Source organism: Vibrio sp. B1FIG11 (assembly GCF_905175335.1).
Taxonomy (GTDB): Bacteria; Pseudomonadota; Gammaproteobacteria; order Enterobacterales; family Vibrionaceae; genus Vibrio; species Vibrio campbellii.
The window spans coordinates 1326443-1557128 of the sequence record NZ_HG992751.1; the positions used below are offsets into that span (position 1 = coordinate 1326443).

The window sequence follows — 230686 nt, forward strand, 5'->3', positions numbered from 1 at the left end:
CAGTGATGATTTTGATTTCACCGTTGTAGCCATCTGGTGCGATGGACTCAATCGCCATTGCCGTCGTTTGGCCATCTTTAGTGGCGATGTAAGTTGGCATCGAGCGAACTGTGCCTAGATCGGGCGCAGATACCATAGTACATGCCGCGACAAGGTTGTTGTCATGCATTTCTTCCGGAATCACTTGGTTAAGAACCGACAGCAATTGCTTTTGTTCCTGAAGCTTAATTTGATCTTTTGTTAGGTACTGAGTCAGTGCCACAAGACCGGTTGTAGCACAGGCGAAGATCGCCAATGTCAGACCATTTTTTCTAATAGCGGTTAACATGTTTACCTCAGTGACCGTAAGTTCTTGGTTTGGTGTAGTAGTCGATCAGCGGTACACACATATTGGCAAGCAGAACAGCGAATGCAACGCCATCTGGGAAGCCACCCCAACTACGAATAATGAATACCAACGCACCGATCAGAGCGCCGAAAATCAAGCGACCTTTCACGGTCGTTGATGCTGAAACAGGATCGGTAGCGATAAAGAACGCGCCTAACATCGTTGCACCTGAAAGTAGGTGGAAGATTGGTGACGCGGTTTCTCCCGGTATGATCAAGCTAAACACGGTACTAAACAGTGCCAAGCTACCTAGGAAACCAACAGGAATGTACCATTGGATGATGCGTTTCTTGATCATCACTAGGCCACCAACCAAGTAAGCTAGGTTTACCCATTGCCAACCGATACCCGCAAGCCCACCAAACATTGGCTGTGAAAGCACCTCACTTGGCGTTGCACCAGTATGAATACCAGTTTTGAATGCATCTAATGGAGTTGCCATTGTCACGCCATCCACACCAGCGCGAACTTGTTGCAGCGACAAACCATCAAAGTCATAGCCAGTGAAGATCAGAGACAACGCGTCTGCAAAAGTCACATGCTCAGACATCAATGAAACAGGCGCGCTCCAACTTGTCATTTGGACAGGGAAGGAGATAAGCAATACAACGTAAGCGACCATTGCTGGGTTAAATAGGTTTTGACCAATACCACCGTATAAGTGCTTTGCAATAACGATGGCAAAGATCAAACCGATAACCATGATCCACCAAGGGGACCATGGTGGGATTGCTACGGCTAATAGCCATGCTGTCACGATGGCACTGTTATCACGTAGTGCTCGTATTGGAGAACGCTTACGCACAAGCATGACTAATGCTTCAAGTGACACTGCGACCGCAATAGCGAACACAAGTTGAATGATGGTGCCCCAACCAAAGAAATAGGTTTGAGCCACTAAGCCAGGAATAGCGCACAGGGCTACCCATTTCATCAAATCAGGCGTGCTGCGACGGCTGTGAGCGTGTGGTGAACTGGCAATAAAAAACGACATTACTCGTTCTCCTCAGTATTGTTCTTATTCGCTTCTTGCTGAGCTTTACGTGCCTTAGCACGAGCAATGGCTGCGGCAACCGCGGCTTTCTTCGGATCCACTTCTGGTTCTTCAGAAGGCGTTTCTTCAACAGATTCTGTATGTGCCTCTTGCTGAGCTTTACGTGCTTTAGCGCGAGCAATGGCAGCGGCAACAGCAGCTTTCTTTGGATCCACTTCTGGCTCTTCAGAAGGAGCTTCCGCTTCAACAGATTCTGTTTGTGCTTCTTGCTGAGCTTTGCGTGCTTTAGCACGAGCAATAGCTGCGGCAACAGCGGCTTTCTTTGGATCTTCAGTTTGTTCTGTAGGCGCTTCCGTTTCTGCAGACTCAGTTGATTCTTCTTGCTGAGCTTTGCGTGCTTTAGCGCGAGCAATGGCTGCGGCAACCGCAGCTTTCTTTGGATCTTCAGTTTGTTCTGTAGGCGCTTCCGTTTCTACAGATTCAGTAGAACCTTCTTGTTGAGCTTTACGCGCTTTAGCACGAGCAATGGCAGCGGCAACTGCTGCTTTCTTCGGATCTTCAGCTTGTTTAGCAGGTGCTTCCGTTTCTGCAGATTCTGTAGAACCTTCTTGCTGAGCTTTACGTGCTTTGGCACGAGCAATCGCTGCAGCAACAGCAGCTTGCTTTGGATCTTCAGCTTGTTCTGCTGGTGTTTCCGCTTCTGCAGATTCCATAGAGTCTTCTTGCTGAGCTTTGCGCGCTTTTGCACGAGCAATCGCTGCAGCTACTGCGGCTTTCTTCGGATCTTCAGCTTGTTTAACAGGTGTTTCAGCTTCTACAGATTCGGTTGAATCTGCTTGTTGTGCTTTTTTCGCTTTAGCTCTGGCGATAGCTGCCGCGACGGCTGCTTTCTTGTCACCAGATTCAGCAGGTGTTGATGCGTCTTCTTGTTGAGCTTTCTTCGCCTTAGCACGGGCAATTGCTGCTGCAACCGCCGACTTCTTATCGTCAGCATTATCCGTAGATGTGTCACCTTGCTCTTTTTGTGCTTTGCGTTCGCGAGCAAGACGTTTGCGTTCTTCGCGTAGCTTCGCCATTTCTGAGTTATCAGGCTCGGCTGCACCAGATTGAGCTGCTGCAGCTTGTTTGGCTTTTGCTTTGGCAATCGCGGCTGCAACCGCTGGTTTCACTGCTGGTTCCGCTTTGGCTTCGGCATTGTCTTTTTGTGCTTTCACGCGAGCGATGGCTGCAGCAATAGCATCGTCACCGCCAGAGGCTTTCATGTCTTTACGACGATCATCTGCGGCTTTCTTAAAGCGATTTTCACGTTCTGCTTTTTCGCGTTCCATACGCGCTTTCTTCTCTTCAAAGCGCAGCTTAGCTCGTTCAGCTGCTGCGGCTTCTTGAGCGCGTGTACGGATTTCAGCTTTCGCTTGGCGATAGTATTGAACCAGCGGAATTTCACTCGGGCACACAAATGCACACGCGCCACATTCAATACAATCTTTAAGGTTCAGTTCTTCCAGCTTTTCGTATTCTTGGCTTTTTGCATACCACTGAAGCTGCTGTGGCAATAGCGATGCAGGGCACGCTTCCGCACATTGGCTACAACGGATACATTCCATTTCGTATTGGTCAGAAGCGATTTCTCGACGCTTAGGTGCCAGAATACAGTTTGCCGTTTTAGTGATAGGAACCTGAGCGTGGGGGAGGGTAAAGCCCATCATTGGACCACCCATGATCAGGCGCTGCAGTTTCTTATCTGCTTTGTAGCCAAACTCGTCTAAAAGTGCTTGTACTGGCGTACCAAGTAGCGTCCAAACGTTACGTGGTTGCTTGAAGGTCTTACCCGTTAGAGTCACGATGCGATTTACTACAGGTTCGCCATCGATCACTGCACGTTTAATTGAGTAGAGAGAACCAACGTTTTGAACCAGGATACCAATATCGGCAGGGATAGCGCCGCTAGGAACTTCTTTGTTGGTCAAAATCTTGATGAGTTGCTTCTCACCACCAGAAGGGTATTTGGTTGGGATAACGCGGATCACGATGTCTTTGTTCATCGCCGCTTGTTCCAGCGCTTTGATTGCTGCTGGCTTGTTATCTTCAATACCGATGATGGTCAGTTTTGGCTTAAGGATATGTTCGACGATCTCGATACCTTGGATCAGTTCGTCTGCATGTTCCTGCATGAGTTTGTCATCGGCGGTGATGTAAGGTTCACATTCTGCCGCATTAACGATAAGAATTTCGGTACGTGCAATACCCGATTGGATCTTCTTAGCTGTAGGGAAGCCTGCGCCACCCATGCCAGAGATACCAGCAAGGCGGATCACGTCGATCAATGCATCAGCGGATTCTTGGGTGTAATCGGCTACTGGCGTTTTCTCACACCAAGTATCATTACCATCAGGTGTGATAACTGCGCACAGTTCACTTAACCCCGATGGGTGAGCTACGGTTCGTGGCTCGATAGCTGTTACTTGCCCAGAAGTTGGAGCATGAACAGGAACGGTGAAACCACTGTCTGACGCCGTCAGCTGTTGACCTTTCAACACTGTGTCACCAACAGCAATCAATAGATTACCTGCTTTACCGATGTGTTGTTTTAAAGGTAGGACGATTTCCGACGGAATGGCTGCATGAACCAATTCAGTTTTGTTGGATTGCTTTTTGTTTTCTGCCGGATGCACGCCGCCTGGGAAATCCCATAGAGAACCAGTACGAATTTGTTCAATCAAAGACAACATACGAAACCTTATTTAATTGAATCAGTCACGTTCGCTGCATTGGCAGCATCCGTAATGTTAACGACTGGAATGGCGTTAAGCTTCCACTTCCAGCTCTCTGTGGTAGTTTCCACAGGAATCATTTCAATACAGTCAGTTGGACAAGGCGCAACGCACAAGTCACAACCTGTACATTCGTCTTTGATTACGGTATGAAGGGCTTTAGTACCACCAACAATCGCATCCACAGGACACGCTTGGATACACTTGGTACAACCGATACACATGTCTTCATGGATGAAAGCAACGGTTTTGACTTTGCTGTCGAGATCGTGTGCCGACTCTTCGGCTTCGACGCCCATTAGATCCGCCAGTTTTTCAATGGTCGCTTGACCACCTGGAGGACATTTATTGATTTTATCGCCATTCGCGATTGCTTCTGCGTATGGACGACAACCAGGGTAGCCACATTGGCCACACTGAGTTTGCGGTAGGATAGAATCGATTTGATCGACAATTGGATCCGCTTCGACTTTGAAGCGAATCGATGCAAAACCGAGTATTGCCCCGAATACAGCTGCGAGGGCAGCAAGAGCGATGATCGCAATTAAAATCGTACTCATCGTTTACTTCACCAAACCTGTAAAGCCCATAAAGGCAAGAGACATAAGGCCTGCGGTGATCATTGCAATCGATGCGCCTTTAAATGGCACAGGTACATCAGCTGCAGCAATACGTTCACGCATTGACGCAAATAGGATAAGTACCAAAGAGAAGCCAACCGCTGCACCAAAACCGTAAATGATCGATTCGATAAAGTTGTGGTTTTCATTGATGTTAAGTAGAGCAACACCCAGAACCGCACAGTTCGTTGTGATCAGTGGTAGGAAGATACCCAATAGACGATAAAGCGTCGGGCTGGTTTTGTGCACGACCATTTCGGTGAACTGTACAACAACAGCGATCACCAAAATAAAGCTCATGGTTCGTAAATATTCGATGCCCAGTGGACGCAAAACATAGCTTTCCACCAAGTATGCACACACAGACGCGAGCGTTAGTACAAAAGTTGTAGCTAAGCCCATGCCAATTGCTGTTTCCAGTTTTTTAGACACGCCCATAAAAGGACACAAGCCTAAAAACTTCACCAGTACAAAGTTGTTCACCAGCACAGTGCCGACCAACAACAAAATATATTCGGTCATAGTTATTACGTTCTTCAAATCCGATCCCAATATTATCGTGTTTTGTGACACCAATAACAACCAGAGAACGGTGTGGTTTTATGCACCCGATGGAAAATTATACGTGTATGTGATGTGAGCGGATGAATTAATAAGAAATTGAAAAGTTTGGTGAATGGTTGTTAACAAAGAAAAACGCAATTACCGCCACTGATTTAACGCACGCGTTGTTGATGGTTTTGGTATCACTTCGTATGGTTCGCCAGAAACGACAAAAGCTCATACCCCTAATGAGTTAGAGGGATGAGCTTCGATTACTTTATAATCTCGCGATTACAGTTTTTCTGTGAAAGTTCGGCTGATCACGTCTTGTTGTTGCTCTCGAGTTAGCGAGTTAAAACGTACCGCGTAGCCGGACACTCGAATCGTCAACTGAGGGTATTTCTCTGGATGTTCAACCGCATCCAATAACATCTCTCGGTTCAGAACGTTGACGTTAAGGTGTTGGCCACCTTCAATCGCGACACCCTCGTTGCTTGCTTCGTGATGGAAGTAACCATCCATTAGCGCGGCAAGGTTTTTCTTCTGACTTAATTCATCTTTACCTAGTGCGTTAGGCACAATTGAGAAGGTGTAAGAAATACCATCTTTTGCGTAAGCAAACGGCAGTTTAGATACCGATGCCAAAGACGCAACCGCACCTTTTTCATCACGACCGTGCATTGGGTTTGCACCTGGGCCAAAAGGCATACCTGCGCGACGGCCATCTGGTGTATTACCTGTTTTTTTGCCGTAAACCACGTTAGATGTGATCGTTAGTATTGATTGAGTTGGCACAGCTTCGCGGTAGGTGTGCATCTTCTGAATTTTCTTCATGAAGCGTTCAACCAGATCACAAGCGATGTCATCGACACGAGCATCGTTGTTACCAAATTTTGGATAATCACCTTCGATTTCAAAATCAACGGCGATGCCATCTTCATCACGAACAGGTTTCACGGTCGCGTATTTAATTGCCGCCAAAGAGTCAGCGACAACAGACAGACCTGCAATACCACACGCCATAGTGCGGTGCACGTCGCGATCCATCAATGCCATCAGTGATGCTTCGTAGCTGTAACGGTCATGCGAGTAATGGATGATGTTCAACGCTGTCACGTATTGGGTTGCTAGCCATTCCAACATGTTGTCGAAGCGTGGCATCAAAGCGTCAAAGTCGAGAATTTCATCTTGAACTTTGTCCACTACCGGACCCACTTGCGCTTTCGATTTTTCGTCGATACCACCATTGATAGTGTAAAGCAGCGCTTTTGCAAGGTTGGCACGTGCACCAAAGAACTGCATATGCTGACCAACAATCTGTGGGCTCACACAACATGCAATCGCGTAGTCGTCATTGTCGAAATCAGGACGCATTAGATCGTCGTTTTCGTATTGAACAGAAGAGGTATCAATTGACACTTTTGCCGCGTATTGCTTGAACGCTTCTGGCAATTGCTCTGACCAAAGAATCGTCATGTTTGGCTCAGGTGCTGGGCCCATAGTATGTAGTGTATGTAAGTATCGGAATGTCGTTTTAGATACTAGTGTACGGCCATCAACACCCATACCTGCCATTGCTTCTGTTGCCCAGATAGGGTCGCCAGAGAACAATGAATCGTACTCTGGTGTACGAAGGAAGCGAACCATGCGCAGTTTCATGATGAAGTGGTCGATCATCTCTTGCGCTTGTGATTCATCAATCAAGCCATTTGCGATATCACGTTCTAGGTAAACATCTAGGAAAGTCGATGTACGACCCAATGACATTGCTGCGCCATTTTGTGATTTAACTGCGGCCAAGTAACCAAAGTAGGTAAATTGAATCGCTTCTTGCGCTGTTTTTGCAGGTAGCGACATATCAATGCCGTATTTCAAACCCATTTGACGAATGTCTTCAAGTGCTTGAACTTGGTCTGCAATTTCTTCGCGTAGACGAAGCGTTTTCTCAAGATCGCCACCGCGCTCTAGGAAAGTTTGTGTCGAGTTGTATTGCTCTTTTTTGTCCGCTTTTAAGAAGTCGATACCGTAAAGAGCGATACGACGGTAGTCACCAATGATACGACCACGGCCATAGGCATCAGGGAGACCAGTGATGATGCCTGATTTACGACACGCTAAGATTTCTTTGGTGTAAAGATCGAAACACGCTTTGTTGTGAGTTTTACGGTATTCGGTGAAGATCTTTTCGACTGCTGGATCCAATTCGCGGCCATAAACTTCGCACGAGTTTTTCACCATGCGAATACCACCATTAGCGATGATTGCACGTTTTAGAGGCTGATCGGTTTGTAAGCCAACGATCTTTTCCAGATCTTTGTTGATGTAACCCGCATCGTGAGAAGTAATCGTTGATGGCAGATCGGTATCGAAATCAACAGGCGCGTGTGTGCGGCTTTCTTGCTTAATGCCTTCAAGCACTTGGTTCCATAATGCTGAAGTGGATGCGCTAACCTCGGCTAAGAAGGACTCGTCTCCCTCATAGGGTGTGTAGTTTTTTTGGATGAAGTCACGAGTGTTGACAGAGTTTTGCCATTCACCAGCAGTGAATCCAGCCCATGCGTCTAGCATATCAGTCGTCGGAATAGTCATTAGTAAATCCCTAAATTATTGATAAATAGAATGGAGGCGACGAGTAGGACGGAACCATTCTTAACCCTGTCAATCGTATGGATTTACAGTTTATGAGTAAAATGAATGCTTTTCATTTTCTTGATGACTATTGTGCATTAATTTTAAATTCAACTGGTTATGCGCATTGAAACAACATCAAATGGTTTTGTTTGAACGTGCCTTGTACAGATATTGACAATTTTAACGTTGGTAATGGTGGGCCTGAGTTCGTAATTACTGGTAGTAGCGACGGATAAGAGAAGTACCAAGGTTTTGGACTTTTGATAGTTGTAAAAATTATTGGGTTAAGGGTGGGGTATTTGAGTACAGAAAATATGCAACCTGAACCTTGGTTGATGGAAAAATAGTCTATTATAGGGTTGGGAAAACCATATTTATATGAACCGATATTAATATTTTTGTGTGTATTTGCATTTGTGAATAAATTTTCAGTTTTATTTTAAATTATACGTTTTACTTAATTTACTTTCATATTTACTAATTACCTATTCCGTTATTGGGTTGGTTTCTTCTCTTTTTTTTTGTGAATTATCTGTCAATTCAAATAAGTTAGCCGTTTAGTTTTTTTTATTTTATAGCTATGTGCTTGTTATGTATACTTATTGTGTGAGCAATGTCGCTTATTTGCTAAATAAAAATAACAATATTATTATTTCCAAACTCATTTGGTTTAAATGTGTTCGTGGCACTGGAGTATTATTTTATTTAAGACTTTATTACCCATGAAAAATATATAGGTATAAAAATTGTGGTTTAAAGGTTGATTCATGTACAAAATTAAAAACTGGTTAATACATTCTGACCATCCACTCGTTACTAATTTAATCACAAATGAAGAGAAACGTATTGGTTACCACGACCATCTGGTCATTTTGATGCTTTGTGAGAATGCTGGAAAAATAAACACGAAAGAAGAGCTATTAAAAGGCGCTTGGCCAGGAAAGCATGTCTCTGAGGGTTCACTGACTCAATCTATTAGTGCGATACGTACCTTAATTGAAGATGACGGTAAAGCTCAAAAGCATCTTAAGACCGTCGCTAAGGTTGGATATAAACTAGAAAGTGATGCGGTTTCATGGCAAGGGGAAGAACAAGATGGATTGATGAATCAGGATAATTCTTTGGTTGAAGAGTCTGATTCAGAAGATAGCGTGTTGGTGTCCACCGTTGTTGACAGACTTCGACTTAAACTGAGTCGTAATCACATGTACATCGCCGCTGGCTGCTTGTTTGTGTCTATTGCGGTGATTTTTCCGTTTGTGTTTACCGAAAAGAACTCAAGGTTAGGCGGTTGGTTACCGTTAACAAAAATATTCTCCACTCAACACATCACCGTTTATTGTGATGATGAAGAAGAAGCCAAGGCCGTTGCTAAAGGCGTAGCGCCTTTGGTTAGAGAGAAGGTTGCGCAAGGTAAGTTAGATCGACTTGTCCTCGCTCATTCAGATGAAACATTATCCATTGTGATACTCAAGCCACTTTCACCTCCTATCAACCTTGTTGTTATGTTTGACTCTCCCCAATCAAGTGAGAGTCTGGTCGATATGATTCAGGTAGAATTAAACGATTATGTATATTAAAAATAAAAGTGTTTATTTTCTTTTCTTCGCACTGTGCTTAATGCTGGCTTCCATTGTGCTTAGTCTTCAAACACAAAATAATGTTCTTGTTAGTGCCACCACTCTTTATATGTCCATGGATGGCGAATCTCTTGCAAAAGAACATATGGAAGTTGTCATTAGCGACAACAAATTTGAAGCGGTAACCGTCATTAAAGAAGCTGGATTAGACAAGCCTCTCGATATTTTTACGAAAGGTGAGTTTCATAATAAAGATGCGGGGTTGTTCAATGTAAGTATAAGTGAAGAGTATATAAGTAATATTGAATTAAGCACTCGAGATAACGAAGTGTTACTTTATAATAAATACCTTGACGCAAGACGAAAATTATCTTTCTTTAAATCTGTCCAGGTCGTGGAGAAACTACCACACAACTATAAGCTCATAATCTCTAATAGCCCTGTGAAAAAGATGATTGCGATAAAGATGGGAAGGCAAGAAGAAGTCAAATTTTATAATAGCTACTGATTCTTTTAATAGTATTTTGAGATTAATTTCAGATATATTTTACTATTGATAATTGGGTCATTATGGAACTATGCCTCTGTAATTTATTAAGAGGCAACGTATCATGATTAGATATATTTTACCCATAATTTATTTGCTGATCAGTCTGGCTGTAGAGGCAGATGAGATTAGTGCTCCACCAAAAATAATGAGCTACAACGTTTATATGCTTGACCACCGCCTTGGCATTTTCGTTGGTGGAACAAACCCAAATAAGCGAGCGGAGTTATTATCGAACTCACCGGTTTTTGACGATATTGATGTGCTCGTATTTAACGAGGTGTTTGATAATCAAGCAAGCACAATACTGATTGATGCACTAGCTCAGAAGTTTGGGTATAGGACTCCTGTCCTTGGCCGTACTAAAAGCGGTTGGGACCATACCGAAGGCTGGCGCTCGACTTCTCTCGATGATGGCGGTGTGATTGTACTCAGTAAGTATCCTATTGAGTACAAGTCGCAAGTTATCTTTAGAGAGGGGTGTGGCGCTGATTGGGCGTCTCAAAAAGGTTTTATTCATGCGGTCATTAACAAAAACGGAGAGCGATACAATATTGTTGGCACGCATGTGCAAGCGGATGACAACACCTGCAGCATTCCTCCTTCTGTTGTTCGACAAGACCAGTTCGCACAAATAGAGAACTATATTTCAGGTGCAAATCGTTCATTTGACGAAATGTTTTTTATTGCCGGTGATTTAAATGTAGCGAAGGACTCACAAGAGTTTCCTACAATGATTGAGACTTTAAATGTTTCAGAGCCGACTAATTATGTTGGTGCGCCTTACTCCTGGGACCCAGCAACTAATGGCTTAGCACACGCGAATTATGCAGATTTAAAAGGCCAACTGCTTGACTATGTCTTTGTCGAGCGAAGCCATAAGCAACCCAAAAATTGGCACAACCAAGTCTTGGATGTCGTTTCAAAGAGAGTGGAGTTACCTGGTACACAGGAGCCGTATTACTTTTACGAGTATTCCGACCACTTCCCCGTTGCCGCGTTCGAGTACGCGGATGAAAGCACGCCAACCCAAAGCGCTCGTCCCCAAAATAAACCCTATAATGCCATTCGTCTAAAGCATCAATTGACGGGGCAATATGTTTACGCCGATGCAAATGTCTCGAATGGTTATCTTACTTACGGTCACGATGGCAGCGTGCCGAATGCAGAGTTTAAATTAGATAATTGGTATCCTTACAACGGCACGTGTATTCACGACCATGACTACGTACAAATTTCACGAAGAGATGATTATAAAGACTACTACTGGACTTATAGTGGTAGTAAGTATTATACCGAAGATCGCGACTCTTCTGACTTTATGAAAATCAGCCGCCAAGTGGAGTCAGATGACTGTATCCAGAGTGGTGATGTCGTCTATATTTATGATCATGCACATCTGCTATGGGCTTCAGCGAATGAATATCTTGAGCCTAGCGACTCGTACATTAAAGCAACCAAGGAACTGCCAGTTGGTGATAATGGGCTATTTATTGTTGAAATGGACGACTTTAAATTTTCTGATTGGAAACCGACGCTAACTTACAAGTAAACGTCGTCTAATTGTTATTTGAAATAAAGTATTCTTCAGGACGATTAATCTGTTGTTTGAAGCCTGATAGTTAAACATTTTCAAAGTAAAAGCCACAGTTTGTGGCTTTTTGTTTATATAAATAATTTATTAAACCATTAAGTTGTTTAGTTAATCGATTACTGTGATTTTTAGCCAAAGGTATAGGAAACCTTAAGCTGGGAATGAGTGATTAAAAGTTAGAGCGGTTTGTTGCTCTGTAAGGTGTGGAATTATGAACTTTGACGGATATTTTGAAAAAATAAAAAATCAAATAAAGAAAGTTGAATCACTTGAAGAGCTACTTATATGGCGAAAAAGGACGAATATCGGTCACTCCGGGCTTTCATTTAGAACTAAACGAGGACGACTAACTTCCCATAGCTACCGAAGAGTTAAGGAGGAAAAATCTAAATCTTTTTAGGTTTTTATATCAAATTCTCAGTTTGTTGATGCTTGTTAAATACTTATTAATACGTTCATAGCTACTCAGGAAAAATCAAAAATAGAATTGATGCTTTTATTACCAATTATTTGTGAATAGATTATTTTTACTCGTTAAATTAGTGAGGTATCGACATTGGTGCAAACACGATTAAAAGGAACAAGTGATGAAAATAAAAAGTTTCAGCCTGAGCTTGATAACAGTCTCTATGTTATCGGGTTACGCTCATGCATCTCCTATCCCAGGAATTGATGATGCTTACTTTAAGGGAGCTGATGAATATGTTGCTTACGACGATCCGGCGACAGCATGTGACATATTCAATGCCAAAGTAGCGTACATTAACAATCATTTAGAGCAGCAGGGATTACCGGGGAAAATTGCGAATCTTTGTCAGCATGCAAGAATAGAAGATGGTCAAATTGAAGAGCAATTTATCATCACTTCTCAGAATGGCGCGTATCACTATGGCAAGGAAGACTATAAAATTCGCGAACAGATTGATGTCGCTCGAACTATTGATCTGTTGATGTTTTCTCAGTCAAACAAGACGAACTATATCATGGCGGTTGATGGCAGCATGAATGTGACTCGCCAAACCCTTGCTGACGGTGGCTACTACTTTGAATGGGTAGATGAAGAAGTTGCTCCGCACTTTTGGTACGGAGAAGGCTACATGGGGCAGATGTTCCATGGAAACTCTCAATTTAACTTCATGTCTGGCGAAAATGCTTATAGATTCGCTCGTAAAAAAGCAGTTAATGAAGCGCCAAATGATGTTGAAGAGCAATCAAGGCTAACTTGGAAGTATTTGGCTGAAGAGTGTGAAAACGATAGAGGTAACGACTACTGTCTTCCTCAGAACCGTTATGGAAATCTGTTTGTGAATCAGCAAAGCTTTCCAAGCTCGAGTAATGTGAATAAAGAGATTTCTCTCGCTGAGAGTACATCTTTTAGCTTTGATATTACGGGTTCTTTTGAAGCAAGCAAATCAGACGGCCCTTCTGCTGGTCTCGCTGTAGGTTTTGGCTTTAGTCAAACAAAAGAATCTAGTCAGACGCACAGTATGCTGAATTACACATCGGTTGATGAAGGTAATGATATTGGCCACTCAGTTGTTCAAACGATTAATACACGTGCGGTGGGAGAAGCTGGCTGGCGTGCAGATAATCCATCAAGTGAGTTTTGGCATGTAAAGAACGCTGCTGAAATTTGGGGTGAAGACCTTTACCGAGTTTACGACCTAAAGAGTTATGAGACGTGGCAGGAAAACTACACTTCTGATTGGAATACTTGCCAAGATCAAAAACTTGTCTTTGGTAACGCCGTCACCGTTTCGCGTGCTTACCTCAATACTTATGGCGACAACTGGACAATTAATGAGAACGAGTCGACGTTGTACCAAAGAGAATCTAACTACGGTATTACGATAGATACCGATTGTACTGTTGATGACAAGGGTCAAACCTTCCGCGTTATGAAAGAAACAATTCTTTAATTATTAGAGGGTAAAGAGAATGAATTTTGTTAAAAGTACTATTTTTACAAGTACACTGTTATTGTCTTTGGCTTCTCATGCTGCAAGCCTATCTACGATTGGAACCCAAGATAATGGTGTTTTCAATGAGATGAAGCAAATCCAACTTAAGTCTGCTAGAGAGCGAAGCTCTTCGAAGTCTGCGGATATCTTTTTCATTAATAGTAATGATATTCAAGTTGAAGATTTGACCAAAGAGCTGCTTAAAGATTTTAACTCTATCGTGATCGTTGGCGATTCTTTTAAAAACAAAGAGTTGATGATCAAGCTAGTTGGATTTGGTATCGAGAGGGAAGTGGTAGCGATTACTAATATCCACGACTCATCAAAGCGTCAGATCAATACCTACAGTAAAGGTGATGAAGCTGGTGATGATAAAGTTGCCGCAGTGCTAATGGATACGATCGCTCGTCGACTTTAATTGTAAATGAATTGACTCTATTTGGAGTTAACGCATTTTGACGAGTAACTGATAGCTTTAAAGCCTAACTAAGCCACGGATTTATCCGTGGCTTTTTTGATCAACATCTAGCGATGAACAAATCAAAAAATTAAAACGCAAAAAAGCCGCATCGAGTGATGCGGCTTTTCTAAATTTGGCTCCTCCTGCTGGGCTCGAACCAGCGACCTGCGGATTAACAGTCCGTCGCTCTACCAACTGAGCTAAGGAGGAATTGCTTTGCTTGAAAGCGGGTCGAATCTTACCGAGCAGCCCTAATTCTGTCAACACCCAAAAAACACATTTTTAGCAAAAAATCATGCATTTTATTCTTTACTTTTTTGTAGTCCTTGTCAGTAAAGGGCTAGAGTTACTTATCCACTAAAATTGTGGATAACTATGTTGATGAGATCTGAGTAAAGATCTTTTATATGCAACCGAATTGCTTTGGTTTGAGTTTTTAAGCAGAAATATGCAATGAATAATCAGATAAAACAGTAATTTATTTAAATTAACTCAGAATTGCGCAAAGTGGATAAGATTCAGCCTTTTGGGGATAAAGGATAATATTGGCTATTTTTGGGGAAAAGTTGTGGAAACTGAATTTAGATGATCTGGGAAGCTTCATCAAGTAGGGCGGAAGACTATAACAGAGTCACCAAACTAAGGCTAGACCAAAATAGAGAAAGCGCAAAAATTAATCGTAATGAGCTATAAATCTAAAATAGACGTAGATTTCATCTAATAAGGTGTATATATATACAGCCAAAGTGCAGGAAATTTGAGGAAGGGTATGAGTAAAGTTTATGAACTGGTCTCTGAATATCAACCATCCGGTGATCAGCCAACCGCCATCAAACAGTTATTAGAGGGTTTAGACTCAGGCCTTGCCCATCAGACTCTGTTGGGTGTAACGGGCTCGGGTAAAACATTCACACTGGCAAACGTAATTGCAGAAGCGCAGCGTCCGGCGATTCTTCTCGCGCCAAACAAAACACTTGCCGCGCAACTGTACGGTGAGATGAAAGCCTTCTTCCCAAATAATGCCGTTGAATACTTCGTTTCTTACTACGATTACTATCAACCCGAAGCTTATGTGCCAACGACGGATACCTTTATTGAAAAAGACGCGTCGGTGAATGCTCACATAGAGCAGATGCGTTTATCGGCAACAAAAGCATTATTGGAACGCAAAGATGCAATCATTGTTGCATCGGTTTCGGCCATTTATGGCTTGGGTGACCCAGAGTCGTACCTACAATGATGCTTCACTTGCGCCGCGGTGATGTGATTGATCAGCGCGACATGCTGCGTCGTCTTGCAGAACTTCAATATTCACGTAACGATGTTGCGTTTGAGCGTGGCCAGTTCCGCGTGCGTGGTGAAGTGATTGACATCTTCCCTGCGGAATCAGACCAAGACGCCGTGCGCGTAGAGATGTTTGACGATGAAGTCGACTGTATCAGCGTATTTGACCCATTGACTGGTGTGGTCAAACAGCGAGACCTGCCGCGTTATACGATTTACCCAAAGACGCACTATGTCACGCCACGTGAGCGTATTCTTGATGCCATTGAAAGCATTAAAGACGAGCTTGAAGTGCGTAAGAAGCAGCTGTTAGACAACAACAAACTCCTAGAAGAGCAACGTATCAGCCAGCGCACTCAATTTGACATTGAGATGATGAACGAGCTGGGTTTCTGTTCCGGTATCGAAAACTACTCTCGTTACTTAAGCGGACGAGCGGAGGGGGAGCCGCCACCAACGCTATTTGACTACTTACCTCACGATGGCTTGCTGATCATCGACGAATCACACGTTACCGTACCGCAAATTGGCGCGATGTATAAAGGTGACCGCTCACGTAAAGAGACGCTGGTGGAGTTTGGTTTCCGTTTGCCTTCTGCATTGGATAACCGCCCAATGAAGTTCGAAGAGTTCGAGGCGATTTCTCCACAGACAATATTTGTTTCTGCAACGCCGGGTAACTACGAACTTGAGAAGTCAGCCGATGAGATTGCGGACCAGGTTGTGCGTCCAACGGGTCTGCTCGATCCGGAATTAGAAGTTCGCCCAGTTGCTACTCAGGTTGATGATCTGTTATCTGAGATTCGAATTCGCGCAGCGCAAGACGAGCGTGTTCTTGTGACGACGCTAACCAAGCGTATGGCAGAAGACTTAACCGAATACCTGCACGAGCACGATGTGAAAGTTCGTTACCTTCACTCAGACATTGACACGGTTGAGCGTGTAGAAATCATTCGCGACCTTCGTTTGGGTGAATTTGATGTGTTGGTTGGGATCAACTTATTGCGAGAAGGTCTCGATATGCCGGAGGTGTCGCTGGTGGCAATCTTGGATGCAGATAAAGAAGGCTTCTTGCGTTCAGAGCGTTCATTGATTCAGACCATTGGTCGTGCGGCTCGTAACATCAAAGGTAAAGCGATTCTTTACGCAGATTCGATCACTAAGTCGATGAAGAAAGCGATGGACGAAACTGATCGTCGTCGAGAGAAGCAAAAAGCGTATAACGAACAGATGGGTATTGAGCCTCAAGCCTTGAAGCGAAATATTAAAGACATTATGGAGTTGGGGGATATCACCAAATCGAAGCGTCAGCGTAATACTAAGCAAGTACCGCTATCGAAAGTGGCAGAGCCTTCTCAGACTTACGAGATCATGTCTCCACAACAGCTGGAGAAGGAGATCAGTCGTTTGGAAGCGGCGATGTACCAACACGCTCAAGATCTTGAATTTGAATTGGCGGCTCAGAAACGTGACGAGATTGAAAAGCTGCGCGCTCAATTTATCGCGAACAGTTAATTCTTCTCTAACCGTAATTTCATTGCCACATCTAATGCCCGAGTGATTATGTCTACGACCATAGCTCGGGCATGTCCCGCGCCCAAATCTGCAGACAAAAAAGAAGCCAATAGGCAGTCGGATCTATTGGCTCGTTCTGTGAACATGTCGTTCACTAACAACGTCAGTTGGCTAGGTGACCCGAGGGGTCAAAAAGTATACAGCATGGTTTATGCCATAATTTAACCTGTTGATATTCGGTTTACTTTGTTTAGAATACCCACAGTCTAACAAATGATTATTTGCAAAATGCAAAGCGTAATGCGATTATTATTTAAAACACAACGAAAAATCGGCTAGGCTATGCAACAAATAACAGAAGGTCAAAAGTCTCGTTATCTACTAATGGTAGAAGACACCGCATCCGTTGCGGCACTTTACCGTTCTTACCTCACGCCACTTGGCATCGATATCAATATTGTTGGAACAGGCAGAGACGCCATTGAAAGCCTGAACCATCGCATTCCTGATCTTATTCTGCTCGATCTTCGTCTACCTGATCTTATTCTGCTCGATCTTCGTCTACCTGATATGACGGGGATGGACGTATTGCACGCGGTGAAGAAAAGCCATCCAGACGTGCCAATCATCTTCATGACAGCCCATGGCTCTATCGATACTGCGGTAGAGGCGATGCGTCACGGTTCTCAAGACTTCCTAATCAAACCATGTGAAGCAGACCGTTTACGTGTCACGGTGAACAATGCGATCCGCAAAGCAACCAAATTAAAGAATGAAGCTGACAACCCTGGTAACCAAAATTACCAAGGCTTCATCGGCAGTAGCCAAACGATGCAGCAGGTTTACCGTACCATTGACTCGGCAGCGAGCAGTAAAGCGAGTATTTTCATCACGGGTGAAAGTGGTACGGGTAAAGAAGTGTGTGCGGAGGCGATTCACGCAGCAAGCAAACGTGGTGATAAGCCGTTTATCGCCATCAACTGTGCGGCAATCCCGAAAGACCTTATTGAAAGTGAGCTGTTTGGTCACGTAAAAGGTGCGTTTACTGGTGCTGCGAATGACCGACAAGGTGCGGCAGAGCTTGCTGATGGCGGCACGTTGTTCCTTGATGAACTCTGTGAAATGGACCTGGATCTTCAAACTAAGCTATTGCGCTTTATCCAAACGGGTACATTCCAAAAAGTCGGTTCTTCTAAAATGAAGAGCGTGGATGTACGCTTTGTGTGTGCAACTAACCGAGACCCTTGGAAAGAAGTGCAAGAAGGCCGTTTCCGTGAAGACTTGTATTACCGTTTGTACGTGATTCCTTTGCACCTTCCGCCGCTGCGTGAGCGTGGTGAAGATGTTATTGAAATTGCATACTCGCTGCTTGGTTATATGTCTCATGAGGAAGGCAAGAGTTTCGTCCGTTTCGCACAAGACGTGATTGAAAGATTCAACAGCTACGAATGGCCGGGTAACGTTCGCCAATTGCAAAACGTATTACGTAATATCGTGGTACTGAACAATGGCAAAGAGATCACGCTGGATATGTTACCGCCACCACTGAATCAGCCTGTTGTGCGCCAATCGGTAGCAAAATTTATTGAACCTGACATCATGACGGTGTCAGATATTATGCCGCTTTGGATGACGGAGAAAATGGCCATCGAGCAGGCAATTCAAGCGTGTGAAGGCAACATTCCACGCGCTGCTGGCTATTTGGATGTCAGCCCATCAACGATTTATCGCAAGTTGCAAGCTTGGAATAGCAAGGACGAAAAACAAAACGTATGAATACGGACGTATTAAATCAGCAAAAAATTGAAGAACTGTCTGCGGAAATTGGCAGCGATAATGTTCCTGTTTTGCTTGATATTTTTCTTGGGGAAATGGACTCCTACATTGGCACTTTAACTGAACTTCAGGGCTCAGAGCAGCTGTTGTATTTAAAAGAGATCAGTCATGCACTGAAAAGCAGTGCTGCAAGCTTTGGCGCAGATCGATTGTGTGAACTAGCGATTGCCATCGACAAGAAAGCAAAAGCGAATCAATTGCAAGAGCAGGGGATGGAGACGAGCGAAATGCTCGATTTACTTCGTATCACTCGTGACGCCTACCGTTCTTGGACAAACTAACGTTTCGAGCAAGACATTAAGCGCAACGCAAAAACACAAAGCCCTTCCGGTGTGGAAGGGCTTTTTTGTTTAGGGAGTTTGCTCCGAATCGAAGCCTCTTTCTCAATGCTTTTCGTCTAGTCAGACAGTAGTTGATTTTCAATCGCGAGCTTTAGTTTGTCTCGGTCGTGGCGCCAATCACGGTTCGTTGAAGCCAATGACTCCGTGACTACGTTCCAGTTATCCAGCACGTCTTGCTCAGTCTCTTCAGCCAGTACCACATCGATCTTACGGCCTTGGCACGCACGCTCACACCATTCAAGCTTTTGCTTCATCGTCATACGGCCAGCAGGGCCATATTCTGGGCTCAAGTTTGCCACAAAGATGACTTTCGCCTTTTGGTTAGCAGCAATCGCTTTACCAATTTCAGGCAGCAATAGCGGCGGCATGATGCTCGTTAAGAAGCTGCCTGGACCAAGAATGATGACATCTGCCTCTGAAAGCGTCGTAACGGCTTCTTTGGTTGCAGGGACCTCCGGTGACAGATCAAGACGACGCAGATCGGTTTCCATTTCATCCACATTGGTTTCACCTGTGACCCATTGCCCATCTACTGATAGAGCCGTTAGGTCGGAAGGGTGCTCAGACATAGGCAGAATGTTTACATCGACCTTCAGCATATTGCGAATAAGGTTGATCGCATCTAGTGGTCGTACCGATAGGTTGTCCAATGCCGTCAGCATTAAGTTACCTAGGTTGTGTCCATCTAACTCGCCAGTACCTTTAAATCGGTACTCAAACATCATCGAGCTGATTGATGGTTCGGTGATTAACTGGTTGATACAGTTACGAGTATCACCCCAAGCAATACCCCCCCTGACAATGACGAATACGGCCCGTAGAACCGCCATTATCTGTTGTCGCAACAATGCCAGTCGCATTGCCGCCAAAATCTTTTAATGCCGCTAACATACGGCCCAAACCGTGACCACCGCCAACTGCGACCACTTTCTTATCGGTGTAGATATTCATTACGTTCTTCTAATAATCTTGTAAAAAACGACTACAATTTAACTTAATGAGTGCCAAAGAGGTACTCACTAAGCGGTAAATTGTGTTTCCAGAGAGTTTTTTATCACTCAAGTCTGGATTCCATTACAAATATTAAGTATTTTACACGGCAAAGCTATCAGGGGGTTATCTCCTCTGGTTGCCATAACTCCGAGCTCACTATGCTAAGTCCAAGGATAGGCGTCTTGAGCCAGTGACATACTGTCACAAGGGCATAATTGGAAATGATTATGCCTCCCGTGTTTGGAAAGGTGTTCCGTGGCGCAACAATTCGAAGACAAATTTCATCGTAAGTTCTATTACTTGCGTCTGTCTGTGACTGACGTTTGTAATTTCAAATGTACCTATTGCCTTCCTGACGGCTACAAGCCATCGGGCAATAAAAACTCGTCTTTCTTATCTCTCCCTGAGATCAAACGTGTCGTAAAAGCGTTTGCAGATTGTGGTACCTCAAAGGTACGTATCACCGGTGGTGAGCCGAGTTTACGCAAAGACTTTACTGACATTATTCACTCAGTCGCAACCACGCCAGGTATCAAAAAAAGTCGCCACAACGACGAATGGTTACCGCATGGCGAAGCAAGTTGCAGACTGGCGTGAAGCTGGCCTTACGCACATCAACGTGAGTGTGGATAGCCTGGACCCACGTATGTTCCATCAAATCACTGGTGAAAATAAGTTCACCGAGGTGATGAATGGTATCGAACGTGCGTTCGAAGTGGGTTATGAGCAAGTCAAAGTCAACGTGGTGCTGATGAAAGACCTCAACCACAACGAGCTGCCCGCTTTCCTTAACTGGATAAAAGATCGTCCTATCCAACTGCGTTTCATTGAATTAATGCAGACGGGAGAAATGGATGATCTGTTTGCTAAGCACCATGTCTCTGGTGTCGCTATTCGCAATCAATTAATTGCCAATGGTTGGTTACTTAAAGTTCGTTCTCACAACGATGGCCCTGCTCAAGTTTTCGTTCATCCAGATTACAAGGGTGAAATTGGCTTGATCATGCCATACGAAAAAGACTTCTGTGAGAGCTGTAACCGACTTCGTGTATCGGCTATGGGTAAACTGCATTTATGCCTGTTTGGTGATCATGGCGTGGAATTGCGAGACCTGTTAGAACGTGACGAGCAAGAAAATGAATTGATTGAACGTATTCAAGCGCAACTGCAAACGAAATCCGTTAGTCACTTCTTGCACGATGGCAATACAGGTATGACGCCACATCTTGCGTCTATCGGCGGCTAATTCCAATCAGATTTTACATCGGGAGCTGACGTGGCTTCTGATGATTTTTCCAGAATCGATACCTTACGTATCAAAGCAAACTTAGAGAATAGGTGAACAAATGGGTCACGCTGAAAGCAAATTTCAACCTGCAAACATTGCCGTTCTAACGGTATCTGACACTCGTACTGAAGAAAACGACACTTCTGGTGGTTACCTAGTTGAACACGCGAAAGAAGCGGGTCACAACGTTGTTGATAAACAAATCGTTATCGATGACATGTACAAGATCCGCGCGATCGTTTCTCAGTGGATTGCTGACGAAAACGTACAAGCAATCATGATCACTGGCGGTACAGGTTTCACTTCACGTGACAGCACGCCAGAAGCACTTAAGCCGCTGTTTGATAAAGAAGTAGAAGGTTTTGGTGAGTTGTTCCGTTTGGTTTCTTACGAAGAGATCGGTACTTCAACGATCCAATCTCGCGCAATTGCAGGCTTTGCTAACCACACGGTTATTTTCGCAATGCCAGGTTCTACTGGTGCGTGTCGTACAGGTTGGACGAAGATCATCAAGCAACAGCTAGATGCAAGTCACCGTCCTTGTAACTTTATGCCACACCTATCTGTATAACCTTTCCTAAAAGCGAAGGAAAAACAATGACCCAATTTACCCATATCAACGCGTCTGGCGAAGCTAACATGGTCGACGTGTCTGCAAAAGCGGAAACGGTACGTGAAGCGCGTGCTGAAGCATTCGTACACATGGCTCCAGAAACGTTGCAATTGATCGTGTCTGGCCAGCACCACAAAGGTGATGTGTTCGCCACAGCTCGTATCGCTGGTATCCAAGCCGCGAAGAAAACTTGGGATCTGATCCCGCTTTGTCATCCTCTTCTATTGTCTAAAGTTGAAGTTCAACTGGAAGCCATCGAAGCAGAAAACAAAGTACGTATCGAGTCTGTGTGTAAGCTTGCAGGCAAAACCGGTGTCGAGATGGAAGCGCTAACGGCTGCTTCTGTGGCGGCTCTGACGATTTACGATATGTGTAAAGCAGTGCAAAAAGACATGGTTATTGGTCAAGTTCGTCTTCTTGAGAAGACAGGCGGAAAATCGGGTCACTTCAAGGCGGAATAATGATTAAAGTACTTTTCTTTGCTCAAACGCGTGAGCTTGTTGGTATCGATGGCTTAGAACTCGAAGAGCAGTTCAGCAATGTTGAAGCGATTCGTGCACATTTGGTCGAAACTGGTGCAGATAAAGAAGGTAAATGGGATTTAGCGCTAGAACCAGGTAAGTTACTAGCAGCAGTAAACCAGTCTATCGTGCCTTTAGATACAGCAGTGAAAGCGGGTGATGAGGTTGCTTTCTTCCCACCGGTAACAGGGGGCTAATATGGATCCTCGCGTTTCTGTACAAGCTGAAGACTTTTCAGTTGATCAAGAATACCAACGTCTATCAGAAGGCACATCTTCTGGTGCGGTAGTGACCTTCATCGGTAAAGTTCGTGATATGAACCTTGGCGACAACGTGATTGGTCTTCACCTAGAGCATTACCCGGGTATGACGGAGAAAAGCCTGATCGACATTTGTGATGAGGCGGAATCACGTTGGCCTCTGTTAGGCGTTCGCGTTATTCACCGTGTTGGTGATCTCGACACGGGTGACCAAATTGTGTTTGTTGGTGTCTCTAGTGCACACCGTGGTGCGGCATTTGATGCTTGTGAGTTCATCATGGACTTTCTAAAGACCAAAGCGCCATTTTGGAAAAAAGAGCGCACGACTAGTGAAAACCGCTGGATTGAGTCGCGCGATACCGATCATCAAGCTGCACAGCGCTGGGAAAAGTAGGGCAGTTTTTTATTCTGCTAACAACCCTTTCAAAGCCAGATGTTAATAACGTCTGGCTTTTTCTTTTTTTTAGGGCTGAAACCGCCTATATTTCCTTCTGTGATTTGCCTTCAAAATCACCACCTTTCCTTTCTTTCTCCTCTCGGTGACCTTGTTCACAATAAAAAATATCTAACGGAATATATGCAATTATTTATTAGACTCAATGTGTCATAAATGTTAACTTTTTTACATATATCTAGCATAAGATGCTATCAATAAGTTTGAAATTAGATTTATCGAAAGTTTCACCTGTCAAATAAGCGGGTGAATCAGTATTTCTCTATTCAATACTTTTATTGCGGTATTTATTGCTAAATATGTGCACTATTTACAGAATTATTAGTTTTTTTGCTACCTCTTTATTGCAAATTACTTCAATGGTTGCTAATGTGTGCCGCAGTCTTTGTAAGGTTTTAGAATTTTGTGCTCAAAAAGTGCACTAAAAACTTCTAAAATACTGACCGTTCCAGTCCCTTGCAGAGAAGTCATGGATGCTAATGAAAAACTTGGAGTTTTACGCATGTACAAGAATAAAATCACCAAAGCCCTTCTTCTAGGTGCTGGTCTGGCAGTGGCTGCCTCTTCTACTACCGCTTTCGCTGCTGACGTTCCGGCAGGCACTAAACTAGCTGAAAAACAAGAAATCGTTCGTGGTAACGGTACTGAAGTTGCAACAATTGACCCGCATAAATCTCAAGGTGTTCCTGAATCACATGTGATTCGTGATCTTCTTGAAGGCTTAGTGAACCAAAATGCAGACGGCGACACTATCCCTGGTGTAGCAGAGAGCTGGGAAACCTCAGACAACAAAACTTTCACTTTTCACCTGCGCAAAGACGCTAAATGGTCTAACGGCGATCCTGTAACAGCACAAGATTTCGTATACAGCTGGCAGCGTGCAGTCGATCCTGCAACCGCTTCGCCATACTCTTGGTACATGGAATACACCAAGATGAAAAACGCGAAAGACATCGTTGCGGGTAAAAAAGACAAGAGCGAGCTAGGTGTTAAAGCGACTGACGACCACACTTTGGTGGTTGAACTAGACACAGCGGTTCCTTACTTTGTAATGATGGCTGGTCACACAACAATGAAACCAGTACACAAAGCGACAGTTGAGAAGTTTGGTGATCAATGGACGAAACCAGAAAACTTCGTAGGTAACGGCGCTTATGTGGTAAATAACTGGGTTGTGAACGAGCGTCTAGAGCTTGTTCGTAACAACGAATACTGGGATAACGACAAAACCGTTATCAACAAAGTAACGTACCTTCCAATCGAAAACGGCGTTGCTGAAATGAACCGTTTCCTATCTGGTGAAATCGACTTCACGTCTAAACTGCCGACTGAGCACTTTAAGCGTCTGAAGAAAGAGCACCCAGAGTCAGTATCGGTTGAAGGCAGCCTGTGTACTTACTACTACTCATTCAACACTAAGAAAGAGCCTTTCAACGACGTTCGCGTTCGTAAAGCGATTTCTTACGCGATCGACCGTAACATCGTAGCAAACGCGATTCTTGGCCAAGGTCAGAAGCCTGCGTACTTCCTAACGCCTGAAATCACAGCGCACTTCAACCCTGAGCTTCCAACTTACGGTAAGATGACGCAAAAAGAGCGTAACGAAGAAGCAGCACGCCTATTGGCGGAAGCGGGTTACGGCAAAGACAACCCTCTTAAATTCTCTCTTCTATACAACACAGATGAGAACCACAAGAAGCTAGCAGTAGCGCTTGGTTCTATGTGGAAGAAAACTCTAGGTCTAGACGTAACGCTAGAAAACCAAGAGTGGAAAACTTACCTATCTACGAAAGACCAAGGTGATTTCGAAGTAGCACGCGCAGGTTGGTGTGGCGACTACAACGAAGCATCTTCATTCCTAACCCTTATGGTTAGCTCGAACACAACTGGTGGCCAGCACTGGGGTAACAAAGAGTACGATGCTTTGATCGACAAAGCGATCAAATCGACTTCAGAAGAAGAGCGTACCAAGATCTACCTAGAAGCTGAGCAACTGATGGCGAAAGATATGCCTATCGCGCCTATTTACCAGTACGTTCGTTCTCGTCTACTAAACCCGCACGTTGGTGGTTTCCCTGCTAACAACGCGGAAGAAAAGATCTACACCAAAGATCTTTACATCAAAGCAGACTAATTAAAGTCGCTTCAAGACTATAAGAATAAGGCCCACACGTCCCAAGAAAGGGACGTGCGGTGCCTATTATCAATTTTTTTTAACTGTCACAGACTGAAAGAGTGAGTTTATGCTTAAATTCATCGCAAAAAGGATATTTGAGGCGATCCCAACAATGTTGGTTTTGATCACCGTATCTTTCTTTCTTATGCGTTTCGCACCGGGTAACCCATTCTCGAGCGAGCGTCCATTACCGCCAGAAGTTATGGCGAACATTGAAGCCAAATACGGTCTAGATAAGCCAGTATTTGAGCAGTACACCACGTACTTGACTAACGTTGTCCAAGGCGATTTTGGTCCTTCATTCAAATACTTAGATTACACAGTAAACGAGCTAATCTCGGTAGCACTGCCAGTATCGGCGAAGGTGGGTTTCATCGCCTTTATCTTCACGGTCATTCTGGGGGTGACGATCGGGACCATAGCCGCGCTCAAACAAAACTCTTGGCTTGACTACACCATTATGTCTACGGCGATGCTTGGGGTCGTAATGCCATCTTTCGTGTTGGCGCCAGCTTTGATTTACTTGTTCTCGCTCCACTGGAATTTATTCCCTGCTGGTGGTTGGCATGATGGTTCATGGCAATATTTGGTGCTGCCAGTAATCGCAATGTCACTGCTTTATGTCGCCACGTTTGCTCGTATCACTCGTGGTTCAATGATCGAAACATTGAACAGTAACTTTATCCGTACTGCCCGTGCGAAAGGTCTAAGCTACCGTTACATCATCCTGAAACACGCATTAAAACCAGCTCTGCTTCCTGTAGTGTCTTACATGGGACCGGCGTTTGTCGGCATTATTACCGGCTCGGTAGTTGTTGAGACCATCTTCGGTCTGCCAGGTATCGGTAAGCTGTTCGTAAACGCAGCTTTTAACCGTGACTACTCGCTAGTAATGGGTGTAACCATTCTGATTGGTTTCCTATTCATCTTGTTCAACGCTATCGTTGATATTCTGCTAGCAATGATTGACCCGAAAATTCGCTACTAACAGGGAAGTATGGTTATGTTAACGAAAAAAGAGAATCTTGAAGCGGTCGAGAAATTTGCAGAGAACCTGGAAGTTGAAGGCCGTAGTTTATGGCAAGACGCACGCATCCGCTTTATGCGTAACAAAGCGGCAATGGTGAGCTTGTTCATTCTTACATTGATGACCCTTGCGGTAATCTTCCTGCCAATGCTGGCACCTTACACATTTGATGATACAGATTGGTACGCAATGCACGTTGGTCCAAGTGCTGAGCACTGGTTCGGTACTGACAGCTTAGGTCGTGACCTTTACGTACGTACGCTGATTGGCGGTCGTATCTCTCTGATGGTTGGTGTTCTAGGTGCATTGGTTGCGGTTGTGATTGGTACGCTTTACGGTGCGGCTTCTGGCTTCATCGGCGGTAAAGTTGACCGTATCATGATGCGTATTCTTGAAATCCTATACGCGGTTCCGTTCATGTTCCTAGTTATCGTACTGGTAACATTCTTCGGTCGTAACATTGTTCTTATCTTCGTCGCTATCGGTGCTATCGCATGGCTAGATATGGCTCGTATCGTACGTGGTCAAACGCTAAGTCTGCGTAGTAAAGAGTTTATTGAAGCGGCGCACGTTTGTGGTGTGAGCAAGTGGAAGATCATCACTCGCCATATCGTACCAAACGTACTGGGTATCGTAGCAGTTTACTCAACACTACTTATCCCAAGCATGATTCTGACCGAATCATTCCTTTCATTCCTTGGTCTTGGTGTACAGGAACCAATGACAAGTTGGGGCGCACTTCTACAAGAAGGTTCGCAAACAATGGAAGTGGCAATCTGGCAGCTGGCGTTCCCAGCAGCATTCATGGTTGTGACTCTATTCTGCTTCAACTACGTTGGTGACGGTCTGCGCGATGCGCTGGATCCAAAAGACAGATAATTAAAAATAGAAAGAATAAAGGAAGCAATGATGAGTTTATTAGATGTCAAAGATCTGCGCGTCGAATTTACCACGCAAGATGGTATCGTAACCGCAGTAAATGATTTGAACTTCTCTCTGAATCAAGGTGAAACCCTAGGTATCGTAGGTGAGTCTGGTTCAGGTAAGTCACAAACTGTATTCGCAATCATGGGTCTACTGGCTAAGAACGGTATTATCTCTGGTAGTGCGAAATTCGAAGGTAATGAGATTCTTAACCTTCCAGAAAAAGAGCTGAACAAGGTTCGTGCGGAACAGATCGCAATGATCTTCCAAGACCCAATGACGTCTCTTAACCCGTACATGAAAGTGAGCGATCAGCTGATGGAAGTACTGATGCTGCACAAAGGTATGGGTAAAGCAGAAGCGTTCGAAGAGTCGGTACGCATGCTTGAAGCGGTAAAAATCCCAGAAGCTCGTAAGCGTATCACCATGTACCCACACGAGTTCTCGGGTGGTATGCGTCAGCGTGTAATGATCGCAATGGCGCTGCTGTGTCGTCCAAAACTGCTTATTGCGGATGAGCCAACGACGGCATTGGACGTTACGGTTCAAGCTCAGATCATGGATCTGCTGAACGAACTGAAATCTGAGTTCAACACTGCAATCATCATGATCACGCACGACCTTGGTGTTGTTGCGGGTTCATGTGACAAAGTGCTAGTGATGTACGCAGGTCGTACCATGGAGTACGGCACGGTGAACGAAATCTTCTACAACCCAAGCCACCCTTACGCGGAAGGTCTATTGAAGGCGATTCCTCGTCTGGATACAGAAGGCGAGATTCTACCAACGATTCCTGGTAACCCGCCTAACTTGCTTCGTCTACCACCTGGTTGTCCTTACCAAGATCGCTGCCACCGTGTGATGGATCGTTGTAAGCGTGAAGCACCAATTCTGACGCCGTTTGGTGATGGCCGTCAGCGTGCATGTTTTTCTGAATGGGAGGCTTGGAGCAAATGAGTACAGACAAAAAACTAATTCTGGATGTATCTGATCTGAAAGTTCACTTCAGCATTGCATCAAAATCTGCATGGCCTTGGGCAAAACCTTCAAGCCTAAAAGCGGTAGACGGCGTAAACGTTCGTCTATACGAAGGTGAGACTCTTGGTGTAGTAGGTGAGTCTGGTTGTGGTAAGTCGACGTTTGCTCGCGCGATCATTGGTTTGGTTGAAGCAACAGATGGCGAAGTCGTTTGGTTAGGCCAAGATCTAACGAAGATGAAAGACGTCCAACGCCGTGAAACGCGCAAAGAAATCCAAATGATTTTCCAAGATCCTTTGGCTTCTTTGAACCCGCGTATGACTGTCGGCGACATCATCGCTGAACCACTAGAGACGTTCTACCCAGAACTGACTAAGCAAGAAGTGAAAGACCGCGTTAAAGAGATGATGGCGAAGGTAGGTCTACTGCCAAACGTGATCAACCGTTACCCACACGAGTTCTCAGGTGGTCAGTGTCAACGTATTGGTATCGCTCGTGCGCTTATTCTAAAGCCGAAGATGATCATCTGTGACGAACCGGTTTCAGCACTGGATGTATCGATTCAGGCTCAGGTAGTTAACTTATTGAAAGAGCTGCAAAAAGAGCTAGGTCTTTCATTGGTATTCATCGCGCACGATTTGTCAGTGGTGAAACACATCTCAGACCGCGTATTGGTTATGTACCTAGGTAACGCTGTTGAACTGGGTGAATCGGAAGCATTGTTTGCTGATCCAAAGCACCCATACACACGTGCGTTGATGTCAGCGGTTCCAATTCCGGATCCGAAAATTGAACGCAGCAAGAAGATTCAGATGCTAGAAGGTGATCTACCATCACCAATTAGTCCTCCTTCTGGTTGTGTGTTCCGTACTCGTTGTCCACAAGCAACAGAAGAGTGTGCGAAGACTAAGCCACACATCGAAGGTTCAGACGTTCACGCAGTATCTTGTCTACACGTAGCAGTGTAATTAAATTCGGCCTGTGACGGGCTTAAGCGCGGCTCCTTTTTATAGGGTCGCGCTTTTTTTTATGCCTACGATTTCTCTTAGTTTTAGTTCATTCGAAATTCTTGAACAAGATGGACTAAATGGTCGGATTCTAAGCTGTACATGAAGCGCTAATATAGTAGAAAACAGAATATGAGGAGAGCAGTCATGGGTAAGTTAGTTGAAGGCGTTTGGCACGACGTATGGTACGAAACTAAATCAAGCGGTGGTAAGTTTGTTCGTGAAGATGCAGGCTTTCGCAATTGGATAAAGAACAAACCTGATGCAACGTTCCAGCCAGAGTCGGGCCGTTACCATTTGTATGTTTCACTCGCTTGTCCGTGGGCGCATCGCACACTGATCTTCCGTAAACTCAAAGGCTTGGAAAAGCACATTGACGTCACCGTTGTGTGTCCAGATATGCTAGGTGAAGGCTGGCAAATGGGACTCCCAGAGCCACTATTCGGTCACACCCGAATGCATCAGATCTACACTCAAGCCAAGTCCGATTACACTGGTCGCGTTACCGTTCCAGTTCTGTGGGATAAAAAGACCAACACGATCGTGTCGAATGAATCGTCTGAAATCATCCGTATGTTCAACTCCGAGTTCAATGAATTAACGGGCAACCATGATGATTATTACCCAGAGCAACGTCAAAGCGTGATTGATGAGTGGAATGACTACATTTATCCGAACGTGAATAATGGCGTATACCGTTGTGGTTTTGCGACAACGCAAGAAGCTTATGAAGAAGCGTTTGATTCACTGTTTGCCGCACTGGATAAAATCGATGCTCACCTTGCAACGCATCGTTATCTAGCAGGCAATAAAATCACCGAAGCGGATTGGCGCCTATTTACTACTCTTGTTCGTTTTGACGCTGTGTATGTAGGTCATTTTAAGTGCAATAAACAACGCATTGCGGATTACCCAAATATTCAGGGTTATTTGAAAGAGCTTTATCAAGTGGAAGGTGTGGCAGAGACTACCGACTTCTACCACATTAAGCGTCACTACTACTTCAGTCATACGGGTATCAACCCGACGCAAGTCGTACCAAAAGGGCCTGAGTTAGATTTGGATTCACCTCATGACCGAGATTTAAGCTAACTTCAAGCTCTCCGAGAAAAGCGCCATTTGATATAGCGCTTTTTCTTTTTTCCAATATCTTCCAATCATCACAACTTCTTTCCGCTCATAACATAAACTGATGATATAACGGCCGATCTTGGACTGAGGTGGGGTATGGATATCAATGAGTTTGTCAGTGGCGAGCATCTAATTTGGAATCTGTTTATTGCGCTGTTATTGGGGGCAATTGTCGGAACCCAACGTGGCTGGGTAATGCGTAATAGCGTTGAAGGCAGTCGCGTTGCGGGTATCCGTACCTTCTCTTTGGTCGGTTTGCTGGGTGGCTTAGTTGGGATTCTTGCCAACATCTACACATCGTTATTGCTTGGCTTTGCGTTGATTGCTTTGGTTATTCTTGCCTGTATTGCGTTTGTTATTCAACAAAGAAAGAGTGAGGACATCAGCATTACTGGCGTGGTTAGTTTGGTGATCACCTTTGTTCTTGGCAGTCTCGCTGTTTCTGGGGAGCCTGTTCTTGCTGCGGCCGCAGCGGTTATCACTGCGGCCGCAGCGGTTATCACTGCGGTGGTACTGGATAACAAGAAAGAGCTTCATCAGGCGCTTCAGCGTCTCCAAGAGTACGAGCTTGATGCTGCTTTGCGTCTGCTGCTCATTTCTATCGTCCTATTACCTCTTTTACCCAACCAAGCTTACGGCCCATGGAAGGCTTTGAACCCTTATGAAATTTGGTGGATGGTGGTGCTGATTGCTAGTATTTCATTTGTCGGTTATTTCGCGATTAAGATCGGCGGTGCAAAGCGGGGTATTTTGTTTACGTCTGTCTTTGCTGGGCTAAGTTCTTCTACTGCACTTACACTGCAGTTCTCTCACCTTTCACGGGAGCAAGCGAATATCAGTCCTTTGCTTGCCAGCGGCATACTGCTAAGTTGCGGGACTATGTTTCCTCGGTTGCTGATCGTTCTTTCGGTGATTAATCCCCAATTAGTGACATTGTTGGGACCCATTGCCTTGGTCATGATGGCTGCCCTCTATTTGCCTGCTTGGTGGATATGGCGTCGCAGCGAGGTTGAGCAAATAGAACAACCGAATAAACAAACCAACCCATTAGCCCTTCAATCGGCGCTTTTCTTTGGGGTTGTGCTCGCCGTGATCATGTTGTTATCGCATGCACTGTCTGATCTGTTTGGTAGTGCTGGTGTGCTAATACTGTCTGCGTTATCTGGTATTACGGATGTCGATGCTATTTCCCTTGCGCTTGGACGGCAAAGTACCCAAACCTTGAGCGTGGAAACCGCGGCATTGGGTATTCTGATCGCGGCCTCAGTCAATACAGTGGTAAAAATGGGGATGGTTGTTGCAATAGGGGATAAGGCATTATGGAGAAGAGTTGCGCCCGTTATGGTTGGCTGCGTGCTTTCTGGCGCTATTTTGTTTTTGGCTTTGTATTGATTTATTCGAACACAAAGTGAAAAAAAACCTCGCCGTGGCGAGGTTTTTGCATTCAGGAAAGTGCAGTTAATTAGTTAACTGCTTTTTCGCGAGCTTGGTCAGCTTGATCCGCCTGAATCGCAGTTAGAGCAACTGTGTACACGATATCGTCTACTAGTGCACCGCGAGATAGATCGTTTACAGGCTTGCGCATACCTTGCAGCATTGGACCGATAGATACTAGGTCTGCTGAACGTTGTACCGCTTTGTAAGTCGTGTTACCAGTGTTTAGGTCTGGGAATACGAATACTGTCGCTTTACCTGCTACTGGAGAGTTAGGCGCTTTAGAAGCTGCCACGTTTTCCATGATCGCTGCGTCGTACTGTAGAGGACCGTCGATCACTAGATCTGGACGTTTCTCTTGAGCAATCTTAGTTGCTTCACGTACTTTATCTACGTCTGCACCCTTACCAGATTCACCAGTAGAGTAAGAGATCATAGCAACGCGAGGGTCGATACCAAATGCCGCTGCAGAATCAGCAGATTGGATAGCGATTTCAGCAAGCTGTTCAGCTGTTGGATCTGGGTTGATCGCACAGTCACCGTAAACCAATACTTGGTCAGGTAGCAGCATGAAGAATACAGAAGATACGATAGACGCATCAGGTGCAGTCTTGATGATTTGGAACGGAGGAACGATAGTGTTTGCTGTGGTGTGAACCGCACCAGAAACTAGACCGTCTACTTCGTCGTTCTCAAGCATCATTGTGCCAAGGAATACTGAATCTTGTAGTTTCTCGCGAGCAACAACTTCAGTCATGCCTTTCGCACCACGTAGCTCAACCAGACGAGCAACGTAGTTTTCACGAACTTCATCAGAGTTGATGATAGTTACGCCAGCACCTAGTGTTACGCCTTGCTGCTCTGCAACGCGACGGATTTCGTCTGGGTTACCTAGAAGCACACACTCCGCGATGCCGCGCTCAGCACAGATAGCCGCAGCTTTAACTGTACGTGGCTCGTCACCTTCAGGAAGAACGATACGCTTGCCAGCTTTACGAGCGAACTCAGTTAGCTGGTAACGGAATGCTGGTGGGCTTAGGCGGCGAGACTTCTGAGTACCCTCAGTCATAGACTCGATCCAGTTACCGTCGATGTGACCAGCAACGTGCTCGTTGATGAACTCGATACGCTCTTTATCGTCTGCAGGAACTTCGATAGAGAAGCTCTGTAGGTTTAGAGAAGTCTGCCAAGTGTTACCTTGTGCTTTGAAGATCGGTAGACCCGTTTCAAATGCTGGCTTACATAGACCTGCAATCTCTTCAGGAATGTCGTAACCGCCAGTTAGAAGTACCGCACCGATATCAACACCGTTCATTGCTGCAAGTGCAGCTGCAACGATAACGTCTGGACGGTCTGCAGAAGTAACAAGTAGAGAACCTGGTTTGAAGTGCTCAATCATGTTTGGCAGAGAACGTGCACAGAAAGTGATGCTCTTAATACGACGAGTCGCGATGTCACCTTCGTTGATGATGTCAGCGTTTAGGTGCTGAGCCATATCGATTGCACGAGTAGCGATTAGATCGATGCTCCATGGCACACAACCTAGTACACGAATTGGAGAAGTGTTGAAGATTTCCATCACTTTCATTTCGTTTTGCTTCGCGCTGTCTGCATCGTCAAAGATTTCAGATAGGTCAGGGCGAGTACGGCCAGCTTCGTCAACAGGCGCGTTTAGCTTGTTGATGATTACGCCAGAGATGTTCTTGTTCTTAGTACCACCGAAGTTAGAACATGCTACTTCGATGCGCTCTTTAAGTTGAGCTGGGTTATCTGTACCAGGAGTTGCAACAAGAACGATTTCCGCACCTAGAGTTGCAGCGATTTCCGCGTTCACTTGGTTAGCGAATGGGTGCTTACGAGTTGGTACTAGACCTTCGATAAGCGTTACGTCTGCATCTTTGTTGATTTGGTTGTAACGCTCAACAACAGTTTCTAGCAGCTCGTCCATGTTGTCGTTACCAATTAGGCTTTCAGCAACAGACATCGCTAGTGGTTGACCGATCTTCATATCGCTGTTGTAGCCAACGATAGTTGAAGTTAGATCTGGTTGATCACCGCCAGAACGTGGCTGTGAAATTGGTTTGTAGAAAGAAACCTTAACGCCTTTGCGCTCCATTGCGCGAAGAACACCCATGCTTACGCTAGTTAGACCAACACCAGCACTTGCAGGGATAAGCATAATAGTACGAGACATTCGTAGAGTACCTTTAGCTATTGGGGGATAAAAGCTCAACTCTTATTCCATGAATAATTCAGAGAATAGGAGTTAAGCCCCTAAGAAATTCTTTGGAAGAAAAACTGGCTAGCCGGAGTGGCTAGCCAGTTTAATCTATTAAAGACCTGCTAGGCGTGCAGTGTCTTCAGCAATTACTAGCTCTTCGTTAGTAGAGATAACCATTGCTGGGATACGGCTGTTAGCTGTAGTGATAGTACCTTCGCCGCCGAAACGAGCTTTAAGGTTAGCTTCACCATCAACTTCGATACCGAAGATACCTAGACGGTTTAGAACCATTTCACGGATAGGGCCAGAGTTCTCGCCGATACCGCCAGTGAACGTGATTGCGTCTAGACGACCTTCCATAGAAGCTGTGTAACCCGCTACGTACTTAGCTAGACGGTGACAGAACACGTCCATTGCACGTGTTGCTTCTTCTTTCTCACCGTAGTTGTCTTCAACGAAACGACAGTCAGAAGTCACTTCAGTTAGACCAGCAAGACCAGACTCTTTAGTTAGCATGTTGTTGATTTGTTCAACAGAGTAACCTAGAGCGTCGTGTAGGTGGAATACGATAGCTGGGTCGATATCACCACAACGTGTACCCATCACTAGACCTTCAAGAGGAGTTAGACCCATAGAAGTGTCTACAGATTTACCGTTCTTGATTGCACATACAGAAGCGCCGTTACCTAGGTGACAGTTGATGATGTTTACTTCTTCAACTGGCTTGTCTAGTAGGTTCGCAACTTCACGAGTGATGAATAGGTGTGAAGTACCGTGCATGCCGTAACGACGGATGCCGTGCTCTTTGTATAGGTTGTATGGAAGAGCGTATAGGTAAGACTCTTCTGGCATAGTTTGGTGGAACGCAGTGTCAAAAACAGCAACGTTTTGTAGGCCAGGGAAGTTTACTTTAGCCGCTTCGATACCGATTAGGTGAGCTGGGTTGTGAAGAGGTGCGAAAGTTGCAGCGTCTTGAATACCCTTAAGTACGTCGTCAGTGATCAGTGCTGATTGAGTGAACTGCTCACCACCGTGTACGATACGGTGACCGATAGCGCCTAGGTTAGCTTTAAGCTCTGGCTTAGAAGCAAGAATAGTTTCTACCATGAAAGATAGTGCTTCTACGTGAGCTGCGCCTGCGCCTAGTTGAGCTTCGTGCTTGCCATCAAGTTTCCACTTCATACGAGCTTCTGGAAGACCAAGACACTCAGCAAGACCGGTTAGGTGCTCTGCACCTGTTTCTGCATCTACAACAGCAAATTTAAGAGAAGAACTACCACAGTTTAAAACTAAAACTAGCTTAGACATGTATGACTACCTGTTTATTCGTCTGATCAAAATCAGTTAAAGGATGAAAAATTAATCACAAGAATAGACGATACCCGCAAGGCTGCGTACTAATCTTGGTCAAAAATCGTTCTAATTCCGTATAAATGAATAGTGATGAACCCATCCACCACTATGAAGCGATCCGTGCAGAATAAAATCTCGGAGTTGCTTAAATTGTAAATAACGGCAACAATGAGATTGAGGGTCTGCAAAGGATAGCGATAATAGGCAATGATAACAAAAAAATTTTGAAAGAATATTAACTTTCATCAATTTTTTGCGCCTTTAGTTGAAATGTTCAACTATTTTTTAGTGAGAGAGCGGTATGAGCAAACAAGTCGGATTAATCCATAGCCTGAAAGACGGCCAAAGTTACATGGAGATCTGGCCGGTTCGTAAAGAGCTGAACGCCATTTTTCCCGAACAACGTATCATCAAAGCAACGCGTTTTGGCATTAAAGTGATGCCAGCGGTCGCCGCGATCAGTGTGCTCACTCAAATGGCTTTCAATAACTATGATGCACTGCCTCAAGCCATCGTAGTTGCATTGTTCGCAATCAGTATGCCTCTGCAAGGTATGTGGTGGTTGGGCAGTCGTTCCAACACCAAATTGCCCCCTGCATTAGCCTCTTGGTATCGCGAATTGCATCAAAAAATCACAGAAACAGGTTTTGCGCTCGAGCCCGTCAAAGCGCGCCCGCGATACAAAGAGCTTGCGGTCATCCTGAACCGAGCATTCCGTCAATTAGACAAAACGGCTCTCGAACGTTGGTTCTAGACCCTTAACAAAACCACAACTACTGAAATGGAGTGTGCAATTGCCACTCCATTTTTTATGCCTGCGCTTCTGACTTCACTCCTTTCTAATTTGCAATAACCGCCTTTCGTACCGATTGTGAGATCACAAATGTTACATTGTTGTTAAGTCTTGCTTTTCTTTCCCGAGAGTTAGCGTTAATAATGAAAAACAGATGCACAAAAAGTGCACAGTTATAAACACAACATCCCATCTTCCGGATTATTTCTGTTGAGCATTCATTTTCGATGAGGCTTTCAGTTCAAGGACGAAGAGACATCAAGGAGTCATGATGAAAACGAAACGTATACTTGCCACTGCTATTCTTGCCGCAACCACAGCTTTCTCCTCTGCTAGTGTGCTTGCCAATACCGCGACCGTAGCGGTTTCTCAAATCGTAGAACACCCAGCACTCGACGCGACTCGTCAAGGCTTGATAGATGGCTTGAAAGCCAAGGGCTATGAGCAAGGTAAGAACCTAGAGTTTGACTACAAAACTGCACAAGGTAACCCAGCTATAGCGGTACAGATTGCCCGTCAATATGTGGGCGAGAGCCCAGATGTGCTGGTGGGCATTGCCACACCGTCAGCGCAAGCTTTGGTGTCTGCAACACGTTCTATCCCTGTGGTGTTTACTGCGGTAACGGATCCGGTGGGCGCAAAGCTTGTGAAATCCATGCATCAGCCGGGTAAAAACGTCACCGGTCTTTCCGATTTGTCTCCTGTGGCACAGCACGTTGCATTGATTCAAGAAATTCTGCCTGCGGCTAAATCTATCGGTGTGGTTTACAACCCAGGTGAAGCAAACGCGGTGACTCTGGTGCAACTGCTAAAAGAGAGTGCAGAGGCCAACGGTCTTGAAGTGGTAGAAGCGACGGCTCTCAAAAGTGCCGATGTTCAGTCCGCGACGCAAGCTATTGCGGCTAAATCCGATGTGATTTATGCGCCGACAGACAACACGGTAGCCAGTGCTATTGAGGGCATGATCGTTGCGGCAAACCAAGCGAAGAAGCCGGTCTTTGGCGGTGCAACCTCTTACGTAGAAAAAGGCGCTATTGCGAGCTTGGGTTTTGATTACTACCAAGTGGGTGTTCAAACTGCCGACTACGTTGCTGCTATTTTGGAAGGGCAAGATCCTGGCAAGCTGGATGTGAAAGTCGCAACCGGTTCTGATCTTGTTGTGAATGAAGGAGCCGCAACCAAACTTGGTATTCAAATACCGAGTTCTGTTGTGAAACGTGCGACTAGCATGCAGTAATAGTGATGTTCAGGTCGGTTTGATGCCGACCTGATATGTGCAGAAAGGAGCAGTTATGTCTGCATTTGCTTTTTTTTGGTGCGCTCGAGATAGGCCTGATTTATGGCTTAGTCGCTTTGGGCGTCTACCTTACGTTTCGCGTTCTTGATTTCCCTGACTTAAGTGTTGACGGTAGTTTCCCTATGGGCGCCGCCGTTGCTGCAACCGCGATTGTTGCCGGCATCAACCCTTGGATTGCCACCGGAATGGCCGTGATTGCTGGTAGCATGACTGGGTGGGTGACCGCCTTTCTCGCTGTTCGTTGTGGCATTCTTCATCTACTTGCTTCCATTCTTACCATGATTGCGGCGTTCTCTATCAACATTCGCATCATGGGTAAGCCGAACATGGCGCTACTTGGGGAAGACACTATTCTCACCCCGTTTGAAGCCATGGGGGACGCTATGTACATCCGACCTTTGGTTGTTGGTGTGCTGGTCTTACTTTCCGCTCTGTTTGTTGTACGCCTCCTTAACAGCGACTTTGGCTTGGGGTTAAGAGCGACGGGAGTGAACGCCCGAATGGTGGCAGCGCAAGGGGCTAGTACTGGCTTTTACACCTACTTTGGCTTAGCGCTGTCTAACGGGTTTGTTGGTTTTGCTGGAGCCTTGTTTGCTCAGACCAACAGCTTTGCCGATGTCACCTCTGGCGTGGGCACCATCGTAGTTGGTCTTGCGGCGGTTATCCTTGGGCAAACCCTCATCCCAGGTCGGAAAATCTGGGTCGCGGTTTGTGCGGTGATTATTGGTTCGGTACTTTATCGCCTCGCAGTCGCGTTTGCCCTGAGTTCCGGCATGTTTGGTCTACAAGCTTCGGATCTAAACTTGGTTACAGCTGTGCTCGTTGCGGTGGCGTTGATTGCGCCGAAATTGAAACAGAGTATGAAAGCGAAACAACGCTTGAACAATGCTAAGCAATCGACATCAAAAAATGGTTCAGGAGAGGCACTATGATTGAACTCAATGATATTCAAGTGACCTTCAATCCCGGAACCATTCTGGAAAACAGAGCCTTGAAAGGTGTTTCGTTAGAAGTGCCTGAACATCAGTTTCTCACCGTTATTGGCTCCAATGGAGCAGGGAAGTCAACCCTGCTTGGAGCCGTGACAGGAGATACGCCGATGATTGGCGGCCAAGTGATCATTGATGGACAAGACGTAACCCGTAAGACGGTTGCACAACGCGCCACTCAATGTGCTCGCGTATTCCAAGACCCACTAGCTGGTACTTGTGGGGATTTGTCCATTGAAGAAAACATGGCGCTTGCTTACATGCGAGGTCAGCGTCGCGGCTGGGGGATGGCGCTCTCAGCGAAACGCCGCAAGCTGTTCCAAGAACGCATTAGCATTCTGGGTTTAGGGCTTGAAGATCGCTTGGGGGACAGCATTGGGCTACTTTCTGGCGGTCAGCGTCAAGCAGTCAGTCTGGTTATGGCAACACTATCAGGCAGTAAACTACTCCTGCTTGATGAACATACGGCTGCGTTAGACCCTCGTATGGCGGCTTTTGTTATAGACCTGACCAAGCGCATTGTCACCGAGTTTAATCTTACGGTAATGATGGTGACACACTCGATGAAGGATGCTCTGGCCTGTGGTGACAGGACAGTAATGTTGCACCAAGGAGAGATTGTTCTTGATGTCGCAGGTGAGCAAAGAGCGAATATGCAAGTACCAGACTTATTGGAAATGTTTTCTAAAGTGCGTGGAGAGGAGTTGGCAGATGATAGCTTGTTGCTGAACTAGCTTAGAGTGTTTGTCGACTACGCCTACCAAATGTGATCCTCCTTGAGAAAATGACCCGTACGGTATTTTTAAAAGGAGGATTTTTAGATGGTTGCTCTTTAATAAAATAGTGGAATATTCCAATACTAAGAGCGCTTACCATGACCCTTCCATTTATCTTCCATAGCCAGACCGAAGATGGCCTTGTATTTGATGGTGAACTGCTGACCGTCACTCTGAAAACCGAAAACATCGAGTTTGATAGCGTGCACGTGCGTTGTGAACCAGACAACGAAGAATACCTCATAGAGATGAAGCCTTGTGGTAACGCAGGTGAGCTTCAGTTGTGGCAAGCACAGTTTGCAGCAAACCGAGACCGTGACGTCACCCATTACGTATTCAAGCTACTTAAGGGTAATCAGCAACTTTGGCTCGATGGTAGAGGTGTGCATAAGCGTATGCCGCCGAAAGAATTCCACTTTAAGTTGAACACGCAGTCTCAGCCACCGAGTTGGGTGCAAGAACAGGTCTTCTACCAGATCTTTCCTGACCGTTTTGCGGCTAGCCAAGATGAACAAACGATTCGACATGCTTACGCCCAATACGATCCGGATACCATGGTGAAATCTTGGGGCGAGGCCGTTGGGGCTCACCACAACACGGGGGCGCGTGAGTTCTTCGGCGGTGATTTGAAAGGCATTGAGCAGAATTTGGACTACTTGGAAGAATTGGGAGTCACTGCGCTGTATTTCAATCCTATCTTTACTGCGCCAAGCAACCATAAGTACGACACAAAAGATTACCTTAATATTGACCCGATGTTTGGCACCAACGAGCAGTTTGCACGGTTGTGTGAACAGATCCGTGGTAAACAGATGAAAATAGTATTGGATGCGGTATTCAACCATACGTCGGTTCATCATCCTTGGTTCGACCTGAAGCAAGAAGGTCAGGGTGCGTACGGCAATCCGAGTTCAGACTTCCGTGACTACTACTTCTTTGAGGGCCAAACCAACAATTACATTGGCTGGAAAGGAATCGGCAATTTGCCGGTTTTGAACTTTGAGAACGAACAAGTCCGCGATCATATTTATCAAGGTGAGGATGCGGTGATTAAGCATTGGCTTAAACCACCATATTCTGTCGATGGTTGGCGTTTTGATGTAATCCATATGCTGGGAGAAGGCGAGGGGGCAAAAAACAATGCTCACTATGTAGAAGCGTTTCGTAAAGCGACCAAAGCGATCAACCCTAATGCTTATGTGTTAGGAGAGCATTTCTTTGAAGCGACTCAATGGCTGCAAGGTGGACAAGAAGATGGAGCGATGAACTACTACGGGTTCGCGCACCCTGTTCGTGCCCTGATTGCTAAGCAAGACATCATGTACGATCCAATCGACATCAACGCACAAGATTTCAAAGAGTGGGTGGATGAAGCGCGAGCAAAAGTGCCATTTGCCAACCAACTGTCTCAACTGAACCAATTAGATAGTCATGATACCGCCCGTTTTCTGACGCTTTTGAATGGCGATAAGGAAAAAATGCGCCTTGCACTGGGTTTACTCATGACTTATGTCGGCACTCCATGCCTTTATTATGGTAGTGAAGTTGGGTTGGAAGGCGGACAAGATCCTGATAACCGTCGTTGCTTTCCTTGGGAGCTGATTGAGGCTTCTGAGTGGTTGCCGATTTATCAAAGGTGGATAGGAATTCGCAAGCAATACAAGGCTCTACAGTCCGGAAGTTTGCAGTGGCTTTACTGTGATGAACAGGTCATGGTTTTCGTTCGACAATGGAAAGAAGAAGCAATAGTTGTGGCATTTAACCTCGATGAATACGACCGAAATGTTAACCTTCCATTATGGCAAGTTGGCTTAAATGCAAAACAGTTGCATCAATTATTAGACAAAGGTGAAGTTGTAAGTGGTGAACGTCATTTTTCTGTCAATATCCCAGCAATGAACTGCAAAATATGGCAGATCGAGTGACTTCGAGCGCCTTCTTTATTAAAATTTATGAATACATAAATATAAAACTATAAACAGCCCTTCGATAATCTAAGCTTTCGAAGGGCTTATATTATTAGAAACAATGGTGCTCAATGGGTAATAAAAGGCGATTTAGCCTCAAGTTTGTCATCTTCTTCCCACTCTTTTTATTCTGTGTTGTCATGCTGGTGACAGCAAAGAACTACTACGATGCGATGAATCGTTACATCACGCTAGAGTACTCTCAAGTTGACCGTGCCATCGATCGCGCAATCAAAGTATTGACCGCGTTGGACTACAGCTTTGTTAACTACTCGAATCCCGCGCACCCGCTATTTAAAGAACATAACCATATGGAAAAAAATGGCTTATGTTACGTGTGGCCGATAGATGTTCTGCTATTAGAGAACAAACACTCAGGTGGGTTACCTGCAGTGGAGTTGGATTACATGATCGTGGGACAAAAATCGCTTTGCCAACCTGGCACTAAGCTGTTTAAGTTGGCAGAAAAAAAAGCTGGCTTTGCCCCATCTCTCTCTTTCCTTCATGACATTGAGTCCCATATCGTTGCGATTCATTACATTGATCAACGAGGCTACATCATCTCCTCGCCAGATACCTATGCTCAATATTTCTCTCAACAGCTGTGGGAGACGCTAAAGGCGAGACCATTCTGGCAAAAAACAGCTCAAGAGACGATGAAAGTGACCATGTCAGGCCCTGCGCCTATGTTAGACAGACATGATGGACAAGTCGTAAGTTTGACCGTGCCCATTTATGAAAAAGATGAGCACCAAGGCGTGTTATCGATTGATTTCGATGTTGATGGGTTATTAAAAGCAAATGAAAACCTGGCAGGTAAGCTACACATTATTTCTGCTGTAATGGATGTTCCTGACAATGTGATGCGTTTAAGGCCTATAGAACATGAGCGTTTGAGTGCCAATCACCTTATTTTCTATGAATACGACCTTTGGAGTGAATTGAAGAATCTATTGGCGTTCGAGAAGTACAGCGTCGCGGTGGCTTTCTTTATTTATGTTTTGAGCACAGTGGCATTGTTCCTAGTCAACACTCAAACAGAGCGTCGTTATTTCAAAGAGTTGGCGGCGAAAGACCCAATGACTGGGTTATTGAATCGACGTGGCATACAGGCTGTATGGCGCAATAAGATGACTAAAAAACACGTCGCGCTGGCGGTATTCGATATTGATGACTTTAAATCAATCAATGATACCCATGGACATGATGTGGGGGATGATGCGATTCGTTTGGTGGCAAAATGCATCCGAGACAATATTCGTCATTCAGATGTCGCATCACGCTTCGGTGGTGAAGAATTTGTACTTGCTATCTACGACGAAGATTTTGAAAGTATGCTTCGAATTTTAGAGCGAGTAAGAAAGGCGATCGCTAAGAGTTCACGTAAGGTGGTTGCTGGTGGCTTTACCGTTTCTGGTGGTGTGGAGTTTAAGTCTGCTGCTCAACTGGAAAGCTTTGATGAGCTGTTTAAGCTTGCCGATGAGAAGCTTTATGAAGCGAAAAGCACGGGCAAAAACAAAATCTGTCACTAGAACTAGCGAGCGATAGAAACACAAAAGGGCGAATTCATCGCCCTTTTTCTTATTCTTAATTCACTGTACTCTCAAATTATCTCAACCACTATGCGACGCGAGATTGCAGCTCGTCGCGGTAACGTTGAATGTGCTCAACGATCGGCGCTGCTTTATTGAATGTACGAATTTCGCGGAACAACTCATTTGCTTCAGGGTAGGCTTGGCGTAGGTAAGAGAACCATTGCTTAACGCGGTTCGGATAATACAAACCTTTATCGCCTTTCATTTCAAACTGAGAGTAATAGATCAGCAGCTCGACAACTTCTGGCCAAGCCATTGGTTGCTGGTTGTGTTTCACCATGTTACCCAAGTTTGGAATATTGAATGCGCCACGACATACCATCAGAGAATCCACTCCTGTGGTCTCAATGCAGCGTTGGCCATCTTCGTAGTTCCAAATCTCACCATTAGCGATGAGTGGGATAGAAAAACGCTCACGGATCTGGGTAATGTATTCCCATTTGATTTCCGAGGCTTTGTAACCACCTTGCTTTGTACGAGCGTGAACCGTCAGCTCATTTGCTCCAGCAGATTGAATCGCATCTACAATCTCGAAACAGTCTTCAGGGTTTTCCCAACCGAGACGAATTTTCGCAGTGACAGGAATATTGCTTGGTACGGCATCACGACATGCTTTTACGATGTTGTGAATGAACTCAGGGTGCTGAAGAAGCGCCGCGCCACCTTTACTTTTGTTTACCAGCTTTGCCGGACAACCAAAGTTAAGATCAATACCTCGTGCGCCCAGTTCCGCTGCTTTGACTGCGTTTTCTGCCATCCAATTCGGCTCTTGGCCAAGCAATTGAACATGAACAGGCACGCCAGATGCGGTCTGTGAGCCTTGGAGCAGCTCAGGGCACAAACGATGGAATACGTGATCAGGTAATAGCTGATCGATGACTCGAACAAACTCTGTCACACACAGATCATAGTCGTTTATCTCGGTCAGGATTTGGCGCATTAAATGGTCCAAAACGCCTTCCATCGGGCCTAATACAACTCGCATAGCTTGCCTAATACAGTTTGGTGGTAAAAAGGAGGGCGATTGTAGCGATGTGAAGGAAGTTTGTCATTAAAAGACTCATCAGCATCGAGTGACATCAACTAGCATCTTATTAGCTGTGGGGTATAATGCCGCCAAATTCATGGGAAACCAGATGACATGCAATACACATTAATTGAGAAAGGTGAAGTTCAACTCGAAGAATCTTCGCTGTTTATGGAAGGGGCGGTCCTAGCTGCGAACCTGACCACGAAACCGTTAGCACCGGAAACATGGCTAGAGCCACTTCTAGGTGAGGGCTTTCAAGCGATTCAGCCAATGGTTGAAGAGCAGATTCACAAGCAGCACAACTACATTCTGCGTAACGAATACTCTATTCTTGCGTTGACAGAAGCCAGCCCAGAGCAGTTAGCGGATTTTGCTGAAGGCTTTATGTCTGTCTGGCCGATGATTGAAGAGCAGTGGCATGATGTCGCATTGAACGATGGCCTTGAGCGAATGCTGCAAGCACTTTTGACGACGATGATGCTGGCGATTGATGAAGAGCAAACTCAGCAACAGATGCGTGATGTGGGTATTGAAACGCCGCCAGCGCTTGTGGACTTCATCGAGCAGTTTGACCTGATGATCAACGAAGTTGCACTTGGTGCAGACGAATTGATGGTCGGCAAAAAGTCGAAGAGTTTGAACCCTTTCAAAGGTGTTGGGCGTAATGACCCTTGCCCATGCGAAAGCGGTAAGAAGTTTAAGCAATGTTGCGGTAAGTAATCGAATTGCAAAGAAAAGCCGACCTCATGGTCGGCTTTTTTGTATTCGTTTTCAGTACTTAGAAGTCGGAAAAACGTTACTGGATTGGATTCTTGCGCTTACCACGAACAAATTGCGCAATCACAATGAATGCAAGAGCGACTAAGTTACCCGCAAAAATGACGACAAGCCATTGAGGCATAGAAAGACCAAGGAACTGCCACACAATCTTCGCGCAGTCACCGTATGCTTCAAACATCCATGGAACCCACTGGTTTAATGGTGCCCAACTTGGAAACGTCACGAATAGGTCACATGTTGCAAATGGTGATGGATTGAATTGATAGTCCACATGCTGCATCGCGAGCATCAAACCTTTGTAAGCACTTGCGCCCCATGCTGTTAATGCAATCCAGCGAACGAGAGGGTTGTTTGGTGCGATAAGGCCAATCATCGCGGCAAAACCAATTCCCATCATTGCCACACGTTCGTAAATGCACATAACACAAGGTGCTAGCATCATAACGTGTTGGAAGAATAGGGCACAGGCTTCAAAAAAGATAATCGCTAAAAGGAGAAGGAGCCAAGATAAGCGTCCTTTCGAAAACTGATTAAGTGATGCAAAAATACTCACGGTTACAATCCTGTCTGAAATATAAAAAAGCTCTGAATACTCAGAGCTTTTTAACTTGGATAAGTTTCCTAATCAACTCAAATTTTTAGTGTCCACCCGACACAACAGGAGCCAGATCACCACTGCTTGGCGAAATCCAGCCTGCATCGTAGAAGAATGCGGTTGCTGGTTCTAGGAAGAACATGATGCCCATCAAGCCAACAAGCGCCAGTACGATAGTGTATGGCAGTGCCATGATCACCATGCGACCGTAGGATAGACGAATCAATGGTGCCAGTGCGGATGTTAGCAGGAATAGGAACGCAGCTTGGCCGTTTGGCGTTGCAACTGAAGGTAGGTTAGTACCTGTGTTAATTGCTACTGCTAGTAGGTCGAACTGTTCACGAGTAATTTGGCCATCAATCAGTGCCGCTTTTACTTCGTTAATGTAGACCGTACCTACGAAAACGTTATCTGAGACCATTGAAAGTAGACCGTTGGCGACATAGAACAACGCCAGCTGTGTGCCTTTGTCTTCAACTGCAAGTACAGCGTCGATAACCGGCTTAAATAGCTCTTGGTCAATGATTACAGCAACGACTGCAAAGAACACGGCAAGAAGTGCTGTAAACGGCAGGGCTTCTTCAAACGCTTTACCCATTGAATGTTCTTCAATCACACCAGTGAATGAGGTTGCAAGGATAATAACTGAAAGACCAATCAGACCTACGGCCGCTAAGTGCAGAGCAAGTGCTGCAATTAACCAAACTGCGATTAGACCTTGAATCCAAAGCTTAGCTACGTCTTGGTTAGTACGGGTTTTACGCTCTTCGCGGTCGAAATCAACAAGGATTTGACGAACGTTATCAGGCAGCTGCGCACCGTAACCACAAATCTTTAGTTTCTCTACTACTGCACAAGTGATCAAGCCGCAGAAGAAAACAGGAAGAGTCACTGGCGCCATTCGGATCAGGAATTCACCAAAGAACCAACCCGCTTGGTCTGCAATGATCAAGTTTTGTGGTTCACCAACCATTGTTGTTACACCACCAAGCGCAGTACCCACACCAGCATGCATTAGCAATGAACGTAGGAATGCACGGTAGTTCTCAAGGTCGTCACGCGTAAGCTCAGTGATGGTGTCATCTTGAGTATGGTCATGGTCACCGATAGGGTTACCAGAAGCGACTTTGTGGTAAATCGAGTAGAAACCCACTGCAACGCTGATTACAACGGCGATAACGGTCAGTGCATCGAGAAATGCTGACAAAAACGCTGCTGCGAAACAGAATGCGAGTGAAAGTAATGTTTTAGAACGGATACCAAGCAGGATCTTCGTAAAAATGAACAGCAGAAGCTGTTTCATAAAGTAGATACCCGCAACCATGAATACCAATAGTAGAAGAACTTCGATATTCGCAACCAGCTCATGCTTCACCTGGGCAGGGCTGGTCATCCCGATAGCAACCGCTTCAATTGCAAGCAAGCCGCCTGGTTGAAGTGGGTAACACTTCAGCGCCATTGCTAGCGTGAAAATAAATTCTGCTACTAGCAACCAACCTGCAACAAATGGGTCAATTAGGAAGAAAACAATCGGGTTAATAATTAGGAAGGCTATAATGGCAACTTTGTACCAATCAGGCGCTTTACCAAGAAAGTTCTTGATAAAGGCATTTCCGAGCGACATCGGCATGATAATTCTCTTTATAACAAAATTATGAATAGACACTACAATAGTGCTTAAGTATCTGTTTGTTAGACTTATTATTTAGCCTTTTAAAACAATAACTTAGAAAAACAACAATCCCTTGTTTCACTGTAGTCTTGCCAAGTTACTTCCCCTGAACTTAAGCACCGCTCACTTTCGACCGCAACTCTACACTTCGGCATTTTATAGTCAATAACAAAACGTGATGCTGCCGACTAAAACTGCTTTTTATTTGTAATAACGCGATCAAAACGGCGTTACTATACCATGAAAAGCTTAAAAAAAATCACCTTGGAATTTAAAACCAAGTCAATTACGAGAAAAGATCAATTAAGAAAGAATATTAATCGTAAAACATAAATTTATTTTGCATATTTTGAGCAGAAAAATGTGACGAGGTAGGCTTTATTTTTCCTACGTTTGTGGTCAGTAGGATTTGTCCAAAATATAAATTTTACGAGTTTGATTCAAAGTGATTAACATTTTGAATTGAATATATATGTAGAGTATTAACTCTATATTGAGATTTCGTTTCATTTATTGATCGTTAATTTTCGCAAATCGTTAAGTAGTGGTATGATGAGTGGTATCGACCCTTAGAAATCAATATTGGATAAAAACAGAATGGTCATTAAGGCTAAGAGCCCTGCGGGTTTCGCAGAAAAATACATTATCGAGAGCATTTGGAACGGCCGTTTTCCACCTGGCTCAATCTTACCCGCTGAACGTGAGCTATCTGAACTTATTGGTGTTACTCGTACTACGTTACGTGAAGTGCTTCAGCGTCTTGCGCGAGACGGTTGGTTGACTATCCAACACGGTAAACCAACCAAAGTTAACCAATTCATGGAGACCTCTGGTCTGCATATCTTGGACACGCTAATGACGCTAGACGTTGATAACGCAACAAACATCGTTGAAGATTTGCTTGCGGCACGTACTAACATCAGTCCAATCTTCATGCGCTATGCGTTTAAAGCAAACAAAGAGGCGTCTGAGCGCACAATCCAGAACGTGATTGAGTCTTGTGAAGCGCTTGTTAGTGCCTCTTCTTGGGATGACTTTATTGCTGCGTCTCCATACGCCGACAAGATCCTGCAAAGCGTAAAAGAAGACAACGAAAAAGATGAAGCGAAGCGTCAAGAAATCCTGATAGCTAAGACATTCAACTTCTACGACTACATGTTGTTCCAACGCTTAGCGTTCCATTCTGGTAACCAGATTTACGGATTGATCTTCAACGGTCTAAGAAAGCTTTATGATCGCGTAGGCAGCTACTACTTCTCAAACCCAGCATCACGTGATTTGGCTCTGAGTTTTTACCGTCAGCTTCTAGAAACGTGTGAAACAGGCCAGCGCGATCAACTACCAATCGTGATTCGTCACTACGGTATGGAAAGTGCACAAATCTGGAACGAGATGAAGCAAGAGCTGCCAACTAACTTCACAGAAGATGACAGTTAATTAATCCTTGAATTCCAACGATTTCAGTACAAAAACCGCAGGTATAAACCTGCGGTTTTTTTTTGATACTTATTCACCCTAGCGATTAAGCTAAGGACAATCTGGGTAAAGGTAAATAAAGGGTTTCGATAATATCCGATAGCATTTGATCGTAGGTATTAAATATCGTGAGAGACAAGTCAGAAGTGATATCGTAAAGCTCTTCTTCACTCAGCGAAGTGAGCTCGCCCTCAATGTACTCATTTAAAGATTGAATCGAACGAGTTGACATAGGAGAGGCAATACTTAAAGGGCTAATCACAGCCAACTGGTTCAGTCTTCTTATCATTACCGAAGCGTAATTCTTCATCCGCTCTGGAGCACCTTTATCCCCCATGTCTTGAATGCTGATACGCAGTTGTGTCAGCGTCTCTAAGCTATCAATGACAGTTTGCCAGTTCATGTGGTACTCATCATTTAGCTCGTCCCTCTGAGCGATGGCGAGCCAAGCAAGGGTGACCTCATCCATTAGGTACAAACTGTGGCGAATCAGCTTGCCATGCTCCATCTGATTGCGTGCAACAGTGTTGTCCTGCCACTGCTCGAGCAATTTATCAATTTTGATTTGCAGCACGCGATACATGGGTTTGTTCTCAAAGCGAGAGGTTTCCACTAATTGGTGCAGTTTATAACCTAGTTCCTGATGGATGTGCTCTATCTCTTTCTCATGATTTTGTTGGTGTTGGATAGAGTAGTGGGTCACTGCACGATGACGGCGCAATAGATGGATGGTATCGCGTAATAAGGTGAGCAATTGATACTTACGAGCATGTTGCTTTTCTCGCTTCGCAGCCAAGTGATAGATCCCAGCCAGAATAGCAATCGAGATCAGAGTAGAAATCAAAACAAACATAACCAACTCCTTGTTAGTGCTTTTGACCTAGCAACTAAGTAAGAGCAGTTTTGATGCCAATAGTTAAATTGTTTTAAAACAACAACTTATAAAGGTTGGCATTAATGGTTGGTACAAGTTTGGTGCGGGCTCTCCCCAAAAGTGTGAATTCAATCGAAAAAAATCCCCGCCGAGTTGGGCGAGGATTTCTAAGTTACGTCATGGAGTAATGAATTACATTACACGCATACCTGGTTGAGCACCTTCGTGTGGCTCAAGAATCCATAGATCGCTACCACCAGGTCCAGCTGCTAGGATCATGCCTTCAGACATACCAAACTTCATCTTACGAGGTTTTAGGTTCGCTACCATTACGGTTAGTTTGCCTTCTAGCTCTTCAGGTTTGTACGCTGACTTAATGCCAGAGAACACCTGACGAGTTTCGCCACCGATGTCTAGTTGGAACTTAAGCAGTTTGTTTGCTTTTGGCACTTCTTCACACGAGATGATGCGAGCAATACGCATATCAACGGCTGCGAAAGCATCGAACTCAATCTCGCCAGCGATTGGATCTTTGTCTAGCTCAGTTTGACTCGCTTTGTTCTTTTCAGCTTCCGCTTTTTCCTTTGCTGCCATTTCGGCTGCAGCGTCTTCTTTTGATGCTTCGATCATCGCTTCGATGTTCTTAGGATCGATACGGTTAAACAGCGCTTTAAACTTAGTGATCTCGTGACCAGTAAGCGGTGCAGCGATGCCTTCCCAAGTTAGCTCTTCGTTAAGGAAAGCTTCAGTACGTGCTGCTAGTGCAGGCATCACTGGTTTCAGGTAAGTCATCAGAACGCGGAACAGGTTGATACCTACAGAACAGATTTCTTGCAGTTCCTGATCTTTACCTTCTTCTTTTGCAACAACCCAAGGTGCTTTTTCGTCAACGTATTGGTTTGCTTTGTCTGCTAGTGCTGTGATTTCACGGATCGCTCGGCCAAACTCACGAGTTTCGTAAAGCTCTGCGATGCGGTCTGCTGCTGCAACGAATTCGTTGTATAGCTCAGGCTCTGCAAAGTTTTCAGCAAGCTTGCCTTCAAAACGTTTAGAGATGAAGCCAGCGTTACGAGAAGCTAGGTTAACAATCTTGTTTACTACGTCAGCGTTAACACGTTGAGTGAAGTCTTCAAGGTTAAGGTCTAGGTCGTCAATACGGCTGTTTAGTTTTGCAGCGTAGTAGTAACGAAGACACTCTGGGTCTAGGTGGTTTAGGTACGTGCTTGCTTTAACAAACGTACCTTTAGACTTAGACATCTTCGCACCGTTTACCGTTACGTAGCCGTGTACGAATACGTTGTTTGGCTTACGGAAACCGCTGCCTTCTAGCATTGCTGGCCAGAATAGCGAGTGGAAGTAAACGATGTCTTTACCGATGAAGTGGTATAGCTCAGTCGAGCTGTCTTTCTTCCAGTACTCGTCGAAGTCTAGACCTTCAGTTTTGTCACATAGGTTCTTGAAAGAAGCCATGTAGCCAACAGGCGCGTCTAGCCATACGTAGAAGAACTTGTTTTTCTCGCCTGGGATCTCGAAGCCGAAGTAAGGTGCATCACGTGAGATATCCCACTGTTGCAGGCCTGATTCGAACCACTCTTGCATTTTGTTCGCAGTTTCAGATTGTAGAGAGCCTGAACGAGTCCACTCTTTTAGCATGCTTTCGAACTGAGGTAGGTCGAAGAAGAAGTGCTCAGAGTCTTTCATGACTGGAGTTGCGCCAGAAACTGCTGATTTTGGTTCGATCAGCTCAGTTGGGCTGTACGTCTCACCACAGTTATCACAGTTGTCACCGTATTGGTCTTCTGACTTACACTTAGGACAAGTACCTTTTACGAAACGATCCGGTAGGAACATTTCTTTCTCAGGATCGAACAACTGAGAGATAGTGCGGCTAGAGATAAAACCGTTTTTCTTCAGCTCTAGGTAGATGTGAGAAGCTAGCTCACGGTTCTCTTCTGAGTGTGTGCTGTGGTAGTTATCAAAGCTAATATCAAAGCCAGCGAAGTCTTTTTGATGCTCTTCGCTTACTGCAGCGATCATCTCTTCTGGCGTAATACCCATCTGTTGTGCTTTTAGCATGATTGGCGTGCCGTGAGCATCGTCAGCACAGATGAAGTTTACAGTGTTGCCACGTAGGCGTTGGTAGCGAACCCAGATGTCAGCTTGAATGTGCTCAAGCATGTGACCTAGGTGAATCGAACCATTAGCGTACGGAAGGGCACAAGTTACCAGCAGTTTTCTTGGATCGTTTGCCATACTTAATAATCGCTTTTTGATAGGTATAAAAAATAGAGAGTAATACTACCCCATGAGCTCCCTGACGCCAAGGCATCAAACCATGGATTGCCTTAGTTTTTTTGGGGTTCTGAATCTCGCCGCTGGGTGCTACGATTAGATGCATAAAGGAGGCCTCATGCATCAGTTCACTTCAAAACAAGATTTTTGTCATTGGCTAAACCAGTTCCAACATCCACAGTTGGTGGAAAACTGGGCAGATATGAATGGGATGGTTTCTATCCCTGCGCAAGGCGGTATTCAAATTACCTTGCCATTCGCGAGCAACGAACTTCAAATCGCGCTGAACGACTGGATTAAAGAGCAACAAGTAGCAGGCGACGTCCCTGCGTTTGATTTCCAAATCGAGCTAAAGGTTAAAGCGCTTGAGACGCAAGTTACCAATGCTGTTAAAGGCGTGAAAAACATCATTGCGGTCAGCTCGGCAAAGGGAGGCGTGGGTAAATCGACAACAGCGGTTAACCTTGCTTTAGCTATTGCACAGTCGGGTGCGAAAGTTGGCTTGTTAGATGCTGATATCTATGGCCCATCGGTTCCTATGATGTTGGGGCAAGAAGACGCGAAGCCTGAAGTCCGTGATGCGAAATGGATGGAGCCTATTTTTGCTCATGGCATCTATACTCATTCTATCGGTTACTTGGTGGATAAGTCGGAAGCGGCTATTTGGCGCGGTCCTATGGCCTCCAAAGCGCTATCACAACTGCTGACAGAAACGGATTGGCCTGAGCTTGATTATCTGGTTATTGATATGCCACCAGGCACGGGTGACATTCAGTTAACGCTTTCACAGCAGATCCCAGTAACAGGTACAGTGCTTGTCACGACACCGCAAGATCTTGCCTTAGCGGATGCGCGTAAAGGCGCGGCCATGTTCCATAAAGTCAATGTGCCAGTTGTAGGCGTTGTTGAGAACATGAGTTACCACATTTGTGGTCAGTGTGGAGCGGTTGAGCATATTTTCGGTACTGGTGGCGCAGAGAAAATGTCGCAAGAATTTGGTTTGGCGCTGTTAGGGCAAATACCACTCCATATTTCAATGCGAGAAGACATTGATGCTGGCATTCCAACTGTGGCACGACGTCCAGAAAGCGAGCACGCTGGCTACTACAAACTGCTGGCTGATCGCGTGTGTTGTACAATGTATTGGCAAGGCAAAGCAAAACCAGATGCAATCAGTTTTACCATGGTGAACTGAGTTTAATATCAACGCTGGTTGAATATTGTACATATAAACGTTTGCTTGGAGGTTGATCCTCTGAGCTGACAGAAACTTATAACGAAACCCTAATTCCAACTAGTAACGAAGGGGGGAACTCCCTATAATCAGGCAGTTTATCTCTTTATGTGACTAGAAAATCATCATCGGGTGCAAATTAATGTCTGATAATAATCAATGCGTCATCGTAGGTATTGCTGGCGCTTCTGCTTCTGGAAAAAGTCTGATCGCGAGCACTATTTACAATGAGCTTCGCGAGAAAGTGGGCGATCATCAAATCGGTGTCATCACGGAAGATTGCTACTACAACGACCAAAGCCAACTAAGCATGGAAGAGCGTGTAAAGACTAACTACGACCACCCGAGCGCGTTGGACCACGACCTACTCTGCGAACACCTAGAGAAATTGGTACGTGGCGAAGCTGTAGAAGTTCCTGAGTACAGCTACACAGAGCACACTCGTACAAGCAACACGACTCCAATGACACCTAAAAAGGTCATCATTCTTGAAGGTATCTTGCTTCTTACTGATCCACGTCTACGTGACCTAATGCACGCAACTGTATTTATGGATACGCCTCTGGATATCTGTCTACTTCGTCGCGTTAAACGTGACGTTGAAGAGCGTGGTCGTACAATGGAATCTGTTCTTAAGCAATACCAACAGACAGTTCGTCCGATGTTCATGCAATTTATCGAACCTTCTAAGCAATACGCGGACATCATCGTACCTCGCGGTGGTAAAAACCGTATCGCAATTGACGTTCTTAAAGCGCACATTGCAAAACTTCTGAAAGCTTAAGCCTTTAGACGGCTATATCGCTTTATTTTTGTATGAAGAAGTGGCACCTTAGGTGCCACTTCTTTTTTTGTTTTTAAATTAATCAGTTGCAATAGGAAATCGGACGTTTTTCACGCTTTTGTGGAACTGTCGGCGATTAATCAAGTCTGTGCTTATAATTGTAAAAACACTCGAGCAAGGAAAAAGCGAATGAAAAAACTGCTCTTAATCATTGCCATCCCAATTGTGGCGATTTTGGCTGTTATTTTAGGGTTAGTGATTTTTGTTAATCCAAACCAATTTAAACCTCTGATAGTGGAACAAGCTCAAAAGCAAACCGGCTTAGAACTCGTTATTGACGGGGACATTAGCTGGCAGTTTTTCCCATCAATTGGCTTCGAGCTAGGCCGCACTGAATTAAGAAATCCACAAGGCTTCAGCCAACCTAACCTGTTTAAAGTTGAAACGGTCGGCGTGGATGTGTCTGTTACTCCTTTGTTCAGCAAACAACTGGAAATTGGGAATGTCACTCTTGATGGTGCTGAGTTCTACCTTGAAACGCTGAAAGATGGTACCAAGAACATTGATGCGCTAACCAAAGCACAAACCCAGCAAGCAGAAAAAACCACGGAAGCAACGCCAGAGCAAGCGGCAGACTCTCAGAGTGCGGCTTCTGATTGGACGATCAATCTAGCTGGCGTCACCATCTCTAATGGCTATGTTGAAATCCAAGACAAGCAAGCGGGTAGCTACACTAAGCTGTCGGATATTTCTTTAAACCTTTCTCAGTTTGCCTTTGATAGCTGGACAACGGCAGATTTTGGCGTGAAAGGTGAAATGAATGATCAGACGTTTACAGCGCAAGGTAAAGCGGATTTCAAACTGGCGAAAGGTTTGACTAGCTACGCTCTGAAAAACATCAACTTTGATGCAACTTACCGCGATCCTGCCAACAAAATTGAATCTGCGACCATCGGTTTAGAGACGTTCGAATTCGATAAAGCAAACAACCTAAGCTACGCATTGAAAGGCGAAGCCGGTGGCATGAAGCTTGATATGCAAGGTGGCGGTGAGCTAAACGTCGATAAAGCTATCAGCAAAGTGCAGTTGAACAAGTTGACGTTGAACTCAACGTTTGAAGGAGATGCGCTTCCACAATCACCAATGAAAGTTGATATGGCTTCAGATCTCTCTTTCGATCTTACTAAGAATCACTTGAGCTTCGTATTGGAAAAGCTAACAGCAAACGCAATTGCATTGGATGGTAAAGCGGACGTGACTTTGGGTGAGATTCCGAAAGTACGCTTTGCTGTGCACAGTCCTAACATCGACTTGGATGAATTCCTTGGCTTGAATAAGCAAGCTCAAGCGGGTGATCAACCAGCATCAGGCGGCAACAGTGCTCCTGCTGCTCCTGAAGTTGAACCAGACCTGTCTGCACTAAAAACGCTTGATGTGAAGGGCGATATTACGATTGATAAGTTCAAAGCCGCTAATGCGAAGATGGAAGCGGTAAAAGCAAGCTTCTCTGTCAATCGCGGTGTGTTCGATCTGACTTCATTCAGTTCTAAGTTGTACCAAGGTACGATTACTGCAACCGCTAAGCTAGATGCACGTAAATCACCAGCAACTTACTCAGCGAAGAAATCAATTAAAGGTGTCCATATTCAACCATTGTTAATCGATGTGGCAAACAACGACATGTTGGAAGGTACTGGTAACATTGATGTGAACGTTAGTGGTAAGAGTCTAACGCCAACCGGCATCAAGAAGAACCTGGCCGGCACTATCGTGATCAATTTTGCCGATGGTGCTGTGAATGGCATCAACGTTGCTCAACTGATTCGAGAAAACTACGCACGATTCAAAGGTCAAAGCCTAGAAGGCACGGATGAAGTTAAGAAAACAGACTTTAGTGCCATGACGGCGACGTTGAAGCTGAACAAAGGTGTGGTTTCTACCGATAACATGAAAGCGCAGTCTCCACTTCTTCGTGTTCGTGGTAAGGGTAAAGCGAACTACTTAAACGAAACGGTCGACTTCACTATTAGCACTTCGATTGTGGGCTCGTTAGAAGGCCAGGGTGGTAAGAACATTGATGAACTGAAGGACATCACTATTCCTATCAACGTTTCTGGTAAGTGGGCTGATCCTAAATTCAAGCTGGTTTTCGATGACGTATTGAAGCAAAAAGCACAGAAAGAAATTGACCGTGGTGTAGACAAGCTAACGGATAAGATCAAAGACGAGAAAACCAAAGAAGCCGTAGATGGTTTGTTGAAGAACTTATTTAAATAACGAACCAAGCTTCCTAGCTATATATCGTTAAAGCAAAAGGGTTGGCCTGAGCCAACCCTTTTTTAGTTTGTGCATTATTCGAATTCTTTGGAGCTTTATTCGCTCGGAGAAATCTTTAAACCATTACCAATCGACACCTTTTAGGGCTTTTACGCCGGATTCGAAAGCGTGCTTAACGTTCTTCACTTCGGAAACGGTATCTGCCATCTCAATTAAGGTGCGGTGTGCACCGCGACCAGTAATTACGACAGATTGCATCTTCGGGCGGTTGTTCAGCGCTTCGACCACTTCGTCTAAGTCGATATAGCCATAACTCACCATGTACGTCAGCTCATCAAACAGAATCACATCAATAGATTCATCTTTAAGCATGCGCTTACACTCTTGCCACACCAATTGAGCGGCCTGTGTATCGGCTGTTTTATTTTGCGTTTCCCAAGTGAAGCCCGTAGCCATCACTTGAAACTCAACGCCGAGTTTCTCTAGTAGGTTACGCTCGCCATTATCCCATGTACCTTTGATAAACTGAGCGACGGAACATTTCAATCCATGGCCAACGGCACGCGCTATGGTGCCAAAACCGGATGTCGATTTACCTTTACCATTACCAGTGATGATAAGTAGTAGGCCTTTTTCTTCTTGGGCAGCGGCGATTTTAGCGTCTACCTGCTCTTTTACTTTCTGTTGGCGAGCCTTATGGCGTGCTTCTTTGTTTTCTTCGATAGACATAATACTTCCTCAATTCCGTTGTGTGCTTTGCCCGTGGTTACTTGGGTTCATCGAATTATCTCGTTATGATAGACCAACAGTTGGTGAAGAAAAACCATCGATAATTCAGGGAATAAAATGAAGAAACTACTCGTTGTTTGTATGGGAAACATTTGTCGTTCGCCAACAGGTGAAGCAGTATTAAGAGCGAAAGCTAAAGAACTGGGCATTTCAGTGGAAGTGGACTCCGCAGGGACTATAGGTTACCACGCCGGAAATCCTCCCGATGCACGCTCCATGCAAGCAGGAAAGCAGCGAGGCTATTCGTTTAAAGGAATGCGTTCTCGTAAGGTAACGGTAGGGGACTTTGATGAATTTGATATGGTGTTAGCGGCCGACAAAGCGAATCTTGCCGATCTATTGGATATTTGTCCGACAGAGCATCGCCACAAAGTGTCGTTATTCTTAAGTCATGGTGATTCAGACTATGACGAGATTCCGGACCCATACTATGGCGGAGATGCGGGTTTTGAATTGGTACTGGATTTGATTGAAGATGCGTCGGAAGTGATTTTGAAAAAGCTCTAAGTAGTGACAAGCGACAGATAGCAAAAGGGATGAGTCATGCTCATCCCTTTTTCGTTTTCATTAACCTGCAAGTACGTCGGTTGCAACCTTGTAGCTTGGGTCTTCTTTCACGTTGATTTCAACCAAGCTGCCCGCTTTATCTAGAAGCTTGCGGCAGTCAGGGCTCAGGTGACGTAGGTGAAGTGTTTTACCTAGTACAGCGTAGCGCTCAGCCAGAGTCTCAATTGCCTCAATAGCTGAATGGTCTGTTACGCGAGAGTCTGCAAAATCGACAATGATGTCTTTTGGATCGTCTTGAGCATTAAACAACTCAAGGAAGTTTGCAGCAGAACCAAAGAAGATAGGGCCGTGGATCTTGTACTCTTTTGAACCTTCTTCGTTTAGACGCGTGTCTGCGTAGATATGTTTAGCATGCTGCCATGCAAACATTAGCGCAGATGCAATCACGCCAACGGCAACTGCAACCGCTAGGTCAGTCAGTACAGTCACTACTGTTACTAGAACGATAACGAAGAAATCTTGCTTAGGTACACGACGCGCAAGTTTGAACGTTGCCCATTCGAATGTACCGATTACCACCATGAACATAACACCAACTAGCGCAGCCAGTGGAATCATTTCAATCAATGAAGAAGCAAACAGGATAAACATCAGTAGGGCAATAGCCGCAACGATGCCTGATAAGCGACCACGACCGCCGGAGTTTACGTTGATCATTGACTGACCAATCATCGCACAACCACCCATTGCACCGAACACTGAGCATGTCATGTTCGCCATGCCTTGGCCGATACATTCACGGTTTGATTGACCACGAGTATTGGTCATTTCATCTAGTACCGTCAGCGTCAGTAGAGACTCAATCAGGCCGATAGCAGCAAGAATGATTGCGTAAGGCAAGATGATCTGCAGTGTTTCAAGAGTGAAAGGTACAGCTGGAATAGAGAAGGTCGGAAGAGAGCCCGCCAAAGTCGCTGCTTCGTCACCAGACATAGTACGTAGGAAGTCAACAACTGTGCGCGTTTCTAGATCCAAACCCACAACAAGAGCCGTCACCGTCACGATTGCTACTAGAGAAGACGGTACCGCGGTTGTGATCTTTGGTAGGAAGTGAATGATCGCCATTGTTAGCGCAACGAGACCTAGCATTAGCAGCATTTGGTCTTGTGGTAGCCAAGTCAGCATGCCGTTGATGTCAGGCGCTTTAAACTGACCTAGCTGCGCAAGGAAGATAACGATAGCTAGACCGTTTACAAAACCAATCATTACTGGGTGTGGAACAATTCGAATGAATTTACCCAGCTTGAATAGGCCTGCTGCGATCTGAAGAATACCCGCGAGCATAATTGCGGCAAACAGATATTGAACGCCGTGAGTCGCCACTAGCGATACCATAACTACCGCCATAGCGCCGGTTGCACCAGAAATCATACCTGGGCGACCACCGAAAATAGAGGTGATAAGGCCGACGATAAAGGCTGCGTACAAACCAACCATAGGGTCTACACCAGCAACGAATGCAAATGCTACAGCTTCAGGAACCAGTGCTAGCGCAACCGTAAGACCTGATAGCACATCGTTTTTTACGGAGTGCTTAGAAAATTGAGGAAATTCGAACATGTTTTAAATTGGGTTCTCTTGGCGATGAATTTCTCCCGACACATATTCGTATTGCACAAGTACTGATGGGGAAGCGAAGTCGCTTCTAACAGTACAAACCGTAGTAAAAAAAGAGCAGCATCAGAATGGTGTCGAAAACTTGAGTCGGCGAATGCTACCGAAAAGTGTGATTAAGTTCAACAAAGAAGGGGATATTGACGCACAAATGTGATCGGTAGTTGATATTAATATGAACAATGAAAGCCAACGGGCTAAATAACAAAAAAGGCTGCCAATCGGCAGCCTTTTCATTAGCTTTTCGCTTTGTGTAAAGACAAATTACAACTTAGCTAAAGTTTGGCTTTGTCATACCTGCAGACGCACGGTTTGTTGCTACTTGGCTACCTGCGCCTTTTGGTGCGTAGCGTTCAGCTTTAAACGGTGCTGCTGTAACAGTGATTTCGCGAAGCTCTTGAGGACCCGGCGCTTTTGTCATCGGTGCGCTAGCACGTGGCTTGGTCGCTACCTTGATAACTTCTGCTTTAGGCTCTGGTGTTTCTACTTTCGCTTCCGCTGTAACTTGTTCTACAGTTTCTGCTACTACTTCGACTACCGGCTCTTGAGTTGGCGCCGCTTCTGCTACTGCAGTTTCAGTTGTTTCAACTACAGGTGCTTCTACGATTGGCTCAACTGGTGTCGCTTCTGCTGCTACAGTTTCAGCTTGCTCTACAACTGCTGCTTCAACTACTGGTGCTGCTGCAACCGGTGTTTCTACAACTGGAGCTTCTACTTTCGTTTCTACAGGTTGTTGAACTTTTGGTTCAACTACTGGCGCTTCAACGACTGCAGGTTGCTCACGGCGAATGATCACTTTACCCATCGCCATTTCAGGACAAGCAAAACCACCTTGGATTGCAGGTACTGCTGTTGCAACAACCGCTGCTTCTTCCTTCACTCGCTCTTCCTTCTTAGGCGCTGGTTTTGGAATGTAGCGTGGCATTACTTTACCCATTGCCATCTCAGGAGAGGCTACACCACCTTTGCGTAGGCGGAATGGGTTAGGGCGACGATCGCGACCGCGACGACGACGTTGGCCACTTGCACGTAGGTGACGTGGTGAACGACGGTTACGACGCTGTTTAGATTCTGCTTTGTTGTCTTGTTGTGCTTCTGCTGCTGCCTCAACTGGCTTTTCAACAGGTGCTTCAACCGCTTCAACGACTGCTTGTACAGGTACTTCCTGTTCAGCTTTCTCTGCCGCTTGCTGATCTTTAACACGTACAGATTTGTTCAGTTTGCGACGCTGACGGCGCTCTTTCACTTTCTCTGCTTTCGCGTTTGACTTCGCTTTGCTTTCTTCCGGCTTCGCTTCTGTACCAGTGCGTGCTTCAGCGGCAAGTTGCAGACCTTTTTCTGCTACCTTCGCATTTGCTTTTGGCTCTTGTGCTTTTTCAGCTTGTTGAGCTCTAGGCTTACGTTTCTGGTTGCGGTTTTGCTGCTTATTAGGCTGCTGTTGCGTTTCGTTTTGCTCAGTCGCTTGCTCTTCACGTGGCTTACGGCGACGTTTGTTATCGCGGTTGTCACGACCTTCGCGGTTATCGCGTTGGTTGTTGTTGCGACGACGATCGTTGCGGTCACGTTTGTTACGCTTGTTATCGCGGTTTGGCTTCTTCTCTTCTTTCTTAGGCTCTTCTTTTACTTCTTCAGAACCACCGAATAGGAAACTGCCAAGCGCTTTAAACAGACGGCTGATGAGACCTGGTTTTTCTTCCTGTGGCGCTGCTTCTTTCTTCTTCGCAGCTGGTGCAGGTTTAGACGTTGCAGCAGGAGCTGGTGCTGTTTGCGTTGGCGCTGCGAAACCTTTCAGTACAGGCTCTTCGATGCGCTTAGGCTTAATATCAACTTCTGCAGGTTCTTTGCCTTCTGCTTCTTTCATCGCTTCCAGTTTCTTAGGAAGTAGGTAAGAAAGCAGGTCGAACTCTTCACCCTCACGAACACGGATAACTTCAAAGTGAGGCGTTTCCATGTCTGAGTTAGGAACAACAGTGATCTTCACTTCTTGAGTGCGTTCAATGTGGTTCACAGAGCGACGTTTTTCGTTTAGAAGGTAAGACGCGATTGGCACAGGTACCACAGCAAGTACTTGTGCTGTGTTGTCCTTAAGCGCTTCTTCTTCAATAAGACGAAGAACAGAAAGTGCTAGAGACTCGTTGTCACGAACCACACCTGTACCCGTACAACGAGGACAAATATGGTGGCTTGCTTCCGCTAGAGAAGGGCTCAAACGTTGACGAGACATTTCCAAGAGACCGAAGCGAGAAATGCGACCGATTTGAACGCGAGCGCGATCTAGACGAACGGCTTCACGTAGACGGTTTTCTACTTCACGCTGGTGGCGTACTGGCGTCATATCGATGAAGTCGATAACAACCAGACCACCAAGGTCACGTAGACGCAATTGACGAGCGATTTCGTCTGCTGCTTCTAGGTTGGTATTAAGTGCTGTTTCTTCGATATCGCCGCCTTTCGTTGCGCGAGCAGAGTTGATATCGATAGAAGTCAGTGCTTCTGTTGGGTCGATTACGATAGAACCACCAGATGGTAAGCGCACTTCACGTTGGAAAGCCGATTCAATTTGGCTTTCGATTTGGTAGTGGCTGAACAGTGGTACTTCGCCATCGTATTTTTTAACGCGGCTGATGAAATCAGGACGAACCAATTTGATGTGCTCTTTAGCACGCTCATAAATGGTGTTGCTGTCGATTAGGATTTCACCGATATCACGACGTAGGTAGTCACGGATTGCACGAACGATTACGTTACTTTCCTGGTGGATTAGGAATGGGGCAGGGTTAGAATCTGCCGCGCCCTTAATCGCGCTCCAGTGGTTAAGTAGTACGTTCAAATCCCACTCTAGTTCTTCTGCGCTCTTGCCAACGCCAGCAGTACGAACAATCAGGCCCATGCCTTGAGGCAGTTCCAGAGTGCTTAGTGCAGCTTTAAGTTGTGTACGCTCATCACCTTCGATACGACGAGAAATACCGCCGGCACGAGGATTATTAGGCATAAGAACAAGGTAGCTACCCGCAAGAGAGATGAAAGTAGTTAGAGCTGCGCCCTTGCTACCACGTTCTTCTTTTTCCACTTGCACGATCACTTCTTGGCCTTCTGTTAGCACTTCTTTAATGCTAGGACGGCCTTGGTAAGTGTAACCTTCAGGGAAGTATTCGCGGGCAATTTCTTTAAGAGGAAGGAAACCGTGACGCTCAGCACCGTAGTCAACAAATGCGGCTTCTAAGCTTGGTTCGATACGTGTGATACGTCCTTTGTAGATATTCGCTTTTTTAGATTCATGACCTGGACTCTCGATATCAAGATCGAAAAGTCGCTGGCCATCAACCAGAGCGACACGCAACTCTTCTTTTTGAGTTGCGTTGATTAACATTCTTTTCATTGAAAATTTCTCGTTGTCTTTTCTTTATCTTTCTTTGCAACTTGCCACTGTTTTTTCACTCTTTCACGGTGCCTGATCCCATGGCTATATTTTGCAGCCTCCCGGCTGGAAGGGGATGCTCTAGGGCACTTCAGTCATCACAAACTTCTTTGGGTTTCGTTGGAAACGTAAACTTGTGACCCGCTATACGGAGCGGTAGATACTCAACGTGAATATGCGAGGAGTAGAGTGACAAGTGTGTTGAACTCAATGTGTCTTACGCCAATGCTGCACCTGACATTCAACAGTCTACTCACATTGCTTGGGGATAAATGATTGGTAATGAACAAAATGTAACCAAACCTTCCTTAGCAGCTGTGAACTATAGCAGCGCAGGTGGATATCAGCAATCTGCTTTAACGTAAACGATGGAAAATTTGGCGCTAAATTCAATTTTTGTAATTTATAACTGGCTGTTTCATAAGCAGTTGAGTCTCGCAAACTGAGAAAGACGCAAATTAAATCGAGAAGTTGATAGAGAGTTTTAATAATTTAAACAAAAGCTTGGCGTGTTTTAGCTCGATGAACGGCAACAAGTGTTTCTTTTGCGGCAAGAATAATGTGAAGTCGTACAGATTTGGGTTTACAATACCGCCCATGAGCGAAATAAGAACAAAAGTCCAGTTCGTTGATATCGACGAAGACATGGCGGGTCAACGCATTGATAACTTTCTGCGTAACCAATTAAAAGACATTCCCAAAAGCATGATTTACCGAATCGTGCGTAAGGGTGAAGTGCGCGTTAATAAAAAACGTATTAAAGCCGAGTACAAACTTAAGGCAGGCGACCTCGTACGTATCCCTCCGGTAACGGTCGAGAAGAAAGAAGACGATGTCGCACCGAGTACTAAGTTAAATAAAGTGGCAGAACTAGAACATATGATCATTTTTGAAGATGACCATATGTTGGTGCTAAATAAACCATCTGGTACAGCAGTACATGGTGGCAGTGGTTTGAAGTTTGGCGCGATTGAAGCACTTCGAGCGTTACGCCCACAGGCACGCTTCTTAGAACTGGTTCATCGTATTGACCGTGACACTTCCGGCATTTTGTTAGTTGCTAAGAAGCGTTCGGCATTGCGTCATCTGCAAGCACAGTTCCGTGAGAAGACAGTGAAAAAGTTCTACTTCGCGCTTGTCATGGGTGAGTGGAAAAACAGCTGCAAAGTCGTTAATGCGCCGCTACTCAAAAATGAAGTAAACAGTATCGTACGTGTGAACCCAATGGTAAACCGTCAGAAACGCGCTTCAAGGTTTTGGAAAGGTTTGAGCAGGCGACGTTGATTCAAGCAAGTCCGATTACCGGCCGTACTCACCAGATTCGTGTGCATACTCAATACACGGGTCACCCAATCGCATGGGATGATCGTTACGGTGACCGCCGCTTTGATGCTTATACTGGCCAAGTTGGTTTGGACCGTTTGTTCCTTCATGCGGCGAACATCAAGTTCCAGCACCCATCGAATGATGAGTGGATGGAGATCAACGCGCCGATGGAAGCTAAGCTTGAAAAAGTGTTGGTAGGTCTACGTAAGAAGTAGAGGCGAGAGTATCTACATCCTTCGGGGCTGCAAAAAGCTATGTAAAAGCCGGTGTTAATACATCGGCTTTTTTGATCGTCGAGTTTGACCACAAGGGCGTGCGGAGTGCAGCGCTCCTATACTCGGAAGTGCTCCGTTGGAAGGCAATTAAAAGAAACTAAGTTCTAACGGGAGTTGACAGAATCTGTTCCCAGAAAGGCAAAATATCGCCGATTCCCGATTCCCGATTCCCGATTCCCGATTCCCGATTCCCGATTCCCGATTCCCTACAAAACCTCTAACCCTTGCTTTTGCAGCATGTCGATCAAATCAATCAGTGGCAGGCCGACTAGCGTATTTGGATCTTTACCGACTAACTTATTAAACAGGCAAATGCCCATTCCCTCGCTCTTAAAGCTGCCGGCGCAATAAAACGGTTCCTCTCTGTCTACGTAACGCTCGATTTGTTCGCGAGTCAAATCCCTAAAATGCACTTCAAAGGTATCGAAGCCGACTTCAGTATGATTTGTCGCGGTGTTATGTACCGCAAGCCCGGTATAAAAAGTGATGGTTTTACCGCTTTGAGCTAATAACTGCTTGATCGAGTTTTCTCGATTTAGTGGCTTACCGATAATTTGGCCATCGATAACACAAACTTGGTCACTGCCAATGACCAAACTGTCCTGAGTTGTGTGGCAAGAAGTCGCTTTTCCCATCGCGAGCCTTTGAACCAGTTCTAAAGGGGTTTCATTGGGTAAAGGAGTCTCGTCACAGTCTGGTGATAAACAAGTAAAAGGTACTGCTAGTTTTTCCAGCAGTTGTTTACGAAAAGGGGAGGTTGAGGCTAAAACCAGTTGGTAATTTTTCATTTTGAATTACAATTCGCAAAAGCATTTCCGATAGGATAATCGATCAAAATCGATTCTGGCTAATGCTCTGTACGTTAAGCGTAAAAAAGTACAACTTTTTTGCCTTTTTCTTTGACTAATTTTGATTTGGAAGATAATATTCGCGCCCTATGCAAAAGGTAAAAATACCGCGAACGGTTGATCCGGCGAAGTCCGCACAGAAACGATTAGATTACGATGGCATCATCCAAGCTAGTCTTTTCAAGCGCTTAGCGGAAACAACTGAAGGCGTAAAACGCGACGCAGAAGTCTCATTGTCATTTGATATTGATGAACAGCGACTTGTTGTTATCTCTGGTAAAGCTAACATCGAAGTCGATTTAGAGTGTCAGCGTTGTAATGAGGTATTCACACACATGTGTGAAGTTGAATTCCTTTACACTCCTTACTACGGTGAGAAGACTGAAGAGGAAGCACCAGAAATTTATGATTTGGTAGATCTAAATGAGTACGGTGAATTAGACCTTATACAACTGGTTGAAGACGAGTTCATCTTAACATTACCTCAAATCGCAATGCACGATGATGCGGATTGTAGCGTTGACTCAAATAACATGGTTTTTGGTGAGATTCCTGAAGAAATTGAGGAAGAAAAACCGAATCCATTCGACGTTTTGAAAAATCTGAAAAAGTAACTGGTGTGGTAGCCGCTTCTTCTTTAGGTTTTTAACCCAATAGTATAGGAGTAGGGTCAATGGCCGTACAGAAAAACCGTAAAACTCGTTCTAAGCGCGGTATGCGTCGTTCACACGATGCGCTAACTACAGCTGCACTATCTGTAGACGCGACTTCTGGTGAAACTCACCTACGCCACAACGTAACTGCTGAAGGTTACTACCGTGGTCAAAAGGTTATCAACAAGTAAGGTTGAACCTTTGCAAAGTATTACCGTTGCACTTGATGCAATGGGCGGGGATTTCGGTCCACGCGTAACAGTGCCTGCCGCCGTGCAGGCACTGTCTCATTCCCAGAGCTAAAAGTGATTCTTATAGGTGATCAATCCCTGATCACGTCTCAATTATCTCAACTAGGTACCTCTACCAGTTCTCGTTTGAGCATTCTTCACAGCGAGAAAGTGATATCCAATTCAGAAAAGCCCTCTTTAGCATTACGTAATAGCCAAAATAGCTCCATGCGTATGGCCATTGATCTCGTTTCTGACGACGAAGCAGATGCTTGTGTGAGCGGTGGTAACACCGGAGCCTTGATGGCGCTCTCACGATTTGTTCTTAAGTTGCTTCCTGGTATTGAGCGTCCTGCTTTAGTTTCCGCCTTACCGACCATCAGTGGTAAACGTACTTGGATGTTAGATCTTGGTGCGAACGTGTCGTGCGATGCTGACTCGTTGTTTCAGTTTGCCGTGATGGGCAGTGCATTAGCAGAAGAGCACCTAGGTCGACCTCCTCGTGTTGCTGTGCTAAATATCGGCGCAGAAGAAATTAAAGGTAATGATTTAGTCAAACGCTGTGCAGAAATGCTTTCTCAAACCGACGCAATCAATTTTGTCGGTTATATTGAAGGTAATCAAATTTTGCATGACGTGGCCGATGTCATCGTTTGTGATGGCTTTGTCGGTAACGTATGCTTAAAAGCCAGCGAGGGAACAGCGCAACTCTTTATCGAAAAATTAAAAACCAGCATGATGGCATCGACGATAAAGGGTTGGATTGCTAGAAAGTTGTTTTCTCGGCTATTTAATGAACTAAAAACACTGAACCCCGACCAGTATAACGGCGCAAGTTTGCTAGGATTGCGCGGCATTGTCATAAAAAGCCATGGAAGTGCGGATGTATCTGCGATTGTCAATGCACTTGGCGAGGCAGTACACGAGGTCAAACGACAAGTACCAAGCCGTATTAGCGATCGTTTGGAAGCGGTTTTACTCGAGAGGCATTATTAGTCTTCATGTATAGCAAAATTTTAGGTACTGGCAGCTACCTGCCATCTCAGGTGCGTACTAACGCAGACCTAGAGAAAATGGTAGATACAAGTGATGAGTGGATCGTTGCTCGCACGGGTATTAAAGAGCGTCGAATTGCAGCAGAAGATGAAACTGTTGCGGACATGGCATTCTACGCAGCTGAAAACGCTATCGATATGGCCGGCATTGATAAACATGATATCGACCTAATTATCGTTGCTACCACGAGCAGTAGCCATACTTTCCCTTCATCTGCGTGTCAGGTGCAAGGAAAGCTTGGCATTAAAGGTTGTCCTGCATTCGACTTAGCCGCTGCTTGTTCAGGCTTTGTATACGCATTGTCTGTTGCTGATCAGCACATCAAATCAGGTATGTGTAAAAACGTACTCGTGATTGGCGCAGACGCGTTGTCTAAAACGTGTGATCCAACGGACCGTTCAACCATCATCCTATTTGGTGATGCGGCTGGCGCGGTAGTGATTGGCGCGAGCGAAGAGCCGGGCATCATCTCTACACACGTATACTCAGATGGCCAATTTGGCGATCTGTTGAGCTTACCTGTGCCAGAGCGTGGCAAAGATGCCGACAAATGGCTGCACATGGCAGGCAACGAAGTATTCAAAGTGGCAGTAACTCAGCTATCTAAGCTAGTGAAAGACACGCTTGAAGCGAACGACATGCACAAGTCTGAACTAGACTGGCTAGTGCCGCATCAAGCGAACTACCGAATTATCTCAGCGACAGCGAAGAAACTTTCGATGTCACTAGACCAAGTCGTGATTACACTTGATAAACACGGCAACACATCAGCAGCAACTGTGCCAACAGCACTGGATGAGGCGGTACGTGACGGTCGTATTAAGCGTGGTCAAACTCTGCTTCTTGAAGCGTTTGGCGGCGGATTCACTTGGGGCTCAGCTCTGGTGAAATTTTAAGTTTCACAAGAATTCAAAATTTAAGATGCGCTACGGTGCATCTTATTTCTTTTTACTTTGCTTAAAGGAAAACAACATGAGCAAGTTTGCTATCGTATTTCCAGGCCAAGGTTCACAAGCTGTAGGTATGCTTGCTGATCTAGGCGAACAATATGACGTAGTAAAACAAACATTTGCAGAAGCATCTGACGCACTAGGTTACGACCTATGGGCGCTTGTTCAAAATGGACCTGCAGAAGATCTAAACCAAACTTTCCGTACACAGCCTGCATTGCTAGCTTCATCTGTTGCTATCTGGCGCGTATGGCAAGAGCTTGGTCTTGAGCAACCAGCAAACCTAGCGGGTCACAGCCTAGGTGAGTACTCAGCACTAGTATGTGCTGGCGTGATTGACTTTAAAGAAGCAATCAAGCTGGTTGAGCTACGTGGTCAACTTATGCAAGAAGCCGTACCAGCAGGTACTGGCGCAATGTACGCGATCATCGGTCTAGATGATGAAGCGATTGCAAAAGCTTGTGAAGAAGCAGCGCAAGGTGATGTAGTTTCACCAGTAAACTTCAACTCGCCTGGTCAAGTTGTTATCGCAGGTAGCAAAGACGCAGTAGAGCGCGCGGGCGCACTATGTAAAGAAGCGGGTGCAAAACGTGCACTTCCTCTTCCTGTTTCAGTGCCTTCACACTGTGCACTAATGAAACCAGCAGCAGAGAAGCTAGCGGTTGCGCTAGAATCTATCGAGTTCAACGCACCACAACTACCTGTTATCAACAACGTTGATGTGGCAGCGGAAACGGATCCTGCAAAAATCAAAGATGCACTTGTTCGTCAACTTCACAGCCCAGTTCGTTGGACTGAGAGCGTGCAACTAATGAGCGAGCAAGGCGTAGAAAATCTTCTTGAGCTTGGTCCTGGCAAAGTACTGACAGGTCTGACTAAACGTATCGTGAAAACACTAAGCGCAGCAGCTGTTAACGACGTAGCGTCGCTAGAAGCCGCTAAGTAATTCGTTCACGATAAGAAAAGGAAAACACAACATGATGAATCTAGAAGGTAAGATCGCTCTAGTGACAGGCGCGAGCCGTGGCATTGGTCGTGCGATTGCTGAGCTTCTTGTTGAGCGCGGTGCAACGGTAATTGGTACTGCGACTTCTGAAGGTGGCGCAGCGGCTATCAGCGAATACCTAGGTGAAAACGGTAAAGGTCTAGCACTTAACGTAACTGACGTTGAGTCTATCGAAGCAACCCTAAAAACCATCAACGATGAGTTCGGTGCAATCGATATTCTTGTTAACAACGCAGGTATCACTCGCGATAACCTACTAATGCGTATGAAAGATGACGAGTGGAACGACATCATCAACACAAACCTAACGCCAATCTACCGCATGTCTAAAGCGGTTCTGCGCGGTATGATGAAAAAAACGCGCAGGTCGCATCATCAACGTAGGCTCTGTTGTTGGTACTATGGGTAACGCTGGTCAAACGAACTACGCAGCAGCGAAAGCAGGCGTAATTGGTTTCACTAAATCAATGGCTCGTGAAGTCGCTTCTCGTGGCGTAACGGTTAACACAGTGGCTCCTGGTTTCATCGAAACTGACATGACTAAGGCGCTAAATGATGACCAACGTGCAGCAACGTTGTCGAACGTGCCGGCAGGTCGTCTAGGTGACCCACGTGAAATTGCATCAGCAGTTGTATTCCTAGCTTCACCTGAGGCTGCTTACATTACTGGTGAAACTTTGCATGTAAATGGTGGCATGTACATGGTTTAATGCACAGTTCGTGCAAAATAAGCTACTTTACTTTGTGAAAAATAGCCTATAGTTGCTGTTAACTGTCATTAAGTTGTCATGCTCATGCGCAACATTTGTGCATGATTTAAGTCAAAAATGTATTGAAATTCGGTTAAATTCGCTAATTTTGTGGTTTGACCAGCAAGGACCCCCTTGCAACTTTCAATAGTTCGAATAAACTACGGAATCATCGCATTAGGCGAAATCTGTAAAGGAAAAGAAAAATGAGCAACATCGAAGAACGCGTAAAGAAAATCATTGTTGAACAGCTAGGTGTAGACGAAGCAGAAGTTAAAAACGAAGCTTCATTCGTTGACGATCTAGGTGCTGATTCTCTAGACACTGTAGAGCTAGTAATGGCTCTAGAAGAGGAATTCGACACTGAGATTCCTGACGAAGAAGCTGAGAAAATCACTACTGTTCAAGCTGCAATCGACTACGTAAACAGCGCTCAGTAATTATCTCTCCCAGGCGGTCTCCTAGACCGCCTGTGTTCTTTCTAACTTCTTCTATCCTCTCATAGAAACATTCAATTCCCGGAGAATTATATCGTGTCCAAGCGTCGTGTAGTTGTCACAGGCATGGGTATGTTGTCACCGGTAGGCAACACAGTAGAATCATCTTGGAAAGCCCTGCTAGCAGGTCAAAGCGGTATCGTGAACATCGAACACTTCGATGCAACGAACTTCTCGACTCGTTTTGCTGGTCTTGTGAAAGATTTTGATTGCACAGAGTACATGTCTAAGAAAGATGCTCGTAAAATGGATTTATTCATCCAGTACGGCATTGCCGCGGGTATCCAAGCACTGGATGACTCTGGCTTAGAAATTACCGAAGAAAACGCAGCTCGAGTTGGTGTAGCAATCGGCTCAGGCATCGGCGGTCTAGACCTAATCGAAACAGGCCATACAGCGCTTGTTGAAAAAGGTCCTCGCAAAGTTAGCCCATTTTTTGTTCCTTCGACCATCGTAAACATGGTTGCAGGTAACCTATCTATCATGCGTGGTCTTCGTGGTCCAAACATCGCGATCTCTACGGCATGTACTACAGGTCTACACAACATCGGCCACGCAGCGCGTATGATTGCATACGGTGATGCTGAGGCGATGGTTGCTGGTGGTTCAGAGAAAGCATCTACACCACTAGGTATGGCTGGTTTCGGTGCAGCGAAAGCACTTTCAACTCGTAACGATGAGCCTCAAAAAGCGTCTCGTCCATGGGATAAGGGCCGTGATGGCTTTGTTCTTGGTGACGGTGCGGGCATGATGGTTCTTGAAGAATACGAGCACGCAAAAGCACGTGGCGCTAAGATCTACGCAGAGCTAGTTGGCTTTGGTATGTCTGGCGACGCTTACCACATGACTTCTCCAAGTGAAGATGGTTCAGGTGGCGCTCTAGCAATGGAAGCGGCGATGCGTGATGCAGACATCACAGGCACTCAAGTTGGTTACGTGAACGCTCACGGTACATCGACGCCTGCTGGTGACGTTGCTGAGATCAAGGGCGTGAAACGTGCTCTTGGTGAAGAAGGCTCTAAACAAGTATTAGTATCTTCAACTAAATCTATGACTGGTCACCTTCTAGGTGCTGCAGGTTCTGTTGAAGCTATCATTACAGTGATGTCTCTAGTTGACCAAATCGTTCCACCAACGATTAACCTAGATGATCCTGAAGAAGGCCTAGATATCGACCTTGTTCCGCATACTGCGCGCGAAGTTGATATGGAATACGCAATCTGTAACTCGTTTGGCTTCGGCGGTACGAACGGTTCGCTAGTATTCAAAAAATTCGCTGAGTAAAAATCTCTAACACTGTTTTAGAGTGGCGATACTTGTATTCTAACGGCTCGATGCTTAGCATTGAGCCGTTTTGTTTTATTTGTCGATCAGAAAACAAAGGGTATCTGAATGTTCTGGGTAAATGGACTTCCACAAACGCATGTTCCGCTTGGTGACCGCTCGTTTCAATATGGTGATGGCTGCTTCACCACCATCAAGACTAAGCACGGTCAGTTGGAGCTCTGGCAAGCGCATATTGAGCGAATGGAAGCGTGCCTAAAAACATTACACATCCCTTTTCCTGATTGGAGCCAAGTGTTCGATTGGGTAATGAAAGCAGTCTTGAGTGACGAGCTTGCTGGAATCAAAATTCATATCAGTCGTGGCACTGGAGGGCGAGGGTATAGTCCCAGTGGTATTGAAGGGCCAGTAGTGACTATTTCGAATTTTGCGTTCCCTTCTCATTACTCTTTATGGCAAGAAAATGGCGTGCAGCTAGGGGTTTGCGAAACTCGCTTAGGTATTCAACCAATCCTTGCTGGCCATAAGCACAACAACCGGTTAGAGCAGGTTCTCGCAAAGGCAGAAATTGATGACTCTGAATTTGCCGATGCTGTGACGTTAAATGTGCAAAATCATGTCATTGAAACTACAATGGCAAACCTTTTTTGGGTTAATGATAAGAAGGTTTACACACCGGAGTTGAATTTGTCTGGTGTGGCTGGCGTAATGCGCCGTCAGGTATTGGAATTACTCCAAGCTGAAGGTTACCCAGTGCAGGTAGCCGAGTTCACACTGGCTGATTTGCTTGATGCAGAAGAGGTGTGGATGTGTAACTCATTATTGGGTGTCGCGCCGGTTTGCGGTATTTCAACACCAGATAACAAGATTGAATTTCCAATTGGAAAATTGACACGACGACTTCAAGGGAATCTAAATTCGTGATTAAAAAACTGTTTGCTTTTGTTGTACTGATTGCCGTTATTGGTGCAGCTGGTGTTTTTTACGTTGTTTCACAGACTAAGCAATACGTTAACTCGCCAATTCTAATAGAGCAGCCACAACTGTTTACCGTTGAAAATGGTACTAGCTTCCACCGTGTCATGCGTGATTTGGTGAATGACAATATTATTGAAGCCTCTGATTACACTCGCTTAATGCCTCACCTTTACCCAGAGCTTCTTCAAGTGCGAGCAGGCACTTACCAACTTGAGCCGAATGTTTCTTTATACGAGACGCTAGAGCAGCTAAACACAGGTAAAGAACATCAGTTTGCGATTACTTTTGTTGAAGGCAGCCGTTTCTCTGAGTGGGTTGAACAGCTGAGCGTTGCGCCTTATGTAAAACATGACTTAACTGGACTGTCTGAAAAAGAGATGGCAGAAAAGCTAGGTATTGAACGTGACAAGCTTGAAGGTTTGTTCCTTGCGGAGACTTACCATTACACTGCTGGCGCAAGTGAAAGTCAGATCTTAGAGCGTGCACACAGCAAGCTAAACAAGATCCTTGATGAACAATGGGAAGGACGTCAGGACAAGTTACCACTGAAAGATAAATACGAAGCGCTGATCCTTGCTTCTATTATTGAGAAAGAAACGGCAATTGATGCTGAGCGTGAACGTGTCGCATCAGTCTTTGTTAACCGCCTCAATAAACGTATGCGTCTGCAAACGGATCCGACCGTTATCTACGGTATGGGTGATGCGTACGATGGTAATATTCGTAAAAAAGATTTGCGTACACCAACGCCATACAACACATACACAATCAATGGTTTGCCGCCAACGCCTATCGCTATGGCAGGTGAAGCGTCGATTGAAGCTGCTTTAAACCCAGAAAACAGCAACTATCTATATTTTGTAGCAAGTGGAAAGGGCGGACACGTGTTTTCGAAATCCCTTGCTGAGCACAACCGTGCTGTACGTGCCTATTTAAGAGAACTAAGAAAGAACAAATGATGAAAGCAAACTTTATTGTCGTTGAGGGCCTAGAAGGCGCGGGTAAAAGCACTGCGATTAAAACTGTTTTAGACACACTTAAGGCCGCGGGTATCGAAAATATCGTCAATACGCGTGAGCCGGGTGGTACGCCACTCGCAGAGAAAATGCGTGCGCTAGTCAAAGAAGAGCACGAAGGCGAAGACCTGAAAGACATGACAGAGCTGCTTTTGCTTTACGCCGCGCGTGTTCAGTTAGTTGAGAACGTGATTAAACCAGCACTAGCAAACGACCAATGGGTGGTGGGTGACCGTCATGATTTGTCCTCTCAAGCTTACCAAGGTGGTGGCCGCCAGATCGATGCATCACTGATGAAGAACCTGCGCGATACAACGCTAGGTGAGTTTAAGCCTGCTTTCACATTGTACATGGATATCGATCCACGTGTTGGTCTTGAGCGTGCACGTGGCCGTGGTGAACTAGACCGCATCGAAAAAATGGACATCAGCTTCTTTGAGCGTACCCGTGAGCGTTACTTGGAGCTTGCGAACGCAGATGACTCTATCGTAATTATCAACGCAGAACAGTCGATTGAAGACGTGGCACAAGATATCAAAGCTGCGCTCAATGAATGGCTAGCAGCACAGTAAGCAGAGTGTGGATTGAGGTAATTCATGTTAAATGACTTTCCATGGTTACAACCCGTTTGGGATAACCTCAAAGTAAGTTTGGATTCCGAAAGAGTTCCAGGTGCCTTGCTGCTGCAAAGTGCGCAAGGATTAGCCGTTGAGAAGTTGGTCGAACTCTTTAGTCATTCGCTTTTGTGCCAAAACTACACCAGTGAAGCGTGTGGTTTTTGCCACAGCTGTCAGCTAACGCAATCAAACAGCCATCCTGATTTACACTGGATCAAACCAGAGAAGGAAGGGAAATCCATTACCGTTGACCAGATTCGAGCATGCAATCGTCTTGCGCATGAATCGTCTCAGCTAAATGGCTATCGTGTGTTTATCATTGAATCTGCGGATGCGATGAACGAATCAGCGTCGAACGCGTTACTCAAAACACTCGAAGAACCTGGGCAGAAGTGCTTGTTCTTGCTCGTCACGCATAACCAAGAACGATTACTCCCAACCATCCAAAGCCGTTGTCAGCAGTGGGTGGTGACGCCACCTTCGACAGAACAAGCGATGAGTTGGATGAGCGAGCAGGGTTCTTTGAAAGTGCCAGCTTACGCGCTTAAGCTGAACATGGGCTCCCCAATTAACACACTAGAAGCAGTAAAAAATGGCGACCTTGATGAGTACCAGGCATTTGAGCGCAGTTTGATTGAGACTTTGTCTTCTCCTGTTTCTGATGTGTTCCAATGTGCGTCTTTGATGGCCAAGAACCCAGATAAAGCGTTGGATTGGGCTTGGTATTTATTAACTGATGCACAGAAAGCGCAATTTGGTGTGGCTGAGGCAGACCAGTTGCCAGGGGCTGACAAGTTTCAACCGAACAACTACAACGGTTTATACTCAGCAGCACAAAAATTACTCGAGTTAAAGGCTCAAATGCAAACCTTCCCAGGCTTGAACCTTGAGCTACTATCAATGAATTGGTTAATTGAATCACGAGAGGCATTATGTTCGTAGATTCTCACTGTCATTTAGACAAATTGAATTACGATGATCTTCACATCAATGTTGAAGACGTTATTAACAAAGCAAAACAAGCGAACGTAACAGAGCTTTTATCTGTGGGCGTTACGCTAGATTCCTTCCCTAAAATGCTGGAACTGATCACGCCGTATGAAAATGTCTACGCGTCTTGTGGTGTCCATCCTCTCGATGTAGAAAGTGACTTCTCGATGGAGGTGTTACGCCAGCATGCTTCTCACAATAAAGTCGTTGCGATTGGTGAGACAGGCCTAGACTACCATTACAAGCCAGAGATGGCAGCGCTACAACAAAAGCGTTTTGAACAACAAGTCGACTTAGCGGTAGAGTTGAACAAACCACTTATCATCCATACCCGCAATGCGCGCGAAGATACATTAGAAATTCTACGCAATGGCGGTGCAGAAAAATGTGGTGGCGTGATCCACTGCTTTACTGAAGATCTAGCTTTTGCAGAGGCGGCGCTTGATTTAGGTTTCTACATCTCGATTTCGGGTATTGTGACCTTCCGTCAAGCAACAGAATTGAAGGAAGTTGTAAAAGCTTTGCCCCTTGAAAAGTTGCTTATAGAGACTGATTCACCATATCTTGCGCCTGTTCCGCATCGCGGAAAAGAGAACCAACCAGCCTTTGTAGTGGAAGTTGCGGCTTACATTGCACAGCTAAAAGGGTGTTCATTATCTGAAGTCGGGCAAAAAACCACCGAAAACTTCCGAAATCTTTTTTTGCGATGAAAAATCAAGAAACGGTTTAAAAAGGGGCGAAAGCCCCTTTTTTGTTTAGAAATGCGCCAAAAAGATCATTTAGTTTAATGTTTACTAAATTTGTTGATTTAAGCGCATTCAAATTCATCAAATGTAATTTTGTTACTAAAAATAACATCGACCTTTATTTTATTTACGCCTTAAAATTAATTATGTAGATAATAAAATCTTTATAAAACAGTAACATAAGTTTAATGCAAACCTTTTCATTGGCTGTTTTTCGGTGTGATCCAAGACTTGTTTTGAAACTAAATTTCGTAACTGTGTGGAAAGTTTGAGGGCCATCAATATATATTTAGAGCCGGAAAATATAATGCCTCGTGTGGTTACATTTTCATTGGGTGCTAACATTTAGGCTACGGGGGTGTGCCGTTAGTGCCCAAATAATACTTATAATTTATCAGGAGCATAAACATGTTTAAGAACCTTTTTGCAAACCTGCAAAAAGTTGGTAAAGCTCTGATGCTACCAGTATCAGTGTTGCCAGTCGCAGGTATCCTACTAGGTGTTGGTGCTGCCCACCTAAGCTTCATTCCAGAGGTTGTATCTAACCTAATGGAACAAGCTGGTGGTTCAGTATTCGGCCAAATGGCACTTCTATTTGCTGTTGGTGTAGCTCTAGGCTTCACGAACAACGACGGTGTAGCTGGTCTAGCTGCTATCGTTGGTTACGGCATCATGACGGCAACGCTAGGCGTTATGGCTGGCATCATGGGCGTTGAGAAAATCGACACAGGTGTACTAGGTGGTATCCTTGTCGGTGGTGTTGCTGCTTGGGCATTCAACCGTTTCTTCAAAATCCAACTTCCAGAGTACCTTGGCTTCTTCGCTGGTAAGCGTGCAGTGCCAATCATCACTGGTTTCGCTGCGATCTTCCTTGCAGTTGTTCTTTCTTTCGTATGGCCACCAATCGGCGGTGCAATCTCTGCATTCTCTGACTGGGCTGCACACCAAAACCCACAACTTGCGTTCGGTATCTACGGCGTAGTTGAGCGTTCTCTAATCCCATTCGGTCTACACCACGTATGGAACGTACCATTCTTCTTCGAAGCAGGTACTTGTGTGAACGCTGCTGGTGAAACGCAAAACGGCGTACTAACTTGTTACCTAGTTGCTGATGAAGCTTCTCGTGCTGCTGGTAATGGCTTCGGTCAGCTAGCGGGTGGTTACATGTTCAAGATGTTCGGTCTACCAGCTGCAGCAATCGCAATTGCTCACTGTGCTAAACCTGAAAACCGCGCGAAAGTAATGGGTATCATGGCGTCAGCTGCTCTGACTTCATTCCTAACAGGTATTACTGAGCCAATCGAATTCTCATTCCTATTCGTTGCTCCACTACTATACGGTATCCACGCTCTACTAGCTGGTTCTGCGTATGTTGTTGCTAACACGCTAGGCTTTGTACACGGTACATCATTCTCACACGGTCTGATCGACTTCCTAGTTCTATCTGGTCACGCTCAGAAGATGGGTCTGATGGTAGCTGTTGGTCTAGTTTACGCAGTAATCTACTACGTAGTATTCCGCACAGTAATCACTGCTCTTGACCTTAAAACTCCAGGTCGTGAAGACGAATCTGAAGAAGCTGCTGCAACTTCTGGTTCTGACATGGCAGGTGAGCTTGTTGCAGCATTCGGCGGCAAAGCAAACATCACTGGTCTAGACGCATGTATCACTCGTCTACGTGTAGCAGTAGCTGACACAGCTGCAGTTGACCAAGACAAACTAAAACAACTAGGCGCTGCTGGTGTTGTAGTTGTAGCAGGTGGTGTTCAGGCTATCTTCGGTACTAAGTCTGACAACCTGAAAACTGAAATGGATGAGTGGATTCGTAACCACGGCTAATCTCAGTCATTCATGATAGAAAGGAGGCTTCGGCCTCCTTTTTGCGTATTATCCTTTTCGTTCTCCATCCAACGTTGCGTATTCTTCTCGCTTCTTAGGGCTTACTTTCTGACATTGTTGTTGTGATCCCTGACTCAGCCTTACGTTTGTGGCCTTTTTCGTACGTCATTCTTACTAATTACTGACATAATAAAATGCCACCATGTTTGAATTATGTACGCCGTTTTTTAAGAGTGATGACGTGTATGAAAAAGCAAATAATGTTGGCAGCTGCACTGTTCCCGAGTGTTAGCATTGCAGCAAATCAACCGACAAACTTCTCTGTCGGTATGGCAGTGGATCAGCAGCTAAGTGTTGTGATTGAAATTGAAGATAAGTATCGCGGTATTATTGGTAACGATGGTATGGCGTTTGACTACATCGCCAAGCGCGGGTCATTTGATCAGAGTATGCCGCTAACATGGTACGTAGGTATCGGTGGTTGGTATGAATGGGATGACGAATTTGGCGTTCGTGTGCCATTAGGTCTGAACTGGGACCTATCGAAAGGCTGGGACCTTTACGCTCAAATTCACCCAGAGCTAGAACTTTACAAAGGGCCGGACCTACAAATCGGTGGGGCACTTGGTATCAAGTACAGTTTCTAAATGGACACAAAAAATGCCGGCGTAGAGCCGGCATTTTGTTTGTAAAACTTATCTGTTCTGTGAATTAACGGCGTTATTGCTGTTTATTCATTGCTCTTTTGATGCATACCGCAGCGCCACCCCAAGTGATGCCAAGACCGATAACCATCATGATGATTGCACTTGTAGTCATTATGCTTTCTCCTTGCTCGCAACATTAATCAGTACACCAAACACAAACAGCGCGGCAATCATTGCCCAACCTAGTGTAAGGTCGTAGCCGCCGTAGCCCTCTGTTAGAAGTGCATACAGTTTTGTCGCCAAGATAATCGCTAGCATGATCGGAGTGATGAAGCGTAGACAGACTTCAAACCATTGACCTACAGAGAAGTCAGAGCGTTCGTTTACGTAGCGACGAACTTCCGGTACTTGTTTCAGCAACCATGCCATCAGAAGGATTTCTACTAGGCCACCTACCATAATACCGACGTTGTTTGCGAAATGGTCAACAAGGTCAAGCAGAAGTAGACCGCCATTGGTTGCAAATGCCATTGAGACCACAAAACCCGTACCAATCACAACATTCGCAGCTTTCTTACGGCTCCACTTCAGCTTGTCGATAACCGCTGACGTTACTGCTTCCATGATTGAGATGTGCGAGCTTAAACCAGCCACAACCAAAGCAAAGAAGAATAGGGGACCAAGAATGTATGGTGCTGGTAGCAAGTTAATTGCCGCAGGTAACGTAACAAATGCTAAACCTACACCCGCTGATACAACCTCAGTCAGAGGTTTGCCTTGTTCTTGAGCCATGTAGCCCAACACAGAAAAAATCATGATGCCTGATAGAATCGAGAAACCACAGTTGATCAATACCGTCATGAAGGCGTTATTGGTGATGTCTGATTTCTCTGGCAGATAGCTTGAGTAAGCCAGCATGATGGCAAAGCCGATACTCAACGTGAAGAAGATTTGACCGTAAGCGGCTGCCCATACCTTCACATCCCAGATTTTGCTGAAGTCAGGTTCGAACATATAGTTCACACCGTCTAGTGCGCCAGGAAGGAAGATCATACGGCCAATCAAGAAGATCACCATAAAGAATAAGATAGGCATCATGATCTTAGACGCACGCTCGATCCCTGATTTTACGCCACTCACAATCGCTGTGTAGGTAATGGCCCAAGCAATGAGCATAGACACTGCGATCTTCCATTGAATGCTGCCTAAATCCGTTGGAGAGTTATCACCAAGCTTTAGGTATTCACTGAAGAAGAAAGCGTTGGTATCTGAACCCCAACTTTGGGTAAACGACATGCCAAAGTAAGAAATTGCCCAACCAATCACGGCTACGTAGTAAACGGCGATAACAGCGGCGACACCCACTTGGAACCAGCCAAGCCACTCAAACTTGGAATGAATTTTGGCCAGTGTTTTTGGTGCAGAACCACGGTATTTTTGACCCATGCTGAACTCAAGGATCATAAAAGGAATACCAGCAGTGATCATGGCAAAAAGGTAAGGAATGAAAAAGGCACCACCACCATTTTCGTAGGCCATGTATGGGAAACGCCAGATGTTACCCAAACCGATGGCTGAACCGACTGCGGCTAAGATGAATCCCGCACGGGATCCCCATTGTTCTCGCTTCATATTTGACTCCTGTACGACTCCCTAAGGAATGAAGCTCTTCTCGGCAACCTGCAATCCAGAAGAATAAAGAACAACTGTTATCCGTCAGTCTTTTGTCCAATATTCGGTATTGTTATTAAATTCTGGAGTTTTGCTTTGTATTACCTAACAAGAAATAGAATTAAATGCTTTAAGATTTGATGTGTGTTTGTGAAAGCCGAAACATTCTTCTGCTTTATGTTGTCAGACTAGCTTTTTACATTATTTAGCGCAATAGATTCTAAATGTTAATGGTGATATTTTATCTGGTATAAATATTGTTAATTAGTGGTTTGCTAGGCTATCTGACCAGTTATTGTGGGTAGTTTTTGAAATAAAATACTGATTCTTGAGTGTGAGCTTGGTCAAATTAACTATTTTTATTTATTAGGGCGTATCCCTGTATTCGATACGCCCTATAGAGGATTTTTCGCCAAAATCATTCTTTGAAAGTGAAAGTTATTAGAAGCGGAAACTAAAGCCAATATTGGACTGGAATTGGTTCATCCAGTCGGTCTCAAACTTGATGATGCAAGATGAGCCATCAGTCGGAAGGACACATGCACCAGAGGTATCATTATCCACAACGGTGCCCAACCAACGGATCTGAGCCGTCATTGCAAAGTTTTTTGAAAATTCATATTCGAGACCAGCGAAAGCACTGGCCGAAAAACCATATTTGTCACTAACCCAATCCGCATCGGTATAAGAGCCACCTAAACCAAGTCCGACATAGGTTTGCCATCCTTGAGAGAGTGGGTAGTAAATACTGCTTTGAAACTGCAGGTAGTGAACATCTATCGAGTTATTGATGTCTTGTAATTCAGAAGATTGATTAGAGTAAAACAAACCAATACGACCCATTTCAAAAGGGGTTTCTACCGATAACGCGTAGTTAATAGAAGGGTCTAAATCGTAGGTACGTTCCTTTTGATCCTGGACTTCCCCACCTCCTGTAAAGCCGACATAGGGGGTAACGATAACGTTTGCTTGAGCAGTCATAGAACAACCCAATAATACACTCCCCATTAGCCAGCCAATTTTATAGTTCATTTGCTATCTCCTTATTATGACTAAGCTAATTGTGATGCCTTAGTCAAAATCGTGCGACTAAATTAAGCAAATCTTGAACATAATTCACACTGGTGTTATTAATTTGTTACAACAAAAGGAGGTGTCTATGGAACACGATCTAAAATCAGCCCTACTCATCGTCGTCACGGTATTCGCAGTTTTACTCTCTTTTGGCATTATTGCGATTACTACGGCTTAAATCACTGGCACTGCGCCTATGATACGTAACAGCGGTATTATCACTGACAGCCATACAGAGCTAAACGTCGACGTTTATGAGCACTTTAGAAATGGCAAAACAGCCCTTGTCACGCAAGGAGGAGGGCAGAGAGGGATTTTTACCGCTGGAGTACTAGACGCATTCCTTCTCTCTAACTTTGACCCGTTTGACGAGTTTTATGGCACCTCTGCTGGTGCACTCAACCTGTGTGCTTTCCTTTGTCGTCAACATGGCATGGGTAAGTCCTTCATTACAGACCTCACCACATCTGATCAATTCTTTAATCTATTTCGCTATATCCGTAAGAAGCAGTACCTTGGCTTAGAGTGGGCTTTAGAAAGAATTCAAGATTACCCTTACAAGCTGGACTTAGACCTTGGCCGTTTGGCACTAGGCGACCGTGGAGCATTTGCTGCAGTAACCAATGTCGATACGCTCTCTGATCAGTATCTTCCAATACTCGGTGCGGATTGGGTAAGCACTATGGTGGCGACTTGTGCAATCCCAAAATTGTATCAAGGTCCTGTAGATGTGAATGGTCAGCGTTTTGTCGATGGTGGCGTTTCTGCCTCTATTCCTGTGCAAGAAGCTTGGCGGCAAAATGCGCGTAATATTATTGTGATTCGTACCGAACCTTTCTCTGAATCCGAAGCAAAAGTACAAAGTGAAATTGGTGATGACAAAGTCGAATGGTATCGCGAATCCATCAATTCAGTACAAGAGTCTTGGCAAGTGAAAGTGAATCAATGGAAAGAAGATTGGAGTGGCTTTCTTCAGCAGAAAATTAATGCTGCGCATGACTCTAAACTAACTGGTGGTAAGCTGTTAAATGGCGGACGCTGGTTGTTTGGGGCTGATAACTTATACCGTTTAAGTCACCTAATTGGGGAGAACTTTGACTCCGGCTTAGCGGATATGTTGATGATTCACTACCAAACCTTCGAGCTGACTCAAGCATTCCTATCTACACCTCCGGATGACACGTTTATCCTACAACTCGGCCCAAGAGAAGAATTGCAATCCTCCTCTTTAATGAGCGACCCAGAAGCATTAGAGCATGATTATCAACTCGGATTACAAACAGGCTTTAATCTTGTTCGGTTGTATGACGAGTTATCTAATCAGTAAGCCTTTAGCATGAGCACTTCATTGGGTTGCTCGGATTGTGGGCTGTTTTTTCTTCTTTAACCTATAAAACCTATCTGAAAGTTCTCAAAAGAGTTTACGAAACTCCCTTCAAATAAATTCAAGTTATTGATTTATAATGCTTTAACTTTCTTTATCGTTGAATTACCTAGTGATTCACCATCCTTGCATTAGATTGCGTATAAATTTTTTATCGTTCTATACGCCATGCTATTGAAAAGAATTATTCACTCTTTATTTGTTCTTTCCTGTTTGCCTATCTCCAGTCATTCGGTTTTAGCTCATGAGAAAAATATTGTTGATGAAGCAAGCCGCGAGCAAGTGTCGCACTCTGCTTCAAAAGTTGAGAAAAACACCGTTGTTACCTTTTCATTTTATGGAGACGAAGAGAGACAGCTACAAGCGCTGTTAAATTTGGGTACCTATTGTCGAGAGGATATTCAACCAAGTGGTGCAACCTTAATTCAATGCGGTCCATACACACCGGAATTATGGAAGATAGCGGAGCCTTTGGTGTATGAAATCACGAACAACAACTATCAAGTTACTGAGACGTTGATTGATGCTTTACCCAACTTAGGCTTACAAGATCACTCTAGTGATGAGGTGAGTCCTTACTTAAACATTTTTACTTCTGAGTTGGTTGCGATCAGTCAGCAGCAGTATGAAATGGGCAATACAAAGGCATACCAAGAGCAGCTGCCGTCAAGGTTCGTGGCCGATGGTGTTAGCACGACTGAGCAGTGGTTATCTGAACAATGGGGAGATGCCAAGTTTGATATTGGTCTTTCGCTAAACAAAGGTAATCAATGGGCGTTTGATCATTTCGAAACACTACTTCCATTCTGGGATCAAAACGGTCGAGCATTATGGTTCATGCAAACAGGGGCGGTGTTCAATCGTGAGAACTTTCACGGGCGAGATTTTGCGCACCTAGGGTTAGGTTATCGTCAGTTGGATGATAGCCAGTTCTTCGGGGTGAATAGTTTTTTTTGATTACGATCTATCGCGTCAGCATACGCGTGTCAGTGTTGGTGCTGAATATGGCTTGGATTACGGCACATTTAGCACAAATGCTTATTTCCCGCTCTCCAATTGGAAAGACTCGCCGGATCACTATGAAGGAATGAACAGCCTAGTTGAGAAGGCAGCGAAGGGCTGGGATTTGAACTTGGAGACGTATCTGCCTTTGGATACGCGCTGGAAGTTTGGTTTAACGGCGGGTCAATACCTTGGCCGTTACGTGGAACACAGTGATGGCAGTTTGCCATCGAAAAATCCATACCATTTCAGCTTGAGTACAGAGTTTCGTCCCGATCCTGCGTGGGCGTTCTCGCTGGGCTATCAAACTGAGCAAGGCGCAAAGGAGCAATGGATTGCAGGGATCAATTATACCTTATCGTTGAGTGGTCTCTACGAGGGTGAGCGACGCTTGTCTCAACAGAGTTTACTACCGAAACCGGAGCGATTGACTGATTTTGTTCAGCGTGACCATAACATGGTGCTGGAGTACAAACAGAAGTTTGCTGAGATAAGTATTCGCCTACCGGAAAATGCACTCGTTACAGAGTTGAGTCAGCAAATGCTCTCGTCTTGGGTGGAAGTCAAGGGGCGCGCCGATATTGTGTCATACCAGTGGCAAGGTGATGCGGCGAACTATCTTAATGACATACAAGCCTCAAGCCCAACATTTATCGCGCCAGCCTATCGTTATGATGCTAACAATACCTTGTCACTGTCCGTTTCTTACAAGTTGCGTAGTGGGCAAATAAAGCAGTCCAACACAATGAAAATCACAGTAACGGACAGCAAAGTTCTTGAATCCTTGGACTTTTCACCTGCTAGAGCCGTTGCCGGTGAGCGAATTACTGCAACCGCGAAATTAAGCGTAGCGGCAGCAAGCGCGCCGATTGCGTTTGAGCTTTCTGCTGAGAGCTTACTCGGTCTCAATATTAATGGTGAAGTCCCAATTCTCAAAGATGGCCAAACCACGATTATCGTGAATACGACAACCGATGATGAGGGCGTGGCTGAATTGGTTCTTTTTAGTGAAGAAGCCAATAAAGTGAAAATTACGGCCATTTACCACGATGACCGAAACCACGCTAAGCAGGGGATAGTCGAATGGACTAAGGCGAAGCAATACCAGATCAAAATATTCAGAGGGCAGCAAGAGATCATTGGCTCAGGGAATGAGAGTAGTGACCCTTTGTTTACTCATCACACATTGACAGCAGAGCTGTTTGAAGATGGTGAGTCGATTAATGATACGTCGAACTTTGCATTTCAATGGTGGCGACGAGCCCATGATAAGTCAGGTGATTTTGAAAAGATTGCAGGGGCTTCAGGGAAAAACTACCAATTGACTGGTGCTGATCAGGGCTTCCAGATCAAGGTTACGGCCAATCAGAAAACAACAACCAATCAACAAAAAATAATCAAATAAAAAGAGAGTATTATGAAGAAAACAGCCATTACACTTGGGCTTCTTATCAGTGGTTTCACAGCAACAGCAGCTTGGGCGATTGAAAGTAATGTCACTGAACCAGTACAGGGTCATCAACCAACCGTGACGGCTCCGGTCATTACAAAAACAGATATCAAGTGGACGCCGGCGCCTATCAAAGTGGAGTTCAGTGTTCCGACTCATGAAGATACTGACAATGATGACATCACTTCTGTGACGTATTGGCTACAAGATGCCGGAGGTACCCAATACGGCAAGGAAGAGAAAGCTGACATTAGTAAGTTGAATGGCGGAGCAATTGAGTTCTCAAACTTCGATGAGCTAAAAAACAAAAAACTAACACTCGTTTGGAAAGTTCATACTCAATATGGTTACCCTTCAGAAACGCTTGTGTCTGATGAAATGACCTCTAATGAATTCAATGTCGCTGCGGAAATGGATCTATCCATCAGTGGCGTTTATGAAGTTGGTGAAACATTGACGGTACACGCATTCGATGGCGCTGATGTCGATCTGAATATCGCAGATGTGACGTTCACGCTGGCAGAAAATGAGACCGGTGACACAGCGGGTCTATACCCAATGGAGCAAGCAGAAGCGGCTCTACAAAGTGAGCTGAATGATTCTGGTAATGACCTAACATTCAAACTAACCAAAGAGCTTCAAGGTTACACCATCACTGCGTCTATGAACGAGGCGCCAATCACTCGTGCTTCACTGCGTTAATTTCGTTTAATTAAGCTTTAACCAATTACCAAGCGGGCTGTTTTCAGCCCGCTTTCTCTCTATGAGGGTACAACCATGATACGTCAATCATTCATCACTATTTTGGCTCTTATCTGTTCTTGGTCTGCGATGGCAGAATGTCCTGAAAACCAAGTGTGTTCGAACAATACGTCAGCCATCACAGGCCACGGCTATCCAACTGGTATGCCTGAATGGAGTGTCGCGCCGAGTGAAAATAACACCATAGGTACCGGCTCAATTTCTGTTCTTCCGATTCAAGAACTCGATCCTGATGGTGATAAGGTCATTGCCGATTCAAAAACCTACCAGTGGTGTAATGATAAGGGAGACTGCTTCGCGAATTCGCCAACCCTGACCATCACTCCATCGGATATTGACAGGGTGTTTGATAAAGGAGTGGGTTTTAAGCCTCTGACCGTGAAATACAGCGGCAAAGTTGAAAAGGGCTATCCGGAAGCAACACGCACCTTTGAAAGTGAACCGTTACCCGTGGCGCTAGAGTATCCGCCAGATGGCACTAAAGGGATCTGTTATGAGGCCGGTGATCAAGCGGTGCAGGTGATGGTACTCGGAGTAAGTCCTTCAAAGGGACATACCCATTATTTAGAATTTCCTGAGATGGCGTTGGGGTCATTGCCTGGGCGATTGATTGAAGTTGGAGTTGTTGACCTTACGGTGGATTTTACCAAAACCGTGAATGGCTTTATTCCAACGTTTCAAGAAAAAGCATTGCCTGAAAAATTGACAGTCAAATACTGTCATGATGATTGTAAAGAGTGGGTCGAGTTTAATGTGGCTAAATTACATCCTGGGCCGGGGGCGCCGACTATCTATGAGGCTCATAATATTGGCTTGGTATCCGATGGCATTGCTGTAGATAGTTTCAACTTTCAAATATTAGCCCAATCCAGTACCGACTATCGCACGAACATGGTGCACTGTACTCAATTTAACTAGTGTCTTGCCACCAATTATCCATCGATGAAATGCCCTGATTCTGGGCATTTTACACACTTGTGCGCTACAAAGTGACGAGTTGCCCGTGCTCCTTTGCCCATAACATCACAAGTCATTTCTCTTAGTTAGCCCGATCTGTATTCTTTGGGCTGTCTGGCTCTAACGTATTGAATTACATAGTTATAAAAGAATCTCATAAAACCTAAACTAACGGTGAATCGCTGTATTTCCTAGAACGGAAAGGGGGATACTTGCCCTGTCTTTAAATTGCATCTTACCTTTAGATTTTATTGTGAAGTAGGGTGAGTTAGTTGCACCTTTTAACCTGTACTGCTTAACAAAAAACATCGTGCTCTATGTGGTTTAAAGACGGTTTTTATACCCATTTTAAATACTGTTGTTTACAACTAGAGAGACTTAAATTTTTATGAGATTAACCCCTATATACGCGGCGCTGCTGACCAGTTTTGCTGGCATCTCAGCGGCGTATGCCGCTACAGTGACTCAAGATATTGCTATTAACTATGGAGCAACCAATATCATCCCAAGTCAACAATGTCTCAATAATAACCCAAATGGCGCCAGCAACTTTTGTATCGCCAATATAAACCCTGAAGGTTTGACGTTGAAACCGGGTCAACAGATCAAAGTAACCACGCCTGTGTCATTCCCAGCTATGAGTTGGTGGGATGAGATGTCACCAAGCGCTGTTAAGCTGCATGGAACAGATGAGAGTCGCTCTGAGTGTTCAAACTTAGGCAATAACCAATGGTCTTGTATTTTACCGAACAGTGGTTTTCATCCTAGTGGTCTACGTGTTGAAATCCACACCGAAGGCTGGCGCGCAGGTTGGGGCGGTGACCTGACTATCGATGACTTAGTGCCGGACGCACCTGAAATTGAAAATGCATCTGCAACATTTGAACCGGCGAAAGACGAGAAGCTGATCCGAAACGGTAAAATGTGGCTTGCTACTGAAACGCCAATCGAGGTGACGCTAGATTTTGATCTGGTAAAAGGCAATGCAAGCAGTTTTGCTAATCAACCTATTCGAGTCCTGCTGCAAAAGACCGTTGGTACTGGTGAAGATAACACCACTGCAGAGTGGGTAACATTGATGGGCCAAAGCCAAAGCATAGTGAGTGGTCACAACAAGATAACGGGACAAATCAAACCGTCAGAGGGTTGGGATAGTGAGGCGTTTTACACTGCAACTCTTGGCTACAAACTGAATGATAACGACACGCCAATCACTTTTGTCGACCCACAAGGTTTGACGACGATGACAGGTCAAGGTGCATACTTAGACGCTTCTCCGATGCGCATTGTCGATTCAAATAACCAAGACAGCCAGTGTGTACTGACACAAGGTAATCCACAAACCTGTGATTTGGTTGCTAATGGTAGCGAAGTACGTTTAACAGGCGTGAACGTCTGGCAAGATGCCGATCATCCCCAAACAATTGACGTCAATGGCAATCACAAGCAGACGCTAACAGGTGGCTATGTGACCACAGATGTCCCTTTTGATATTGAAACCACAGGACAAAAGACATTCAAGTGGAACAATGTCACAACGGTCGTGACTTACAACACGGATACGCGTCAGATCGTCGTTGAAGACATTGATCCGGTGAACAACGTTGTTTACGACAATGCATACATCAATGGTGCAGTGACAAAAATTACGAACAAAGGCAGCCGCAGCGATATCCGTGAAGCCAGAAACACTGGCATTCGCTTAGCATTAGATACGCTGGACCAAAGCGCGATTTCAGGTCTAGAGAGTGTGACGTGGTCAGCGGAATATCCGCTTGTTGAGTTTGTGAAAGTCTACGCCCCAGATCTTCCAAGCCTAGTTGAAGAAGGCTTAAAGCTAGTCGAGAAGACGATTAACAATAACATCTTGGCGAATGCGGTTGAGTTCTCTGAAGATGGTCAATTCTACCTAGATGTTGCAACCGTTAACGACGGTATTACTGATGCGATTGCTAATCTAGGCAGCCAATACGAAAAGTATTTCCCTCGTTTTGCTAATGTTGTTTTACCTCTGGATCTTGTTGCTCATTACCGTGTTCATGGCGTTGATAAAGTGAAATCAAAGCGTTTTAACATTGCGATCGGTGATCGTGGTAAGCGCATTATTAACTTTACGGGCAACGGCACGACCCAATGTTTGACAAACATGGGTGGCAAGTTTGCATTCCAAGACTGTAATGCTTCTAAAGTTGTAAATGAAAACACAGATCCAAACGTCCTATTTAAGTTTGTCCCAGCTGCATTAGGCACAGTTACGCATCCAACGAACGTATTCCAAGTTCGTCCATTCTCTGATGATACTCAATGTCTGACGGTGAATGGCTATAACGTGACTGCTGAGCGATGTGACGTCGATTACGGTGTCTCGCAGTTGTTCTCTTTCAAAGCCCAAAGCGATCAACACTTAGAAGAGTCGATTGTGACTTCAGGTAACACATCCGAGATGACGATCGCGTCGCTTAAAAATGGTCGTGTCTTTGACCGCAGCGGTGGTGGTGCTGGTGGCAGTGTTTGGGGCGATTTAATTGTGTACCCGAAAAATGGTGACAAAGGATCGATAAACCAGCATATGTTTGTGTCTCGCTTTGGTGTTCAAGACAGCAATAAACCGAAAACTGTTCCTGTTGATCTGACGATGCGATGCCAAACAGGTAAAGAGCTATTCAGCTACTGGAGCACGATCTCTCTAACCGCAACCAACAACTCAGATTACGATGCATATGTTCGTGTTAACTGGAATGAGCGTTGGGAGCTGGTTCGTGCAGGCACAACCAGAAAGGTTGATCAGCGCAGAATGTCTATGCCTGTTGCTTTCGACCAAGTATATCGTTTCTTTACCGAATTCAATCCACATAACGCCTTCTTCTCTTTACCTGCGAATGAAACGGCTTGTGAAACTGGTTATGGCCGACCGGCACTAGATTTCACTGAGACTAAGAAAGGCTACAACGCTTGGACTGAGCTACCAGAATAATTGATCTGTTCTTTTGGGGGAGGGATGAAAGCCTCCCCTTATTTTCTTAGTCATTTTACTCATTGATTTATAGGTTCGGTAAACCATGAAAAATACACTTTATATCTCGATTACCAGCTCGCTTTTGGCTCTTAGTTCTTCAGCAATTGCTTCGCCACTGGCGGAAATTGACGGTGCAACGCTTCAGGGCCTCATCAATTCACCGGCTGATTATTCTGCACAAGTTGATGCATTTCTTGGCGTAAAATACGCATCTGCTGAGCGATTTAGTGCACCACAGCGTCATCACTTTATTACTGGCGAGCATTATGATGCGACGGTTACGGGAGATATTTGTCCACAAGTGCCGCATACAATGGAAGCTAATGGTGTTGTACAAGAAGCACAAAGCGAAGATTGTTTGAATGCAAACATCTGGCGTCCATCTGACATTGCTAACGATGAAAAACTGCCTGTTTATGTGTTCATTCACGGTGGCGCATTTGAGCTAGGTTCTAGCACCGTTAAGCAGTTTGATGGCGCTAAACTGGTTGCAAAAAACGCTGATGAAGGAAATCCATTTATTCTCGTCAGCATTAACTATCGTCTTGGCATTCTTGGTAGTTTCTACAGCAGCGAGCACTCGGGTAACTATGGCATCCAAGACCAAAAATCAGCGTTAAGTTGGATTCATGACAACATTGGTAACTTTGGTGGTGATGCTGAGAATATTACTTTGTTTGGCGAAAGCGCTGGTGCGATGTCAATCGGCATTCAGTTAATGGATGAGAAACAAAATGCGCACCTATATCAACGCGCTATCATGGAAAGCAACCCATATGGTGTGAAATACAAAGATGCCAAATCGGCGCAATGGTTAGCTGAGCAGGTAAAAGACAAACTCAGTAATGATCAAGATATTAAAACGGTACCTTTTGAAGAGATCATCAATATACAGTCTCAAATGAAGGCGGCGACAACGCAAATGAATAACTTGATGACAATTACGCCAAGTACATCTGGCCTGTTGGCTTGGGCGCCGTATGTCGATGGAGAGACCATCCCATATCAGCCGATTGACCTACAAAAAGTAGATGGGGTAGATGTGACTCTAGGCTTTAACAAAGATGAATCCAACATCTTTGTCGCTCCTTTCGATGTGATACTCAACGCGCCTGGTAGCTATAATCTTTTGGTTGATGCATTCTTTGGTTCAGACAAAGGAGAGCAGTTGCGCAATTTGCCTGCATTCCACTTAAACTGGTGGAACAGCACGCCTGAAAAGCGAAAAAACAACGCCCGAAAATTGATGAATCAAGTTTTATTTATGTGTTCATCCCAACATGTTGCGCAAAACTTGTCGTCAAACCAAACAACAACCTCGCTGTACCAATTTAACTATCAACCAGACTTTGCCTTATGGCCGGATTACTACGTGGAGAGCTTTACAAAAACATGCTCACCGTCAGAAACATCTTGTCATGGTGCTGAACTGTCTTTCATCTTCGGAAATGAGGTGAATGCAGTATCTGGCCCTACCGTTTTTTCTGAAAAGGATCACCAAGCGAAAGACCTTCTTATGTCCAACTGGCTGAAGTCGAAGACATTCGAACCATATTCGCAAGAGACAGACAATATTACGGTATTTAACGAAGAAGCTTACTTTAATGTAAGTGGTGATTGGGATAATACGAAAAATGGTAATGTGTGTTCTCAAGTTAATGAAATAATGAACAGTAATACTAAGCTTTACTAACGCTAATTATCAATATCATAAACTTTAAATGGCAGCTTGGGTTGCTGCCATTTTTTATATTTTAAATTTTTAAAGTTGTCGTAAGTATGTCTTTTGAATTCTTTTTTGAAAAAATAAATTTAAATATTAAATTGGTAAAAAGCCTTGAAGATTTAGTGGTAAGGAAAAGGAGAAAGAATATAGGTAACGCAGGCTCAAGCTTTAAAGAAGTTGATGGTCACCTCTCCGAGATAAAATACAATGTATATCTTAATGAAAAACATCAACGGAATATTGGCACTTAGAAGGCGTACTGCTTGTTGGGAATGATTATAAATTACGAAAAACTTCTTCTTTCACTGTTTTTGTTGATATTTATTTGAGTTATTGATTGGTGGTATTTTGGGGCGTTTTTTTATGAATTAGTGCAGGTAAAAAATTAAATTATGGTAATTTACGGTAATTTACCGTAATTTTTTCGGTTTAACAGAGCCTTATTGAGCGTTCTGTTGCTTATTTATTCATTGAACAATCCTGTTTCCACGATGTTTTATGTGATTTTTATCGGTTATGCATTTTTACTCTTATCAAAGTTTAGATTTTATGTGTGGTTGATTAGGTATTTTAATGTGGGTATCATGCCGCTCGTCTCAAAAATATAACAATGTTTTCAGTAAGGTATTAATTCGTGGATGTTAAGTTTGACAGCTCTGGGAGTCGTATCTTTTATCGTCAAAAAAGTGTTTTCTTACAACCCAATGAGCTAAATCTGGCGTTATTACTTTTAAAGAATAAAGGGGATATTGTTTCTAAAGAAGAAATCTTACAAACCGTTTGGAAAGATAAAGTCGTTACAGAGGGATCAATTAAAAGAAGTATCTCTTTATTAAGGAAGTCTATATCCGAAATTGGTGCGAACGTTGAAATTATCGCGCACAGAGGGTTGGGATATAGCTTAAATACACCTTTGAATGTTTTTGTCGATGGCTCATTTATCAAACTGGACAATATTGAGAGCGTTGCATCAGGGACATTTTCATTTTTCAAGCTTAAAGCACAGACGATAATTCTTCTGTTGATTGCATTTAACCTTTCTGCAAGTGCCTATTTTCTATTCGATCATTTATTCAAGCCCGGACTTTCACAGACCAAACCTTATTTAGAGGAAATGCTAATTTCTCCTAGTTATGAGGTGGTCACTACTCATGAGGGAGAAGTAGCGAGCGTGAAGTTGATTTACGCTAAACGTGACCATGTTCCTCAGTACTTATGGTCAGCATTAGAAAGTATTAATGAGAATATGGTTGTTTTCTATAGCCAAGAAGAAGGAGAGGTCTATTTTTCATTGTTCATTAATAACTCTTCAAGTAAAAAATATGCACATAACTACACACTTTCGATAGACACTGCTGATGAAAAAATTAAAGAAATTCTTAGCCAATTTAAATAAGGCGCATACCGCTCTCGTATTGAGCTCACTGCTACTTTTAGGTTGTTTTTTCCTCAGCAAATCGGAGGGCGAGCAACACAATCTCAAGTTTATTTACAATTACAAAGTGTATGAAGAAGAACATGGGAAGATAAAACTGGATATCTTGAGCTCGATGGAGTTTAGCAATAATCAGTTTTCTGTTATGCAGTTCTCCTCGCCGGGCACCGAAGACTCACTCTTGCTCTCTTTTGACGCCAAGATACTCGATCGCAACAAGAATAAGTTTGAGTTCTGCTCTTACAATATTGCCGTTAAGAATACGAAAGAAGCATTCAGTGAAAGCCTAATTGAGAAACACTTTTTTGATATGTCCCAGGTGGTCACTGATTTAAAAAGAGACAGTTCGAGACCTATTTCTGTTGAGTTCTTCAGCGAAGACGTTGTCTTAATCACTGGTGGTTTTTTCAATCGCCCAACTTTGATATCGCGTTCCTATCCTTCGGAGACGTAAGAAATACTAAGCTTTTCGAACGAGATAAAAAGAGCCCCTTAATTGAGTATATAAAATAAAGGGCTCTTTTTGTTTGAGAGGGGAGTAACTCTGCTTATGCCGACAAGATACGCATGCAGTTTGTTGAGCCCACAACGTCCATCACATCGCCCTGTGTGAAGATGACTAGATCGCCTTCATCCAATAGACCTTGTTCTTTCAATGTCACGATCGCAGCATGAGCTGTTGTCAAACCAGCACCGCCTTTTGAGTCAAAGAATACGGGTGTAACGCCACGGTATAATGCTGCACGGTTTAGCGTTGATTCATTGCGAGACAGGGCAAAAATCGGTAGGCCAGAACTTAGGCGAGACATCATGAGTGCTGTGCGGCCCGACTCTGTGAGCGACACCATCGCCTTCACGCCTTCCATATGGTTAGCGGCATACATGGTCGACATCGCAATGGTCTCTTCTGCGGTCGCAAACGTGCGGTCCAATCGGTAAGTCGACAGACTTGCTTCCGACATCTTTTCTGCACCCATGCAGACTTCTGCCATGGATTTAACGGTTTCTACTGGGTATAAACCCGCAGCCGTTTCACCTGAGAGCATAACGGCGTCTGTACCATCAAGCACGGCGTTGGCAACGTCCATCACTTCTGCACGAGTTGGCATCGGTGCGGCCATCATAGATTCCATCATTTGGGTTGCCGTGATAACAATGCGGTTTAAGCTACGCGCACGGCGGATCAGCTTTTTCTGTACGCCGATAAGTTCTGGATCGCCAATTTCTACCCCAAGGTCGCCACGCGCCACCATGACTACGTCAGAAGCAAGGATAATGTCATCAATCGACTCATTGTTTGCGACGGTTTCTGCGCGCTCTACTTTAGCGACAAGTTTTGCCTCCAAACCGGCATCGCGAGCCAAGCGTCGTGCGTAGTTCATGTCTTCGCCGTTGCGAGGGAATGAGATTGCTAAGTAATCAACTTTGATTTCAGCCGCTGTTAGAATATCGGCCTTGTCTTTGTCTGTTAGTGCATCTGCAGACAGACCGCCGCCTTTTTTGTTGATGCCTTTGTTGTTGGAAAGAGGGCCTCCAACAGTGACGCGGGTATGAACTTTATTGCCTTCAACGCTGGTTACTTGTAGCTGTACTCGACCATCGTCAAGCAACAGAATGTCGTTAGGTGAGACGTCTTGTGGCAGCTCTTTGTAATCTAAGCCAACGGACTCTTGGTTGCCTTCGCCTTTTGGTAAGTCGCTGTCTAGCGTGAATTTATCACCCACACTGAGGTGAATTTTTCCATCTTTGAATGTGGAAACGCGAATTTTAGGGCCTTGAAGATCACCGAGAATAGCGACTTGGCGACCAAGTTTCGCGGCGATGGCTCGGACTTTTTGCGCACGTAGGATGTGATCCTCACTGGTACCGTGAGAGAAGTTCATGCGGACGACGTTGGCTCCCGCTTTGATGATCTCCTCAAGGACATTGTCTTTATCGGTTGAAGGGCCAAGCGTTGTGACAATTTTTGTTCTTCTTAATATAGAAGTCATAGATTCTCCGAAGAATGCAGGTGTAGGGTGAGATAAGTCGAATTCTATTCTCGCTAAGTATATGCATAGTGTGTACAGATTGTTCGTATTCAGGTCAAAGTACTGAAAAAACATCCTGTCGCAGGTATTGCTACCTAATTTGACGAATAAAATAAGTCATTTTTCAAACAATTTAACAGGAGTAGATTTCTCGTTATTTGATTGAATACACAAACAAACATGTTTATACGTGATGCTTGTCACGGGGATTTATCAATTCACTTCACAATTACTTCGCAAAGTAAAAAAATTATCCCGTAATAAAATTTCGGAGTGCAAGATGTACATGGCTCAACCGGGCCATATTGATCATATCAAACAGGTCAATGCTGGTCGTGTATACAAACTAATTGACCTCAAGGTCCAATATCTCGAATCGATTTGTCCAAGCAAAGTGAGCTTGCGCCTGCGAGTATCACTAAGATCACTCGAGAGTTGATTGAAGCCCATTTGATTCATGAAACAACCGTTCAGGAAGCCACCAGTCGTGGTCGTCCAGCGGTGGGTTTGCAGGTCAATAATGAAGGTTGGCAATTCTTGTCGATGCGTTTAGGTCGCGGTTACTTGACCATTGCTCTTCATGAGCTTGGCGGTGACGTTCTGATTGATACCAAAATCGATATCCACGAGCGCGATCAAGATGATGTTTTGGAACGCTTACTCTACGAAATTGATGAATTCTTCCAAACCTACGCCGATCAACTTGACCGTGTGACCAGTATCGCCATTACGTTACCTGGTCTGGTGAACTCAGAGCAGGGCATCGTATTGCAGATGCCACATTACAATGTTGAGAATTTAGCGCTAGGTCCAGAGATCTATAAAGCAACAGGCTTACCTGTTTTTATTGCTAACGATACACGAGCTTGGGCGTTAGCTGAGAAACTGTTTGGTCATTCTCAAGATAACGATAACTCGGTTCTTATCTCCATCCATCACGGCTTGGGCGCCGGCATCATCTTGGACGGTCGAGTGCTGCAAGGCCGACACGGTAACATTGGTGAATTGGGGCATATCCAAATTGACCCGAACGGCAAGCGCTGCCACTGTGGCAATATTGGTTGTTTGGAAACCGTAGCCAGTTCACAGGCGATCCGTGAAGAAGTGGTTACTCGCATTGCAAATGGCGAAGCTTCTATCCTTGCAGAGCAAGAAGAGATGAGTATCGAGAGCATTTGTGAAGCTGCTGCGAACGGCGATCCTCTTGCGGTTGACGTGATTGAGAAACTGGGTCGCTATTTAGGCTCGGCCATTGCAATAGTCATTAACTTGTTCAACCCAGAAAAAATTCTCATCGGTGGGGTTATCAACCAAGCGAAGGATGTGCTTTATCCAGCCGTTCGACGTTGTATAGAAGAGCAAAGTCTTCCTGTTTACCATCAAGATCTTGAGCTGGTGGAATCTCGTTTCTACAAACAAGCGACTATGCCCGGAGCCGCATTGATTAAGCAAGCGCTGTACGATGGTCAGCTGCTGATGAAGGTGATTGAAGGCTAATCTTTCCTACATTCATAGCGTTTAGTTTTAAGGGGTGATCGGTGTCGTTCACCTTTTTTGATCTTCCCAGTGCTGAAAACATCAATCTGAGCGCTGCTTCATTGCTATATCCATGGCATTAATGTAATTTCCGTAAGTATGGTAGAACACTCATAAAAAAGTTTACTTTGTTGTTTCAACACGGTTTTCTGTAAAGAGTGGAAGGTTGTGATTCAAGGTTAGGTAGTGGTATGTCCGGAGTGTTAAATACGGTTGATCAGCGTACAAATCTGGTGGGTGAAAACCGACTAGAACTTTTGCTGTTCACGTTAAATAGTCGCCAGTTGTTTGCGATTAACGTTTTTAAAGTGAAAGAGGTGATCAAGCTGCCTCCACTGACCAAACTGCCGGGCTCTCACTATAACATCCGTGGAGTGGCTTCTTTACGTGGTGAAGCGGTACCAGTGATTGATTTGCGTTGTTCGATTGGCTTTCCACCATTGCGTGGAGAGGCAGAAGAAGAGAACTTGATCATTACTGAATACAACCGCTCGATTCAGGGCTTCCTTGTTGGGCCTGTGCGTAACATCATCAATACTGCATGGACTGAGATTCAGCCACCGCCGTCTACATCTGGCCGTTCTAATTACCTAACTGCCATCACCCAAGTGAAAGATGGTGATTCATCTCAAATCGTTGAAATCATTGATGTCGAGAAAGTGCTGGCGGAAATTGTTCACTATGATGTGACTATCTCCGATGGCATTTTAGACCAAGATCTCGCTCACGCTATGGTTGGTCGTAACGTGCTTATTGTTGATGATTCCTCAACAGCACGTAATCAAGTTCGTGACACGCTATCTCAGCTTGGTTTGAACATCATTGAGTGTCGTGATGGCCTAGAAGCTTTAACAGTACTCAAGCGTTGGTGTGATGAGGGCAAAGACGTTGAGAAAGAACTGTTGATGATGATTACAGACGCGGAAATGCCAGAAATGGATGGTTACAGACTCACGCATGAAGTGCGTTCTGATCCTCGCATGTCGAAACTGTTTATTACGCTGAACACGTCGTTAAGTGGAAGCTTTAATGAAGCTATGGTGCAAAAGGTTGGATGTGATCGTTTTATCTCTAAATTCCAGCCCGATCTCTTGGTTCAAGTAGCACAAGAGCGGATGCGCCAAATCGTATAAACAAATATTTCTTATCTTGTTACAAAGTCACCCATAAGTAGCGGTGATATATGTGTCGCAACTTGCTATACTTTTTTACATATTTCTGACAACGAAATATGTAGGTATATCACGTCACTTTTCACCTATGAGTCTTTTTTGACTTATTAACATAGGGTACTTCCATTTAATGATATGGCTAACATCAAAAGTCATCATGACTTTGTCTTTGTTACTGTATAGGAAATACAAGAGTAAGCGTACGGAAACGATGGCTGAAGATTAATTCAGCAGAATCAAAAAGGGAGGCTTGACCTCCCTTTACTTTTTCCGGCGCACGCTTTTTCCCGCCATCAAAACGCGATGGTTTAATGGAAGTCACGAGATTTACTTTTTAGCTCAGCAAGGTTGTGTGTGCAATCGATGAGCTTTCCTGCAATTACATGCGTCACTTCTCCTTCTCTTTCTAAAATCCCTTTGACCATCAAGACTTTCGAAGTGAGATAAGCTTGCTTTTGAGCGCGCGCGGTTGCTCGCCAGACCACCACATTAATGTTGCCCGTATCATCTTCTAAAGTGAAAAAGGTCACACCTGCTGCCGTGCCTGGAGATTGTCTACCTGTCACAACACCGACGACCGTCACTAAAGACTTGTGCTCCTTTTCTACCAACTGCTTCATCCGAGTAAAGCGTGGTAACTTGCCTGCTTCTTCCAGCAGAGTAATCGGGTGTCGGCTCAGTGATAATCCAGTACTTTCGTAATCTTCAATCAAGTTCTCGTATTCAGAAGGTTGAGCTTGGTAATTCGCCATTGGTTCTTCCATGTGGTTGAACAAGGGTAAATCTGATAACGAATCCATCGCAGCCCAACGAGCGTTATAGCGATTACCTGAAAGGATCTGAAACGCATTGGCAGAAGCGAGCAGTTCAATGTCACGGCGGTTTCTTAAGATCTTTTTCACCTCTTGAATAGCGCGATAGCCAGTAGTTGGTCGGCGCTCAACCAGTCGAGAAGCGCTTTCTTGATTAAAGCCCTTTACTAAACGAAAGCCCAGTTGCACACCAAGACGGCCATTAGGACGCAGAACCAAATGGTGCTGATACGAAGAGTGATTGATGCAAACAGGCAGCACTTCGACACCATGTCGGCGCGCATCTTGAATCAATTGCGAAGGGCTATAAAAACCCATTGGTTGGCTATTTAGTAGGGCAGTATAGAACTCAGCAGGATAGTAAAACTTCAACCATGCAGAGCAGTAAGCCAGCACTGCGAAAGAGGCTGAGTGACTTTCTGGGAAGCCATACTCACCAAAGCCGCAAATTTGATCGAAGATGCGTTCCGCAAACTCTAAGTCATAGCCACGTTCACGCATCCCGTCGATTAACTTCGGCTTGAACTTGGCAAGATCGCCGTTCTTCTTCCATGCTGCCATCGCACGGCGTAACTGATCGGCTTCTCCACCACTAAACCCCGCAGCAACCATCGCGAGTTTGATCACTTGTTCTTGGAAAATTGGTACGCCCATGGTTCGCTCTAGTACGCTTTTCACTTCTTCCGATGGATAGCTGATCGGCTCTTCACCATTTCGTCGTTTTAGAAAAGGATGGACCATATCACCTTGGATTGGCCCCGGACGAACAATAGCTATCTGTACGACTAAGTCGTAGTAACGTGCAGGCTTTAAGCGTGGCAGCATGCTCATTTGTGCGCGAGACTCAATTTGAAACACGCCAACGGTGTCGGCTTTTTGGAGCATGCGGTATACGTGTGGATCATCTTGCAGACGCGTGATCTCGGCAATCGACAGGGATCGCTGGTGGTGCTTCTCGACCAATTGAAAGCATTTACGGATCGCATTCAACATGCCGAGAGCAAGAACATCGACTTTTAACAGCTTTAAGCTTTCTAAATCATCTTTATCCCATTGAATAATGGTGCGATCTTCCATCGAAGCATTCTCGACTGGCACCAGTTCATACAAAGGGCCAGATGAAATCACAAAGCCGCCCACGTGCTGAGATAAATGGCGTGGAAAGCCGATGATCTCGTTCACCAACTGGATAAACTGCTGGCCTTTTAACGATTCTGGTTGCAACCCTAATTCGATGATTTGCGCTTGCCAACCTTGGGTGCGATCACGTCGATTCACGTTTTTGATGAAGAAGTCTAGCTGAGTTTCTTCAATCCCCAACGCTTTGCCCACTTCACGTACGGCACTTTTAAAGCGATAGCTGATCACGGTAGCTGCTAAAGCGGCACGCTCGCGCCCGTACTTCTTGTAGATATATTGAATGACTTCTTCACGACGCTCGTGTTCAAAGTCGACGTCAATGTCTGGCGGCTCTTCTCGCTCTCGGCTAATAAAGCGTTCGAACAGAACCGAGATTTGTCTAGGATCGACGGCGGTGATTTCTAAGCAGTAACACACCACCGAGTTTGCCGCAGAGCCTCGCCCTTGGTAGAGAATGCCTCGCTGTTTAGCAAACATCACGATGTCGTGGATGGTGAGAAAGTAATAGTGATATTCCAGCTCTTCAATGAGGGTTAATTCATTCTCGATGGTCTGATGAATGTCTGCAGGAACACCTTCAGGGAAGCGCAGTTTTTTACCACGCTCGACCAACAGACGCAGATAAGAAGTAGGGGTGTAACCATCTGGAATCAGTTCTGTTGGGTATTCGTATTTCAAATCTGAGAGTTTGAATTCGCACAAGTCCGCAATATGGGTGCTTTCTTCTAGCCATTCAGATTTGTAAATTCGAGACAGTTTATTCAGTGGGCGCAATGCTCGCTCAGCATTGGATAAACGACCAAAGCCGAGCTTATCAACGCTACAACTGTGCTTTACTGCTGTCAGGACATGTTGCAAAGGTAAGCGCTCAACGGCATGCATTAAGACGCCGCCACAAGCGGCAATTGGCAATTGGAACTCGTTTGCCAGTAACTCGCAGTGCGTGGTATAGGCATCGTCGTCGCCACCTAAATGACGCTGAATCGCGACCCATAAACGATGGGCGTGATGCTGCTGGAGCCAGCGTCCCCAATAATGGTCGCTCTCTTGATGAGTTGGGAGCCACAGTACGAAACAATGGCGAACCGACATCAAATCCCACTCAGACAATTGATAACTGCCTTTCTCGCTTCGGCGTCTCGCATTGGTGATGATCCGGCACAGCTCAGCATAAGCTTTACGGCAAGGGCAAAGCAGCACCACTTGGCATTCATCATTGAGCCAAAACATGCTGCCGACGATTTGTTTGATGTCGAGTTTATGCTGCTCGATGGTGGCATGGGCTTTCACTACGCCCGCAACTGAGCACTCATCGGTGATCGCAATGGCTTGATAGCGATAAAACGCCGCCTGCAATACCAACTCTTCTGCATGAGAAGCGCCGGTGAGAAAGGAGAAGTTGGACTGACAAAACAGTTCTGCGTAACTCATAACGACCTAACAAAAATAACCGTCGATTTAACAAAAATAGCCATGGAGAAACCAGTGCTTGTGCTGATCGCGAAACACCCATAACCAGCGACCTTGCTTGGTGTGTGCAATGTAGTAATCACGCATGATCTCATCGCCATCCCACCATCCAGAGACAATCCGCTCTGGCCCATGAACTAGAGAGACTTGCTCTTGTAGCACGATAGGTTCGGGTAATTGCATCGCGGGTCGCAGAAGAGCAGGGATGGTGTTAATCGGGACATCCGGCTCATCGGCTGGGCGATATTGGTTGGCTTTCTCTGGCCTTGGGTCGCAGGCAATGTTGGGTTTGAGCACCGCGCTTTTGCCCAATTTAGCTTGCAGTAAAGAGAGCAGTTCTAACGCGTTCATTTGTCCTTTTTGCCCGGCAAAGAAGTCGCGTGCAGAGCTTAAAGGTTCACCTTGGCGTTCTACTTGTAATGTCAGACCAATAACAGGACCGTTTAACGTGACAGATTCCAAACTCAAACTCGCCAATTGTTGCCAGCGTTGGCACAAGTAATCGCCTTGTGCGGATGTGAGCTGAAGGTGCTGTGTTTGTTTGTCTCGCTGGTGGAGGGTTAAACACAGCTCAAACGCGACTTTATCGCGTAGCTTGAGAAAGGTTTCGAGCTGACGAAGTAATTTAGCCAGTGGTTTCTCCACCCATTGAACGTTTTCAATCTCAAACAACAGTTCTAAATAGACTTGGAAGGATTCGGTTGGATGATAAAAGTCGACAGGATGCTTAAACTGCCCAGTCAGTCGACCAACGTAGTTCACCAAATCAATGTCGAATCGGCGTGCGATATCTTGCAATGGCAACTCAAGCAAGCCTTGCAAAGTGGTGACACCGACACGTTGTAGCTTCTCTACGGTAGCGCTTGATAAATCCGTCAGTGTTAGCGGCAGTGGCGATAAGGCTTGTTGTATGGCAGATTTGTCTTCGTTGATGACATTCGTCCCTGCTAATGCCATCAATTTGGCAGAAAAAGGCGAAAAGCCACACCCGAATTGAAAACTCAGTTTCAGCTCTGATAAATGAGCACTGACTTTAGTCCAATAGTTTTGTAGTCCTTCATACAGATTAAGCATCGGGGTTGCGCGTAGCAGAATACCTTGGTTTGGCATCAATACGACATCAGAAGTAATCAGATAAAGCCATTGAGCAATTTCTTGTAACTTGCTCAATTCGGTTTGCGGATGATAAGGATGCACTTGTAAATCTCGGCACAAAGAAGCCGCGCTACCCAAGCCCATATTTGGCTTAATGCCTTGTTGCTCGGCAATCTCATTGTATTGAATGATCCGACAACGTTGGCTTTCTACAATTACCACGGGTTGCTCTTGGTTATCACCAAAGAGGGCATCTAACTGTAGGCGAGGGAAGTGCAAGTAAATCCACAAAACCATATCATTAACCCTGGCTCGCCAATGGGAAGTTGACCACAGTCGATGGAATGTGAGTTGTGCTTGGCATTACCAGTTGCGGGTAGTGGTGCTGGAAGCTGATATCGACACTACCTTTACTCCAGCCGCCTTTTCGTTTGAGAACTTCCACGCTGACGCCTTGTTCATGACCTTGCAGTTTTAAACTCAGTGACACAGGTAAAGACAAACGGTTGGTCATGTTAGGCTTGAGCATAAACAAAGGGCAAGAGCCTTGTTCACTCGCCACTTGTAGACGTTTTACTTGATGGATCTCTAGTTCATCCTGCCATAACAAAACGTTGGTGCACACGCCGCTCTTGAGGCATTGCTCGGCTGCCCATAACGCATCGCGTTGATGTTCAGGCGTGATTACCCACACTTGGTTGATGTCCAATCCAATACTGTGGAGGAACAATGAATTCATTAACGCAGGTGGCTGAATAAAGGCCGTCACTCCTCTCGAAAGAGACGCTTCTAAATAAGGCGCAAGCAAACGTAGTTCGCCAATACTGCCAACGGATTCCATTTCCACCACGCCGTGAGGAGGAAAGCCGCCGCCAAGCAGTGCGTCGAGTTCAGGAAAACCAGAGCTATGGAGGAACTGATGGTCGTCCGCTTTGGTTAAATTTGCTTGCCAAACAAGGTGTTGGCTTTTTAAGTGTTGGATAATGTCTTGCATAAATAAAGTACCTGTATATATGTACAGTATATTTCTGTGATGGAAAGTCGCAAGATTTTTATAGGCAGAAATACGAAAAAAGGCAGCGTTTGCTGCCTTTTCAATCGATTATGTGAGGTAACCTGAGTTGATTACTTACGCTTTGGCTGCGCGTCGATACACTGACCATTTACATCAGTCACTGTTGGGTCCATCAAGTGCAAGTAAAGCGGCATGATGTCCAGTGCTGTTTTTAGTGTGTTCGCATCTTCACCTGGGTAGGCTTTTTCACGCATGCGAGTACGAGTTGCTCCCGGGTTAATTGCGTTAACACGCATTGGTGTGTCACTTAGCTCATCTGCCAATACCTGCATCATACCTTCTACGGCAAACTTAGAAATGGCGTATGGGCCCCAGAAAGCACGACCAGAATGACCAACTGTCGAAGAGGTAAAGACAATACGACCCGCATCTGATTTACGCATGATAGGTAGCAGAGCTTGAGTCATCAGCACTTCGGCTTTCACGTTGATTTGCATGATGTCGTCGAAGTCTTCTTCGTTGATTTGCTCAAACGGACATAGCGTGCTGAGAACGCCGGCGTTGTGCAATAGGCCATCCAAGCGACCAAATTGACCTTCGATGGTTTCTGCCATATCGATGTAGTGCTGCTTTGTTGCACCTTTCAGGTCAAGTGGGATGATCGCTGGCTGAGGGTAGCCCGCAGATTCGATTTCATCGTAAATGGATTCAAGGTTCTGAACGTTTCGACCAAGTAGAATCACAGTCGCACCGTGCTGAGCGTAAGAAAGTGCGGCTTGGCGACCGATGCCATTACCTGCACCAGTGACAAGAATGACTTTACCTTTTAGGGCATCTGCTGAAACGGAGTAGTTCACGGTAGTAAATCCTTATTATTGTATCTAGTTCCGACGTACAGGCTTCATGTTCGTTTGTGTAGAAATGCGCCTGTTTCTCAATGGAAAATCTTGGTAATCGTGACAAGTTGGTTACAATACACCAATTCATGTGTTATACCAATTCCAGAACGGTTGTTCGGTATGTTATTTGAACACTATCAATCAGAACAAAAGGTTACCGATTTTCTCGCCTTCTCTCTGATTTTTCTACGTAACATATTGATGACCATTACTGGTATGAGATAGAGGAACTCTCATTGGAATTTTTATTAGATTACGGTCTGTTTTTAGCCAAGATTGTCACCGTTGTAGCGGCAGTCGTTGTGCTGCTGATTATTGCAAAATCAGCGGGTGGTAAGTCGGGTGCGGCAAAAGGTGAATTAGAAGTCACTAATCTTTCTGAGCGCCATAAAGACGCGGTAGAGCAGCTAGAACACCACTTACACGATGACGCTTTCATCAAAGCGCGTGATAAAGCGGTTAAGAAAGAAGAAAAAGAAAAGAACAAATCTCGCGAGAAGGAAATCAAACAAGCGAGCAAAGAAGGTTCTCTTGATAGCAAACGCGAACCACACCTGTTCGTTCTGGACTTTAACGGCAGTATCGATGCTAAAGAAGTAGCATCACTACGTGAAGAGGTGACAGCAGTATTAGCCGTTGCTCGCGAAGGCGATGAAGTTCTGCTTCGCCTAGAGTCTGGTGGTGGCATGGTTCATGGCTATGGCTTAGCATCTTCTCAACTTGATCGAATCAAAGCAGCTGGTTTGCCTCTGACGATTTCTGTCGACAAAGTAGCTGCAAGTGGTGGCTACATGATGGCGTGTGTGGCAGACAAGATTGTGTCTGCGCCGTTTGCGATTGTGGGTTCTATCGGCGTTATTGCACAGATCCCTAACTTCAACAAACTGTTGAAAAAGCATGACATCGAATACGAGCAGTTAACGGCAGGTGAGTACAAACGCACATTGACCATGTTTGGTGAGAACACCGACAAAGCGCGTGATAAATTCAAGCAAGAACTTGAAGAAACGCACGTACTGTTCAAAGACTTCATCCGTGAGCGTCGCCCTGCGCTAGAGCTTGAAAAAGTAGCAACCGGTGAGCACTGGTTTGGCACGCAAGCAAAAGAGCTAGGGCTGGTGGATGAAATCAGCACTTCTGACGATCTGGTTGTCGCGGCATGCAAAGAGAAAACAGTACTAGCAGTACATTATGTGCAGAAGAAAAAACTGGCAGACAAGCTTGCTGGTGTGGCAGGTAAAGTGGCAGACAGCGTAGTACTTAAACTTGCAGAACGCGGTCAAAAGCCAATTGTTTAATCGATAAGATACGATTCAAACTTAAAACGGCGAGGGTGGAAACTCTCGCCGTTTTTATTGGAACTTTCCTCAATAGTGTGAATCCAACTGCGCATTGGGTGTAATGCTTTACACGACATTTTTCCTCGCTCCAGAGGACGATTACCCGTATAATACGCGCCTCGAAAACCGAGCAAATTGCTGAAAAAGAAATTATAGGTGGAGAAGAACATGTCCTCTCAAACTCCGGTTGTTACCGTAGATGGACCTAGTGGTGCAGGTAAAGGCACTTTATGTATGTTGCTAGCGAAGAAGTTGGGCTTCCACCTTCTGGATTCTGGCGCAATTTATCGTGTACTTGCACTTGCAGCGATTCACCACGGTGTAGACACAGAGTCAGAAGACGCGCTTGTCCCACTTGCTACTCACCTAGACGTTCAGTTTATTGCTGAAGGTGACCTAGTAAAAGTGATTCTAGAAGGCGAAGATGTTTCTGGTGAACTTCGTAAAGAAGAAACCGGTATGGCTGCGTCTAAAGTGGCAGCACTGCCACGCGTTCGTGAAGCATTATTGCGTCGTCAGCGTGCATTTGAGACCGCTCCGGGTCTGGTTGCTGATGGTCGTGACATGGGTACGGTTGTATTCACAGGTGCACAAGCGAAAATTTTCCTTGATGCGAGCGCAGAAGAGCGTGCAAATCGACGCCTTAAACAGTTGCAAGATAAAGGGTTAGATGTTAGATTTGCTGACCTTTTGAGCGAGATCCAAGAGCGTGACGATCGCGATCGTAACCGCCCAGTGGCGCCACTACGCCCTGCAGAGGATGCGCTTGTGCTAGATTCTACGTCGATGACTATCGACGAAGTGGTAGAAAAGGCACTACAATATATCGAATCGAAGCTAGCTGAGTAATTACGCTCGGCTAGGCTAAGAGCGTTGGTCGCAAGGATGATGACTGGCGAATTTAATAACCCCATGCGGTAGGATACCCGTGGACGTTTAATTTATTGAAGATTAAATAAATGACTGAATCTTTTGCTCAACTCTTTGAAGAGTTTCTAAACGAAACAGAATTCCAACAAGGCAGCATCGTTAAAGGTACTGTAGTAGCTATCGAGAACGGTTTCGTTCTTGTTGACGCTGGTCTTAAGTCTGAATCTGCTATCCCTGCTGAACAGTTCAAGAACGCTGCTGGCGAACTTGAAGTTGAAGTTGGCGCTGAAGTAGACGTAGCTCTAGACGCTGTTGAAGATGGTTTCGGTGAAACTCAACTTTCTCGTGAGAAAGCTAAGCGTCACGAAGCTTGGATCGTTCTTGAGAAAGCTTACGAAGAAGCTGAAACTGTTGTTGGTATCATCAACGGTAAAGTTAAAGGCGGTTTCACTGTTGAACTAAACGGTATCCGTGCTTTCCTTCCTGGCTCTCTAGTAGACGTACGTCCAATCCGCGACACTGCTCACCTAGAAAACAAAGAGCTAGAGTTCAAAGTTATCAAACTTGACCAAAAACGTAACAACGTAGTTGTTTCACGTCGTGCAGTTATCGAATCTGAGAACAGCGTTGAGCGTGACGAGCTTCTAGAAACTCTACAAGAAGGTTCTGAAGTTAAAGGTATCGTTAAGAACCTTACTGACTACGGTGCGTTCGTTGACCTAGGTGGCGTTGACGGTCTTCTACATATCACAGATATGGCTTGGAAGCGCGTTAAGCACCCATCTGAAATCGTTAACGTTGGTGACGAGATCCAAGTTAAAGTTCTTAAGTTCGACCGTGAGCGTACTCGCGTATCACTAGGTCTTAAGCAACTAGGCGAAGATCCATGGGTAGCAATCGCTAAGCGTTACCCAGAAGGTCACAAACTAACTGGTCGCGTAACTAACCTAACTGACTACGGCTGCTTCGTTGAAATCGAAGAAGGCGTTGAAGGTCTAGTACACGTTTCAGAAATGGATTGGACTAACAAGAACATCCACCCATCTAAAGTTGTTAATGTTGGCGACGAAGTTGAGGTTATGGTTCTTGAGATCGACGAAGAACGTCGTCGTATCTCTCTAGGTCTGAAACAGTGTAAAGCTAACCCATGGCAGTCATTCGCTGAAGCACAAGCTAAAGGCGACAAAGTTACTGGTAAGATCAAGTCTATCACTGACTTCGGTATCTTCATCGGTCTAGAAGGCGGCATCGACGGTCTAGTTCACCTATCTGACATTTCTTGGAATGTTGCTGGCGAAGAAGCTGTACGTGAGTACAAGAAAGGCGACGAGATCTCTGCAGTTGTTCTAGCAGTAGACGCTGAGCGTGAGCGCATCTCTCTAGGCGTTAAGCAAATGGAAAACGACCCATTCAATGCTTACGTTGCTGATAACAAGAAAGGTGTTCTAGTTAACGCTACTGTAACTGCTGTTGACGCTAAAGGCGCTACAGTTGAAATCGCAGAAGGCGTTGAAGGCTACATCCGTGCTTCTGAAGTATCTCGCGATCGCGTAGAAGATGCTTCTCTAATCCTAAGCGCTGGTGATGTTGTTGAAGCGAAGTTCACAGGTGTTGACCGTAAGAACCGCGTAATCAACCTATCTATCAAAGCTAAAGATGAAGCTGATGAGCAAGAAGCAATGGCATCTATCAACAAGCAAGACGAAGCTGCTTTTGGTAATGCAATGGCTGACGCTTTCAAAGCTGCTAAAGGCGAATAATTTACTCGCTTAAGCTAAAAAGGAGCCGCAAGGCTCCTTTTTTATGCTTGCTACTTTGTGAGTAGTAATACTAATGTTGATAAACTATGCTAAAAAAAGACATTTTTTGATTGCGCATTTTGTGTAAAATTTGTCTAGAATTGATAGCAAGTGTTTGTTGGAATTAGTATTACTTACTATAATGAGTGATAAAGATACTCAAAGAGGGCAACTATGACTAAGTCTGAACTGATTGAAAGACTCTGCGCTGAGCAAACACATTTATCAGCGAAAGAGGTAGAAGATGCTGTAAAAGATATTTTGGAGCACATGGCCTCTACATTAGAGAGCGGTGACCGTATTGAGATCCGTGGCTTCGGTAGTTTTTCTCTTCATTACCGCGAACCTCGTGTAGGTCGCAACCCTAAAACGGGTGATAAGGTGGAGCTGGAAGGTAAATACGTTCCTCACTTCAAACCTGGTAAAGAGCTTCGTGAACGCGTAAATCTCGGTAGCTAAGGCTCTCTTATTAGTTTGAAAAAGCGGCATACTCTCGTGTATGCCGCTTTTTTATAACTAGATTATTGGTAATATACATGGTCTGAAGAAACATTTTACTGCATAATCTTACCTACTTACTCCTCGAAGGGTGATGTAACATGAAAATTATAAAAATCATTGCTGTTTTAGCTCTCTTTTTAATTGCACTGGCTTTAGGTTCTCAAAACCAAGAGATCGTGACGTTCAATTACCTTCTAGCGAAAGGTGAGTTCCACCTATCAACGCTACTGGGTGTGGTCTTTGTCGTTGGCTTTGGTCTGGCATGGGTTATCTTTGCTAGCATCCAATTCAAGACTCAGCTTCAAGTTCGCCGTCTGAAAAAGAAACTTAAAAAGTATGAGCCCGCTGAAGCAGAGAAACCTGCAAAACCAGCAGTAGAAAAACAGGCATAAGGATAAGGCTTAACTTTAATGCTTGAACTACTCTTCTTGTTATTGCCGATAGCCGCCGCCTATGGCTGGTACATGGGCCATCGCAGCGCTCAGCAAGACAAGCAGAAGCAATCTCATCAAATATCCCGTCAGTATGTGACGGGTCTTAACCTGCTCCTATCTGATCAGTCAGATAAGGCGGTTGACCACTTTATTGAATTGCTCCAAGTCGATAACGAAACGATAGATACACACCTAGCGTTGGGTAATCTTTTCCGTTCTCGTGGCGAAGTCGACCGCGCAATTCGCATTCACCAAAATCTCATTTCTCGTTCTGGCCTGACTCTGGACCAGAAAAACCTTGCTCTTCAGCAACTGGCTAAAGACTACATGGCGTCTGGTTTTTTAGACCGCGCAGAGAAAATCTTTGAGCAGCTAGTTGAGGAGCCAGACCATCGTGAAAGCGCGCTTCAACAACTGGTTACTATCTATCAACAGACGCGTGAGTGGGAAAAAGCCATTCATTACGCCAACCAGTTGGCGAAGATGGGCAAGAAGCGTACTCGTATTCGTGCCAACATCGCACACTTCTGGTGTGAACTAGCGATGCTTGACCAAGCAGATGGCAACACCAGCAAAGCAATTCAACACTTCAAGAAAGCACTGTCAGAAGACCCGAAATGTGTGCGTGCAAGCATTGCGCTGGGCCGTGTTTATTTGGAGTCAGAAGATTACAAGCACACCATTAAATACCTCACGGGTGTACTTGAACAAGATAAAGACTTTATCAGTGATGTACTGCCGACCATTGCCGAGTGTTATCACCACCTTGGTCAAGAAGATGAGCTGGTAGAGTTCTTGCGTGCGTGTATCGATAAGAAAGCCGGTGTATCGTCTGAACTGATGCTAGCACAGCTTGTGGCACATCATGAGAGCGTTGGTGCAGCGCAAGAGCTGTTGACCAAGCAACTATTGAAAAACCCAACCATGAAGGGCTTCTACCGCCTTATCGACTACCATATCGCGGAAGCAGAAGATGGTCGTGCGAAAGACAGTCTTTCTACACTGCAAGCGATGGTTGGAGAACAGTTAAAAGTAAAACCGCATTACCGATGCAGGAAATGTGGCTTCTCCACGCATTCCCTTTACTGGCATTGTCCATCATGTAAAGGATGGGGGACGATCAAGCCAATCCGAGGATTGGACGGTGAATAATTTTAATGCAGCTGGCAGAGTTTCTGTCCGCTGCATTTTTTTAACCTTTTTAATAAGAACCAAAACTAGTTAGGAGATGAAATGATCGACCAAAAAGTTATTGTCGCACTGGATTATGATAACCAAGCGGATGCACTTGCATTTGTAGATAGAATTGATCCTGCGTCATGTCGCCTAAAAGTAGGCAAGGAAATGTTTACGCTATTTGGTCCTGATTTCGTACGTGAGCTTCATAAACGTGGTTTCTCTGTATTCCTAGACCTGAAGTTTCACGATATCCCGAATACGTGTTCAAAAGCAGTTCGCGCTGCGGCTGAGCTAGGTGTATGGATGGTGAACGTTCACGCGAGTGGTGGTGAACGTATGATGACGGCATCTCGTGAGATTCTTGAACCTTACGGTAAAGACCGTCCACTGCTGATCGGCGTGACTGTGCTTACAAGCATGGAGCAAAGTGACTTGGGAGGTATTGGCTTGGACGTTGCGCCTCAAGAGCAAGTGATTCGTCTAGCTACGCTGACAAAGAATTCAGGTCTTGATGGCGTAGTCTGTTCTGCTCAAGAGTCATCACTTCTGAAGAATGAACTTGGCAAAGAGTTTAAGCTAGTAACTCCTGGTATTCGCCCTGCGGGCTCAGAGCAAGGCGATCAACGCCGCATCATGACTCCAGTCGATGCAATCCAAGCGGGATCAGACTATCTGGTTATTGGCCGTCCTATTACTCAGGCGGCGGATCCTGCATCGGTTCTTAAGTCAATCAACGACAGCTTAGCAAACATGTAATGTTGCTTTGAATTGAGCGCAAAGGTGAAGTGGGACGCTTCACCTTTTTTTGTTTTTGCAGCACGTAAAAATCTCTAGGAGTGATGTTATTCATATCGTGCCAGATGAACGCTGTGGCTGATGGTACTGCTAGGATCACATTTTACTAACATAAATGGCTGTGATACTCGGAAAGTGCAACCATGTGTTATGGGTAGCTTGCGTTACAAATGTGTAACGAATAGTATGGGGTTGATGCATTCACTGCGTTGTAAGGTCAGGATGACCTAGTGAAACTCTCTGATATTAATACGGAAGTGGATAGGACTTCACTTTGTATTTGCTCTCATTATTTCCTTTACCGCGCCTTGCGCGTGGTCACTTCGAGATTCACTACCGTCACTCTTCCTGCCGTACTGCGCAAACACAACAAGGAAGAAAACAATGATAAAGACCCTGCCATTTTCGGCACTGGCAATGTTGGTTGCGAGCAGTTTTCAACTAAATGCGGCTGAACTACCTGCAGATATCGAATGGACTTCGAATAATAACGAACCGCTATTTGCTTCAGAAGAAGCAGTACGAGGTGGTACTTACCGCACCTATATCCGCAGTTTCCCACAGACACTTCGTAGTGTAGGCCCAGATGCGAACTCTGGCCTTCGTCAGTACTTAATGGATGGCACGCCGAAACTGGCGCAGCGCCACCCTGACACAGGTAAATGGATTCCACAGCTTGCCAAAGCATGGGCATTTGGTGATGACAACAAAACGGTTTACTTTCAATTAGATGAAACGGCGAAATGGTCAGATGGTGAGAAGATCACCGCAGATGATTACGTGTTTATGATGAAGTACTACACGTCGGAAGACATCATCGATCCGTGGTACAACGACTTCTTTAAAACGAGCATTGTAAGTGTTGAGAAAATCGATGATTACACCATCAAAGTCAACTTAGCTGTCGCGCAAAGTGAAGATTCGTTAATGGTGTTAATCAACATGCCAAGTAACGGTTTCCAGCCTCGTCCTGAGCACTTCTTTAAGAAAGAAAAAGACGAAAATAACGATGGCATGCCAGATAATTTTGTTCGCAAGTTTAACTTCAAATCTGAGCCGACAGCAGCACCTTACTACATCGATAAAGTGAAGAAAGGTAAGAGCGTGACATTCAAACACGTTGGCGAAGATTGGTGGGGTTATAACAACCGTTACTACAAAAATCGTTACAACGTAGACAAAGTGCGTATCACAGTTATCCGTGATGAAGATATCGCAATGAAGCACTTTGAAAAGGGCAACTTAGACTACTTCGAGATGGTACTACCAAACTTCTGGCACGATAAAACAGACAGTGAAGTGTACAAGAAAGGCTATGTACAAAAGTACTGGGGCTTTAACCAGTCGCCTCAAGGTGCGGGCGGTCTTTGGATGAACACGGCTATGCCAATGCTGGATAACCTAGAAGTACGTAAAGGTGTCATGGCAGCAACCGACTATGACGGCATGATCGAAAACATCATGCGTGGTGACTATTCTCGTAAGCCACATGGTCTTGGTTTTGGCCATGGTGATTACGACGATCCAAACAACACACCGCCAAAATTTGATCCAGCAGAAGCGGTCAAACACTTCGAGAAAGCGGGCTTCGACAAAGTTGGCTCTGATGGTATCCGTGTGAACGATAAAGGTGAGCGTCTAAGCTTTGCCATCACTTACGGTTACAACTCACATACGCCGCGTATCGCGTACCTGAAAGAGCAAGCGAAGCTAGCAGGCTTAGAGTTTACTCTGAACTTGGTTGATGGTTCTTCTGCGTTCAAATACATTCTTGAGAAGAAACACCAGTTAGCGTTCTTGAACATGGGTTCTGGTGAGATCCCTGCGTACTGGGAGTACTTCCACTCAGACAACGCTAACAAACCACAAACGAATGCGCACACAAATTACAGCAGCCCAGAGCTAGACAAGTTGATCGAAGCGTATGACAACGAGTTTGAGCAGCAAAAACGTTACGACTTGTCTCGTCAGATTCAAAAATACATCGGTGATGCGAACGTGATCGTTCCTGGTTACATGGTGCCTTACACCCGTGATGCTCACTGGCGTTGGGTTAAGATCCCGAAAAACGGTATGACAAAGAATACTGAGTGGATCCTGCACCCAATGGACATTGCGAACTTCTGGATTGATAAATCTGTGAAGAAAGAGACCGAGAAAGCAATGAAGGCGGGCAAATCGTTCCCTGAAGTGACGGTTATCGACGACCGTTACAAGTTGTCATCGAACTAGTTGCTAAATAGCAAACAACAAAAAGCCCCGAAACTTGATTGAGTCGGGGCTTTTTTCATTTCAAAATACTAGCTTACTAGCTTACTAGCTTACTAGGTAAGAGGCTTCCAATAGGTAAGTCTTTACGTCACCAAGTGAAGCAAATGCTGCATCGATGGTCTTAAAACGTTCATCGATAGAGCTACTCGAAACGATCTGGCTAAATGTATTCAGCGAGAAAGCCTCGTTTGCTTTAAAAAACTGGTGTACGTTTTCCAGTTGAACTTTATGGATATGCTCGACCTTGCTTAAAGCAGCGGTAAGATCTGAAATGTTAATCGACATTGCTAATTTAACGCCTTTCTCTTGGCCTATAGGCCATAGGATTGGAATTTCTAATTTTCGCTAAGGGTATCTTAAGCGGTGTGTCTCAAATATGATTGAGATCAGGCCGAGTGCATTTATTGAGCATTGGGTTTGAAAGGCCATCGCGCTATTTTTCGCAATGACCATGAGATTGACGGCATAGTTCTTCCAACCATCTGAGGTGATACTTCCTTAACCGCCTTGGCGCAAAGTACTTCGTTAACCACGTGATTCCAACGCGCTGGGTGCTCTCTGTAATAATACAGCAACCGTGCTTCGTCGGTTCTAGCACCCAAGCATGGTAAATATCGATACTTCCTTTTTTCCCCTTCCATGCTAAGCGTTGGTTCTGTAAATACTCTACGACGGTACACTTCACTTCAAATCCAGAGGCCTTCCAACGAAACATAGTGTTTTTACATAAGGTGTTGTCGCCATTAAGGATTTGAACCATGGTTTTTGCACGTCGCCATGCCGGCCATTCTGGCGCTCGTACTAAATGTTGCCAAACGACTTCAGGAGGCTCTGGGATTTCAATTTGGCTACGAACATGAATCTGGGCATGTTTGGGGTGGTAATAATCTGGCCAGATAACTTCCGATTTATTCATCTCGGTGGTTCCTAATAGCTCTTGTTCTTATTAGCTTAGGAGAGTGTGGCGTAAAGTGCCGAAACGCTTCGCCCCACAAAGTACTTAGAAGTAAAGCCCAAGACCGATTAAGAAGCCATGTGATGCGGTGTCGTACTCAAAGGTTCCTTCATTCACATAATCTATCCAAGTGGATTTGTAGGCGAGGTTGATGTCTGACCATGTATTCATGTGATAACGCAAGCCAATTTGAGTCGCGTAGGTGAAGTTGGTGTCGGCACCTAAGCCAGCGTCCATGCTTGCGTGAAAGCGCCAATCCTCGTTAAGGTCATTCAGCCAACGGACGCCCATTAGGAAATCAACCCAGTCTTCTTTGATATTGAGTCTATCGACGAGAATGCGATTGTCATTCCGATAAACTTTACCTTTGATGTCGTTATCCCACCAACGTAAGCCAAACATGTAATCAATCATACCAAACGAGTATGCTCTGCGCTGGAACGCCTTTGCCTCTAACACGCCTTGTCGTACGTCTAAGTCCGCGCGATAGCTGACATTAGGAAGAAGGCCAGATAAGTTATTTGCACCGCTATTTAAGTTCATAAAACTGTAATCGAGGTAGTAGCCCCATTTTTCGTTGTACACCCCTTCAAGCCTTGCCATTGCGCCAATATCCAAGTGATCCATGATGAATTTAGGATCAACATCGAGGTCCGTTGAGAAATTCCCCATAGTAGAGTCGCCATTAATATTCAGAGCCTGCATGTAGATTTCAACACTATGCTGCCAACTGCTTTGTGATGGTTGCATTTCTTCTGCGACTGCGTTCGGAGCCGCAGCAAGTAAAGAGGTAATAGCGATAAAAGGTAAGGTCATCTTAGCCATCTCAACGTCCGTATTTTCGATGTGTTTGATAGGTTGCATAAAACTAGCGTAGGGCATGGAATGAGGGAATTCAAAGTCATGCAAGATCAAGCTAGTGAGGTGACGAACTTGAGAGGAGTGAGGTTTGCGTGAAAATTCAGAATAAAGGGAGAGGAGAATTAAAATCGCCCACTCAGAGAACTGAATGGGCGAGGAGGGGGGATTATAGTTGGGCTGCGATTTGGTCTGTTAGGTTGTTCAAACCCACTGACAGCGCATCAACAAGTGCGTCATAGCCATCATCTTGCAAAGGCATGTTGATTTTGACTGGTGCGCTATTTTTCACTTTGCCATTTTCATCAACAATCAACCATTCACCTTCAATTTCAGCGTTGCCTTGATAGCTACCATTAAACTTGCTCAGTGAAAGTAAAAGTTTGCTCTCACCACTTTGGTCAAGCAGGTTATTTACTTCAACCGGCCAGTATTGGCTTTGCTTGCTGCGCAGCTCGTCAATAATGCGTTGTGTTATTTGCTCAGAGATATTGTGCGCCCACTGATTGTGTTTCGCTTGAACGATTTTTGTTTCAGAGGTTCGATATACGATACCGCTGTCAGCAAGGTAGCTAGCAAGTTCTACAGGGCGAACCACCAGCTGTGGACGCTGAGCAATCGCGGTGTCACTTACCTTAGCAGAACTTGCTTCCGGTAAGACATACAAAGCACCAGAGTCTTCAGGTGCACTGCTACAACCTGCCAAAAGGGCAGAGATCAATAAAAGTCTGCGTTTCATTATTTTTGCCCTCTAACTGGGGTTGGATCGTTGACTTCATCTTCACCGAATACCAACGAGTTTGGTTTTTCATTCAACTGCTTGAGAACCGGTTTAAACTCAGTCATCACTTGCTCTAGTTCTTTCAACGTTGACTCCATTTCACTGTACATAGTGGAGTTCGGGCCATAGCCATCCAACGTTTTTTGTAACTGCTCCAAGCTCTTACGAATATCCGCTGGAATTGCTTTAGTGTCTTCTTGGTTAAGGAGACGATCCACGCTATTCGCTACGCGTTCTGCCGAAGCCAGTGTTTTTTCTGAGTTCTTCAGTGTCTTATTCAGTGAGTTCAACGTGTCTTCCATCGGCAAACTGTTCAGCTTAGTTAGGAAGTCATTGACTTGGCGTTGAACTTGGGCGAAACCACCTTGCTTCGTTGGGAATACATCATAGTCTTCAAACTTGCTTGGCACATACGGCTCTTCATCTGGGTAGAAGTCAGTGTCGATGTACAACGCACCGGTCAACAAGTTACCGGTTTTCAGTGTGCCACGGAGCCCCTTAGCAAACTCTTCTTTAAGCTTCTCTTTGAACCTTGGCAGTTGGCTAGACGGTAGGTTTTCATAAACGCGACCGAGCTCAATACGCACAAGTACTGGGATTTTCTTCGCTGAGAAATCTTCTTCAGGTGTTGGCATACGCATCGGTACTTTCATTACCGTACCGATACGAAGACCACGATATTCCACAGGTGCTTTGCGTTTTAGGCCACGAACTGATTCTTCAAACATCATCACAAATTGGATGTATTCGTCGTACATGCCTTCGCGTACTTGCTTCACATCATCGAAAAGACGGAAGTGCAGCATGTCCTCAGTGACTTTATATCCAGCACCTAAACCAGGCACAGTATCAAAAGTGACCCCGCCTGTGATTAGGCTTTCTAACGAACCAAATTTCACCTCAAAGCCTTCCGCGTTCAACTGCAAGTCAACGCCAGATGTTAGCCAAAAGTGGGTTTTGGTGCGCACTAAGCTGTCATATGGTTTGAAAATAAACAGTTGGTATAGCGCACGACGAGTTTCGACATCAAAGCTGGTTGTTTCCACTCGGCCTACGGTAAAACCTTTGTAGATAACGGGATCGCCAACACCAAGTTTTCCGGCTTCACGGTGAGTTAAAACGATACGCAGGCCTTCTGCATCGGGAGAGGCAACGGGTGGAACGTCAAGCACATCAAAGTGCTCTTTTTCTACCTTGGAGTTCCCCGGTTGCAATTGAATATAAGCGCCAGATAGTAATGTTTCTAAGCCAGATACACCTTCGCGACCAATACGTGGTTTCACCACCCAGAACATAGAGTCCTCACGCAGCATGCGATCGGCGTCTTTGTTCATTTGTGCGGTAGCAATGATATGGTCATAGTCTTCGCTAAGTTTGACGTCAGTGATAACGCCCACCTTTACGTTCAGAGCTTTGATTTCGGTTTTGCCGACTTCAATGCCTTCCGCTGTAGGAAGTTTTAACGTGATCTCTGGTCCTGTGCTGTTGATGTATTGGAACAGCATCCACGCTCCCATCGCTAGCGCAAGGATCGGGATGATCCAAATCGCAGAGACCTGCTTTTGAGGTTTTATTTGAGCGGTTGCGTTGTTCTCATCACTCATATTTGGCTTTCTCAGTTAAGTTATTGTTCATTGGCTCCTGCGCTTCGTTTTGTGGTAATTGCCACAACAAACGCGAGTCAAAAATCATTGCAGAGAGCATGGTTAGTATGACCACTGCAGCAAATGAGAGTGCAGCTGGACCGGGGTAAATCGCCATTAGGTTTTGCAACTGTACGAGCGCAACCAAAATCGCGACAACAAAAATATCAATCATTGACCAACGACCGATAAATTCTGTAATTCGATAGACCTTTAAACGGGAAATGCTTTCTTCCGGTGGTAAGTACTGTGCTTTTTGAGCGTTGTAGTAAAGCCACGCCAATGCCAGCATTTTGGCCATAGGGATAAACACACTAGCGAAGAAGATAACCGCTGCAATAGGGTAAGAACCCAGCTGCCACAGGAGAACCACACCCTCCATGATGGTGGAACCTTCGGAATGACCAAGGCTCACGGTATACATCATTGGATATAAATTGGCAGGAATGTAGAAAATGACCGCTGCAAACAGTAAAGCCCAAGCTTTCTGCATGTTATCTTTTGGGTTGTATCTGTGCACTGGGCTATCACAACGAAGACACTTTTGGTGCTTTTTATCTTCAATTGGATTGAGTTGATGACATGTGTGGCAACCGATGTGGTTTTCGTTATGGTGTGTGTCACCTTCTTTCACGTTTGGTAATTCAATCGCAGGAATGAAGTGTCCCCATAGCCAACTCTTGTCGACCATCGAAATGCACTTCACCACCAGCACGGTGTACACACAGAATGCCCAGAATGAGCTGCCCATGCCGATTTCTGCCAGCGAGGCAATCTTAATCAAGCTCACCAAAACGCCAATCAAAAATACATCAACCATCAGCCAAGGCTCGACTCGGAATAAGAGTCGACAAAGCGTTTTCGCCATGCGGATTTGTTTTTTCCCTAATGGGAGCTTGAGTGATTTTAGGGCTTCAAGGTGAAGAAAGAGGATCAAACCAACATAGATAGCGGGCAACACGACCACAGTCGCGAGCAGCAACGCACCGAGTAGCGCGTTATGAAATTCCGCCAACATCTTCGCCGCGTGCATTAAGGTGATCTCTTGGGATAAACCTTGAACGCTAAACGACATAAACGGGAAAGAGATGCTCAAAACCAACATGATCAGACACGCAACCGAAACAGCGATAACGCTTTGATACGGCTTGGCATTGACTTTGGTTAGCGAATGCTCACAGCGAGGACATTGGGCTTTTTGACCTTGTTCAATATCAGGGATACGAACGACCAAGCCGCACTCCTCACAGGAGATCAGTTGACGTGAATTAGGTTGAGTGCTCATTCAGTTATTATTTCGTACTTTTAATAACTAAGAATAACTCTTTTTCTTCTTAGACGCTTGTTTTTGCGGGGATGTTTTACAAGCTTCTAACCTGTTTAGATGGAAAAACCAGTCTCGGAGACTGGTTTGAGCTTTATTTGATACTGCCAACGGAAGAGCGTCTGACCAAAATTGGCATGAACAATTTGTGTTCAGTACGCTCTGTCTCTTCATTATTGACCAACTGAAGTGAGAGCTTTACCGCCTCGTTGGCCATCACTTGAATTGGGTAGCGAATGGTCGTGAGACGAGGGTAAATGTAGCGCGCGATATGACCATCATCGAATCCAATCACTGACATGTCTTCAGGAATACGGATGCCATTTTCTTGTAGCAAGGTCATGCAGCCCGCAGCCATGTAGTCGTTGTAGGTAGCAACAGCAGTGATGGGGGTGTTCTTCGCCATCAGGTTAACCATAGCTTGCTCGCCGCCGGTTTCATCTGGCTCGCCGTACTCGATGTATTCTTCACGAATCTTGATGCCGTTATCTCGCAAAGCATCAAGGTAACCGTCGCGACGATCTCTTGCATCTTCAATATCATGACCTGAGCAGATATAACCGATGTGTTCGTGTCCATTGCGAATCAAATGCTCAGTGGCAATGTAAGAGCCTTTGCGGTTATCCAAAGCAATACAGCGTGAAGCGATGTCTGGCACGATACGGTTGATCAGCACCATGCCCGGAATTTCATTGGCAAGCGTGGTTAACTCGGAATCCGTCATGCCTTTGCTGTGCACGACCAAAGATTCACAGCGGCTGTTGATCAGCAAGTTGATTGCGTTGCGCTCTTTCACGGCATCATGATAGCCGCTGCCAATAAGAAGCTGTTTCTCTTGTTCACTGGCAATGGTGTCGATGGCTTTGACCATGGTGCCAAAAAAGGGCGCAGAAACGTCGTTCACCAATACCCCGATCGCGTTGGACGATTTACTGACCAGTGCGCGCGCATTGGCGTTCGGGCGGTAGCCTAGTTTCGTCATTGCTTCTTTGACGGCGACAATCGCGGATTCACTGGTGTGAGGTGCGTTATTGATGACGCGAGACGCGGTTGCAATGGATACGCCAGCTTCTTTTGCGACGTCTTTGATGGTAGCCATAGGGAACTCAGGATCTGAAATTTGCTTCATTTAACAATGCACAGCGGATGAACTCAAACACCCAATTGAGAATAGTGGCGGTGTATCAAGCTTTTAAAGCAAATCGAACCTAGCTTGAATAAAAAATCCCCAAGCCGAAACTTGGGGATTAAGCCACACTGACGTGTTTTTTGTTTAGGGTATCAATCGATTACTGAGCGGGTTTAAACGTCACTTTGTAAGCGTATTGATTGTCCGTTAACTGGAATTCCTTGTGCACACTTGGGCTCCAAGAGTCATCACCGCCAACGCCCATGTGTTTATGGTCTAGGCGCACGTAAATCTTCTCTTCTGCGACCAAATCATTGGTGTGTTTCGCTGCTGCTAAGTGTTGCTGAGCGTACTGACTCACACTGAACTGGAAGTCACCCGTGATTTCTAACTCATTCACTTTCAGCCATTGCGTACCACAGCGCAGACCGCTGTCGGTTGGGAAAATGTATGGCGTGTGCATCTGCTCGAGTGTTTGTGTGTGCTGGCCGAAGCGCGCTGCTGCCAAACGGTCAGGGTAGTTTTCAAATGGACCTAAGCCTTGCCATGTGATCGGCGCGTTTTGCTCGTTCAATGGCAGTTCAAGTTCCAAACCGATACGTGGCATTGGTGGTAAATCATCAGCCAATTTCACGTCGACAGCTAATGCCATCTCACCGTTATTGCTTAGTGTGTGTGTCCAAGTCGTGATCGCCTGTACTTCACCATTAAAGTGGTAAGCGAACGTCGAAGTCACTTTCACTGCATGCGCCAGAGTTTCACTGTGGCAAGCGACGCATTGGCGTTCCCACTGGCCGATACCCGCCATGTCCCAACGACACATCCAAGCGTTTGGATCGACGTTGTCGATTTCGCTCACACCGATGTCGTTATCCAGTGGCGCACGGAAGAAGTTATCTTGTGGTGCCGCGAGCATTTGTGCCTCGCCATCGACACGCCAATCGGTCATCAAGCCAGTTTGGCTATCCCAACGCCATTGATGTTTTTCATCCAAGCTAGACACCAAAACGGCGTTGTCTTGCTGCGTTAGCATTGGTGCTGGTTGCGTTTCCAATGTTGGCAGAGCAAGGCCTGCTGTATTGCGTAGTGACATTTGCTCAGAAGCGACGACGTGTTCTGCGTCAGCCCAAGGCGTTGCAGCAATCAGAGTAATGTCGGTATTTAAGTGATATTGCGCTTCCGCTTTTGGCGTGAAGTTAAGGGCAATCTCAATACTTGCTTGGCTGTCCGCTTCTACGTTAAGCGCCAATGAACCGGTTTGGATGACTTTGCCATCTTGCAACAGAGACCAGTTCAATTGCTCGTTATCGGTCGCGCGGAACAAGTTCTCGTTAGTCACCAATAGCGTACATGCATCGTTGGTTTGCTTTTGCAGTGATACGGTGATCATGCGTTGGCAGTATTTTGCTTCTTCCAACGTTGGATGAATCGTGCGATCTGGGAAGATCAAACCATTGATGCAGAACTGACGGTCATTGATTTCATCACCAAAGTCGCCGCCGTAAGCCCAGAAGTGTTGGCCGTTTTCATCCCATTGGCTCAAGCCTTGATCGACCCAATCCCAAATAAAGCCACCTTGTAGGCGAGGGTAATCGCGGAACGCATCCCAGTAGTCATTAAAGCTACCCAGACTGTTGCCCATCGCGTGTGCGTATTCACACAAGATCAAAGGACGTGTTTCGTTTGGTAACGACACCCATTTCTTGATTGCCCATTTAGGCACGGCTTCGTCTTCGATGACCGTATTCACACGCGCGTACATTGGCGCAATGATGTCGGTTGCCGTGGTGTTTGAACCGCCACCTTCGTACTGCACTGGGCGAGAAGGATCGTAGTTTTTAGACCAAGCGTACATGGCATTGTGGTTGCTGCCGTGACCGGATTCGTTACCTAAAGACCAGATGATGATCGAAGGGTGGTTCTTATCGCGCATTACCATTTGGGTGTAGCGGCTCATGTAAGCATGCGCCCATTGCGGGTCGCTCGATAGGCGGTTCATTGGCTGCATGCCATGAGTTTCGATGTTCGCCTCATCGCACACGTACAAGCCGTATTGGTCACACAGTTCATACCAACGAGGGTGGTTCGGGTAGTGCGCTGTGCGTACCGCGTTGAAGTTGTATTGCTTCATCAAGCAGATGTCACGGATCATGTCTTCTTCCGTCATCACATGACCAAGCTCGGGGTGATGTTCGTGACGGTTCACGCCGCGGATCAACAAGGGCTTACCGTTTAGCTTCAATTGGCCATCGGTGATTTCGACTTTACGGAAGCCCACAGGGTATGCTTCGCTTTCTAAGTGCGTGCCATTTTCATCCAACAATGAAACGACTAAGCGGTAAAGGTTCGGTGTTTCCGCCGTCCATTTCTTTGGCTCGCGTACGTGCAATGTTTGGAATACCACGTCATTCCATGTGCCACGTTCGTCAATGCGACGGTTGTGTGGGCGGTCGATGCGAGGTTCTGTCACAGCTTGTTCACCGTTAAACAGCTGCACTTGAACTTGGTAGGTGTCTGGCGCAGAAATCGAAGTCACAACCGACAGTGAACCATCGCGGTAACACGCGTCTAAATCCGGTGTGATGAACACATCTTCAATGCAGTGTTGTGGTTTAGAAAGTAGAGTCACGTCGCGGAAGATACCACTTAGCCACCACATATCTTGGTCTTCTAGGTAGCTGCCATCACTCCAACGAATCACCATGACGGCAAGGCTGTTGTCACCTGCAACAAGGTAAGGCGTTAGGTCGAATTCAGAAGGTAGGCGGCTGTCTTGACTGTAGCCAACCCAAGTACCGTTACACCAAAGATGGAAAGCCGAGTTCACGCCATCAAAGATAATGCGCTGCGTATTGGCTAAATCTTCTGCTGAAAGTGACACGGTAGTGCGGTAGCAACCCGTTGGGTTATCTCTTGGTACAAACGGCGGGTTTACTTCGAATGGGTATTTCACGTTGGCGTAGATAGGCTTGTCGTAACCTTGCATTTGCCAGTTTGAAGGGACAGTAATCTCATCCCAGTCTTTGTCATTGAATTGTGACTCGATGAACTCGCCGTCAACTTGCTCTGGCGCATCAAACAGTTTGAATTTCCATTGTCCGTTCAGCGATTGACGCTGGGCTTGAATACCGTCGCGGGCATGGTCAATATCGCGGAAACTGGAAAGAGGGCTGTGAGCCTTAAGACAGTGAATGTTCACTGATTGCGGGTTTTCCCAGTCGCGTCTTTGGAGAATTTCTGAAAATGCCTTCATGGTTTTCCTACTTAACTTTTTGTTTCTAATCTTGTTTCGCTACGGAGTTTGAGCCCGTAGCGAGAGTGTCTTTGGTCTTGTTGTGAAGCGTTATTTTGCTAATTGCTTCACGAGATAATCTTTTGCTTGGGTAAAGCCTTGCTCAGCTGCTTGGTTGGCAATCGCCGCAGCTTGTTTTACGTCGTTGTCTTTGAGCGCTGCATCGATTTGAGATTGGTACAACGTCCATTCATCTTGTGCTTCAGGCGATGAGGCAGGGGTTAACTCTGCTTTTGCGGTGTCCTTGGTTTGTGTGCCCAATTCCGCCAAAAGCGTTAATACCGCGTTGTTGTCGGAGGCACTCGCCGTAACATCAATAACGCCAAAAGGTTGGAACTGAGCAGTGAGCGGAAGCTGTTTACTGCCAATGACGTTTTGTGTTTCTGCGTAAACTTCTTCTGGGTGCTTACGAGTCAATTTGGTGCCAAGCAGTGTCGAGTCTGAAGCGATGACCACATATTGCGCGCCATTAAGTTGTGGGTTCACCGTGATCACTTGTTCAACACGTTCTAAGCCGCGCATACCCGTTGTGTGGTAGTTAAAGTCTTTCGCCGAGTAATCGGTTAGAAGCTGCCATTTCGTGTCATAAATAAGAATGTTCGCAGCAAATAGCGCATTGTTATCAACATAAGAGCGAACAAGTAGCGAGAATGGCGCGTCAGAAGTGATTTGGTAGCTCATTACTGGGAGCGGTTTGGATGAAGCAGAATCTGAAGAAAGTAAAACCGCACTGCTAACACTTGGCAGATTTGCATCTATAGCCACCTGCTGGTGGAAAGGAATCGATAGGGCGGTCAGAGGCAAAGCATCTAACGTTGAGCAACATTGTGGTTGGCTCAAATCAGTATTAAAGGTTTGCTCTGGTAATCCACTGCACGCGCCAAGAGACATAGCCATGAATAGAGTTGCTAGCGGTTTTAGTTTCATCTGCGTTGTCCTTTGTGGGGTGAGCGTATTACTCACCCCGTTGGGTTCATAAATAGTAGCGGGTTTGGATTACCACCATGTTTCGACGTTAAAGCCGAAGGTGATTTCGTCGACGTTTTGTCCACCAGTGCTGCGAGCATGGCCGTAGACTTCGCCGCCACGGTTCCACTCATCGGTTTTCTCTGAGTAGGTTGCGAACAAGCGCAGTGATGGGCGAGCCCAAACGCCTTTGCCTGCTTGGAACATTTGTGCCACCGTCACTTTGTACATGTCGTTGGTGCCAGCGCCGTTTTGTGCTTCTACTGATTCGTAGCCAACTTCAAGTGCGGTTGCCATGTATTCTGTCCAGCTGTATTGAGGGCGAGCACCCACGCTGAACCATTTCTCACCTTCGTTGTTATCCAGGTTTTTGTCTTGGTATGCGATGGAGTACATCACTTGGAAATCTTCATTCACGTTAAGGTCGCCAGAGTTGAAAATACGCCAGCTGTAACCATCGTGCTCAACGCCTGTGTTGTATTTACGGTTTGAGCCGCCTTCAGCACTCATTAAACCGCCCGCAAGCGCATCTGTACCGTATTGGAAAGCGAATGTGTTTGAACCATAGTTCCAAGCTTGACGGTAAAGAGCAGAAAGCATGGCGCCAGAAGTGGTGATGTCACTTTCGTCATAACTAGAGTTTTGCGTGAACACGTAGTTCAAACCGACCGTAAGATCTGCGCTGTCGCTCAGTTCAATGCCGCTTAAACGTGCGTCAATGTTGTGTAAGCTGCGGCCATCTGCGCTAGAGTTTGGCGCCATCCATGCGATGTGACCTTTAGCAAAGCCAAGATCCCAGTTTTCAATACCGATACCTGTGCTCGATGTGTCCCAGTATTTAATGTCGATCATGTGCACTTCATGACGGCGGTAAAAACGTTCGCCCGCCCAAACGGTGGCATCCGCTTGGCCTTCAAACAGACCATGACCTGCCGACCACATTTGGATCAAGCTTACGTCACCCCAGCTTTCGCCACTACCAAGGTAAAGTGTGGTATCAAAGTACGCGTCGCCTTGCTGCCAAACGTCGGCTTTGAGGCCCGCTTCCCACCAGTTCAGTTCGTTACCCAAACGGTAGTTACCGTAACCTTGACCAGCACGAATCACATCGTTGCGTTCGCCTTTGCCACCATTGTGTTCATCGTTATCGGTGTAAATGTTGCCCCACTTGGCGTAGCCGAAGTAAGTGATGTTCTCCACTGCAGCCATACCAGCAAGCGGTGCTAGGGCGAGGGTTAACCCAAGCGCTCTTACAAGCGTCTTTTGTTTCATGAAGTGTCTCCATTCTATTTTTATGGATTTATTTTTTATTGGTTTGAGTCCTAACTCGCTGCGCAGTGTAAATAAACTCTGGAAACGTTTTCATGATGAGGTTGGCATTTTTGTCGTAATGAGGGGTTTATTACTATTTTGTGTGATTGCGATCTCTTAAATCGAGGTTTTAAGCGCGGTTTTAGATTAATTTCTGACCGCGTTAGTTGGAATCGTTTACTTTATTTGGACGATGTTTGAGTTGGTAGATGGAAGGTTGTTTTATTTAAGGTGCTGATTTAAAATGATTTTTTCTAAAAAAAGGAAGTTGTTAGGAAGAAGAGGAAAGAGAGCCCAATTGAAATCAACTGGGCATGTGAGACAAGGAAGCATATACAACAAGTGATTCGCGGGCGCACTGCACACGAGCATTTGCGGTATCGTCAAACTGGGATTTTGAGTTAGGACCCAAGAGAGACACTTCATAAAGAATCTCGAAGCCTCAAGAATACGGTTGTCGGTTAACCACTTCAAGAGGTGAGGAGTTCAACTGAGCGCTCTGTAACCTTATTGATGATTTTATTGTTGTAAGGCAATGAATTAAATAACGAAAAATTCTTTATAAATCAGATGAGTATTCGAGTTTGCGTGCCGTGCTTTAAAGAACTCAGTTACCAAAGAATCTGAGGTTTTTGGAGCTGATCGTAGCGTAATATAAGAAGGAATAAGGCGTAGCGGGCGGTGGCACAAGTTTGAAAAATTAACTGTAAACGTTTCCATGATTTTGGTGTGGCTCACAGATTCTTTTGTTTTTTTCATTATGATGCAGCGTAATTTCCAGTTTCAAGGTAAGACAAGATGACGGACAAAACACTGATTGAGCTAACCGGTCAGCAAACTCAATTGATTGTAGAGTTGGGCGAATATGCAGAGATTCTGCATTGGGGACAAAAAGTAAGTGGTGACCTTAGTGGTTTCCGCATGGCTTTACATCGTCCCGTGCCATACGGCCGTTTGGACAGCGATGTATCCATGACTCTACACCCAGAGCTTGGTCGTGGCGTTTTCAGCAGCCCTGGTGTGGAAGGGCATCGCGATGGTCAAGATTGGGCTCCAGTGTTTGTCATCTCCCATATTGAACAACAGCAAGACAGTATTGTGATTGAGAGCGAAGATGCAATCGCAGGCCTTCGTTTACAAACCGAGCTTAAGCTTGATAGCAACGATGTGGTGAGAACGCGTCATACGCTCACCAACAAAAAAGCAGGTGTTTATCATGTGAACCGTCTTGCCAATACGTTGCCTTTGCCAGCTCGTGCGAATGAGTTGATGACTTATTACGGGCGCTGGGTTCATGAATTCCAGACGGTGCGCCAGCCATTGCTGCAAGGCGGCTACCAACAAGAAAACCGTCGTGGGCGTACTTCTCATGAGCATTATCCTGCGCTTGTTGCTGGTACGACTCACTTTGATGAAATGAATGGCGATGTGTGGGGCTTCCATTTCGCATGGAGTGGTAACCACAGATTGCGTGTAGACGTGAAAGCCGATGGCCGTCGTTACATGCAGGCTGAAGTTATTTACCTGCCTGGTGAAGTGGCGCTAAAAGAAGGTGAGAGCATTACGACGCCTTGGCTGTACGCGAGCCACAGTAATTGTGGTTTGAATGGTATGAGTCATCACTTCCACTCTCATGTGCGTGAAACGATTTTGCCGAGTGATTTCACCGAAAAACCTCGCCCAATCCACCTCAACACGTGGGAAGGCATCTACTTCGACCACGATCCAGAATACATCATGTCGATGGCAACTCAGTCGGCAGAGATGGGTGTAGAACGCTTTATCATTGATGATGGCTGGTTCAAAGGGCGTAACGGTGACAAAGCAGGGCTAGGGGATTGGTTCCTGTGTGAAGCTAAGTACCCAAATGGCTTGCACCCGATTGTGGAACACGTAAATAAATTGGGCATGGAATTTGGCTTGTGGTTTGAGCCAGAGATGATCAACAAAGATTCCGAATTGTTCCGTACGCATCCTGATTGGTTATTGGCTGTAAACGGTTACGATCAGCCAACCGGTCGCAACCAATACGTGATTAACCTGCAAAACGATGAGGCTTTTAACTTCCTGTTTGAGCGATTGGATCATTTCCTCTCGACTTACAATATCGCTTACATCAAGTGGGATATGAACCGTGAAGTCGTTCAGCCAGCGCACTTAGGTCAGGCTGCGGCGCACAATCAAACCCAACGTTACTACCAGTTAGTTGATAAAGTTCGTGAAAAGCACCCGAAAGTGGAGATTGAATCTTGTGCGGCAGGTGGTGGTCGTATTGATTTTGAGGTTCTGAAACGCACGCATCGATTCTGGGCTTCAGACAATAACGACGCACTTGAGCGTCAAACCATTCAACGCGGTATGAGCTACTTCTTCCCGCCAGAAGTGATGGGCAGCCATATTGGTGCAAGCCATTGTCATAGCACGCGCCGTCGTCACAGCATCGAGTTCCGTGGGCTTACGGCACTGTTCGGTCATATGGGGATTGAGCTTGACCCAGTGAAAGAAGAACAAGCAGAAAAAGAAGGCTTTGAGCGCTACATCAAGCTGCACAAAATGCTTCGCCCATTGCTACACAGCGGCAGAACTTGGCGAATCCCAACGGACGATAAAGCACATCAAATTCATGCGGTTGTCTCAAACGATCAATCGGAAGCGGTGGTGATGATTGCTCAGCTCGCGATGCCGACGAACTCTTTAAGTGGGCATTTGCGTGTACCGGGCTTGGATCCACAAGCGACATATCGAGTGACGGTATTGGATAAACCGTCTAACTACGATGACATCGTGAATTATCAACCACCTTGGACTGAATCGGGTTGTGAGCTATCTGGCGCATGGTGTGAAGAGGTTGGCTTAACCATGCCAATCCTTGATGCTGAAAGTGCCATGTTGGTGAAGTTCGAACGTATTCACTAAGCCATATCTATTTAGAACCTTGCCTATTTAAAATCATGGCTATTTAGACGATTTCATCGTTTCTCATTGGTTTTCTATCGCCGTACAGACATCAGGTTTGTACGGCTTTTTGCGTTGGTTTTAATTGGTTGTTTTGAAATCGTTCTCATACTTAATGAGCGTAAAGTGTTGATAAAATGGCATAAATAACACGAACTCCTCGCATTAATAGGTCTAAATATTGTTCGATGTCTCATTTTGAAAACTTGTCTGTAAACGTTTCCATAAAGCGGTTTTTGATCACAGTAAGGCATTCAGTGTGTGAGTAGCATTAGCATCGAAATATAAATAAAAGACGTCGACGTTATGAATTCTAGTTAGGGGAATGAATAGCAGTACGACACTAAGGAACTATTATGTCTGATAAAATTACGCTACAAACCAAGCTGTCCTACGGTCTTGGCGCACTCGGTAAAGACTTTGCCTGTGCACCTATCTACATCTTCTTAATGTTCTACTTCACTGACGTAGCCGGCTTGTCTGCTGCTTTCGTTGGTACAATCTTCTTAGCCGCTCGTATTATTGATGCGATTACTGACCCAATGATGGGTGTGATCGTGGATAACACGCGCTCAAAATTCGGCAAATTCCGCCCTTGGATTGTGATTGGTACGTTATTAAACGCAGTAGTACTGGTTGGCCTTTTCAGTACTCACATGTTTGAAGGTACTACGCTTTACATCTACGCAGCAGCGGCATACATCCTTTGGGGTCTAACGTACACCATTATGGATATCCCTTACTGGTCAATGATTCCGGCGCTATCAAGCTCTCGCCAAGAACGTGAAAAGTTGGTGGTATGGCCACGTCTGTTCGCGAGCCTTGCATGGTTCATTACTGGTACTTACGGTCTGCACATCGTGGGTGAGCTAGGTAATGGCAACCAAGGCGACGGCTTCTTCAATGTTGCGATGCTGATTGCGGTTCTGTTTGTGATGAGTGCATTCTTGATTGCTCGTAACGTAAAAGAGAAAGCAGCACCAGCTAACGCAAAACCAGCAGAGAAATTCAGCTTCAAAGACGTTTTGACTATCATCGGTAAAAACGACCAGCTTAAAGCGCTAATCGGCACTGTTCTGTCTTTCCAAATTGCGAACCTATTGGTTGGTGGCTTCGCGATTTACTACTTCTCTTACGCACTGGGTAACGCAGAGCTATTCCCAGTTTACATGGCGGTTGCAGGCGCAGCAGAAGTAGCGGGTGTGTTCTTGTTCCCTCGTATCGCTTCTCTATTACCACGTAAACTTCTATGGCCTATCGCTTGTGGCTTCCCAATCCTGTCTTGTGTACTTCTACTATTGATGGGCTTCATCGCTCCAGCTAACGCGCTAATGATTGGTATGGCGGGTGCGGCAATTAAATTCGGTGTAGGTATCGCGAACGCGCTGCAAACTGTAATGCTGGCTGATGTTGTGGATTACGGCGAGCACAAAACAGGTCGTCGTAGCGAGAGCGTTATCTTCTCAGTACAAACCATGCTTGTGAAATTCGCAGGCGCAGCAGGTGGCTTCATCGTGGGTGTTGGTCTGTCTGTTGTGGGTTACGTACCAAACGTAGAGCAATCAGCAAGCACCATTATGGGCCTAGAATTTATGATGATTGGTCTACCTGCCATCATGATGACCATCAGTGGCGTGATTTACCAACGTTACTACCATCTACACGAAGGCTTCAACAAAGAAGAAGCTGAGCAACAAACTCAAGTTGAAAGCGTTCCAGCACAAGCATAATCGTTACGTTTTCAGTTAAGTACCCCAACTCAATTTAGTCACTAAGATAAAGCGCCTCCAGATGGAGGCGTTTTTGTGATCAGGTTAGGGCAGAACGAACACTAAAACTCCTGCTCAAATTTGGCTTTAACGAAGTCGATAAAGGTGCGTAGGCGTTTCGGTTGATAACGGTCGCGATGGAAATGGCAGACAAAGGAACAGAAGGGATTTCCCACTCTGGCATTACTTTAACCAGTTGGCCTTGTTTGACCTCTTCGTCGCAGTAACTTAATGGCACACGGATAATTCCGTTACCGTGTAGTGCGCCCATCACGAGTGCTCGGCCGTTTTTACAACGCAGATTACCTTTCACGATGACGTCACTGTGTTCTTTCGGATTGGCAACATTACGGTAACTCCAGCGAGTGACAGAGCCAGTCAGAGTCCGGTGTTTCGCCAAATCTTTTGGCGTCACTGGTTCCCCATGCGTTTTGAGGTAGTTCGGGCTTGCCAGCGTCACCATATCAATCATCATCAGTTTACGTGCGACGAATCCTGCGTCTTCCAATTCCCCCATGCGAATCGCGACATCGAATTGATCTTCAATCAGGTCAATGCGTGGCGAAGAGAAGTCGAGGTCGACCGTAATGTTCGGGTATTCCAACATGAACTCATTGACGTATTTGGCAATGATGTCCTCGCCGATATAGCCACCCACGCAGTTTACGCGAATCAAGCCGCGCACTTCTTGAGTGTCGTCGACTGCGGCGATCAACGCTTGGTCGATATCGCGCAGAGCTTTCTCACACTCTTGGTAAAAACGTTCACCAGCATGGGTCAAACGCAGAGTACGTGTGGTGCGAGTTAGTAAGGTCACGCCCATTTGTGCTTCAAGTCCACTGATTTGGCGAGACACATGAGAACGAGAGACGGAAAGCGCTTCTGCCGCTTTGGTGAAGTTACCCAGTTGAGCGATCAAAACGAAGGAGCGAATATCAGCAAGATTAACTTTATTGAGCATGTTGAATTATTTACAGAAACGGTAGTCATAAGACTATCACAGTTAGTTACGAAAACGCGCTGTTCAAAAAATCATACCACTTGAGGTTTATGCTAACTTGCGTATGATTTCCCGCGTTTCCACATTTATCGAAGTTAGAATGCACTCATCCACTTTACAATCTGCTGCGTCCCGACAACAGGGCAAATGGCTCCTAGCGCTAATAGGCTGGGTAATTGTGGTGTGTCTGATGAAAAATTCTGGCTTGATGTTCAGTTGTGCCATGCAATATGACGCAAGCTCGACTTCTGCGGTTGTCGGCGATGAAGTTAAAATCGTAAAAGCAGAAAGTGGGCATGACACGAGTAAATGTGAATTGTCTGAAAAGCTGATTCAATTTGCTCAGCAACAACTGGAAACCTTGGTCGTTGTATTATTTGTTGGCATTTTCGCGCTTGTCGTGTGGCGCTGTTGTGCGTTCGCTAGCAAAAGACAATGGACCGAACCGATAGTCCAAAAGTATCGAGTCCATCTCACCCTGTGTGTATTCCGCGAATAACAAGTGATTTCTGACGAGTTTCGTCAGCGATTTTCTACACTTGTTTTTAACTAGGAATAACTATGAACCACATGAAAAAAAACGACTCAAGCCGCGTTGATGCTTATCATGACGCTGGCGCTGAGCTTATTCTCGCTAATTGCCCAAGCACAAACGACAGACACGGGATGGCTGACCAACCCGCAGCATCCACCTGTGCAAACGCGCTTTGTCTTAACGGGCCAGCAAGATCCAAATACCAACACACTCACTGGTTACCTTGATGTCAAACTGACCGGTGATTGGAAAACTTACTGGCGCTCGCCGGGTGAGGGCGGTGTTGCGCCATCTATTGATTGGGAAAAATCACAAAACCTCACCAAAGTGGATTGGCAATGGCCGTACCCGCAGAAATACGAGCTGCTTGGTATCGAGACGCTAGGCTACAAAGGTGACACAGTCTTCCCAATGACGCTGCACGTCGAAGAAATGAACAAACCAGTGACGATTGATGCGACGCTGACCCTGTCTTCATGTACCACCATTTGTGTACTAACCGATTACCACATTCAACTGTCTTTCCTACCTTCCGACCTACAAGTTGATGAAGGAGTTATGTTCACTTACGCGCAAGCGGTGAGCAGTGTGCCTCAAGCTTCACCATTTGTTGAAGTGACAGAAGCAAACTGGGATGCAAACCAATCTAAGCTACAAATCAAACTGACTAACTCACAAGGTTGGCAAAAACCAGAAGTGTTGGTTGATGGTGTCGACGAAGCAACCAACGATTACAGCTTCAAATTGGAAGGGCTGCATCAAGAGGGCAATACGCTTACTGCCAACTACCTAGTGAATACTTGGTTGGGTGATGTAGAGCTGGATAACCAATCGGTTTATGTCTCAATCAAAGACAACAACTTACTGGCGCAAGAAACCGCGCAAGCCAAAGCGGGTGTGATTACTGAAGCCTTACCAAGTACATCACTGGTGAACATTTTCTTGTTCGCGTTACTCGGTGGTTTGATTCTGAACATCATGCCTTGCGTGCTACCAGTATTGGGCATGAAGCTAAGCAGCATCGTAGCGGCACAAGGGGTTGCACGTCGTCAAATTCGTACTCAGTTCGTAGCTTCTTCGCTAGGTATTCTGACGTCGTTCTGGTTACTGGCTGGCTTTATCTTAGTGCTGAAGCTAACGGGTAATGCCATCGGTTGGGGTGTGCAATTTCAAAGCCCTTGGTTCTTAGGCTTAATGCTGTTGGTAACTGGACTGTTTGGTGCCAACATGCTTGGTTTGTTTGAAATTCGCCTGTCATCAGGTACCAACACTTGGTTAGCGTCGAAGGGCGATAACTCGCTATTTGGGCATTACGTGCAAGGTATGTTCGCGACTCTGTTAGCAACGCCTTGTTCAGCTCCTTTCCTTGGCACTGCGGTGGCGTTTGCGCTAGGTGCAGACGTAGTGACTCTGTTTGCTATCTTCACTGCATTGGCGTTAGGCATGGCACTACCTTGGATCTTAGTGGCTATTTTCCCTGGCATTGCGTTGAAACTGCCAAAACCAGGCCAATGGATGAATGTCGTGAAAATCGTATTTGGCATCATGATGCTGGCAACCAGTGCTTGGTTATTGTCACTGATGGCGAATCACTTGCCGGTATTTTGGGTCATTCTGATCGGCTTGGTTGCGTTCATCGTTATCATGGCGAGTGTTAAGCGTATTTATGGCAATAAAGCGTTAGCGATTTCCGGCACGGTTTCGTTGATTTTGATTGCTGGTGGTCTGGTACTAGGCAGTGTGACTGCAAATCACTGGGCGACGCCATTGCCAGAAGATTTGGCTTGGGAAAAACTGTCAAACGAAGCGATTGCAGACCACGTGAAGAATGGCCGGGTGGTGTTCGTCGATGTGACTGCCGATTGGTGTGTGACTTGTAAAGCCAACAAGATCGGTGTGATCTGGCAAGATCCGGTTTACTCACTGTTGCAAAGCCCTAACGTCGCGACGCTGAAAGGCGATTGGACACATCCGAACGGCTCTGTGACCGACTTCTTGCGTGCACATGGTCGCTTTGGTGTGCCATTTAATATCGTTTATGGTCCAGCTGCGCCAGAGGGGATTCCTCTACCAGTGATTCTGACTGACGATGTTGTGGTGAAAGCCATCGAACAAGCGAGCGGAGGCACGATTAAGTGAACACAGTAAAAAAGCGCAAGTCGCTCAAATACTGGCTTAGTCAAGCGTTGCAAATGGTGCTCATGGTGACCGTGATTTCGGTCGCCATGGATTGGTACCGCACCAAAGACATCCCTAAAGAGCAAGCGCCGCCTCTGAGTGCGATCATGGCCGATGGCGAGTTTGTCGATGTGATTGCCAAAAGTCATGAAGAACCGGTGGTTGTGTACTTTTGGGCAACTTGGTGTCCGGCGTGTAAGTTTGTTAGCCCAAGTGTGAGTTGGTTAAGCGATTACTATGAAGTGGTTGCAGTATCCGGCGCATCCGGACCGGAAGAGCGCGTCCAAAAGTTCATGCAGGCGAAAGACTACCAGTTCGACAACATCAACGATCCGAAAAGCAGCATTATGCAAGAATGGAGCATCAGCGTGACGCCGACTATCTATGTATTAAAAGATGGAAAGGTAAGCTCAATCACCACAGGTGTTACGACACCAATAGGCATTTTAGCAAGGATCTGGATGGCCTAAATCAATGTGTAGCATGTCGACTTTTTTCACGCTTTTACAATAACATAGGTGTTTAAGTGAATATGGCGTGCTACATTGGCAGCGTTCAATGATAAAGGAGGAATTATGGACGTTGCCAAAATGTATGATGAAGTATCTGAGCGCTATCAGAAGTTAATTAAAGACAGCCAATACGTTGGCCCACATTGGGTAGATGAAAAGTTAAAAACACTCGATCTCAAACAAGTCTCAGCTCTCGATTTGGCTTGTGCTACAGGCAGTATCGGGGAGGTAATCAAAACGCATTACCCAGAAGCTACTCTTCACGGCTTGGATATTTCATCCAAAATGGTCGATAAAGCACGCGAGACAAACTTCTATCAAAGCGTCAGCGTTCATAACCTAGACCAACCTTTCTCTCCGATTTTCAATCAAACCTTCGACATCATTACCGCACTCGGTTTCACGGAATTCCTTACCAATCCCCAGTCGCTACTGCAATGCATCGCTAATAAGCTCAATGCTGACGGACGCTGTTTCATCAGCTTCCAATGTCACGACCCAGATGGAAAAGACCTACCGAGAAATACCTACAGTGGCACCGTTGTACATACCGCTTACACTGAGAGCGAAGTCCGTGAGTTCAGCCAAAATGCAGGGCTTGAAGTGGTGTCTTTAGAAAACCTCGTCGGCTACACATCAGGTGCTGGCTATGTATGCCGTTACTTGCTCTTGGAGTTAAGAAAGCCAAGTTAATCAATTAAATAAACAGGGACTGTTTTTGAAGACACAAGACTTGAGTGAGTTCGCATCGGGAATGGAATACGATGCGCAGTATGATAAACATTACGAAGATGATATCGCTCTGATACAAAAGCACATCACCACGATGAGTGCTCGAAGTTTGTTGGATGTGTGTTGTGGCACGGGTATTGTCACGATACCTGTCGCCAAGAAACTCGATAATGCTGTCGGTATTGATATTGCCGAAGGAATGCTAAAACATGCTAAACATAAAGCACAGGGATTAGATAACCTTTCGTTTTTGCAGCAGGATGCCACTCAATTCTCTCTCGATAAATGCTTTGACATTGCGATCATGACGGGCAACGCTTTCCAAGCTTTCCTCTCCGATGAGATGCTCGTTGGGGTCCTTAATTCGATTTCTAATCACCTTAACAAAGGTGGTCGTTTCATCTTTGATACCCGTTTACCAACGCCCGATAACTTAGAAATTGATGCTGAAATGTCGCTGTGGCAGGCCTATGAATTGCCCGAAAAAGGCGAAGTGAAGTACATGGGGATGAGCGAACGTTATGACGCTGAAAGTGCAATCCTTTATTTGAAGAAAGAACGTCACTATCAAGATGGCTCAATAACACACTCAAGTATTGATTTGAAATATCGAAAGTTATCTGAAATTGAAGCATTTCTTGCTCAGGCGGGTTTAAGTATTACCGAAAAATACAGTTCTTGGGCAGAAGAGAAGTTTTCTGAAAATTCAAACAACCTAATCTGCGTTGCAGAGAAGCTTTGATTGATTCAGCAAATTAGAGGAAAGCTGCTAATTATCTTCTATATTGAATTCAGAAAGTTACAGATCAAAAGGATGATGATGTTTCACTGTAAAAAGTTAGGTTTATTTACGGCGTTTTTATCAGCTGTTACAGCAGACGTCTACGCAGAAGAAAAGCGCTTTTCTGCTCATGAAGACAACTATTTATTACCGTTTTATACCGAGTCTAAAGTAAACCAAGCACGCTTTGCTCCAACCAATCCAAATGGGCACGACGCAAAGGACGTGTTGGTCCAGTTCCAAATAAGCATGAAGTATAAACTCCTAGTGTTTGGGGATGATGGCTTATTTGTCGCCTATACCCAGCGCTCAAATTGGGAAGCGTACGATGACTCAGCATACTTTAGGGACGATCAATACAACCCTGCTATTTTTTATCGTTGGAACTTAAACCCTTGGCGTATTTCGCTTGGTTTCGAGCATCAATCCAATGGTGCGGGTGGCAGCGACGAAGTCAGTTGGAATCGCGTCTACCTCGATAACAAATGGCGCTTTGAGTCTGGCTTTGTTCGCTTTAAAACTTGGTTTGATGTTGGTAGCAATCATTACAATCCAGATATTGTGGATTTCCTTGGCTATGGCGAGCTAGAGGCGGCTTGGATTTCTGAAAATGATCACAAACTGAAACTCACCGTATCGAATCTTTTTACTGAAGGCTGGGAAAAGGGGTTCTATCGCGCATCTTGGAACTTCCCCGTTTGTCAGGGGTTAAGAGGTTATATGAAGGCAGAAACGGGTTACGGTCTCACAATCTCAAATTACAACTTCGATGAAAGCGCGTTTGGGGTTGGCTTTGCGTTCGACTTTTAGTGCCCGCCCTTTAACGTCCCGAAAACGTTTTTGAGAGGGAAGTGAATGAAACTTGAAGCGCAACACGTGGCAATTCGTCATATTGAAGAATCGGATGCTGTGCCTCTCTTTGATAATTACCTCGGCGATGAGAAAGCCTGTTTGTATCTAAACCGACAAGCGCATCTAAGCTCAACTCAAACATTGCAATCTATTAACAGATGGCGAAGCCAGTACGAGTGGCTCACCCTAATATCTTGGTACTCGCAATCGAAGAAATTGTCTCTCAAGTCCCCATTGGTTGCTTGGTGTTAATCCCTGAAAAAAGCAGCAGTGAAATTCATTTTGGTATTTCTAGAAATTATCAAGGTAAAGGGTATGCGACTCAGGCTTGTATGCTGGGCATAGAGTATCTAAAAAGTATCGGAGTCGAGGAGGTTCATACAGCTCCTCATATCGATCATCAAGCCAGTATTCGCGTGCTCGAAAAATGTGGGTTTAAGAAACAAGGCGTGTTGAAAGAGTATGCGGTTTTTCCTGCCCTTAGCGACGAACCTCAGGATTGTTGGTATATGCGGCTAAAAGAGTTGAAAGCATGAAATGGCTAATATGCTTAATGGCTCTCATTGGATATGAAGCAGTAGCAAATGAGAGGCTTCAAACTGCTGTTGAAGAGACTCCATATTCGGCTGTTGTGCTACTCACTGGTTTTGAAGGACCGGAGCAAGATGGCGGAGATAACTACTATAAAGTTCAAGCTAAGGTGCTGAATGGGATTCGAGGCCATATTACTTCTAAAATCACTTTCGATATGTACACAGAGGTTGGAGATACCCCTAAAATTGGAGTTGATCCAATAGTCATCACTCTCTGTCATGATGAGCAAGGGTACTACTGGCCGGGAACGGGTTCTGAATTCACAGTTACCCAAGAACAAGTTTTGATAGCGAAAGAAGCCGCTAAGAATCTATCTGACGGGCAAATAGTTTTTGCACATTGCGACCAGTAGAGTCTGGCGCAACCAAGCTCAAAACATGTTTAGGCTTTATTGTCTCTCCCGCTAAAGCTGTTCAACGTGACTAGGAGACACCATGATCCTTACCACTGTCACTAAACCTATCGCCTTGAGTAATCCTCCAGTTAAGTGCTGTTAAATTGGAATCATTGTCACTGTGTCACTTTCTAATTGTGTAATCACATTTTAATTTTTGACGTTGATATGATTATAACTAGTGTGTAAGTAAACGATTGCCTAGTGATTCTGAGCGTTTTATAAAATCGATATTATTGATGATTAGTCACTGCTTTAAGATGAAGTTTCCGCTTCTTTTGTAGAGTGTTACTTCATGCCTAATCTTGATGAACTAAAAAGTAAAACCAGTACGGGTGGAGGCTACAAGCCCGTTGATGACACCGTAAAACCACCACCAAAGCCTCCCGAATTAGAACAAACGGTTCAAGAACGCCTCGAGCGGCAACGAAGAGAGCGTAAAGAAGAGTTAACCTACAAAGCAGAAGATGAAGAGCGTTGGGCTGCGAATCGTGAGCGAGCGGCTCAGAGTTCTGCTGCAACTAGCTCTAAACCGGCTCCACCGCCACCTCCTCCGCCAAGAATGGCACCGCCACCGCCGCCTCCTCCGGCAGGAGGTATGCCGCCACCACCACCGCCTCCGATGGGGGGAGGGGCTCCACCACCTCCACCAGGGCCAGGTGCACCGCCACCACCAGGAGCGAAGAAAGCTGCACCGGTCGATGATGAGAAAGAGTTTGTCCCAATTGTACTGAGCAAGCCAGAGATGGCAGGGGATGAGGCATCAGAGACGTGGAAAACGGAAGATTACGTTGATGTAGATCGTTTGAATGCGAAAATCAGTGCGTTGTTTGGTATACCAAATCCGGGAGTGAAGGTTAAGAGCGTATCTCATGAAGAGATGTTCAATAAGATAAAAGCGCAGCCGGGTTACGAAAATATGGAATTCAACCATGAGAAATTGAATGAGAACCCAGCAGCATGGACATCACCTGATGGCACTATCTACATGGGAACGACCGCGCCGGATTATTCGTCTGGAGGCAAACTTGACGCTGCCAAGATTCGATCGACTATCGTTCACGAAAGTTTGCATGCTTCTTCGTGCAAGCACACGGGATTTCAGGGGCCAGAAAGTTTGGCCGTCCCCAACACCAACTACGATGAGTATGTGACGGACTATTTTGCCAAACAAGTCTACGACGAGCTGTTCCCAGGAGCGGTGTACAAAACCGCTTATTTCACCAAAGACTTTAATAATAAGCCGATGCACTGGGGCGGCAACCTTCTGAAATTTATCGTGGACTCTGGCCGTACTACAGAGAAAGAGCTCATCAATGCGTACTTCAAAACGGGTAAGACTCCGACACTCTCTGGAGAGAATCTAGATAAGTGGAAGAAATACGCTAGACAGGATCGAAATAAGCTCAAATATAAAGAGAAGAAATAACAAAACTGAAACGGATTTGCTCTCTTCTTCAGCTCAATGCATTTTATCAAGTCATCCAACGCTCGGCAACATTTGCCAGCGTTGGCCTTGTTTCTCTGTCATGTTGTAAATCACTCTCTAGTCACACAATTTCAATCAAGGCTTCCGAGATGAATGAAACCTCGTTATTGTCTCTGCGATTCATATAGTTCAACGCAGTAAGGAGACATTATGATCGTGACCACCTTGGTTGATAATTCACGCATAGAGGGGAGAGATGATCTCTGTGTTGAGCGTGGTTTATCGCTACACATTGAGACGTCGGGAATGAACATTCTCTTTGATATGGGGAGTGGACAAACGTTTTGTGACAACGCGCCTCGACTTAATGTGGATATCCAAGCCGTAGATTTTGGCGTTGTTTCTCACCGACACCATGACCATTGCAACGGTGCCTCTTATTTTCTTGAGCGGAATGAAACCGCGAAGATTTATTTAAAGGCATGTGGCGAGCAAGATTACTACTTTCGCGCCTTTGGTTTTAAGAACGATGTTGGCATCGATAAAGCGCTGTTAGAGAGCGCAAATAACCGTTTCGTACTGATTGATCGAACGACAGAAGTTGCGCCCAATGTTCACGTGATTACCGAGATATGCGATCGCTTTGCACAGCCAAAAGGCAACCAGTACCTGTATACCCAATCGCATGGTGGGGGCTACGAGCAGGACATCTTCGAGCACGAATTGCTGCTTGTCATCAAAGAAGAAGACGGCTTGGTTGTCTTTACGGGCTGTGCGCACAGCGGTGTGCTGAACATGATTGAAACCGCCACAGAGTTATTCCCAAACTGCAAAATCAAAGCGGTGGTGGGGGGCTTTCATCTTGTTGGTTTACCAGTATTGAATGGTATTGGTGGCACTAAAGACGATATTAGAACATTGGGCAGAGCGCTGTCGAAATATCCAATTGATAAGTTTTACACCGGCCATTGCACAGGAATGAAAGCGTATGGCCTTTTAAAAGAAATACTTGGGGACCGTCTAGAGCATTTACCGACAGGTAGAAGCGTAAACCTATAAGTTTAGACTCATACGACTTAGTGGATTATCCATCTAGTTTATTGTCAATAGCACCTGACATAGCTATACCAAATACGACAAATTCGCGACATTAAAGCCGATATGATTCTAGAACTTTATGTTCATAAGATGGTCACAAGACTACACAAAAATAATCGGTATCAATAATGGCAAAAATTTGGCTTGTCTCTGCTGTGAGCGTTGCATTGCTTGGCGGCGGTGCATATTTTTATCTGCAATCTTCCACTCAACCAGAGGCGTTTCCAACGCTGGCGGTGGAAAAGGGAACCATTGAAAAACAAGCGGTAGCGGTCGGCAATATTGTCCCTGCACACTCGGTGTCTATTAAGTCGCAAATCGATGGCATCGTGGGCGAGATGTACGTGCAGGTCGGTGAAAAGGTCAAGCAAGGCCAAGCATTGATTAAGGTTCGCCCAAACCCGACGCCGCAAGCATTAACCGATGCATCAACAGATCTCATGCGCAGCGAAGCCGACTTAGAATCCGCTAAGCAAAAGCTGGCTAACCTTGAAAGCTTGGTGAAACAAGACATCATTCCAAACAACTACGACGAATACGTCAGCGCACGCTCAGCAGTAAAATCCGCTCAAGCGAACGTACTGCAAAAGCGCCAGAATCTAGAATTGATCCGCAGTGGCGAAGCTTCCATTGGTGACGCCCGTTTAACCTCAACCATTTATGCACCAATCGATGGCACAGTATTAAACCGCAAAGTAGAAGTGGGTGAGCCAATCATCTCGACCGAATCCAGCCAAGCGGCGACAGAAATGATGTCTCTGGCAGACATGAACAGCCTGATCTTCAAAGGCAGCGTCAGCGAGCACGATGCCGCGCAGCTTTCCCCGGGCATGCCTGTATTACTTACCGTTGCGCCTTATCCTGATATGGAAATTTCCGGTGTGTTAACCAAAGTTGCGATCCAATCAGAGAACCTTAACTCGCCAGAAGGTAACGCGACGGCAAAAAGCTTTGATAACGGATTTGAAGTGGAAGTTGGTGACCTGAAGATCCCGAAAGAGATCTTACTGCGCTCGGGTTTCTCGTCCACAGCACAAATCACACTGAAGAAATCCGAAAACGTCTTAACCTTGCCAGAACGAGCACTGCAATTTGATGGCGATACACCAAACGTATTGATCCCAGATAGCTCAGAGCAAGGTTTCCACAAACAAAAAGTGAAACTTGGTTTGTCAGATGGCATCAACGTAGAAGTATTGGACGGCGTTAAGCTAGACGAAGAAATCATCGATAACAGCATGATGATGGGAGCCGCGCATGGCTAAGCGAAATCTATCTAAAATCGGATGCGCGATTCTGGCCGCCACACTCAGCTTACCAAGCTATGCCATCTCGATTGAACAAGCATGGCAACAGGCGAAGCAAAATGACCCGAACTACGAGAAAGCCAAAATTGGTGTTCAACTCGGTGAAGTGGGTGTTGATGCAAGCCGCAGCTCACTCTTACCCGGCTTAAGTGCGACGGCATCGGCGAATTGGAATGAATCCGCCGACAACACCAACAGTTATGGTGCATCGCTTTCTCAAACCATCTGGGACAGCAGCTTGTGGTCAGATTTGGATCAAGCCAATGCCAACTACATTAAATCTCAGCTAGAGCTCGCTCAGTCACACAATGAACTTGCACAAAGGCTGCTCTCGTCTTATTTGGATGTGGCAAGCGCGCAGGGGGATCTGCAACTGGCGCAGTCCAAACTGGAAGAAGGCAACAAACTGCTGAAGATCATCGAGAAGCGTTACCGAGCAGGTAAAGTGAAATCCGTTGATGTCGAAGAGATCCGTGCGACACAAGTTGCCGATAAAGCCGGTATTTTGAATGCGCGCTCAGATTTAGAAGTCAAACGAGCAGAGCTGGCGGCTCTGATCAACCAAGTTCCACAAGACGTTGACCAAATTCGAACAGACTCCCTTGTTCAACCGCCAATGATGGTGGAATCGCAAGAACAATGGTTAAAGCTTGCTAAAGACAGCAGCCCAGAGTTGCTGGTGGCTGCCCAGAACGTCAAAGCCAGCGAGTTTGCTAAAGACTCAGCCCAAGGTGGTTACTACCCAACGGTGAAAGGTAACGTTGGGTATAACGATGATGACCGACGCAAAGACGGCGAGTTCAGCGCTGGCATCACCCTAAGTGTACCGATTGATTTGAACGGCGCAACGCGTGCCAGAGTGGACGAAGCGTCACTCAATACCCTCAGCGCAAAACAAGATTTACGTCGAGTCGAAATCGACATCCAAAAGCGCGTGATTCAGCAATTTACTCAAGTCGACATCAACTGGAATCAAGTCTTAATGGCGAGCGAGCTGGTGACTTCTCGTGAGAAAGTGTTGCGCAGCAAAGAGAAACTTTACGATGCGGGCTTGTTAGAAGTCTCGGAAGTGATCAGTGCGCACAACAGTTTGTTTGAAGCTAAAAACAGCCTGCAAAACAACCTGTACAACTACTGGCGTCAGCGTATCGGCTTGTTGCAAACCGCAGGTAAGTTAGATGACGACACCATGGTACTGATCTCCCGAGCATTTAATTCATGATCCGTCTATTGCAGCAAACTTTATTACAGCAAACCTTATTGCAGCAAACATGGCAAACACTGATGGCGCATCGCATGAAGAGCATGCTGGCCATCGTGGCTATTGCTTGGGGTGTGATCTCGGTTGTGGTGTTGATTGCATTGGGTGAAGGTTTTTATCGCCATCAAACTCAGCAGTTGTCATTTATGGTCAACAATGTGCAAGTCGCCTTTCCGTCGAGCACCAGCAAACCTTGGCATGGCTTACCACTGAGACGCCAGATCCAGATCCCGCAGGATAAGGTCGATATGATCGAACAATCGGGTTTTGTGAAACAAGCATCCAGTGTTTATGCCAAGTGGGATGCGAACGTCACCAATGAAAAAGGGCAGAACCTGACGAGCTTCGTCAGTGGTATTGACTCCCATTATTTCTCGTTGATTCAACGTAAGTTAGAGCAAGGTTCGCGTAACCTTTCACCCAGTGATATTGCCAACCACACCCGCGTTGCGATTTTGGGGGATCAAGTCGCTAGGATGGGGGGAATTCATGTCGGGCAAACCACCAAAGTCAATGGCATTCCATTTTTGGTGATCGGCATTATGAAAGACGAAGATGCGGGCATTTCATTTGGTGACAGCCGCAGAGTTTTCATCCCTCATACCACGTACCTCGATTTGTGGGATACCAAGCCTTGGATGCTGCTACTCAAGCCTGTCGACGGTATGGATGGCAACGCATTCCGACAAGCCATCGTCAACTTTTATGCCAAACAATTGCACTTTGACCCGACCGACAAAGAAGCGATTAACTTGCCAGACTTTAGCGAGGGAGCGGCGGTGATCACGGGTATTTTCCGCGGCATTCAAATCTTCCTGGGTGCTAGTGGCGCAATGACCATGGCCGTTGGTGCGCTTGGCGTTGCGAACATCATGTTCCTCTCTGTGACAGAGCGAACGCGAGAAATCGGTGTACGCTTGGCAATTGGCGCGACGCAAAAATCCATACTCAGCCAGTTCATCCTTGAAGGATTGTTATTGGTGGCCGTTGGTACCGCTCTTGGCTTAATGGTGGCTTACTTGGTGGTCGCACTGCTCGGGTCTATGCATTTACCAGATTGGTTAGGTTTTCCTGTGATTACGCCAGATTCCATTACTTGGTCATTATTGGTGACTCTCGTTCTGGCGCTGCTGGCGTCTTACTTTCCGGCAAGGCGAGCATCGCGTCTCACCCCCGTAATAGCATTAAGTGCGAGGGCGTAAATATGTTGCTACCAATGAGACAAATCTTTCAGGAAATGGCAGCAGAAAAGCTGCGTTTGGGATTGACCATTCTTGCTGTTGCATGGGCGACCCTATGTATCGCTGCCATGCTGGCGGTGGGCGAGGGCATTCGCCAAGGCGTATTAAGAACAGCGCAAGATGGGAATGGGAACCTGATTTACTTAACCGGAGGCATGGCGACCGTCGATTATGGCGTGTTCCACCAAGGTAAGTTTCTCACCTTGAAAGCCGATGATACCGACGTAATTAAAGCCCTGCCAGAGGTGAAAAGCGTTGCGCCAACCGCCGTTTGGGATGAGCGCATTACAGTCGGCGATCGAGGAATATGGCAAAAACCACTCGCCGTCACGACAGACTTCGCATCGATGACCAACTTAATCCCAATGGATGGCGGACGTTGGCTCAATCCACTTGATCAAAAAGAGATGCGTAAAGTCGTTGTGTTGGGCTATTCACTGGCTGCGGACTTGTTTAACCCTAATGAAGACTTTAGTTGGTTTGCCCCCGTGACACTGCAAACCAATCCTGTCGGTGAAAAGGTCAAGATTGGCACGGAAGAGTTCACCGTAATTGGCGTGTTGAAGAAGAACAGCGCCGAAGTTGAGCAGGGTGACCAAATCAACTACGCCAGCTTTGTGCCGTTAGCCACGTGGCAACGCTTTCATACTAACGGTGATATCGGAGGCATCAACGTCGAGCCGCAAGCTCATGCTGATCGTGAAAAACTGGCAAAGACCATTCGTCAGGTGATTGCTCGTAAACACGGCGCCAGTGTGAGTGATGAGCAAGTCGTCCAAGTGGAAGACATGTTCCTCAAACAGAAAAGCATGCAGCAGTTCTTGATTGGCTTACAAAGCTTTCTTGGCATCATCGGCTTTGTCACGCTGGCTGTGGCGGGCGTAGGAATTGCGAATGTCATGTACGCGACCGTAAAACGTTCCACCCGAGACATCGGTGTGCGCATGGCGGTCGGTGCCACGCCCACAGCCATTCGTCTTCACTACCTAGTGCAGTCACTGATGACCATGATGCTCGGCGGTGTACTGGGGTTAGGTGTGACGTACGCGCTTGTATCGGCCATCAGCGCCATAAACCTAGAAGGCAACACCTTCTATGAACACCTTGGAAAACCCGTCCCTGAGCTGTCTTGGCTCGTGGTTGCGATAGTGATTTCCACCTTAGTGTTCATTGGTGTCGCTTCTGCATGGCTGCCTGCAAACCGCGCCGCAAAAGTGAGCCCGTTGGAGGCGCTGCAAAGTGAATAACAAGAATTCTGGAGACAAGATGTCGAACACGCCACTGGTTGATTTGACCAACATTTGTAAATACTACTCAAGCGGAGAGGCGGAAGTTCGTGCGCTAGATGGCGTCGACTTGACCATCAACCAAGGGGAATTTCTTTCCATTCTTGGTCCGTCTGGCTCGGGTAAATCGACTCTGATGAACATGCTGGGCTGCCTAGATAAACCGACCGATGGCCAATACCAATTAGGTGGTCAAAACGTCGCAAGTTTAAGCCCGAACGAACTAGCTGGTATTCGCAACCAAAAGATAGGCTTTGTCTTTCAAAGCTTTAACTTGTTGGAATACGCGACAGCATTGGATAACGTGGCACTGCCGTTGGTTTACTCTGGAATCAAAGCCAAAGAGCGCCGTCAACGCGCCGCTAAATTGCTAGAGCAAGTCGGACTAGGGGATCGCCTCGACCACAAACCAAACCAGCTTTCTGGTGGTCAAAAGCAGAGAGTGGCGATTGCTAGAGCCTTGGTCAACGATCCACAAATCATCTTAGCGGATGAGCCAACGGGGGCATTGGATTCAAAATCCGGCGCAGAGATTGAAGCCTTGTTCAATCAACTCCACGCTGAAGGCAGAACCTTGATCATCGTGACGCACGATAACGCCCTAGCAGAACGCACCAAGCGCATCATCACCATCAAAGATGGTAAGGTGATTTCGGATAGAGTGCCGCAGTAACCGTTTCTATGTTTGCCAAAACTCAACGCATAGGGAAATAAAGCTCTGAGGGCAATGATGGTTGCGAAAATCATCATTGCCCTCTACTCAAACAGAACCACTACAACGATTTCTTTGCCTCAAAAATACACCCGTCCCAACTCTCTTCAAACAAGCTCTCTGATCAAATCAACAAAACAACGACCATGACTAACAGCCCAACTTCATCGCTTTGGTTAACCTTGCTGCATACAAAAATAAACAAAGAAAGCAGGTAGTTATGCAAGGTATTACTAATATTTCCTCTATCAGTGGACCAATCATCTCTGCACCAGTCAGCCAACCACAAAACCAAGGTCAACTTGGTGGTTTGAGTGCAAGCACGCAAATGACGCCAGATGCCATTCGCAACTTGATGCTGCAACAGATGAGTAGCGGTGCTACTGCAAACCCAGCACCAATCAGTTCGTTTTCTCTGCAAAGCGCGACACCAGAACAAAGCGCAGAGCCCCGCTCAAAGCTACAAAACTTCAAAACAGCGGTACAAACGCTGGGCGACCGTATTTTGCACGCTCTGGTTAGCACTAAAACCGCTTCATTGCGTAACTCGGCAGCAAAACACAACGGCGAAGTGACCATGAAGGTCTCTCAGGTAACGGGCAGCATCAAAAATGCCATCCTAAAAGACACCAACACCTCTGGCGGATGTTGTGAAGCACTGAGCGCTCATTGGATGAAGGCACGAGCAGAAGGCTCTAACCTTGGCGAACAGCTATTTCAATCAGGAACGGCAAGCGACAAAGGTAAGCTGAACAAAGAGACAATGCAGTCTGTCGCGAAACTGCAAACCGATGGCATGGTGGGTTATGACCAAGAAGCGATCACAGAAGGTTGGCTAAGAAGTAACAACATCGAATCACCTTACCGAGAACTTGGTGCATTATCACGTGTGCATGGGCAAACAAGCCGTGGCCGAAATGGTGCAGCAGAGCTTGCGGCGAAGATCGTTGATAACGGCCCTAAAACATCGCTATTGAAGAAGATCGGCCTTGAAGGTCCAAGCAATGCGCACGCCGTTGCCGCCGCGGTAGATGGAGAAAAAGTGACCTTCTTTGACCCGAACTTCGGTGAGTTTTCTTTCCCAAGCAAGGAAGATTTCACCAGCTGGTTTGTTCAGGATTTCTGGCACAAATCAGGCTATGACTTCCCGAAATTCGGCTTATCGGGAGAATTCAGCATCGTCAACTTGGAGGCTAACCACTAATGACAACCACATTCGATCACCTAGTTAAACACTTTTTCGAAAAGAACGGCCTAGAGAACCCAACCGCGCAAGATGGTATCTACAGCCTGTTGATTGACCAAAAGTATCAACTTCATTTCACGCATCAGAATGAAGAGTGGATGGTACTGTATGCAGAACTTGGTGAGGCAAACCCGATATCGGAGCAGCTGGCAAAGAGCAATATCTTTGGTGAATACTGGCCTGCGCACATTGTGTCGCATCAAGAAAACAGCGCCGTTTTATGGTCGCAACAACCGATGGCGATGCTAAATGTCGCAGCGTTAGAGGCGTGGACAGAGTGCTTTATTCAAGATCTTATTGAAAAGCAGGCGGCGATTTCTGGTGTAGAGCCAACGCCAGCAAGCGCTGAGCCAACCAATATCCGACCTCATATGATCTCGGTGTAAACCCCAGAATCTAAATTCACAGGGCATAAGTAACGCCCGCATGATTGGGCGTTACTTGTTTGTGGCTTAAGCGCGGCTTTTAGCCAGTAGCTGGTCCACTTTTCCTTTCGCTGTTTTACTTACCGTCTGCATAAACTTAAAGCTTGGCGCGACAATGCCCGATTGCTCAAGTTCTTCCACCATCAGCAACCATAGCTTTGCTGTTACCTGTGCATCGGCTAACGCGCGGTGGAACACACCGTCGTTTTCAATGTTCTTGTAACGAACCAACTCACCTAACTTGTGTGACGGCGCATCTTGAATAAGGCGTCTTGCCACCAATAAAGAACACGCGAACTCGCCAGAATAACCGCAGTCGATTCGTTCTAGTTCTGCGTCCAGAAAGCGTTTATCGAACGACGCGTTGTGCGCGATAAGATTCTCACCCGCAATAAACTCACTGAACGATGCCATCACTTCATTGCAGCTTGGCGCGGTGCGTAGCATGTTATTGGTAATGCCTGTGTAGCCCTCAATAAATGAGCTCACACGAAAGCCAGGATTCATAAGTTGCTGAAAACTATCGACCACCTCACCATCAACGATCTTAACCGCACCGATTTCAATCGCGCGATCACCCATATTCGGAGACAGACCTGTGGTTTCAAAGTCGAGTACGACAACGGAGTTAGCTTGAGGCATGAAGTTTTCCAACTGAACAATAAGGCGCAAGAGTATCGTTGAAAGTGGTGGAAAAGGGAAGGAGTGGTGAGGAGGTTAGTCGAGCGTAGGAAGACTATCTAAACCTAGGGTAACTTATAAATGCCCCATTATCATTCAGGGCAAATACTCACTCATATTCTGTTAACGTGATTTGCATTAGTTTTCGTTATGTAGCTAACTTTATTGCATAGTTGAATATAATTCTAACTGCTAACTGCTATCTTGCTGACTTAGCTCCTTTAGTGTGAACAACTTCCCCAAATGCATCACAAGTATCCTATTACTTTTGTTAATAGTCTCTGGGCGGTGGGCAATTATCACACGAGTAACAGGGAGTGAAGTGATCCTTTCTGATATCTTTGCCTCATTATCAGTATCGAGATGACTGGTAGCTTCATCTAAGAATAACACCGATGGCTGCTGATATAATGCCCTCGCTAGCAATAGTCGCTGTACTTGACCACCAGAGAACTGATTACCCATATCCCCAACAAGTGTATTGTAATTCATAGGCATCTTATCAATATCTTGATCTATTGCTGCCATTTGTGCACACTGCTGCATTTTTAGATAATTTGGTTCAGGGTCAAAAAACGTGATGTTATCAGCTACCGAACCTGATAATAATGTGTCATCTTGCATTACCGCCGCTATGCATTTTCGGTAATTAATTAATCCCAGATGAGTGATGTCGTGACCATCCAAAAGAATGCGCCCGTTGGTGGGGCGTAACAGCCCCAGCATCAGCTTTATTAGGGTTGATTTTCCGCTACCAGAAGAGCCCGTAATGGCTACTGACTCACCCGGCTCAACAACTAAATTGATATTATCCAATACTAGCGGGGCATCGTCGCTGTAGCGGAACGACACATTCTCCAATATCAAACGACCTTTGATATCTGTTAATGATTTATTACCTTCACGATGTTGCTCCTGCTGTTGCAGTGCGATATCAGAGATGCGGTCTAAGTGTAGTCGTAGCATCCTGAACAAAATAAGTTGCTCAATAAGGCTAACAAAACGCTCTGTAAGCATGTTCTTATATGCAATAAACGCCAGCATCATCCCTATACTCAGTTCGGCAGTCATAACCAAACTAGCAGCAAGAAAGATAATCAAGACATTTTCGATACCAAACAGCAGCTTATTCATCATGTCGAAACTGATGTTTAGTTTACCTAGGCGAATATCAGCATTGATCACATCTGCAAAACGGTTTTGCCATATACCTTGACGCTGCGACTCTCTCGTGAAAAGTTTGATAGTCTGAATGCCACGAATATTTTCCAAGAAATTAGTCTGCTCTTTAGCAGCAGCCTGAATCGACTCTTCTGTGGCCCGCTGCAGCGGTCTATACAAAGACAGCCGGAAAATACAATATAGAGCAACGGCAGCCAGTACTACGAAAGTAAGTTTAATACTATAGATCAGCATCATCACTAACACAGCTAAAGCCATCACACCATCTACCATGGTTTCCACTAAACCAGTAGTCAAACGTTCACGTATTTGATTCAATGAGCTAAAGCGTGACACTAAATCGCCCACATGACGTTTCTCGAAATAGTTAATCGGCAAGCGTAATAAATGCCTGAGAAGGTTAACCCCCATCTGTAAATTGAGTAAACTGGATACTCTTAGAATAAGCCAACTACGAGCACCGGTGGTGACTACGTTTATCAACACCATTAAGCCAAAACCAATGGCTAGCACCGTGAGTAAAGGTTCGTCCTGACTGATGAGTACTTCATCTACCACCCATTGCATGTAATATGGCGTAGCGAGAGAAAACACCTGCAACAGTAGCGACAACGCGGTTAATGAAAATAGAGCCTTACCGAAGCCAGTCATCGAACTCCAAAGCTGACTCAGTTCCATCTTCTGACGCTGATCTTGTTTTTTAAAACTCTTAGTTGGGGTCACCTCTAACGCAATACCTGTAAAATGCTCTGAAAATTCAGACAGGGTAAACTTGCGCTTGCCAACACTAGGATCATTAACCATGATTTTGTTCTTAGTTACACCTGTAAGTACAACAAAGTGGTTCATGTCCCAGTGGATGATACAGGGCAACTGCAGCTTACCTACCTCTTCTAGTGGACACTTCAGAGCGCGAGTAGCTAAGTTTAGCCCATCAGCCAACTCTATCATTTGATGAAGGTTCATTCCCTTAAGATCAGCATGATAGCGCTTGCGCATTGATGCCATATCTAATTTGTTACCATAATAACTCGACATCATAGCAATACATGCCAGCCCACATTCAGCAACTTCAGCTTGCAAAACAAGTGGGACATGAGTTTTGCCGGAGTATTCTAGTAACTCAGTAACTGACTGAAACTGATTATTCTGCGTTATATCTTGTGACATTATCCCAACCTCCCTTTTAAGCTATAAATCGGGTCAAGGATCCATTCAATTAGCGAACGCTTGTCCAAAATGATATCCGCTTCAAACAACATTCCTGCCTTTAATGGAAATGTCTCACCATAAGCAACTACCTGCTTACTAGATAGCTTGGTGCGTACCCGATAAACCGGTTCAGTCAACTGAAATGGCAAATCCGCTTCACCATCAACAACCAATGACTTGTCAATTCGCACAACTTCACTGGTGATCGAGCCAAAGCGCTGGTAAGGAAAAGCATCAAAACGTAACTTGGCGGTGTGACCCACCTTCATAAACCCTGACGAACGCGTTGGCATCAATAATTCTGCAACCAGAACTGCGTTTTCAGGTAGTAAAGTTAACAATGGACGACTACTAGCAATAAACTCTCCCTCAACCACCGGTATAGCAGCAACAACACCGGACTCAGGTGCTTCAATTACATAGCGGTAATTGGTCTCAGTCTCACTAATAACTCGCTGTAAGTCCGCTTGTTGACGTTCAATATTAGAACGTTTCAAAGCATACTCACTAGGCAACAAGGCCAACTGTGCCAATAAGCTATTACGTTCGGCACGTAGATTAATTACACTAGTTCGGGCATTATGAAATTCTTGCTTTAACGTGAGACTTTGTTGTTGCTTATCTTGGTATTCAGACAAAGACAAATAACCATCATGAAACAACCTGTCTTGTTGGCTAAGTTTATTTTCTTGTAGTGAAAGTTTATCTTCTGCGATTTGCATCAGCTCGTTATAAGCCTCTAACTTAGCATCAACATCTTTAATCGCTTGTTTGACTCGCTGTAGTTCCTTTTGCTTAATTTCATCTTGTATTTTAAGTTCTGCAGCTAGCGAGAGCAGTTGTAACTTATATTGCTCAACAACGACTTGACTAAGTTGTATACCACTACTGGTACCTTGACGTAGTACTAGCGTAGCCAAAGGCTGCCCCTTGAGCACTAGTTCACCCTCGCTCACATGAAGTTGTTCGATAGTGCCTGCTCTGGAAGCATAGGTTTTAAGAACCCCCTTTTCCGGAACTAAATAGCCTCGAACAGTTTCTTTACGGGTATATTCCGATACGAATAAAAACACAGCAATCATAACTACAATCATGCATAGCACTAAAGCAACTCCATATATGGATGCCGGTTGGGCTAAAGAAATACTTCCATAAAGGCGTTGCTTTTGAGCATCAACTGCTTGCTGTCTGAATAGAGAGCTCATTACGACGTCCTTAAATACACTCCACAAAAACACCTTCTAAAAGTGCGACTAAAAAAGTTAGCAGGTAATTACCAATAATAATACTGCTAGCGGCTATAATAATGACCAAACGAGGGTAAGGATTAAGGTGAGACTTTAATATTAATTACTTTATAATAAAAAATATTATTACTAACGCGACGATGTACTATGAGAATGGGTTAGCTAATGATATTTCTCCACTAGTAAGTTCTTTCTTTTTTTTAAAATCCATTTATTAAGATACTTTGTATATAAACAACCCCTCATTTGGGTTAATTATATTTATCATGCCAATATTGTTGCTACAATGTTAATAAACTACCAAGTTTGGGGTTTGTGAACCTACTCACATATCTGCATTGGGGGTCACTTTGATGATCTGCACCATTAGTTTGGTACATAGGTGCTAGAAGCGAGGTGCGTCCATCACATCAAAGTCTATAGTTTGTGACTCCTTATCACATTATGTTGCTTTTATGTTGGATGTTTGTATGTGTTTGTGTAATTTGTAAGATGCGTAACATGTTCTAGGAGCTTAATGCTTCTGAGTTCGGAGGTTGTCTTACCTTTGAGCTTTGTGTATCTAAAATGTTGCGACTCAGCCTTAGGCGTAACCATGTATGACAAGGAGATTAACAATGAAGGAATTAAGCTTTCAAGAAACTCAAAAGGTGAGCGGAGGTATTGCTCCAGCTTTAGCTCTTGCTGCATTTAGCGGTGGTGCTGCCTTTGGTGCTGGTTTGTATACTTCCATTTATAACATGCTGAAATAAAGGAGATTATCTTATGAAAGAGCTAACGTTCGATGAAGTAAAGGAAGTGAATGGCGGTATTGCCCCAGCAGTTGCTGTCGTTGGCTATTTTGTCGCAGGAACAAGTTTTGGCGTCGGTCTTGCTAGTGCTATACATTGGGCGATGAAATAAGGAGGTACTATGACTTTAAGTGATTCTGTCAAAGTTCTTGCATTTATTGTAGGTTCGGTACTGGGCGCTTCTATTTATGTAATGAACATTTAGTAAAAGATCTTTTGTTCTATTTAAATTTTAACCCGGCAGTCGTTTTCAGTTAGGCACTGCCGGTATTTTTTTGCGTACGATGCGTTTAAAAACAGGGGGTACAAAATGCACAAGAAGGTAATAGGTACATATTAAGCTTTCAAAATGCTCTATTTTAAGAGCTTAGTTTATTCCCTAATGTAGTTCTTCATGTCTCAATTAACACAACCAACCCCCAAGAACAGAGTTAGGAATCAGTCAGCGTTAACTTAAGGAAATAGGATACCAACTCACCATGAATAACGATTTCAATTTTGCTATTAAAGGCATCCGTTTTGATGAGAACTACCAGCCATCAGACAGCACGCACATCACGACCAACTTTGCCAACCTAGCTCGTGGTGACAGCCGCCAAAATAACCTTCGTAATGCACTTCGCATGATCGACAATCGTTTTAATTCCTTGGCACATTGGGATAACCCAAATGGCGATCGTTACAGCGTCGAGTTGGAAATCATCTCTGTGGATATGGATATCCAAGGCAGTTGTGAGGCGTTCCCTTCCATCGAAGTGCTTAAAACCTACATTATTGACCACAAAACCAACGAACGTGTCGAAGGCATTGTCGGTAAAAACTTCTCTTCTTACGTGCGCGATTACGACTTTAACGTTCTGCTGTTAGATCACAACAAAGACCAGCCCCAATTTAGTATTCCTGCTTATTTTGGTAAGTTGCAAGGCAGCGGTGGCAAGGATGAATCGATAGTCTTTATCGACGCGGTTCACCCAACCTAATCAAAAAATATCTCATGGCTGGATACGTACTGGTCAGTATAAAGTGATTGAAACAACGGGCAATCGTAGTAGGTTGAACACTATTGGTGCATATTTCGGAGCGTTCTTATCATTCATTTCCGTTGTCTTTCAAGCAATTAACCCCTCACAACAAATTTGCCATACTTCAAGTTATTCATACTTTGCTAATGTTCGATTTTCCGAAACTCATTTTTGTCCAGAGGTGTGCGAGCGCCGATCACGGCAAACTGTGATCACGGCAAACACACCTTTGCCCCAAAATGAGTTTCAACCCACTGAATGGTCATGTCTCAGCTCAATCCCTTGAGCCCATTTTTTAATGTTAGATTCACCTATCGCTCGCTATCGGAGCCAAAACCGTTGACGCCGTCAGGAAGACCATTAAAAATCACCTCAAAGACCTGAGGAGGAGCGGACGAGAGAAGTTGGTGCTGTGAGTCCGGGATAAAGTATGTCGGGGAAGTCAAACAGTACAAGGACTGGGAGATGATAGCTAGGTCAGTCTAGTGTGACCGACCCAGCGACTAAGATTTTTGTGTTGAGGGAATGGGTTTGAGATAGATACTATTTGACTAGTTTTACGAGCTAACTTAGTGTGTAACATTGACGATACTCCACTAGTTGAGCAATGATTTACAATGGCAAAACGTAAAGCTATTCCCACAGATACAAAGCTACGCTTATTTGCAGAGTCATCTGGTCACTGCCAAAGACCAGAATGCTTAGACCCTTTATTTCCCTCTGAACTGAATGGTGTAAAACACATTGCTGAAATTGCGCATGTGCTACCTCATGGAGAAGCAGGTCCGAGAAGTGAAGAGATTCCAGAGGGTGAGTTTGAACCTGACTCCTTTGACAACTTGATTTTGCTCTGCCCTAAATGTCACACCATTATTGATAAAAACCCAGACGCCTATCCACGCGCCACTCTTTTGGCATGGAAACGTGATCATTTAGCTAACTTGGCAGTGAAACAAGGTATACAACTGTATGAGAGCAGAGCCGATGCAAGGGTAGCTATTGTGAGTAAATTAAGTGAAAACAGAGCAATATGGGAAAGATTTGCCCCGGTAGATGGCTTCGATTTTGAGTTCGACCCTGAATCCGAAACAGCCCTGCTTTGGAAGCAGCGTATGAAGAGTGTCATTTTACCAAATAACTATCATATTCAATCTGTTTTGGAAGCTAACCTTTCTCATATGACGCCAGAAGAACATGCAGTTTTTGCTGAGTTTAAAGAACACATACGAGGTCTAACTGATCGGCATGTTTGTGGTATTGCAGGTCAAGCAATTCGCTTCCCTAAAAAAATGGAGTCAATTTTTGAATGAACTGGCAAGTAAAATACGCTCTAGAAAATATTAATAAGAAACCTTTTAGCCGTTCTATTGCGGAATATGTTGATGGCGATGTAATTAAGATTACGACTGAGGAACAACCAGATGTTCTAGCTGTAATATCTGATGCGCTAACCATTACCAAAGATAGTGCCGAAGCATATCTAGCGGACAACCCCCAAATTGACTTCATTTGTGGCTATAGAAAAGAATGTGTTTGGCAGGGAGAAGCTATTGCATTCCTTCAAAGTAAGAATGTCGGGTGGGGTAATTTTGGAACCCTGTGCTCGGCGGCAAATACAGGTACAGCAAATACAGCAGAACATAAAGTATATAAATTTGCGGCTCGACTGATTCACCAATACGGCATAGTGGAGAGTGTTCATCGTGAACTTGATCGAGTTTTTTGCGTAACTCTAAAAAATGGACGTCAGGTTAGAGTTGGTATGATCCCTGACTATGAGCCTACGGCAGATAATATCCGAAGTTTTTGGGCAGAATTTGGTCCAGTGGATATTGCGTGGAACATTAACCCCAATGGCGAGCCATCAACCACGGCAAAAGGGGCCGGGGATGAGTTAGGTTGCAAGGTTTTGAAAAATGAGGGGATGAAAGCATATCTACAATCACTGTAATGACAGCTAAAGAAGTTGCACTGCATATAATTGATCAATGCCCGACGTTAAAGTTGTTTGAGGCATATATGTTTGGCTCGACTCTATATGGTGTAGGTCATGATATAGATCTTCTAGTTGTCGGTCCATCAGGTCCAACGCTCTCTACCTTGAAACAAGAAATTGCTGTTGCGGGGCGTGAACTGCCTTTAGACGTGCTGTATATGCAACCAGAAGAGGCGATTGAGACAGAGTTTGTAAATCGAGAGAATTGTGTACTTTTGTCTGTAATTGCCTCTGAGATTTAGAGTGAAAATTGTTCACTGTTAACGGTGTATCAGGGTAAAAGCAGCTAGAGAAAACATGCTGCTTTTATCGATAGCTTGGCCGAACCTTTTGGTTTTATGCCATACCTGAGCTAATTCATCTCTTACTATATTAGCAAAATAACTGACACGCTTTTGTCCAAAATTTTCTCAGGTTGAATTTTTACCCGTGGCACTTTCTAGATCGAAAGTGCCACTACGCAACTTTAAGTAAGCACATTAACTGGTTTAATACCTTGGTCACTAACGTTTCCGAACTGAATTTTAGTGTCGTCTTGGAGGGGGGATGATAATGTAAACCATGGTTAATAATATAAATGTGATAAAAGCATATGCTTTCATTTGGCCATTCCATTGGCTTGCCCACATTTGGAACCACTCAGCCCCAACAATAGCAAAGCCAAGATACCAGACTAAAGCTGCGATTGTACAGCCGATGATATAGAAGGCTTGACCTGTTTCAAATTCAGGGCGACGAATATTGCGAAGCATTTTAATTGAACCATAAATACAGAACAAACCGGCAGATATTTCACCTATGATAACGCCACAGTAACCTATGAAATGAAATGTTTCATCAGTAATCGCTCGCCCCATTAATGCTTTACCATCAAACCATGGTTCTAATGAATCCATAGCGAGTACGTGTTGAACAAACTGATAGTTACTATTAAAGTCCACGATGTTGTTGTAGCCAACTAAGGCACAGAAAATACCAACACATAAGCCGATAATGCCTTTCGAAATTTCATGAGTAGTCGTGAGTGATATTGACATAAACATTTTTCCTCAATTATATGACATAAAACTTGATTATAGTGCAGGAAATCTAACCCGCTAATGCCCAAAGCAATCAGTAGGTCGTAGAAACACTGTTGTCAGTGTAAAACCATGCGCATATTATCTACTTGCTTATTTTAATATCATCATGTCACCCATATTTTGCCCACTTTCTTAACTCCGAGCTGTGGGCTTTTTTCACTTTGCCATACCTTAAGTTATTCATGAATTTCTAATATTCGATTTGCCGAAACGCATTTTTGTCCAACTTTGATTTAGTACACTCAAAACCAACGCTCTCTCCATCTACAAGCTTGAGGTGCAGCAATCGCTGCGTTTCACTATCTTTGTCTCAAACAATCAAAAAAATTAAAACTATGAAATTCCTTCATGTTTAACGTGAAGTATTACCAATGTTATTCAAGTAACGAAGCAAGTATAAAAAACAGACTGCTCTGGTGTTAGGCACTGTGACAGCTGTTTTTGAACTGAATTTTCGAAGTAAACGCTGCACACACTGACGATTGGGAAAATCAAAAAAACACAACCATCCCCAAAGCAGAGTTAGGAATCAGTCAGCGTTTATCTAAGGAAATAGGATACCAACTCACCATGAATAACGATTTTAATTTTGCTATCAAGAGCATCCGTTTTGATGAGAACTACCAACCATCAGACAGCACGCGAATCACGACCAACTTTGCCAACCTAGCTCGTGGTGACAGCCGCCAGAATAACCTTCGCAATGCACTGCGTATGATCGACAATCGTTTTAACGCCTTGGCACATTGGGATAACCCAAATGGCGATCGTTACAGTGTCGAGTTGGAAATCATCTCTGTGGATATGGATATTCAAGGCAGTGGTGAAGCGTTCCCTTCTATTGAAGTGCTTAAAACCAACATTGTTGACCGCAAAACCAATGAACGTATCGAAGGCATTGTAGGTAACAACTTCTCTTCTTATGTGCGTGATTACGACTTTAGCGTTCTGCTGTTAGACCACAACAAAGACCAGCCTCAATTTAGTATTCCCGCTGACTTTGGTGAGTTGCACGGCAAGCTGTTTAAAGCGTTCGTGAAGTCGGAATCGTACCAACAACATTTCCAAAAGCCGCCAGTGATTTGCTTGAGTGTGTCGGACAACAAGGTTTACCGCCGTACTGACAACCAGCATCCAGTGTTGGGTTTTGAATACCAGCCAAACGAATCGTCATTGACTGAGCAGTACTTCAAAAAGATGGGCTTACAGGTGCGCTACTTTATGCCGCCAAACAGTGTCGCTCCGTTGGCGTTTTACTTCTTCGGTGACTTGTTGAATGACTACTCGAACCTAGAGCTGATCAGTACCGTCAGCACCATGGAGACGTTCCAAAAGATTTATCGCCCAGAGATTTACAACGCGAACGCGGTAGCCGGCCAGTGTTACCAACCGAACTTGAAGAATCTCGATCACTCGTTAACCCAAATCGTTTATGACCGCGAAGAGCGCAGCCAGCTTGCGAAAGAGCAAGGGAAGTTTGCTGAGGAGCACTTCATCAAACCTTATCAAGCGATCCTTGAGCAATGGTCTGCAAATTACGCGTAATAGAAAACGAGAATCTAGAAGGGAATGACGATGAAAACACTATTACCGACTTCAACGGCGGGCAGCTTACCTAAGCCTTCTTGGCTGGCTCAACCAGAGACGCTTTGGTCACCATGGAAACTGCAAGGCGACGAGCTAATTGATGGCAAACGCGATGCGCTGCGTGTCTCTTTGCAAGAGCAAGAATTGGCAGGGGTCGATATTGTCAGCGACGGTGAACAAACTCGCCAACACTTTGTGACGACCTTTATTGAACACCTTAGCGGAGTAGACTTCGAGAACCGCAAAACCGTGACCGTTCGTAATCGCTATGACGCGAGTGTACCGACGGTTGTTGGCCCTGTGAGCCGAACCAAACCTGTATTTGTGGAGGATGCGAAGTTCTTACGTCAGCAAACCAAACAACCGATCAAGTGGGCGCTGCCGGGGCCAATGACGATGATCGACACGCTGTATGATGATCACTACGGGAGCCGAGAAAAGCTGGCTTGGGAATTCGCAAAGATTCTTAACCAAGAAGCCAAAGAGCTTGAAGCGGCAGGTGTCGACATTATCCAATTTGATGAGCCCGCATTTAACGTGTTCTTTGATGATGTGAACGAGTGGGGCATTGCTTGTTTAGAGCGCGCCATTGAAGGGCTAAAATGCGAAACCGCAGTACATATCTGCTATGGCTACGGCATTAAAGCCAACACGGATTGGAAGAAAACACTGGGCACTGAGTGGCGACAGTACGAAGAGGTATTCCCGAAGTTGCAGAAATCCAACATCGATATCATCTCGCTTGAGTGTCATAACTCGCGCGTGCCTATCGAACTATTAGAACTTATCCGAGGCAAGAAGGTGATGGTTGGCGCAATTGATGTAGCAACCAACGAGATTGAAACACCAGAAGAGGTTGCAGAAACATTGCGCGAAGCACTTAAGTACGTCGATGCCGACAAACTTTACCCATGCACCAACTGCGGCATGGCGCCTCTCTCTCGTGAAGTTTCAACTGCTAAGCTTAATGCACTCAGCGCAGGCGCAGAGATCATTCGTAAAGAGTTGGCGGGCTAGTATCGAAATTGATCTTCGATACAGAAATTTAAGACAGGGTCATTCCAGCGAGTCTAGACGAGACTAGGAATCTGCTCACCTCTCGCTGGGAAGTGGCGATAACCTCAGACCTTAACAGCACTTTGCGGGTAGATCCTGAATCACCTCGCCCCTCGTTGTTCAGGATGACGGACGCTAGTAGATACGTTGCTCACGATATCCTTATATTTGGCTTGCATTCAAAGTTGGGTCATTCCAGCGAGTCTAAGCGAGACTAGGAATCTGCTAACCACTCGCTGGGAAATAGCGATAACCTGAGACCTTAACAGCACACGGTGGGTAGATCCTGAATCACCTCGTCCCTCGTTTTGCAGGATGATAAGCGTTGGTAGATACGTTGCTCGCGATATTTTTATATGTGGAGTGTATCCAAAGTTGGGTCATTCCAGCGAGTCTAGACGAGACTAGAAATCTGCTAACAACTCGCTGGGAAGTGGCGATAATCTCAGGGCTTAACAGCACTTTGTGGGTAGATCCTGAATCACCTCGTCCCTCGTTATTCAGGATGACGGACGTTGGTAGATACGTTGCTCACGCTGTTCAGGATGGCGGAGGTTGGTAGATACGTTGCTTGCGATATTCTTATATTGGTATGTATCCAAAGTTGGGTCATTCCAGCGAGTCTAGACGAGACTAGGAATCTGCTAACAACTCGCTTGGAAAATAGCGATAACCTCAGAACTTCACAGCACTCTGTGGGTAGATCCTGAATCACCTCGTCCCTCGTTGTTCAGGATGACGGACGTTGGTAGATACGTTGCTCACGATGTTCTTATATGTGGTATGTATTCAAAGTTGGGTCATTCCAGCGAGTCTAGACGAGACTAGGAATCTACTAACAACTCGCTGGGGCATGGTTCTAACTTCCGAACTTCACAGCTCTCGGTGAGTAGATCCTGAATCACCTCGTCCCTCGTTGTTCAGGATGACGGACGTTGGTAGATACGTTGCTCACGATGTTCTTATATGTGGTATGTATCCAAAGTTGGGTCATTCCAGCGAGTCTAGACGAGACTAGGAATCTGCTCACCTCTCGCTGGGAAGTGGCGATAATCTCAGAACTTCACAGCACACTGTAGGTAGTTCCTGAATTACGCTCGTTCCTCGTTGTTCAGGATGACGGGCGTCGGTAGATATGTTGCTCGCGATATTTTTATATTTGGTCTGTATCCAAAGTTGGGTCATTCCAGCGAGTCTAGACGAGACTAGGAATCTGCTAACCACTCGCTTTGAAAATGGCCGTAGCCTTCGAACTTCACAGCACTCGGTCGGTAGATCCTGAATCACCTCGTTCCTCGTCGTTTAGGTGACCGGTTCTAAATAAAAATGCCGCTCATAGTAAAGTGAGCGGCATACTTCGTTTCCCGTTTCCCGTTTCCCGTTTCCCGTTCCTCGTCAATTCAATTCCACGTTCTTCACCTCAGGATGCTTCAACAACATCACGCGAATCCAGTGGTGTACTACCCACATCACCATCGCGGTCAGCAGCACTGCTACGAATATCGAACTGAATCGGTACAAGATAGAGAAGAACGCGTCTTTCTGCTCAGGCACCAATGATGTGGTCAATGGAACGGAGAGGGCAGACATCGCCGAGAACGCAATAGCGGCTTTGACTTGTCCTTTCGTTAGCCACAAACAGAATGGCCCCATAGCGATAGTAAACGCCAGCCAGAACAACAACCCATGACCAAACCAACTGCCCAAGATTAACTGCACCGCCATACCGGCGATACAGCCAAGTGCTGTGCCGATGATGCGGATTTTCGCCATGGCCATTGATCCTGCCAGTGTCATTGGCGTTAGGATGATGAGGATCGAAGCCTGCGCCGAAAGCGAGTCGTACAAATCACCAATTTGGAACACCAAAAACGCCGCCATCGCTACCACCCAGCCCATTGCTACTTGGCTGATGTAGTCGATATCGCTTTTTACTGGCGTGGTCATTTCTGTTTGTAAGATCTTCGATTCCGGCTCTGGAAATAGCCAATAGGCGAGGGCACAGACGAAGATATTGCTGAACGAAATCACCCAAAGGTTGACGTTGAACTCTTCAATATCCATGAAGTCGTAGCTCGCAAAGTTCAGCACGATAGAGCCAACCAGCAGTCCCATGTAACCAAACAAGTAGGTTTTCGGATTCATCATTGCGATGCATTTAAACAGCATCATAATGCCCACTGCCGCGAACATCAGAGTAGGATGGAACTGCAAGTATTCGAGAATAAAGGTGGCTTGAACCGTGGTCCAAAACGCCGAGAACAGCACCATCAAGACGAGTGGCAGACTGAAGTGGTCCATGCGGCCGAGCACAAACAGTGGCAGCATGACGGCAAAGAAACCGTAAGACCAACCAAAGATCATGCTCAACGCCAAACCCATTGAGCAGCCAAACCAAATACGTAAGGTTTTCATCGCAGCCGCCTAGTAGATAAAGTGGAACCAGCTAGCAAGGTAGATTTGAACTTGTGCCATCAGTGACCAAAACGGACTGTTGTCTGGGTAAAGCACGATGGTGGCACGAGAACCAACGAACAGAGAGGAAGGCAAGGCTTCTTCGCTGGTCAGGTTCACGCGAGTTCGCTGCGCATCACGTACCCAACGGTTGTTCACTTCGACTTTGGTCAGTGCGCCGTTTGGAGTTTGCTGTGCAGCGGCAACGCCATAATCTCGGCTAGCCAGATCGAAGTCGTACACAGAACCTGGGTTAGCATCGAATGCCACCATGGCGTGGTAGTCTTTACTTACTCCAGCCACAGACTTCTCTCGGAAATCCGCTGCGACCCACATTGAGCCTGTTGGTACAAACGTCAGCAATGGCATGTTGGTGTTTGCCATGGTGCCGACTTCCAACTGTAGGTTCGTCACCACACCATTACTTGGAGCAAGAACCGCGGTGTTGGTTAGGTCTAGCTGTGCTTTCTCAATGCCATTTTGCGCAATGCGTACCGCGGTGCTTTGGCCTTTTTTGTCACCAAGCTGCGCTTCAATCACTTTCAAGTTTTGTTGCTCTGCTTTGAGCGCTGCTCGCGATACTTGGTTTTGTGCGTAGGCACTGTCTAAGTTGGATTGAGAAATCACTTTTTGCTTCGACAGTTTTTGTAGACGTGAGTACTCACTGTGCGCGTTATTGTAAGTTGCTTGAGCACGAGCAATGTTTGCCAACGCCGCTTCTCGTTGCGAATACAGTGTTGCTTCTTTTTCGTAGGCGGATTGCAGTGAAAGCTGCGCTTGTTCTAAAGCGATCTTGTATTTGCGGTCGTCGATTTTGAACAGCACATCGCCTTTGTGCACCGCTTGGTTGTTTTCGATCAGCACGTCGGTCACTTTGCCAGACACTTCTGGCGCGACTTGCACCACATAGCCTTGTACGCGACCTTCGGTAGTGATTGGCGCGTGACGGTCAGCAATGATGATGTAGAAAAAGAGTACAATGAACAGGACAATAAGTGTTCGCATCCAGTGTTTGAATTTATGATCCGCTGTCATAAGAAATTCCTGAATTTATGGCGCTCGCAAGCAAATAAGATAACGAATTATAGAGAAGTCGATCACAATTCAGTAGAATGACAATAAGCGCATGAATGACCTAAAAGTAGGACAATGAACGTAAGTTTTGATGATCTTCACCTGTTTAGCCAAACCGTCGTGCACGGTGGCATTAGTGCAGCGGCAGAGGCGAACCAGCTACAACGCTCTAAAGTGAGCCGACGTTTGCAAGAATTAGAGAAAGCGTTGGGCTGCCAATTGCTGATTCGTACTACGAGAACCATTGAGCTTACCGAGCACGGCAAGCGTCTGTTTGAGCTGGTGGGGCAACCCATAGAGCATATTCAGCAAGGCTTGAAAGTGATGCACGAATACGAGCAAGAGTTGACGGGCAAAGTGCGCGTCGCGATTCCTTCTGCTTTGATGAGCTCGGCTGCGTTCAACTGGATCATCAACGAATACACCACGCGTTATCCGGATATGTCGGTAGAGATTGAGAACCACCAAGAGAGTGTCGATCTCAAGCGTCAAGCATTTGATCTTCAGCTTCTTCCTAGCGTGGCCAAAGTCTCGGACGACAGCTATGTACAGTTTAGTTTGCTGCCTTATCGCAGTCATTTTGTCGCTTCCCAAGCTTACCTCGATGCCCATTCGCCATTAAAAAGTATGGATGATTTAAAACACCATCGTTTACTCACCAACCGATACAACGCAGGGTTATTGGACCCAGAATTACACGTGGCGGTCAGGTCAGACGATTTAAACTTGCTGCGGTTAATGGCGATTGCAGGCAATGGCATCGCATTCATTCCTCAAGTGCACTCCAAGCCCGCTTTGGAAGACGGCCAACTGGTGGAGGTGTTGCCGGAGTTCACGCATCCTAAGCAACATCTGACGTTGATTTACCCATCCAATCTGTTTTTGCCGAACAAGGTCAAAGCCTTGATTGAGCTGTTTAGGGAAAAATTCCAATAGCGTGAGCGGACAATAACTTTGCGAATTTACTCATCAGAATAGTCGGCAGTTCTGGTACATTCTCTTTATTCAAACGCTTGAGTATATTCACCTTCAAGCGGCTCATAGGAGATGAGAATGTTATCGAAAAATTCCACCGGTCTGATTGTTGTCGATGTGCAAGGTAAGTTGGCAACGCTCATGCACGAAAGCGAAGCACTGATTGAAAGCACCACCAAATTAGTCAAAGGAGCGAAAGCACTTAACTTGCCTATTCTATGGCTGGAACAAAACCCAGAACGCTTGGGGTCAACGGTTGAGCCGATCCGCGAAGTGTTAGCGAAGGAGCATTTGCCGATCGCTAAACACACTTTCGATGGATGCAAAGAACCGACATTCAAACTCGCGGTAGAAAACGCCAAAGTCGATACTTGGCTAGTTTGTGGTATCGAGGCGCACATTTGTGTGTATCAAACCGCGGTGTCGCTGCGTCAAATGGGCTACCGAGTGGAACTGGTGACGGATTGTGTCTCTTCCCGAACGCCAGCAAACAAAGCTTTAGCGCTGGCAAAACTGACTGCGAATGGTGTTGGCCTAACAGGCGTTGAGATGTGTTTGTATGAAATGGTAGAAGATTGCCGAGCACCAGAGTTTAAAGAGATCTTAGGGCTGATTAAGTAGAGAATAACGGATTAGAACGCCAATCACGGTAGAGGTAAAGATGGAACTGAGAGCGTTTGTAACTATCTATTTTAAAGCTATTTTTGCGCCTATCTTTCTCCCCGCCTATTTCGTAGTTCGCTCCCTTTGAAATCGAGCTCGCTCCCTTGGCAATTGAGTGCCAAGGGACGCATAGTTTTTGAGCGCTGAGCTTTCGTCTTTTGACGTGTTTGGCCCTAGCGATTGTTATCCGCGCTGTCATTCTCCGGGAAAAGTGCCGTTTGCGTTTCTTCCAGCCCTTCAGGGGTGTATTGATAACCTTTGTCCATACTCATGTTTTTGTATTTCACCAACATCTTTTCAATGATCAGAGATTGAATGCGAAGGGCATCTTTACCTAGTTTTTGGGCAATAAACTCACTCAGTGTTTGTATGGTCACGTTATGGAATTTTGGCTCTGTACCTTTTCCCATGTCCGTTTTGACTTGGACAACGAGATCTTTTTCCTTATTGGCGATCTGAGTCAGATGCTCCTTAAACTTTTCGTTGTAGATGTCGGATGTTGCGTTTAGGCGTAGCTTGTTAATTCTCGGGTATTGGATTTTTTGTGCATCTTGCAGTTTTAACTTTAACTCTTTAAACGCAATGGATTCCTCTTTGTTAATGCTTTCAAAGAACTTCATATCGTTGGAGACATCGATATCTTCCGAAGAGGAGATAAACGCAGGATCAAACAGTACGTTGGTGTTTAGCATCGTAAATTGTTCGATAGGGCGTCCTTTCACTGAATCTGACTCGACCGTGGATTTCTTCGGTGCCTTCGACCCTTTCTCGTAAGTGTCTCCGCTGGTTGAACCGAGTGAAAAATACAGAGTGGTGTCATCTTTGACTTTCGATGTGGCTTGCTCGGCTGCAGAGATAAGGTCCATGTCAGACATCAGCACATTGCAGTCCATCATGGTGACTTTTTTGAACTGGTTTTGTTTGCAAAAATCGACGACGGCTTTTCTTGTCGCACCAAATCCAACCGTTCCTGATTCGAACTCCCAGCCTACGAGACCAACTCCCGCATCACGTAAGTATGCTCCCATCTGTTCATCGTACAGAGCTAGCTCACTTTGATGCACAAACAAGTAGACGGGCCGACTCGTCCCTTCTGTATACCAATATAGCTCTTGGAGTTTCTCTTTTATCAGAAACTGTTGCGGCATGCCGACTGAAGGGACGATCAAAGCGGTGCCAGTGGAGGATTGCGGAGCAATTCTTTCCTCAAAGTGGGAGGCCGTAGGTAAGCCGGCATTCTGGCTTTGTTGCCGAGTTTGTCTCGGGCTATGATCATTGATCTGACGACGATAGTAAACACGCTCCAACTCTCTACTGCGGTTGAGAATTTGATCGACAACGGCAGGCTCATACTTAAGTGCTCCCGTGTTATCGCTAACGACATAGCGATAGTTAAAGCGAATTAGGGCTTCTGGCCGCTTGTTTTTTACCTCGAGTTCACCGCTATTAACGTATGCCCACCAGTCCTGTTTAAAGGTGGTCCATGTCGCATCGTTTTCAGCATCTCGCTTGCGTTTAGCCGATTCAGGATTTTGCGTGGTATTGAGCTGGTCGCTTTTTCTCTTTTGGGCTTTGTTTGAGGAAGAAGCCGCTTGATTATTGTCACCGAACATACGTATTTTCACTTCTTTTAAATATCGTCGAAGATAGGTTTTTTCGCTCTTGATGGCGGAATGACAGACGTTGTGAATCGTCTTATTGGCCCGCAGGGATGCTGGTTATATGCGTCAGTTGCAATTCATCTTCGACAAAAGAAACCGTGATACGCAGCAGTCTGTTTTCGATTTTTTGAACATTCAATACTGGCGTGTTTGGGGATAATCCAGCTTGGCTAAAGATGTTGATCACCGAAGAGGGCTGCGTTAAATCGGCATACTCTCCCCAAACATCACGTTGTGAATATTTGCCCCACACATCACCAAGCGGGTAGGCCTCACCAACGGAAAAGCTATCTTGAGGACAAGTTTGCTCAGAGTTGGCCTCTTCTTGGGGTTGCTCGGCCGCACTGACAGTCAATACATCGCCGACTTTGAGAGCGAGGGGATCACTTTCATAGTTCGGATTGAGTTTGAGTAGTGCTTTTGCTGACAAACCGTATTGAGGTGCAATGTCTGTCCACTGCTCTGGAGAGCCATCGTCATTAGTGCGGACTTTATGATTTTGGGCTTGGCTCGTTTCGCTGGTGGATTGTGTGGCGGCTTGTTTTCGCGGCAACAAAGGCTGCTTCACGATGGTTTTGAGCGCATCGATATCAATGAGTGTTGCGTTCTGTTTTAACCAAGCAGTATTGATTTCTGCAAGCTCATCATTGGTGAGTTTTTCTTGGCGATAGAAAATATGCTGGGGCGCGGCTTTTTTTCCTTCGATGGCAACCGGGACAAGCATGGCGTTGAATGTTTTTTTGCTGACGAGCTTGTCTGTGATGCCATGCGGGCTAGACTCAGTCATTTGCCAAGAGAACTTATCGTTGCCAAGGATAGCCATTTCATACATCAGCTTCCCATCATAGAAGTAATAATAAAACCCTTGTGCTGCCCACCCAAGTAAGCTCTTTGTTTCTACTGCGGGAATAAAAGGAATGAACTCCGCGTTAGTATATTCACTGCCAAGTGGCTTTGGTGTGATTGTGTATTTTTGCTGTAAGCCGATGTCTTGAAAAAGTTCGTGTAAAAGGGTTTTGTCTTCGGCTTCGAAGCATTCTGCTGTTAATACGGTACACGGTGATGGCTGTGTTTGTTCTAATTTTCCCCAGCGCTTAATAAGCGGTTCATTTGGTGTTTTCGCCAGAGAAAATACACCAGGCTGAAGCGTATTTAAGTCATCCTTTGGAGCATGAATCTTTATTCGGCATTCAAACTCAGCGGTGGCTTGTGATTGAGCGTCGGTTACGAGTGAGCTGTAGCTCGCCTGAGCACTGCTTTTTGAATGTGATTGGCTGCTAGCCGATGAGTACTGGTTTGCGCTGGAGCGATTACTTGACGTAGTTAGTGCGGAATCGATAAGTGGAGCGTAGCCAGCTCCCCTCACACGCTTTGATGCTGGACGCTTCATTTATATCGCCTCTTGGATTTAATTGGTGATAGCTTAGCGGCAATTAAACGAACGCACTATAGACAGAATAACCAATTCCATTTGCTTAGTTACTAAAACTGTAGGCATATCGAAAGTGATAGAGGTAAGGGTTTTAATGATAAAAAGCGTTATTAATATAGGGCGAAGAGGGGAATAATTGATATTAATGCGATTGAAGTGTAACCATATTTGCGACTTATTTTAGAGAAGCATTAAGCGCTAGGTATTTATACCCAAGTAACCTCGAGATGCTAGGTTCAGCGAGAATGACTTGGTTTGTAGACGCGGCGGCGATTTAAAGGTTTGGTGGGGCCAAATCAAGAATCGACAACAAAGTATACAAGCCAAGTCAACTCGCCCTTCGGGAGCGTGTCATTGCCCCGATTTCTGCGTCAAACAACTTGGAAATAGCTGGCTATTACGCTGCGTTGTTTTCCTTGATCTCGAATCAATGACAACGCTCTGAATCCTGCATCTTGAAGTCACTTGGGTATATTAATTACTCACTAGCGCTATTGGAATATGAAAAGCACAGAATGCGCTTATTCAAACTCTCGCTGGTATCTTGGCAGCATGGATTCATTACCAAGTAATCCACCTTGATGGATGTAGATCAGTGTCTTGTCTTTATTTTCTGTCAACCACGGTTGTAAGCATTGCCACATGTATGGGTCGTACAGTAGATCGAATTCGAGGTTGGTTTGATCGTAGAGCGCGTTCCACGTTTCGTAATCGCTTTGATACAAACGTCCGAAATGATGCTTATCGCGCACCGAGAGAATCGTCGGGTGGTTTTCACTTTCGAGAGTGTTGAATTGCTCAGTTAGATAATCAGCATTGCCGACACAAGCGCAGGTGATGACCTCGATGCCGTGTGGCTGTAAGTGCTTGCTCAAATACAGTGCGGTTGTTCCCGTTCCTGATGGCAAGGCCACTACAAACTGCTTTTTGCCTTCAAGGCGTGTCCAATCAAGCAGTTCACGCGCCAGTTGTTTTACACCGGCTTCGGCAATCTTCGCTTTTCCGCCTTCAGGGACAACCAAGGTTGTATCGTCTAACCCACGAACTTGTTCAATGTATTCAGTGGGATGAAGAGGGGATTCGATCTCTTGCATTGCCGTGATGTTCATCCCTAAATCCAGCGCACCTCGGTAGTTGCCGATTGGGGAGTCCTTGAGCCAAGACGGGATATGCTGGACGTAAAACTCAAAGTTCCAACCTTTGATTTGCGCCAGAGCGGCAAGGGAGTACATCGCATTGGATTGAGCAGAGCCGTAGCTGATGAGGGTTTTGATTGCGCTATTTTGCGATTCCATCAACGCCATAAACTTGCGTGCTTTGTTCCCAGAGAAGTGAGAATGCAGCATGTCATCACGCTTAAGGAAAAAGGTGTGACCGTTAAAGTTGTGCTGAGTTATCGGGCTTTCAGAGAGTTTCATGCGACTACTGACGTGTCCAACCACGCGACCTTGCCGTTAAAAAGGGCGCGTAGTGTAACGCCAATAAACCCAGATAAAAAGTCCGTGTTTCAATACAACCTTTTCGATTATTTCTGATGGTCATTGGAGTCTTAAAAGGTTTCATACCCAACAAGGTTTGCCGCAGAAATGAACCAAACAGCATCACAACTCGCGTTTCTTCCTTAAGCCACGTAAACTACGCCGCTTATTTTCATTCAATCAGAAGGCTTGGTTTTGCAGACTCTAGAACAATTACAAACAGGACAATTGGTAGGAATCAAACAATTGAAGTTGGCGCAAGGGCTAACTGAGTTTCCTATGGAAATTTTAGAGCTTGCAGAAACGCTTGAAGTATTAGATTTATCCGGCAACGCACTGTCAGATCTACCTCCAGAATTGGAGCAGCTGACCAAGCTGAAAATCATCTTTGCTTCAAACAATCAGTTCACCCATTTGCCAGAGGTTCTGGGCAAGTTGCCAAATCTTGAGATGGTTGGGTTCAAAACCAACAAGATTAAAGAGGTGAGTGAAGCCTCGCTGCCAAGCCAGTTGCGTTGGTTGATTCTGACGGATAATGAGATTGAAGTTCTCCCAAACAGCCTTGGTGAAAGACCGCGCCTGAGAAAACTGGCACTGGCAGGCAACCGCATCAAGCAACTGCCAAACAGCATGGAAAACTTGGTCAATCTGGAATTGATTCGTTTGTCTGCTAACCAGCTTGAGCACTTCCCTGATGTGTTGATGAAGCTGCCTAAGCTTGCGTGGTTTGCTTTTGCGGGTAACCCATTTTGCAAGCATCCTTCTTCGCTAGACAGCGTGCCTAAGGTTACAACTGGCAGTTATTCGCTTAACCACGTTCTCGGCCAAGGCGCGAGTGGGGTGATTTCTCATGCGAATTGGACTGACGCGCAGTATGAGTTCCCGAGTGAAGTGGCGGTAAAAGTGTTTAAGGGGGAAGTGACCAGCGACGGCTTCCCGCATGATGAGCTTGAAGCGTGTTTGCAAGCAGGGCACCACGACAATTTGGTGAAATCCATCGCGCAGGTGGATAATGGTAATGAGCTTGCGTTGGTGATGGAGCTGATTCCAGACAGCTACTACAACTTAGGTTTGCCGCCAACACTGGAAACCTGCACACGAGACACCTTCCCACAAGGGTTTACCTTAACTGTCGAGCAAGTAAATACGATTGTTGAACAGATGGTGGATGTGTTTAATCACTTGCATGACAACAAGGTGTGTCACGGTGATTTGTATGCACACAATACTTTGGTGAATGACCAAGGTGAGATGATCTTCGGTGATTTTGGTGCGGCGAGTATTTACGGCTACCTATCTGAGCAGCAGCAAGCGGCGATCAAAACCATTGAATCCAGAGCGTTGACGTATTTCATCGAAGATGTGTGTTCTGTGTGTGAAGACTCGAAAGCAGCATTGGAAGTGATGAATCGCTTTGCGTCGCTCGCGGCGTAATAGTTCATTCAATCGAATAATCAAATGAGAAAGAGGTATCGGTTTGCCCGCTTTGATGTTGAGCAAATTATTGGCGCTGAGCAAATGAGATACCTCTTGATTGAATCTAGTTCGAGGAAGTTACGCTGAGCAATCTTCTTGATGCTCTGACGCAAGGTCAATCACTGCCTCACATCCACCCTCTGGATGCGTACCAATCTTAAAATGCCAGCCATAACGTTGGCACAAATCATCGACAATCATTAGACCCAATCCGTGTCCCCCCGAGTGTGGAATGGTGGAGAAACCTTCACCTTCGTCACGCACCGAGATGGTGTGTTCATCCATACTGATATGAATGGCTCCCGATGTTGTCGCAGCGATGCCGTTGCGAATAAGGTTACCAAGAATAATGGTAAGTACCGCGTTGGTTGCTTTGGTCTTAGGTGTCCCGCTGACGTTCATTTGCAAGGCCAGTGATTTTTCGTCTGCTTGCGCTTGGCTTTGCGCAATGATCCTCGTGAGCTCTTCTTCAGAGATGGTTCTCACTGGTGAATCATCCGTATTGCGCTCGTAACGGACTAACCCTAGTAGCGCATCTACCATGGTCGACATTTGTTGTGTCGCGTCTTGAATTCGATTGACTTGGCGTGTCTGGAAATCCGTATTCGCACTTCTGGCTAATAAGCTGCTTGAGCCTTTCATAACAGTCAGCGGCGTACGAAGCTCGTGGCTTGCGTATCGCGCAAAGGCTTGTTCGCGCTTGATGACTTGATTGATCTTGTGGCGATATTGGTTGAGTTCTTCGGCCAAGGCTTGGAACTCTTTGGCGGAGCCTTCAGGCACATTGAAGATTTGAGAAGGGTCGCCTTGGTGTTGGTCTAGCTGGCTTTTAAGCGCATTGACGGGTTCTATCAATCGTTGGGATAGACGCAGCAATAGGTTGCCAAATAAGAAAATCATAACGGCGACAATCGAAAGTACCGTAGCGACCACGAGAACGAACTCTTCAGAGGTGATCTCAATTTCATCAATGAGGGAAATCAGAATGACCGGGTGCTCAACACCTTTGTTGGTGTAAGAGCTCATGTAGATCATGCGTGAATCTGGCTCGTCGCCTATTTCATCAAGAAAGTGTTTTTTACCGATCAGATATTTGCGAAATTCTTCTGGGACTAAGTTGATGTCGTTGTATGCGGTTGTCAGCAAATCAAGCTTGATAGTGCCTTGGTCGGGATGAGATTGAAAATGAACGATGGCTTCTTTTTTGTCGACCATAATACGACGTTCACCCACGCGGTCTTCTGACCAAAGCAGTGCGCCGGTGATGAGTAAAAAGCAGAATAGACCAATAACAACAGAGACAAACGAGAAGAACAGCGCTAAACGCCCAGTCATACTCTGGGTGCTTTGAGTGCTGTTTAACAGTCGGAGGATCATGCTCCGGTCTCCAAGCGGAAACCGACTTTAGGTACCGTGATGAGAACATGTTTTTCAAAGGGTTTATCGAGTTGGTTACGCAGTTGGTAAATATGGCTGCGCAGTACATCGTTGTTGGGCTCGTTTTCTTGCCACAGCTGAAAGGCGATCTCTTCACGTGTTACTACGTCTGGCGCGTTTTTGACCAGCATTTCTAAAATGGTATAGGTGGTAGGGTTGAGCGCTAAGAGCTTATCTTGACGGTAGGCTTGACGTGTTTTTTGGTCGATAGAGACTTCACCGTATTCCAATTTACTTGAAGCTACTGTGCCACGGTAACGGCGGATCAGCGCCATCATGCGCGCTTCGAGAATATCCAAGTCGAAAGGTTTTGTGAGGTAGTCATCGGCACCGTGCTGAAAGCCTTTGAGCATATCGTCACGGCTATCAAGCGCGGTCAGCATCAGCACTGGTGTATTGTTGCCCGCATCGCGAAGTTTATTGCACATGGTTAAGCCATCCATGCGTGGCAACATTAGGTCGAGTAAGATGATGTCGAAGGTGTTTTCCATTGCCAGCTTCAAGCCCAGCTCACCATTGTCCGCGTAATCGAGTTCCATACCTGCACACTCAAAATAATCGAACAGCATGCCTGCAATTTCTCGATTATCTTCGACCAAAAGTACGCGTTTCATGTATTTCTCTCCAATCAGACAGGTTTTCGAAATTAAGGGTATTTCCTTAACCGAACATTATTCACTAAGGGTGTGAAAAAGATGTCAACAACAACTATTTCACGCTGCTATTAATAGACTGCATCCATTCATCGGATACAGTGGAAGAGTAGCATGTCAACCTTCAACATTCACGCTGCAACCTTTTCGAAGGTGAGCCAACACTCTGAGCCTAAAACAGTTTTGTCTGTGGTGGTGCCATTCTTTAACGAGCAAGAAGTCTTGCCGGAATTTCATCGTCGTTTGATCGCGGTTCTGGACACGATGCCAGAACGTTGCGAAATCGTGTATGTCGATGATGGCAGCAAAGACGACAGTCTAATGATCGCACAAAACTTTTCTCAATCTTCTAGCGACGTTCGTTGTATTGCATTAAGCCGTAACTTTGGCAAAGAGTCCGCCATGAGTGCAGGTTTGGAACATTGCCAAGGCGAAGCTGTGATCGTGATTGATGCTGACTTGCAAGATCCTCCTGAGTTGATTCCGAAGATGGTCTCTAAATGGCGTGAAGGGTATGACGTAGTCAACATGCAGCGCAGTGAACGCCATGGCGAGACGTGGTTCAAGCGTTTCTCGGCCGCCTGCTTTTACAAAGTACTCAACAGCATGGCTAAGCTCGATGTGCCAGAGAATGTTGGCGATTTTCGTCTACTAAGCGCAGAGGTGGTTAAGCACATCAATGCGCTGCCAGAGCGCAACCGGTACATGAAGGGCATTTTCTCGTGGCCGGGCTTCAAACAGGTGACGGTGCAGTTTGAGCGTGATGCTCGTTTCTGCGGTGAGACCAAGTGGAACTACCTTAAGTTGATTGGCCTAGCAATGGACGGCATTACCTCGTTCTCGATTCGTCCTTTGCGTTTAGCGACGTTAGCGGGGGCGTTAGTGGCGTTCAGTGCCTTTCTTTATGGCGCATTCATCGTGATGAAAACCGTGGTGTTTGGGGAACCTGTGACGGGTTACCCATCCATGATGGTGGTTCAACTCGCATTGGGAGGCGTTCAACTGCTGTCGATTGGCCTTTTGGGCGAATACATCGGGCGTATTTTTGTCGAGACCAAGCAGCGTCCTCTTTATCTTATCCAGTCTGTTTACGAGCAGCCTGCGAAACATCAATCCATCCAAACCATGAAGTTTAAACTAGGAGAAACCGCGTAATCATGAGTATTAATAAAACCCATCTGTGGTTGTTGTTGGCGTTTGCGCTTTTACTCCGTCTTATTTCACTTGCGACTTACCCTTTGATGGACACCACAGAAGCCCGCTACGGCGAAATGGCACGCTTGATGGTGGAAACGGGTAATTGGCTCACCCCTCAGTTTGATTACGGTGTCCCTTTTTGGGGGAAGCCGCCCCTGTTCACTTGGATGAGTGCTTATGGCATAGAATTGTTTGGATTGAATGAATTCGCGGTGCGTGCACCACACTGGTTGGCTGGTGTCGCGACGATCTTCTTTGTTGCTTTTATGGCTTATCGAGCAGGTACTAGCGCGTTGATCGCAGCGCTAGTATTGGCGACGTGTGGCATCTTCTCTATTGCTGCGGGCGCGGTGATGACAGACATGGCGCTCACTCTCGCAATGACGATGGCAATGGTCGGGTTCTACTACTGCTGGCTTGGTAAAGATAAACACAGCCGCCTATGGGGATATGTTGGTTTCTTTGGTTTGGCTTGTGGCTTGCTTGCAAAAGGACCGGTAGCCATCGTGATCATGGGGATTGCAGTGTTCCCTTGGTTGGTGATTCAGCATGGCTTTTTTGGGGCGTTTAAAGCGCTGTGGCAGCGTTTTCCTATTGTGTCAGGTTTGGCGTTGATGTTCGCGATTGCTCTGCCTTGGTACATCATGGCAGAGGTGGCGACACCGGGATTTATTGATTACTTCATTGTTGGCGAACACTTTAAGCGTTTTGTCGTGAGTGGCTGGCAAGGGGACTTGTACGGCTCAGCACACGATCAACCACGTGGGATGATCTGGGTATTTTGGCTGCAATCGGCAGCGCCTTGGTCAATCGTATTGCCTATCTTGGCGTGGAAGCGTCGTAAGGTGCTCAAAGCCATTGAAACTGATCATCAAGGTCTATTTAGCTTCCTGATCTGTTGGCTGATTTCACCAATGATTCTGTTCACGATGGCTGGGAATATCTTGCCTGCTTACGTTCTGCCGGGCATTCCAGCTCTGGGCATTTTGGTTGCGATGCTGGTGGATAAAAACGACTTTAAGTGGGTAACCGGGGCTGCTGCGGTGCTACCGGTACTGCTTATGATTGCAATGTTGGTATTAAATATGGGCAAAGCCGACAGCCGCAGTGACCGTATTATCTTCGAGCAAACTGATGATAGTGCACCTGTATTCTACATTGGCAAACGACCGTTCTCTGGCCAGTTTTACAGCCATGGCCAGGCGAAAAAGCTGGAAGATGCCAATGACTTAAATAACCTGAAGAAATTCCACCTGATTGGTAAATCGCAACAAGTGGATGTGGTTATTCACGATAACGCTTTGAGCTGTACTAACGACTTCACAGCCAAATCGAAACGTTCACTCTATACCTGTGTGATGGGGTAACGGAGTGGGCAAATTACTAAAATTTGCTTCGTTAACAAGGCTTTCTTCGTTAGAAAGATTTGCTCTGGTTGGTGGTATCGGCTTTGTGGTCGATACCCTTATCTTTTCCTTGTTATTCCATGTGGCTGGCTTGGAGTTGATGGTTGCTCGCAGCATCGCTTTTTTGTTTGCAGCAACCACGACTTGGCTAGGCAATCGCTGGCTTACTTTCTCTCAAGCAGACAAACATAACCCGTTGTATCAGTGGCTTAAATTTATGGCGAGTGCTTGCATTAGTGCAGTGCCTAACTTTGCCGCTTTTAAAGGTTGGACGCTTATGTTCGGAACACAAGGCTATATGGTGTTCCTCGCTCTGGCTCTGGGAATATTGGTCGGCATGATGAGTAATTACTTACTCAGCTCAAAGTGGGTCTTTAGCCAACAATGAGCTTTACTTTCATTTCAGGGAGTAAATAACTGCAATAAAAACAGGGATATGAAGAAAATTAACTGTGACTCGAGTCACGGTTTGAGTAATCTAATACTCAGTAAAAAAGAGTAAAAATGCATGAGTACTTTCGTATAAAATGCATTTTATTATTTGAGTCTATATTCTATAAATACAATAACTTAGACAGCTTATTGGAAGGCTTTATTTATTGTAGGGCTCATACGTTTAAAATATAAAACTGACCTCATACGTTACCCTGTTAATAATATTGATCTTTTTATTCTCTTTCTGTTCATATCTTGACGTCTTCTGTTCACCTCTGTTGTTTAAAATCCATGAAATTTCTAAAAATAATGCCAATCTATCATCAGTTACAGAGGTGACTATGTTTAACAGTATACGTACTCGAATCGCAGTCAGTGCGGGCGGTGCAATGGCGTTCACTTTATTGATTGCAATGGGTATGACTACCGATGCATTTACTGACGTGAACAAGCAAGTGAACGAGAAAGTAAAAGCGCAATTAACGGATGCGACCAGTACCGATCTGCAAAACACCGCGATTCAGCAAGGTCTGAATATTGCGAACCAGCTTGATCCTGTACTTGCAAACTTGAAGCAAGTACGTTCGATCATCGAGTTGAGCTCAGAAACTAACGCAAGTGCAGACCTTATTGTTAAACAGTTTACTGCCGCGCTAGAAGCACAAAACAAAGCGGTATTTGCAGGCTACATGGTTTGGCAAGACAAAACTTGGCCACAGCAAGTGACGCTTAACCCTGAAGACGGTTTTAACAGCCAAGGTTACCTCGCGCCTTTCTTCTCGCCAAATGATCAAAACAGTTTTGATGCAGTGGCGATGGAAAGCTTTAGCAATACAGAGCTAAACAGCAGTGGTGAACGCAAAGACGATTGGCACTTAATGCCTTACGAAACGGGCAAAACCTTCGTCATGGAGCCGTACTTTTATCCTGTTCGAGGCAAGCAAGAGCTGATTACAACCATCAGCCAACCGATCAAACAAGATGGCAAGATCATCGGTTCACTTGGTTTTGATTTGTCTCTGTATGAATTACAAAGCCAGAGTGAACAATCGGCGCGTAACTTGTTTGATGGCAAGGGTAAAATTCTTATCACCTCTTGGAAAGGTATTACCTTGGCAAACAGCCGAGATGGTGCAATGGTGGGTAAGAAAGTTTCTTCAGACCTGGCTGCCGAGTGGTCAAACATTCAGTCAGTCGCGAAGCGCGATGGTGCTGGCCTTATCGCTTTTGATGGTGATGAGTATGCGATCACTGCTATCGATACCAGTGATGCGCCATGGGTAGTCATGGTGTCGGTTCCCAGTAGTCACCTCACAAAAAGCGTCGACGAGTACCAGCAATGGAGTGATGGGCAGAGTTCGGAAGCGCTTGAAAAAGGTGTGTGGGCGGGGATCTTCGCTGCTATTTTAGGCATTGCCGCGATGGCATTCATTGCGAACTCGCTTGGCAAAGTTTTGAACAACTTGGTTGAACGCTTTAAAGATGCGGCACAAGGCGAGGGCGACCTGACTTACCGTATTGAAGTGAAAGGTAAAGATGAAACCGCGCAACTGGCACATTGGTTCAATACCTTCTTGTCGCGTATGCAAGAGATGCTATTGACCGTAATGGCAACCGCAGATCAAGTGGATAAGAACGCAACAGAAGGCCAAACACGTGCTGCGGCTTCTCGCGACCAATTGAATGCTCAGGTTAATGAAGTGAACTCGTTAGCAACGGCGATCAATGAAATGAGTGCAACCGCACAGGAAGTTGCGAACTCTGCGGTTCAAGCAGCCGCTGCGGCAAGCCAAGTACAAAGTAATAGCCTGAACGGCATGACGCGTATGGATAACGCTGCGAGTGCGGTGGATAGCTTGGCAATGCAAGTTAACGATGCGCAGCAACAAACGCAGAATCTGGTGGATTCCAGCACGGCAATTCAGGGCATTTTGAGTGAAATTGGCGGTATTGCTGAGCAAACCAACTTACTAGCGCTTAATGCAGCGATTGAAGCTGCACGCGCAGGTGAGGCTGGCCGAGGTTTCGCGGTGGTGGCCGATGAGGTTCGTAACCTTGCAAACCGTACACAAGGGTCGACGGAAGAGATCCGCGCAATGCTGGCTCGACTAGAGCAAGAAACGCAATCGATCGTTGTGCTGATGGAGCAAAGCCAAAAACAAGCGACTGATACTAAGGGCGAGACGCAAGCGGCACATCTAGCGCTGTCTGAAATCAACCAAGCGATTGAAGTCATCAACGACATGAACAACCAAATCGCTTCGGCAGCAGAAGAGCAGAGTTCTGTATCGGAAGAGATCAACCGTAATGTGGTGATCATCAACGATACCGCAGTAGAGGTGATGGACACCATGACGTCGTCAGTAGAGATCAGTAACGAACTTACCGTAAAAGCGAGCGATCTTCACGGTGAACTGAGTAAGTTTAAGCTCTCTTAACCCGCTACTACTGCTCTCATCCAATCAGGCCGAGTGCAATGTGCACTCGGCCATTTTGTTTTCGTTATGTCGATGCTATTCGTCATAAAGAAAGCAAATTACTTTGATTATGGCTAGCTCTGCAGAGCTTACTAACATCGGAGGAGATTCAATAATAAGAATTCTCGTTCGATTTTCCCTATCTGATCACTCCAAATCGCGAGTTATTCTCTCCCAAACAGGGCTGTTTTCGTCAAGAAAGTACGTATGTCCTGTTGGAAAATCAAACTGCTGATTGAAACCTGAGCAGTCTATTATCTCAAGGCCTGACACGGGTGTTTTAGGGCCGTACATACCTAAGCGATGAGTGAAAAACCGTTCATCAAAGTTCATGATCATACTAGCTGGCATCGCATAGTCGTCACTGGCGTAGAAGCAGACGACATTCTTCGCGCTCTGCATAAGAGAACGTCCTTTTTTTCCGTCTTCTAGCATATCGTTGGCGATGTCTGGTGCCATCAAAAAGACATTCTCAAAGAGCCTTGGGAGTTCGCTCGTGCTGAGAGCCTTATTAAGATTGTGAAGGCAATTTAATAGGACTGTATTTCCCATTGAGTGGGCGATTACGGAGATCTTTAGTTCACTTTGACTGTTGGCTTTTATACCGTCCAGCATAGCCATTAACTCATCTGAAAGCATCAGCCCAGAAAGGCGCGCTGTTTTTCTATCATCCCAATAATCTTTGACAAGCCCGAGATCATTATCGCATGGCCAGATAATAGGGATAACTAGACTTCGACTATGGAACTTGTCCAGAATCGACTGCATCTTTCTCACTTGCGGAATGATGTCTTCTTCTGGTTGATTATTAAACCCATGGATATAGATGAACAGGTGGGTGGGTTTCATCTCCAACAACTCGCTTAGCCAGGAATTACGGCCGACGTCATAGAGTTTATTTCCTCGGTACAGACAATAATGATAGTAGTCATTTAAGCTGTTCGTAGGTGAGAAATTATGAGTTACAGGATCAAACTGACGATTAGTTATAATTAGCATAAACCATTCTTAATGTTTAATTATTTTATATTATTTAAAAATTGCCTATAAAAAATAGAAGTGAATATGATTAATTCTTAATCCTACACTTTTGTTGGTTTTTGTTGTTTTTGTTAAGTTTTATGTAATTAATATTCCATTGATTTGTTATCAACTTGTTTTATACTTTGTCGTGATTTATAAATCAAGAGCACGCCTGCTAAAAGAAAAAACACCAAAGTAATATTAGAAACGATGCAATTTACAAAAGATTATAAAGAAATAACCATAAAAGTAATTGATGATATTTATAACGATGAGACGGATATTTATTCTAAGATATCTCGCTTATCTCAAGTGCTAGAACTAATTAACGAAGGAATAAGAGAAGAAAAGGTTCTTGTCCTAAAAGATGAGTATTACTCTAGAAGAGATCTTATCATTAGTATAATTGATGAGTTAAACTCGATTAAATATATTAAGAATATGGTCGGAAGTATATTTTCCGTGGTGAGTGATAGGTATGATAACAACAATAAATCCAGAAACTTAGCCGTTAAATCGACTCTATCAAGAGCTATGGTTTATATTAATCACCTTCAGGAATGCTTCGATCAAGATAGTGGTATTTTGTATGGTGAAAAGATAACTCATTATGTTAATAGGCTGACTTCAGAAAAGGTTAATGTTATTTCAAGATTGGAAAATGCATTGTTTCATGTTTTCATGAAATCAGAAAAACAAATAATAATAGATATTTTGCATGGGAAGGTCATTAAAGAAGAGGTAACTATTGGTGACAGTTGGTCTAGTCAGTTAGACTCAAAAGAAATAAAGAAAAAAAGTGAGAAGATTGTTCAAAGGATTTTAGGGCGAAACTTAACTGAAAGCCTAAAAGAAAGTGACATTAAGCAAGTTCTCATTGACACTCAGAGTGAAATTGAAATTTATCAAAAATGTTCGCGAGGGGTCGAGCGAGACATTTATGACAAGGCTCATGCTGTAATATTTCAGATGAACAGCGATATAAATGCCCCCGTGACTGGAACCGATAGCGAGATAGAAAAGGTTCTGATTACCAATAATGTGCCTTTAAAAGTGCTCATTGACAGTGAATATGAAGAAAATTCACCTTTAAAATATAGAGTGGTTAATACTAAGGCTATCATCACCGGAGAAGAAGGTGATTTTGATAGTGTGAATGTCTATGAGTCATCAAAAAATATCGATGTTTTAAATGAAGTTTCAACTTTATTGAAAGTAATATCTTTGGTTACTGATTTAGGCTCAAATACAACGGATTCCAAGCTTAAAATTGAATCACTAAAACCAAGGGAGCACTTTGACGCGGATAAATCTTATTATGAACAATTTTTATTATATAAAACGAGTCAGGTGCATGAAGATACGAGTAAATTAATTGAAAATCTAAATTTATCGCCAACTCTCTTGAAAGATACAGTTAAAGTGATTGCGTCACTGGATCTTATACTCCCATTCTATAGTGAGGAAGCGATAAGTAACATCCTAGATGATTATATAGAAAGCAAAGCTGAAAAAATGGCAGATGTCTTTCAATTAGTGAATGAAAAGTTTCCGAATGCAGATGAAAGCATTAAGGCTTTCCTGGCTCTTTTTGTTCATTCTTTTATGTCATCACCAACAGCCGAAGCGATTTCTCTCGCTATAAAGCCCGCTATATTCATGCTGCAAACACATTTAGGTGCAAGTGGACGATTGGTATTAGCACAAGACAGTAAAGGTCAATATGTTTTAGTTAGTACTTTGAACTTTCAGCATCAGGTTATGTATTTAAATCGTGAAAAGCATATGCAAGCTATTCAAGACTTCATATCACTATTACCTCGAAGCGATGAAAACTGGAAAAGCGTTAATTATGACCAATTTAAGCAACTACTTGATGTATTTGATATTTCTACTTTATTCCTTAAATCGATAAAAGATCCTGAACCTTTTCTACTTAGGAATCATAGGTTCAGTAACTATGCATGGGATGCGATACAGGAATCTACCATGCTTAAGTTCAACCTTATTGCCCATGCTTTTAAAAAGCAGGGGATACCGGTCGTCGATTTCCAAGAAGAATATGTTCTCAATAATCTGGTAGAAAAAGAGTTTGGTCTTTCCCTGAAGGATAAAGCTATTGAGATGAAAGAGTTGTATTACTCTCAGAGTTTGGTCGAAATATCATTGAGCGAGAAGCTGCCATTCTTTCAATTCGCAGGTAAGGTTATTAACGATCCGGGCTACGAGTTTAATGTGTCTGATGCAGAATCGATTCTGATAGACGCGATCGCACTTGTTTATGATTTCATTCCGGTTTTTGCACCTTTGGCTCGGGCGATAAACGTAAAAATTTCGAGTTTGATTTCATCTTCAGTTATCAAAAATATCAGATTAGTAAGAGTTTCTAAGAATGCGTTCTTGAGAGCGGTGGCCGAGGACATATCAGATAATTTGTTGCGAAGATCAAAGGTGATACCCAATAACCGCATCAACGAGATAAAAACGAGGCTCAAAGAAATTCACTCTTATCAAGTGATGAAAGAAACAAGAGAGCGATTACAGAAGATACAAACGCTTGGTTTGAGCGGGGGAGCGGGTAGCGCCACCGTCAATAAGGCTTTTGGCTTAGGAACCGACAGCGTTATTCTCGAGACGGTTGACTGGTGTTACAACGGGAAAGGGCCCGTAGGCAAGCGTGTCCTAGATGATTCTATCCCACTGCCAGCGCAGCCAGAGGTGTTCCCATCTATTATTGATGAGAAGATCGCGATAGTAAGACAAGCTGATGAACCTGTGAGTATTACCGGTTGGAGGGCGCCCAAAACCGGTAGGATTCATATTTTAGATGGTCAGCATCGATTTATTGCCGCCTCAAAGTTAGGCATACCTGTTGAGGTCAAGTTAAAGAAGTTCGGCACGGTACCTACTCAGGTAGATTGGGGAAATACGAATTATAGTAACGGAACTCCTGCAAAGTATAAGTTAAAGCCTTCTCACAAGCCTGTGTTTACCAAGCGAACAGCAGTCTCTGCTGCGGGAGAAAAAAAGGCAATTCAAAATATAAATATTCACGCAAATGAAAGTTTGGGTTCGATTGGCAGACCAAATAAGAATTACTCGACTGGTGCTCGGCTGGTAAATTTTGCGGAGAACTTGAAAGCGAAAAATGTGTCGGCTTTGATTTCTCTAGACTCAGGTATGTCATCAGGCGAAATCGTTGCTCTGAAAAAGCAGTTATCAGCAAAAGGTATCGACTACATTTCGAACCGGACTACGTACATAAAAGACTTTTTCTCTGTTCAAGCAAACACACAGCCAACGAGTATACAAATCGATAATATCGTTACTCGCATTGTAGATTTGATCGATGAAAACAATGGAATTGTGTTGGTCCACTGTGCACTAGGAGATGGTCGTTCCGGTATGGTCAAAGCGGCAGTGTTAATGAAGAAGATGTGGATGAAAAATAAACCAGATTCAATTGAAGATCTGGACACCTCTGGCGTTGCGATCCAACCCTCTATCTTGAAAGAGCGCGAGGTTTTATCCTACCCAGCAGTGAAGGAAAATATCGACTTCATCAGAGAGAGCCACCCGAAAGCTGTAGAACGTGCCGATGATATTCAAGTGTTGAATCAATATTGGGAGATGCTTAACAGCGAACAGTTTTAAATATGAGGCTTAGGCACTGAGTTGTGCCTAAGTCGATAACCGCAATAACTTTCAGTCTCGAACTGAACGTTGAATGAACCGAGTCATGTAGCCTCATTCCCATTTGATTACTTCGGGCCATTTGATTGCTTCAGGCCATTTGAAACGGGGATCGATTGGTGTTCTGTTATGTCATCAACGTGGCTACAGGTCGGTGTATCATTCGGTCGTCGATTTTTGAATTAAATTGTGCAGATAAAAAGTGGCTTGAAAGTAATTCGGGCATGCTATGGTCTTTGTAGTCTGATAAGAATCAACATCAAGAGAGTTGTAATGATAGAGATTGAGCCAATCACTCCGCATATCGGTGCGCGTATTCATGGCATAGATTTGGCCAACTGCAATGCAGAAGATCTGGAAGCGATTTATCAAGCCTTAATCGAGCATCAAGTTATCTTTTTTGATGGTCAAACTATGTCGCCTGAGCAGCAGTTAGAACTTGCTCAGTACTTTGGGGAATTGGAGCCTGCTCATCCCTTCTTTCCCAACGTCGCGTCCTCGCCTCAAGTCAGTATTATTGAAACCACCAAAGGCAATGCGCCACTCGAGAGTTACTGGCATACCGATTTAACTTGGAGAGAGCAGCCTTCTAAAGGGGCGATTCTGCATGCTCAACACGTCCCGAATACTGGCGGAGATACGATTTGGGTTTCTATGACTGCCGTTTTTGATGCGCTCGACAATACGATGAAAACGAAGTTAAGACAGTTGTCTGCAACCCATTCTCTTACTGCCTTTGAAGAGATTGCTGAGGAAGATATTGAGCTTGATTGGCATCATCGACTGCTTGAAGTTTCTCATCTACATCCACCCGTTGTGCACCCAGTGATAAAAATACACCCGGAAACGGGCAAGGAAACCCTATTTATTAATGAGCAGTTTACTCGTCATATCAATGAAGTGGGGCATATGGAAGGTAAGCAGCTGTTAAACGAATTGTTTGCGATTGCTCGTCAGCCTGAATATCAAGTTCGGTTTAAGTGGCAACCAGGCTCTGTAGCGATTTGGGATAATCGTTGCACTCAACATTACGCGGTCATCGATTATGGGGACCAACCAAGGAAGATGCATCGCGTCACCTTTGTTTAATTCAACACATTTCTAATCAACGCTTAATGTACTTCAAGTCGGGTTTCCACTTGCTCGGCTTTTTCTTCTCAATTTCTTCTATTTCAACTTTTTCCTTAATCACTGCGTCTTTTCCAATCTTATTTCGTCTTATAGGCATGGAATGGAATTTAAGTCGCTGGTGATGGTGATGTTTTATTCATCTAATGCGTTTTTGAGAGTGCTGTAATTGACGTCGATTTTATAAATCAAGTTGCGCTTCAAATCGATGATTACCGTATGCGGTTTTTACTGGGTTTTGGAACTTGTTCTAGATCATTAAAGTGTTCAAAAATGCAATCTTTGGTTTTAAATATTTAAACTTTGATGAGGTTTAAGAAATTAAACCCAATTCATATGTTTTTGGTGATCGTGCTCAACTATTGTGCGTGATTTCGATCAATTATTCGATTTTTGACGGTGTTTTAAGCGCATTTTTTAGGTTTACAGAAGTTTACTCTGTATTGCTCAACTAACTCGAAAGGAGTACTTTTCAGTCATTGAGTTCAAAAATGTAAACCGAAATGATGAGTGTAAAGCAAGTTCGATTCACCGACGAAGACAGAGAATGTTTAAGCAACTACTTTCGTTTAGCAGACACGATTGCCGATTTGATCGGACCGTACTGTGAAGTGGTTATTCATTCATTTGAAAGCTTAGAAAATTCAGTCGTGAAGATCGTGAATGGCCACCACACTGGCCGCGAAATTGGCTCGCCTATCACCGATTTGGGTCTACGTATGTGGAGCACATTCGAGAAAACGGGCGAGGTCTCTCCGAAGAGTTATTTCACTAATGCAGCCGATGGCTCGCTACTGAAATCGACCACGTGTATTTTGGCTGGTCCAGAGCAAAAGCCGATAGGCATGCTGTGTATCAACATGAACTTATCTTTCCCATTCCCTGAAATCGTTAAAACACTGATGCCGCAATGCAATGTATCGCAAACCCTAGTTAGCGAAACGTTCAGCAACAACGCCAATGATGTTATCAAGCAAGCGTTGAGTGCAGCGACAAAAGAAGTGGATCAAGACGAGACGATTTCAGCAAAAGGTCGTAACAAAGCCATCATTCGCTGCCTGTTTGATAACGGCGTATTCGAGCTTAAAGAGACGACAACACAAGTATCAGAGCAACTTGGGATCAGCCGTCAGGCGGTTTACAAGTTTATCCGTGAATTTAAATCAGAATAAAGTTAATAACTTAGGAGTTACATTGTGAAACAGATCATTGCCACGCAGCAAGCACCAGCAGCTATCGGTCCTTACTCTCAAGGTACGGCTTACGGCGAAATGGTTTACACATCAGGCCAACTACCACTGGTTCCAGAAACCATGCAGTTTGTTGAAGGCGGTATCAAAGAGCAAGCTCGTCAGTCTCTGGAGAACTTAAAAGCGGTTCTAGAAGCAAGCGGTGCGGGCCTAGATACAGTATTGAAGACAACATGCTTCCTATCAGATATGGAAAACTTCGCCGCATTTAACGAAGTGTACACAGAAGTATTTGGTACAGAAAACGCACCAGCTCGATCTTGTGTTGAAGCAGCAAGACTACCAAAAGACGCATTGGTTGAAGTTGAAGCCATTGCATACAAAAAATAACCGATTTTCGGACATAAATGGGTATCAATAGGAGATTCTCATGAGCGTTTCATTTATTGGATTGAGCATCCTGTTCTTTGGGTTCTACGCATTACTTGCGAACTTCAAAAAACAAAAGAAAAGCTTTAACTTCCGCGTACTGAGTGCGCTTGCTGCTGGTCTGTTATTCGGCGGTGCGATTCAACTCGTATTCGGTGTTGGCAACGTTGCAACGGCAGGTTTTGCTGAACTGATTTCTGTGTTCGGTAAAGGCTACATCAAGCTTCTACAAATGATCGTAATCCCACTAGTATTTGTGGCGATGATCTCTTCGATCATGAACGTAGAAGGCGGCGGTGCACTTTCACGTATCGCACCAAAAATCATCGGTATTCTACTTTTCACTTGTGCTATCTCTGCGGCAGTGGGCATCGCAAGTATTTACCTATTCGGTATCGATGCAAACGCACTAGTGAGCACAATTGGTACCAACGGTGCGATTGAAGCTCGTGGTGATGCACTAGTAGCGACGCAAGATGCAATGGCGAGCAGCGGTCTGTCAGGTATGGCGCTGTCAATCATCCCAACTAACATCTTCGACATGCTAACGGGCTCTGAGCGTACTTCAACACTATCAACAGTATTGTTCGGTATGTTCCTTGGTTACTGTATCCTGCAAGTGAAAAACCGTAAGCCTGAGAAAGTGCAAAACTTCGTTGATTTCATCAACTCTGCAAAAGAAGTAGTACTTTCAATGGTACGTGAGATCCTGAAGCTGACGCCTTACGGTGTATTTGCTCTGATGACCACGTTCATGATGACAAACGATTTGTTCGCACTAGCAGAAATGGGTCGCTTCCTACTAGCAAGCTACGTGGCAATCGGTGTAATGTTCGCTATCCACTTCGTGATGGTGTCTATGTTCGGTCTGTCTCCTGCGAAGTTCATGAAGAAAATTTGGCCAGTACTCGTGTTCGGCTTCGGTTCTCGCTCAAGCATGGCTGCAATCCCACTAAACGTTGAAACTCAAACTCAACGTCTAGGTGTGGACGAAGAAACAGCAAACATGTCAGCAACATTCGGTACCAGTATCGGTCAGAACGGTTGTGCGGGTATCTACCCAGCAATGCTAGCTATCATGGCGGCTCAAGTAATGGGTATGCCAGTTGACCTAGGCTTCATCGTACAACTGATTGCTGTAATTGCGATTGCTTCATTCGGTATCGCAGGTGTTGGTGGCGGCGCAACGTTCGCAGCAGTAGCGGTGCTGACTATCATGGGTCTAGACATTACGGTTGTGGCGATTCTGGTTTCTATCGAAGCGCTAATCGACATGGCTCGTACCGCGCTTAACATCTCTGGCTCAATGTTGTCAGGTGTACTAACCGCGAAGAAGAATGGCTCATTAAACACTGAGCAATACAACGCTGATGTTGCTGCAACAGTAACAAAAGAAGCAGCGGTGTAATTTCCAAACTTAATAAAGAGCACCCAACACGGGTGCTCTCCGTTTTTCCTGAGTTCAGGTTATTTAGGTAATAAATATGAAAGTTGTTGTCGTAGGCGGTAGCGCTGCAGGTATGAGTTTCGCAGCGAAATACAAACGTAATCAGCCATCAGATGAAGTGATTGTGCTCGATAAGCGCGATTACATCTCGTTTGGTGCGTGTGGTTTACCTTACTTTGCTGGTGGTATGTTTGATGACACTGAGCGCATGATTTCCCGTACGCCAGAGCAAGCGATTAAATCTGGTTTAGACGTGCGCATTGAAACCGAAATGGTGGCACTAGACCGCACTGAAAAGCAGATTAAAGTTCGTCACCAAGGTGAAGAAAGCACCATCGATTACGATATGTTGGTGATTGCCACGGGCGCACGCCCAATCGTGCCATCGTTTGGCGAGTTTAACCCTGCGCACGTATACACGCTAACCAGCATGGAAGATGGCTTGGCAGTAAAAGAAGCGCTTAAGGACATCGACAAACAACGCGTTTGCGTTATCGGCGGCGGCTTTATCGGCCTTGAAGTGTTCGATGCAGCGCACCTACTAGGTAAACACGTCACCATCATTGAGCGTGAACAACACGTGATGAGTCGTCAGTTCAGCCCAGAAATGATTGAAGTGGTAGAAGGCGCGATTCGTGAATCTGGCGCTGAGCTTAAAACTGGTTGCAGCGTATCAGCCATTCGCGACGCAGAGCAGGGCGGTTACATCGTAGAAACCGACAACGGCAATGTGGAAGCAGACGTCGTGATCATGTCACTTGGTTTTAAACCAAACACAGAAGCATTCGAGTTACCAAAAGCAGCGAACGGCGCATTGTTAGTGGATGAGTTTGGCGCAACAGAAGATGCACACATTTACGCTGCTGGCGACTGTGCAGTGGTTCACCACATGGCTCTAGGTAAATCAGTGTATGTTCCACTGGCAACCACAGCGAACAAGCAAGCGCGCATGATGGCTGACAAACTAGCTGGCAAAGACACTTACATGAGTGGCTTCTTGGGCTCGTCTTGCTTGAAAGTGCTGGACTACGAACTGGCATGCACAGGCGTATCGGAACTTCTAGCTAAAGAACACGGTTTGGAAGTGAAGGTTTCAACCATTTCAGATAAGAACCAAACTGACTACTACCCAGGTCAAGAAGACATTAAAGTGAAGCTGGTTTACCACCCAGAAACCAATGTATTGCTTGGTGGAGAAATCGTGGGCAAGAAGGGCGCTGTAGGCCGAATCAACGCGCTAGCCGTCGCTATCACTGCGAAGATGACAACACAGCAACTAGGCTACATGGACTTCTGTTACGCACCACCATTCGCACGTACTTGGGATGCACTGAACGTTGCAGGTAACGTGGCGAAATAAGTTAGTTATCCAAGTTCATTCTGACAAAACAAAAGGGCTCCAGAGTTAACTCTGGAGCCCTTTTTAGTATCTGTTTCTAGCATAGTTTTAGGAGAAGCTGATGACTTAAAAGGATAGTGCATCAGCCTAGCTGCTATCGATTGTTAGAGAAAAGCTTGAGCCCCAAAATCGCTTAGTAGTTTCTAGTCATTAAACCAAGGATAGAAGCGCTATTCTCATCAAAATGCAAAGTGACGGATTTTGTTTCTCCCTGAGCGAATTTATCGTCCTGCTCAATCGAAGAAGGGGATAAGTACACTTGGCCACCAAAGTATGCTTTGATTTGAGATGTCTTGAGCTTAATACCACCGCCTGAGTTGTTGGTGATAACGGCTTGAATCATACGCTTGCCAGAAGGGCTGCTGAATATGTCGTAGCTCTCTATCGTGAAGTAACTGTAAGAAGGCATATCTTTACTGTGTTTAGGTTCTGGTACAAAGGTTGAGCCGGAAACCGATCTAACGAATTGCATGGTATCTTGCGATTGAGAGATGCTATCTTGGATATCGCCGATTTTATTTTTTATGTTATCAATGTCGTCTTTGTTTTCTGCACTCGCGCTCGTGGAAAATGCGCAAAGCAGCATTAAGATGGTTACATAGTTCTTGTTTGACATACTTATACTTCCTATTTTGCTTATGCGAAACACAGTAAAATTGATTTAGATCAATTATGTCAATATTGCGTTAATTCACTCATTAGTGTTCCTGCTCTCAATAGATGGCTAGACATCAAGTGCTTGCTTACCTCACTACGATTATAGAAAGACATAACATGATGCTCCAAAAAGGCTGCTTTATGACGATTGGGTTTCTAGTGTGAAGTTCTTTACGGCGTCGCAGTGATACTTATAAACGAAAGACAAAAAAAAGGGCTTCAGAGTTACCCCTGAAGCCCTTTTTTCTATTAAAGTGTACTGTTCAAGCTCTATTGAATTAACGGCGCTTCGGTTTGCGTTGACCTTGAGGACGACCTTGACCTTGTGAACCTGCGCCGTTTGAACGGTTTTGGTTGTTACCGCCTGGTCGAGAGCCCGAGTTAGGACGCTGACCATTTGCGCCACCATTACCGCGGTTTTGGTGGCCACGACCTTGGCCGTTTTGTCCGCCTTGCGCTTTACCTGAACCGTTGCGGTTGCCAGATGGCTTGCCGTCGCGTGAGCCACCTTCAGAGCGTTTGTTCAAGTGACCACCGAAGCCCGGTTGGTTCTTGGTATGCTTGGTCGCAAAACGGTTTGCACCGTGACGGCCAGACTTACGACGTTGTGCTGGAGTTTGCGCATCAATGTCTTCTGCTGGAACCAGACAGTTTGGCTTATCACCAATCAGGTGTTTTTTACCCATGTTGATCAGCGCTTCGCGGATCATTGGCCAGTTCGCTGGGTCGTGGTAGCGAAGTAGGGCTTTATGCAGACGACGTTGACGTTCACCTTTTGCCACTGGCACATCTTCACGTTGCTTGTACTTTACGCGTTTCAGAGGGTTAGTCTCTGAATAGTACATCGACGTTGCGTTACACATTGGCGATGGATAGAAGTTCTGTACTTGGTCACATTCGAAGTTGTTCTTCTTAAGCCATAGTGCCAAGTTCAGCATGTCTTCGTCTTCTGTACCTGGGTGCGCAGAGATGAAGTAAGGGATCAGGTATTGTTTTTTACCTGCTTCCGCGCTGTACTTCTCAAACATCTCTTTAAAGCGATCGTAAGTGCCCATGCCCGGCTTCATCATCAGATCCAGTGGGCCTTTCTCGGTATGCTCAGGAGCAATTTTCAGGTAACCGCCTACGTGGTGGGTCACAAGCTCTTTCACGTATTCCGGTGATTCAATCGCAAGGTCGTAACGTACGCCAGATGCGATCATGACTTTCTTCACGCCTTCTACTTTACGCGCTGCACGGTAAAGATCGATGGTGTGCTTGTGGTCCGTGTTTAGCTTGTTACAGATACCCGGGAACACACAAGAAGGGCGACGACAGTTTGCTTCTGCTTTTGGATCGCTACAGCCAAGACGGTACATGTTTGCCGTTGGACCACCCAAGTCAGAAATCGTACCGGTAAAGCCAGGCACTTTGTCGCGGATTTCCTCCAACTCATTGATGATGGATTCTTGTGAACGGTTTTGAATGATACGGCCTTCGTGCTCAGTAATTGAACAGAAAGAACAGCCACCAAAACAGCCACGCATGATGTTAACCGAGGTTTTGATCATGTCGTAAGCAGGGATCTTTGCTTTGCCATACATAGGGTGAGGAACACGCGCGTACGATAGGCCGAATACGTAATCCATCTCTTCTGTAGTCAGAGGGATTGGCGCTTGGTTTACCCAAAGTTCACGGTCACCATGACGTTGCAGTAGAGCACGACCCGAATATGGGTTGGTTTCTAAGTGCAGTACGCGGCTGGCATGCGCATAAAGAATGCGGTCGTTGTGCAGTTTTTCGAAGGCTGGTAGGCGCACAGCTGTGTTCGCTGCATCATGACGTGATGGGCGAATCGTGATTGGCTGTGCAACAGGCTCTTCTTTTTTGGTATCGCACTGAGTTTCCACTTCGTAAGGGTTCTTTGGTACGAACGCTTCTTTACGAGGTTTCTCAATACGAGAAGAATCGATAACGGTGTAACCTTCTGGCTCTGCTGGCAGGTTAACAGCAGTACCGCGAATGTTGGTCATGGTCGAGATGTCTTCGCCATCTGCAAGACGATGTGCAACTTCTACTAGGGCACGCTCAGCGTTACCAAAAAGAAGAATGTCCGCTTTCGCATCGAACAGCACAGAGCGACGAACTTTGTCTGACCAGTAATCGTAGTGAGCCACACGACGCAAACTTGCTTCGATACCACCAAGAACAATAGGCGTGCCTTTGTAGGCCTCACGACAACGCTGTGAATACACCAAGGTTGCACGATCAGGACGTTTACCGCCTTCGTTGTTTGGTGTGTACGCATCATCGTGACGAAGCTTTTTGTCCGCTGTGTAACGGTTGATCATGGAGTCCATATTACCCGCGGTGATCCCGAAGAACAGATTTGGCTTACCAAGCTGCATGAAAGCATCTTTGTTGTTCCATTCTGGTTGAGCAATGATACCGACACGGAAGCCTTGTGCTTCCAGAAGACGACCAATGATCGCCATACCAAAGCTCGGGTGGTCTACATACGCGTCACCCGTGACAATGATAATGTCACAACTATCCCATCCTAGGGCGTCCATTTCTTTGCGGCTGGTCGGCAAGAAAGGTGCCGTACCAAAACACTCAGCCCAGTATTTTTTGTACTCATGAATAGGAGTAATGTCGTTGGTCATATTTTGCTCTCTGTTCCAGGGAGCGCGAATTATAGCGATTTGATAATCAGGTATCTATACCCAAGTCCCCATATCAAGCTTAGTTCAGTAAGTTTTATTGCTAGATGAAAATAACTCGCAATTAGGCTGGTGGTTTTTACTACGTTATGTCCTTCAAAGCCTTATGGTTATTGGCTTTGCAGACGATGAAAATTTATTGTTGAGCAACAGTGTGCTTATCAGAAACTCTTTCTATAATTTAATTAAGTGCATGCTAATGCACACGTCATTTTGACTTTGAATATTGACCGAGCGTATCGACGTTCCAAATGGTGTTTGATCACTTTGCAATCATAAAACTACAGCAAAATCAGGCGACACCGTGGGTAATCAATATTCGTAGTCATGGCTGATACAAACAGGGGGCTAGGTTATGAGTGAATTAGTGTCTATTGCACAAGGAGAAGTGCAGCCCGCATCCGGTCATTCTCAAGTTATCGATTGGTCTTACGATATCCAGACCCGAGAATTTGAATGTGACCAAAAGGGCATGATGTCCGCATTTGGTTTAAAGAAACCGATTAGCGGGTTGGATGAATTGCTGGAGCATATGTTGTTAGGGCAACAGGACGCTGCAAGAGAAAAAATTGCTCAGATAGAGCGTCATGGAGGACATGGCAACTTGTCTTGTTGCTTAATGTCAAACGAAGCCATGCTCGTTCACGTCGATATGAGCTTTGAGCGCCTGAATGATCACATTGTTCAAGGTACCGTCATTCCTCAATTGACGATCACTGGCAGTGAGGAATTGGCGAAAATCCTCGAAACCATTTTTGACTTGCCCAATGTGGGGATATTGATTGCTGACCAAGATACTCGAATTCTGGGTTGTAATCGGGCTTTTGAGCAACAGATGGGGTACGAAAATCGCGATATCATCGGTTTGAAAACCAACATTTTTAGCTCGGACCATCATAGTCAAGCTTTCTACGACGACATGTGGGAGCAGATTGACCAAGCAGGCTACTGGAGCGGTAACTTATTAAGTCGCACTTCAAAAGGAAACCATCAAGCGCACCATTTGTGTATTTATCGTCTTAACTTTACGTCTGGTCGAACCCTGTATCTTGGCGTTTCGACGGATATTTCTGCTTCTCTGCTTTGGATGAAGAAAGCGGGCGAGCAAACCCAACAATATTCTGCCTTTTTGCCTCCACGTGATGAGTTTGAAACTCAGCTTGGAAATTTAGCACGAGAAAACAGTAACAAAGACTTGAGCATTGTTATGGCTCTGCGCCCCTGTTTCTCGGAAAAAACGGCGCTTGAACAGCAACTTGGGTTCGCTGATTTTTTAATGCGAAGTCGCCACGCGAGTATTGTGGGTCAGTTATCTAAAGATATTTTCGCCGTCTGTTTGCAGACGCCTCGTTGCCAATGGCTCAGCCCTTTGAGATTGATTCAAATTGCATTGAGAGGCTTTTTTGTGGAATTAAGGAGTGAGTTGGGTTCGAGTATGCATGATGTCATTATTGAGGGGCAAACCGGGATATCAGTACTGGGTTACGATACTGACAATCCCAAGCATGCATTAGTCCACGCCGCGCAAGCGATGATCTCTTCTCGGTCTGATGACCAAAATTACTTCAGTTTTTATAACAGTGAATTGCACGATGAGTTGGTCAAGCGTTCCCATCTTGAAGCATTTTTGAGAGCGCAAATTGAGAGTCAACTTGTCGATGTTTATTACCAACCTATCATTGAGACTCGTAGTGGGAAAGTGGTGAAGTTTGAGGCGTTAGCGCGTTTTTATCATCAAAATAAAACCTACGATACGCAGGAAATGATTGCGATGGTGGAAGATCTTGAATTGATTGCCGCCTTGGATGATGTGGTCTGTCGGAAAGCACTGAAGCAATTAACTCATATCCAAAAGATTTACGGCGAAGATGTTGGCTTAACCATCAATCGCTCGTTGAATACCAAATTAGACGCTCTCCAAGTCCTGCAAAGTTCTTTAGACTTAATTTCTGAGAGTGATGTGGACCCGAGTCGAATTACGATTGAACTGACAGAAACGGCGTATTTTGAGCAAGACCAAGAGCATACGGTAGCGTTGGAGGAGTTGCGCGGACAGGGCATCAAGATAGCAATTGATGATTTTGGTACTGGTTACTCCTCATTTTCTTACTTGGAGAAAGGGCATTTTGATCTGATCAAGATTGACCGCAAATTTGTTAAGAACATCGAAGAAGGCAGCACGAAATTCAACATCGTTAAGATGATGACTGAGCTGGCCCATAAGCTCAATGTAAAGGTGGTCGCTGAGGGCGTTGAGTCGGAACAGGAATTGAAAGTGCTAGCCAACGTTGGTGTTGATTACATGCAAGGGTACTTGTTCTCTCAAGCGGTTCCTCTGGTTTTATTGGATAAGCCGCAATGCCACAAGTCGTTGTTTGATGGGATAGTGGTGAAACCTAATCATGATGAATCGCTGCTCTCACTCAGCCATCGTGATGTGAGGCGTTTAGATCCTGGCGAGCCTTTGTCACTAGCGGTTGAATACATGAACCTTAGCCCCGATGCGCCCTTAGTTGTGATCAATGAAAAGCATTGTGTTGGTTTGATGACTAAGGAGCAGATCAATTTGCATTTAACACCCGCGATGGGGACGGATCTGGAATCGGAGCGAGAGAACCGTATCTGGAAGCGTCCAGTTAACCAAGTGATGAATACGGAGTTCGAACGAGTGGATGCGAGCTTACCGGTATCAGAAGTGAAAGCCTTAGTTAAAGCGAGGGTCAAATTCCCATGGATTTTATGTGGCTCGCAAAACGAGTATCGTGGCTTGCTGACTCAAGAGGATGTGCTGGGTTATTTGGCTTCACTCTAATGTATGCTTACCCATGAGTAATAACTAAAAGCCATATTGGGTTTAGGTGGTTTGGCGGTAGGCGATTTGCTATTATCGCCACCCCAAAATGACTTTTGAGTTTGCATTCAACATGATTCAACAACTGCTGTTAACTTTTCCTCCAATGCTGTTTGGCGCGCAAGCGCTGTTGACTTTGCTTTTGATTAAAGGCGATATCTGTCCGGGTCAACGTGGTCGTTTGCACAAGATGTTGCCATCAATTGGTATTCTTTGGTTAGCAGTGGCTTCATTGCGTATTGAAGCCTTTATGGTCGTGTTCGCGATCTTCTATTTCTACTCTCAAGTTCAAACTAAAAAGACTCGTGAAAAAGGTCCGTTGTGGGCGCTGCACCTTGCTAACGGTTTGGCGTTTGCTTATGTGAGCATTCAAGTGTTCGAGCAACCGCATTGGGCAGCTTCGGCTTCGATGGCGCTGATGATCTTCTTCTTAGGTGCGGCATTTGCTCAACTGCTTCTGGTTATTGCACGTAGCCGTCTGCAAGCTTTCCACCGTATTTTACCTGTGACCGGTGTGGTATCGGGGATGTTGTTGGTGGTGATGACTTTGTTTTCCGCTTATCAATTGGATGAAGCGACACTAAATTCGGTCACGCAGCATATCTTGGCATCACTGGCGATGCTGATCATGGCAATTGTGGTTTGGTGCTGGCATATCTTTACTCATAAAGCACCGAACAAAGTTCAGTTAGCAGCGGCACTACTGCTTGCACTTGCTTCAATGACTAGCCTTCAAGGTCTATTTCAGCTAGGTGCGTAAGCCCTTTAGCATAACACTCCTGTCAGAATTCCTATTGGTGAGCTCGGGATTTAGATCGAGCTCACTTTCAAATCATTAGATTAAGTCTACGCTTTAAATACAGCCTCTATTCGTTTAGAGCGCGCCAAGACGCATGTGCTCAACAGAATTGAGGTCGAATACCTTGTTTTAGAGGAGTGTCGCTATGGACTTAAGCAATGTGAGTAACTGGGACAGCATTATCTTGCTGGGTATCGTTAATGAAAAGCTGCGCTTAGAGTGCGACAGCTTTGAAGAACTGGTTTCCATGTATGAGATGGATGTGGAATCGGTGGTGGGCAAGCTTGATATGCTTGGTTACCAATATGACCCACTCACCAATCAATTCAAATCTTACGAACGCTAATCTCGTCTCTCTTTCCGAATTTTCTAAGCCATCTTGATGCCGTCAAGGTGGCTTTTGCATTGTTGGCGTGCGGTTGCAAAGAAGGCTTGTAAGTAACGCTTATCTTTTTCCGAGTTTCGTGTTGCAGCAAACAAGCGACGCCATAATCCATCACCAAAAGGTTTACTTGTGATCAGCCCTTGGCGAGAAAATTCCGATATCGCCCAATTTGGCAATGCCGCTACGCCCAAACCCGCCGACACCATTTGCACCAGCATTAGGGTATTGTCTGCCTGTTTCCATTTGGCAGGTTCAATTCCCGCAGGTTGCAAGAAGTGTTTTACTACATCCAACCTTTGCTTCTGAACTGGGTAGGAAAGCATGGTTTGGTCAGCCAGATCGTTTGGCTCAATGATGTCTTTGTCGGCTAACGGATGACTAGTGGAAGTAATCAGACGCATTTCGAAATCAAAGAGTGGCTCATAGTGCACTTCAGAGCGCGGTTGTATGTCGGATGTGATGACCAAATCCAATTCCCCAGCAAGTAAAGCGGGAAGCGGTTCAAAACCAAAACCAGAGGAGAAATCAAGCGTGACACTTGGCCAAGTGAGTTGATATTCCTTAAGGGCAGGCATCAGCCATTGGAAACAAGAGTGACATTCTATCGCCATATGCAAACGGCCATTTACATCTTCTTTGAGGCTGGCAAGTTCGTTTTCGGCTCTGGCGAGTTTTGGCAACACTTCATCGGCGAGACGAAGCAAGATTTCGCCTTCAGACGTGAACTTTACCGGGCGGGTTTTTCGTAAAAATAGCTGTCCGCCAATACGAGATTCAAGGTCTTTGATTTGGTGTGAAAGGGCGGATTGCGTTAAGTGCAATGCCGTCGCGGTCGCAGTGAGTGACCCTGTATCTCTTAACGAGGTGAGGGTACGTAAGTGTTTCAACTCTATCATGAATCCCTTTCATCCTTATGTATCTGCCATGAGCTTTATTAACTTAACGAGAAAAAGTGGATATGTAAACGTCTAGACGTCTATTTGTTTTAATCTAGTGCGAGTGAGATCGCTCAATATGAAATTTTTTAATAAACAAGTTGAATAATTGGATGTTGTCCAATCTATGCGTGAGAGAGATAGTTTTAGCCATCCAGACATCTTGGTGAATTTTATTCCCGATGTACTGACCTCAATATCAGACACAGAATAAGGAATACGGACATGGCTACGACAACGCATATTCTTGGTTATCCACGCATTGGAGAAAAACGTGAACTCAAATTTGCACTAGAGAAATACTGGCGAGGCGAGATCGATCAAGCTGAACTTAAACAGTTCGGGGCTGGACTGCGCGAGAAAAACTGGAACACACAAACGGAAGCAGGTTTGAGCTTTGCAACTGCTGGCGATTTTGCTTGGTACGATCATGTTTTAACTACCACATTACTCCTAGGACACATACCAAAGCGCCACGCCAACGGATTCCCGGATTTAGACACTTTATTTAAAGTTGGCCGCGGTCAGTCTCAGTCGGGGTGCGGTTGTGCAGGTGCTGCGGCGTCAGACATGACGAAATGGTTTAACACCAATTACCATTACATTGTGCCTGAGTTCAGCAAGGACGACGCATTTGAAGTCAGTTGGCCGCAGTTGTTTGAGGAAGTGAACGAAGCAATCAAAGCGGGGCATAAAGTAAAGCCTGTACTGCTTGGCCCACTCAGTTATCTCTATCTAGGCAAGGAAGTGGAAGAGGGATTTGATCGCCTTACCCTGCTACCTAGATTATTGACAGCCTACCAAACGATCCTTTCTAAGTTGGCAAGCCAAGGTGTGGAATGGGTACAAATTGATGAGCCAATTCTTTCACTCGAACTTGAAGACAAGTGGGCTGACGCGTTCAAATTGGCTTATCAAGTGATTCGCAGCGATGTAAAAGTCCTCCTGACCACTTACTTTGATTCGGTAAGTGAAACACTCGATAAGATTGCCGAATTAAATGTCGATGGCTTACACATTGATCTATCGGCTTCGCCAGAGCAATTGGATGAGGTGATTGCTAAGCTACCAGAACATTGGGTGTTGTCGGCTGGTGTCGTGAACGGTCGTAATGTTTGGCGTTCGGACTTAAGCACCCAGCTTGCGCGTTTGCAGTCTGTAAAAGAACGCCTAGGTGACAGACTTTGGGTCGCGAGCTCTTGTTCTCTATTACATAGCCCGGTTGATTTAGACTTAGAGCCAGCATTGAGTGATGAAGTCAAAAGCTGGTTTGCGTTCGCTAAACAAAAAGTCACGGAAGTGGTGTTGCTTGGCCGTGCATTAGACGGAGACCATAATGCGATTCTAGCTTGTGATACCTACAGCCAACCTATTCAGGATCGCAAGACGGCGACTCATGTGAACAAGCCACACGTGCAAGAGCGACTCAATAGCATTACGGCGCCACTCACTCAACGCAGCGCTCCTTATGCAGAGCGTGCCGCCCATCAAGCTGAGGTACTTGGATTACCATTGTTACCAACCACGACCATTGGCTCATTCCCCCAAACCGGAGAGATTCGAGTTCAGCGCTGTGCTTACAGAACAGGTAAGCTTTCAGAAACGGATTATAACCAAGCGTTGAAAGGGCACATCGCTGATGCTGTTAAGCGTCAAGAAGCGCTAGACCTTGATGTCTTGGTTCATGGTGAAGCTGAACGTAACGATATGGTGGAGTATTTTGCAGAAAACTTGGCTGGATTCCAAACCACTAAATTCGGCTGGGTACAAAGCTATGGCTCTCGTTGTGTAAAACCTGCCATTGTAGTCGCGGACATTGAGCGCGAAAAACCGATCACGGTTGAATGGTCAACCTATGCACAGTCACTGACCTGTAAACAAATGAAAGGCATGCTGACTGGGCCAGTGACAATTCTTTGCTGGACCTTCCCGCGTGAAGATATCACTCGTAAAGAAATTGCAGAACAGTTAGCGCTTGCACTTCGTGATGAAGTGTCAGACCTACAGGATGCAGGTATCAATATCATTCAAATAGACGAACCTGCAATTCGTGAGGGCTTACCACTTAAAAAGCGTGACCATGACGCTTATCTACAATGGGCAGTGGATGCATTTAAGATCTCGGCAGCCAGTGCAAAACCTGAAACGCAAATTCACACGCACATGTGCTACAGCGAGTTCAACGAAATCATTGACTCCGTTGCGGCTTTGGATGCGGATGTGATAACTATCGAGACGTCTCGTTCTAACATGGAATTACTCAAAGCGTTTGAAGCGTTTAATTATCCAAACGAAATCGGCCCTGGTGTTTACGACATTCACTCGCCGAACATTCCAACACAAGAGTGGATTGAAGCACTGTTGAAGAAGGCTGCAGAGAAGGTGCCAGTAGAGCGCTTATGGGTGAACCCAGACTGTGGTTTGAAGACGAGAAACTGGGCTGAGACAGAAGCTGCGTTAGCGAATCTGGTTTCGGCTGCGAAAAAGTTACGAACTGAGCTCGCGTAATGATTACTAGCGAATGGAAATAAAAAAGCGAGGACATTGAGCCTCGCTTTCTTCTTATCTGATTTTTTACTCATTCTAATGAACGAATAAGCGCATTACTGTGGCTGCTGAGTTGCAGTACAAGTTTGTTCAGATACCAACTCATCCGCCATTAGTTGGCCACGAGAGTTGCGGATCTTAATACGGTACATCAAGCCCATATCAATCTGTTCGCGCACTGCTGGTGTATTGCAGTAAGTGTAAATACTGGTATTTACCACTTGGTTTAATGGCTTAGCACCCAGCGCATCGTCGTTGTAGATCATCATCATCTCAACCACATTTTTGTTGGATGAGATACGTAAAATCTTAAGTGGACCGTATTCAAGCGGTAAGCCCGCTGAAAGTACACCCGCACGGTTTGAAGCCATTAGCTCAAGTTGGCGCTGTTTATCATCATTTGATGAACAACCAGCTAACGCACCAAATGCGAGGAAGAGACACAGTAATTTTTTCATAACTTAAAACACTTTCTTGAACGGTTTTACGATGACATTTTCGTAAACACCCGCCGCTATGTATGGATCGGCATCTGCCCAGGCTTGGGCTTCTTCCAAAGAAGCAAAATCTGCTATGACAGTAGAGCCAGTAAAGCCCGCTTCACCCGGATTATCAGAGTCGATGGCTGGCATTGGACCTGCTGTTAGTAAGCGGCCTTCGTCTTGAAGTTGTTGCAAGCGCTCAAGGTGTTGAGGGCGAACACTTAGACGTTTTTCCAGCGAATTCTCGACGTCCTGAGAAAAGATGACGTACCACATAGCATAGTTCCTTAATTGGTAGGGTAAAGCCTTAATTTAACGCCTTTTTTGTGCCACTCACAAGTAAACATGAAAAATTGTGAGACTCTTCCTAGCATTTCTGTTTTATTGAGTTATTCGTTACTTCTGAATTGGGCGTGGTTTGCCTTCGCTATCAATCGCAACGTAGTTGAACGTGGCATCACAAACCATGAAACGATCTTCGATACCGTGCTCTTTGATTGGCTTCACCCAGACTTCAAGATCAATGCTCATAGAAGTGCGGCCGATTTTGGTACATTCGCCGTAACAACATACAACGTCGCCGACTCGAACGGGTTTTTTAAAGGTGATGCTTGATACTGATACCGTTACGATTCGACCAGAAGAGATTTCTTTAGCAAGAATACCGCCCGCTAAATCGAGCTGAGACATGATCCAGCCACCGAAAATATCGCCATTGGCGTTAGTGTCGGCAGGCATAGCAAGGGTGCGAAGCAGCAGTTGGCCGCGAGGGGATTGAATTTCCTGACTCATTTTGACATCCATTAAATCTAGCAACGCAGTCTGAGAGGGTTGCAATAAGGCAACGCCAAAAGCCCAGACAGCAAGAACAAAACAGCGACCTAAAAGGTCGCTGTGAATTATCAATATGAACGAATTATAGCAAAACTGAGTTTTTAATCATCAAGCGATACATCGGATGAGTTCTCTTTTTGCTCTTTCTGTTCTTTTGGCATGTGTTTGTAGATGTAGAAGCCCGTTGCAATCATGTAAGCGAACGTCGCAATCAACAAACCAAATACCTTGAAGTTCACCCAAACATCCAATGGAAGCTCGAAGGCAACGTAGACATTCAAGCCAGCGCAGAACGAGAAAAAGGCGACCCACGCCCAGTTAATCTTGGTCCAAATCGCATCGGGTAAGGTGATTTCTTTGCCTAGCATGCCTTTGATTGCCGATTTGCCCATTGCGTGGCTTACGGCTAAACCAATCGCGAAGATTGCGTAAACGATGGTCACTTTCCATTTTATGAAGTTTTCATCGTGCAGGAAGATGGTCATGCCGCCGAAGATGGCCACCATAGCAAAGGTGATCAGCTGCATTTTCTCGACTTTTTTGTATAGCGCGAACGTCAATACAATTTGAATAGCAGTCGCAACGATCAGGGCGCCAGTTGCAACGTATATATCGTACATCTTGTATAGGGCGAAGAAGACGATGAGAGGGATAAAATCAAGGATTTGCTTCATGAGGCAAACACTACCTAGTTGTTGAGTTGAGGACAGTCTAGCGAAATCTGAGGCAATGTGAACATTTATAGCGTAGTGGAAACAAAAATTGCCGTAATCAAGACGGCAATTTTGGGGAGAGTGTAGCGGTTACGCGACGCTTTGGTAGCGTGTGATCAATGTCTTGACGTCTTCGAGGTAACCCTCTCGTAATAGGTTATCAACGGTGGCTTCCAGCTCATCATGTGACATGGTGAAGCAGGTAGACTTTCCGGTCATTAGGTTAAGATATTGGTGGTATTCTTCTTCTGTGTAATGACCCACGCGATCAAGCAAAAGTGTTTTGATACCGTGATGAATCAAGCCGTAATATGTGTGTCGATGAAGCATCATGTTCACTCCTTATCAAGCTGATCCTCCATCCTGTAGAGGACTTGAATCTATGGATAATTCGATTTGTACTTCAGCAATGCATATCAGGTGCCAACTATTCTCTCTCAGCTTCAAAAGAGCTCGATGCAGTGTCTTTGTTCAACCAGTTTCCTAAAACATGACGTAAAGCGTTTAACGTTGTTGGCTTTTCTAGCCTACCGTCCATTAGCTTATTGATCATGTCTAATTCGCGTTCTCCAGACTCCCCTGATAGAGCGATAATCGGGGTCTGAGGAGACAGCTCTTTAATTCTTTGGCTTGCATCAAATCCATTCATAACAGGCATTTGTACGTCCATCAGAATCAAGTCTACGCGGTTTGTCTTAAACACTTCGACGGCATTTTCACCGTTGTTTGCTTGTAAGCTGTTGACGCCAAGTTGGTTCAAATACATTTGAACCAGCGCACGTTGCACCTCTTTATCGTCGACGATGAGCACTGTTGGTGCTTGGTTATTCATTTGTACGTTGGACGCGACTTTATGTTCATTACTTCGTTTATTTTGCTTCCAATCGTTGAAGTAAGGCGTGCGTAATGTGTCTGCTTTTGGTGCATTCGGGACAACAGGGAAGTACAAATGAAATTCTGTGAATTCGCCAAGTTTAGACTCACACTCAATTCTGCCGCCAAAAGAACGCATTACACGCTGGCAGTAGCCCAAACCTAAGCCGCTGCCGCCGCTCTTTTGGTAAGAGAAAAAGTCGTCAAAGATCTTGTGAGAGATGGTTTCATCGATACCCGGGCCAGTGTCGCGGAAAATCAGCGTATTCTCGTAAGGGCCCGTTTTCGTGCTTATCTCAATTTGACTGTCTGGATACGAGTCAAAATAGTAAATTGCGTTACGAATCAGATTGAAAATGACAAAGTTAAATAAGGTCTCATTGAGTTTTGCCACAAAATCAGTGTGCTGTGGCAGACGAATCCTTTCGATGATTTTCTCATTTTCAAAACCGTAATGGCTGACAGCTTGGTCGACGGCTTTATGAATCGAGGTCATAGCGATAGGTTCGTGCTCTGGCGAGCTGTCACTCACTTCTCGCAAAATGATATCGATGAGTTGGCGACCGCGCTGAATTGCGGCTTGGCCATTTTCAATATCTAGTTTGATCTGTTCAACGGGTGCATGATTCTCAATATGCTGTTTCAATGCTTCAAATTGCAACTGAACTTGAGCGAGAGGGTTACGCATTTCGTGAGCAATAGAGTTAGCTAGCGCACGGCTTTGTCGAATACGGCGATCCGCTTCAATGGTACTTTGTACTCGAGTAAGCAACGTTTGAACTGCTGAGATTTCCTCATTCGAGAACATTTGGTTGTTGCTCTTGTGGGGAGAAACCAATAAGTGCGTAACCGATTTACCTTGCCCATACAGCGGCATAACCAAAGCGGTGTTGTTTGAGCTCATTTTGTCATACAGCGCCTTCATTGAGCGCTTTGCCGATACCTTGTATTCGAGCTCTTCAGAGAGTTCATCAAACACCAACACCGAGCGGTTTGATGAAAGGTACTCTTCGTAAAAGGTTTCGTTGTAGTTACTGGTTACGAGGCGTAGTTTGTCATTGGGAATTTGCAGCAGCTTACCCAGACGACGCATCGCATCATCAATAGAGAGCTTAAAATCCTCTTCAAGTGACAAGATTTGTTGTACTGGTGTTTTCTTGTCGCCATATATCAAGAACGATGCATATCGGCTGACCTTTTTATACAAAAGGTGCCAAGTAATACCAATAAGGGCGCAGATAGGTGTGGCGATAAGCCACTGATTACTGTCCGTAAGTGGGATAAATATTGCGCCTAAAGGCAGAACGAAAATAGCACAGACCAGCAGCGCGCTAAGAGCGAGGTAAGCAATGTACTTTACGCTGTAGAAGCGGGAGGTCAGCAGTGCATAACCAACAAAGAGCATTTCACTTATCGACAAGGCTGGTGGTAACCAAGTCAACGAGAAATCTCCCATAAAGTATGTCATACCAAGATGAATAACTGCCGTCGAAAGCATGAACACTAAGATACCGGCGATCATGTAGTTGGTCTTAGCTAGAGTCAGCTTACTGCTGTTCGTACGCATGGCGACAAGATTGACGAGAGTCAGAACAACAAAGCTAACTAGGCCGATAAAGAAATAAGAGGTATGCGGGCCAAACTCGATGACGAATTGACTTGGGCCGACAATATCGACGTGCTCTACGGTCAAACCGGGACGCAAATTGATAAACAGCGAGTACACAGTTAATGAAACAAAGATGCCTTGCTGCCATCGGTGTACTTTGCCTTTGCGTTGCTCCGCCGCTAACTGGCATGAGAAATAGTAGGCAAAAGCAAATGCGAAGAAGGAAGCGAGGTTGGCAAACTTAGCCATGAACATGCCAGCCGAAGCTCCGAGCTCGGGCAGTAAATCGGTATGGAAATAAGCATTGCTGCTGATCCACGCAATGATACACACCGAGTACGCAATATAAGCTGCGTGGTGAGTACCAAAGATCACTTCATTTTTTTTGCTTAAGTCGATAGCAGTAATAGAAGAGCCACATCATGACGACAGCCACGGTCGCGAGAAGCGTAATGGCTTTGGCGTAGACGATAGCCTCTAGGCTAAAATCAAACATGCTCATCCCTTTCTAATGAACCGCGTTTTCTGCTCGCTCGAACAGCACGTTTATAACCACGAAAGTCGATGTTACTGAACGCTTTGACCATCATTTCAAAATTCCAGAATCCACGGTAAGTCTGTTTGCCATCGTCATTTAAGTCGCAGCATCCCGAATGGAAATACGCCTTCGCATCGATAGCTCGATAAAAGTTGAGCATGAAAGGTTGCTCGATAATAGTGAAGCCAATTTTGTAACCTGTCTGATGCAATACACTCATCAACTCTTTCTGAGCGAGGTAGAGGAAGTAGAGTTTTTGTTGAGCGTTTCCACTTACGGTCAGGCGCAACACTTCGCAAACAGCTTGTGTATCAGACAATTGTAACTTGAATTCGTTATCAAATTCTGGGAGAGAGTAACATTTTAACAGTGTTGAGGGTGTAAATAGCTGTAAACGCGTAAATTCAGAGTAGCCATAACTAGGAAAGCAGTAATTCCACTGCTCATTACTAAACTGTGGCGCGTAGCTGAGCCAAGTATCGCGAATAGACCAATCCTGAATAAGCGCGGAAGCCACCAGAGTAGGGCAAGACTCCTGATCTGGGTGTTTCAGTACGATGAAGTGCTTACCAACTTGAGACAAAGACAATAGCGACAGCATCTCGTACCACTTTTCACCTTGTATAAAAAGCTCAAGATTACTCAATGTGATCGCATCACTGAGTGGCATTGCCTGCGGGTGGCTTGGGATTTGTACCATAAGTTGAGTGTCTTCTACTCGCTCAACTAGAGCACCATAGTAAGCACTGTCTTCAAAGAGAAGCCGTGGAGCTGGTGATTCGTTTTCCTTCAACGGAAACTTCGCTTTAATAGCGGCAATCTCGCACTCACACCAGAAGTCCAGCCAATGCATAAAGCACTGACCAACGACTTTTTCAAGCAAAGCAGCTTCTTCGGACAGGGTGCTAGGATATCGCTCAATAAGGTCACGATAGTCCATCAACTCAAAGATAATGGAATAGCTTTTGTTAGCATGTTCAGGAAAGAGAGCGGTCAGCTGGTTTTTACGATGGTCTGTAATTGCCTTAAAAAGCTCCGTTCGTTCGTGTGACTGATAAGTGCGGATCACAAGATCGATCAGCACTTGCTGTTTTTTTTCGATAGGCAAACTGTTAGCCGACAGCGAGCCTAAAGACAACATTAATTTCATGGGGTCAACCTAGCCAGGTTTATGGTTTTTTTTATTTATGCCGCTCTTATATCACTTGAGAAAAAATATGCCATTAGTTTCTATTTAAACGGTTACGTAAGGCAGGTTTGAGATGAAAAAAACCGCTCTTTTGAGCGGCTTGTTTAAAATGCGTTCAGGGTTAAGCTTCTTGCTTTTGAAGCTCAGCTTGTTGCGCTTCTTCTTCCACTAGAGCATCGACGATCACTGCACATGCTGCGTCACCGGTGATGTTTAGTGCGGTACGAATCATATCGAAGATACGGTCAAGAGCGAACAGTAGTGGTAGGCCTTCGATTGGAATACCAGCAGCAAGCAGTACTGCTACTACTAGGAATGAAGGACCAGGAACACCTGCTTGACCTACAGCGCCTAGTGTAGAAGTAACGATGATCGCGATGTACGCGCCCATGCCTAGGTCGATGTTGAACAGCTGAGCAAAGAAAATTGCTACTAGACCGTAGTAAATCGCGTTACCAGACATGTTGATGGTTGCGCCAAGCGGTAGAACAAATGATGCAGTCGAGTTCTTAACGCCAAGCTCTTTTTCACACGTATCCATCGTTACTGGCAGTGTCGCCATTGAAGACGCGGTAGACAGGGCAACGGCTTGCGGTTTCTTCATTGCTGACACGAACTTCTTCGCCGATGTCTTAGTGAAGATGTGTACCATCGCTGGGTAAACTACGAAACCGAACACAAGGATTGCAGCTACGTACACAACGAACAGTTTGAATACCACCATTAGGGCACCAAAACCAAACGTACCCACCGCTTCAGCCATCAGACCAAATACGCCAATAGGAGCAATGATCATCACTTTATTGATCATCCAAACCATCGCGTCAACGATGCAGTTAACACCATTGATGATTGGCTCGCGGCGCGCTTTTTCTTGTTTTGAAATCGCAATACCGAAGAACATACAGAACACTAGGATCTGAAGAATATTTGCTTCATTAAGTGATTGGAAAACGTTGGTTGGGATCATACCAGTGATGGTCGCCCAGAAAGTAGGTAGCTCACCTTTTGAAGCGTATTCAGCCGAGAACATACCTTCAACGCCAGAAACGTCGATGCCCATGCCTGGTTTGAATACTTCACCCATGAACAGCGCTAGTGCTACTGCTAGGGCAGACGTTAGACCGAAGTAACCTAGGGTTACCAAGCCTACTTTTCCTGCAGATTGGCTGTTGCCAAGGCCTGCTGCGCCCGAGATAAGGGCTACCGCAACCAATGGGATCACGAGCATTTTAATCAGGTTGATAAAGATCGCACCAAGTGGCGCGAATACTGTCGCACTTTGACCCATGAAGGCACCAACGGCAGTACCCACGATCATTGCAATGACGACTTGCACGCCAATGTTGTTTAGCAAACTCTTTTGTTTTAACACTTCCATAACCTCTGTGCTAATAATGTGTAAAATCCTAAAATTACCCACCAATATAAAGTTGTTATTTGGATAATTGTTTCGCCTTGCTTTTTACACTTATCATTCACAATTAGCAATACAATTTCTGTACATACTTACCGTCTAATTGGAAATTCATTGATTGCTGATAGTTTTTTAACTAATAGCAAACGATTGCCATCGATTGTGGTGATATTTTGGTTGTCTGGCGTTTGAAAAATAGATGGTAAGAGAGGGAGGTTTTTAGACAGGAATGTTAAAAAAAAAGATCGATTCCTGATGGTTAATAAGGAATCGATCTCATATTTATCAAATCAGTGATACGTTATTTTTGTGTTGCAGCTTTCATTGCAGAAACGAATTCACCAAGCTTATCGAGCATGATTTTTGGTTGCTCGACGTTCGCTTCGATAATTTTTACCACGGCAGAACCAGAAATCGCACCAGCGGCACCAGATTCTAGAGCTTGTTTTACTTGTGCAGGCTCTGAAATACCAAAACCAAGCAGCGCTGGTGGTGCATTGAATTGATTCAGTTTATCTAACATGTGGTCAACAGGCATGTTTGCCTTGGTCTCAGCGCCAGTAACACCTGCACGAGATAGTAGGTAAGTGTAGCCGCCACCTAACTCTGATACTTGCTTCAGCGTTTCATCACTTGCCGTTGGTGGGGCAATGAAGATTGGGTGAATTCCAAACTTCTCTGCTGCTGCAACAAATTCTGAGCTCTCGTTGGTTGGTACGTCTGCAATCAAAACAGAATCGATGCCCGCTTTTGCACAGCGCTCGTAGAAGTTTTCGATACCACGAGAGTAAACAAGGTTCGCGTACATCAGAAGACCAATAGGTAACTCTGGGTATTTCGCTCGGATCTTACCAATCTGCTCGAAACAGATATCCGGTGTTGCGCCTGAATCTAGAGCACGAATGTTCGCACCTTGGATAGTTGGACCATCCGCAAGAGGATCTGAGAATGGAATACCGAGTTCTAGAGCATCAGCGCCTGACTCAACTAATGTTTCCATGATCTTGTAAGATTGCTCTGCGTTTGGATCGCAAACCGTTACGAACGGTACAAACGCGCCTTGGTTTTTCTCGTTTAGGCGCTCAAACATCTTTGCATAACGGCTCATTAGATCGCTCCTTTTTCTTCTAGGATGGCATGTACAGTGAAGATATCTTTATCACCACGACCTGATAGGTTCACAACTAACAATTGTTCTTTTTCTGGATTCTCACGAGCCATACGCAGTGCATGAGCCAGTGCGTGAGAGGACTCTAGAGCTGGGATGATGCCTTCGTGACGCGCAATTTCTTGGAATGCTTCTAGCGCTTCATCATCGGTGACATTATCGTATTCAGCACGGCCAATCGCATTTAGGTGTGCATGCTGTGGGCCCACAGAAGGGAAATCAAGACCAGCAGAAACAGAGTATGACTCTTCAACTTGACCGTTTGGATCTTGCATCAATGGCGCTTTCATACCAAAGAAGATACCCGTTTTACCGTGTTTAAGTGGTGCGCCGTGTTGGTCGGTATCGATACCTTTACCTGCTGGCTCAACACCAATTAGGCGAACGCTTTCTTCTTCGATGAAGTCAGCAAACATACCGATAGCGTTTGAACCACCGCCCACACACGCGATAACTGCGTCAGGAAGACGACCTTCACGTGCCAAAATCTGATTCTTTGTTTCTTCACCAATCATGCGTTGGAAATCGCGCACGATGGTTGGGAATGGGTGAGGACCTGCCGCTGTACCTAATAGGTAGTGCGCGTCTTCATAAGTTGCAGACCAGTCGCGTAGTGCTTCGTTACATGCGTCTTTAAGTGTTGCGGAACCAGAGTGGACAGGAATAACTTCTGCACCCATGAGCTTCATACGGAACACGTTCGGACTTTGACGCTCAACGTCTTTTGCACCCATGTAAACGCGGCACTTAAGGCCAAGCAGTGCACATGCTAGTGCGGTTGCCACACCGTGTTGGCCTGCGCCAGTTTCAGCGATGATTTCGTTTTTGCCCATGCGTTTCGCAAGTAGCGCTTGACCTAACACTTGGTTGGTCTTGTGCGCACCACCGTGAAGCAGGTCTTCACGTTTTAGGTACAATTTGGTTTTCGTACCTTTGGTTAGGTTACGAGTTAGAGTCAAAGCCGTTGGGCGGCCCGCATACTCTTGAAGAAGGGTCATGAACTCACTGCGGAATTCTGGATCTTCTTGTGCGTCGATAAACGCTTGCTCTAGTTGCTCCAATGCCGGAACTAGAATTTGCGGAACGTACTGACCGCCGTATTCGCCAAAGTAGGCATTCAGTTTTGCCATGGTGATATTCCTTCTCGTATTTTTCGCTACGAATAGCTTTAAATTTTTTAGCTGATATCCAGCTTTAGTAGTTGCGAATGGCGCTGAATGCCGCAAGCAACTTCTGTGAATCTTTTTTGCCTGGTGCGCTTTCTACACCAGAGTTTAAATCTAATCCCAAGCAACCTAGTGTCGCTGCTTGTTGAGCATTTTCTGGCGACAGTCCGCCCGCTAGCATAATTTGACTTGGGTCGCCGATCAGTGACCAGTCGAACACTTGTCCGGTTCCACCTGTTTGAGTGCCAACTTGCGCATCTAACAGGTGGCGGTCAATGTTGTCTGCAAGCAGTTCTGGCTTGGCATCAGTCACGCCATAAGCTTTCCAAATTTCTACTGTTGTTGGCAGTTCGGCTTTGAGTTGGTTTACGTAAGCTTGGTCTTCTTGACCATGCAATTGCACCGCTTTCAAACCCAGAGAGGTCACAACGGAAGCAACAAAATCGATATCATGATTTTGGAACACGCCTACGTAGTTCAGTGGAGCACCGCTCATGGTTAAGCGAGCGCCTTCAAGATCAACGGAGCGCTTCGACTTCTCAACGAAAATCAGGCCACCAAATACCGCACCAGCTTGATATGCTTTCGCTGCATCATCTGGATGAGTGAGACCACAGACTTTGTTTTCGCCCAGCGTCACTTTGCGTACTGCCAGTTCAAGGTTGTCTTCTGCCATCAGCGAGCTACCAATCAAGAATCCGTCTGCGTATTTCGCTAAATCACGAACTTGTTGATGCGTATAAATGCCAGACTCTGAAATCACGGTAGCGTTTGGTGCTAATTCGCGAATTGTCGGTGCCAGTTCTTTAGTACGATTCAAATCGGTGCTTAGGTCGCGAAGGTTACGGTTATTGATGCCGATAACGCGAGCGCCTAGCTCAACGGCACGGTGAAGCTCTTCTTCGTTGCTGACTTCGGTCAGGATACCCATGTTCAGGCTGTGTGCTGCTTCTTCTAGGGCTTTGTATTCTTCGTCATTGAGGACAGACAGCATTAGCAAGACAGCATCAGCACTGTAATGACGCGCTAGGTAAACTTGGTAGGTGTCCACCATGAAGTCTTTACACAGAACGGGCTGTTTGACTTGACCACGAACTTGAGGAAGAAAGTCAAAGTTACCTTGGAAGTACTTCTCGTCTGTTAAGACTGAAATTGCATCTGCATGGTTGTTGTAAACCGATGCAATGTAATCCAAGTCGAAGTGATCACGAATCAAACCTTTAGAAGGAGATGCCTTCTTACATTCGGTGATGAATGCCGTCTTTTCGCCACTCAGTGCTTCGTAGAAGCTGCGGTCCGATGGCAGCAAATCAGACTGAAATGTGCTTAGCGGTTGAGACACCTTACGGTCTGCTACCCACTGATATTTGTCGCGGACAATTTTCGCCAGTACTTCTGCCATTTCTGCTTCTTTCTTAGAAACGTGTTCAGACAGGTTGTCAGCTTGCTGAGTGTTGAAGTCAGTCATCTTCTTCAATTCCTTAAGCGTGTGCGGCAAGTTGTTGTACCAATTGGTACGCCTTGCCTGAATTCATTGCCTCAATCGCTTGTTGCGTGTTGGCTTTTAAATCTTCGTGGCCGAATAGACGCATTAGCAGAGCAACGTTCACCGCCACTGCGCCCAATTGTGCGTCTGTACCTTTACCCGTCAGGATATTGGTAATGATGGCTTTGTTTTCTTCAGGATCGCCACCTTTGATCGCTTCTAACGGGTGCGCTTCTAGACCGAAGTCTGCTGGTGTTAGCGTGTACTCAGTGATCTTGCCATCTTTGATTTCTGCAACCGTTGTTTCACCGTGAATCGCCACTTCATCCAAACCACTACCGTGTACTACTGCTGCGCGCTTCATACCCATTTGTAGCATGGTTTCTGCAATAGGACGAACCAGTTCTTCACTGTAAACACCCATCAATTCGATGTTAGGACGAGCAGGGTTAATCAGTGGACCAAGAATGTTAAAGATGGTGCGTGTTTTCATGGTTTGACGCACTGGCATCGCATGGCGCACTCCACCGTGGTATTGAGGAGCAAATAGGAAAGCAACACCGATATCGTCTACCGCTTTGCGCGTATCTTCTGCGCTCATGGCTAGGTTGATACCAAATGAATCAAGAAGGTCAGAAGAACCCGATTTGCTTGAAACGCTGCGGTTACCGTGTTTCGCCACTTTTAGACCACATGCTGCAGCAACAAACGCCGCAGTGGTTGAAATGTTGATGGTGTTGTGACCGTCACCGCCCGTACCTACGATATCTGCGAAATCGTAATCTGGGCGAGGGAATGGGTTTGCATTTGCCAGCAGTGCTTTCGCTGCACCCGCAATTTCATCTGGCGTTTCACCTTTGATTTTTAGTGCAGTCAGTGCTGATGCCATCAAAATTGGGTCTAATTCACCACGGATAATGATGTCGAATAGCTGTTGGCTCTCTTCCTGAGTAAGCGATTCTTGCTCGTACAGTTTGGTAATAATAGGGTTGATGATTGCTTCCATATTTCCTCTCCTAAATTTCTTATGTGCCAGTGCTTTTTAAGCAGTGAGTGGGTTCGCTGAAGTTTGTTCTTCAAGTGCCCATTCAATGGCATTGGCCAACAGTGTTGCTCCGTAGGTCGTCATAATAGATTCCGGGTGGAACTGGAACCCGCAAACTTTATCTTCTTCATGTACAACAGACATCACCAAATCATCTACTTCTGCTGTGATGGTTAGGCTCTCAGGAACCTTGGTCGCAACCAGTGAGTGGTAACGTGCAATTGCAAGTGGTGATGGTAGGTTTTGGTAAATCGCATGGTCTTGGTGCTCCATCATAGAGACCTTTCCGTGAATGATTTCGCCCGCGCCAGCAACGGTGCCGCCGTACGCTTCAACAATCGCTTGGTGACCAAGACAAATGCCGATCATCGGCACTTTGCCTTTCATGCGTTGGATCAGCTCTGGCATTGAGCCTGCTTCTGAAGGAGCACCAGGGCCTGGCGATAGTAGAACCACTGGGTTTTCAAGCTCGTTTACCGCTTGTTCGATGGTTTCTGCTGGGATGTTGTTTCGGTAAATCTTGACTGAGTGACCTAGCGAGCGGAACTGATCCACAAGGTTGTAGGTGAACGAGTCAAAGTTATCGATAAAAATGATATTAGCCATCTCTGAACCCTATTCCTTATTGTGATTTATGCGCTGCTTGGATAGCAGAGATTACCGCTTGTGCTTTGCCGCGCGTTTCGTCTGCTTCCGCTTGCGGATCAGAGTCGAACACCACGCCAGCACCGGCCTGAACTTGAGCAATGCCGTTTTCTACGTAAGCTGAGCGAATGACGATACATGTGTCGAGTGTGCCTTCACCAGTTAGGTAACCAACCGCACCGCCGTAGCTACCGCGTCGTGCGCCTTCTACATCGCGAATCAACTGCATTGCACGAATCTTTGGTGCACCAGTGAGCGTGCCCATATTCATACATGCTTGGTATGCGTGCAGCGCATCTAGGTCTTCACGCAGTTGACCAATCACACGAGATACTAAGTGCATTACGTGGCTGTAGCGGTCGACTTTTAGTAGGTCTGCTACGTGACGTGTGCCAGCTTGAGCAATACGAGCAACGTCGTTACGTGCTAAGTCAACCAGCATCATGTGTTCTGCGTTTTCTTTCATGTCGGTGCGCAGTTCAAGTTCGATGCGGCTATCTAGGTCGAAATCAATCTCGCCGTTAGGGCGCTTACCGCGGCGACGAGTGCCTGCGATTGGGTAGATTTCAATTTGGTTAGTGTCGGTTTCGTACTTAAGCGCGCTTTCTGGTGATGCGCCAAACAAAGTAAATAGTTCGTCTTGCATGTAGAACATGTAAGGGCTCGGGTTACTTTGTTTGAGTTCTTTGTAGGCTGCTAATGGAGAAGGGCAAGGGAGTGTAAATCGGCGAGACGGCACGACTTGGAACACATCGCCTTTCACTACGAACTCTTTTAAGTCACGAACGATTTGGCAGAAGTCTGCATCAGACACGCTAGGTTCAACCGTGACATCGGCGATTTGCTCTGCACTTGGCAGCAGTTTTGGCGCTGCGCATTGAGCGCTGATTTCTGCGATGCGAGTTTCTAGCGTTGTTTTCTCTGATTCGTCGACAAACAAAGTCGCTTGCAGTTGGCAAGATTCGGTTTGATGATCCACAACCAACAGAGTTTCCGCTACATAGAAAACGTAATCTGGGCATTGGTTGGTTGCTTCTGCATTGCCCAGAGGTTCGAAGTTAGCGACCAAGTCGTAGGCAAACAGACCACCAAGGAAAATCGCGTGCTTATCTTGCTCTGAAATATCGAAGCTGTGTTGCACTAAACGCAGCGCATCAAATGAAGAGGCTTCACGTAGGCGAGAATCTTCATCTAGCGTGTCGCAAGGCTGGGTGAATTTCAAAGTCAGCGTTTCGCCAACGAACTCACTCTTAACCTCACCACGAATGTTCTGGTTTAAATGAGAAAGCAGGTTCTTACCATTGTTGGTCAATGCCTGCATGCTAACTGTGTGACCGAAACAAACGATGCGCACTGCAGAATCGACAATTAGCAGGGATTTTAAATCTTGCTTTGAGTCGATCTCAGCAGATTCCAGCAATAGGCTGTCAGTTTTGTTCTCACATAACGTGTGGAACAAGCGAGTCGGGTCTTGAGTATAAGGGACGGAAGCCGTTAGCACTTCAAGCTGTCCAAGTTTCTTAATTTCAATGGCCTTGTTCACAAGACCTCCTTATAGCTGTTTACATCTTCCTGCCGTACATAGTCGCATAAAGCAAACGTTCACCCAATCAAGTTTTGGTCAGATCCGATGAATGTTTAAGCAGTTGAATGTGAGATGGACGACAAAACAAAAAGCCCGCTGAGGTAGCGGGCTTTGTGACATTTAATTCTCTAAACTAGAAGTACACGTTTGCCCACCAAGAACTTGTCCAAGTGCGCCACCAAGCAAGGTCTGCAGAATTCATCTTATTCAGACGAACCGCAACTTTCGCTTTCTGGTTTTGGTTAAATTCTTGTAACATGGTGAGCCTTAATTAGGTACTTCGTATTTGTGTACTAGTTAACTAGTGCAGAGATAAAAAGTCAACCCCAAAACAGCATTAAAACGACAAAAAGATGAGAATTGATTTACACAGCCACACCACCGCTTCAGATGGGCGCTTTGCACCACATGATTTAGTGGATAGGGCACTGAGTTTTGATATCGAGGTTTTGGCGATCACAGATCATGATACGGTTGACGGCTTAGCTCCGGCCAAGCAATACGTTAAAGAGAACAATCTCCCGATCAAAATCATCAACGGTATCGAGATTTCGACCGTTTGGCAGAACAAAGACATCCATATTGTAGGTTTGAACATTGACCCTAACAGCCCTGCGCTGGTGGAGTTAATTCAACAGCAAAAATCGCATCGTGTTGAGCGCGCAGCATTGATCGCCGAGCGCTTGCAGAAAGCCACCCGTGAAGGTGTACTAGAAGAAGTTCAGCAAATTGCAGGAGATGCGCCAATTACTCGCGCGCATTTCGCAAAGTGGTTGGTGGACAATGGTTACGCTAAAAACATGCAGATGGTGTTTAAGAAATTCCTGACGCGCTCTAACCCTGGTTATGTACCGCCGAATTGGTGCTCCATGAAAGAGGCGGTAGACGCTATTCATGCTGCTGGTGGCCAAGCAGTGCTGGCGCATCCGGGGCGTTATCAGCTCACTGCCAAGTGGGTAAAATGCCTGCTAGCGGCATTTGTTGAAGCGGGTGGGGATGCCATGGAAGTTGCGCAACCTCAACAAGCGCAACAAGAAAGACGCAACTTGGCGGATTATGCTATACAATACAAACTATTAGCTTCTCAAGGCAGCGACTTTCACTATCCATCACCGTGGATGGAATTGGGAAGAAACCTCTGGTTACCCGCGGGCGTAGAACCAGTTTGGAAAGATTGGGGTATTGATCCTTCGTTGAATAATGCTCAACAAGACCAAGTCGAGAACCCATAAAAATATAGAGCCGAGAGGTTCGATAATGAGGAATTACAATGAGCCAGTTTTTTTACGTTCATCCAGAAAACCCACAGGCTCGCTTGATCAATCAAGCAGTAGCAATCATTCGTAACGGCGGTGTGGTGGTGTACCCAACCGATTCAGGTTACGCACTAGGCTGTCAATTGGAGAACAAACAGGCGTTGGAACGAATCTGTCAGATCCGTCGTCTGGATGATAAACACAACTTTACTTTGTTGTGCCGTGATTTGTCGGAGCTTTCTCTGTATGCACGAGTGGATAACTCTGCATTCCGACTACTGAAAAACAATACTCCGGGTCCTTACACCTTCATCTTCAAAGGTACGAAAGAAGTGCCGCGTCGTTTGATGAACGCAAAACGTAAGACTATCGGTATCCGTGTTCCTGATAACCGCATTGCGCTGGACCTACTAGAGGCGCTTGGCGAGCCAATGATGTCTACGTCGCTTATTCTACCGGGCAGTGATGTGACGGAATCAGACCCAGAGGATATCCGTGACAAACTAGAGCATGCCGTAGACGTGATTCTTAACGGCGGTTACCTAGGCGAGCAGCCAACCACGGTTATTGACTTCAGTGAAGGTGAATCCGTTGTTGCGCGTATTGGCTCTGGTGATCCAGCGCCATTTGAGTAACTCGATTTACTCTTGATGAAATAAGAAAGGGAGGCTAATACGCCTCCCTTTGTCTTTTGAATCAATGTGTAGGTTTTTATATTCGCGTGTTATGCGAAGTCAAAGATGTCGATATTGTAGTGCTCAATGTAGTTCATGTAGCCAGCATCGATCCCTTTCAGGGTCACTTCTACATTAAACTCATCGCTGGAGAATACCGCCCATCCAAAGTCGTTGTAAGACAGTGTTAGGTCATCTGCTGAGTCTAAGAAGGTATCGCGAATGCCGTCATCGTTCGTATCAAGGCCCATATCAAACACCAACTTATCGTGACAAATGTTGAAGTCGAGTATCTCTGCTTTCACTTCGATGTCGTTTGATGATACCGGTTGGTCCGGAACGCCAATAGCAAGACGGTTTGTCATAACGAACGTGTCAGAGCCGCAACCGCCTGCGATAACAGAGTTACCATCGCCAACCACAACAGTATCGTTACCCCAACCTGCGTTGATGAAGTTATTGCCAGAGTAATCGAAAATTATGTCGTCGCCACAACCACCAAATAGAGAGTCATTACCTAAACCACCCGACAAATAGTCATTGCCAGAACCACCGGCAAGTAGGTCGTTACCTCTACCACCGAGTAGAGTGTCGTCCCCCCAGCCACCGAAGACGTAATCGTCACCACCAAAGCCAACAAACTTATCGTCGCCGCCAAAGCCGATAAATACATCGCTTGTATCGGAGCCTTTTGTACCTGTCATGTTGTCATCTTCGGAGGTGCCAAATATCCAATTTAGGTCAAGATTTGTATGAGACATTTATTATTCCTTTTTCATCTGTTTAAGGGAGCTAGCAAGCTGTAGGGTTATCTTTCTTATAACCCTGACAATTTTATCAGGTAGGCCAGCGTTTTAGAGGCTCGCTCCGACCCATAATAGTGCGGTTCTATTTGGGGAGTGTCTGGTACTAAGTGGGAGAGGGTGATGAGTTAAGTGTGAGTTTTTGGGCGTTATTTTGCTGCGACAATATGGACGATTTCGCTTACATTAAAGTAGAGAATCCCGTATAATGACCGACCGAAAAATCCCAACAGGTTGGGTAACTTGCACAATGAAGACCAATCTTGGTCTCGACGTCTGTGAAGACGACACATAGGTAGATAAATGAGCGAAAAGTTACAAAAAGTATTAGCACGTGCTGGACACGGTTCTCGTCGTGAGATCGAATCGTTAATTAAATCTGGTCGCGTTAGCGTGAACGGAATCGTAGCTAAACTTGGTGAAAGACTGGAAGATGAGAACAGCGTAGTTCGTATCGATGGTCACGTTGTGTCTGCTAAGGCGCAAGAAGAAGTGATCTGTCGTGTTTTGGCTTACTACAAGCCAGAAGGTGAACTATGTACTCGTCACGACCCTGAAGGTCGTCGCACTGTTTTCGATCGCCTGCCAAAGATCCGTGGTTCTCGTTGGATTTCAGTTGGTCGTCTTGATGCAAACACATCAGGTCTACTGCTGTTTACAACAGATGGTGAACTGGCGAACCGCCTAATGCACCCAAGCCGTCAGGTTGAACGTGAATATCTTGTTCGTGTTTTCGGCGAAGTCACTGAACAAAAAGTGAAAAACTTGGTTCGTGGTGTTGAGCTTGAAGATGGCATGGCACGTTTCGAAGATGTGGTATATGCGGGTGGTGAAGGTATGAACCACACGTTTTATGTTGCTATCAACGAAGGTCGTAACCGTGAAGTTCGTCGTCTGTGGGAATCTCAAGACACGACGGTTAGCCGCCTAAAACGTGTTCGTTACGGTGACATCTATCTGGATAAGAAACTGCCTCGTGGTGGTTGGATGGAACTTGATCTGAAAGAAGTAAACTACCTACGTGAATTGGTAGAACTTCGTCCAGAAAAAGAAACCATGCTGGATCTGAACAAAGACAACACGTCACGTAAGCGTGAACGTGCTCGTAGCCAAAAAATCCGTCGCGCAGTTAAGCGTCACGAAGAGCGCGTAAATACACCGAAAGGTCGTAGCAACAACCCTTCTCGTCGTAAGCCGAAGAAGACTGCGGGTGACCAAGGTGCACGTAACAAGCATCGTTAATCGATAGCAAAAAATCAGAAAGGCTTGCCCACTCGGCAAGCCTTTTTCTTATCCAGCATTTTGTTCTCTGGCGTTATCGTGTTCCTCTCTTTTTATTACACGTAACTTATCGACATAAAAAAACACCAGCGCGAGGCTGGTGTTTTTGATCATGATAGGGAAAGCGTTAGTCGCGTTTCCAAAGCATATGACAGAACTTATGTTCTGGGTCTCGACTGATTAGCATACGAGCAAAAACGTCATCAAGTACGTCATTTTCCTCGTTTACTAAGCCGATTCGAACTTCTGCATACACTTCTTTGTCGATATCGAAGCCAACGTGTTCAACCCAGTCATCACCAGTTTCAACAAGTTCTGCGGCACCACGATCTTCAAATTGCGCAGTAAACAGAATGACATCAGCTGGCTCTAGGTTGTCTGGAGCCATCTCAAGGAAGATGTCGTACGCAGCGTCGATAACGTCGTCGTAAGAAATCAAATCAGACATACTTATGCTCGGCTCATGTATTTACGTTCAGTCGTGTTGATGATTACACGGTCACCAGTTGCGATGTACTCAGGAACTTGGATTACAAGACCTGAAGCAAAGCGTGCTGGTTTAGTACGTGCAGATGCAGAAGCACCTTTGATTGAAGGATCAGTTTCTTCAATCACTAGCTCAACAGAAGAAGGAAGCTCGATACCAACAGCAGAACCGTTGATTAGGATAAGGTGAATACCTTGAGTGTCTTCGTTGATGAACAAAAGCTCATCTTCAACTTCGTTGTGCTTGAATGTGTATTGTGAGTAGTCTTCGTTATCCATGAAGATATGCTCATCGCCGTCAGCGTATGAGTACACAACTGCACGTTTGTTCATTTCTACTGTTTCAACAACGTCATCAGACTTGTAACGCTCGTCTACACGTGCGCCAGTGTTTAGATCTGTACAACGCATTTTGTAGATTTTAGCGCCGCCACGACCACCAGGAGTCGTTACTTCGATGTCTTTAACTAGAAGAGTTTTACCATTAGACTCGATTGCGAAGCCTTTTTTTGATTTCACTTGCCTTTGGCATTGTATTTTCCTATTTACACTTATTAAGCAAAACTTGGTGATTATAGCGCTAAGTTGCTTGTCTGGCACCAAAATTCCACACAGTAATTTGCACCTTAATAAGGGGGTTATTTGGCTTGATTCAAATGCAAGGCTAGTGGATCATATAGCCCATCGTCCGTTAAAAGCCTGAGATCGCGTTTTCTTCAATGTCTCTTCCTGTTATCGATCCAAAACATCCTTTCCAACCAGAATTTGAACCTCTGCTTAGAGAAGTATTGGCGTGCCTCAAAGGTGGGCTTGGTTCTAACTTACATAGTGTTTATGTTTATGGGAGTGTGGCACGTAAGTCGGCGGTTGCAGGAAAATCGAATCTCGATATGGTCGTTGTCACTAAGTCGAGTTTTGAAAACAATCGCGCTACTTTGTTGAACACCATCAAATGGCGTGCTCAACAGGGGCATCCTCACGTTAAAGGTGTATCGATCCGCACCGCCTTGGTGAGTGAAGTCGCAAACCTAGACAGTATTTTTACTTGGGGCTTTATGCTCAAACACTGCTGCGTGTGTGTTTACGGAGATGATCTGGCGGATTGCTTTGGTGATTACGTGCCAAGCTGGGAAATTGCCAAACACTGGAACATGGATGTGGAAGACTGGCTATCGGTGTATCGCACTAAGATAGTACAAGCACAAAGCATTGAAGAATTGGTCAGTGCCCAAGTGACTATCGCTAAGAAACTGCTCCGAGCGTCGTACTCACTTGTCATGTATCGAGACAAACGTTGGTTTGATGACCCGCTTGAATGTGGAGAGCAATTCTTACGATACCACCCAGAAAAGCAGCTTGAGATAGAACGCCTTAGTATTTTGCTTTCTGGACGCGCAATTCCAAAACGTTCTGTGGTTGGGTTACTCGACGGTTTTGGTGATTGGTTGGTGACTCAGTATCAAAAGACCGAATTTCGCATTGGCTAATGTCAGCTAGCGTTAATTCCCTTCAACCTGGAATGTGAGTTAGAACAGCCCCATCTGCGGCGCAGATAACTGCTCGAAGTCAGTGCCAATAAACGGCAAAATCGCATCGGCCACTGGCTTCAACTGTTTATCAATATAGTGCTGGTAGTCGATAGGACTATTGCGGTATTCGTGTGGCTCTGGCCCGTTTACGGTAATCAAGTACTCGATTCGACCACGGTTTTGGTACTGCAATGGTCTGCCTAATTTAGCGTTGATGTCATCGGCTAAGCGCGCAGCACGTACTTGTGGTGGAATATTCTTTTGGTATTCGTGTAGCTTACGGCGTAAACGCTTTTGATATACCAGCTGATCATCAAACTCACCATTATTGGTTTTTTCGACCATCTCTCGCACGTAATCACTTGGATCTTCGCCGTGGAAGATCATTTGGTACAAAGTATTTTGGAATCGCTGTGCCAGTGGTGTCCAGTCGGTGCGTGCACTTTCTAATCCTTTGAAGATAATGCGTTCTTGTTCGCCTTCACCAATCAAACCTGCGTAGCGTTTCTTAGAGCCCGTTTCCGCACCACGGATGGTTGGCATCAGGAACTTGCGATAATGGGTTTCGTATTCGAGTTCAAGAATCGAGTTGAGGTTGTACTCACTGCGCAGATGGTCATTCCACCATTGGTTGATGTAGTCGACCAGTTCATTACCAATTTTATCGGCATCTGCTTGGCTGTATGCGCCATTTAAAGACACGAAGGTTGAATCGGTGTCGCCATAGATCACTTGATAACCTTTGTCCTCAATCAGAACTTTGGTTTGTTTCATTATTTCGTGGCCACGCATAGTGATGCTAGAAGCAAGGCGGGTATCAAAGAAACGACAGCCAGAAGAACCAAGCACACCATAGAAAGAGTTCATGATGATTTTGATGGCTTGTGAGAACGCTTTTTCGTTGTTCTTCTTTGCGACATCGCGCGCTGCCCAGAGCTTTTCGATCATTTCTGGCAGGAAGTGTTTGCTGCGATGGAACTGACCACCACGAAATCCTGGTACGGCTTCATCGTCTGATTTGCCGATTTCAAGCTGTAAGCCTTCGACTAACCCCATAGGATCGATCAAGAATGAGCGAATAATAGAAGGGTAAAGGCTCTTAAAATCGAGCACCAATACCGAGTCGTAAAGGTTTGGGATAGAGTCCATCACATAGCCGCCTGGACTGGCGATCCAGTTTTCGGGATGCAGGTTTGGCGCCACATAGCCTGCTCGGTGGATTTGCGGCAGATACAAATTAGTAAAAGCTGCTACTGAGCCCCCGACGCGATCCAGTTCCACACCCGTTAGGCGAGAGCGTTCGATTGCGAAGTCGAGTAGGTGAGTGTGGTCAAAAATCTTGTTGACCAACACACAGTCTTGCAAGTTGTATTTAGCGAGAGAGGGCTTGTCTGAACGGTACATGCGATTGATTTCGTCCATTCGATCATGAACGTTATGAATCTCTTTACCTTCGCCTAGGAGTTCTTGTGAAACAGACTCAAGTGACCAAGAGCGGAAATGGTATGTCGCGGTTTTGAGCGTATCGATACCATCCAGCACCACACGACCAGGGATTGAGATAAAACCTTGTTGGCTTTGCGCGGAGCTGCGGAAGAAACTTGGCTGGTCTGCACGACCTAATATCAGCTTCATGTTGTGCCACTCTGCGCGCTTGTGTAGCAGGCGGAAATCGAAGTCGATCACGTTCCAGCCAACAATGACGTCTGGGTCGAACTGCTTGAACCAAGCGATCAAAGCATCGAGTAGTGCCTTTTCATCTTTCACCCATTGAATTGCTGTCTCTGCTGGTTCCGGCTCTCCAATCATGATCACTCGTGAATCGACAGGGCTGTCTAAACCAATCGAATAGAGAATGCCTTTTTCTGAACATTCTAAATCTAAGGACACCACGTGTAGCTTCGGCTGGTATTCGCCTGTTCGACACTTTGCGTTTTGGACGCGTTGGAACCCATTTCGAGATTGTAGATTCCCGGTAAACTCCATGCTGCCTTTAATAAAACGTTCCATCAAATAGCGGTCAGCAAGACGCACGTCGCCTTCGAAATGAACGATGTCATGTTGCTTGAGCTCATCTTGTAGAGCGAACGCGTCTTTTGTCGTTTGCGTGTAACACGCAGCTAAAGGTGTTAGTTGAAAGCTCTTTAGCTCAAGCGCGCGAATGTCGACGGCAATGCGTTTAGAGCTGGCAAGTTGCTTGGTTTGCTCGATGTGCACCTGTTCAATAAAGAAGACGGGCCTTTCTCCTTGAATCAACAATTGGGTTGGACCATTCTCGGTCGAAAGCCAAAGCTCAATCTGAGTTTGACCTTTGATGTCTCGGGCTTGGCGAGTGAGAAGGAAGCCTTGTTGGATATTCAATAGAGAAACCTTGTAAATCAATGAAGCACGTATTCTATCATTAAGAACTGTAAAAATAACCAGTAAAAGAGCGCTGCTGAATTTCACCGTTCAAGTGCGTGTCTTGAGGGTGTACAAAAGCGGAGATATCTCGCTTATGGAATAACCATTTATGGGTGATATTGCGTTTTGCTGAGCAAAGTGAAATCTAGTTGCTTGATTTATTGAAGTTTATGTTGTTAATTAGCTTGTCTTAAAAATCGGCTTTGCACGCTACACACTCAAATAATAGAGTGGTTTATGAATAAGTTCTTGCCAAACTTTGCGTTTAAGCACATATTCATAGAAAGCAATTTTTTGCCTAATGCGGTAGTATATAGGCACTCATACTGATATCCACATTGACATAAAGTTATGTGGGTGCAGAGCCAATAAAAGTGTGGAGATACAAGTTTGATAAATGTTTTCCTTGTAGATGATCACGAGCTGGTTCGCACAGGGATACGACGTATTATTGAAGACGTCCGTGGAATGAACGTAGCAGGAGAAGCTGACAGCGGTGAAGAAGCAGTAAAATGGTGTCGCAGTAATCATGCAGACGTCGTTTTAATGGATATGAACATGCCAGGAATTGGCGGCTTGGAAGCCACTAAAAAGATTCTTCGCGTGAATCCTGATGTAAAAATCATCGTATTAACCGTTCATACGGAAAATCCGTTCCCAACTAAAGTGATGCAGGCGGGTGCTTCTGGTTACCTAACCAAAGGTGCAGGCCCTGATGAAATGGTTAACGCAATTCGTGTGGTTAACAGTGGGCAGCGTTACATCTCGCCAGAGATTGCGCAGCAGATGGCATTGAGTCAATTCTCACCTGCCTCAGAAAACCCATTTAAAGACCTTTCTGAACGCGAACTGCAGATCATGATGATGATCACTAAAGGGCAGAAAGTAACGGATATTTCTGAACAACTGAATTTAAGTCCAAAAACAGTCAACAGCTACCGCTACCGTCTGTTTAGCAAATTGGACATCAATGGTGACGTTGAGTTAACACACTTAGCGATCCGCCACGGAATGCTGGACACCGAGACCCTTTAGTGTGAATCAACCCTTCGATTCGGCTTCCTTTCTCAAGACAGTAACTCATCAGCCCGGCGTTTACAGAATGTACAACGCCGAGGCTGTTGTCATTTATGTAGGCAAAGCCAAAGATCTCAAAAAGCGCCTCTCAAGCTACTTTCGCAAGAAAGTCGACAGTGAGAAGACCCGCGCTCTCGTGAGTAATATCGCGAAAATTGATGTCACGGTAACTCATACCGAGACGGAAGCGCTCATCCTCGAGCACAACTACATCAAGCAATATTTGCCCAAATACAACGTACTTCTGCGTGATGACAAATCGTACCCTTACATTTTCATTAGCGGCCATAAACATCCGCGATTGTCTATGCATCGTGGTGCGAAAAAGCGCAAAGGTGAGTACTTTGGACCATACCCGGATTCTGGTGCGGTACGAGAAACTTTGCACCTTTTGCAGAAAACACTCCCTGTTCGTCAGTGTGAAGATACGGTTTATTCCAACCGTACTCGCCCTTGTTTGATGTACCAAATTGGTCGCTGTGCGGGCCCGTGCGTCAGCACGATTATTTCTGATGAAGAGTACGCCGAGCTGGTGGGTTTTGTGCGTTTGTTTTTGCAGGGCAAAGATAAGCAAGTACTTGAACAGCTCATTGAGAAGATGGAAGTGGCAAGCCAGCAACTTCGTTTTGAAGATGCCGCTAAGTTCCGTGACCAGATCCAAGCGATTCGACGCGTACAAGAACAGCAATACGTTTCAGAAGACAGTATGGACGATATGGACGTACTTGGTTTTGCCCAAGAGAACGGCATAGCTTGTATCCACATCTTGATGATTCGTCAGGGCAAGGTGCTAGGCAGTCGCAGCCATTTTCCTAAGATCCCACAGAACACCAGTCAACAAGAAGTATTTGATAGCTTCCTTACTCAGTACTACCTGAGTCATAACGAGGCACGCACCATTCCGTCTCGTATTATCCTGAATCAAGAGCTGGGTGGTGACATCGAGCCGATTCAACAAGCCTTGAGTGAAGTGGCGGGGCGTAAGGTTCAGTTCCATACCTCACCGACAGGGTCGCGCGGTCGTTACCTTAAGTTATCCAATACCAATGCGTTGACGGCGATTACCACTAAGATCAATCACAAGATGACGATCAATCAGCGTTTCAAGGCACTGAGAGAAGTCTTGGGTATGGAAACCATCGCTCGCATGGAGTGTTTCGATATTTCGCACACGATGGGCGAGAGCACTATTGCCTCTTGTGTGGTGTTCAACAGTGAAGGCCCAGTTAAGCAAGAGTATCGTCGTTACAACATCACAGGCATTACTGGCGGCGATGATTACGCTGCAATGGGACAAGCATTAGAGCGCCGTTATTCGAAGCAGCTAGATGTAGAGAAGATTCCTGACATTATCTTTATCGATGGTGGTAAAGGACAACTCAATCGAGCGCATGAGATTATTTCCCAATATTGGGGGGATTGGCCGAAGCGTCCCATCATGATTGGTATTGCCAAAGGCGTTACTCGGAAACCGGGACTTGAAACCTTAATTACTGTAGATGGCGAGGAATTTAACTTGCCAAGTGATGCGCCGGCATTGCACTTGATCCAGCACATCCGAGATGAGAGTCATAACCATGCTATTGCAGGCCATAGAGCGAAACGTGGCAAAACCCGTCGTACCAGTGCTTTAGAGGGGATTGAAGGCGTAGGACCGAAACGTCGTCAAGCCTTACTGAAATACATGGGTGGTTTGCAGGAATTGAAGCGTGCAAGTGTCGAAGAAATCGCCAAAGTACCGGGAATTAGTCACTCTTTGGCAGAAATTATTTTCCAAGCATTGAAACAATAAGGAAAATCCCGCAACATTAAGCCGCAATGTGTAAGAGAATAATAAAATGCGTTTGAATATCCCGAACATTCTATCTCTACTAAGACTGTTCTTAATCCCAGTTTTTGTGGTTGTTTTCTATCTACCTTACTCTTGGACGCCTTTTGCAGCAGCAATGGTTTTCTGGGTTGCAGGTTTTACCGATTGGCTTGACGGCATGCTGGCTCGTAAGCTAGGCCAAACGTCTCGCTTTGGTGCTTTCATTGACCCTGTGGCAGATAAAGTACTGGTTGCAACGGCCCTGATTTTGATTACAGAGCATTATCACAGTATTTGGGTGACCATCCCCGCCGTGACTATGATAGCGCGCGAAATCATCATCTCTGCATTGCGTGAATGGATGGCAGAAATCGGTAAGCGAGCCAGTGTGGCAGTTTCTTGGGTTGGCAAAGTAAAAACGGTCTCCCAAATGTTTGCACTTTGGGTTCTGATCTGGCGTTACGATGATTGGATGGTATGGCTTGGTTTTGGTGCTTTGTATGTTGCGACTTTCCTGACCTACTGGTCAATGGTTCAGTATCTAGCGGCGGCGAAAGACGATTTGCTTAATGAAGAGCATCACTAAAACAATCCAACGCAAATAGCATTTTAAGAAGCAGGCACGTAGCCTGCTTTTTTTATATCTAATTCTCAAAGGGCGATAGGAGTGTGATCTAAGTCTTACTTTTAACTGCTCCATACTTTATTCAAGTCTGTTCCGCTGATTATCAGCACTTGAAATCAAGAATAACGCCTTGGAATGGGTAAGGGGGTTGGCCCAATATTCATGATAAACAAGTGTATTTCGGATATTCTCAGTATTAAAACTAATCAATTTACCGTCTTTCGCACAAATTCTGGTCAAACGATTTAAAAAAATAAAAATAGTGTTGACTCGATCGCTCGAATCCGTAGAATGCATCCCGTACCCAAGAGAGCACGTCTCGAAAGGGTGGTGAGAAAAGTTAAACTTTCTTCACAGATGAGGCGCCTTGGCAGAGTGGCTATGCAGCGGATTGCAAATCCGTGGACCTCGGTTCGACTCCGGGAGGCGCCTCCATTATTCTTTTGAGAGTGAATGACTTTCAAGAATAAATGCGACACTAGCTCAGTTGGTAGAGCGCAACCTTGCCAAGGTTGAGGTCACGAGTTCGAACCTCGTGTGTCGCTCCAAATTAAAGTGATATGGCGATTAGCGATATCAGATGGTGTTTTACTTTTCTGTAAAGGCATCACAAAGAATATTTGTGTGCCCTGGTGGTGGAATTGGTAGACACAAGGGATTTAAAATCCCTCGACGTTCGCGTTGTGCCGGTTCAAGTCCGGCCCGGGGCACCATCTCAAAATCTGCGACACTAGCTCAGTTGGTAGAGCGCAACCTTGCCAAGGTTGAGGTCACGAGTTCGAACCTCGTGTGTCGCTCCAGATTCGAAAGCCCAGCATTTATACTGGGCTTTTTCGTTTCTACTGTTTGAGTCTTCCTTCAGTTCTACCCAGCGACTTCATACATCCAATCGTAATAGAATCCCTCCCTGAACTTGCTTTAACACTCTGATGGCGTAGTAAGAAAATGCCTTCTCAGAGCCGCACAAGCGGGCTGTCCTTATATTTTCTGTTTTCAACCGTTGATGGATTTAAGACGATTTTCTGCGATACATATCAATATTAATGAAAATGAACCGAGTGAACGTTTGCTGCCGATTGTGATCTAAATCAATATGCAACCTGTGAAAACATATTGCCAGAAGATTTTATTTTGTGATAAATTCGCGCGCAATCTCGGAGCGTATTATTACGACTTTGATTCTCTGGGGGATACGCGTAATGACCATTCAAGCTGATTGTGACATTGCGTAGGGTAGGTATCGGCAAAGCCATTTGTCGATAGACGGGATACTAGTGCTGTAAGAAGCAGCATGTTAATGGGAAACCCAACATTGAAACCTTTAAACAAACACACACTAATCAGCTTCATACTGCCGAAATGTCCCGTTTTACAAAACGGATGCATTACGGAACCTTGATTACTCTCCAAGCACAATAAAAGTCGCGTTCATCGTGACGGGTTATCTGTATTTGTCGTTTAAGTAACGATGAATGCGGAGGTATATCTGTATTTCCTGTTATTTAATACTAACAAGAATAAATACAGGAAAGAGAATCATTATAATTCAAGGGATTATGTAGTATGAGCACTGCCTTTGAAGTCGATAACACTATCGCAAATTACTTTTCCTCTCAGGTTCCTGTTGTTGAAGGAACGTATGACCTAACTCCTGATCAAGTGCTTCTTGAGCAGGCTGAACATGAATCTGAGGTTCGTTCTTACCCACGTCGTTTACCTATCGCGATTAAACAAGCTTATGGCTGTTTGGTCGAAGATACGCGAGGCCAGATCTTCTTAGACTGTCTTGCTGGCGCGGGTACTTTGGCTCTAGGTTACAACCATCCAGAAATTAACCAAGCGCTAAAAGAACAATTGGACTCTGGTCTGCCGTACCAAACTCTGGATATCGCGACATCTGCGAAAACGCATTTTATTAAGTCTGTTAAAGGCTTTCTTCCTCAAGAACTGAGTGACAACTGCGTGATTCAGTTCTGTGGCCCTTCTGGTGCAGACGCGGTTGAGGCAGCAATCAAGCTGGCCAAACAAACCACGGGTCGTAACACCATGTTTGCTTTCCGCGGTGCCTACCACGGCATGACGAACGGCACTATGGGTATGATGGGGAACTTGGGCACCAAAGCTCGTCGTACTGGTTTGATGTCAGACGTGCACTTCATGCCTTTCCCTTACAGCTTGCGCTGTCCGTTTGGTCTAGGTGGTGACGAAGGGGCGAAAGCGAGCATTCGTTACATCGAACGTCTACTGAACGACGACGAAGCCGGTATCATGAAGCCTGCTGCAATCATTGTAGAGCCAGTGCAAGGTGAAGGCGGTGTTATTCCTGCTCCTGCATTTTGGCTACGTGAATTGCGCCGTATCTGTGACGATCACGGTATCCTACTGATTTTTGATGAAATTCAATGTGGTGTCGGTAAGTCGGGCTACAACTTCGCATTCGAAGAAGCGGGCATTGTTCCTGATATTTTGTGTTTGTCTAAAGCGATCGGTGGTGGCTTGCCAATGTCACTATTGGTGATCAACAAGCAACACGATACATGGAAGCCAGGTGAGCACACTGGTACGTTCCGTGGTAACCAGTTAGCAATGGTGTCAGGTGCGAAAGCACTAGAAATCATCCAACGCGACAATCTTGTTGAGCATGCAAATGTTGCAGGCCAGTACCTACGCTTTGGGCTTGAGAGCATTCAAAAACGCGTTAACTGTATCGCGGATGTTCGCGGTAAAGGTTTAATGTTGGGTGTAGAAATTAAGAATCCAAACGGCAAACTCAATAAGTTCGGTGAGCCGTTGTCGGATGGCCAGCTTACTCTTGATATTCAACGCGCGGCTCTTGAACGTGGCTTGATGGTAGAAAAGGGTGGCCGTGATGGCTCTGTGATTCGTTTCCTTCCGCCACTTATCATTTCTCTCGAGCAAATTGACTTTGCACTTCGAGTTCTGGAAGACGCAATTATCGCTGCAGGCGGTAGTCATGTTGAAGCAGACCCACAAGAAGAGTGGAAAAAGCACTTTATTCATACTGGTGAACTTGGCAGCGCTGAATTTGCATCGGTAATGAACCATACGACTGCGGCGATGAAGTCGGTATTCGAACAGGTCAATGCGCCATACTCTGGTATGAACCCTAAGTTGCTGGAAACGGCAATCAACGCGATCGACTTGGACAACAAAAACGCACCGCTCAAATCTGTAATTGATGAGGCGGCTGAGCTTGTCGCGAAGAATGCAATCTTCACTCAACACCCTGATTGTATTGCTCACCTGCACACGCCTCCTTTGATGCCTGCGGTAGCGGCAGAAGCCATGATTGCAGCGTTGAACCAATCAATGGATTCATGGGATCAAGCGTCTTCTGCGACTTACGTAGAGCAAAAGGTGATTAACTGGCTGTGCGACAAGTATGAGCTTGGTGATAAGGCGGACGGCATCTTCACTAGCGGTGGTACGCAGAGCAACCAGATGGGCCTAATGCTGGCGCGTGACTGGGTTGCAGACAAGCTAAGTAACCACTCAATTCAGAAGCTGGGTCTTCCAGAATACGCGGACAAACTTCGTATCGTATGTTCGAAGAAATCGCACTTCACGGTTCAAAAGTCAGCATCTTGGATGGGACTGGGTGAGAAAGCCGTGATGACTGTCGATGCGAACGCTGACGGAACGATGGATGTTACTCAGTTAGATCAAGTTCTAACGCAGGCAAAAGCAGAAGGTTTGATTCCATTTGCTATTGTTGGCACCGCGGGTACGACCGATCACGGCGCAATTGACGATCTTGATTTCATTGCTGATATGGCAGCGAAACATGAAATGTGGATGCACGTTGATGGCGCTTATGGCGGTGCACTGATTCTTAGCAGCCACAAATCACGCCTGAAAGGTGTAGAGCGTGCGCACTCGATCAGTGTCGACTTCCACAAACTGTTCTACCAAACAATCAGCTGTGGCGCATTGTTGGTGAACGATAAGTCGAACTTTAAGTTCCTACTTCATCATGCTGACTACCTGAACCGCGAACACGATGAGCTACCTAACTTGGTAGACAAATCTATCGCAACGACGAAGCGTTTTGATGCATTGAAAGTCTTTATGACGATGCAAAACGTTGGTCCTAAGGCGCTTGGTGACATGTACGATCACCTTTTAGTACAAACGCAGCAAGTTGCCGACATGGTTCGCGCTCATGAAGAGTTCGAGCTTCTGGCTGAGCCTGCACTTTCTACGGTTCTATTCCGCGCAACCAATGTAAGCACAAACAAGGCGTCTGCAGATTTAGATGAACTAAACAAAGCGTTGCGTCTTGAAGCGTTGACTCGCGGTATCGCAGTTCTCGGTGAAACCATCGTTGATGGTAAGACCGCTCTTAAATTTACGATTTTGAATCCTTGTCTGACGACAGCGGACTTTGAATCTTTGCTCTTGAAAATCAACACGCTAGCAGTTGAGCTAGTTTAATAAAGGTAACGGAAAACTATGGCAGTTCTACAGATTGGTGCAGGCGGCGTTGGCTGGGTTGTTGCACACAAAGCAGCACAAAACAACGACGTTCTGGGTGATATCACAATCGCATCACGTACTATTGGTAAGTGTGAGAAGATCATCGAGTCTATTCAGAAGAAAAATAACCTGAAAGATTCAGCTAAGAAACTAGAAGCGCGTGCAGTAAATGCTGACGACGTAGATTCTCTGGTTGCTCTTATTGAAGAAGTTAAACCGGATCTAGTAATCAACGCGGGTCCTCCGTGGGTTAACATGCCAATC

180 protein-coding genes, 5 tRNA genes, 12 pseudogenes, 1 riboswitch and 1 other annotated feature (2 of these 199 cut by a window edge) are annotated in these 230686 nt (G+C 45.4%); of the genes and pseudogenes, 125 read left to right on the plus strand and 72 right to left on the minus strand.

The window, feature by feature from the left end; translation table 11 throughout:
- The 6 genes from rsxG to pflB all read right to left on the minus strand — a co-directional run.
- A protein-coding gene (gene rsxG, locus KHO06_RS06050) for an electron transport complex subunit RsxG (RefSeq protein ID WP_038889838.1) crosses the window boundary here: on the minus strand, nucleotides 1–328 show its 5' portion. Its footprint begins 311 nt before the window's first position; only the first 328 of its 639 coding nucleotides appear in the window; the start codon lies at nucleotides 326–328; its stop codon lies beyond the left edge, outside the window.
- Between the two features lie 7 nt (nucleotides 329–335).
- Nucleotides 336–1382, minus strand: coding sequence for an electron transport complex subunit RsxD (gene rsxD, locus KHO06_RS06055; RefSeq protein WP_077262371.1), 1047 nt, complete (start codon nucleotides 1380–1382; stop codon nucleotides 336–338).
- Complete coding sequence (gene rsxC, locus KHO06_RS06060) at nucleotides 1382–4111, minus strand: electron transport complex subunit RsxC (RefSeq protein WP_212582239.1); 2730 nt, start codon at nucleotides 4109–4111, stop codon at nucleotides 1382–1384. Before rsxC ends, rsxD begins: the two co-directional genes overlap by 1 nt.
- 8 nt (nucleotides 4112–4119) lie before the next feature.
- The gene (gene rsxB / locus KHO06_RS06065; RefSeq protein WP_005439677.1) at nucleotides 4120–4713 is read right to left on the minus strand and encodes an electron transport complex subunit RsxB; all 594 of its coding nucleotides are present in this window, start codon (nucleotides 4711–4713) and stop codon (nucleotides 4120–4122) included.
- 3 nt (nucleotides 4714–4716) lie between these two features.
- Nucleotides 4717–5295, minus strand: coding sequence for an electron transport complex subunit RsxA (rsxA, locus tag KHO06_RS06070; protein ID WP_005425202.1), 579 nt, complete (start codon nucleotides 5293–5295; stop codon nucleotides 4717–4719).
- Nucleotides 5296–5607: 312 nt separating this feature from the next.
- Entirely contained in the window at nucleotides 5608–7905 is a 2298-nt protein-coding gene (pflB, locus tag KHO06_RS06075; protein WP_212582240.1) for a formate C-acetyltransferase, read from the minus strand.
- Between the two features lie 809 nt (nucleotides 7906–8714).
- On the opposite strand from pflB, the gene KHO06_RS06080 reads away from it, so the two are divergent.
- The 5 genes from KHO06_RS06080 to KHO06_RS06100 all read left to right on the plus strand — a co-directional run bounded on the left by KHO06_RS06080 (nucleotide 8715) and on the right by KHO06_RS06100 (nucleotide 14047).
- Nucleotides 8715–9527 carry a winged helix-turn-helix domain-containing protein gene (locus tag KHO06_RS06080; protein ID WP_212582241.1) on the plus strand — a complete coding sequence of 271 codons (813 nt, stop codon included), beginning with the start codon at nucleotides 8715–8717 and terminating at the stop codon, nucleotides 9525–9527.
- Complete coding sequence (locus KHO06_RS06085; protein ID WP_212582242.1) at nucleotides 9517–10035, plus strand: hypothetical protein; 519 nt, start codon at nucleotides 9517–9519, stop codon at nucleotides 10033–10035. Before KHO06_RS06080 ends, KHO06_RS06085 begins: the two co-directional genes overlap by 11 nt.
- A 103-nt stretch (nucleotides 10036–10138) precedes the next feature.
- Nucleotides 10139–11626 (plus strand): sphingomyelin phosphodiesterase, encoded by a 1488-nt coding sequence (gene sph, locus KHO06_RS06090; RefSeq protein ID WP_244858382.1) that lies wholly within the window; start codon nucleotides 10139–10141, stop codon nucleotides 11624–11626.
- 629 nt (nucleotides 11627–12255) lie between these two features.
- A complete protein-coding gene (locus tag KHO06_RS06095; protein WP_045457981.1) occupies nucleotides 12256–13587 on the plus strand; it encodes a hypothetical protein in 1332 nt (443 codons plus the stop codon).
- 19 nt (nucleotides 13588–13606) lie between these two features.
- Nucleotides 13607–14047, plus strand: a complete 441-nt coding sequence (locus KHO06_RS06100; RefSeq protein WP_038889848.1) for a hypothetical protein — start codon at nucleotides 13607–13609, stop codon at nucleotides 14045–14047.
- 176 nt (nucleotides 14048–14223) lie between these two features.
- On the opposite strand, the gene KHO06_RS06105 is transcribed toward KHO06_RS06100, so the two are convergent.
- Nucleotides 14224–14299: transfer RNA gene (locus tag KHO06_RS06105), tRNA-Asn, on the minus strand.
- A gap of 559 nt (nucleotides 14300–14858) precedes the next feature.
- Here KHO06_RS06105 and uvrB point away from each other — a divergent pair.
- The 3 genes and pseudogenes from uvrB to luxU all read left to right on the plus strand — a co-directional run bounded on the left by uvrB (nucleotide 14859) and on the right by luxU (nucleotide 19005).
- Nucleotides 14859–16888, plus strand: a pseudogene (gene uvrB / locus KHO06_RS06110) (excinuclease ABC subunit UvrB).
- A 342-nt stretch (nucleotides 16889–17230) separates the two neighbouring features.
- Nucleotides 17231–18664: a quorum-sensing sigma-54 dependent transcriptional regulator LuxO gene (gene luxO / locus KHO06_RS06115; protein WP_212582243.1), complete on the plus strand. Its 1434-nt coding sequence runs from the start codon at nucleotides 17231–17233 to the stop codon at nucleotides 18662–18664.
- The gene (luxU, locus tag KHO06_RS06120; RefSeq protein WP_038889851.1) at nucleotides 18661–19005 is read left to right on the plus strand and encodes a quorum-sensing phosphorelay protein LuxU; all 345 of its coding nucleotides are present in this window, start codon (nucleotides 18661–18663) and stop codon (nucleotides 19003–19005) included. The genes luxO and luxU overlap by 4 nt, the downstream gene beginning before the upstream one ends.
- Nucleotides 19006–19121: 116 nt before the next feature.
- On the opposite strand, the pseudogene KHO06_RS06125 reads toward luxU, so the two are convergent.
- Nucleotides 19122–20016: pseudogene (locus KHO06_RS06125) on the minus strand (YvcK family protein).
- A 175-nt stretch (nucleotides 20017–20191) separates the two neighbouring features.
- Nucleotides 20192–20325: riboswitch (molybdenum cofactor riboswitch) on the plus strand.
- Here KHO06_RS06125 and moaA point away from each other — a divergent pair.
- The 12 genes and pseudogenes from moaA (at nucleotide 20314) to KHO06_RS06185 (ending at nucleotide 31829) form a co-directional block, all read left to right on the plus strand.
- Nucleotides 20314–21304 (plus strand): annotated as a pseudogene (gene moaA / locus KHO06_RS06130) (GTP 3',8-cyclase MoaA). (Overlaps the previous riboswitch by 12 nt.)
- Before the next feature lie 100 nt (nucleotides 21305–21404).
- Nucleotides 21405–21917, plus strand: coding sequence for a molybdenum cofactor biosynthesis protein B (gene moaB, locus KHO06_RS06135; protein ID WP_005433210.1), 513 nt, complete (start codon nucleotides 21405–21407; stop codon nucleotides 21915–21917).
- A gap of 26 nt (nucleotides 21918–21943) precedes the next feature.
- Complete coding sequence (gene moaC, locus KHO06_RS06140) at nucleotides 21944–22420, plus strand: cyclic pyranopterin monophosphate synthase MoaC (protein WP_005433216.1); 477 nt, start codon at nucleotides 21944–21946, stop codon at nucleotides 22418–22420.
- A complete protein-coding gene (gene moaD, locus KHO06_RS06145; RefSeq protein WP_005433220.1) occupies nucleotides 22420–22677 on the plus strand; it encodes a molybdopterin synthase sulfur carrier subunit in 258 nt (85 codons plus the stop codon). The genes moaC and moaD overlap by 1 nt, the downstream gene beginning before the upstream one ends.
- Nucleotide 22678: 1 nt before the next feature.
- Nucleotides 22679–23134, plus strand: coding sequence for a molybdopterin synthase catalytic subunit MoaE (gene moaE, locus KHO06_RS06150; RefSeq protein WP_005433207.1), 456 nt, complete (start codon nucleotides 22679–22681; stop codon nucleotides 23132–23134).
- Between the two features lie 562 nt (nucleotides 23135–23696).
- Nucleotides 23697–25328 carry an ABC transporter substrate-binding protein gene (locus KHO06_RS06155; protein WP_005433211.1) on the plus strand — a complete coding sequence of 544 codons (1632 nt, stop codon included), beginning with the start codon at nucleotides 23697–23699 and terminating at the stop codon, nucleotides 25326–25328.
- A 109-nt stretch (nucleotides 25329–25437) separates the two neighbouring features.
- Nucleotides 25438–26358, plus strand: coding sequence for an oligopeptide ABC transporter permease OppB (oppB, locus tag KHO06_RS06160; RefSeq protein ID WP_005433208.1), 921 nt, complete (start codon nucleotides 25438–25440; stop codon nucleotides 26356–26358).
- A 15-nt stretch (nucleotides 26359–26373) separates the two neighbouring features.
- Entirely contained in the window at nucleotides 26374–27276 is a 903-nt protein-coding gene (gene oppC, locus KHO06_RS06165; protein ID WP_005531413.1) for an oligopeptide ABC transporter permease OppC, read from the plus strand.
- A gap of 30 nt (nucleotides 27277–27306) precedes the next feature.
- Entirely contained in the window at nucleotides 27307–28278 is a 972-nt protein-coding gene (locus tag KHO06_RS06170; RefSeq protein WP_010449362.1) for an ABC transporter ATP-binding protein, read from the plus strand.
- Nucleotides 28275–29267 (plus strand): murein tripeptide/oligopeptide ABC transporter ATP binding protein OppF, encoded by a 993-nt coding sequence (gene oppF, locus KHO06_RS06175; protein WP_005433248.1) that lies wholly within the window; start codon nucleotides 28275–28277, stop codon nucleotides 29265–29267. Before KHO06_RS06170 ends, oppF begins: the two co-directional genes overlap by 4 nt.
- 186 nt (nucleotides 29268–29453) lie before the next feature.
- Complete coding sequence (locus KHO06_RS06180; protein WP_212582244.1) at nucleotides 29454–30398, plus strand: glutathione S-transferase family protein; 945 nt, start codon at nucleotides 29454–29456, stop codon at nucleotides 30396–30398.
- Nucleotides 30399–30533: 135 nt separating this feature from the next.
- Entirely contained in the window at nucleotides 30534–31829 is a 1296-nt protein-coding gene (locus tag KHO06_RS06185; RefSeq protein WP_212582245.1) for an MgtC/SapB family protein, read from the plus strand.
- A gap of 70 nt (nucleotides 31830–31899) precedes the next feature.
- Here the strand turns inward: KHO06_RS06185 and pta are convergent, their stop codons facing one another.
- Complete coding sequence (gene pta / locus KHO06_RS06190; protein WP_005433245.1) at nucleotides 31900–34065, minus strand: phosphate acetyltransferase; 2166 nt, start codon at nucleotides 34063–34065, stop codon at nucleotides 31900–31902.
- Between the two features lie 138 nt (nucleotides 34066–34203).
- A complete protein-coding gene (locus tag KHO06_RS06195) occupies nucleotides 34204–35400 on the minus strand; it encodes an acetate kinase (RefSeq protein ID WP_005433250.1) in 1197 nt (398 codons plus the stop codon).
- Between the two features lie 346 nt (nucleotides 35401–35746).
- Here KHO06_RS06195 and yfbV point away from each other — a divergent pair, with 346 nt between their 5' ends.
- The 6 genes from yfbV (at nucleotide 35747) to KHO06_RS06225 (ending at nucleotide 42799) form a co-directional block, all read left to right on the plus strand.
- Complete coding sequence (gene yfbV / locus KHO06_RS06200) at nucleotides 35747–36199, plus strand: terminus macrodomain insulation protein YfbV (RefSeq protein WP_038889858.1); 453 nt, start codon at nucleotides 35747–35749, stop codon at nucleotides 36197–36199.
- A 310-nt stretch (nucleotides 36200–36509) separates the two neighbouring features.
- Complete coding sequence (locus tag KHO06_RS06205; protein WP_045372837.1) at nucleotides 36510–37475, plus strand: ABC transporter substrate-binding protein; 966 nt, start codon at nucleotides 36510–36512, stop codon at nucleotides 37473–37475.
- A 35-nt stretch (nucleotides 37476–37510) separates the two neighbouring features.
- Nucleotides 37511–38467: an ABC transporter permease gene (locus tag KHO06_RS06210; protein WP_212582246.1), complete on the plus strand. Its 957-nt coding sequence runs from the start codon at nucleotides 37511–37513 to the stop codon at nucleotides 38465–38467.
- Nucleotides 38464–39258, plus strand: coding sequence for an ABC transporter ATP-binding protein (locus KHO06_RS06215; protein ID WP_212582247.1), 795 nt, complete (start codon nucleotides 38464–38466; stop codon nucleotides 39256–39258). The genes KHO06_RS06210 and KHO06_RS06215 overlap by 4 nt, the downstream gene beginning before the upstream one ends.
- A 140-nt stretch (nucleotides 39259–39398) precedes the next feature.
- Nucleotides 39399–41225: a maltodextrin glucosidase gene (gene malZ, locus KHO06_RS06220; protein ID WP_212582248.1), complete on the plus strand. Its 1827-nt coding sequence runs from the start codon at nucleotides 39399–39401 to the stop codon at nucleotides 41223–41225.
- Nucleotides 41226–41338: 113 nt separating this feature from the next.
- Nucleotides 41339–42799: a diguanylate cyclase gene (locus KHO06_RS06225; protein ID WP_005433252.1), complete on the plus strand. Its 1461-nt coding sequence runs from the start codon at nucleotides 41339–41341 to the stop codon at nucleotides 42797–42799.
- 88 nt (nucleotides 42800–42887) lie between these two features.
- On the opposite strand, the gene dusC is transcribed toward KHO06_RS06225, so the two are convergent.
- On the minus strand, nucleotides 42888–43847 hold the full coding sequence (dusC, locus tag KHO06_RS06230) for a tRNA dihydrouridine(16) synthase DusC (protein WP_010645699.1): 960 nt from the start codon (nucleotides 43845–43847) through the stop codon (nucleotides 42888–42890).
- 156 nt (nucleotides 43848–44003) lie between these two features.
- On the opposite strand from dusC, the gene KHO06_RS06235 reads away from it, so the two are divergent.
- Nucleotides 44004–44612 (plus strand): SEC-C metal-binding domain-containing protein, encoded by a 609-nt coding sequence (locus tag KHO06_RS06235; protein ID WP_038889864.1) that lies wholly within the window; start codon nucleotides 44004–44006, stop codon nucleotides 44610–44612.
- A gap of 76 nt (nucleotides 44613–44688) precedes the next feature.
- Here the strand turns inward: KHO06_RS06235 and dsbB are convergent, their stop codons facing one another.
- On the minus strand, nucleotides 44689–45225 hold the full coding sequence (gene dsbB / locus KHO06_RS06240) for a disulfide bond formation protein DsbB (protein ID WP_045372827.1): 537 nt from the start codon (nucleotides 45223–45225) through the stop codon (nucleotides 44689–44691).
- Nucleotides 45226–45310: 85 nt separating this feature from the next.
- Entirely contained in the window at nucleotides 45311–46897 is a 1587-nt protein-coding gene (gene nhaB / locus KHO06_RS06245; protein ID WP_038889866.1) for a Na(+)/H(+) antiporter NhaB, read from the minus strand.
- Nucleotides 46898–47536: 639 nt separating this feature from the next.
- Between nhaB and fadR the strand changes: the two genes are divergently transcribed.
- Nucleotides 47537–48376 (plus strand): fatty acid metabolism transcriptional regulator FadR, encoded by an 840-nt coding sequence (gene fadR, locus KHO06_RS06250; protein ID WP_005433233.1) that lies wholly within the window; start codon nucleotides 47537–47539, stop codon nucleotides 48374–48376.
- A gap of 85 nt (nucleotides 48377–48461) precedes the next feature.
- On the opposite strand, the gene KHO06_RS06255 is transcribed toward fadR, so the two are convergent.
- The gene (locus KHO06_RS06255) at nucleotides 48462–49268 is read right to left on the minus strand and encodes a hypothetical protein (protein WP_212582249.1); all 807 of its coding nucleotides are present in this window, start codon (nucleotides 49266–49268) and stop codon (nucleotides 48462–48464) included.
- Nucleotides 49269–49481: 213 nt separating this feature from the next.
- The gene (metG, locus tag KHO06_RS06260; protein WP_212582250.1) at nucleotides 49482–51542 is read right to left on the minus strand and encodes a methionine--tRNA ligase; all 2061 of its coding nucleotides are present in this window, start codon (nucleotides 51540–51542) and stop codon (nucleotides 49482–49484) included.
- A gap of 157 nt (nucleotides 51543–51699) precedes the next feature.
- On the opposite strand from metG, the gene apbC reads away from it, so the two are divergent.
- The 3 genes from apbC (at nucleotide 51700) to KHO06_RS06275 (ending at nucleotide 55876) form a co-directional block, all read left to right on the plus strand.
- Nucleotides 51700–52776, plus strand: a complete 1077-nt coding sequence (gene apbC / locus KHO06_RS06265) for an iron-sulfur cluster carrier protein ApbC (protein ID WP_212582251.1) — start codon at nucleotides 51700–51702, stop codon at nucleotides 52774–52776.
- A gap of 181 nt (nucleotides 52777–52957) precedes the next feature.
- Nucleotides 52958–53599 carry a uridine kinase gene (udk, locus tag KHO06_RS06270; protein WP_005433235.1) on the plus strand — a complete coding sequence of 214 codons (642 nt, stop codon included), beginning with the start codon at nucleotides 52958–52960 and terminating at the stop codon, nucleotides 53597–53599.
- Nucleotides 53600–53788: 189 nt separating this feature from the next.
- Nucleotides 53789–55876, plus strand: coding sequence for an AsmA family protein (locus KHO06_RS06275; protein ID WP_212582252.1), 2088 nt, complete (start codon nucleotides 53789–53791; stop codon nucleotides 55874–55876).
- Between the two features lie 123 nt (nucleotides 55877–55999).
- Here KHO06_RS06275 and cobO read toward each other — a convergent pair whose 3' ends face one another.
- Complete coding sequence (gene cobO / locus KHO06_RS06280) at nucleotides 56000–56605, minus strand: cob(I)yrinic acid a,c-diamide adenosyltransferase (RefSeq protein WP_010645686.1); 606 nt, start codon at nucleotides 56603–56605, stop codon at nucleotides 56000–56002.
- Between the two features lie 117 nt (nucleotides 56606–56722).
- Between cobO and KHO06_RS06285 the strand changes: the two genes are divergently transcribed.
- Nucleotides 56723–57172, plus strand: coding sequence for a low molecular weight protein-tyrosine-phosphatase (locus tag KHO06_RS06285; RefSeq protein WP_010645685.1), 450 nt, complete (start codon nucleotides 56723–56725; stop codon nucleotides 57170–57172).
- A 60-nt stretch (nucleotides 57173–57232) separates the two neighbouring features.
- Here KHO06_RS06285 and KHO06_RS06290 read toward each other — a convergent pair whose 3' ends face one another.
- A complete protein-coding gene (locus KHO06_RS06290; RefSeq protein WP_010645684.1) occupies nucleotides 57233–58792 on the minus strand; it encodes a SulP family inorganic anion transporter in 1560 nt (519 codons plus the stop codon).
- Nucleotides 58793–59117: 325 nt separating this feature from the next.
- The gene (gene rne, locus KHO06_RS06295) at nucleotides 59118–62225 is read right to left on the minus strand and encodes a ribonuclease E (protein WP_050912763.1); all 3108 of its coding nucleotides are present in this window, start codon (nucleotides 62223–62225) and stop codon (nucleotides 59118–59120) included.
- 636 nt (nucleotides 62226–62861) lie between these two features.
- On the opposite strand from rne, the pseudogene rluC reads away from it, so the two are divergent.
- Nucleotides 62862–63805 (plus strand): annotated as a pseudogene (rluC, locus tag KHO06_RS06300) (23S rRNA pseudouridine(955/2504/2580) synthase RluC).
- 266 nt (nucleotides 63806–64071) lie between these two features.
- Here the strand turns inward: rluC and KHO06_RS06305 are convergent.
- The gene (locus KHO06_RS06305) at nucleotides 64072–64653 is read right to left on the minus strand and encodes a nucleoside triphosphate pyrophosphatase (RefSeq protein ID WP_212582253.1); all 582 of its coding nucleotides are present in this window, start codon (nucleotides 64651–64653) and stop codon (nucleotides 64072–64074) included.
- Between the two features lie 149 nt (nucleotides 64654–64802).
- On the opposite strand from KHO06_RS06305, the gene yceD reads away from it, so the two are divergent.
- The 15 genes and pseudogenes from yceD (at nucleotide 64803) to KHO06_RS06380 (ending at nucleotide 77971) form a co-directional block, all read left to right on the plus strand.
- Entirely contained in the window at nucleotides 64803–65327 is a 525-nt protein-coding gene (yceD, locus tag KHO06_RS06310) for a 23S rRNA accumulation protein YceD (RefSeq protein ID WP_005444794.1), read from the plus strand.
- Between the two features lie 59 nt (nucleotides 65328–65386).
- Nucleotides 65387–65557, plus strand: coding sequence for a 50S ribosomal protein L32 (rpmF, locus tag KHO06_RS06315; protein ID WP_005396978.1), 171 nt, complete (start codon nucleotides 65387–65389; stop codon nucleotides 65555–65557).
- Nucleotides 65558–65567: 10 nt separating this feature from the next.
- Nucleotides 65568–66592: pseudogene (gene plsX / locus KHO06_RS06320) on the plus strand (phosphate acyltransferase PlsX).
- 5 nt (nucleotides 66593–66597) lie between these two features.
- Nucleotides 66598–67548: a beta-ketoacyl-ACP synthase III gene (locus KHO06_RS06325; protein ID WP_212582254.1), complete on the plus strand. Its 951-nt coding sequence runs from the start codon at nucleotides 66598–66600 to the stop codon at nucleotides 67546–67548.
- 76 nt (nucleotides 67549–67624) lie between these two features.
- Nucleotides 67625–68548 (plus strand): ACP S-malonyltransferase, encoded by a 924-nt coding sequence (gene fabD, locus KHO06_RS06330; protein ID WP_045400776.1) that lies wholly within the window; start codon nucleotides 67625–67627, stop codon nucleotides 68546–68548.
- Between the two features lie 34 nt (nucleotides 68549–68582).
- A pseudogene (gene fabG, locus KHO06_RS06335) lies at nucleotides 68583–69318 on the plus strand (3-oxoacyl-ACP reductase FabG).
- Nucleotides 69319–69563: 245 nt separating this feature from the next.
- On the plus strand, nucleotides 69564–69797 hold the full coding sequence (acpP, locus tag KHO06_RS06340; protein ID WP_004406112.1) for an acyl carrier protein: 234 nt from the start codon (nucleotides 69564–69566) through the stop codon (nucleotides 69795–69797).
- Between the two features lie 93 nt (nucleotides 69798–69890).
- Entirely contained in the window at nucleotides 69891–71138 is a 1248-nt protein-coding gene (fabF, locus tag KHO06_RS06345; protein ID WP_005425696.1) for a beta-ketoacyl-ACP synthase II, read from the plus strand.
- Between the two features lie 108 nt (nucleotides 71139–71246).
- On the plus strand, nucleotides 71247–72062 hold the full coding sequence (pabC, locus tag KHO06_RS06350; RefSeq protein WP_005425690.1) for an aminodeoxychorismate lyase: 816 nt from the start codon (nucleotides 71247–71249) through the stop codon (nucleotides 72060–72062).
- The gene (gene mltG / locus KHO06_RS06355; protein WP_212582255.1) at nucleotides 72059–73075 is read left to right on the plus strand and encodes an endolytic transglycosylase MltG; all 1017 of its coding nucleotides are present in this window, start codon (nucleotides 72059–72061) and stop codon (nucleotides 73073–73075) included. Before pabC ends, mltG begins: the two co-directional genes overlap by 4 nt.
- On the plus strand, nucleotides 73072–73704 hold the full coding sequence (tmk, locus tag KHO06_RS06360; protein ID WP_045400780.1) for a dTMP kinase: 633 nt from the start codon (nucleotides 73072–73074) through the stop codon (nucleotides 73702–73704). Before mltG ends, tmk begins: the two co-directional genes overlap by 4 nt.
- A 24-nt stretch (nucleotides 73705–73728) precedes the next feature.
- Nucleotides 73729–74691, plus strand: a complete 963-nt coding sequence (locus KHO06_RS06365) for a DNA polymerase III subunit delta' (RefSeq protein ID WP_212582256.1) — start codon at nucleotides 73729–73731, stop codon at nucleotides 74689–74691.
- Nucleotides 74682–75449 (plus strand): TatD family hydrolase, encoded by a 768-nt coding sequence (locus tag KHO06_RS06370; RefSeq protein WP_012128450.1) that lies wholly within the window; start codon nucleotides 74682–74684, stop codon nucleotides 75447–75449. The genes KHO06_RS06365 and KHO06_RS06370 overlap by 10 nt, the downstream gene beginning before the upstream one ends.
- A gap of 444 nt (nucleotides 75450–75893) precedes the next feature.
- Nucleotides 75894–77324, plus strand: coding sequence for a PTS glucose transporter subunit IIBC (gene ptsG, locus KHO06_RS06375; protein ID WP_012128449.1), 1431 nt, complete (start codon nucleotides 75894–75896; stop codon nucleotides 77322–77324).
- A 245-nt stretch (nucleotides 77325–77569) separates the two neighbouring features.
- Nucleotides 77570–77971 carry a hypothetical protein gene (locus KHO06_RS06380; protein WP_212582257.1) on the plus strand — a complete coding sequence of 134 codons (402 nt, stop codon included), beginning with the start codon at nucleotides 77570–77572 and terminating at the stop codon, nucleotides 77969–77971.
- Nucleotides 77972–78044: 73 nt separating this feature from the next.
- On the opposite strand, the gene KHO06_RS06385 is transcribed toward KHO06_RS06380, so the two are convergent.
- From KHO06_RS06385 to KHO06_RS06395, 3 genes are all read right to left on the minus strand, one after another.
- Nucleotides 78045–78143 carry a MetS family NSS transporter small subunit gene (locus KHO06_RS06385; RefSeq protein ID WP_005536518.1) on the minus strand — a complete coding sequence of 33 codons (99 nt, stop codon included), beginning with the start codon at nucleotides 78141–78143 and terminating at the stop codon, nucleotides 78045–78047.
- Nucleotides 78143–79603 (minus strand): sodium-dependent transporter, encoded by a 1461-nt coding sequence (locus KHO06_RS06390; RefSeq protein WP_005425680.1) that lies wholly within the window; start codon nucleotides 79601–79603, stop codon nucleotides 78143–78145. The genes KHO06_RS06385 and KHO06_RS06390 overlap by 1 nt, the downstream gene beginning before the upstream one ends.
- Nucleotides 79604–80083: 480 nt before the next feature.
- Nucleotides 80084–80674, minus strand: a complete 591-nt coding sequence (locus KHO06_RS06395) for an outer membrane beta-barrel protein (protein WP_212582258.1) — start codon at nucleotides 80672–80674, stop codon at nucleotides 80084–80086.
- A 127-nt stretch (nucleotides 80675–80801) separates the two neighbouring features.
- Here KHO06_RS06395 and KHO06_RS06400 point away from each other — a divergent pair, with 127 nt between their 5' ends.
- The 10 genes from KHO06_RS06400 (at nucleotide 80802) to KHO06_RS06440 (ending at nucleotide 92902) form a co-directional block, all read left to right on the plus strand.
- Nucleotides 80802–80894: a YnhF family membrane protein gene (locus KHO06_RS06400; protein ID WP_005444835.1), complete on the plus strand. Its 93-nt coding sequence runs from the start codon at nucleotides 80802–80804 to the stop codon at nucleotides 80892–80894.
- Nucleotides 80895–80912: 18 nt separating this feature from the next.
- On the plus strand, nucleotides 80913–82043 hold the full coding sequence (locus tag KHO06_RS06405) for a patatin-like phospholipase family protein (protein ID WP_212582259.1): 1131 nt from the start codon (nucleotides 80913–80915) through the stop codon (nucleotides 82041–82043).
- 225 nt (nucleotides 82044–82268) lie between these two features.
- Complete coding sequence (locus KHO06_RS26730) at nucleotides 82269–83057, plus strand: inverse autotransporter beta domain-containing protein (protein WP_280519517.1); 789 nt, start codon at nucleotides 82269–82271, stop codon at nucleotides 83055–83057.
- Nucleotides 83044–84507, plus strand: coding sequence for an inverse autotransporter beta domain-containing protein (locus tag KHO06_RS06410; protein WP_280519522.1), 1464 nt, complete (start codon nucleotides 83044–83046; stop codon nucleotides 84505–84507). Before KHO06_RS26730 ends, KHO06_RS06410 begins: the two co-directional genes overlap by 14 nt.
- Before the next feature lie 12 nt (nucleotides 84508–84519).
- Complete coding sequence (locus KHO06_RS06415; protein WP_005425658.1) at nucleotides 84520–85254, plus strand: hypothetical protein; 735 nt, start codon at nucleotides 84520–84522, stop codon at nucleotides 85252–85254.
- 75 nt (nucleotides 85255–85329) lie between these two features.
- A complete protein-coding gene (locus KHO06_RS06420) occupies nucleotides 85330–86232 on the plus strand; it encodes a hypothetical protein (RefSeq protein ID WP_038889885.1) in 903 nt (300 codons plus the stop codon).
- A 427-nt stretch (nucleotides 86233–86659) separates the two neighbouring features.
- On the plus strand, nucleotides 86660–89245 hold the full coding sequence (locus KHO06_RS06425) for a hypothetical protein (RefSeq protein WP_212582260.1): 2586 nt from the start codon (nucleotides 86660–86662) through the stop codon (nucleotides 89243–89245).
- Nucleotides 89246–89330: 85 nt separating this feature from the next.
- The gene (locus tag KHO06_RS06430) at nucleotides 89331–90980 is read left to right on the plus strand and encodes a carboxylesterase family protein (RefSeq protein WP_212582261.1); all 1650 of its coding nucleotides are present in this window, start codon (nucleotides 89331–89333) and stop codon (nucleotides 90978–90980) included.
- Nucleotides 90981–91647: 667 nt separating this feature from the next.
- Nucleotides 91648–92409 (plus strand): winged helix-turn-helix domain-containing protein, encoded by a 762-nt coding sequence (locus KHO06_RS06435; protein WP_005425667.1) that lies wholly within the window; start codon nucleotides 91648–91650, stop codon nucleotides 92407–92409.
- Nucleotides 92372–92902, plus strand: coding sequence for a hypothetical protein (locus KHO06_RS06440; RefSeq protein ID WP_012128435.1), 531 nt, complete (start codon nucleotides 92372–92374; stop codon nucleotides 92900–92902). The genes KHO06_RS06435 and KHO06_RS06440 overlap by 38 nt, the downstream gene beginning before the upstream one ends.
- A 94-nt stretch (nucleotides 92903–92996) precedes the next feature.
- On the opposite strand, the gene pyk is transcribed toward KHO06_RS06440, so the two are convergent.
- On the minus strand, nucleotides 92997–94439 hold the full coding sequence (gene pyk, locus KHO06_RS06445; RefSeq protein WP_038863406.1) for a pyruvate kinase: 1443 nt from the start codon (nucleotides 94437–94439) through the stop codon (nucleotides 92997–92999).
- 319 nt (nucleotides 94440–94758) lie between these two features.
- Here pyk and KHO06_RS06450 point away from each other — a divergent pair.
- Both KHO06_RS06450 and KHO06_RS06455 read left to right on the plus strand, forming a co-directional pair.
- Nucleotides 94759–95975 (plus strand): annotated as a pseudogene (locus KHO06_RS06450) (ROK family protein).
- 230 nt (nucleotides 95976–96205) lie between these two features.
- The gene (locus tag KHO06_RS06455) at nucleotides 96206–97147 is read left to right on the plus strand and encodes a chemotaxis protein CheV (protein WP_005425659.1); all 942 of its coding nucleotides are present in this window, start codon (nucleotides 96206–96208) and stop codon (nucleotides 97145–97147) included.
- 347 nt (nucleotides 97148–97494) lie between these two features.
- Here KHO06_RS06455 and KHO06_RS06460 read toward each other — a convergent pair whose 3' ends face one another.
- The 4 genes from KHO06_RS06460 to KHO06_RS06475 all read right to left on the minus strand — a co-directional run bounded on the left by KHO06_RS06460 (nucleotide 97495) and on the right by KHO06_RS06475 (nucleotide 103575).
- Entirely contained in the window at nucleotides 97495–100569 is a 3075-nt protein-coding gene (locus KHO06_RS06460) for an error-prone DNA polymerase (protein WP_212582262.1), read from the minus strand.
- 27 nt (nucleotides 100570–100596) lie between these two features.
- Nucleotides 100597–102000: a DNA polymerase Y family protein gene (locus KHO06_RS06465; protein WP_045372754.1), complete on the minus strand. Its 1404-nt coding sequence runs from the start codon at nucleotides 101998–102000 to the stop codon at nucleotides 100597–100599.
- Nucleotides 102001–102004: 4 nt separating this feature from the next.
- Nucleotides 102005–102697 carry a translesion DNA synthesis-associated protein ImuA gene (gene imuA / locus KHO06_RS06470; protein WP_038889891.1) on the minus strand — a complete coding sequence of 231 codons (693 nt, stop codon included), beginning with the start codon at nucleotides 102695–102697 and terminating at the stop codon, nucleotides 102005–102007.
- 131 nt (nucleotides 102698–102828) lie between these two features.
- Complete coding sequence (locus KHO06_RS06475) at nucleotides 102829–103575, minus strand: YciK family oxidoreductase (RefSeq protein ID WP_045372751.1); 747 nt, start codon at nucleotides 103573–103575, stop codon at nucleotides 102829–102831.
- A 278-nt stretch (nucleotides 103576–103853) separates the two neighbouring features.
- Here KHO06_RS06475 and sohB point away from each other — a divergent pair, with 278 nt between their 5' ends.
- The 8 genes from sohB to KHO06_RS06515 all read left to right on the plus strand — a co-directional run bounded on the left by sohB (nucleotide 103854) and on the right by KHO06_RS06515 (nucleotide 112767).
- Nucleotides 103854–104915 (plus strand): protease SohB, encoded by a 1062-nt coding sequence (sohB, locus tag KHO06_RS06480; RefSeq protein ID WP_045372748.1) that lies wholly within the window; start codon nucleotides 103854–103856, stop codon nucleotides 104913–104915.
- Between the two features lie 210 nt (nucleotides 104916–105125).
- Nucleotides 105126–105806, plus strand: coding sequence for a (d)CMP kinase (gene cmk / locus KHO06_RS06485; RefSeq protein WP_005533590.1), 681 nt, complete (start codon nucleotides 105126–105128; stop codon nucleotides 105804–105806).
- Between the two features lie 110 nt (nucleotides 105807–105916).
- Nucleotides 105917–107587, plus strand: coding sequence for a 30S ribosomal protein S1 (gene rpsA / locus KHO06_RS06490; RefSeq protein ID WP_005533588.1), 1671 nt, complete (start codon nucleotides 105917–105919; stop codon nucleotides 107585–107587).
- A 213-nt stretch (nucleotides 107588–107800) separates the two neighbouring features.
- A complete protein-coding gene (ihfB, locus tag KHO06_RS06495; RefSeq protein WP_005431133.1) occupies nucleotides 107801–108085 on the plus strand; it encodes an integration host factor subunit beta in 285 nt (94 codons plus the stop codon).
- A 140-nt stretch (nucleotides 108086–108225) separates the two neighbouring features.
- Nucleotides 108226–108519 (plus strand): lipopolysaccharide assembly protein LapA domain-containing protein, encoded by a 294-nt coding sequence (locus KHO06_RS06500; RefSeq protein WP_005431104.1) that lies wholly within the window; start codon nucleotides 108226–108228, stop codon nucleotides 108517–108519.
- 18 nt (nucleotides 108520–108537) lie between these two features.
- Nucleotides 108538–109713, plus strand: coding sequence for a lipopolysaccharide assembly protein LapB (lapB, locus tag KHO06_RS06505; RefSeq protein WP_005431114.1), 1176 nt, complete (start codon nucleotides 108538–108540; stop codon nucleotides 109711–109713).
- 81 nt (nucleotides 109714–109794) lie between these two features.
- A complete protein-coding gene (gene pyrF / locus KHO06_RS06510; protein ID WP_212582263.1) occupies nucleotides 109795–110496 on the plus strand; it encodes an orotidine-5'-phosphate decarboxylase in 702 nt (233 codons plus the stop codon).
- Nucleotides 110497–110919: 423 nt separating this feature from the next.
- A complete protein-coding gene (locus KHO06_RS06515; RefSeq protein WP_005431040.1) occupies nucleotides 110920–112767 on the plus strand; it encodes an extracellular solute-binding protein in 1848 nt (615 codons plus the stop codon).
- A gap of 84 nt (nucleotides 112768–112851) precedes the next feature.
- On the opposite strand, the gene KHO06_RS06520 is transcribed toward KHO06_RS06515, so the two are convergent.
- The 10 genes from KHO06_RS06520 to KHO06_RS06565 form a co-directional block, all read right to left on the minus strand.
- Entirely contained in the window at nucleotides 112852–113091 is a 240-nt protein-coding gene (locus KHO06_RS06520) for a hypothetical protein (RefSeq protein ID WP_005431118.1), read from the minus strand.
- 148 nt (nucleotides 113092–113239) lie between these two features.
- Nucleotides 113240–113722 carry an SRPBCC domain-containing protein gene (locus tag KHO06_RS06525; RefSeq protein ID WP_212582264.1) on the minus strand — a complete coding sequence of 161 codons (483 nt, stop codon included), beginning with the start codon at nucleotides 113720–113722 and terminating at the stop codon, nucleotides 113240–113242.
- 84 nt (nucleotides 113723–113806) lie between these two features.
- Nucleotides 113807–114586 (minus strand): hypothetical protein, encoded by a 780-nt coding sequence (locus tag KHO06_RS06530; RefSeq protein ID WP_212582265.1) that lies wholly within the window; start codon nucleotides 114584–114586, stop codon nucleotides 113807–113809.
- Between the two features lie 202 nt (nucleotides 114587–114788).
- The gene (locus tag KHO06_RS06535; RefSeq protein WP_005431055.1) at nucleotides 114789–115358 is read right to left on the minus strand and encodes an ABC-type transport auxiliary lipoprotein family protein; all 570 of its coding nucleotides are present in this window, start codon (nucleotides 115356–115358) and stop codon (nucleotides 114789–114791) included.
- The gene (gene pqiB / locus KHO06_RS06540) at nucleotides 115358–117004 is read right to left on the minus strand and encodes an intermembrane transport protein PqiB (RefSeq protein WP_212582266.1); all 1647 of its coding nucleotides are present in this window, start codon (nucleotides 117002–117004) and stop codon (nucleotides 115358–115360) included. The genes KHO06_RS06535 and pqiB overlap by 1 nt, the downstream gene beginning before the upstream one ends.
- Nucleotides 116997–118328, minus strand: coding sequence for a paraquat-inducible protein A (locus KHO06_RS06545; protein ID WP_212582267.1), 1332 nt, complete (start codon nucleotides 118326–118328; stop codon nucleotides 116997–116999). Before KHO06_RS06545 ends, pqiB begins: the two co-directional genes overlap by 8 nt.
- A gap of 133 nt (nucleotides 118329–118461) precedes the next feature.
- Nucleotides 118462–119466 carry a substrate-binding domain-containing protein gene (locus KHO06_RS06550; protein WP_212582447.1) on the minus strand — a complete coding sequence of 335 codons (1005 nt, stop codon included), beginning with the start codon at nucleotides 119464–119466 and terminating at the stop codon, nucleotides 118462–118464.
- Nucleotides 119467–119656: 190 nt separating this feature from the next.
- Nucleotides 119657–122749, minus strand: coding sequence for a beta-galactosidase (locus KHO06_RS06555; RefSeq protein WP_212582268.1), 3093 nt, complete (start codon nucleotides 122747–122749; stop codon nucleotides 119657–119659).
- A 90-nt stretch (nucleotides 122750–122839) separates the two neighbouring features.
- Nucleotides 122840–123715, minus strand: coding sequence for a MalM family protein (locus KHO06_RS06560; RefSeq protein WP_212582269.1), 876 nt, complete (start codon nucleotides 123713–123715; stop codon nucleotides 122840–122842).
- A gap of 69 nt (nucleotides 123716–123784) precedes the next feature.
- On the minus strand, nucleotides 123785–125026 hold the full coding sequence (locus KHO06_RS06565; RefSeq protein WP_005438917.1) for a carbohydrate porin: 1242 nt from the start codon (nucleotides 125024–125026) through the stop codon (nucleotides 123785–123787).
- A gap of 837 nt (nucleotides 125027–125863) precedes the next feature.
- Here KHO06_RS06565 and KHO06_RS06570 point away from each other — a divergent pair.
- Both KHO06_RS06570 and melB read left to right on the plus strand, forming a co-directional pair.
- Complete coding sequence (locus KHO06_RS06570; protein WP_212582270.1) at nucleotides 125864–127981, plus strand: alpha-galactosidase; 2118 nt, start codon at nucleotides 125864–125866, stop codon at nucleotides 127979–127981.
- A gap of 395 nt (nucleotides 127982–128376) precedes the next feature.
- Complete coding sequence (gene melB / locus KHO06_RS06575; RefSeq protein ID WP_005438913.1) at nucleotides 128377–129750, plus strand: melibiose:sodium transporter MelB; 1374 nt, start codon at nucleotides 128377–128379, stop codon at nucleotides 129748–129750.
- Between the two features lie 101 nt (nucleotides 129751–129851).
- Here melB and KHO06_RS06580 read toward each other — a convergent pair.
- Nucleotides 129852–130750 (minus strand): annotated as a pseudogene (locus KHO06_RS06580) (LysR family transcriptional regulator).
- A gap of 139 nt (nucleotides 130751–130889) precedes the next feature.
- Here KHO06_RS06580 and KHO06_RS06585 point away from each other — a divergent pair.
- From KHO06_RS06585 to KHO06_RS06665, 17 genes and pseudogenes are all read left to right on the plus strand, one after another.
- Nucleotides 130890–131288 carry a hypothetical protein gene (locus tag KHO06_RS06585; RefSeq protein WP_005431160.1) on the plus strand — a complete coding sequence of 133 codons (399 nt, stop codon included), beginning with the start codon at nucleotides 130890–130892 and terminating at the stop codon, nucleotides 131286–131288.
- Between the two features lie 99 nt (nucleotides 131289–131387).
- Nucleotides 131388–133463 (plus strand): protein-disulfide reductase DsbD domain-containing protein, encoded by a 2076-nt coding sequence (locus KHO06_RS06590; RefSeq protein ID WP_212582271.1) that lies wholly within the window; start codon nucleotides 131388–131390, stop codon nucleotides 133461–133463.
- Nucleotides 133460–133972, plus strand: coding sequence for a protein disulfide oxidoreductase (locus KHO06_RS06595; protein ID WP_038889907.1), 513 nt, complete (start codon nucleotides 133460–133462; stop codon nucleotides 133970–133972). Before KHO06_RS06590 ends, KHO06_RS06595 begins: the two co-directional genes overlap by 4 nt.
- 105 nt (nucleotides 133973–134077) lie before the next feature.
- Nucleotides 134078–134707 (plus strand): class I SAM-dependent methyltransferase, encoded by a 630-nt coding sequence (locus KHO06_RS06600; protein ID WP_038889908.1) that lies wholly within the window; start codon nucleotides 134078–134080, stop codon nucleotides 134705–134707.
- 25 nt (nucleotides 134708–134732) lie between these two features.
- Nucleotides 134733–135488, plus strand: a complete 756-nt coding sequence (locus tag KHO06_RS06605; protein WP_212582272.1) for a class I SAM-dependent methyltransferase — start codon at nucleotides 134733–134735, stop codon at nucleotides 135486–135488.
- A gap of 78 nt (nucleotides 135489–135566) precedes the next feature.
- Nucleotides 135567–136337, plus strand: a complete 771-nt coding sequence (locus KHO06_RS06610; protein ID WP_212582448.1) for a phospholipase A — start codon at nucleotides 135567–135569, stop codon at nucleotides 136335–136337.
- A 45-nt stretch (nucleotides 136338–136382) separates the two neighbouring features.
- Nucleotides 136383–136915 (plus strand): annotated as a pseudogene (locus KHO06_RS06615) (GNAT family protein).
- Nucleotides 136912–137325: a hypothetical protein gene (locus KHO06_RS06620; protein ID WP_050910843.1), complete on the plus strand. Its 414-nt coding sequence runs from the start codon at nucleotides 136912–136914 to the stop codon at nucleotides 137323–137325. The pseudogene KHO06_RS06615 and the gene KHO06_RS06620 overlap by 4 nt, the downstream one beginning before the upstream one ends.
- A 337-nt stretch (nucleotides 137326–137662) precedes the next feature.
- Entirely contained in the window at nucleotides 137663–138796 is a 1134-nt protein-coding gene (locus KHO06_RS06625; RefSeq protein WP_212582273.1) for a toxin, read from the plus strand.
- 210 nt (nucleotides 138797–139006) lie between these two features.
- Nucleotides 139007–139855, plus strand: coding sequence for an MBL fold metallo-hydrolase (locus KHO06_RS06630; RefSeq protein ID WP_212582274.1), 849 nt, complete (start codon nucleotides 139007–139009; stop codon nucleotides 139853–139855).
- 167 nt (nucleotides 139856–140022) lie between these two features.
- Nucleotides 140023–141159, plus strand: coding sequence for an efflux RND transporter periplasmic adaptor subunit (locus tag KHO06_RS06635; RefSeq protein ID WP_038889915.1), 1137 nt, complete (start codon nucleotides 140023–140025; stop codon nucleotides 141157–141159).
- Complete coding sequence (locus KHO06_RS06640; RefSeq protein ID WP_045378964.1) at nucleotides 141152–142423, plus strand: TolC family protein; 1272 nt, start codon at nucleotides 141152–141154, stop codon at nucleotides 142421–142423. Before KHO06_RS06635 ends, KHO06_RS06640 begins: the two co-directional genes overlap by 8 nt.
- Nucleotides 142420–143664, plus strand: a complete 1245-nt coding sequence (locus tag KHO06_RS06645) for an ABC transporter permease (protein WP_162093203.1) — start codon at nucleotides 142420–142422, stop codon at nucleotides 143662–143664. Before KHO06_RS06640 ends, KHO06_RS06645 begins: the two co-directional genes overlap by 4 nt.
- 2 nt (nucleotides 143665–143666) lie before the next feature.
- Nucleotides 143667–144950, plus strand: a complete 1284-nt coding sequence (locus KHO06_RS06650) for an ABC transporter permease (RefSeq protein WP_212582275.1) — start codon at nucleotides 143667–143669, stop codon at nucleotides 144948–144950.
- Nucleotides 144951–144969: 19 nt separating this feature from the next.
- On the plus strand, nucleotides 144970–145662 hold the full coding sequence (locus KHO06_RS06655) for an ABC transporter ATP-binding protein (protein ID WP_038889919.1): 693 nt from the start codon (nucleotides 144970–144972) through the stop codon (nucleotides 145660–145662).
- Nucleotides 145663–145921: 259 nt separating this feature from the next.
- Complete coding sequence (locus KHO06_RS06660) at nucleotides 145922–146905, plus strand: YopT-type cysteine protease domain-containing protein (protein WP_212582276.1); 984 nt, start codon at nucleotides 145922–145924, stop codon at nucleotides 146903–146905.
- Complete coding sequence (locus KHO06_RS06665; protein ID WP_005535790.1) at nucleotides 146905–147333, plus strand: CesT family type III secretion system chaperone; 429 nt, start codon at nucleotides 146905–146907, stop codon at nucleotides 147331–147333. Before KHO06_RS06660 ends, KHO06_RS06665 begins: the two co-directional genes overlap by 1 nt.
- A 66-nt stretch (nucleotides 147334–147399) precedes the next feature.
- Here the strand turns inward: KHO06_RS06665 and KHO06_RS06670 are convergent, their stop codons facing one another.
- The 3 genes from KHO06_RS06670 to KHO06_RS06680 all read right to left on the minus strand — a co-directional run bounded on the left by KHO06_RS06670 (nucleotide 147400) and on the right by KHO06_RS06680 (nucleotide 151652).
- Nucleotides 147400–148014 carry a 3'-5' exonuclease gene (locus KHO06_RS06670; RefSeq protein ID WP_045421519.1) on the minus strand — a complete coding sequence of 205 codons (615 nt, stop codon included), beginning with the start codon at nucleotides 148012–148014 and terminating at the stop codon, nucleotides 147400–147402.
- A gap of 231 nt (nucleotides 148015–148245) precedes the next feature.
- On the minus strand, nucleotides 148246–150405 hold the full coding sequence (locus KHO06_RS06675; protein WP_212582277.1) for a peptidase domain-containing ABC transporter: 2160 nt from the start codon (nucleotides 150403–150405) through the stop codon (nucleotides 148246–148248).
- Nucleotides 150405–151652 (minus strand): HlyD family efflux transporter periplasmic adaptor subunit, encoded by a 1248-nt coding sequence (locus tag KHO06_RS06680; protein ID WP_244858384.1) that lies wholly within the window; start codon nucleotides 151650–151652, stop codon nucleotides 150405–150407. The genes KHO06_RS06675 and KHO06_RS06680 overlap by 1 nt, the downstream gene beginning before the upstream one ends.
- Before the next feature lie 659 nt (nucleotides 151653–152311).
- Between KHO06_RS06680 and KHO06_RS06685 the strand changes: the two genes are divergently transcribed.
- From KHO06_RS06685 to KHO06_RS06715, 6 genes and pseudogenes are all read left to right on the plus strand, one after another.
- Nucleotides 152312–152446: a class IIb bacteriocin, lactobin A/cerein 7B family gene (locus KHO06_RS06685; protein ID WP_212582279.1), complete on the plus strand. Its 135-nt coding sequence runs from the start codon at nucleotides 152312–152314 to the stop codon at nucleotides 152444–152446.
- A gap of 13 nt (nucleotides 152447–152459) precedes the next feature.
- The gene (locus KHO06_RS06690; protein ID WP_212582280.1) at nucleotides 152460–152597 is read left to right on the plus strand and encodes a class IIb bacteriocin, lactobin A/cerein 7B family; all 138 of its coding nucleotides are present in this window, start codon (nucleotides 152460–152462) and stop codon (nucleotides 152595–152597) included.
- Nucleotides 152598–152964: 367 nt separating this feature from the next.
- A pseudogene (locus KHO06_RS06695) lies at nucleotides 152965–153556 on the plus strand (putative oxygenase MesX); the annotation flags it as partial.
- 568 nt (nucleotides 153557–154124) lie between these two features.
- Nucleotides 154125–154817, plus strand: a complete 693-nt coding sequence (locus KHO06_RS06705; protein ID WP_193255521.1) for an HNH endonuclease — start codon at nucleotides 154125–154127, stop codon at nucleotides 154815–154817.
- Entirely contained in the window at nucleotides 154814–155458 is a 645-nt protein-coding gene (locus tag KHO06_RS06710) for a hypothetical protein (protein WP_086581883.1), read from the plus strand. The genes KHO06_RS06705 and KHO06_RS06710 overlap by 4 nt, the downstream gene beginning before the upstream one ends.
- A 68-nt stretch (nucleotides 155459–155526) precedes the next feature.
- Nucleotides 155527–155745 (plus strand): nucleotidyltransferase domain-containing protein, encoded by a 219-nt coding sequence (locus KHO06_RS06715; RefSeq protein WP_244858385.1) that lies wholly within the window; start codon nucleotides 155527–155529, stop codon nucleotides 155743–155745.
- 282 nt (nucleotides 155746–156027) lie between these two features.
- On the opposite strand, the gene KHO06_RS06720 is transcribed toward KHO06_RS06715, so the two are convergent.
- Nucleotides 156028–156540 carry a DUF2165 domain-containing protein gene (locus tag KHO06_RS06720; RefSeq protein ID WP_212582281.1) on the minus strand — a complete coding sequence of 171 codons (513 nt, stop codon included), beginning with the start codon at nucleotides 156538–156540 and terminating at the stop codon, nucleotides 156028–156030.
- Between the two features lie 615 nt (nucleotides 156541–157155).
- Here KHO06_RS06720 and KHO06_RS06725 point away from each other — a divergent pair.
- Nucleotides 157156–158130, plus strand: coding sequence for a DUF1852 domain-containing protein (locus KHO06_RS06725; protein ID WP_212582282.1), 975 nt, complete (start codon nucleotides 157156–157158; stop codon nucleotides 158128–158130).
- A 30-nt stretch (nucleotides 158131–158160) separates the two neighbouring features.
- Complete coding sequence (locus KHO06_RS06730; protein WP_212582283.1) at nucleotides 158161–159189, plus strand: methionine synthase; 1029 nt, start codon at nucleotides 158161–158163, stop codon at nucleotides 159187–159189.
- 1434 nt (nucleotides 159190–160623) lie between these two features.
- Here KHO06_RS06730 and KHO06_RS06735 read toward each other — a convergent pair.
- Both KHO06_RS06735 and KHO06_RS06740 read right to left on the minus strand, forming a co-directional pair.
- Entirely contained in the window at nucleotides 160624–161643 is a 1020-nt protein-coding gene (locus tag KHO06_RS06735; protein WP_212582284.1) for a DUF2955 domain-containing protein, read from the minus strand.
- 9 nt (nucleotides 161644–161652) lie between these two features.
- On the minus strand, nucleotides 161653–162717 hold the full coding sequence (locus KHO06_RS06740; protein WP_212582285.1) for an HlyD family secretion protein: 1065 nt from the start codon (nucleotides 162715–162717) through the stop codon (nucleotides 161653–161655).
- Between the two features lie 114 nt (nucleotides 162718–162831).
- Here KHO06_RS06740 and KHO06_RS06745 point away from each other — a divergent pair, with 114 nt between their 5' ends.
- Together KHO06_RS06745 and KHO06_RS06750 are read left to right on the plus strand one after the other, a co-directional pair.
- Nucleotides 162832–163692 (plus strand): LysR family transcriptional regulator, encoded by an 861-nt coding sequence (locus tag KHO06_RS06745; protein ID WP_005431152.1) that lies wholly within the window; start codon nucleotides 162832–162834, stop codon nucleotides 163690–163692.
- A gap of 117 nt (nucleotides 163693–163809) precedes the next feature.
- Nucleotides 163810–164352 carry a hydrolase gene (locus tag KHO06_RS06750; protein ID WP_051118628.1) on the plus strand — a complete coding sequence of 181 codons (543 nt, stop codon included), beginning with the start codon at nucleotides 163810–163812 and terminating at the stop codon, nucleotides 164350–164352.
- 215 nt (nucleotides 164353–164567) lie between these two features.
- Here KHO06_RS06750 and KHO06_RS06755 read toward each other — a convergent pair whose 3' ends face one another.
- The 3 genes from KHO06_RS06755 to KHO06_RS06765 all read right to left on the minus strand — a co-directional run bounded on the left by KHO06_RS06755 (nucleotide 164568) and on the right by KHO06_RS06765 (nucleotide 168905).
- Nucleotides 164568–166007, minus strand: a complete 1440-nt coding sequence (locus KHO06_RS06755; protein WP_212582286.1) for a hypothetical protein — start codon at nucleotides 166005–166007, stop codon at nucleotides 164568–164570.
- 82 nt (nucleotides 166008–166089) lie between these two features.
- Nucleotides 166090–167445 carry a LysM domain-containing protein gene (locus tag KHO06_RS06760; protein WP_212582287.1) on the minus strand — a complete coding sequence of 452 codons (1356 nt, stop codon included), beginning with the start codon at nucleotides 167443–167445 and terminating at the stop codon, nucleotides 166090–166092.
- Between the two features lie 563 nt (nucleotides 167446–168008).
- A complete protein-coding gene (locus KHO06_RS06765) occupies nucleotides 168009–168905 on the minus strand; it encodes a 1-aminocyclopropane-1-carboxylate deaminase/D-cysteine desulfhydrase (protein ID WP_212582288.1) in 897 nt (298 codons plus the stop codon).
- 255 nt (nucleotides 168906–169160) lie between these two features.
- On the opposite strand from KHO06_RS06765, the gene KHO06_RS06770 reads away from it, so the two are divergent.
- A complete protein-coding gene (locus KHO06_RS06770; RefSeq protein ID WP_212582289.1) occupies nucleotides 169161–170399 on the plus strand; it encodes a leucine-rich repeat-containing protein kinase family protein in 1239 nt (412 codons plus the stop codon).
- Nucleotides 170400–170519: 120 nt separating this feature from the next.
- Here KHO06_RS06770 and KHO06_RS06775 read toward each other — a convergent pair whose 3' ends face one another.
- Entirely contained in the window at nucleotides 170520–171818 is a 1299-nt protein-coding gene (locus tag KHO06_RS06775) for a HAMP domain-containing sensor histidine kinase (protein ID WP_212582290.1), read from the minus strand.
- Nucleotides 171815–172492, minus strand: a complete 678-nt coding sequence (locus tag KHO06_RS06780; protein ID WP_005431155.1) for a response regulator transcription factor — start codon at nucleotides 172490–172492, stop codon at nucleotides 171815–171817. The genes KHO06_RS06775 and KHO06_RS06780 overlap by 4 nt, the downstream gene beginning before the upstream one ends.
- Before the next feature lie 153 nt (nucleotides 172493–172645).
- On the opposite strand from KHO06_RS06780, the gene KHO06_RS06785 reads away from it, so the two are divergent.
- The 4 genes from KHO06_RS06785 to KHO06_RS06800 all read left to right on the plus strand — a co-directional run bounded on the left by KHO06_RS06785 (nucleotide 172646) and on the right by KHO06_RS06800 (nucleotide 178007).
- Nucleotides 172646–173686, plus strand: coding sequence for a glycosyltransferase family 2 protein (locus tag KHO06_RS06785; RefSeq protein ID WP_077262432.1), 1041 nt, complete (start codon nucleotides 172646–172648; stop codon nucleotides 173684–173686).
- Nucleotides 173687–173688: 2 nt separating this feature from the next.
- Entirely contained in the window at nucleotides 173689–175095 is a 1407-nt protein-coding gene (locus KHO06_RS06790; RefSeq protein ID WP_212582291.1) for a glycosyltransferase family 39 protein, read from the plus strand.
- Between the two features lie 4 nt (nucleotides 175096–175099).
- Nucleotides 175100–175522, plus strand: coding sequence for a GtrA family protein (locus tag KHO06_RS06795; RefSeq protein WP_162092698.1), 423 nt, complete (start codon nucleotides 175100–175102; stop codon nucleotides 175520–175522).
- 388 nt (nucleotides 175523–175910) lie between these two features.
- Entirely contained in the window at nucleotides 175911–178007 is a 2097-nt protein-coding gene (locus KHO06_RS06800) for a methyl-accepting chemotaxis protein (protein WP_047480843.1), read from the plus strand.
- A 186-nt stretch (nucleotides 178008–178193) separates the two neighbouring features.
- On the opposite strand, the gene KHO06_RS06805 is transcribed toward KHO06_RS06800, so the two are convergent.
- Nucleotides 178194–179045 carry an alpha/beta hydrolase gene (locus tag KHO06_RS06805; protein WP_212582292.1) on the minus strand — a complete coding sequence of 284 codons (852 nt, stop codon included), beginning with the start codon at nucleotides 179043–179045 and terminating at the stop codon, nucleotides 178194–178196.
- Nucleotides 179046–179279: 234 nt separating this feature from the next.
- Between KHO06_RS06805 and KHO06_RS06810 the strand changes: the two genes are divergently transcribed.
- The 6 genes from KHO06_RS06810 to KHO06_RS06835 all read left to right on the plus strand — a co-directional run bounded on the left by KHO06_RS06810 (nucleotide 179280) and on the right by KHO06_RS06835 (nucleotide 188316).
- Nucleotides 179280–182723: a dual specificity protein phosphatase family protein gene (locus KHO06_RS06810; RefSeq protein WP_244858386.1), complete on the plus strand. Its 3444-nt coding sequence runs from the start codon at nucleotides 179280–179282 to the stop codon at nucleotides 182721–182723.
- 312 nt (nucleotides 182724–183035) lie between these two features.
- Nucleotides 183036–183851 (plus strand): TauD/TfdA family dioxygenase, encoded by an 816-nt coding sequence (locus KHO06_RS06815; protein WP_212582293.1) that lies wholly within the window; start codon nucleotides 183036–183038, stop codon nucleotides 183849–183851.
- Between the two features lie 542 nt (nucleotides 183852–184393).
- Entirely contained in the window at nucleotides 184394–185062 is a 669-nt protein-coding gene (locus tag KHO06_RS06820; RefSeq protein ID WP_005431136.1) for a PAS domain-containing protein, read from the plus strand.
- Between the two features lie 24 nt (nucleotides 185063–185086).
- Nucleotides 185087–185470, plus strand: coding sequence for a RidA family protein (locus tag KHO06_RS06825; protein ID WP_005431102.1), 384 nt, complete (start codon nucleotides 185087–185089; stop codon nucleotides 185468–185470).
- A 40-nt stretch (nucleotides 185471–185510) separates the two neighbouring features.
- A complete protein-coding gene (locus KHO06_RS06830; protein ID WP_012128363.1) occupies nucleotides 185511–186917 on the plus strand; it encodes a cation:dicarboxylase symporter family transporter in 1407 nt (468 codons plus the stop codon).
- Between the two features lie 76 nt (nucleotides 186918–186993).
- Nucleotides 186994–188316, plus strand: a complete 1323-nt coding sequence (locus KHO06_RS06835) for a CoA-disulfide reductase (RefSeq protein WP_212582294.1) — start codon at nucleotides 186994–186996, stop codon at nucleotides 188314–188316.
- A gap of 172 nt (nucleotides 188317–188488) precedes the next feature.
- Here the strand turns inward: KHO06_RS06835 and KHO06_RS06840 are convergent, their stop codons facing one another.
- Together KHO06_RS06840 and KHO06_RS06845 are read right to left on the minus strand one after the other, a co-directional pair.
- A complete protein-coding gene (locus KHO06_RS06840) occupies nucleotides 188489–188971 on the minus strand; it encodes a hypothetical protein (RefSeq protein WP_005431038.1) in 483 nt (160 codons plus the stop codon).
- 319 nt (nucleotides 188972–189290) lie between these two features.
- On the minus strand, nucleotides 189291–191657 hold the full coding sequence (locus KHO06_RS06845) for a YgiQ family radical SAM protein (RefSeq protein ID WP_212582295.1): 2367 nt from the start codon (nucleotides 191655–191657) through the stop codon (nucleotides 189291–189293).
- Between the two features lie 412 nt (nucleotides 191658–192069).
- On the opposite strand from KHO06_RS06845, the gene KHO06_RS06850 reads away from it, so the two are divergent.
- The 3 genes from KHO06_RS06850 to KHO06_RS06860 all read left to right on the plus strand — a co-directional run bounded on the left by KHO06_RS06850 (nucleotide 192070) and on the right by KHO06_RS06860 (nucleotide 195710).
- The gene (locus KHO06_RS06850) at nucleotides 192070–194526 is read left to right on the plus strand and encodes an EAL domain-containing protein (protein ID WP_212582296.1); all 2457 of its coding nucleotides are present in this window, start codon (nucleotides 192070–192072) and stop codon (nucleotides 194524–194526) included.
- Between the two features lie 88 nt (nucleotides 194527–194614).
- Nucleotides 194615–195325 (plus strand): hypothetical protein, encoded by a 711-nt coding sequence (locus tag KHO06_RS06855; protein WP_012128355.1) that lies wholly within the window; start codon nucleotides 194615–194617, stop codon nucleotides 195323–195325.
- 184 nt (nucleotides 195326–195509) lie between these two features.
- Nucleotides 195510–195710 (plus strand): DUF4250 domain-containing protein, encoded by a 201-nt coding sequence (locus tag KHO06_RS06860; protein WP_005445023.1) that lies wholly within the window; start codon nucleotides 195510–195512, stop codon nucleotides 195708–195710.
- Between the two features lie 23 nt (nucleotides 195711–195733).
- Here the strand turns inward: KHO06_RS06860 and metR are convergent, their stop codons facing one another.
- Nucleotides 195734–196645, minus strand: a complete 912-nt coding sequence (gene metR / locus KHO06_RS06865) for an HTH-type transcriptional regulator MetR (protein ID WP_010649441.1) — start codon at nucleotides 196643–196645, stop codon at nucleotides 195734–195736.
- 264 nt (nucleotides 196646–196909) lie between these two features.
- Here metR and metE point away from each other — a divergent pair, with 264 nt between their 5' ends.
- Nucleotides 196910–199192 (plus strand): 5-methyltetrahydropteroyltriglutamate--homocysteine S-methyltransferase, encoded by a 2283-nt coding sequence (gene metE / locus KHO06_RS06870; RefSeq protein WP_212582297.1) that lies wholly within the window; start codon nucleotides 196910–196912, stop codon nucleotides 199190–199192.
- Between the two features lie 95 nt (nucleotides 199193–199287).
- Here the strand turns inward: metE and KHO06_RS06875 are convergent, their stop codons facing one another.
- The 15 genes and pseudogenes from KHO06_RS06875 to KHO06_RS06945 form a co-directional block, all read right to left on the minus strand.
- Nucleotides 199288–199689, minus strand: a complete 402-nt coding sequence (locus tag KHO06_RS06875) for a GspS/AspS pilotin family protein (RefSeq protein ID WP_038889955.1) — start codon at nucleotides 199687–199689, stop codon at nucleotides 199288–199290.
- A gap of 3 nt (nucleotides 199690–199692) precedes the next feature.
- Complete coding sequence (locus tag KHO06_RS06880; RefSeq protein WP_005430936.1) at nucleotides 199693–199989, minus strand: YciI family protein; 297 nt, start codon at nucleotides 199987–199989, stop codon at nucleotides 199693–199695.
- Between the two features lie 120 nt (nucleotides 199990–200109).
- A complete protein-coding gene (gene yciA / locus KHO06_RS06885) occupies nucleotides 200110–200505 on the minus strand; it encodes an acyl-CoA thioester hydrolase YciA (RefSeq protein ID WP_010649449.1) in 396 nt (131 codons plus the stop codon).
- A 143-nt stretch (nucleotides 200506–200648) separates the two neighbouring features.
- Complete coding sequence (locus tag KHO06_RS06890; protein WP_038889956.1) at nucleotides 200649–201221, minus strand: septation protein A; 573 nt, start codon at nucleotides 201219–201221, stop codon at nucleotides 200649–200651.
- 129 nt (nucleotides 201222–201350) lie between these two features.
- A complete protein-coding gene (locus KHO06_RS06895; RefSeq protein WP_045369252.1) occupies nucleotides 201351–201593 on the minus strand; it encodes a hypothetical protein in 243 nt (80 codons plus the stop codon).
- A gap of 94 nt (nucleotides 201594–201687) precedes the next feature.
- Nucleotides 201688–204238 (minus strand): annotated as a pseudogene (locus KHO06_RS06900) (hybrid sensor histidine kinase/response regulator).
- A complete protein-coding gene (luxM, locus tag KHO06_RS06905; protein ID WP_086369164.1) occupies nucleotides 204231–205430 on the minus strand; it encodes an acyl-homoserine-lactone synthase LuxM in 1200 nt (399 codons plus the stop codon). The pseudogene KHO06_RS06900 and the gene luxM overlap by 8 nt, the downstream one beginning before the upstream one ends.
- Nucleotides 205431–205590: 160 nt before the next feature.
- Complete coding sequence (locus KHO06_RS06910; protein WP_005431192.1) at nucleotides 205591–206850, minus strand: dicarboxylate/amino acid:cation symporter; 1260 nt, start codon at nucleotides 206848–206850, stop codon at nucleotides 205591–205593.
- 337 nt (nucleotides 206851–207187) lie between these two features.
- On the minus strand, nucleotides 207188–207994 hold the full coding sequence (gene trpA / locus KHO06_RS06915) for a tryptophan synthase subunit alpha (protein ID WP_212582298.1): 807 nt from the start codon (nucleotides 207992–207994) through the stop codon (nucleotides 207188–207190).
- The gene (trpB, locus tag KHO06_RS06920) at nucleotides 207994–209184 is read right to left on the minus strand and encodes a tryptophan synthase subunit beta (RefSeq protein WP_005445041.1); all 1191 of its coding nucleotides are present in this window, start codon (nucleotides 209182–209184) and stop codon (nucleotides 207994–207996) included. Before trpB ends, trpA begins: the two co-directional genes overlap by 1 nt.
- A gap of 64 nt (nucleotides 209185–209248) precedes the next feature.
- Nucleotides 209249–210688: a bifunctional indole-3-glycerol-phosphate synthase TrpC/phosphoribosylanthranilate isomerase TrpF gene (gene trpCF / locus KHO06_RS06925; protein WP_212582299.1), complete on the minus strand. Its 1440-nt coding sequence runs from the start codon at nucleotides 210686–210688 to the stop codon at nucleotides 209249–209251.
- A gap of 13 nt (nucleotides 210689–210701) precedes the next feature.
- On the minus strand, nucleotides 210702–211712 hold the full coding sequence (gene trpD / locus KHO06_RS06930) for an anthranilate phosphoribosyltransferase (protein WP_009700797.1): 1011 nt from the start codon (nucleotides 211710–211712) through the stop codon (nucleotides 210702–210704).
- Nucleotides 211713–211748: 36 nt separating this feature from the next.
- A complete protein-coding gene (locus tag KHO06_RS06935; protein WP_038889962.1) occupies nucleotides 211749–212357 on the minus strand; it encodes an aminodeoxychorismate/anthranilate synthase component II in 609 nt (202 codons plus the stop codon).
- 16 nt (nucleotides 212358–212373) lie between these two features.
- On the minus strand, nucleotides 212374–213939 hold the full coding sequence (locus KHO06_RS06940; protein WP_212582300.1) for an anthranilate synthase component 1: 1566 nt from the start codon (nucleotides 213937–213939) through the stop codon (nucleotides 212374–212376).
- Between the two features lie 125 nt (nucleotides 213940–214064).
- Nucleotides 214065–214168, minus strand: a sequence feature (Trp leader region).
- Nucleotides 214115–214240 (minus strand): tryptophan operon leader peptide, encoded by a 126-nt coding sequence (locus KHO06_RS06945; RefSeq protein ID WP_005431202.1) that lies wholly within the window; start codon nucleotides 214238–214240, stop codon nucleotides 214115–214117. It overlaps the preceding feature by 54 nt.
- Before the next feature lie 94 nt (nucleotides 214241–214334).
- Here KHO06_RS06945 and KHO06_RS06950 point away from each other — a divergent pair, with 94 nt between their 5' ends.
- Together KHO06_RS06950 and KHO06_RS06955 are read left to right on the plus strand one after the other, a co-directional pair.
- The gene (locus KHO06_RS06950; protein ID WP_212582301.1) at nucleotides 214335–215213 is read left to right on the plus strand and encodes a PHP domain-containing protein; all 879 of its coding nucleotides are present in this window, start codon (nucleotides 214335–214337) and stop codon (nucleotides 215211–215213) included.
- Between the two features lie 38 nt (nucleotides 215214–215251).
- Entirely contained in the window at nucleotides 215252–215872 is a 621-nt protein-coding gene (locus tag KHO06_RS06955) for an L-threonylcarbamoyladenylate synthase (protein WP_005431206.1), read from the plus strand.
- A gap of 89 nt (nucleotides 215873–215961) precedes the next feature.
- Here the strand turns inward: KHO06_RS06955 and KHO06_RS06960 are convergent, their stop codons facing one another.
- Nucleotides 215962–216672 carry a calcium-binding protein gene (locus KHO06_RS06960; protein WP_012128338.1) on the minus strand — a complete coding sequence of 237 codons (711 nt, stop codon included), beginning with the start codon at nucleotides 216670–216672 and terminating at the stop codon, nucleotides 215962–215964.
- A 345-nt stretch (nucleotides 216673–217017) separates the two neighbouring features.
- Here KHO06_RS06960 and rluB point away from each other — a divergent pair, with 345 nt between their 5' ends.
- Nucleotides 217018–217956 carry a 23S rRNA pseudouridine(2605) synthase RluB gene (gene rluB / locus KHO06_RS06965; protein ID WP_005431207.1) on the plus strand — a complete coding sequence of 313 codons (939 nt, stop codon included), beginning with the start codon at nucleotides 217018–217020 and terminating at the stop codon, nucleotides 217954–217956.
- Nucleotides 217957–218122: 166 nt separating this feature from the next.
- Here rluB and KHO06_RS06970 read toward each other — a convergent pair whose 3' ends face one another.
- Complete coding sequence (locus KHO06_RS06970; RefSeq protein WP_005431208.1) at nucleotides 218123–218443, minus strand: HI1450 family dsDNA-mimic protein; 321 nt, start codon at nucleotides 218441–218443, stop codon at nucleotides 218123–218125.
- A 2-nt stretch (nucleotides 218444–218445) separates the two neighbouring features.
- Nucleotides 218446–219013 (minus strand): annotated as a pseudogene (gene yeiP, locus KHO06_RS06975) (elongation factor P-like protein YeiP).
- A gap of 187 nt (nucleotides 219014–219200) precedes the next feature.
- Between yeiP and KHO06_RS06980 the strand changes: the two are divergent.
- The gene (locus tag KHO06_RS06980) at nucleotides 219201–219968 is read left to right on the plus strand and encodes a nucleotidyltransferase domain-containing protein (protein ID WP_212582303.1); all 768 of its coding nucleotides are present in this window, start codon (nucleotides 219201–219203) and stop codon (nucleotides 219966–219968) included.
- A 39-nt stretch (nucleotides 219969–220007) separates the two neighbouring features.
- Here the strand turns inward: KHO06_RS06980 and KHO06_RS06985 are convergent, their stop codons facing one another.
- Nucleotides 220008–222371 (minus strand): DNA polymerase II, encoded by a 2364-nt coding sequence (locus KHO06_RS06985; RefSeq protein ID WP_212582304.1) that lies wholly within the window; start codon nucleotides 222369–222371, stop codon nucleotides 220008–220010.
- A 432-nt stretch (nucleotides 222372–222803) separates the two neighbouring features.
- Here KHO06_RS06985 and uvrY point away from each other — a divergent pair, with 432 nt between their 5' ends.
- From uvrY to KHO06_RS07030, 9 genes are all read left to right on the plus strand, one after another.
- Nucleotides 222804–223448, plus strand: coding sequence for a UvrY/SirA/GacA family response regulator transcription factor (gene uvrY, locus KHO06_RS06990; RefSeq protein WP_005434947.1), 645 nt, complete (start codon nucleotides 222804–222806; stop codon nucleotides 223446–223448).
- 1 nt (nucleotide 223449) lies between these two features.
- Complete coding sequence (gene uvrC, locus KHO06_RS06995) at nucleotides 223450–225282, plus strand: excinuclease ABC subunit UvrC (protein ID WP_080766747.1); 1833 nt, start codon at nucleotides 223450–223452, stop codon at nucleotides 225280–225282.
- A gap of 46 nt (nucleotides 225283–225328) precedes the next feature.
- Nucleotides 225329–225886 carry a CDP-diacylglycerol--glycerol-3-phosphate 3-phosphatidyltransferase gene (pgsA, locus tag KHO06_RS07000; protein WP_212582305.1) on the plus strand — a complete coding sequence of 186 codons (558 nt, stop codon included), beginning with the start codon at nucleotides 225329–225331 and terminating at the stop codon, nucleotides 225884–225886.
- Nucleotides 225887–226286: 400 nt separating this feature from the next.
- Nucleotides 226287–226360 (plus strand) — tRNA-Cys (locus KHO06_RS07005).
- A 37-nt stretch (nucleotides 226361–226397) separates the two neighbouring features.
- Nucleotides 226398–226473 (plus strand) — tRNA-Gly (locus KHO06_RS07010).
- A gap of 78 nt (nucleotides 226474–226551) precedes the next feature.
- A tRNA-Leu gene (locus KHO06_RS07015) sits at nucleotides 226552–226638 on the plus strand.
- Between the two features lie 11 nt (nucleotides 226639–226649).
- A tRNA-Gly gene (locus KHO06_RS07020) sits at nucleotides 226650–226725 on the plus strand.
- A gap of 763 nt (nucleotides 226726–227488) precedes the next feature.
- The gene (locus KHO06_RS07025) at nucleotides 227489–230380 is read left to right on the plus strand and encodes a pyridoxal phosphate-dependent class III aminotransferase (RefSeq protein ID WP_212582306.1); all 2892 of its coding nucleotides are present in this window, start codon (nucleotides 227489–227491) and stop codon (nucleotides 230378–230380) included.
- A gap of 18 nt (nucleotides 230381–230398) precedes the next feature.
- Nucleotides 230399–230686, plus strand: partial view of a carboxynorspermidine synthase gene (locus KHO06_RS07030; RefSeq protein ID WP_005430654.1) — the 5' portion only. 966 nt of this gene lie beyond the right edge of the window; 288 of the gene's 1254 nt are visible here — the first part of the coding sequence; its start codon is at nucleotides 230399–230401; the stop codon falls past the right edge of the window.

Bases quoted from the DNA above. Each gene is read 5' to 3' on its own strand.
- KHO06_RS06705 (WP_193255521.1), top strand. From the start codon at position 154,125: ATGGCAAAACGTAAAGCTATTCCCACAGATACAAAGCTACGCTTATTT.
- KHO06_RS06740 (WP_212582285.1), bottom strand. From the start codon at position 162,717: ATGACAGCGGATCATAAATTCAAACACTGGATGCGAACACTTATTGTC.
- KHO06_RS06745 (WP_005431152.1), top strand. From the start codon at position 162,832: ATGAACGTAAGTTTTGATGATCTTCACCTGTTTAGCCAAACCGTCGTG.
- KHO06_RS06910 (WP_005431192.1), bottom strand. From the start codon at position 206,850: ATGGAAGTGTTAAAACAAAAGAGTTTGCTAAACAACATTGGCGTGCAA.
- moaD (WP_005433220.1), top strand. From the start codon at position 22,420: ATGATTAAAGTACTTTTCTTTGCTCAAACGCGTGAGCTTGTTGGTATC.
- KHO06_RS26730 (WP_280519517.1), top strand. From the start codon at position 82,269: ATGCTATTGAAAAGAATTATTCACTCTTTATTTGTTCTTTCCTGTTTG.
- KHO06_RS06950 (WP_212582301.1), top strand. From the start codon at position 214,335: ATGAGAATTGATTTACACAGCCACACCACCGCTTCAGATGGGCGCTTT.
- KHO06_RS06750 (WP_051118628.1), top strand. From the start codon at position 163,810: ATGTTATCGAAAAATTCCACCGGTCTGATTGTTGTCGATGTGCAAGGT.
- KHO06_RS06755 (WP_212582286.1), bottom strand. From the start codon at position 166,007: ATGTTCGGTGACAATAATCAAGCGGCTTCTTCCTCAAACAAAGCCCAA.
- KHO06_RS06945 (WP_005431202.1), bottom strand. From the start codon at position 214,240: ATGTTACAAGAATTTAACCAAAACCAGAAAGCGAAAGTTGCGGTTCGT.
- KHO06_RS06720 (WP_212582281.1), bottom strand. From the start codon at position 156,540: ATGTCAATATCACTCACGACTACTCATGAAATTTCGAAAGGCATTATC.
- KHO06_RS06515 (WP_005431040.1), top strand. From the start codon at position 110,920: ATGATAAAGACCCTGCCATTTTCGGCACTGGCAATGTTGGTTGCGAGC.
- KHO06_RS06780 (WP_005431155.1), bottom strand. From the start codon at position 172,492: ATGAAACGCGTACTTTTGGTCGAAGATAATCGAGAAATTGCAGGCATG.
- KHO06_RS06535 (WP_005431055.1), bottom strand. From the start codon at position 115,358: ATGAAACGCAGACTTTTATTGATCTCTGCCCTTTTGGCAGGTTGTAGC.
- trpB (WP_005445041.1), bottom strand. From the start codon at position 209,184: ATGGCAAAACTGAATGCCTACTTTGGCGAATACGGCGGTCAGTACGTT.
- KHO06_RS06210 (WP_212582246.1), top strand. From the start codon at position 37,511: ATGTGCAGAAAGGAGCAGTTATGTCTGCATTTGCTTTTTTTTGGTGCG.
- rpmF (WP_005396978.1), top strand. From the start codon at position 65,387: ATGGCCGTACAGAAAAACCGTAAAACTCGTTCTAAGCGCGGTATGCGT.
- KHO06_RS06725 (WP_212582282.1), top strand. From the start codon at position 157,156: ATGAATAACGATTTTAATTTTGCTATCAAGAGCATCCGTTTTGATGAG.
- KHO06_RS06620 (WP_050910843.1), top strand. From the start codon at position 136,912: ATGAAATGGCTAATATGCTTAATGGCTCTCATTGGATATGAAGCAGTA.
- KHO06_RS06285 (WP_010645685.1), top strand. From the start codon at position 56,723: ATGAAGAAACTACTCGTTGTTTGTATGGGAAACATTTGTCGTTCGCCA.
- KHO06_RS06460 (WP_212582262.1), bottom strand. From the start codon at position 100,569: ATGAGTTACGCAGAACTGTTTTGTCAGTCCAACTTCTCCTTTCTCACC.
- rne (WP_050912763.1), bottom strand. From the start codon at position 62,225: ATGAAAAGAATGTTAATCAACGCAACTCAAAAAGAAGAGTTGCGTGTC.
- metE (WP_212582297.1), top strand. From the start codon at position 196,910: ATGGCTACGACAACGCATATTCTTGGTTATCCACGCATTGGAGAAAAA.
- rsxA (WP_005425202.1), bottom strand. From the start codon at position 5,295: ATGACCGAATATATTTTGTTGTTGGTCGGCACTGTGCTGGTGAACAAC.
- cmk (WP_005533590.1), top strand. From the start codon at position 105,126: ATGTCCTCTCAAACTCCGGTTGTTACCGTAGATGGACCTAGTGGTGCA.
- KHO06_RS06380 (WP_212582257.1), top strand. From the start codon at position 77,570: ATGAAAAAGCAAATAATGTTGGCAGCTGCACTGTTCCCGAGTGTTAGC.
- rluB (WP_005431207.1), top strand. From the start codon at position 217,018: ATGAGCGAAAAGTTACAAAAAGTATTAGCACGTGCTGGACACGGTTCT.
- lapB (WP_005431114.1), top strand. From the start codon at position 108,538: ATGCTTGAACTACTCTTCTTGTTATTGCCGATAGCCGCCGCCTATGGC.
- malZ (WP_212582248.1), top strand. From the start codon at position 39,399: ATGACCCTTCCATTTATCTTCCATAGCCAGACCGAAGATGGCCTTGTA.
- KHO06_RS06255 (WP_212582249.1), bottom strand. From the start codon at position 49,268: ATGTTTGTTTTGATTTCTACTCTGATCTCGATTGCTATTCTGGCTGGG.
- KHO06_RS06430 (WP_212582261.1), top strand. From the start codon at position 89,331: ATGAAAAATACACTTTATATCTCGATTACCAGCTCGCTTTTGGCTCTT.
- KHO06_RS06685 (WP_212582279.1), top strand. From the start codon at position 152,312: ATGAAGGAATTAAGCTTTCAAGAAACTCAAAAGGTGAGCGGAGGTATT.
- moaB (WP_005433210.1), top strand. From the start codon at position 21,405: ATGGGTCACGCTGAAAGCAAATTTCAACCTGCAAACATTGCCGTTCTA.
- KHO06_RS06630 (WP_212582274.1), top strand. From the start codon at position 139,007: ATGATCGTGACCACCTTGGTTGATAATTCACGCATAGAGGGGAGAGAT.
- KHO06_RS06785 (WP_077262432.1), top strand. From the start codon at position 172,646: ATGTCAACCTTCAACATTCACGCTGCAACCTTTTCGAAGGTGAGCCAA.
- KHO06_RS06365 (WP_212582256.1), top strand. From the start codon at position 73,729: ATGTTAAATGACTTTCCATGGTTACAACCCGTTTGGGATAACCTCAAA.
- KHO06_RS06875 (WP_038889955.1), bottom strand. From the start codon at position 199,689: ATGAAAAAATTACTGTGTCTCTTCCTCGCATTTGGTGCGTTAGCTGGT.
- KHO06_RS06530 (WP_212582265.1), bottom strand. From the start codon at position 114,586: ATGGCTAAGATGACCTTACCTTTTATCGCTATTACCTCTTTACTTGCT.
- KHO06_RS06195 (WP_005433250.1), bottom strand. From the start codon at position 35,400: ATGTCTAAGCTAGTTTTAGTTTTAAACTGTGGTAGTTCTTCTCTTAAA.
- KHO06_RS06555 (WP_212582268.1), bottom strand. From the start codon at position 122,749: ATGAAGGCATTTTCAGAAATTCTCCAAAGACGCGACTGGGAAAACCCG.
- oppF (WP_005433248.1), top strand. From the start codon at position 28,275: ATGAGTACAGACAAAAAACTAATTCTGGATGTATCTGATCTGAAAGTT.
- KHO06_RS06635 (WP_038889915.1), top strand. From the start codon at position 140,023: ATGGCAAAAATTTGGCTTGTCTCTGCTGTGAGCGTTGCATTGCTTGGC.
- KHO06_RS06650 (WP_212582275.1), top strand. From the start codon at position 143,667: ATGTTGCTACCAATGAGACAAATCTTTCAGGAAATGGCAGCAGAAAAG.
- yciA (WP_010649449.1), bottom strand. From the start codon at position 200,505: ATGAGTCAGGAAATTCAATCCCCTCGCGGCCAACTGCTGCTTCGCACC.
- KHO06_RS06545 (WP_212582267.1), bottom strand. From the start codon at position 118,328: ATGAGCACTCAACCTAATTCACGTCAACTGATCTCCTGTGAGGAGTGC.
- KHO06_RS06880 (WP_005430936.1), bottom strand. From the start codon at position 199,989: ATGTGGTACGTCATCTTTTCTCAGGACGTCGAGAATTCGCTGGAAAAA.
- KHO06_RS06895 (WP_045369252.1), bottom strand. From the start codon at position 201,593: ATGATGCTTCATCGACACACATATTACGGCTTGATTCATCACGGTATC.
- KHO06_RS06325 (WP_212582254.1), top strand. From the start codon at position 66,598: ATGTATAGCAAAATTTTAGGTACTGGCAGCTACCTGCCATCTCAGGTG.
- KHO06_RS06715 (WP_244858385.1), top strand. From the start codon at position 155,527: ATGTTTGGCTCGACTCTATATGGTGTAGGTCATGATATAGATCTTCTA.
- KHO06_RS06670 (WP_045421519.1), bottom strand. From the start codon at position 148,014: ATGCCTCAAGCTAACTCCGTTGTCGTACTCGACTTTGAAACCACAGGT.
- yfbV (WP_038889858.1), top strand. From the start codon at position 35,747: ATGAGCAAACAAGTCGGATTAATCCATAGCCTGAAAGACGGCCAAAGT.
- KHO06_RS06080 (WP_212582241.1), top strand. From the start codon at position 8,715: ATGTACAAAATTAAAAACTGGTTAATACATTCTGACCATCCACTCGTT.
- luxO (WP_212582243.1), top strand. From the start codon at position 17,231: ATGCAACAAATAACAGAAGGTCAAAAGTCTCGTTATCTACTAATGGTA.
- sph (WP_244858382.1), top strand. From the start codon at position 10,139: ATGATTAGATATATTTTACCCATAATTTATTTGCTGATCAGTCTGGCT.
- KHO06_RS06520 (WP_005431118.1), bottom strand. From the start codon at position 113,091: ATGTCGATTAACATTTCAGATCTTACCGCTGCTTTAAGCAAGGTCGAG.
- ptsG (WP_012128449.1), top strand. From the start codon at position 75,894: ATGTTTAAGAACCTTTTTGCAAACCTGCAAAAAGTTGGTAAAGCTCTG.
- KHO06_RS06970 (WP_005431208.1), bottom strand. From the start codon at position 218,443: ATGTCTGATTTGATTTCTTACGACGACGTTATCGACGCTGCGTACGAC.
- KHO06_RS07025 (WP_212582306.1), top strand. From the start codon at position 227,489: ATGAGCACTGCCTTTGAAGTCGATAACACTATCGCAAATTACTTTTCC.
- luxU (WP_038889851.1), top strand. From the start codon at position 18,661: ATGAATACGGACGTATTAAATCAGCAAAAAATTGAAGAACTGTCTGCG.
- KHO06_RS06790 (WP_212582291.1), top strand. From the start codon at position 173,689: ATGAGTATTAATAAAACCCATCTGTGGTTGTTGTTGGCGTTTGCGCTT.
- KHO06_RS06680 (WP_244858384.1), bottom strand. From the start codon at position 151,652: ATGAGCTCTCTATTCAGACAGCAAGCAGTTGATGCTCAAAAGCAACGC.
- rpsA (WP_005533588.1), top strand. From the start codon at position 105,917: ATGACTGAATCTTTTGCTCAACTCTTTGAAGAGTTTCTAAACGAAACA.
- dusC (WP_010645699.1), bottom strand. From the start codon at position 43,847: ATGCGAGTTGTATTAGGCCCGATGGAAGGCGTTTTGGACCATTTAATG.
- KHO06_RS06290 (WP_010645684.1), bottom strand. From the start codon at position 58,792: ATGTTCGAATTTCCTCAATTTTCTAAGCACTCCGTAAAAAACGATGTG.
- cobO (WP_010645686.1), bottom strand. From the start codon at position 56,605: ATGTCTATCGAAGAAAACAAAGAAGCACGCCATAAGGCTCGCCAACAG.
- KHO06_RS06180 (WP_212582244.1), top strand. From the start codon at position 29,454: ATGGGTAAGTTAGTTGAAGGCGTTTGGCACGACGTATGGTACGAAACT.
- KHO06_RS06590 (WP_212582271.1), top strand. From the start codon at position 131,388: ATGCTTATCATGACGCTGGCGCTGAGCTTATTCTCGCTAATTGCCCAA.
- KHO06_RS06815 (WP_212582293.1), top strand. From the start codon at position 183,036: ATGATAGAGATTGAGCCAATCACTCCGCATATCGGTGCGCGTATTCAT.
- KHO06_RS06400 (WP_005444835.1), top strand. From the start codon at position 80,802: ATGGAACACGATCTAAAATCAGCCCTACTCATCGTCGTCACGGTATTC.
- KHO06_RS06370 (WP_012128450.1), top strand. From the start codon at position 74,682: ATGTTCGTAGATTCTCACTGTCATTTAGACAAATTGAATTACGATGAT.
- KHO06_RS06835 (WP_212582294.1), top strand. From the start codon at position 186,994: ATGAAAGTTGTTGTCGTAGGCGGTAGCGCTGCAGGTATGAGTTTCGCA.
- KHO06_RS06735 (WP_212582284.1), bottom strand. From the start codon at position 161,643: ATGAAAACCTTACGTATTTGGTTTGGCTGCTCAATGGGTTTGGCGTTG.
- KHO06_RS06830 (WP_012128363.1), top strand. From the start codon at position 185,511: ATGAGCGTTTCATTTATTGGATTGAGCATCCTGTTCTTTGGGTTCTAC.
- udk (WP_005433235.1), top strand. From the start codon at position 52,958: ATGTCTGATAATAATCAATGCGTCATCGTAGGTATTGCTGGCGCTTCT.
- rsxD (WP_077262371.1), bottom strand. From the start codon at position 1,382: ATGTCGTTTTTTATTGCCAGTTCACCACACGCTCACAGCCGTCGCAGC.
- trpCF (WP_212582299.1), bottom strand. From the start codon at position 210,688: ATGACTGACTTCAACACTCAGCAAGCTGACAACCTGTCTGAACACGTT.
- KHO06_RS06550 (WP_212582447.1), bottom strand. From the start codon at position 119,466: ATGGCTACCATCAAAGACGTCGCAAAAGAAGCTGGCGTATCCATTGCA.
- trpD (WP_009700797.1), bottom strand. From the start codon at position 211,712: ATGGAAGCAATCATCAACCCTATTATTACCAAACTGTACGAGCAAGAA.
- KHO06_RS06455 (WP_005425659.1), top strand. From the start codon at position 96,206: ATGTCCGGAGTGTTAAATACGGTTGATCAGCGTACAAATCTGGTGGGT.
- rsxC (WP_212582239.1), bottom strand. From the start codon at position 4,111: ATGTTGTCTTTGATTGAACAAATTCGTACTGGTTCTCTATGGGATTTC.
- KHO06_RS06225 (WP_005433252.1), top strand. From the start codon at position 41,339: ATGGGTAATAAAAGGCGATTTAGCCTCAAGTTTGTCATCTTCTTCCCA.
- KHO06_RS06935 (WP_038889962.1), bottom strand. From the start codon at position 212,357: ATGGCTAATATCATTTTTATCGATAACTTTGACTCGTTCACCTACAAC.
- KHO06_RS06420 (WP_038889885.1), top strand. From the start codon at position 85,330: ATGATACGTCAATCATTCATCACTATTTTGGCTCTTATCTGTTCTTGG.
- KHO06_RS06855 (WP_012128355.1), top strand. From the start codon at position 194,615: ATGACTTTTGAGTTTGCATTCAACATGATTCAACAACTGCTGTTAACT.
- KHO06_RS06100 (WP_038889848.1), top strand. From the start codon at position 13,607: ATGAATTTTGTTAAAAGTACTATTTTTACAAGTACACTGTTATTGTCT.
- rsxB (WP_005439677.1), bottom strand. From the start codon at position 4,713: ATGAGTACGATTTTAATTGCGATCATCGCTCTTGCTGCCCTCGCAGCT.
- KHO06_RS06305 (WP_212582253.1), bottom strand. From the start codon at position 64,653: ATGAAAAATTACCAACTGGTTTTAGCCTCAACCTCCCCTTTTCGTAAA.
- KHO06_RS06465 (WP_045372754.1), bottom strand. From the start codon at position 102,000: ATGGTTTTGTGGATTTACTTGCACTTCCCTCGCCTACAGTTAGATGCC.
- KHO06_RS06890 (WP_038889956.1), bottom strand. From the start codon at position 201,221: ATGAAGCAAATCCTTGATTTTATCCCTCTCATCGTCTTCTTCGCCCTA.
- trpA (WP_212582298.1), bottom strand. From the start codon at position 207,994: ATGAGCCGTTATGCAAAGATGTTTGAGCGCCTAAACGAGAAAAACCAA.
- tmk (WP_045400780.1), top strand. From the start codon at position 73,072: ATGATGAAAGCAAACTTTATTGTCGTTGAGGGCCTAGAAGGCGCGGGT.
- KHO06_RS06730 (WP_212582283.1), top strand. From the start codon at position 158,161: ATGAAAACACTATTACCGACTTCAACGGCGGGCAGCTTACCTAAGCCT.
- melB (WP_005438913.1), top strand. From the start codon at position 128,377: ATGTCTGATAAAATTACGCTACAAACCAAGCTGTCCTACGGTCTTGGC.
- KHO06_RS06710 (WP_086581883.1), top strand. From the start codon at position 154,814: ATGAACTGGCAAGTAAAATACGCTCTAGAAAATATTAATAAGAAACCT.
- KHO06_RS06570 (WP_212582270.1), top strand. From the start codon at position 125,864: ATGACGGACAAAACACTGATTGAGCTAACCGGTCAGCAAACTCAATTG.
- nhaB (WP_038889866.1), bottom strand. From the start codon at position 46,897: ATGCCGATGTCGCTCGGAAATGCCTTTATCAAGAACTTTCTTGGTAAA.
- luxM (WP_086369164.1), bottom strand. From the start codon at position 205,430: ATGAAATTAATGTTGTCTTTAGGCTCGCTGTCGGCTAACAGTTTGCCT.
- KHO06_RS06860 (WP_005445023.1), top strand. From the start codon at position 195,510: ATGGACTTAAGCAATGTGAGTAACTGGGACAGCATTATCTTGCTGGGT.
- ihfB (WP_005431133.1), top strand. From the start codon at position 107,801: ATGACTAAGTCTGAACTGATTGAAAGACTCTGCGCTGAGCAAACACAT.
- acpP (WP_004406112.1), top strand. From the start codon at position 69,564: ATGAGCAACATCGAAGAACGCGTAAAGAAAATCATTGTTGAACAGCTA.
- metG (WP_212582250.1), bottom strand. From the start codon at position 51,542: ATGGCAAACGATCCAAGAAAACTGCTGGTAACTTGTGCCCTTCCGTAC.
- KHO06_RS06690 (WP_212582280.1), top strand. From the start codon at position 152,460: ATGAAAGAGCTAACGTTCGATGAAGTAAAGGAAGTGAATGGCGGTATT.
- moaC (WP_005433216.1), top strand. From the start codon at position 21,944: ATGACCCAATTTACCCATATCAACGCGTCTGGCGAAGCTAACATGGTC.
- KHO06_RS06405 (WP_212582259.1), top strand. From the start codon at position 80,913: ATGATACGTAACAGCGGTATTATCACTGACAGCCATACAGAGCTAAAC.
- KHO06_RS06215 (WP_212582247.1), top strand. From the start codon at position 38,464: ATGATTGAACTCAATGATATTCAAGTGACCTTCAATCCCGGAACCATT.
- KHO06_RS06810 (WP_244858386.1), top strand. From the start codon at position 179,280: ATGCAATTTACAAAAGATTATAAAGAAATAACCATAAAAGTAATTGAT.
- fadR (WP_005433233.1), top strand. From the start codon at position 47,537: ATGGTCATTAAGGCTAAGAGCCCTGCGGGTTTCGCAGAAAAATACATT.
- oppC (WP_005531413.1), top strand. From the start codon at position 26,374: ATGTTAACGAAAAAAGAGAATCTTGAAGCGGTCGAGAAATTTGCAGAG.
- KHO06_RS06960 (WP_012128338.1), bottom strand. From the start codon at position 216,672: ATGTCTCATACAAATCTTGACCTAAATTGGATATTTGGCACCTCCGAA.
- KHO06_RS06845 (WP_212582295.1), bottom strand. From the start codon at position 191,657: ATGACCAACGACATTACTCCTATTCATGAGTACAAAAAATACTGGGCT.
- KHO06_RS06625 (WP_212582273.1), top strand. From the start codon at position 137,663: ATGCCTAATCTTGATGAACTAAAAAGTAAAACCAGTACGGGTGGAGGC.
- KHO06_RS06235 (WP_038889864.1), top strand. From the start codon at position 44,004: ATGCAATACACATTAATTGAGAAAGGTGAAGTTCAACTCGAAGAATCT.
- KHO06_RS06665 (WP_005535790.1), top strand. From the start codon at position 146,905: ATGACAACCACATTCGATCACCTAGTTAAACACTTTTTCGAAAAGAAC.
- KHO06_RS06655 (WP_038889919.1), top strand. From the start codon at position 144,970: ATGTCGAACACGCCACTGGTTGATTTGACCAACATTTGTAAATACTAC.
- pgsA (WP_212582305.1), top strand. From the start codon at position 225,329: ATGCGTTTGAATATCCCGAACATTCTATCTCTACTAAGACTGTTCTTA.
- KHO06_RS06760 (WP_212582287.1), bottom strand. From the start codon at position 167,445: ATGAAGCGTCCAGCATCAAAGCGTGTGAGGGGAGCTGGCTACGCTCCA.
- KHO06_RS06415 (WP_005425658.1), top strand. From the start codon at position 84,520: ATGAAGAAAACAGCCATTACACTTGGGCTTCTTATCAGTGGTTTCACA.
- pta (WP_005433245.1), bottom strand. From the start codon at position 34,065: ATGTCTCGTACTATTATGCTTATCCCTGCAAGTGCTGGTGTTGGTCTA.
- pflB (WP_212582240.1), bottom strand. From the start codon at position 7,905: ATGACTATTCCGACGACTGATATGCTAGACGCATGGGCTGGATTCACT.
- apbC (WP_212582251.1), top strand. From the start codon at position 51,700: ATGCATCAGTTCACTTCAAAACAAGATTTTTGTCATTGGCTAAACCAG.
- KHO06_RS06800 (WP_047480843.1), top strand. From the start codon at position 175,911: ATGTTTAACAGTATACGTACTCGAATCGCAGTCAGTGCGGGCGGTGCA.
- imuA (WP_038889891.1), bottom strand. From the start codon at position 102,697: ATGCAAGACATTATCCAACACTTAAAAAGCCAACACCTTGTTTGGCAA.
- KHO06_RS06980 (WP_212582303.1), top strand. From the start codon at position 219,201: ATGTCTCTTCCTGTTATCGATCCAAAACATCCTTTCCAACCAGAATTT.
- KHO06_RS06500 (WP_005431104.1), top strand. From the start codon at position 108,226: ATGAAAATTATAAAAATCATTGCTGTTTTAGCTCTCTTTTTAATTGCA.
- KHO06_RS06660 (WP_212582276.1), top strand. From the start codon at position 145,922: ATGCAAGGTATTACTAATATTTCCTCTATCAGTGGACCAATCATCTCT.
- KHO06_RS06955 (WP_005431206.1), top strand. From the start codon at position 215,252: ATGAGCCAGTTTTTTTACGTTCATCCAGAAAACCCACAGGCTCGCTTG.
- fabD (WP_045400776.1), top strand. From the start codon at position 67,625: ATGAGCAAGTTTGCTATCGTATTTCCAGGCCAAGGTTCACAAGCTGTA.
- KHO06_RS06820 (WP_005431136.1), top strand. From the start codon at position 184,394: ATGATGAGTGTAAAGCAAGTTCGATTCACCGACGAAGACAGAGAATGT.
- pabC (WP_005425690.1), top strand. From the start codon at position 71,247: ATGTTCTGGGTAAATGGACTTCCACAAACGCATGTTCCGCTTGGTGAC.
- KHO06_RS06585 (WP_005431160.1), top strand. From the start codon at position 130,890: ATGCACTCATCCACTTTACAATCTGCTGCGTCCCGACAACAGGGCAAA.
- KHO06_RS06645 (WP_162093203.1), top strand. From the start codon at position 142,420: ATGATCCGTCTATTGCAGCAAACTTTATTACAGCAAACCTTATTGCAG.
- KHO06_RS06395 (WP_212582258.1), bottom strand. From the start codon at position 80,674: ATGAACTATAAAATTGGCTGGCTAATGGGGAGTGTATTATTGGGTTGT.
- KHO06_RS06170 (WP_010449362.1), top strand. From the start codon at position 27,307: ATGAGTTTATTAGATGTCAAAGATCTGCGCGTCGAATTTACCACGCAA.
- KHO06_RS06675 (WP_212582277.1), bottom strand. From the start codon at position 150,405: ATGTCACAAGATATAACGCAGAATAATCAGTTTCAGTCAGTTACTGAG.
- KHO06_RS06095 (WP_045457981.1), top strand. From the start codon at position 12,256: ATGAAAATAAAAAGTTTCAGCCTGAGCTTGATAACAGTCTCTATGTTA.
- KHO06_RS06840 (WP_005431038.1), bottom strand. From the start codon at position 188,971: ATGTCAAACAAGAACTATGTAACCATCTTAATGCTGCTTTGCGCATTT.
- metR (WP_010649441.1), bottom strand. From the start codon at position 196,645: ATGATAGAGTTGAAACACTTACGTACCCTCACCTCGTTAAGAGATACA.
- yceD (WP_005444794.1), top strand. From the start codon at position 64,803: ATGCAAAAGGTAAAAATACCGCGAACGGTTGATCCGGCGAAGTCCGCA.
- moaE (WP_005433207.1), top strand. From the start codon at position 22,679: ATGGATCCTCGCGTTTCTGTACAAGCTGAAGACTTTTCAGTTGATCAA.
- KHO06_RS06205 (WP_045372837.1), top strand. From the start codon at position 36,510: ATGAAAACGAAACGTATACTTGCCACTGCTATTCTTGCCGCAACCACA.
- KHO06_RS06565 (WP_005438917.1), bottom strand. From the start codon at position 125,026: ATGAAACAAAAGACGCTTGTAAGAGCGCTTGGGTTAACCCTCGCCCTA.
- KHO06_RS06085 (WP_212582242.1), top strand. From the start codon at position 9,517: ATGTATATTAAAAATAAAAGTGTTTATTTTCTTTTCTTCGCACTGTGC.
- oppB (WP_005433208.1), top strand. From the start codon at position 25,438: ATGCTTAAATTCATCGCAAAAAGGATATTTGAGGCGATCCCAACAATG.
- KHO06_RS06775 (WP_212582290.1), bottom strand. From the start codon at position 171,818: ATGATCCTCCGACTGTTAAACAGCACTCAAAGCACCCAGAGTATGACT.
- KHO06_RS06560 (WP_212582269.1), bottom strand. From the start codon at position 123,715: ATGAAACTAAAACCGCTAGCAACTCTATTCATGGCTATGTCTCTTGGC.
- KHO06_RS06600 (WP_038889908.1), top strand. From the start codon at position 134,078: ATGGACGTTGCCAAAATGTATGATGAAGTATCTGAGCGCTATCAGAAG.
- KHO06_RS06440 (WP_012128435.1), top strand. From the start codon at position 92,372: ATGAAAAAATTAAAGAAATTCTTAGCCAATTTAAATAAGGCGCATACC.
- KHO06_RS06385 (WP_005536518.1), bottom strand. From the start codon at position 78,143: ATGACTACAAGTGCAATCATCATGATGGTTATCGGTCTTGGCATCACT.
- KHO06_RS06390 (WP_005425680.1), bottom strand. From the start codon at position 79,603: ATGAAGCGAGAACAATGGGGATCCCGTGCGGGATTCATCTTAGCCGCA.
- KHO06_RS06765 (WP_212582288.1), bottom strand. From the start codon at position 168,905: ATGAAACTCTCTGAAAGCCCGATAACTCAGCACAACTTTAACGGTCAC.
- KHO06_RS06275 (WP_212582252.1), top strand. From the start codon at position 53,789: ATGAAAAAACTGCTCTTAATCATTGCCATCCCAATTGTGGCGATTTTG.
- pyk (WP_038863406.1), bottom strand. From the start codon at position 94,439: ATGACTTCTATATTAAGAAGAACAAAAATTGTCACAACGCTTGGCCCT.
- pqiB (WP_212582266.1), bottom strand. From the start codon at position 117,004: ATGAGTGATGAGAACAACGCAACCGCTCAAATAAAACCTCAAAAGCAG.
- KHO06_RS06850 (WP_212582296.1), top strand. From the start codon at position 192,070: ATGAGTGAATTAGTGTCTATTGCACAAGGAGAAGTGCAGCCCGCATCC.
- KHO06_RS06640 (WP_045378964.1), top strand. From the start codon at position 141,152: ATGGCTAAGCGAAATCTATCTAAAATCGGATGCGCGATTCTGGCCGCC.
- KHO06_RS06425 (WP_212582260.1), top strand. From the start codon at position 86,660: ATGAGATTAACCCCTATATACGCGGCGCTGCTGACCAGTTTTGCTGGC.
- KHO06_RS06185 (WP_212582245.1), top strand. From the start codon at position 30,534: ATGGATATCAATGAGTTTGTCAGTGGCGAGCATCTAATTTGGAATCTG.
- KHO06_RS06155 (WP_005433211.1), top strand. From the start codon at position 23,697: ATGTACAAGAATAAAATCACCAAAGCCCTTCTTCTAGGTGCTGGTCTG.
- KHO06_RS06610 (WP_212582448.1), top strand. From the start codon at position 135,567: ATGTTTCACTGTAAAAAGTTAGGTTTATTTACGGCGTTTTTATCAGCT.
- KHO06_RS06805 (WP_212582292.1), bottom strand. From the start codon at position 179,045: ATGCTAATTATAACTAATCGTCAGTTTGATCCTGTAACTCATAATTTC.
- KHO06_RS06525 (WP_212582264.1), bottom strand. From the start codon at position 113,722: ATGAATAAATCGGAAGTTATCTGGCCAGATTATTACCACCCCAAACAT.
- pyrF (WP_212582263.1), top strand. From the start codon at position 109,795: ATGATCGACCAAAAAGTTATTGTCGCACTGGATTATGATAACCAAGCG.